This is a genomic window from Ensifer sp. ENS10, from assembly GCF_014852025.1.
Taxonomy (GTDB): Bacteria; Pseudomonadota; Alphaproteobacteria; order Rhizobiales; family Rhizobiaceae; genus Ensifer.
Genome location: NZ_JACVAS010000001.1, coordinates 448,646 through 677,932 on the forward strand (window position 1 = coordinate 448,646; position 229,287 = coordinate 677,932).

Here is a 229,287-nt window from a genome sequence, read left to right on the forward strand (position 1 = left end):
CAGCTTCTTGGTCTCGACAATGGCATATTGATCGAACGGGGCGATGCGTTTCGCCAGGGCATCGACAAAGGCATCAGTTCCGCGTCCGGTAGTGCTCTGTTCACGTAGCCGTAGCGTTCGGCCAGTTCACCGTTGAAATCATCCGCGCCGATCAGAATTTCGATCGCTCGGCCGCGGCCGACGAGGCGAGGCAGGTAGGCCATCGGCCCGCCGCCCGGGACGCAGCCGGCACCGACTTCGAACTGCGATAGTACCGCTTTCTCGCGGCTGGCGAAACGCATGTCGGCCGCAAGCGCCAGTTCGCTGCCGATGCCGCTTGCCCGCCCGCGAATGGAAACGATCGTCACGGCCTGCAGGCGGCTGAGGCGCGTCATGAAATCGGGCACGGGATGCATGCCCGTCGGCCCGGGAGGCATGCCGGTGGAAGATGGCCGGCATTTGCACGGGCGGCGCAATCCTAAATCTCCTTGCTGGCGCTCTTGCCATCGGGCTGCGCCAGGAGAATCTCTTCTGGTTTTTCGGTGGTGCCATAGTCTCGCTCATTGGATCACTTGTCGCATTCCTGTTTGAATTGCTGATCGCGGGACGAAACCTGTTGCGGCAGATACGAATGGACCGAGTTCCCATGGAGCAAGACTGACCAAATACTTCTCACCTTGGCAGCCGTTCACGCTGCTGAACGGCCAACGGCCGTACCTTCAAGGCGAGATATTCGAGCGAAATTCCCGCGGTCCGTTGCCGGTTGCCTTTCGGAATGCCCGGGCAAAATTGGCTGGGGACGAATACCCTAACTCCGCCGAGACGCGCGTGATCGAGCCGTTCGTATGCAGCAGCAGCTCAATGGCTCGCTGAACCCTTGCGGCGCCCGCCAACCCGCGAAAATCGGTGCCAGCCCGATTCAGTTCACGTTGCAGCGTCCGGACGCTGGTGTCCAATGTTTGCGCGGCGCTATCGATCGACACGCTGCCGGTGAGAACTTGGACCCGCACCTGCTCCACGATGACCTCGAGCAGATCCCGTGGAGCGCCGCCTTGCCGGTCTCGCGCCACATCCTCGATGGTGACAATTGGCCACGAAGCGGCCCTTGGAGCAGCGGAAAGATGATGGCGATCCATGACGATGCTTGTCGCGGGTGCGTTGAAGAGAACCGGACACTGGAAGACGTCTTCAAAAATGCCCGTCTGGCGCGGTCTGTCGGTGTCAAGCTCGACGCGCAGCGGTCGCCAGTCAGAGGGCAGATAAGGCTTGAAGAGGCTGAGCAGGACGCCCGCGGCGGCACAGACAATACTGGCATATCCAGAGTGGCCGGCCAAAGCGAACGCATAGCTGTACCGTACCTCGTCGCCAACCACTGCGACTGACATCCTATCAACCGTACTGTGAAAACGAAGGCCAGCAATGCTGCGCTCGATGGCCTGCCCCAAGGAGTCGGCGCCAAGCACGTAGTGTCCGAAGCTGCCATAGTTGGCGATGTTCATCATCGGCGTGATCAGAATTCCGAAGTTGGCCTCACCGGCTGTCCGCGCGGCCGCCTCGACGAAGCCGATTACCGCCGCGTGCGGGATGAAGCAGTTCTCTCCCTCGGTCAGTTCGAGATCGAACCCGATAGCACGATTGGCCTGCAGCAGCGCCTTTTGCCCCATTTCACGGCGTATGAAGGCCGGCATACCAGACAGGATGCGGTTGGAGATGACCGGGATCTCAGCCATGCGTGCAACACTCCAGAAATAAGACAGCCGTGGCGCAAAATGAGTGGTTTTGTATTGCGAATACTGTTTAGTGCCGTAAAACGTGTGAGTAGCACAAGTAGAGATCTGAACGTCTTGCGACCTATGGGAGGGGTACGACTATGACAACCAGACGGAACCTACTGCTAGCAGCCACAGCTGTCGCGGCGACGACAGTGCCGTTCATGCCGCGACTGGCGCAGGCGACCGATGAAGCGGCCGACTTCCTGTTCGTTCAAACCGCAAGCGCTATGAAATTCGACAAGGCGACGAGCAAGCTGACGCTCGAAGGTATTGGCGGCGCCACGTTGTTTTTCTCTGACCGTCCGGAGCGCATTGCCGGGAACATGGCCACGACCGCTTTCTTGCCGTTCTGGAGCAAGGGCAAGGACAGCTTCCTTTCCGATCCGCCGAATGCCGACCTGTCGATCCTCGAAGGGAACAAGCTCCGACAGGTTGTCGTCGTCCTGGAGAATCCGGAGCTGAACGACAATAACTTGACTTACACGGTCAAGGTGGTTGGTGGCGAAATGCCGGAGAAGGGCTCCGAGGTCTCTGTGTTCATCGACATCATCGGCATGCCGTTGACGCCGCTCTCTTATGCAGGCGTGGCCAGGCGCGGCTACCGGCGGGCATTTCTGTATTAGCACCCGCCGGATTGCGCGTCGGTGCGATCCCGACTGCAGCCTGCACAGCTCTCGCGAATACCTCACCAACAGCCAACGAACTGCACAATTGCGTCCAGGGTTCCTGAGCTGCCCCACAGCTCTCGTCGTTTCGATAACTCATCGAATAATGGAGGAGTACGGTAAATGTTGACGAAGAGAGATCTACTTCGATCCACCGCGGTGATCGCCGCTAGCGCTGCGATTGCGAGGCCAAGCCTGCTGATGGCGCAGAGCTATCCCGGCATCATCGAGGCCAAGGACATTGCCGAGGAAGGCTTCATCTATGGCCTGCCGCTCGTGATGAACTATGCGGTCATGCAGGAGTATGCCGTAGACCGAAACTCGGGGCAGTTCAAGGCACCGTTCAACGAAATTTACAACATGCACCATGTCGCCACCCCGGCGGACACGGCAATCATCACGCCGAACAGCGACACTCCTTACTCGATTCTCTGGCTGGATTTGCGCGCCGAACCGATGGTCATCTCTGTGCCGACGGTCGAAAAGGACCGCTACTACTCGGTCCAACTGATCGACGGCAACACCTACAATTTCGGCTACATCGGCACGCGCGCCACGGGGACTGAGCCGGGCAACTATCTGGTGGTCGGCCCCGACTGGAAAGGGGAAACGCCCCCCGGAATCAAGCAGGTCTTCCGATCGACGACGCCGTTCACGTTCGCGGCTTTCCGTACCCAGCTCTTCCACCCTGACGACATGCCGAACGTCGAGAAAATTCAGGCCGGCTACAAGGCGCAGCCGCTTTCCGCTTTCCTTCGACAACCCGCCCCGCTTGCCGCGCCCAAGATCGAGTTCCTTCCTGCCACCACTGCCGGGATCAAGGATAACTTCTTCCAGTATCTCGACGCGGCCCTGCAGTTCGTCCCTGAGACGGCAAGGGACAAGGAGGTTCGTGCGAAACTTGCCAAGATTGGCATCGGTCCCGGCAAGACCTTCGAGTTCAAGGATCTATCGCTCGAACATAGAGCCGAATTCCTGGTGGCCATGAAGCAAGGAAATGACAAAGTCGACAAATGGCTGGCCAGCGGAAACAAGGACATCAACGGCTGGAACATCGGCTCGTTCTTTGGCGACGAGGCCTTCTACAACGGCGATTGGTTGATGCGGGCAGGCGCCGCCAAGGGCGGCCTCTATGGCAACGATGCCGTAGAAGCCATGTACCCCTATACCCGAACGGACGCTACCGGTGAGCCGCTCGACGCCAGCAAGCATAACTACACGATCACCTTCGCACCCGATCAGTTGCCGCCAGTGAATGCGTTTTGGTCCGTTACGATGTACGACGGCAAGAGCCAGCTCTTGGTCAAGAATCCGATCAATCGCTACCTCATCAACTCTCCGATGTTGCCGGCGATGAAAAAGGGGGCGGACGGCTCGCTGACGCTGTACATCCAAAAAGACAGCCCCGGTGCGGACAAGGAGTCCAATTGGCTTCCGGCGCCGGACGACAAAATCTATCTCGTGATGCGCCTATATTGGCCGAAGCCTACGCCACCTTCGATCTTGCCGGCGGGCCAGGGCACCTGGCAGCCGCCGGGCGTCAAAGTGGCGCAATAATCCCGACCAAGCTGATGCGCGGCCGGTGCCAGTGCCCCTCGCGGCCATCGTGCCCGGAGGACAGTTGGCGACGGCCGGCATTTGCGCACACGGCGCCGGCAGCGGTGAATTCGTATCGCGAGCTTCTTGACCTCAACTTATGTTGAGGTCGTAACAAGGAGCTCGAAAAGCTAATTGCGTCGTCGGGATCGGATTTCATGCGCATAAATAAACTGACACTCCCTGCATCGGATGTCTCGAAGAGCGTAGCCTTCTTTCGCGATGTGCTGAAACTGCCGACAGCCGGGAATTCCATCCAAGTGGGATGGAGCGAAATCCGGCTGGTCTCGGCCGTTGGAGATGCACCACACGGCGTGCACCTGGCTTTCAATGTGCCCTATGATCGGTTCGATGCCGCAATAGAATGGCTGAAGGAACGTACGCCTCTCCAACGGGAACCGGATAGCGGAGAGTGCTTCGTTCTTGAGGGGCATTGGCAGTCAAAATCCATCTACTTCGATGGTCCCGATAGCTCGGTGCTGGAATTGATCGGCCGCCGGAGGCTAATCCGCCCGACTGGAAAGCGGCCGTTCAGCGGCGCTGATTTATCCTGCCTCAGCGAGGTCGGACTTCCGACCGAAGACGTCGGGAGTGTCGTTGCCGAGGCCGCCCGGACGTTCGGGGTCGCAACGCTCGGACCGGCCTCTCCCGGCTTTGCCGCCATAGGGAATGATGAAGGGGTGCTTATTGCCGTGGATACAAAGCGGCCATGGTTCCCGGAAAAGCGCCAATTGCCGAGCGCCAAGGGTTTGGAAATTTGGTTGGGCGGCGTGTGTGCGCCTGGAGCCATGTCGGACCTGGCTAATGGTTGGAAGATCCACGCGGCATAGCGCCGTTCTCCGTCGCGACCTGCAAACGGTCGCCTTGCCGCAAGCGAAAGCGCCGAAACGCAGACTTGGGAGCCACCGCACCAGGCTGCTGAATGGAGTTCGATTTGATTTCCGGAGAAGAATGGTGCCGCTTACGTGACTCGAACACGTGACCCCATCATTACGAATGATGTGCTCTACCGACTGAGCTAAAGCGGCCCGGAGGCGGTTCCGCGGAAGACCGCGGAACGAATGTGAGGCGCTGATAAACGCAAAGCGCCAAGATTTCAAGCCATCAGTTTCGAGAACTTGAAAATTCCTTGTTGGTGGCCGCGACGGGCATGGCGTTCAGGCCAAGGCGGGTACGTGCCGCATCGTATTCGCGCTCGAGCCGGTCGACGAGACGGGCGACGGAGGTCACTTCCCTGACCGCGCCGATGCCCTGGCCGCAGCCCCAGATGTCCTTCCAGGCCTTGGCGCTGTCGGTTGCGGCGCCAAAGTCCATCTTCGACGGATCTGCTTCCGGCAGATTGTCCGGATCCATGCCGGCAGCAGCGATCGAGGGCTTCAGGTAGTTGCCGTGAATGCCGGTGAAATAATTGGAATAGACGATGTCGGCAGCGTTGCTGTCGACGATCATCTGCTTGTAGGCGTCGGTGGCGCGCGCCTCTTCCGTCGCGATGAACGGCGAGCCGATATAGGCCATGTCGGCACCCATCGCCTGGGCGGCCAGGATGGCGCCGCCGGTGGCGATCGCGCCGGAAAGAAGCAGCGGGCCATCGAACCAGGAGCGGATTTCCTGGATGAGCGCAAACGGCGAAAGCGTGCCGGCATGACCGCCAGCGCCGGCAGCAACGGCGATCAGGCCATCGGCGCCCTTGCGGATCGCCGAATTGGCGTGGCGGTTGTTGATGATGTCATGCAGCACGATGCCGCCGTAGGAATGGATCGCGGCGTTGACCTCGGGCACGGCGCCAAGCGAGGAAATGACCACCGGAACCTTGTATTTGATGCAGAGCATCAGGTCCTGTTCGAGGCGCGCGTTGGACTTGTGCACGATCTGGTTGACGGCGAAGGGCGCGGCGCGCCGGCCCGGGTTCTTGGCGTCGTGATCGGCGAGCGTCTCGGTGATCTCGGCAAGCCATTCGTCGAGCTGCGAATGCGGACGAGCATTGAGTGCTGGGAAGGCGCCGATCACGCCGGCCTTGCACTGTGCAATCGTCAACTGGGGATTGGAGATGATGAACAGGGGCGCGCCGACGACCGGCAGTCTCGTCGTTCCGGAAAGAATTGGCGGAAGCGGCATCGGTTTCTCCATCCCTCGATTGGCGCATTGAACTTTGACGTTTGCGTAAACGTCAAAACAGATAGCAGCAAGTTCATCGCTTGCAAAGAGGTGGTTTTCGCGCCGGCGACGCCGGCTTATCCTGCATTGTGCCTGCGAAGTTGTCGCGTTTTCCCCGGGCTTGGCCGGTCGACCGGGCCGCCGGACTTGCGGATTCCGAAAGCAGCGGTTACGCAATTGTTAACAAAACCAACGGCGTGCCTCCAGATTTAACCGTTAGGCCCTTGGAGAAAGATCGAGGGGTACCGATCAGCTAGCGCGCGCCGGCAGGCCCAAAGCCCTGCCTACACAGAGGACTTGATGTGAGCGGACTTGAGACTGCGATCAGAAATGCGCTTGAGCGCTCCGACCGCGCCAGCGCGGAAACGCGCGCGCGCATCTACCAGTCGGCCCGCCAGGCGCTGGAAGCCGGGCTGCAGAAACAGGGAATTGAGGACGGCAACGTCATCGCCCAGCAGCGCCATCGGCTGGAGGCGGTGATCCATGCGATCGAAACGGAGGAGCGTGCCGCCCTCAGGGCGCGGCAACCGGCGCCTCCAGTTGCCACACCTCCCGTCGTCAGTGTCGATGATAACGTCCGCGCACGTGGCCCTGAGCAGGCGCGTATCGAGCCGCAATCCCAAGCGCAATCCCGGCCTCAGGCCCAAGCGCAGTCGCCGGCGGCGGACCGCCGCGAGCCTGGCTTTGCTGCCGATGCGTCCCGTCCCGCGGCGAATGACGGCGGTCTCGGCGGCCTTCGTGCCGACCGTGTTGGCCCGGTCGTCTCGACGCGTGCGGCAGCGGATACTGCTGCAAAGAGCGCGGAAGCCGCCGCCGCGCCCGAGGTTCGTGGAGATACCGATCGAAAGCGCCGCCGCAAGCGCAGCCGCTTCCTGTCCTTCACCATGGTGGTCGTCACCCTTGCCGCAGCCGCAGGTGCTGCCGCCTGGTGGGTGCAGACCAATGATCTTCTGAAATCCGCGGCCGAACGCGACACCAACGTCGCCAACCCGCCGGCATCGGTGGCATCGGAAGATTTCGACGGCGCTGCCGGTCTGCAAACGCTCGGCGCCCAGCAGGGCTTCACCGGTGACTGGGTGGAAGTCTTTGCGCCTGAAAACACTGCCGCGGTCGTGGCGGGCTCACGCGCCAAGGCCGAGCCGGTGGATGACGACGGTGGCAAGCGCATCCAGTTGACTTCCTCGGTTGCCGAAACGGAAGGCGACATCACCATCGAAATCCCGGCAACGGTCCTGGCGCAGCTGTCCGGCAAAACCTCGACCATGGCGCTGACGGTGCAGGCCCAGCCAGGCAAGACGACCGAGTTTGCCGTCGAGTGCAATTTCTCCTCGCTTGGCGAATGCGGCCGTCATCGCTTCACGGTGCATGACGAACGGCTCGACATGCTGTTCAAGGTCACCTTCGATCGCAGCCTTGCACCGAACTCCGCCGGCCGGATCGTGATCAACAGCGATATCAGCGGCGAGGGCAAGGGCCTCACCCTCTACGCCATACGCGTCCTTCCGGGCCAATAAGTCCCGCACGAGGCCTCTTCGTCCTCGAGCCTCTGACCCCAATTGACCGCGTTGGCCGCCCTCTGGCGGGGCCGTCGCCTTCGGCCGCTGTCGTATGGGCGCTACTTCAGAAAGCCCGGGCCGGACCCGACAATCTTGTCGTCGACCTCACCGATCGCGCCCTTGTCCTTGCCGTCATAGTCGAGCGTGGAGAGCATGTGGCGGATGAGATTGAGGCGCGCGCGTCGCTTGTCGTTGCCGCGCACCACGGTCCAGGGTGCGTGGTCCGTGTGTGTTGCCTTCAGCATCTCGTTGCGCTTTGCCGTGTAGTCGTCCCACTTGTTGAGGGCGGCGATGTCCATCGGCGACAGCTTCCAGATCTTCAGCGGATCGTGGCAGCGATCGTGGAAGCGCTTGAGCTGCATCTCGCGGCCGATGTTGATCCAGAATTTGAAGAACTGGATATCCTCGTGCACGATCATCTTTTCGAAGCGAGGCGTCTGCTTCAGGAACTGCTTGTGCTGCTCGGGCGTGCAGAAGCCCATGACCGGCTCGACGCCGGCGCGGTTGTACCAGGAGCGGTCGAACAGCACGAATTCCCCAGCCGTCGGCATGGTCGCGACATAGCGCTGAAAATACCATTGCCCGCGCTCAGTCTCTGTCGGCTTCGTCAGCGCCACGATGCGGGCCCAGCGTGGGTTCAGGTTGCCCATGGTCGCATGGATCGCGCCGCCCTTGCCGGCGGCGTCGCGGCCCTCGAACAGCGCGATGATGCGTTTTCCGGTTTTCTGCTGCCAGAGCTGAACCTTGACGAGCTCGATCTGAAGCTTCTCCAGCGTCTCGAGATATTCTTCCTCGTCGAGCTTCTTCTTGTAGGGATAGTCATCGGACGCAAACGCTGCGTCGTCGATCCACTTCGGCAACTCGGGATTGTCGATGTCGAAGACGCGGCTCTTGCCGTCGATCTGCAGCTCCACTGCGCGGCTTTCCGCCTTTTCCGCCGTCTCCGCTAACGCCATATGCTCGCCCCTTCGGCTTGGCGCACGGGCCCGAAAACCGGCTTCGATCATCGGCAGGATCATGCGCGTTTTCAAACTTCTGCAGCTCCAAGCAGCGCCGAAAAGTCGCGGTGCTCAAGGCCCGATTTCCTTGGAGGAGGCCACAATTGCATTGCGGATTCAAGCCGGTCGTGAAAATCATGTCATGAAGGATCGCTATTCCTCGATCATTTTGGTCCGGGAGGAAGACAAAGTGATTCATGAGGATGTCGAGGTGGACGGTTCGAAAGCGTTCTGGCGGGACCTGGTGCCGCGGCTGAAGGCTGAGCGCTGGCTGCTGGGCCTCACCCTGCTTTTGGCGATCCTTGCGACCTTTGCCGGCATCCATTTCCTTATCGTGCTTCCCTTCTGGATCGTTCTGGTTGCGGCGCTGCTCAACCGCAGTGCGCCGGCCTCGGTGATCTTGAGCCCGGCCAAGGCTGTGGCCGTCGATGGCCCGACCAGCGATCCGCTGGTGCCGGCGCTGAATGCGCTCGACATGCCGGTGTTGGTCGTCGCCGCCGATGAGACGGTGGTTTTCCAGAACATCGCCGCGGAGAAAGCCTTCGGCACCATTCCGCCGAACACTTACCTGGCCGCCCGGGTGCGTTCGCCCGGTGTTCTCGACATGATCCGCGAGACGATGGCGACCGGCAAGGCCAACCAGATCGAGCATACCGAGCGGCTGCCGTCGGATGCCGTCTATGTCGTGCGCGTGGCACCCGCCGAAATCGGCGGCGAGGGGCGGACGCCCCGCATCTTCCTGATCACCTTTCGCGATATCTCGCAGGCGCGCCGCATCGACCGCATGCGGTCGGATTTCGTGGCCAATGCCAGCCATGAGCTGCGCACGCCGCTGGCATCGCTTCGCGGTTTCATCGAGACCCTCCAGGGCCCCGCGCGCAACGACTTGAAGGCGCAGGAAAAATTCTTCGGCATCATGCATGAGCAGGTGACGCGCATGAGCCGCCTCGTCGACGACCTCCTGTCGCTCTCGCGACTGGAGCTGCGCTCGCATATCGCGCCGGACGATCCGGTGGACCTTGCGCCCTTGCTCGGCCATGTCCGCGACAGCCTCCTGCCGCTGGCGAAGGACCTGAACGTCACGGTCTCTCTCGTGGTGCCGGACAAGCCCGTCATCGTACAGGGCGATCGCGACGAGCTCATCGAAGTCTTCGAGAACCTGATCGAGAATGCCTGCAAGTACGGCCAGGAGGGCAAGAAGGTCGACATAACCTTGCGTGGCGGCGAAGAAGGCACGCAGGCCGAGGTGATCGTGAAGGACTATGGGCCGGGCATCCCCGCCGAGCATGTCCCGCGCATTACCGAGCGTTTTTATCGGGTCAATGTCGAGGCGAGCCGCTCGAAAAAGGGCACTGGATTGGGCCTTGCCATCGTCAAGCACATCCTCACCCGGCACCGTGCCCGGCTGCTGATCCATTCTGAGATCGGCAAAGGTACGACTTTTACGGTCCGGTTCTGACATATTGGCGCGGGAAAACCCGGGACCGTTCATTTTCCCTTAGCATTTTCAATGACATGAGCTGTCATAAATGTTTCGTCAAACTGACATAAAAGGTGTGGCCATCGGCAGCTAACTAGGGGCAGCCGATAAGACGGCGAAGAGCGCTGCAACGCTTGGCGCACACCAACACAAGCCCATTCCGGGAGAACTTTTATGAAAGCTCTTAAACTCACTGTCGCGGCGCTGGTAGCGTCTGCCGCATTTGCCGGCGCAGCCGCCGCCCGTGACCAGGTTCAGGTCGCTGGCTCCTCGACCGTTCTTCCCTACGCCAAGATCGTAGCCGAGACGTTCGGCGAGACCTTCCCCGACTTCAAGACCCCGGTCGTTGAATCTGGCGGCTCCTCGGCCGGCCTGAAGGAATTCTGCAAGGGCGTCGGCCCGGACACCATCGACGTCGCGAACTCCTCGCGCAAGATCAAGGACAGCGAAGTCGAGGCCTGCAAGGCCGCTGGCGTGACCGAAATCCAGGAAGTCAAGATCGGCTATGACGGTATCGTCTTCGCGACCGACGCCGGCAATGCCGACCTCGCCCTGAAGCCGGAAGACCTCTACAAGGCTCTCGCTGCTGAAGTCGTCGTCGACGGCAAGCTCGTTGCCAACCCTTACAAGAAGTGGTCGGAAGTCAACTCCGCCCTTCCGGAAGTTGAAATCGCCGCCTTCATCCCGGGCGAAAAGCACGGCACCCGCGAAGTCTTCGAAGAGAAGATCCTGGCTGCAGGCTGCAAGAACGCCGGCGCCGTTGACGTCATCAAGGCTGCCGTTACCGATGAAAAGCAGCAGCACAGCAAGTGCGTCGCGGTCCGCAAGGACGGCATGGCTGTCGACATCGACGGCGACTACACCGAGACGCTCGCCCGTATCGCTGCCAACAAGAACGGCATCGGTGTCTTCGGCCTGTCCTTCTACGAAAACAACGCCGACAAGCTGAAGGTCGCGACCGTCAACGGCATCGTACCGTCGACCGAAACGATCGCTTCCGGCGAGTATCCGGTTTCCCGCCCGCTGTTCTTCTACGTCAAGAAGGCACACCTTGGCGTTATCCCGGGCCTCAAGGAATATGTTGAGTTCTTCATCAACGACCAGATGATCGGCCCGGACAGCCCGCTCGCCGAGTACGGCCTGGTTGCTGCTCCGGACGCCGAGCGCGAAGAAATCCGCAAGGCTTTCGCAGCCGGCAACATGCTCTGATAACGACAAGCCCCGGCGCGATATCCTTCGCGCCGGGGCATGCCTTCATTCGATTTGCCGGCGGCCCATGGCGGGCGATACCGGGGAGACGTGCGGATGAGTACCTCGCTCCTTCTTTTGCTAATTATTGTTATTGGTTTCATTGCCTATTTTGCCGGTCGCGCACGTTCGCTGGCGCAGGCTGGCGGCAAGCTCTCCAACCTTCATTCCTTGCCGGGCTATCACGGCAGCTACGTCGCTATCTGGGCGATGCTGCCGGCGGCGCTCGTTCTCGGCACCTGGCTGATTGCCGCTCCTATCTATATTGACGGGAGCACGCGCGCGGCCCTGCCGGACACCGTCCAGAGCCAGGGGACCGCCGCGGTTCAGCTCGCGCTCGGCCAGGTCAAGTCCGTTGCCGGTGGTCTGCTGCGCCTGAGCGGCGAGGAGGTTGCGGCACTTCAAAGCGGTGCCGCCAATCTCCGCTCGACGCTCGCAGCCAAGGGCGTCGCCCTGGCCGGCGAAGGCGAGCCCTACATGGTCACCGTCGCCCAGCATTTCAACGCGATGGCCGCCGCCAACCGCTGGCTGATGACCGCGGCCGTACTGTTGATCGCGATTGCCGGCGGCATCTACGCCATCCGCAACATCGCGACCCGCTTCCGTGCACGCAACCAGGTCGAGCGGGTCATTCTCGGCTCGCTGATCGTCGCGTCTTCCATCGCCATCCTGACGACGGTCGGCATCGTCGCCTCGATGCTGTCGGAAGCCGGCCGCTTCTTCACCATGGTCTCGCCGTTCGAATTCTTCTTCGGCACGGTCTGGGATCCGCGCTTCGCTGCTGCCGGCAGCGGTGGCGCCTCCGGTCAGTTCGGCCTGGTCCCGCTTCTCACCGGCACGCTCTACATCGCCTTCGTCGCGATGCTCTTTGCGGTGCCGATCGGCCTCTTCGCAGCCATCTACATGGCGGAGTATGCAAGCCCGCGCTTGCGTTCGACCGCAAAGCCGCTGCTCGAAGTGCTCGCCGGCATCCCGACCATCGTCTACGGTTTCTTCGCTCTCGTGACCGTTGGTCCGTTCCTGCGTGATATCTCGGCGCAGCTGAACGGCCTTGCCACCGGCAATTACCAGAACTTCATCCAGGCGCAGAGCGTGGTCACCGCAGGCATCGTCATGGGCATCATGCTGATCCCGTTCGTGTCGTCGCTCTCGGACGACATCATCACCCAGGTGCCGCGCGCATTGCGTGACGGCTCGCTCGGTCTCGGTGCCACCCGCTCGGAAACGGTCAAGAAGGTTATTCTCCCGGCAGCACTTCCCGGCATTGTCGGCGCGCTGCTTCTGACCGCATCGCGTGCCGTCGGCGAGACGATGATCGTCGTGCTGGCAGCCGGTGTCGCGGCCCGCATGCAGATCAATCCCTTCGAGCCGATGACGACGGTGACCGTGAAGATCGTCAACCAGTTGACGGGCGACCTCGAGTTCACCTCGCCGCAGACGCTGGTGGCCTTCGCGCTGGGCATCACGCTCTTTGTCATCACGCTCGGCCTCAACATTTACGCGCTCTACATCGTGCGCAAATACCGGGAACAGTACGAATGACCGACATCGCTTCCCCGACCGTCCGGATCTCCGCCCGTCCTGAATCCGCAAAGCGCGATATCGGCATCAAGCGTCGCTATGCCGCCGAGCGCCGGTTCCGCGCCTACGGCATTGCGGCAATCAGCACCGGTCTCTTCTTCCTGGCGCTGCTGCTGTGGACCGTCATTTCCAACGGCTACACCGCGTTCCAGCAGACGACGATCACGCTGCCGATCGAATTCACCGAAAAGGTCATCGACCCCAACGGCGAACGCACGACCGACAGCAAGGTACTGATGACCGCCAACTATCCGCTGCTGGTGCGTGATGCGCTCGTCAAGCAGCTCGGCATCGATGCGACCAAACGGCCGCTGGTCAAGCAGGCGACCGACATGGTTTCTGCGAGCTCCCGTACGCTCTTGCGCGACATGGTCGTGGCGGATCCGTCCATCGTCGGCAAGACCATTCCGGTCACGCTGTTGGCCGAAGCCAACATCGACTCCGCCAACAAGGGCCAGATCGACCTCAAGGTCGAAGAGAGCAAGCGCAAGGTCAAGGACCAGCAGGTCACCTGGATGAACGAGCTCGCAAGCGCCGGCGTCCTGAAGAAGAGCTTCAACACCGGCATCTTCACCTTCGGCGCCTCCAGCCGTCCTGAAGCGGCGGGCGTCGGCGTTGCCGCCCTTGGCTCGTTCTACATGATGCTGATCGTGCTCGTGCTGTCGTTGCCGATCGGCGTTGCCGCCTCGATCTATCTCGAAGAGTTCGCTCCGAAGAACCGGCTCACCGACCTGATCGAGGTCAACATCAACAACCTCGCGGCCGTTCCGTCGATCGTCTACGGTTTGTTGGGTCTCGCCGTCTTCATCAACTTTGCCGGCATGCCGCGTTCGGCAGCGGTCGTCGGCGGTTTCGTGCTGACGCTGATGACCCTGCCGACGATCATCATCGCCACCCGCGCGGCCTTGAAGGCGGTCCCGCCGTCCATCCGCTCGGCGGCGCTCGGTCTCGGTGCCTCGAAGATGCAGACCATCTTCCACCACGTTCTGCCGCTGGCCATGCCGGGCATTCTGACCGGTACGATCATCGGCCTGGCCCACGCGCTTGGCGAAACCGCGCCGTTGCTGTTGATCGGCATGGTCGCCTTCGTCGTCGACTATCCCGGTTCGCCGATGGAGCCGTCGACAGCGCTGCCGGTGCAGATCTACATGTGGGCCAACGAGGCGGAACGCGCCTTCGTCGAGCGCACCTCCGGCGCGATCATCATTCTTCTCATCTTCCTCGTCGTCATGAACCTTGGCGCCATTCTGTTGCGACGTCGCTTTGAGCGCCGTTGGTAGTGAGGTAATTACTATGAACATCATGTCAGAAGCAGCGGTCGAGAAAGCCTTGGATCAGAAAATGAACACGGTTCCCTTCAAGATGATCGGCAAGGATGTGTCGGTCTACTACGGCGAGAAGCGGGCGCTTTTCGACGTCAACCTCAACATCCGCGAGAACACGGTAACGGCGCTGATCGGTCCGTCGGGCTGCGGCAAGTCGACCTTCCTGCGCACGCTGAACCGCATGAACGACACCATCGAGAACTGCCGCGTCACCGGCAAGATCACGCTCGATGAGGACGACATCTACGACCCGACCATTGACGTGGTCGAGCTGCGCGCCCGCGTCGGCATGGTGTTCCAGAAGCCGAACCCGTTCCCGAAGTCGATCTACGACAACGTCGCCTACGGTCCGCGCATCCACGGGCTTGCCCGCACCAAGGCGGATTTTGACGAGGTCGTCGAAACCAGCCTGCAGAAGGCAGGTTTGTGGAACGAGGTGAAGGACCGCCTGCAGGAGCCGGGCACCGGCCTCTCCGGTGGTCAGCAGCAGCGCCTTTGCATCGCACGCGCTGTTGCCGTCAGCCCGGAAGTCATCCTCATGGACGAGCCCTGCTCGGCACTCGACCCGATCGCGACCGCCAAGGTCGAGGAACTCATCCATGAACTGCGCACGAACTTCACGATCGTCATCGTGACCCACTCGATGCAGCAGGCCGCCCGCGTGTCGCAGCGCACCGCCATGTTCCACCTCGGCAATCTCGTCGAGGAGAACGACACCGACAAGATGTTCACCAATCCGGATGACCAGCGCACCCAGGATTACATCATGGGCCGCTTCGGCTGAGGCCAATCACGGCTGCAACAGTCACTGGAAAGCGCCCGTAAGGATCGACGATCATGTCCATGCATATCATGTCCGCCTATGACGAAGAACTGAAGTACCTGACGCGCCGCATCTCGGAAATGGGCGGTCTCGCCGAGCAGATGGTCGCCGAATCCGTCCGCGCTCTGGTCAATTCCGACCTGGCGCTGGCGCAAAAGGTAATCTCGGACGACACTGTTCTCGATGATGCCGAGCGTCAGATCGGCGAGAAGGCGATCGTCACGATCGCCAAGCGCCAGCCGGTCGCCGCCGACCTTCGCGAGATCATGGGGTCGATCCGCATCGCCTCCGACCTGGAGCGTGTCGGCGACCTCGGCAAGAACACTGCCAAACGCGTGATCGCGGTTGCCGGTTCGGGCATCCCGCGCAAGCTCGCCCGCGGTCTCGAGCACCTCGCCGAGCTCGCTCTGGTGCAGCTCAAGGAAGTGCTCGACGTCTATGCGTCGCGTTCGCCGGAAAAGGCCAACAGCATTCGTGAGCGCGACGAGGAGATCGACGCGATCTACACCTCGCTGTTCCGCGAGTTGCTCACCTACATGATGGAAGATCCGCGCAACATCACGCCCTGCACGCATCTTCTGTTCTGTGCCAAGAACATCGAGCGTATCGGCGACCACGCGACCAACATCGCCGAGACGATCTATTACATGGCGACGGGTGCCCAGCCGGAGGGCGAGCGCCCGAAGGATGACAACACGTCGACGTTGGGCTCGGTCAACGACTAGAAGGTTGGAGCGGGATGCGGGGGACAACCGCATACACTTTTCCTCATCCCGCTCTGGCGTTAAACGCGCCGTTCGCAATGCATGCCCCATGAATATCATCCGGTCGCGGCTTCGGTCGCGGCCCCGAATTCCTGTATCTGAAGCATGCGGTTTTCGCCCCGCCTTTGAAAACGGCGGATGTGCTCCAGATTTAGAGTGTCTGAGTGCCGGCCGGTCCGCTGGACCCGCGCGGCGCTCGCGGTAAGGAGACGTTACCTGATGTTGCCAAAAATCGCCGTGGTCGAAGACGAAGAGGCGCTGAGCGTCCTGCTGCGTTACAATCTGGAAGCTGAAGGCTTCGACGTCGATACGATCCTCAGGGGTGACGAGGCGGAGATCCGGCTACAGGAACGCCTGCCCGACCTTCTGATCCTCGACTGGATGTTGCCTGGCGTCTCCGGCATCGAGCTTTGCCGTAGGTTGCGCCAGCGCCCGGAGACGGAGCGGCTGCCGATTATCATGCTGACGGCGCGCGGCGAGGAAAGCGAGCGCGTTCGCGGTCTGGCGACCGGTGCCGACGACTATGTGGTCAAGCCCTTCTCCACGCCGGAGCTGATGGCCCGCGTCAAGGCGATGCTCCGCCGGGCGAAGCCCGAAGTTCTCTCGACGCTGCTGCGCTGCGGCGACATCGAGCTCGACCGGGAAACCCATCGCGTCCATCGCCGCAGCCGCGAAGTTCGCCTGGGGCCGACAGAGTTCCGCCTGCTGGAGTTCCTGATGTCCTCTCCGGGCCGTGTCTTCTCGCGCTCGCAGTTGCTGGACGGCGTCTGGGGCCACGACATCTATGTCGACGAGCGGACCGTCGACGTGCATGTCGGCCGCCTGCGCAAGGCGCTGAACTTCTCGACCATGCCTGATGTCATCCGCACCGTGCGCGGCGCCGGCTACTCGCTCGAAAGCTGAGAAGGGCAAACAGAAGTCAATAAAAAAGGGGCCGATCGGCCCCTTTCGTTTTGGTCCTGTGCGGATCCTTAGCGCATCCGACGGCGCTCGGCGGACGGCTGGTAGGCAAGCCGCGCATGAAAGCTGCAATAGGGCGAAGCTTCCGGGGAATCGTTGCCGCAGAAGTGGAACTCTTCCTTCAGCGGGTCGCCGATCGGCCACTTGCAGGTGCGTTCCGTGAGCTGGGTTAGCTCGAGGCGGCGCGACATCGGCACGACCACGTCGGTCTGGATGCTGAAATCCTGCTCGGCAACGAGATCGACTTCGATCTCTTCCTTGAGAACGGTGGCGCCGGACGGACGGGCAACGGTGCGGGTCGAAACGCGCGAGGCGTAGTTCGGAGCGCGCGGCGCCGAGGTCGGCCGCTTCGGGCGGGCCGCCGCAGTGGTGCTGCCGCCGGCTTTGGCACGGCCTGGAAGGCTCAGGCGATGAACCTTGCCGATGACAGCGTTACGGCTGACGCCGCCGAGCTGTGCCGCGATCTGGCTTGCGCTCAGGCCCTCGGACCAAAGCTTCTTCAGTTTCTCCACCCGCTCGTCAGTCCAGTTCATTTCTGCACTCTCCGTTCTCAGCGTTGGGGATGGCAGAATCCCTCACCGCACCCCGGTTGAATCCCGAGGTTGCAAACGCGATAACTCTTTTGGTGACTAGGTCCGCCGCATGCGTCTAGTAATTGAATGTTAACGTACTGACCGTCGGACTCCGTGGCAAGAGTCCCGGGATTCACGCCGAATCGATTTCGTAGTTTTCCCCAACTTGCTCGGCTGGCGTTGCATTTTTGCAAGCCCTTCCGGGCGATTTTTTCGCCGCCGGGAAACGGGCTTCTCTGTTGCACTGCAAGGCTTGGTTTTATTGACATTGCGGCGCGAAATAGGAATAGTGCCTGCGCCGCCGAAAGGCGGCATTTTTGATTTTTATCGGGCCGCATGAAGCAGCGGGACCGATGCCGACTGGAGTAAGGAGAGCCTCGCATGACTGCAACCACGCCGCTTTACGATACCTACATGCGCGCGCCGTTGCGTTTCGAGCGAGGAGAGGGCGTCTGGCTGATCGCCGAAGACGGCTCGCGCTATCTCGACTTCGCCGCCGGCGTTGCCGTGAACTCGCTCGGCCACGCGCATCCGCATCTCGTCGAGGCGCTGAAGGCGCAGGCCGAGAAGGTCTGGCACCTTTCCAACCTTTACGAAGTTCCCGGTCAGGAAAGTCTTGGACGCCGCTTGGCGGCCGTCACCTTTGCCGATCGGGTCTTCTTCACCAATTCCGGTGCGGAAGCGCTGGAATGCGCGATCAAGACGGCGCGGCGGTACCACTTCGCCAAAGGCCAGCCGGAGAAGTTTCACATCATCACCTTCGAGGGCGCGTTCCACGGTCGCACGATCGCGACGATCGCCGCCGGTGGTCAGCAAAAGTACATTGAAGGTTTCGGGCCAAAGGCCCCAGGGTTCTACCAGGTTCCGTTCGGCGACATCGCGGCCGTCAAGAATGCGATCACCGAGGAGACCGCCGCGATCCTGATCGAGCCGATCCAGGGCGAGGGCGGCATCCGTCCCGCGACCAAGGAATTCATGCAGGAACTGCGCGCCCTCTGCGACGAATTCGGCCTGCTCCTGATCCTCGACGAGGTTCAGACCGGCGTCGGCCGCACCGGCAAGCTTTTTGCCCATGAGTGGACGGGCATCCGCCCGGATATCATGGCCGTTGCCAAGGGTATCGGTGGCGGCTTCCCGCTCGGCGCTTGCCTGGCGACGGAAGAGGCGGCCGCCGGCATGGTGGCGGGCACGCATGGCTCGACCTATGGCGGCAATCCGCTGGCGATGGCCGTCGGCAACGCCGTGCTCGACGTCATCCTCGCTGATGGCTTCCTCGCCCATGTGCGCGACGTCGCGCTCGTCTTCCGCCAGGGCCTTGCTTCGCTGAAGGATCGCTATCCCGATGTCATCGAGGATATCCGCGGCGATGGCCTGATGCTGGGCATCAAGGTGAAGGGCCCCTCGGCCGATCTCCTGAAGGAGATCCGCGCCGAGAAGCTCCTGGCCGTGCCGGCCGGCGACAACGTGTTGCGCCTGCTGCCGCCGTTGACTGTGACGGCGGAGGAAGCACGCGAGGGCCTCGTACGCATCGAGCGCGCCGCCGAAGCAGTGACGAAGGCAAGTGGTAACGCTGCGGCCTGACCGATAGGGCCAAGACTGACCCAGGATGGTAGAATGACCTTCGTGCGTTCACGCCGCTGCGTGGCGCACATAGGTTCGATTTTTTGAGGAACCGAGTACGATGGCAGGCACCAGACACTTTCTCGATCTTTCGGCCATGACGGCCGCCGATCTTCGGACGATCATCGATGATGCCCGCGTCCGAAAGGCGACGACCAAGGCCGGAACCGCCGAGAAGCCGCTCGCCGGCAAGATGCTGGCGATGATCTTCGAAAAGCCGTCCACCCGCACCCGTGTGTCCTTCGATGTCGGCATGCGCCAGCTCGGCGGCGAAACCCTGTTCCTTTCGGGCACGGAGATGCAGCTCGGTCGCGCCGAGACGATCGGCGATACGGCGAAGGTCCTGTCGCGCTATGTCGACGCGATCATGATCCGCACCACCGACCATCGCCGCCTGCTGGAATTGGCAGAACACGCGACGGTACCCGTCATCAACGGCCTGACCGATGACACCCATCCGTGCCAGATCATGGCCGACATCATGACCTTCGAGGAGCATCGCGGACCGGTGAAGGGCAAGACGATCGCCTGGACCGGCGACGGCAACAACGTGCTGCACTCGCTGATCGAAGGCTCCGCCCGCTTCGGCTATCGCATGAACATGGCCGTGCCGCTCGGCTCCGAGCCGCAGGACAAGATCCTGAACTGGGCCCGCAACAACGGCGGCGAGATCCTGCTGTGTCACGATGCCGAGCAGGCGGTCGCCAACGCCAATTGCGTTGTCACCGACACCTGGGTGTCGATGAACCAGGAGCATCGTGCCCGCGGCCACAACGTCTTCCAGCCCTATCAGGTCAACGAGGCGCTGATGAAGCAAGCGGCATCCGATGCGCTGTTCATGCATTGCCTGCCGGCGCACCGTGGAGAGGAGGTGACCGACGAGGTGATCGACGGTCCGCAGTCGGTGGTCTTCGACGAGGCCGAAAACCGCCTGCATGCGCAGAAGTCGATCATCGCCTGGTGCATGGGGCTCGTCTAGGCCCTTGCGAGCGCCGCGGTGAGCGCGATGGCGCAGCGCTTCGGCGGCTGTGAGGCTGGCTATTGACATTGCCGCCGTGCGACACGATCTAGGCGGCTGCAGGGCGCTCCTGGCAACAGTGAAGCGCCGACTGCCACGGGTGGTGCGCGGCGCAATGGCTGATGGCACATATCCGGTGGACAATCCGTTTATCGCGGGATCGATTGAGACAGCGGGCACGTTGCGCCGGGGGACAGGAATGTCCCCGGCGCAACGCAGTTGCTGAGGCAAGGAGCAAGACATGACTGACATGACGCCAGGGCTTGGTGAATTCGACTTCGCCGGTGACGATCACGTCGTGCCTTTCCAGGTGGAAGGCCTCGACGTGCGCGGCCGCGCCGTGCAGCTCGGCCCGATGCTCGACGCAATTCTGGAGCGCCACAACTATCCGCTTCCGGTCGCGCGGCTCGTTGCCGAAACCGTCGTGCTGACGGTTCTGCTCGGCACTTCGCTGAAGTTCGAAGGCAAGCTGATCGTCCAGACGAAAGGCGATGGTCCGGTCGATCTCGTCGTCGCAGACTTCTCGACGCCGGATCGCGTGCGCGCCTATGCCCGCTACGATGCAGATGCGCTTGCCGACGCCGAGAAGGATGGCCGCACCCTTTCGCATGAACTGCTTGGCAAGGGCGTACTCGCCTTCACCATCGACCAGGGCGCTCATACTCAGCGCTATCAGGGCATCGTTGCGCTGGACGGCGCCACGCTGGAAGAAATCGCTGGCGTCTATTTCCGCCAGTCAGAGCAGATCCCGACCAAGGTCAGGCTCGGCGTTGCCGAGCTGCTCGACCGCGATGAAAGCGGCAAGCCGCGCCATCGCTGGCGTGCCGGCGGCATGGTCGCGCAGTTCCTGCCGGAAGCGCCGGAGCGCATGCGCCAGCCTGATCTTTCCGGCGGCGATGGCGATGACGGGGAAGGCGTCTTCGAGGATGACGATCTCTGGGCGGAAGCCAAGGTGATGGTCGAGACGATCGACACCGACGAGCTGACCGACCCGATGGTCGGAACCGAACGCTTGCTCTACCGGCTGTTTCACGAGCGCGGCGTTCGCGTCTATGAGCCGCAGGCGGTTTATGACCGTTGCAGCTGCTCGCGCGAGAAGCTGCACTCGGTGCTCGCCAATCTGGACGCTGATGATATCGAAAGCACCATCGAGGATGGGGCCGTGAAGGTCACCTGCGAATTCTGCTCGACGACCTATCGTTTCGAGGCAAGCGAAGTGCGTCCACAGTAGCCGGCGCCACTCCGGATCAAGCTAGTTCAGGGTACGCACGAGCCCGGGTGAATCGAGCGAGAAGGCGGGGATGGCCACGTTGAAGGTCTCTCCGCCTTCCGCTTCCATACTGTAATGGCCGAACATCACGCCCGACGGCGTATCCAGCGGGCAGCCGGACGAATACTCATAGGTGTCGCCGGGATTGAGCAGCGGCTGTTCGCCGATCACGCCGGGACCGCTGACCTCATCGACCTGCCCATTCTCATCGGTGATATGCCAGTAGCGGGTCATCAACCGCACGGCTGCGTCCGAATGGTTTGAGATGACAATGCGATAGCCCCAGACATAGCGGCCGTCATCGGGGTCCGACTGCTCTTCGAGATAGTACGGCTCCACCGTAACTTCTATGTCGCGGGTCAAAGCGCGATACATGGGCAACACCTTGCTTCGGTCTTTCAGGGTATTCTACAGCAAGATGGTTTCGTCAAGAATAACGGCAAGATTGTGCATACCCATTCTGGGGCAAGGGCTTGCGGGTATCCGGATCGGCTGTTCGAACCCGCTCGATCCCGCTGGTGAGGCCATATTGGATGGCGGGGCGCCCGCTGCATGAGCGCCACGAGGGATCGACGGCCGCCGTCTGTTGTGGCGGCCGTATCTTTTCGTTGCCTCAGGCTTTGACGGCCTCAAGCGCGCGGGCGAAATCCTCGACGACATCCTCGCTGTCTTCGATGCCGGCCGAGAAACGCACCGTGCCGGCGGAAATGCCCAGCTCTTCGCGGGCCTCGTCGGTCAGGTTCTTGTGCGTCGTCGTTGCCGGATGGGTGATCAGGCTCTTGCTGTCGCCGAGATTGTTGGAGATGCGCACGATCTCGAGCGCATTCTGCAGCGCGAATGCCGCATCCTTGCCGCCCTTCAGTTCAAAGGCGACGAGGGTGGAGCCGCCGGTCATCTGCTTGGCGATGATGTCGGCCTGCGGGTGATCCTTGCGGCCGGGATAGATGACCTTCGCCACCTGCGGCTGCTCAGCCAGGAAGTCGGCGACGCGGCGTGCGGTTTCCGTCTGCTGGCGCACGCGCAACGGCAAGGTTTCGATGCCCTTCAGCAGCGTCCAGGCATTGAACGGCGACATGGCCGGGCCGGTATGACGGAAGTAGTCGTGCAGGTTCTCGTTGATCCATTCCTTGTCAGCAAGCACGACGCCGCCGAGGCAGCGGCCCTGGCCATCGATATGCTTGGTGGCGGAATAGACGACGATATGGGCGCCGAGTTCCAGCGGCTTCTGGAAGAGTGGCGTCGCAAAAACGTTGTCGACGACGACCTTGGCGCCGATCTGGTTGGCGAGCTTGGCCACACCGGCAATGTCGATGACTTCGAGCGTCGGGTTGGTCGGGCTTTCCAGGAAGAAGACCTTGGTGTTCTTCTGGATCGCCTTTTCCCAGTTGGCGAGATCGCGTCCATCGACCAGCGTGCATTCGATGCCGTATTTCGGCGCCAGCGTCTCGACCACCCAGCGGCAGGAACCGAACAGCGCACGGGCGGCAACGATATGATCGCCGGCCTTCAGCTGGCAGAGGATTGCCGCGGAAACGGCAGCCATGCCCGAAGCCGTGGCGCGCGCGTCTTCGGCGCCTTCCAGCATGCACATGCGCTTTTCGAACATGTCGTTGGTCGGGCTGCCGTAGCGGGCATAGATGAAGCCTTCGGTCTCGCCCTTGAAACGCGCTTCTGCCGCCTCGGATGTCTCGTAGACGAAGCCCTGGGTGAGGAAGATCGCCTCGGACGTCTCGCCGTGCTGGGAGCGGGTGGTTCCGCCGTGGACGAGTTGTGTTGCCGGGCGCCAGTTTTTGCTCATGTGACGATCACCTTCAAAAACAAAAAAAAACCGGCCGCAAAAATGGGCCGGTTTGACACCCGGCCTTTTTAGCTACTTGTTTAACGTGGCTGCAAGCCGACCGGCCAAATCACCACGGGATAAAGCTTCAATACTGCTAGGGTGCGCTTGCGTCAATTCCCGGAGTTTGGTTTTGTCTCGCAACTGGAAAGAGGACTGCAATGGCCCGCGATACTGGGATTTTGGCCGACCGCGCGATCGCCGCGCTGCTCGAAACGGGGCGCCTGAAGAGCGAGAGGCCGCTGGATGACGATCAGATCCAGCCGGCAAGCCTCGACCTGCGCCTTGGCGCCAAGGCTTTCCGCGTCCGCGCGAGCTTCATGCCCGGCCCGTCCCACCTCGTCGCCGACAAGCTCGACCGGCTGAAGCTGCATGTCGTCGATCTCACCGACGGTGCCGTGCTTGAAACCGGCTGCGTGTACATCGTGCCGTTGATGGAGAGCCTGGCGCTGCCTGCGGGCATGTCGGCCTCGGCCAATCCGAAAAGCTCGACCGGCCGCCTCGACATCTTCACCCGCGTGATCACCGACCGCGCCCAGGAGTTCGACAAGATTCCTGCCGGCTATAGCGGTCCGCTCTATCTCGAAATCAGTCCGCGCACCTTCCCGATCGTCGTGCGCCGTGGTTCGCGCCTGTCGCAGATCCGCTTCCGCATGGGCCAGTCGCTGCTCTCCGAACAGGAGCTGCTGGCGCTGCATGAAAGCGACGTGCTGGTGGCGAGCGAACGCCCGAATGTCAGCGGCGGCGGCATTGCGCTGTCGATCGACCTCAAGGGCACCGGTCCGGAGGGTCTGATCGGCTACCGTGGCAAACACCACACCGCGGTCATCGACGTCGACAAGAAGGCGCAGCACAAGATCTTCGATTTCTGGGAGCCGCTCTACAGCCGCGGACGCGACGAGCTGATCCTCGATCCGGACGAGTTCTACATCCTCGTCTCGCGCGAAGCGGTGCATGTGCCGCCGCTTTACGCGGCCGAGATGACGCCGTTCGATCCGCTGGTGGGCGAGTTTCGCGTGCACTATGCCGGCTTCTTCGATCCCGGCTTCGGCCATGCCTCTGCCGGTGGCAGCGGTAGCCGCGCCGTTCTGGAAGTGCGCAGCCACGAGGTGCCGTTCATCCTCGAACATGGCCAGATCGTCGGCCGCCTGATCTATGAACACATGTTGGAGCGTCCTGACGGTCTCTACGGCCTCGGCGTCGGCTCCAACTACCAGGCCCAGGGCCTGAAGCTTTCGAAACATTTCCGCGCCGAGTAGGGATTTTGCACGGGACCCTCGTGCGATACCGCGCAAGGGTCCTTGACAGATCGTCCCGGTTCGGGAAATTTCGCAGGCATCGCGGGTGTAGTTCAGTGGTAGAACGCCAGCTTCCCAAGCTTGATGTCGTCGGTTCGATCCCGATCACCCGCTCCAATCCTTCCTGAAGCCTCTTTTGCCTCGTTCGAGCGAGACCTATGGCCAGTTGCCTTGCGGACGGTTACTTTACCGCTCGATGAATCATCCCGCGGTTCCAAGCGCCGCCCCTGAGACAAGAACCGTGCCGGCCCGCTGCCCATGAGATTTCTTTCCCTGTTCGCTCTCTGCGCGTCCCTGATCGCAACGCCGCTTGCGGCCCAGCCCAGGGACCTGCCCATTCTGTTCGATGCGCGCGAACGCATCGCCAAGCCCGATCTCACGGGCCTTGCGCGCTTGCGCTTCCTGACGACGGTCGACTTTCCGCCGTTCAACTTCATCGATCAGTCCGGCAAGCTCTCCGGTTTTCACGTCGATCTCGTGCGCGAGATCTGCCGCGAGCTCGACATCGAAGCCAAATGCCAGATCCAGGCAGTGACCTATGCGGAACTGCTGCCGGCGCTGGAGCAGGGGCAGGGCGAAGCGGTTGCCGCCGGTATCGCCGTCGGCCCGGAACTGCGCCAGCGCTTCGGCTTCTCGCGCGCCTTCATGCGGCTTCCGGCCCGCTTGGCCATCAACACCAAGGCGGCCGGCGCCGTGACGGGTCCGAAGGACCTCAGGAAAAAAACGGTCGGTGTCGTGGCGGGCACCACCCATGAGGCCATGTTCAAGGCGTTCTTCCCGAGTATCGGGGCCAAGGTCTTCCCAGATCGCGATGCCATGCTCACGGCACTGCAGAAGGGTGAGGTGCCGGCGGTCTTTTCCGACGGTTTGCAGCTTTCCTTCTGGATCTCAGGCACGACTGCCGGGGGCTGCTGCGCACTCGTCGATGGTGCCTATTTCTCGCAACGCTTTCTCGGTGAAGGCCTGACGATCATGAACCGCAAATCCGAACCGGCGCTGACCCAGGCGATCGACCACGCGCTGCTGGCGCTTTCGCGCAGCGGCCGGCTCGAGGAAATCTACCTGCGCTACTTCCCCAACGGCATCTATTGAGCGCCCACTGCATGTTTCCTTTAATCGTACCCGGTCAAAGGTCAAAAACATGCAGCAATTCAAAGTGCTACAGCGACCTTTGCGCGTCTGATAAGACGCGCAGCGCTGTAGACAGCTTGGCGTGAACGCCAGGAAATGATGAGCTACCGGCGGAAGCGGGCAAGCGCCCCTCGTTCGATGGCGGCGCAGGTGAGCTTGTCGAGACCGAGGCGGTCGCGCAGCAACTGCAACAGCCGGATCTCTTCGTTGCGAATGCGCTGGTCCGCGGCGGCGATCTCGACGGCAAGTGCGTAGGCCGTCTCATGGAACTTTTCCGGAAGCGCCTCGCGCACGATTTCCAGAGCGATGTCCAACCCCTCGGGGGCCGCGAGCTGGGCGGAGCATTCGTGGCCGATATGGACGAGCTGATCCTCGTTGAACCCCTCGAAGACCGGCAGGAACTGCACCAGCCGGCCGATGCGGGTGAATTCGTCGTCGCTCATCTCGCGGTCGACCGCCGACATCATCACCATGACATAGATGAGCGCTTCGTGGTGGCTGAGGCTTGGCAGCATGGGTCTTTCCAGCGGTAGCGCAATTCCGGGAACGGCGTGAAGCGGTTTTTCATCCGGAATTGCATAGTTTCAAAGAGTTGGATCATCTCACTGTCTCAACGATCAGATGATCTGGACGGTTGAGAGCTGGGAATTGCCGCGGCTGTTTACAAGTCCGGCTGCGGCTCGTCCATCCCGGTGCCGAGCGTTGGGTCGTCAAACGTCATCGGCGTGTGACTGAGGTCGCGCGGATCTTCGCCATAGAAGCCGAGCTTCGCCTGGTGCGCGGCGTCGGCCCGCTTCTTCAGCGGCGAGCCGGGTACCGGCGTCGCCCAGCCGTTGTCGACGAGCCAGGTTGCGAGATCCTGTCCACCGAGAGAGCAGGAAGCAGTGGCCGATGCGCCGGCGCTTCCCTCGGGCATGTCGCAGCTGACCGCACGTGCGCGCAGGAAGTTTCTGAAGGCCGTCCGTGCGACGATGCCGCAGGGCCAACTCTTCCCCCCGGTTTCGCAGGTTCTCTCTGCCTGCTCGGGCTCGATGCCATCGATCTGCAGCGTGAGCTTGTCGAACTGGATCACACCGGCGGCGATCGCCACGGGGCGATAGAGGATGGTCGGCCCGGCGGTCGCCTTCGCTTGCTTCTCCGGCTCTGACAGCGGGGCACGCGGCTCCGCGCGTTCGAGCGGCGCGCCGGTGACGGTGTCGGGCAGACCGAATTGTTGCGGCTCGATGGCGCGTGCGGCGTTTTCCGTCGTCGACGTCTGCGGTTGATCGCCGGTCGTAACCGCACCGGGCTGCGCGGTGCCGTCGGTCGGTGTTCCCAAGTCGAGCGGTACGTTATCATCCGTTTCGGCGTCATCCGGCGCCGGCTCGATTTCCGTCATGTCGGGCGTTTCGAGGACGAAGTCCGGCGTGGCGGCACTCTCGCGGTCGCGAATGGCGGCTGCACCCGCGTAGAGGATGCCGGTGAAAAGCGCGATCGCGGCGATGCCGCCGGCAAGGGAGTATAAATGCTGCCGCATCAGGAAGAACGTCCTATTGGCTGGCCCAGATGATCCGGGCGATCCATTCGATCTGGCTGATCTCGAAGCCCCGGTTCGGGTGCTCCGGGTTGAGGGAAAGGAGTTCGATCGTGCGCGGCGTCTGGCGTGTCAGGACCTTCGCCATGACCTCGCCTTCGCGTGTCTTGACCACGACGCGGTCGCCGCGCCGAACCTGCGCCCCCGGATCGACGATCAGGGTGTCGCCGTCGCGGTACAGTGGCAGCATGCTATCGCCCTGCACCTCAAGCGCGTAGATGCCCGTCCGGCGTTCCGCCACTGTTGGAAAGTCGATCACGTCCCAGCCCTGGCCGGCCGGAAAACCGCCGTCGTCGAAGAAGCCGCCGGCACCCGCCTGGGCGAAGCCGATCAGCGGGATCGCGGCACTTGCAGTCGCCGGGGTGGCCTGAGTGTCATTCGGGCTCAACAGGCTGGTGAACTGGTCCATCGTGGCGCCGGTCGCCTCGAGCACCTTGGCGATCGATTCCGTCGAAGGCCAGCGTTCCCGCCCGTCGGCAGAGTGGCGCTTGGACTTGTTGAAGGAGGTGGGGTCGAGCCCGGCGCGGCGGGCGAGACCGGAAGGCGAGAGCTGATTGCGCTCGGCCAATGCATCGATGGCGTGCCAGATCGTGCCGTGAGACAACATGCGAAAGGTCCGGGCCGAACAGGCGGCCACTTGCTGGGTTTGTTCGACACCACACTATCGAAACGCGAAGTACCGGTAAAGAATCCGAAGGAAAATAGTCCTTTCTCCGTCATTTGCTTTGGGGGCGGCGGCCCCTATAGTTCGCGTGACGGGCAGGACAGGCTTTCATCGGAGGGAACGTTTGTTGGCGCGCATGAGATCGGAGCGTCTGCTGTTCGTGGCCCTCGCTGCGGCGATTGCCGGGATCGCGCTGGAGCATGAGCTTCTCGAAATGGGGCGCCTGGCAACGCTTCTCGGTGCCGCCGGTCTCGTGGTGGCGATCGTGCTCGCCTCGCTGCGCGTGTCGCACCATGCCGAGGTGCTGGCGTCCAAGGTCGGCGATCCCTATGGCACGATGATCCTGACGCTCTCGGCGGTCTTGGTCGAGGTCGTCGTGCTGGCGATCATGATGACCAGCGAGACCTCGCCGACGCTCGTGCGCGACACGATCTATGCGGCCGTCATGCTCGATATCAACGGCATCCTGGGCCTCGCCGCCCTGCTTGGTGGCCTGAAACATGGAGAGCAGCCCTATAACGACGATTCCGCCCGCACCTACAGCGTCATGATTCTGACGGCGATGGGCATCTCGATGGTCGTTCCGGAGTTCGTGCCGGCGGCGAGATGGCATCTCTATTCGGCCTTCACCATCGGCGCGATGATCACCCTCTATGCCCTGTTCCTGCGCATGCAGGTGGGGGTGCACAGCTACTTCTTCAGCTACAGCTATCCGAAGGCGAAGGGCGAGGGGAGCGCGATACAGGGTGGGCCGGATCAGCCGGTGCTGCCGTCGATCGTGATACTGATCCTTGGCATCGTGTTGATCGGCGTGCTGGCGGAAGTGATGTCGTCGCTGCTGACCTCGGGCCTGAAGGGGAGCGGCGCCCCGCCGGCGGTGACCGCCATCGTCGTTGCCGTGATCTCTGCCTCGCCGGAAGTCATGACCGCGATGCGGGCGGCACTCGCCAACCGCATGCAGGCGGTCGTCAACATCGCGCTCGGGGCATCGCTTTCGACGGTCATCCTGACGGTGCCGGTCATGGAGGCGATCGCGCTCTATACCGGCCAGCCCTTCCTGATGGCCATGTCGCCGGTGCAGACGGTGATGGTGGCGGTCACTTTGATCGTGGCCGCGATCAACCTCAACGACGGGCAGACCAACGCCATTGAGGGCATGACTCATTTCGTGCTGTTCGCGACCTTCGTCATGCTGTCTGTGATCGGGCTCTGAGCGGATGAAGTGCCTGTTCGTATAGCCTCAGGCCGTCGCCTTTTCGCGTGCCTTTCTTGCCACCACCTCTTCATAGGCTGCCTGCAGTGTAGCGCGCACCCGCGGCGGACCATCGAGCAGCGCGCCGAGATGATCGTGTCGCAACTCGTCCATGAAGCGGTCCCAGAGTTCCGGACCGCCGTTTTCCATCTGCTCGGCGCGAATACTGAGCTCTTCGCTGACCGGCAGATAGCGCCGCCCCCAGGCGCCGAGCTGGGCCATGATCGGCACCAGCGCGATCGTCATCTCCGTGAGACTGTAGATCGCCTTCTGCTTGTGCGTGGGGTCGTCCGCCTTGGTCAGCATGCCCTGCTCGACCAGCATCTTCAGCCGATCCGCCAGGATGTTGGACGAGATGCCCTCCTGGGAACGCAGCAATTCCCGGAAGTGCCGTTTACCGCCGAAGATCATGTCGCGAATGATCAGCAGGCTCCATTTGTCGCCGAACACTTCGAGCGAAAGATTGATCGGGCAACCCGAGCGAATGTCGTCCTTCATTGGCACCTCTTCAAAACCGCTTGCATTATCGCATCAGTGAGGCTATCGTGCAACTGCTTTCAAAATTAGAGCAGTTTTTAAATGAAACCAGTTAGGCAAAGGCCAGCGGTATTCGAACATCAGAGGAGAGAGAACATGACCGACAGATCCGTGGAACATGCGAGCTTCACCATCGAGCGCAGCTTCAAGGCGACGCCGGGACAGGTGTTCAGGGCTTTCTCCGAGCCGGCTGCGAAGGAACGCTGGTTCGTCAGTGCTGACGGGCCGGTGGCCGAATTCAGCCATGACTTCCGCGTCGGCGGTCGCGAGAGCGGTCGCTTCAGCCAGGACGGCGAAACGATCTATCATGACGACACCATCTATCTCGACATCGTCGAGAACCGCCGGATCATCTTTGCTTACACGATGGCTGAGAACGACAAGAGGATCTCGGCGTCCGTCGCGACCGTCGACATTCAGCCGGAAGGCAACGGTACGCGCCTCGTCTTCACCGAACAGGTTGCCTTCCTCGACGGGCTCGACAAGCTCGAATACCGGCGCGACGGTTGGCAACAATTGATCGGTGTGGCACTGGCAGAGGAACTCGGCGAAGCGGCTGTTGCTGCGTGACGCAGCAATCGGTCTCGTGAGCGCATTGAACCCCCGAGACCTTTCTGTCTCCGGGGGGTCTCAGTGCATGGCCGCGATCGCGCTGCCGGCGATGCCCACCGAAAAAAGGGTGAGACAAACGGCAGCAATCCGTCGCGGCAGATGCGAGGCCGACAAGCCCTTCGACATCTGCACCAGCATGGCGCCGGCGCCGATCCAGGTCGATCCGGCGGCGACGACCAGCAGCGAGAAGCCGGCGATCCAGGGCCAGACGGCGGCCAGTCCAGTCTGTGGCAAGAGCACCAGGGCGACGATCAGCGCCTTCGGATTGAGCAGCGTCGTAACGAAGACCTGGCGGATGGAGATGACGACACCTTCGCTGCGCTCGGCATCGGTGGTCCAGAGCGCATAGGCGAGGTAGAGAACCCAGCAGGCGGCGACGAGCCTGAGCGCAAGGCCGAGCTGCGGATGGGCGGCAAGGAATGGCGCCAATAGTGCTACGGCCGGGATGATGACGGCGAGATAACCGCCGAGCTCGCCGGTGAGCAACGGCAGCGAACGGCGGAAACCGGCAGAGGCGCCGGACAGCCAGAGCAGCGTGTTTGTCGGCCCCGGCGTTGCGAGCAGGATCAGGGCGGCGAGGGCGAAGGTGAGCGGCTGCATGTCGTTGAACCTGGTTTTGTGGCCGTTATCGCCGTCTTCTACCAGCCGCGCAAGCGTCCGCTCTTGATCTCCATCAAGCGTGGCGCCCGATAGTACCGGAATCTACCCGCAAGAAATCGCCACACGTGTCCGTGGGAATGCCTCTTCCGCGTGTGTCGCGGCCGCGCTATCAGACGGGACGCTGCCGCTTCTCTCCCGCCGGCGCGATCGAGGCCTCCCATGAACAAGACCGTACTGTCAGGCATCGTCATGACGACGTTTTCCTATTTCCTGTTCTCGTTGCAGGATGCGTCGGTCAAATGGCTCGTCGTCGGCTATTCGGTCTGGCAGATCCTGTTTACCCGCAGCATCACCATTCTCGTGCTTTGCCTCGTCATCGGCCGCGGCAAGCTGGTGCGCAGCGCCATCTCATCTCCGGTGATCAAGCCGCTCTTCGTGCGCAACCTGCTGCTGCTCGCGGCCTGGCTTTCCTATTTCAACGCGGCGCGCGATCTTGGCCTCGCGGAGATGACGACGCTCTACTATGCAGCGCCGATCATCGTGACGCTGCTTGCCGTGCCGATCCTGAAGGAAGATGTGCCGCCGATCCGCTGGTTCGCCGTTTTCATCGGCTTCGTCGGCGTGCTCATCGCCTGTGACCCGCTCGGCACCGGCATGAAGCTGTCGCTGCCGGTGTTCCTGGCGCTCACCGCCGCCGTCTTCTGGGCGATCGGCACCGTCATGCTGCGCAAGACCGCGCTGCAGGAAACGACCCTGGTGCAGATGACCATCTCCAACGTCTTCTTCATCGCCATGACCGGGCTTGCGGTCGGCTTCTTCTGGACGCCGCCGGCGCTCTTCGACGTGGCACTGATGGCCGGCACGGGCGTCATTGCCGGCGCGGGGCAGTATGCGCTGTTCGAGGGCATGCGCCGAGCACCGATCTCCGTCATCGCGCCTTTCGAATACACCTCGCTCGTCTGGGCCTTCGGCCTCGGTTTCCTGATCTGGGGCGACGTGCCGGCCATGAATGTCTTTGCAGGCGCCGGCCTGATCTTCGCGGCCGGTCTGCTGATCATCGTCGGCGAACGCCTGGCGCACCGTCGCGCCGGTGCTGCCGCTTAGAGGATATCGAAGCGGTACGGCCCCGATGGAACGCCGCTTCAGGCCTTGATGACGAGGGCTTCAGGCACGCGGCCGGTCAGCCGGAAGAACAGATGGGACGTGACAAGCACGTTCGGGTCGGCCAGGTGGCGGTCGAGTGCGGCGAGATCGTCGTCCAGTTGGGCCTTGTCGATGAAACCCTCGGCGACAAGACCGTCTCGGACATTGTTGATGAAATCCTTAAAGATCGGCCGGCGGTCGTGGCCAGGCGGGTAGACATGTGCGACGGCGTCGACGGAAATTGCCTCGACACCCGCTTCCCGGAACAGCCGATGCAGGCGGCGGCCGATATGGAGGTCGATGCCTCTGGCCGCCGAATAGGCGATATAGGCGGCAAGCAGCCGGTCCCAGGCGGCAAGCGGCGGGTCGCAGACATGCGCCAGGAAATCGGCCTCGAAGCTCGCGATCCAGCCGCCGGGTTTTACCAGCGACACCATTTCGAGCACGATGAGCTCCGGCCGCGGCACGTTGACGAGCACCAGCCGCATATGGGCACCGTCGAAGGAGCGGCGCGGCAGGCCGGTCGCATAGGCGTCGCCCTCGCGCACCTCCACCTGGGGCAGGGCGTGGCTGGCGACGAAACGGCGCGCAAGTTCGACGAAGTGCGGGTCGCGCTCGATACCGAGCACGGAGCCCGTGGGCCCCACGCGTTTGCCAAGCAGGTGCAGCACACCACCGGGACCGCAACCGAGATCGATGACGTGTTCGCCTGGCTGGATGCCGACCCGTTCGAGCTGCTGGTCGGAATCTGGGGCGAGATTGGCGATCTGTCGCTTCAGGCGTTCTTCCTCGGGCCCGGCGCGCCCAAGCAGATAGAGATCAGGCTCGCTCATGGCGTGTCCCCCTCTGATCCCGGCGAGCATGCGCCCGCGCAGGGAGGCCGTCAATCGGGAGGTGCAAGTAGCCTTAACGCACCTGCGACGACATGAAGCGCCGTTCTGCGGTCTCCTCGTAGATGCTGAGACCTTCGCGTCGGTAGAAGGCGACGGCGGGGTTGGTGGCCAGGACGCTGAGGCGCAAGGGCAGGCCAACCGCCCTTGCTTCGCCGAGCACCTGCCTGAGCGCGATCGCGCCATTGCCGCGTTTCTGATGGCCGGGCGCCACATAGAGCTTGTTGACCCAGACATGGTCGTTGCGCACGGTGACCGAGACGCAGCCGACATCCTCGCCGTTCGCAACGATGATGCGATGTTCGTCAAGGATAAGCGCATCCGCCGGACGCGGCCGCCAGTTGCCCCAGAGCGCCATGGCATAGTCGCGCATGCAGGCCTCTTCCAGCCAGTGCAGATAGGGTTCGTCGCCGGCGATCGCGGGGCGGAGCAGGACTTTGTTCATGGCTTCATCACTTGCGCGGCTTCAACCCGAATAGGTCTAACATCGCAACCATAACAACTTGATGGTCACGCGAATGCGGGCGCTGCGTTAGGCCATGAGCCTTGGACGAGCCGTCGCCCAAACGAAAACAGGCCCCGAGGGGCCTGCTTCCAATTCGATGCGCGGAACTTACGCCGCCTGCTTCTTCTCGCCGTAGGGGTCGAAGCGACCGTAGAAGGTCTCGCCGCGCTCGGCCATTTCCTGCAAGAGCGCCGTCGGCTTGAAGTGGCTGCCGTAGTCCTTGGCAAGCTTGTCGCACATCTTGACAAAGGCCTTTACGCCCATGCCGTCGATGTAGGAGAGCGTGCCGCCCGTGTAGGGGGCAAAGCCGAAGCCGAGGATCGAGCCGACATCCGCCTCACGCGGATCGGTGACGATGCCCTCTTCCATGGTGCGGGCGGCTTCAAGCGCGATCGTCGCCAGGAACCGCTGCTTCAGCACTTCGATGTCGATTTTGTCGGCGTTCTTTTGCGGGTAGAGCGTCTTCAGCTCCGGCCACAGATACTTCTTGGCGGGCTTCGCCGGATACTCGTAGAAGCCCTTGCCGTTCTTGCGGCCGCGGCGGTCGAGGTCGTCGACCATCTTGTTGATCAGCGCCATGTGCTTGGGATCGACGGCCTTTTCGCCGAGGTCGGCGACGGTGGCCTTGAGGATCTTCTGGCTGAGGTCGATCGCCACTTCGTCGTTGAGCGACAGCGGTCCAACAGGCATGCCGGCCATCTTGGCGGCATTCTCGATCATCGCCGGCGGCACGCCTTCGATCAGCATGTCATAGGCTTCGTGGATGTAGCGGAAGACGCAGCGGTTGACATAGAAACCGCGGGTGTCGTTGACGACGATCGGCGTCTTCTTGATCGCGGCGACGTAGTCGAGTGCCGTAGCGAGCGCCTTGTCGCCGCTCTCCTTGCCGAGGATCACTTCGGTCAGCATCATCTTTTCGACCGGCGAGAAGAAGTGGATGCCGATGAACTGGCCGGGGCGTTTCGAGTTCTTGGCAAGGCCGGTGATCGGTAGTGTCGAGGTGTTGGAGGCGAAGATCGTGTCTTCGCCGATCACCGCCTCCACCTTCTCGATGACATCCTTCTTGACCTGGCGGTCTTCAAAGACGGCTTCGACCACGAGGCCGACTTCCTTCAGGTCGTTGTAATCGGCCGAAGGCGTGATGCGGGCGAGCAGCGCTTCGCCTTCTTCCTTGGTCAGGCGACCCTTGCCGACCGAATCCTTGACCAGGCCTTCCGAGTGGGCCTTGCCCTTCTCGGCCGCTTCCATGTCGCGGTCGATCAGCGTGACGGCAATGCCGGCGGCAGCCGTCACATAGGCGATCGAGGCGCCCATGAAGCCGGCGCCGACGACGCCCACATGCTTGAACTCCGACTTCGGCACGCCGGCCGGGCGGCGGGCGCCCTTGCCGAGCTCCTGCATCGAGACGAACAGCGAGCGGATCATCGAGAAGGCTTCGGTCGTCTGAAGGATCTCGGTGAAGTAGCGCTGCTCGATCTTGAGCGCCGTGTCGAACGGCACCTGCAGGCCTTCATAGACGCATTTCAGGATGGCAACGGCGCCCGGATAGTTGCCGTAGGTCTCGCGGCGCAGGATCCCGGAAGCGGCCGGCCAGAGCTGGGCCGAGGCCGGCGTCCAGATGCCGCCGCCCGGTACCTTGTAACCCTTCTCGTCCCAGGGCTGCACCGGCTTCAGGCCGTTCTTGATCATCGCCTTGGCGGCGTCGACCAGCTTGTCCGCATCGACGACTTCGTGCACGAGGCCGAGCGCCTTGGCGCGAGCCGACGTCAGCGACGAGCCCGTCGTCATCATCTGCAGCGCGTCCTGCGCATTGGTGAGCCGCGGCACGCGCTGGGTGCCGCCGGCGCCCGGGAAGATGCCGACCTTGACTTCCGGCAGGGCGATCTTCACCGACTTGGAATTGGACGCGACGCGGCCATGGCAGGCGAGCGACAGCTCGAAAGCGCCGCCCATGCAGGTGCCGTTGATCGCCGAGACCCAGGGCTTGCCCGAGGTTTCGAGCTTGCGGAAGAGCCCGGTCATGCGGCCGACGAGGTCGAAGAGCTTCTGGGCGGCGTTATCCGGATCCTTCTTCTTCTCTTCCTGCTGGAAGGTGAACATCGACTTGATCATCGACAGATCAGCGCCGCCGGAGAAGGTCGACTTGCCGGAGGTGAAGACGACGCCCTTGACCGCTGCGTCGGCAGTCGTTGCGTCGACGATGGCGTTGAGTTCCTCCATCACCTCCTGGGTGAAGACGTTCATCGACTTCTCAGGCATGTCCCAGGTGACGAGTGCGATGCCGTCGGCGTCGGTCTCGATCTTGAAATTGGTGTAATTCGTCATGGTTCTCCCCCTCAGTAGAGAATGGGTTCGATGCGCAGCGAGATATTCGATCCGCCGCTGTAACGTTGTTTGCTGGTATTGGTGGCGATCAGCCGGTCGTCGCGCTCGACGCGGATGGTGAAGCCCGCATCGGTGGCCTTATTGAGTTCAGGCTTCGGCACCTGCAGCACGAAGGGCACGCGGGTGGCCTTGCCATCGCTGACGACGGACGTTTCCGCGATCAGCTTGGCAGCGACGTCCATCACGCCTTGCTCTTCGAGCCTGATGGTGACGGTGCCGGCCGGAACCGGGCCGCTCGCGACATTGGTGATCGCACCGGTGAGCGTGAAGCTGTCGCTGCCTTCCTCGTCGGAGACGCAGCCAGCGGCTGCAAGCAGCCCCAGGCCCATCAGCGCGAGAAGAGAGCGGCGCATCACGTCCATCGTCAGACCCTTTCGATGATCGTGGCCGTGCCCATGCCGGCGCCGATGCAGAGCGTGACGAGCGCGGTGTTGAGATCGCGGCGCTCCAGCTCGTCGAGCACGGTGCCGAGGATCATCGCACCGGTGGCGCCGAGCGGATGGCCCATGGCGATCGCGCCACCGTTGACGTTGATCTTGTCGTGCGGGATGTCGAAGGCCTGCATGTAGCGCAGCACGACGGCGGCGAAGGCTTCGTTGAGTTCGAAGAGATCGATGTCCGACAGCTTCATGTCGGCGCGCTTCAGAAGCTTTTCGGTGACGTCGACCGGGCCGGTCAGCATCAGCGCCGGATCGGAGCCGATATTGGCGAAGGCGCGGATGCGGGCGCGGGGTTTCAGGCCCATGCTCTCGCCGCCGGCCTTGGAGCCGAGCAGCACGGCTGCGGCGCCGTCGACGATGCCCGACGAGTTGCCGGCATGGTGCACGTAGTTGATCTTTTCGATTTCCGGATGCGCCTGGATGCCGACGGCTTCAAAGCCGCCCATTTCGCCTGGCATTTGGAAGGACGGGTTGAGCGAGGCGAGCGCCTGCATGTCGGTGCCGGGACGCATGTGCTCGTCACGGTCGAGGATGGTCAGACCGTTCCCGTCCTTGACCGGCACGACGGACTTCTTGAAGTAACCCTTCTCCCAGGAATGCGCCGCGCGCTTCTGGCTTTCCACCGCATAGGCGTCGACGTCGTCGCGGCTGAAACCGTATTTCGTGGCGATGAGATCGGCCGAAACGCCCTGCGGCATGAAGAAGGCCGGCAGGTTGACCGAGGGGTCCATGAACCAGGAACCGCCGGACATGCCGAGGCCGACGCGCGACATGCTCTCGACGCCGCCGGCAATGACGATGTCGTCTGCACCCTGGGCGATCTTGGCCGCGCCGAAGTTGATGGCGTCGAGACCGGAGGCGCAGAAGCGCGAGATCTGCATGCCCGGCGCGCGGGTGGAATAGCCGGCTTCGAAGGCGGCCGCCTTCGGAATCACCGCACCGGCGTCCATGACCGGATCGACGCAGCCCATGATGATGTCGTCGACGGTCGAAGTATCGAGGTCGTTGCGGTCACGCACCGCCTCCAGCATCTTGGCGGCGAGGCGAACGGACGGCACTTCGTGCAGCGATCCGTCCTTCTTGCCACGGCCGCGCGGCGTGCGCACGTGGTCGTAAACGAAGACTTTCGTCATGTCTCATCTCCCTTTCGGCAGCACCGCCAGGTGCTGCCCGTCAAAACATTTTGAAATCGAACGGCTCAGAACGCGGCCGCGTCGAGCGCCATCAGCGTGTCGGCGCCGGTCTCGATGCGGGCCTTGCGCAGGGCCGTTTCCGGCAGGATCCTTTCCATGAAGAAGGTCGCGGTGATCAGCTTGTTCTTCAGATAGTCTGCGCGCGTCGTTTCGCCAGAGGCAAGTTTTTCCTCAGCCGTCTTGGCAATTTTTGCCCACATGTAGCCAAGCACGACAAGGCCGAAGAGGTGCATGTAGTCGGTCGAGCCGGCGCCGGCATTATCGGGCTTGGCCATCGCGTTCTGCATGAACCACATGGTGGCGGCCTGCAGGTCGTTGAGGCCCTTCTTCAGCGCCTTGGTATAGGCGGAGAGTTTCTCGTTGCTGCGGTTTTCCTCGCAGAAATCGCCGATTTCCTTGAACAGCGCCATGACGGCGCGGCCACCATTGAGGCCGAGCTTGCGGCCGACGAGGTCGAGCGCCTGGATGCCGTTGGCGCCTTCGTAGATCATCGCAATGCGGGCATCGCGGACGTACTGGCTCATCCCATGTTCTTCGATATAGCCGTGGCCGCCGAACATCTGCTGCGCCATGACGGCGTGGTCGAAGCCCTTGTCGGTGAGCACGCCTTTCAGGATCGGCGTCATCAGGCCGAGAATGTCGTCGGCCGTCTGGCGGTCCGCCTCATTGTCGGAGCGGTGGGCGATATCGGATTTGAGCGCTGTCCAGAGCGTGAAGGCGCGGCCGGCTTCGTTGAAGGCCCGGATCGTCATCAGCGTGCGGCGCACGTCCGGATGCACGATGATCGGGTCGGCCTTCTTGTCCGGCGCCTTCGGGCCGGAGAGCGAACGACCCTGGATGCGGTCGCGGGCATAGTTGGCGGCGTTCTGATAGGCGATCTCGGCGATCGACAGGCCCTGCAGGCCGACGCCGAGGCGGGCTTCGTTCATCATCACGAACATGGCGTTGAGGCCCTTGTTCTCCGTGCCGATGAGGTAGCCCTCGGCCTCGTCATAGTTCATGACGCAGGTGGAGTTGCCGTGGATGCCCATCTTGTGTTCGATCGCGCCGCAGGAAACGCCATTGCGTTCGCCCGGCTCGCCGTCGGCATCGAGCTTGAACTTCGGCACGATGAACAGCGAGATGCCCTTCACGCCCTCCGGTGCGCCCTCGATGCGGGCAAGCACCAGATGGATGATGTTGTCCGACATGTCGTGTTCGCCGGCGGAGATGAAGATCTTCTGGCCGGAAATCTTGTAGGAGCCGTTGCCATCAGGAACGGCCTTGGTGCGCAGCAGCCCGAGGTCCGTACCGCAATGCGGTTCGGTCAGGTTCATCGTGCCGGTCCAGGTGCCGGCAACCATCTTCGGCAGATAGGCCTGCTTCTGTTCGTCCGTACCGTGAACGAGGATTGCCGCGATCGCGCCCTGGGTGAGGCCGGGATACATGGTCAGCGCCATGTTGGCCGAGGACATGTACTCGCCGACGGCGGTATGCAGCGTATAGGGCAAGCCTTGGCCGCCGAATTCCTCCGGAACGGCGAGGCCGAGCCAGCCGCCTTCGCGGTAGAGGTCGAAGGCTTCCTTGAAGCCCTTGGGCACGCTGACCGAGCCGTCGTCGCGGCGCTTGCAGCCTTCCTGATCGCCGGAGAGATTGACGGGGAACAGGGCCTCCTCGGCAAGCTTGGCAGCCTCGCCGACGATCGCTTCGATCATGTCCGGCGTCGCATCAGCAAAACCGGGCAGGTTGTTGTAGCGCTCGATGCCGAGCACGTCGTTCAGGATGAAGAGGGTATCGTCGACCGGGGCCTTGTAGATGGGCATGCTTTCCTCGCCTTTTGGTGCTTCGGGCGCCGTACCTCGTCGTCGACGCCCGGTTGCAGGATGCCGGATGCGCCGCCATCGTCTTTGATTCTAGAGCATCTTTCCCTTCCAGTGATTCCACAGGAAAGCGGCCTGCTCCAGGGCGGTCTCGCATCGTTGGCCGGATGCTACAAAATTTTGACGTTTGCGTAAACGTCAAAAATTGCGGGCTGCGAAGTTTCGTCGCGGCACCAGGGGAGCCGAAAGGGGCGCCGGCAACCCGCGCTCACGGTACGATCCTGCCAAATCGTTAAAAATCCTGGGCAGATTAACGGCTTATTTACCACGTTTCGTGAAAGGTGCGTGTTGAGATGGTCAAAGCTGCAACCGGTCCTGGCGTCGTGTCGTTGTAGCTTTGCCCACGTCGGAAGCGCCACAGGGGTGAGGAAAGCTGTTTTCTTCCGTGACGACTTTCGGGATGGCCGACGACAGGGGCGAAGAACACCATGAATGGATCGCGATCAAATCCTCAGCGCGCAGGCAGCCAGTCCTATAGCGAGCGGCCGTCGCTCGACGCTTTGAACCGCACCATCGAAGGACTTGAGGCGCGGATCGAAGGCCTGATGAGCGGCGCTGCCCGCGACGTGGCGCCAAGGCCTGCCGAGCGTCTTCCGGCCCGCGAACCAGCCAGAGAACCCGCAACGCCCCGTGACGCCGTCGCCGAAATCATGCAGCGCCAGCGCAGCCTCAGCGCTTCGCGCGAGCGCCCGCCGCTTCGCGACCGAATGTCGGCGCGCGAACCGGAACGCTATGTTCCCGAACGTCCGGCCTCTGACCGTCTTACCGAAGAGCCCCGCCTGCAACCGTTGCACAGCCAGCCGCAGCGCCCGTCTTTGGCCGTCAACGATATCGCCGAGGCGCTCGTCGGTCTGCGCCAGGACCTGAAGCGCGACATCACCGATGGCCTCACGCGCGAGATGAATTCGCTCAGGTCCGAGATTCGCGGCATCAAGGCTCAGGCGCAGGATCACAGCTTCGCCGAAGACGTGCGCGGCGACATGCAGCGTCTTGCCGACAGCATCCAGCAGCTCGGCCGCCAGGCCTCGCCCGCCCAGGCCGACGCGCTGCGTGGCGACTTCGACGAACTGCGTGCGATGATCGACGGCCTTGCGCGTGAAGACAGCATGCGCCGCATGGAAAACCGCTGGACCGGCGTCGAGGATCGGCTGATCGCGTTTGATCAGAACCGCGACGACGAGCTGGTGGCGCTGGCCTATCGCCTGGACGAGATCAAGTCGCAGATCGGCTCGCTGAAGGGCAGCTCGGCCGTCGACGCGCTTGAGGACAAACTGATCGCCGTCGCCCAGGCCATCGAAATGCTGGGCCGCCAGATCCAACCCGATGACCGCCGTCTCGTTTCGCAGTTTGCGGATCTCGACGGTCGGCTCGATGAAATCAGCCGCGCGATCGCTGCCAACAGTCGCACGGCGACGGGTCTCGACGGTAGCTTCGTCAACCGGCTGGAAAGCCGGCTTGGCGACCTGTCCCGTCAGATCGACAGCCTGTCGCGCCCGAACGATTCCGGCCTCGGCGCCCGCCTGGAAGCCTTGACCGCCCGGGTCGAAGATCTCGCCGGCGAAAAGGCGGCCGCCCGTCTCGAAGAGCGTCTCGACCAGCTTTCGCTGGTGATGGAGCGCAGCAACAGGACCGCGCAGTCGGATCTCAACGATTATCTGTCGGATATTTCGCGCAAGATCGAGGCCCTGGACCAGGGCAGCGTCAACGACACACTGGCCGAGCGGCTCGACTATCTGGCACGCCGGATCGACGAACTCGACGCCCATGGCGTTCAACCGGCCTCCGATCCGCGCTTCGACCGGCTGGAAGATCGCCTTGTCGGCATCGCGCAGCGTCTGGAAGAGACCCACGCTGCGCCGTTCGATGATCGTGTCGCCCTGCAGAACCTCGAAGCGCAGATCGCCAATCTGTCGACGCTGGTCAGCCAGCCGCGCGCGGACGTCGCTGCGAGCGCGGTGCCCGTCGATTTCGAAAACCGCATGAGCGCGCTCGAGGACTACCTCTCGACCAGCGACGAATACATCGTCGAGGCCGCTCGCCAGGCGGCCGAAGCGGTGATGGAAGCCTATGCCAAGAACGGCTCTCCGCGGGGTTCCGGCGGAGATCTGGCCGCAATCTCGGCGCTTGCCGAAGACCTTCGCACGCTCGAGGACCTCAGCCGCTCCAGCGAGGAGCGCACGGCGCGCACCTTCGAGGCTTTGCACGAGACCCTCGTGCATATCGCCGACAAGCTGGAGCGCATCGAAAATCGCGAGCCGGCAATGCTGGCACGGGCTGAAACGCCGGTGCTGCGCGAACCCGCGCAGATGCCGAGGGCCGCGCAGCCGGAACTCGCTCCCTTCGGCGACAACGATCTCGATGACCGCTACGAGGATCTGCAGCGCAACGTCCGCGCGCTGCAGGCCGAAGATCAGGCTGTGGTCACCCAGACCGCCGAGCCGGCAACGACCTTTGCCGATGACCGGCAGGTCTCGACCGTTGAAGTCGAAAATGTGCGCGAACCGGCCGCTGCAGCCCGCACCGGCCTGCTCGCCGGCCTGACCCGGCGCTTCTCCGGCAAGCGGTCCGAGCCGGTGCACGAGCAGGAGCAGTCCCGACAGGTCGTCGAGCCGACTCCGTCGATCGATCCCTCCGAAATGCTTGCGCCCGAGGAAGCCAACCAGCTGCTGGAGCCGGGTTCCGGCGTTCCCGATGTCAAGAAGATCCTGGAACGCGTGCGCGCCGGGCAGATGAACAAGGCAGGTATTCAGCCTGGCGATGGCGACAAGTCGGACTTCATCGCTGCCGCCCGCCGTGCTGCCCAGCTCGCCGTTGAAGAGGCCGACACCCTGAACAAGGTTGGTCAAAGCGGAAAGACCTCCGGCATCGGCGGCGCTTTTGCCCGTCACCGCCGGCCGATCCTCATGGGCGTCGGCGCGGTCCTGCTGGCGATCATGTCCTATCCGCTGGTCAGCAATATGCTGAAGAAGCAAGAGACCGCACCGGTGGAGCCGGCCGCGATCATCGAGCAGCAGGCGGTGCCGGAATCGCGCGAAAACAAGATCGTCGAAGGCCTTCTGCCGCAGACCGCGGCCGTAGCCCCGGCTGAAACGCCGGTCACGGCATCCGAAATCGCAGTCGCAGCACCGGTCGATTCCGTTGAAGCCCCGGCGAAGGTATCCGAAGCTTCGATCTCGGTACCGGCGACGGCCGTGCCGACGACCACCATTGCGACACCGGCCGAAGAGAAGGCACCGATGCTCGCGCCGGTCGCAGAAACGAAAACCGCTTCGGCGGCCTCCGAGTTCCAGGCGACGCCCGCTGGCAACGCACCCGCCAGTGGTGCGGCCCTTATCAGTTCTCCGGCCGAGGGCGCGGCAACGACCGCGCTGGCGCCGGTGGCCGCACCGAGCGAGATCGTGCTGCCGGAAGGCTTCGGCCCGGCAGCCCTGGTGACGGCCGCCAAGGGCGGCGACCCGCTTGCCTTCTACGAAATCGGCGCCCGCTTTAGCGAAGGCCGCAGCGTTCCTGAAAACATGGCGGAAGCCGCCAAGTGGTATCAGCGCGCCGCCGACGCCGGCGTCGTTCCGGCGCAGTATCGCCTCGCGAGCATGTATGAAAAAGGCATGGGCCTAACGCGTGACGCCTCCAAGGCGAAGGCGCTCTATCTCGCCGCCGCCGGCCAGGGCAATGCCAGCGCCATGCACAACCTCGCGGTCATGCTGGCGAGTGGCCGCGATGCTTCGCCTGACTTTGCCGAGGCAACGAAGTGGTTCGCGAAGGCTGCCGAACTCGGCATTCGCGATAGCCAGTTCAACCTCGCCGTCCTCTATGCGCGTGGCAACGGCGTGCCGCAGGACCTGACCGAATCCTACAAATGGTTCTCCGCCGCCGCCCGCGAAGGCGACATGGATGCCGCCGCCAAGCGTGACGAAGTTGCCAAGGCGATGAAGCCTGAGCAGCTCGAAAGCGCCAAGGCGAAGGCCGATGCCTGGAAGGTGCAGCCGGTCGACGCCAAGGCGAACACGGTCGACGTTCCGGATGCCTGGGTCGGCCCGGCCAACAAGACCGCCAGCGTCGACATGACCAAGGCGGTCCGCAATATCCAGGCGATCCTGAACAACAACGGCTTCGACGCCGGCAAGCCCGACGGCCAGATGGGCAAGAAGACCGTGGCTGCCATCAAGGCCTTCCAGAAGTCGGTCGGCCAGGAGCCGACGGGCGAAATCACCGAGCAGTTGGTCAAGGAATTGCTGAAGCGCAATTCCTGACCCTTGGGCTTGCGCCGTAATAAAGCCGCAGAGCCGGGCGACACGGGTTGCGGGTGGCGAAGCCGTCTGCCATGTGGCTGAAAAGGTTGAAATGTCGGGCCTGCTGCATAATTCCTTAATCGGAATCAGGCTAGGGAAGAACTGATGCAGCAATCAAGGTCCGGTTGTGACCTTGGCATGTCCTGGCGGAAGCGCAACGCTGCAGGAGTGCATGACGGAAGCCGCCTCGCCCTCGGGAGAGGTGCCGGCCTTTCGAATAATCCCTCATTCGTGGTGAATTGCTTGCCACACTAACCGGTTTGCCCGCATTGCGGGCCGTTGGCATATCGAGGACCCGGCGTGACGATCTATCTGCCCATCGCAGAGTTGTCGGTGAACATACTCATCATTCTCGGTATGGGCGCGGCCGTCGGCTTTCTTTCCGGCATGTTCGGCGTTGGCGGTGGTTTCCTGATCACGCCGCTCCTGATCTTCTACAATATTCCGCCTGTCGTGGCGGTGGCGACCGGCGCCAACCAGGTGGTTGCCTCGTCGATATCCGGCGCGATCACGCATTTTCGGCGCGGCACCATCGATATCAAGCTCGGCACGGTGTTGCTCTGCGGTGGCCTCGTGGGCGCGACGGTCGGCGTCTGGCTGTTTTCGCTGCTGCGCCGCCTCGGCCAGCTCGATCTGGTGATCTCGCTGCTCTACGTCGTGCTGCTCGGCACTGTCGGCGGTCTGATGCTTTGGGAAAGCATCGTCGCCATGCGCAAGGCCGCCAAGAACGAGGCGACGACCCTGCGTCGCCCCGGCCAGCACAATTGGGTGCACGGCCTGCCGTTGAAGATGCGTTTCAAGAAGTCGAAGATCTATCTCAGCGTCATTCCGGTTGCCTTCCTCGGCTTCTGCATCGGTATCCTGACCTCGATCATGGGCGTCGGCGGCGGCTTCATCATGGTGCCGGCAATGATCTATCTCCTGCGCATCCCGACCAACGTCGTCGTCGGCACGTCGCTGTTCCAGATCGTCTTCGTCTCGGCCTATACGGTCATCGTCCAGGCGTCGACCAACTATACCGTCGATATCGTACTCGCCTTCGTCCTGATGATCGCCGGCGTCATCGGCGCGCAATACGGCGTGCGCGTCGGCCAGAAGCTGCGCGGCGAACAATTGCGAGCGCTCTTGGCGTTGCTCGTCCTTGCCGTCGGCATTCGTCTGGCGATCGAGCTCGTCATTCCGCCGAAGGATATCTATTCGGTCGTATCAGCGGGGCTCGGCTTCTGATGATCCGGTTCGCGCGCACAGCTCTCGCCCTTCTGGCACTCGCCGTCGCCGCTCCGACCCATGCGGCACTGCAGGACGAGAACGCCGATTTCACCGAGAAGCTGGAGATCGGCATCTCCACCGACGAGATTGCCATCACCTCGGATTTCCGCGGCGCGGATCTGACGATCTTCGGCGCCGTCGATGGTTTCGACCAGGGACTGCTGGCCCAGGGCAGGTACAACATCATCGTGTCCCTCGAAGGCCCCAAGGACAATGCGACGGTGCGCAAGAAGGAGCGCGTCTTCGGCATCTGGGTAAACACGCGGTCGATGACCTTCGAGCTGGTGCCGGAATCCTATTCGCTGTCAAGCACGCGCGACATCGAAACGATCGCGCCGCCCGGCGAGATGGGCAATATGGGCATCGGCGTCGACCACATGCGGCTGGTGCCGCTCGGCTTCGTCGGCGACGGCAGCAATCTCGGCGAGTTCCGCAACGCCTTTCGCCGCATCCGCGAAACGAGCGGCGTCTACGAGCGCGATCCGGGCGGCGTGCAGTTTATCAGCGCGAGCCTGTTCAAGGCGTCGGTGCGCCTGCCGGCGAACGTGCCGAACGGCGTCCACGTGGTGCGCGCCTACCTCTTTCGCGACGGCGTCTTCGTCGCCGCCAAGGCGCTGCCGTTGCGTGTCGTCAAGACTGGCCTGGAACAGTTCATTACCCAGGCAGCGCATCAGCAACCGCTCTTCTACGGTCTCGTCGCCGTGCTGCTCGCAGTCATCACCGGCTGGGGTGCCAGCGTGATCTTCCGCAAGGAATAGTTGGGCCAGGAGCTTACCCTGCGTTTTCTTTTGCCCGGCGTGCGTTTAAAGAAAGGGCAGCAGGATGCTGTAGGGATAAAATACCCAGGCATCTCGAACATGTTGATCTGAACACGCCGCGCCGAACGCGCGCTGAAGTTCGAGAAGGCGATGCTTGCGCTAGTAGCGGCAAGCGACGCCACACAGACAGAGGAAGCTCGATGAAACCGATTTTTGTCCAGTTGCAGTGCGCTCCCGGCAAGACCTACGAGGTCGCTGACGAGATCTACCGCAAGGAAATCGTTTCGGAAATGTACTCGACCAGCGGCGACTACGACCTGATCATCAAGGTCTACATCGAGGAAGGCCAGGACATCGGCAAGTTCATCAACGACAACATTGCCACGGTGCCGGGTATCTCGCGCTCGTTGACGACGCTGACCTTCAACGCGTTCTGATCACGGGGTCGGCGGTGTGCGGACGGAACCGCACGCCTTCCCCAAGCGTCAGGCAATCAGATTGGCAAACCGGACCGAATAGATCCGGTCGCGACCGAGCATGTGGGCGACCAGCCTGCTGCGGTCGAAGAGGCCGGTCATGGCCCGGTGTCGCAGATCTAGCCCGCCGGTCGTGACCCCGAAGGCGGGCATCAACATGCGCGTGCCATCCGTCGCAAAGCAGGCGCGGCGCACGGCCCTTTCGCGTCTCACCACCGTTGCCGCCGGATGCAGATGCCCGGCGATCTCGCCAACGGCATCGCCGCGCTTGGGCTCGTGCCGGAAGGCAAGACCCGCATGGTTGAGCTCGTCCATCGAGGCGCCCGGGAGCCCGAAGGCGCCATCCGGATCGTGATTGCCGTTGATCCAGACCCACTCGCGCCCGAGCGCCATCGCCGCGATCATGTGCCGGAAGGCGTCCGGCATCACGGCCGAACCGACACGATCGTGAAAATTGTCGCCGAGGCTGATGACGAGTTTCGGGTCGTGGCGCACGATCGCCGCCTCCAGCACGCGCAGCGTCGCAAGCGTGTCATAGGGCGGCAAAAGCATGCCGCGGCGGGCGAACGCCGAACCCTTTTCCAGATGCAGGTCGGAAACCACGAGCGTGCCGGTCTCGGGCAGGTAGAGACTGCCGAGCGGATCGCAGATCGCGACGACGCCGTTCACGATCGTCTGGGCGTGGAGGAGGGGGGCAGTCGTCTGAGCTGATAGGGCGTGGGCGAGGCGGTGCATGGTCACGATCCCGCACGCGACTGACTGTCGAGACGGAAGTGACCGGCCCAATTCGTTAGACTGCTCGTTCTCAAAGCCATTTTCCTATCAATCCACATCCAGACCGCCCATCGCCTCGTGGATCAAGTCGTCGGCGGCCTCCGAAAGCAGGAAGTCCTGCGCTTCGCCCTGGATCATTTCCTTGCCGATCTCCAGCATCACAGGCACCGCCAGCGGCGAGATCCGGTCGAGACGCCTGTGGGTGATGTGGCCCTTGATTCGCTTCAGCATATCCCCGAGCCGAGCGATGTCCAAAAGCCCCGTTGCCGCATCGTTGCGGGTCGCTTCGAGCAGCAGGTGATCCGGCTCGTGCGCGTGCAATACGTCGTATATGAGGTCGGCCGAGACCGTCACCTGCCGACCGGTCTTCTCCTTGCCGGGGTGACGCTGGTCGATGAGGCCGGCGATGACGGCGCAGTTGCGGAAGGTGCGTTTCAGAAGAAAGGACTCGTTCAGCCAGGCTTCGAGGTCATCGCCGAGCATGTCTTCGTCGAACAGCTCGGCAAGCGCGCCGCGCTTGAGCTTGAAGGTGGCGCCGAGGTCGTCGAGCGCCCAGACCGCCAGCGAGTAATCCGTCGCGACGAAGCCGAGCGGCTTCAAGCCGGCGCGGTCGAGCCTGCGGGTGAGCAGCATGCCGAGCGTCTGGTGCGCCAGTCGTCCCTCGAAGGCATAGATGACCATGTAGTGGCGGCTGCCGCGCGGGAAGGTCTCGATCAGAAGCTCGTCCTCGCGCGGCAACATCGAGACGTCTTTCTGTAGCGAGAGCCAGTCGCGCACCTGTTCCGGTAGTGCCGCCCTGCGCGCCGGATCGGCGAGCATCCTGCGAACCTGCTGTGCCAGATAGGTCGAGAGCGGAAACTTGCCGCCGGCATAGCTCGGCACCTTCGGGTCAAAGGTAAAGGCCTGGCTGACGAGGCATTCGTTCTCGCGAATGCCCTCGAAGCGCAGCACCTTGCCGGAGAACATGAAGGTGTCGCCCTGGGACAGCATTTCGAGGAAATACTCCTCGACCTTGCCGAGTGACATGCCGCCGCGACCGAGCGAGCCGCGCTGGTTGCGTTTGACCATGCGCACGTTCAGCATCGGCGACTCGACGATGGTGCCGACATTCAGGCGGTATTGTTGCGCCACCAGCGGATTGGAGACGCGGTAGAGCCCGTCCTTGGTCTTGCGGATCCGGGCGTAGCGCTCATAGGTCTTCAGCGCATAACCGCCGGTCGCGACGAAATCGATCACCCGCTCGAAGGTCTCCCAGGCGAGCGTCCTATAGGGCGAGGCACTGGTGATCTCGTCGTAAAGCGACAGCGGGTCGAAAGGCGCGGCACAGGCCATGCCGAGCACGTGCTGGGCGAGCACGTCGAGCGCGCCCTTGCCGACCGGCGGCGTGTCCTGCGCGCCGATATAGTTGGCGTCGAGCGCCGCCTGGCATTCCATCACCTCGAAGCGGTTGGCCGGCACAAGGATCGCCTTCGAGGGTTCATCCATGCGGTGGTTGGCGCGGCCGATGCGCTGGGCGAGGCGGCTCGCGCCTTTCGGCGCACCGACATGCACGACGAGATCGACGTCGCCCCAGTCGATGCCGAGGTCGAGCGTCGAGGTGGCGACGACGGCGCGCAGCCGGTTCTCGGCCATCGCCGCCTCGACCTTGCGGCGCTGGGTGACATCGAGCGAACCGTGATGCAGCGCGATCGGCAGATTGTCGTCGTTGATCGTCCAGAGTTCTTGGAAGAGCAGCTCCGCCTGGCTGCGGGTGTTGACGAAGAGCAGGGTGGTGCCGTGCTCCTTGATCGCGGCGTAGACATCGGCAATGGCGTAGCGCGCCGAGTGCCCGGCCCAGGGCACGTGCTCTTCCGTCTTGAGGATGGAGATCTGCGGGTTGGCGCCGCCTTCGACAAGCACGAGCCCTGCATGGTTGTTCATGTCCGGCTCCTGTGGCGCCAGCCAGCGCTGCAGGTCCATGGGATCGGAAACCGTTGCCGAAAGCCCGATCGTCTGCACGCTCGGCGCCAGCCGGCGAAGCCGCGCCAGACCGAGGGAGAGGAGATGGCCGCGCTTCGAGGTGACGAGCGAATGCAGCTCGTCGAAGACGACGTAGCGCAGGTCTTTGAAGAAGCGGGTCGCCTCGCCATTGGCAAGCAGCAGCGCCAGCTGTTCCGGCGTCGTCAGCAATATGTCGGGTGGATTGAGCTTCTGCCGCTGCCGCTTGGCGGTGGGCGTGTCGCCGGTGCGGTTTTCGATGCGAACCGGCAGGCCCATTTCGCCGACCGGTTTCATCAGGTTGCGCTCGATATCGACGGCGAGCGCCTTCAAAGGCGAGATGTAGAGCGTATGGATGCCGACGAAGGCAGAGCCGGGCGGGATCCTGCCGCGGCGAGTGAGATCGACCAGCGACGGCAGGAAGCCGGCAAGCGTCTTGCCGGCACCGGTCGGTGCGATCAGCAGCGTGCTGTTCCCGGCTTCGGCGCGTGCCAGGAGCTCGAGCTGGTGGGCGCGCGGCCGCCAGCCCTTCTCGCCGAACCAGCGCAGAAAGGGGGCGGGCAAGGTCAGGGCATCGCCCTGCGGTTCTCTGGAATCGATCCTGTTCACGGAGAACAAAGGTAGATCAAATCCGTCAAAAGAGAAGCCCGGAAGACTTGCCGCCGGGCGGCACATTGACTCCTGTTCGGAACCGGATCGCCGGCGGCTTCCGCTCCCCGCATCCGGTCGACGCACCGGCAAAGGGTCGCCTGAGACAGCCGAGCAATCGTTTTCGCGTGACGACTGGACTGATCTAGAGTGCGATGTAGCGATCGGCGCGGTGGTTGATGGCCACAAACAGGTTGAGCACGACCGCGCCGAGCACCGACCAGGCGACCACCGTGGGCGTCGTCACCCCAAAGGCGATAACGAGCACGACCATGTCGATCGCAAGCTGCACGAGGCCGGCGCGAATGCCGAAGCGCTCCTGCAGGTAGATGCCGAGAATGCCGACGCCGCCAAGGCTCGCGCGGTGGCGATAGAGTGCGAGCAGGCCATAACCGAGCAGCAGGCCGCCAAGCAGCGCTGCCCAGGCCGGCTGGATCGTACCGATCTGGAAGAGGCGCGACTGGATGTCGGTCAGGAACGAGGTAAGACCGATGGCGATGAAGGTCTTGACCGTGAAAGCCGGGCCGAGCCGCTTCAGCGACAGATAGAAGAACGGCAGGTTGAGCAGGAAGAAGGCAAGACCGAAATTGATGCCGAACGCATAGTGCAGCAGGAAGGCGACGCCCGCCGTGCTGCCGGTGAGCAGGCCGGCGCTTGCCAGGAAATAGAGGCCGAGTGCGGCGATCAGGCTGCCGGTGAAGATGCCCTGCAGGTCCTCGACCGCCGTATGCCGGGTCGGGCTGGTGTTCCAGATACCGAAAACGCTGCTGATCTGAGCCATGGCAAAACCTCGATTGCGATGGCCGCAGCAATGCTGCAACGCACAACAATATTCAAGAAAAATATGTCAGTAATGCTGACTTATTTTTGCGACTCTGCCTTGCGTTTTATGCAGGCTTGCGCGCCAGAAACAGGATGCCGAAAACCGGTTCGCCGGCATCCATGCGGATGACGGTACGCTCGATGGCCAGCAGCTTCAGCCCGTGCGCCGTGCAGAGGCCGCGAATACAGGCTTCGCTATGGGCGTAGCGCAGCGAGGGGCGCAGCAGAAAATCCACGCCATCGCCCGCATCCTCGACGGAAAAGGCGAAGTAGCCACCGGCGGCCAGCAGACGGAGCGCGATGTCGAAGACACTGTCGAGATTGCCGAGATACATGAGCACATCGGCGGCGCTGACGAGATCGGCGCGGGCGGACGCGAAGTTGCCGAAGATGCCGGAAGCTTCCGGCGGGAGCGAAAGATCGGCGCGTGCCAGCCGATCGTAGGTGGATTTCGCCTCGGCCTTGGCGAGCATGTTGATGGAGATGTCGAAACCTTCAAGGAATTGCGCCTGATCCCGGATGCGTTCGCCGAAGAGGCCGGTGCCGCAGCCGAGATCCGTCACATGCTCGAAGATGAGGCCCCCGGTGTGGCTTTGGATCAGCGCCGCGAGCTTTTGCGGCACCGTGTAGCCGAGCTTTTCCACCAGCGCCTGGTCGAAGCGATCGGCATAGTCGTCGAACAGGCGCTCGACATAGAGGCTCGGCGGCTGTTCGGGCACCGCGGCGGCACCGAGAAGCGCCAGCTTCAGGCCGGCGCCGAAGATGTCCTGAGGGCTCAGCGCCAGGGTTTTTCTGAGCGCGTCGATCGCCGCCTCTTTCCGGCCCGATTTTTCCTCATAGTCCGCGAGCCGAAACCAGCCGGCTGCCCAGTCCGGCGCCCGTTCCAGCGCCTGTGCCATGAGTTCGGCAGCACTTCCGGGCTCGCCGCCTTCGGCAAGCATTTTTGCGTAGTCGGCGCGGCGGTCGGCGATCAGGTCGCCGGAGGAGAGCTGGTTGAGCGTCATCAATGTGAGATATCGGTTGCGATCAGCGCTTCTGACGCCGGATGCTGCAAAACACAAGCGGAATCTGGCTGAAACCGAGAGCTTGGGCGCTGTGCAAGGTCTGGCCGACTTGCGACGCTGCCGATCGCGGCTTATGTGAAGACAAACAGGAGAAGTTCGCGGATGTCGGACGGAATGAACAGATTTTTGGGTGACTCGCCGCTGCGGGTGCTGGTCAAGCTCGTCGTGGTGTCGATCCTCGTCGGCTTCGTCATGACCGTCTTCGGCTGGTATCCGACCGACATCTATTTCGCGGTCCGCAACTTCCTGCTCGACCTCTGGTACACCGGCTTTGCCGCACTTGGCCGGGTGGGCGACTATCTGCTGCTCGGTGCGGCGATCGTCGTTCCGGCCTTCGTGATCCTGCGTGTTATGAGCTACCGGCGCTGATGATGCACGACCGGTTTCTCTTGATCGAACGCCGCGGCCTGCTGCGTGCAACCGCCATCCTCTCGCTCGGCGCGCTTGCCGGCTGCACGACGTCCCAACTGCTGACGCCCGATAGTGGCACTGGCAGCGACCAGACCGAGGCGAGCCTCGGCTACGTCAACAAGCTGCGCAAGGGCAAGGGGCTGACGGAGCTCGTGGCGGACCACGCGGCCTCGGTCGCCGCGATGAACCAGGCGGCGCGCATGGCACGGGTCGGCAAGATGCAGCATCTGATCGGCTGGAACGACAGTTTCTACGACCGGATGAAGGGCCAGGGCGTGACGCTTCCGGCAGCCGAAAACATCGCCATGGGCCAGGACGACGCCGAACGCGCCTATGATGCCTGGTACAAGTCGCCCAAGCATCTGGAAAACATGCTCGGTAACTATCGCGGTCTCGGCGTTGCCGTCGCCCAGAACGCTTCATCCGGCAACCGCCCCTTCTGGGCCATGGTGCTGTCGGCCTGATTCGGCCTTAGCGGACATCTGAACCGCACCTGGCCCCTCATCCCCTGCCGGGACCTTCTCCCCGCAGGCGGGGAGAAGGCAGGTTGCCGCACCCCCTCTATCCCCAGCAACCATGCGATTGGACTGCTCTTCCGATAGCGGCTCGGGATGCGGTGTTGCGGCTTGTCCACGTCCCCTCTCTCCGCTTGCGGGGAGAGGGCTAGGGTGAGGGGCTACTTGCGCGCTGAAACCTTTTCGTCGCAACTGCTCGGCGCGCTTGCATCCTCCCATGCACTTTCCCTAAAACGGTCGTCACTCACCCATAACGCCCGGACCGTTCGATGACCGCCTTCGACCGCAACGATGCGCCGGGCTGGGCGCTGATCTTCGATCGCGAGCGATTGAAGCCGCTCTTCGGCCTCAACCGCGACATCATGATCCGCTCCTTCGTGCTGCTCGCTGCCTTTACGCTGATGACGCGCATCGGCACGGCCTTTGGGCCGGTGACGCTTGCGGCAAACGCGGTGCTGATGACGATCTTCCTGGTCGCCGGCTACTATCTCGACGGCCTCGCCAACGCCGCCGAGCAATTGATCGGCCGCTCGATCGGTGCCCGCTACCGGCCAGCCTTCGATCGCGCGCTACGCCTGACGGCTGCCTGGTCGCTGGGGCTCGCCTTGGTCACCACCATCGTCCTTCTGCTTTTCGGCGATCGGCTCATCAATCTGTTGACGACGGCCGCCGATGTCCGCGTGGCCGCTTACGAGTATCTGCCCTGGGCGGCTGTCACTGCGACCACCGGCGCGCTCGCCTTTCTGATGGATGGCGTCTTCATCGGCGCCACCTGGTCGCGCGAAATGCGCAACATGATGGTCGCGGCCTTTGTCGGCTACGCGGCGGTGCTGGCTGTGCTCGTGCCCGTCTTCGGCAATCACGGGCTTTGGGCCGGCCTCAATCTCTTCCTGCTGCTGCGCGGCCTGTTCCTGCTTTCGAGAATTCCCTCGAAGGCGCGTCAGACCTTCCGGCCGGCCCAGTAGTCGAGGCGGCTGTCTCTGATATCGCGGATCGAGCTGAGCCGCTCACGGTCGCAGAGATCGGAAAGGCCACGCACGATGCGGCCGGGCAGCGCGGGGCCTTCATAGACCATGCAGGAATAGAGCTGGACCAGATCGGCGCCGGCGCGGATTTTTTCTGCCGCGGTCTCGGCCGAACTGACGCCACCGACACCGATGATCGGCAGATTTGGTCCGACGCGCTTGCGCATGCGGGCAAGTGCCGCGGTCGACTTCTCGAAGAGCGGCTTGCCGGAGAGGCCACCGGCTTCCTTCGCCTGGTTCTGGTCCTTCAAGCCTTCGCGTGAAAGCGTCGTGTTGGAGACGATCAGGCCGTCGAGATTGTGGGCGAGAACTTCGGCTGCGATGTCGTCCATGCCCTCTTCCGTCAGATCGGGCGCGATCTTGAGGAACACCGGAACGTACCGGTTGCTACGGCGGGCTTCCTCGTCGCGAGCGGCGAGCACGGCGGACAGCAGGGCGGCGAGGCTCTCGCGCGCCTGCAGGTCGCGCAGGCCCGGCGTGTTCGGCGAGGAGATGTTGGCGGTGAAATAGCGGGCGACCGAATAGAAGGCGTGAATGCCGTTCACATAGTCGGCAACGCGGTCGGCACTGTCCTTGTTGGCGCCGATATTGACGCCGATCAGCGCAGCGCGCGAGCAGGCCTTGAGCCGCGCCAGCGCCGCGCCATGACCCTCGTTGTTGAAGCCGAGGCGGTTGATGACGGCCTCGTCCTCGACCAGCCGGAAAATGCGCGGCTTGTCGTTGCCGGACTGCGGTTTCGGTGTGACGGTGCCGATTTCGGTAAAACCAAAACCGATCTTCAGGAGCGCTTCCGGCACCTCGGCGTTCTTGTCGTAGCCGGCCGCCATGCCGATCGGGTTTGGGAACTCGATGCCGGCGACCGTCTGGGAAAGCCGCTTGTCGGCCTTGGAAGGACAGCTGGGCACGAGCCCGGTCTTCAGCGCCTTGATCGACAGGCCGTGCGCGGCCTCAGGATCGAACAGGAAGAGGCCGCGGCGGGCGAGATTGGTAAGCGGATTCATGCGTCAAGTTCCGGGAAGATATGCGAGCCATCGGCGCCAAGCGGCAGGGGCTTTTCCCAGACCACGGCGGAGAGGAAGAGGGGTGCATAGAGATGCGGGAAGAGGGCGCCGCCGCGCGAGGGTTCGTAGACCAGTTCCACGCCGAGCGCGTCGCCGTCAACGGCGACCAAAAGTAGGCCTTCCTGTCCCTCGAAATGCCGCGCTGCCGTCTCCAGGGCCTGTTCGGCGGTGGAGAAATGGATGAAGCCGTCAGCAAGGTCGACGGGTGCGCCGTCGAAGCGTCCGCTGCGCTTGGCTTCCTGCCACAGCGAGGTCGGAACGATCTTGTAGATGATGGAACCCATTGTGCCCGTCTGCCCCCGTAATCTTCTGTCGTGGCCTTGCCGCAAATATCAGCGATTGTCCATCGCAGAAGGACGTCGATTCGCGCATAATCCTTGGTGAAGATCGATTTCGCTCTTCCCGTTCATGTGCCGGGCGTCATCTGGCAAGGACCGCAACGGAGAGGACGTCATGAGAAAAGCTACAGTCGCACTTCTGATCGGAGCCGGCCTGGCATTCGCCGGCATCGCCTCGGCGCAGGATCCGGCGCCCGGCCGCTACAGCATGCAGAAATCCGAGACCGGCATTGCCCGGCTCGACACGCAAACCGGCGAAGTGTCGCTCTGCCAGGAAAGGAGCGGCGAGCTCGTCTGCCGCATGGCAGCCGACGAACGCTCCGCGCTCGAGCTGGAGATCGAGCTTTTGACCAAACGGGTAGAGACCTTGGAAAAGGCCGTTAAATCCGGTGAAAGCGTCGCGAAACCGAACCTTCCGACCGACGAAGAGATTGACCGGACAATGGGCATCATGGAAAGAATGATGCGTAAGTTCATGGATATCGTGAAGGATCTCGAAGGCAGCGACCCCGCGACGGAGCCGCAGAAGACCTGAGACGCCGGAACGGCCATGCGGGATGCGGATCGGCGCGTGGAGGCGCGCAGGTCGCAGACCGGGCTCTTGGGAGGGAGCGACATGACGCCGGACATGACCATCATCATCGCGGACGATCACCCGCTGTTTCGTGGCGCCATGCGCCAGGCCCTGAGCGGGATGGACGGCGCGCCCGCCATCGTCGAGGCAGCTGATTTCGCCGCCGCGCGCAAGACTGCAGCCGATTACCCGGATGCCGATCTCCTTCTTCTGGACCTGACGATGCCTGGCGTCAGCGGCCTTTCCGGCCTGATTGCGCTTCGCGCCGAGTTTCCGAGCCTGCCGGTCATGGTGGTTTCCGCCCATGACGATCCGGCGACGATCCACCGCGCGCTCGACCTCGGGGCGTCCGGCTTCCTCTCAAAGTCGGCCGGTATCGAAGAGATCCGCGAGGGTATCGAGAAGGTCATGGCCGGTGAGGTTTTCGTGCCGGCGGGCTACGACGACGCGCAGGAGTACGAACCGGAAGTCGCCGATCTGCTCCAGCGGCTTCAGACGCTGACGCCGCAGCAGTCACGCGTCCTCAGCATGCTGGGCGAAGGCCTGCTCAACAAGCAGATCGCCTATGAGCTCGGCGTCTCCGAGGCGACCATCAAGGCGCATGTCTCGGCGATCCTGTTGAAGCTCAATGTCGACAGCCGCACCCAGGCGGTGATCCAGCTTTCGAAGATCGGCACCGTCGCCGCCGCCTGAGGCGGTCAATCGAGCACTGCGGCAGCATACGTCTAATGCAGGCGCGTTGCCGCAACGCCGAAGCAGCTTATTCTGCAGCCGTTCGCGCCGCCGTCGAAAGCTGTGTCAGCCACGCCCGCATCGCTGCCGGCCGCACCGGCTTGTTCTGGATCGAAACGCCGTCGCGCTCGGCCGCGGTGCGCACTTCCGGCGAGCGGTCCGCCGTCACCAGCAGGGCCGGGATCGCCTCGCCGGCGGAAAGCCGGATCTTCGCAATTGCCTCGATGCCAGTGCCGTCGTCGAGATGATAGTCGGCGATGATCGCGTGCGGTTTCTCGGCCGGCTCTCCCGTCATCTCGGCACAGGCGGCAACCGATTCCGCCGTGCTGACGACGCAGCCCCAGCCCGAAAGCAGCACTTTCATGCCCTCGAGGATGCGCGGTTCGTTGTCGATGCAGAGCACGCGCAAGCCGTTGAGCGCCTCGCTCGCCTTGTTGGGGACAACTGGGCGGACCGCGACCGGTTCGCCGGCGCTTACGTCCAGCGGCAGCGTCACCTTGAATCCGGTGCCCTTGCCCGGTGTCGATTGCAGGCTGACCGGATGGTTGAGCACGCGCGAGATGCGATCGACGATCGATAGGCCGAGGCCGAGCCCGGAAGCGGTGCGCGCGCCCTCGTCGAGCCGTGCGAATTCCTTGAAGACCGTCCGGAACTTCGACGACGGAATGCCGATGCCGGAATCGAGCACCTCGATCGTCGCCATCGCGCCATGTCTGCGCACGCCGACCAGCACCTTGCCGGTGAGCGTATACTTGATCGCGTTGGAAACGAGGTTCTGCACCACGCGGCGCAAAAGGTTCGGATCGCTGCGCACGACCAGCGAGGTCGGCATGACCACCAGGTCGAGATCCTTGGCGCGCGCGATCGGCGCGAAGTCGGTCTCGATGCGGCGGAGCAGGTCGTTGAGCGGGACGGATTGCAGCCGCGGCTTCATTGCGCCGGTGTCGAGGCGCGAAATATCGAGCACGGCGCCAAGAATGGCCTCGACCGATTCCAGCGAGGAATCGATGTTCTCGACGAGCGTGCTGTTGTCGGAATCGCCCAGCCGCTCGACCAGCGAGGACGAATAGAGACGGGCGGCATTGAGCGGCTGCAGAATATCGTGGCCGGCAGCGGCGAAGAACCGCGTCTTGCCGATATTGGCCTCTTCCGCGGCCGCCCGTGCTTCGGCGAGTTCCCGGTTCACGCGGGTCAGTTCGCCGGTGCGTTCCTCGACGCGCAGTTCCAGCGTCTCGTTCGCCTGCTTCAGCGCCATGTCGGCGGCAACGCGCTGGGTGATGTCGGTATAGGTGGTGACGATGCCCTTGTCGGGCATGGCATTGGTGCGCACTTCGATGATGCGCTCGCCATTGCCAAGTTCGAGCAGGAAGGGCTTGTCCAGCGTCAGAAAGTTGGCGATCAATCCCTTTTCCTGATCCTTGCGGATATCGCCGCGCTTGGTGAGGATCGAAACGATATCGGCGAGCGGGAAGCCCACCTGGCCGGCCGCCTCGGGCAGATCCAGAAGCTGGCGGAAGCGGCGGTTCCAGATGATCAGGTTGTTGGCGTTGTCGAAGACGGCGATGCCCTGGTCCATCTGCGAGAGCGCGGTCTGCAGCATATCCTGATTGTATTGCAGCGCCTCGCTCGCCTGGTCGAGCAGCCAGGCCGTGTCCGATGACGTGTCGTCGCCGCGCTGCAGGACGAGCGAAAGCACGAGCCGCGCCGACGACGAGCCGATGGCACTGCCGAGCAGTTGCTCGGAGAAATGCACAACGGCCATGTCCGCCGGCGCATTGTCGTCCAGCCAGCGGCCGGATTGGCGCTCATAGGTGTGGAACGAGCGCTGCATGCGCTCGGTGCCCATGTAGCGGCCGATCGTCGCCTTGAGATCGCGCACGGTGACCTTGGTCTTCCGGCCGCGGAACGTGCCTTCGGTGCGCGACCGCCGGGTGATGAAGACGCCGGCCTGAAAGCGCTCGATCGGTTTCGGCGTCCGGGTCAGCGAGCCGAGCACATAGGCGCTGCAGTTGACGAGCAGGCTCAGCATCGTGGCATTCACCAGCGGGTCGGCGCGGGGACCCGAGAAGAGGTCCGTAAATGGCAGCAGGAAGCTCAGCACCGTTGCCGCGACTTGGGAATTGTCCGGTCCGCCGAGGCTCGGCAGGAACAGGAGATACGCCCAGACGAAAAAGCCGGAGACCATGCCGGTGATCGCGCCGCGCGCATTCGCCTGGCGCCAGATGAGACCGCCGAGCATGGCCGGCGCCATCTGGGAGATGGCGACGAAGGAGAGGAGCCCGAGCGAAGCTAGACCGGCACTGATATCGGCGGAGCGGTAATAGCCATAGCCGAGCAGGAGGACGACGAAGATCGCCGAACGGCGGATGTTGAGCAGCGTCCCCGCGAGGTTTTCCTGAAGCCCGCCGCGCTGGCTGAGATTGCGGCGCAGGAACACCGGCATGACGATGTCGTTGGAGATCATGATCGACAGCGCCACGGAGGCGACGATCACCATGGCCGTTGCTGCCGAGAAGCCGCCAATGAAAGTGATGAGCGTCAGCAGCGGCAGGCCGTTGGCGAGCGGCAGAGTCAAGAGGTAAAGATCCGCGTCGCCGGAGCCCGAGAAAGTGAGGAGGCCGGCAATCGCGATCGGCAGCACGAAGAGATTGATGCCGATCAGGTAGAGCGGAAACAGAATGCCGGCGGTACGCAACTCCCCTTCGGTGCGGTTCTCGACGACGGTCACATGGAACTGCCGCGGCAGCATGATGATCGCGAAGGCGGAGGTGACGATCAGCAGGATCCAGCGCGCCGTCGGCGTTTCATAGGAAAGTGCGGATTGCACCGCCGGGCTCTCTGCCGCCAGCGACCAGAGATGCGCCGGGCCGTTGAAGATGACGAAGACGATGTAGAAGCCGGCAGTGACGAGCGCGACGAGCTTGACCAGCGATTCCATTGCGATCGCGAGGATCAGTCCGTCCTGATGTTCTGTCGCGTCCGTATGGCGCGTACCGAAGACGATGGCGAAGCAGGCGAGGAACAGGGTCACGAGCAGGGGCAGGTCGATGAAACTCTGCCCCGCGCCGATGCCATAGTCGCTGGTGTTGATCATCGCCGCGACGGAGCTCGAAATCGCCTTGAGCTGCAATGCGATATAGGGGATGGCACCGACCAGCGAGATCAGTGCAACGATCGCCGCCACGGCCGGGTTCTTGCCGTAGCGCGCGGCGATGAAGTCGGCGACGGAGGTCAGCTTCTCGGTCTTGGCAAGGCGGATGATCTTGCGGATCAGCGGCATGCCCAGCGTGAACATCAGGATGGGTCCGATGTAGATGCCGGTGAATTCGAGCCCGCGCTCGGCGGCAAGCCCGATGCCGCCGAAATAGGTCCAGGACGTGCAATAGATCGCAAGGCTGAGCGCATAGACGAGCGGTCTGCCTTTCAGCGCAGCGCTTTTCCTCCTGGCCCGCCGGTCGCCATAGCTCGCGACTGCAAACAGCAGCAGCAGATAGGCGAAGGCCGAGGCAAAGATGACCGAACCCGAAAGCATGCCTCACTCCTCCGACGCGAAGCATAGGACAAGTCCGCGAGGTTGAGAATTGCCCGCCATATGAGTCTTAAGTCCAAGGTGCTGCAAGAGAAAATGGTCTGCCGGATGTGGAAGGGAGTTTGATCCTTCTTTTGGCAGGCGTGGTTTGACCAAAGGCAAAGAAAGGTTTTCTCGGTGCCCGCTTTGGTTTAGTTTCCGTAAACGGTTGCAGCGCGGGACAGCGCCGGCGGTCGTTTTCAACGGGGATGATACGGAGAGACGTATGCTGAATGAGTTCAAGGAGTTTATTGCCCGCGGGAACGTGATGGACCTCGCGGTCGGTGTCATCATCGGCGCCGCCTTCAGCAAGATCGTCACGTCGGTCGTCGAAGACCTCGTGATGCCCATCGTCGGCGCGCTGACCGGTGGTGGTTTCGACTTCTCCAACTACTTCCTACCGCTGTCGGCCAACGTCACGGCGACGTCTCTCGCCGCTGCCCGTCAGCAGGGCGCTGTCTTTGCCTATGGCAACTTCATCACCGTGCTCATCAATTTCCTGATCCTCGCCTGGATCATCTTCTTGATGATCAAGGCCGTGAACCGCATGCGCGCGTCGATCGAGAAGAAGAAGGACGAGGCACCGGCCGCGCCACCGCCGGAAGATATCCTTCTGCTCTCCGAAATCCGCGACCTGTTGAAACAGCGCGCCTGAGGCTTCTCGCGGCCCCGTTCTGGCGGGGCCGCGAAACATCACAAAAATCGATAAACCGGTCAGATAAAGTCGCGTGATCGCAGAAGCGAAAGCGGCTAGAAGCGATGGGCAGTCTGGAGCGGTCCATTTCCGCTCTAATCCATTGGAATCTTTCACGATGATCTCGGGCGATCCGGCGCGGGACCGTCGTGCCTCCGGAGCCCGCCGATGACCATCCTCAGCACCATCAGCCCCCGCGCACTTGCGGCGCCCGAAAGCGGCATCGTCGAGGTGGTGAACTATGCCCGCGGGCGCGACGGCCTGATCCCGCTCTGGGTCGGCGAAGGCGACCTGCCGACGCCGGCCTTTATCAGCGATGCGGCACGCGAGGCGCTTTCCGCCGGCGAGACCTTCTACACTTGGCAGCGCGGCATCCCGCCGCTGCGCGAGGCGCTGTCGCGCTACTATCAGCGGCGTTTCCAGAAAGCCCTTTCGCCCGAAAATTTCTACGTCGTCGGCTCCGGCATGCAGGCAATCAAGCTCTCGATCGAGGCGATCGCTTCGCCGGGAGACGAGATGGTGCTGCTGACGCCGGCCTGGCCGAATTTTGCCGCTGCCGCTGACCTCTCTGGCGTCCGTCCAGTTTCCGTCGAACTGCGCTTTGAACACGGAAAGTGGCAGCTCGATCTCGATCGACTGGAAGCGGCGATCGGCCCGAAGACCAGGGCACTGTTCATCAACACGCCGTCGAACCCGACGGGATGGACCGCGACCAAGGAAGAACTGGCCGCGATCCTGGCGCTGGCGCGCAAGCATGGTCTGTGGATCATCGCCGACGAGATCTACGCGCTCTATTATTATGCCGGCGCCCGCGCGCCGTCCTTCCTCGATGTCATGGAAGAGGGCGACCGGATCCTCTTCGTCAATTCCTTCTCGAAGAACTGGTCGATGACCGGCTGGCGGGTGGGTTGGATCGTCGCCCCGCCGGAGATGGGGCAGGTGTTGGAGAACCTGGTGCAATATTCGACGTCAGGCGTCGCCCAGTTCATGCAGCGCGGTGCCGTCGTGGCGCTTGACGAGGGCGATGCCTTCCTGGACGCGAATGTCGCCAAGGCGACCAGCAACCGTGACGTCTTCTGCGACGCGCTGATCGCTACCAACCGGGTGGAAACGCTGAAGCCGGATGGAGCGCTCTACGCGTTCCTGAAAATCGACGGCGTCACGGATTCGCGCGCGGCCGCGATCGATATCGTCGACAAGACGGGCGTCGGCCTGGCGCCCGGCACCGCCTTTGGCGATGGTGGTTCGCTGTTCATGCGCGCCTGCTTCCTGCGCGACCCGGCCCAGGTGAAGGAAGCCGCGCACCGCTTGCAGGGTTACATCCTCGGGCGCTGACTTCTGCCAGGAAGGGCGATCGAAGACGGCGACGCTATTCGTCGCCGGTTTCGCCGAGCAGCTTCTGCTCATGGGCAATTGCGTGGCCAATCAGCCGCGCCCAGATGTCCTCGTAGAAGTCAGGATCGAGGTTGTAGCTCGCGGCGTTCTTGCGGGCGTTCTCACGCACTTCCATCACCCGCGCCGGAATGTCGGCCTTCAGCTTCAGCGGCCGTTTGATCTCGGCCGCCCGGTCGATATAGCCCCAGCGTTCGGCAAACAGCGTCATCAGCGCCTGGTCGAGCCGGTCGATTTCGGCACGCACGTCGGCCATGGTGGTGCATTGCGCGGGGGTCTTTTGCATCTGTCTCGTCCGATTGCCTGGTGCATGGCCGTCGTGGCCAAGCGCAGGTCCAGGTGTTCGAGCGTCCCTCGGCTCTGGGCAAGCGGAGCGCTCTTGCGGCGCACTGCTAACAAACGATGAGCTCAATGAGAAGGGGCAACAGGGTCGCAGCATGCGACCGGTGACGGTGGTCACCTCAGCAGGCGATCGCTGGGCAGGGGAGGAGGGTGCGGTCCTGTCTCCGTCTGCGGCGATCGCCTGCTGACGTGTTGAGGGAAGTTAGCCGGCCAAGCTTGAGCGAGGCTTTTTAGAGCGGGATGAGGAAAAGCGTATGCGGTTTTCCGCCCGCATCTCGCTCGAACTTATGAGAATCGATCACGTTCCGATCATCAGCTTGATCGCGAGGCCGACGATCGTCACGGCTGCCACCCCGGCGCACCACAGGCCCACGAACCAGAGAAGCTTGCGGCCGGTTCCGGTTTCATCAGTCAATGGTAACCCTCCTCCGGATCGACTTTGCCGCGGAACACCCAATAGGAATAGCCGGTATAGGCGAGGATGATCGGCACCAGCACCAGCGCGCCGGCGAGCAGGAAGGACAGGCTCTCCTCAGGCGCCGCCGCATCCCAGATGGTCAGCGATGGCGGCACCATATAGGGGTAGAAGCTGATGCCGATGCCGGCATAGCCGAGCACGAACAGGCCGAGCGCCGCAAGAAACGGCCGGCTGTCGTGCCTGTTGCGAATGCCTGTGATCAGCGCATACAGGCAACCGAGAACGAGGGCTGGCACGATGACGCTGAAGATCGCCGTCGGAAAGCCGAACCAGCGCTTCAGATATTGCGGCTCCAGGAACGGAGTCCACAGACTGACGATGCCCATGGCGGCGACGGTGCCGAACGAGCACTTGAGCGCGAGGTCGCGGGCGCGGTCGGCGAGGTCGCCATGGGTCTTCATGACCAGCCAGGTGGAGCCGAGCAGGGCATAACCGACGACGACGGCGACGCCGGTCATGATCGAGAAGGGCGTCAGCCAGTCCCACCAGCCGCCGACATAGGCGCGGTTCTCGACGGGGATACCCTGGACGAGCGCGCCGAGAGTTATGCCTTGCGCGAAGGCGGCGAGCATCGAACCGCCCGAGAACGCCCAGTTCCAGAGATATTCGGCACGCCTGGTGCGCCAGCGATATTCGAAGGCGACGCCGCGGAAGATGAGGCCGATGACCATGGCGATAACAGGGGCGTAGAGTGCCGGCAGGATCGTCGCATAAGCGAGCGGAAACACCGCCATCAGACCGCCGCCGCCGAGCACCAGCCAGGTTTCGTTGCCGTCCCAGACCGGCGCGACGGAATTCATCATCACGTCGCGGTCGTGCTTCTCCGGGAAGAACGGGAAGAGGATGCCGACGCCGAGGTCGAAGCCGTCGAGAATGACATAGGCGAGCACCGCAAAGGCGATGATGGCGGCCCAGATGAACGGCAGATCAAACTCCATGACGACCTCCATGAGTGCTGGTGCTGGCGATGGCGGGGCCTGGCATGATGCCGGAGCTGCGCAGCGGCCCTTCGTCGAGATCCGGCATCGGATCACGCGGCAATCGCGCCATCAGCCTCAGGATGTAGAAGGTGCCGGCGCCGAAGACGAAGAAGTAGACGATGATAAAGGCGATCAGCGAGGCGGCGACGGCAGGGGCTGCGATCGGCGCCACCGAGTTCACTGTCAGCAGGTGGCCGTAGACCGTGTAGGGCTGGCGGCCGACTTCGGTGGTGACCCAGCCGGCGAGCACGGCGACGAAGCCGGCCGGGCCCATCACGACTGCCGCCCGATGCAGCCAGACATTGCTGTCGAGCGTGCCGCGGTAACGACACCAGAGCGACCAGAGGCCGATGCCGAGCATGGCGAACCCAAGGCCGACCATCACCCGGAAGGACCAGAACACGATGCCGACGGGCGGATGCAGCTCTTCCGGGATCGTATCGAGGCCGGCGAGCGGCGCGTTGAGGTCGTGCTTCAGGATCAGGCTGGAGAGTTTTGGAACCTCGATGGCATAGTCGACGCGCTTTTCGGGCGAGTTCGGAATGCCGAAAAGGATCAGCGGCGCCCCATCCGGATGGCTCTGGTAGTGGCCTTCCATCGCCATCACCTTGGCCGGCTGGTGTTCCAGCGTGTTCAGCCCGTGCATGTCGCCGGCAAAGATCTGGATGGGCGCGACGATCGCCGCCATCCACATCGCCATCGAGAACATTTTGCGGGCGCGGCGCGGCGCCGTCTTGCGGATGAGGTGCCAGGCGCCGCAGGCGCCGACGACGAAGGCGGTCGTGAGGTAAGCGGCAAGCACCATATGGGTAAGGCGATAGGGGAAGGACGGGTTGAAGACGATCGCCCACCAGTCGACCGGGACGAACTGGCCCGCTTCGTTCATGGCGAAACCGGCGGGCGTCTGCATCCAGGAATTTGCCGAAAGGATCCAGGTGGCGGAAATCAACGTGCCGATGGCGACCATGACAGTGGCCAAGAAATGCAGTTTTGGCCCGACGCGGTTGAGCCCGAAGAGCATGACGCCGAGGAAGCCCGCCTCGAGGAAGAAGGCGGTAAGCACCTCGTAGCCCATCAGCGGCCCGATGATCGGCCCGGCCTTGTCGGAAAAGACGCTCCAGTTGGTGCCGAACTGGTAGGACATGACGATGCCGGAGACCACACCCATGCCGAAGGCGACCGCGAAGATCGTTTTCCAGAAGTGGAAGAGTTCGAGGTAGACCTCGTCCTTTTTCAAGAGCCACAAACCTTCCAGTACCGCGAGGTAGCTCGCAAGGCCGATGGAAAAAGCAGGGAAGATGATGTGGAAGGAGACGGTGAAGGCGAACTGGAAGCGAGCGAGCAGGGTCGCATCGAAACTCTCAAACACGGGCGCAATCCTTTCAGACATACGGCAACGCGCGTCGCTGACGCGTGGCCGTATCGCTCTGGCTGCTGCATCATTCGTCCCATGATCGATCGTCGATCAGGGGACTTTTCTTGGCCGTCCGTCGGGGCGTTTTCGGTGTTGGCCCCGGCTTCTCAGCATGCGCTTGAATCTGAGCCAAATTTGCCAAACGTCAATGACAGCGCGTCCGCCACGTTGTCACACTGCGGCAATGTCGCGCTGCGGCATATTGGACGGAGCTTCACCAGAGAGCGAAGCTGGCGACCGGCAATCGATCAAAGGGTTGCCGGGATGGCGTCAGCGGACCGGGAGATAGGCTTCGGCAAGCTCGGTCCAGAAGGCGGCGCCGATCGGCAGCAGGTCGTCGTTGAAGTTGTAGGCCGGATGGTGCAGCGGCTTGTCTTCGTCGCTGACCTTCGAGCCGAGGAAGAAATAGGTCCCCGGCTTTTCCTTGAGCATATAGGCGAAATCCTCGCTGCCCATGAAGGGACGGGCGAGATCGACCACCTTGTCGGCACCAGCAAAGCGTACTGCGAGATCGCGGACGAAATCCGTTTCGGCCTTGTGGTTGATCGTGGCATCGTAGCTGCGTTGGTAGTCGACTGTCGCGCGCATGCCGAAACTCGTGGCCTGCGCCTCGGCGATCATGCGGATGCGCCGTTCGAGTTCGTCGCGGACATCAGGCTCGAAGGAGCGGATGCCGACGACGATCTCGGCGCGCTCCGGGATGATGTTGCTGGCCGAGCCCGCATGGAAGGCGCCGACGGTGACGACGGTCGGATCCATCGGGTGGATGTTGCGCGAGACGATCGATTGCAGCGCCATGACGATCGAGGCACCGCAGACGATCGGGTCGGCCGTCTCCTGCGGTTCCGCGCCATGCCCGCCGCGGCCGTGCACGGTGATGCGCGCCTCGTCGACGGCCGCCATGATCGGGCCTTCTCTGAGTGCAAACTGGCCGAAGGGCAGGCCCGGTTCGTTGTGGAGCGCGAACACCGCGTCGCAGGGGAATTGTTCAAACAGCCCCTCGTCCATCATGATCTTGGCGCCGCCGAAATTCTCCTCGGCCGGCTGGAAGATCAAGTGGATCGTACCGTCGAAATTGCGCCGCTCTGCAAGCGCCCGCGCAGCGCCAAGCAGCATCGTCGTATGCCCGTCGTGGCCGCAGGCGTGCATCAATCCTGCGGTCTTGCTGGCATAGTCGAGCCCGGTCTTTTCCAGGATTGGCAGCGCATCGATATCGGCGCGAATGCCGATTGATCTCCCGCTCGTGCCGTTCCGGAGCGTGCCGACCACGCCGGTTTGGGCGAGACCCGTCGTCACCTCGTAGCCGAGGCTTTCGAGATGCTTGGCGATGAAGGCGGAGGTGCGCCTCTCCTCCAATCCAAGTTCCGGATGGGCATGCAGGTCGTGGCGGATGGCAACGAGTTCCGGCATGGCGTTGGTGATCGAGGAGGAGAGCTTCATGTCAGGCGCCACGGGTTGGGATACGATTTTCGAATGTGCGGAAGGCGACCACCAGAATGCCGGTGAGGCACATATAGATGAGCGCCAGCAGGAGCAGCGGCTCATAGGTGAGGAAGGTTTCCTGCCGCACCTTGGAGATGACGGCATAGACGTCGACGACGGTCACGGTGGCAACGAGCGGCGTCGATTTCAGCTGCAGCACGGTTTCGCCGTTCAGCGTCGGCAGCGCCCGGTGGATGGCGCGCGGCAACCAGATGCGGCGGAACATCGTCCAGCGGCCCATGCCATAGGCTTTGGCCGCCTCCAGCTCGCCCGGCGGCACGCCGGCAAAGGCGCCGCGCATGACCTCGCCCTCATAGGCGGCAAACGAGACGGTGAGTGCCGCCACGCCATAGGGCCAGGCCTCGCGCAAATAGGGCCAGAGGAAGGACTGGCGGATCGCCGGAAACTGCGGAAACAGCGAGCCGAGCCCGTAATAGAGCAGCCAGAGCTGCAGGAGCAGCGGCGTGCCGCGAATGACGGTGCAGAAGACCTTGGCCGGCAGTTTCAGGAACCAGGGGCCTGTCACCTGCACGAGGCCGATCGGCACCGCCAGCAGGAAACCGAGGATCGCGGTGCTGAACAGCATCACGAGGCTGACGAGAATGCCCCAGCCAAGCCGAGGCAGATAACGCGGCAGCCAGTCCCAGCGCATGAAGACGGCAACGGCGACGACGAAGGCGGCGAAGACCAGCATCATCACGATGCGATGCGGTACGAAGAAGCTCCGAGCCGTCGGCAGGTCCTCGGGCGTGAAGGCAACGGCGTGGGTGGTTTCGTTGGTCATCGCTGCACCGCAAAGCCGCGTCGGGCATGGCGTTCGAGCATGCCGATGAAGACGTTGGACACGAGTGTCAGCGCCAGATAGAGCGCGCCGGCGGCAAGGAAGAACAGCAGGTATGCCTTGGTCGTGCCGGCCGCCTGGCGCGTGACCAGCGTCAGCTCGCTGAAGCCAACGACAGCGAGAAGGGCGGTGTCCTTGGTGGCGATCAACCAGAGATTGGAAAGACCGGGAATGGCATAGGGCAGCATCGCCGGCAGGGTGATGCGCCGCAAGACCTTGGTCGGCGACATGCCATAGGCCCGCGCCGCTTCGATCTGTCCGGCGGGCACCGCCTTGATCGCGCCACGCAAGACTTCGGTCGAGTAAGCCCCCTGGACGACGCCGATGACGAAGATGCCGGCCATCAGGCCGCTGATGTCGACCGGGCCGATCGCAAAGAGCGCCAGCACCTGATTGAGAAGATCGGTGCCGGCGTAATAGAGCAGCAGGATCAGCACCAGTTCCGGCACCGCACGCACCACCGTGGTGTAGCATTCAAGCAGATCCCGCAGCACCGGACCGCCATAGAGCTTGCCGAAGGCGCCGCCGATGCCGAGTGCCAGGCCGAGCGTGAAGCCGCCGACGGCGATCTGGATGGAGTTGAAAAAGCCCTGCAGCAACACGCCGCCCCATCCGGGCGCGTTGAGCGAGAGCAGGCCCCAATTGATGAGGGAATCCGCAGCCATGCGTCGTACTCCGATGGCGCCAGCCGGCGGCGGCTGCTGCGCCCGCGTCCCCTTTCAGGCACACAAGGCACAGCACCTCTGGGCCGCCGGCCGATCGCGCCTTAATCGCCGTAGATGTCGAAGTCGAAGTACTTCTTCGAGAACGTATCATAGGTTCCGTTGTCACGGATCGCCTTGATCGCAGTGTTGACCTTGTCCTTGAGCTCGGTTTCGCCCTTGCGCAGGCCGACGCCCACACCCGGGCCGATCACGGCAACGTCTTCGGCGACGTCGCCCTTGTAGTCGCAGCATTCCTTGCCCTGGTCGGTCGCAAGGAAAGCCTTCAGCGCGATGGCGTCCGCCTGGACGGCATCGAGGCGGCCGGCGGCGAGGTCGTTGTTGGCTTCGTCCTGCGTCTGGTACTCCTTGACGTCGACGCCTGCCGGCGCGAAATGCTTGGCGGCATAGGCTTGGTGGACCGTCGAGACCTGGACGCCGAGCGCCTTGCCGTTGAGACCTTCCGGCGTCGGCTTGATGTCGACGCCCTTGGTGCCGATGATGCCGGTCGGGGTGTTGTAGTATTTGTCCGAGAAATCGATCGTTTTCAGGCGTTCGTCGGTGATCGACATCGAGCTGATGATCATGTCGATCTTCTTCGAGGTCAGCGCGGGGATGATGCCGTCCCAGGCGACCGGCGTCAGCACGCATTCGAGCTTCGCCTCGGCACACATCGCATTCATGAACTCGACTTCCCAGCCTTCCCATTTGCCGCTGGCGTCGGGCGCCGTGAACGGCGGATAGGGCTCGGCGGCGACGCCGACCTTAAGCGCTTCGGCCGAAGCGGCGACGCCGCCGCTGACGGCGATTGCCGTCGCAACGGCCAGGACTTTCAATGCCTTCTTCATGCTGTTCCCCTTTTTGGTTGTTTAGCATTCCGGAATTCAGTGAATGGAACTGATGAACTTCTTGAGCCTTTCCGACCGCGGCGAACCAAAGATGGCCTCTGGCGGGCCCTGTTCCTCGATCACGCCGTTGTGGAGGAAGACGATGTGGTTGGCGACGTCGCGCGCGAACTTCATCTCGTGGGTAACCAGGATCATCGTGCGCTTCTCGCGCGCGAGATCGCCGATGACCGAAAGCACTTCGCCGACGAGTTCAGGATCGAGCGCCGAGGTCGGCTCGTCGAAGAGCATGACCAGCGGCTGGATGGCGAGCGCCCGCGCGATGGCCGCGCGCTGCTGTTGGCCACCGGAAAGAAAGGCCGGGTAAGCGTCGCGCTTCTCATAGAGGCCGACGCGCTTGAGCAGCGTTTCGGCGGTGGCGACCGCTTCGGCCTTCGGCTTGCCGAGCACGTGGATCGGCGCCTCGATGACGTTTTCGAGGATGGTCATGTGCTGCCAGAGATTGAAGCTTTGGAAGACCATGCCGAGCTGGCTGCGGATGCGCTGGACTTGGCGGCGGTCCTCCGGCACGAGGCCGCCTCGGCCGTCGGGTTTCATCCGGATCTTCTCGCCATGCACGCTGACGCTGCCCGCGGACGGGAGTTCCAGAAGGTTGATACAGCGCAGGAAGGTGGATTTGCCGGAGCCGCTGCCGCCGATGATGGCGATCACGTCGCCCTGTTTCGCCGTCAGCGAAACACCCTTCAGCACTTCCAATGGCCCGAAACGCTTGTGCAGGTCAGTGACCGCGATTGCCTGGGCCGCATCCGTCATCGGCACGCCGCTCCAACGGCTCTGCGCGCTTTTTCTGTCAGCATGAGAACAGTTCCCCTGTCGTTTTCCGCGCGGCATCTTTGGCCTGTCACGGTTTTGTTGATTGGCATGGTTGCACTTGTGTCGCTATTATTCAAGCGTATAATAATACGCATCGTCGATTTTTCGACGCCCGCCCCCAGCCTTGATTTCCCGAAGGAGCCGCCCATGTCCCCGTTCCGGCCGAAGCCATCGTCGACCGCGCCAGGGCACTTGTTCCAGCGGGTCGCCGCATGAATCGGCGCAGCTTTCACCGCGCTCCGGAAGGCGAGCGTCGCCAGGAGCTGATCGAGGCGACGCTCGATTGCATCTCCGAATTTGGGCTCAAGGGCGCGACGGTGCGGCAGATCGCGATCCGCGCAGGCGTGACGGCCGGGCTCGTGCGCCACTATTTCGAATCGAAGGATCAGATGGTTGCCGAGGCCTATCGCGCCGTCATCGCATCCTTGACGGACAAGGCGAGCCAGGTGGAGGGCGATCCGGAAACCCGCCTCAGGGATTTCATCGCGATCAACCTCACCGAACCGGTGGCCGACAGCCGGAGCATCTCGCTGTGGGCTGCCTTCATCAGCCAGGTGCGTGTCGATCCGGTGCTCGCCGAGATCCATCGCGAAGGCTACCTCGCCTTCCGCAACACACTGCAGGAACTGCTCGCCGATTTTCTTGCGGCGAAGGGCAAACCGGCGGACGCAGAAACCTGCCGGGCGTTCGCCATCGCCATCAACGGGCTGGTCGACGGTCTTTGGGTGGAGGGGTGCCTGGCGGGCGACCTCTTTCGCGAGGGTGAACTGGTCGCCATCGCCATGTCGTCGGCCGAGGCACTGCTCGGCACGTCGATCGGAACTGCAAAACAATGACAACGGGAGAGAACACCATGCGCTACGCGTCCATCACCGAACGTCTTGCCGATCTTGGTTCGGGAAAATGGTCGCTGCATATTCGTGCCCGCCAACTGAAGGCAAGTGGCGCCGACATCATCGAACTGACCATCGGCGAACCGGACCTTCCGCCGGACCGCGCCCTTCTCGATGAATGCCAGCGCGCGATGAATGCCGGGCGCTACCGCTATTCCAATGGCCGCGGCGAGCCGCCGGTCGTGGCTGCTCTCGCGGAAAAATATCGCCGGCGCCGTGACGACGTCACCGCGGCGAACGTCTTGTGCTTCCCCGGCACCCAGACGGCGCTCTTCTCCGTGATGCTGGCCCTGGTCGAAACCGGCGACGCGGTGCTCGTCGGCGACCCGCTCTATGCGACCTATGAGGGCGTGATCCGCTCCACCGGCGCCCATCCGGTGCTGGTGCCGCTGAAGCCGGAATTCGGCTTCCACATGCAGGCCGAAGATCTTGAAAAGGCGATCACACCCGAGAGCCGGGTGCTGCTGCTCAACACGCCGCACAATCCGACCGGGGCCGTGCTGACCGCGACCGAGATCGCCGCGATCGGCGAGGTCGCGCGCCGTCACGATCTCTGGATCGTCTGCGATGAGGTGTACGAGGAACTTGTCTTCGACGCCGTCTTTGCCTCGCCCTTCGACAATCCGGATCTCGCCGAACGCACCGTCGTCGTCTCGTCGATCTCCAAGTCCCACGCCGCGCCCGGCTTCCGCAGTGGTTGGGCAGTCGGCCCGGTCGAGTTTGCCAACCGGCTGCTGCCGGTTTCGGAAACGATGCTCTTCGGCACCCAGCCTTTCATCGCCGACATGACCGCCTATGCCCTGACCCATGACATCGATACCGCGCGGCGGATGCGCGAGTCCTATCAGTCCCGTGCCGCACAGATCGTAGCCGGTCTTGCCGCGGCACCCGGCATCGAGGTGTTCGCGCCGGAAGCCGGCATGTTCATTGTGATCGACGTTTCCGGAACCGGCCTTGACGGCGATGCGTTTGCCTGGGCGCTGCTCGAAGAGGAGGGGGTTGCCGTCATGCCTGGATCATCCTTTGGCGATCAGGCGCAGAACTATCTGCGCGTCAGCCTGACCGTGCCTGATCGGGACATCGACGAGGCCTGCCGTCGCATCGCTGCGCTCGCCGAGCGGTCCAGCCTGCGTAAGGAGCGCTGCGCATGACGATGGAAAAAACAGTTGGAGAAGTGCTGGTCGATCTGCTCGAGGCCAATGGCGTCGAGGTGGTTTTTGGCATTCCCGGGGTGCACACGGTCGAGCTTTATCGCGGGCTGGCGGCATCGAAGATCCGCCATGTGACCCCGCGCCATGAACAGGGTGCGGGCTTCATGGCCGATGGATATGCCCGGGTCAGCGGCAAGCCGGGTGTCGCCCTCGTCATCACCGGTCCGGGGCTCACAAACACCATCACGGCGATGGCGCAGGCCCGGCAGGATTCGATCCCGATGCTGGTGATTTCCGGCGTCAATCGCCGCGATTCGCTTGGTCACGGTCGCGGGCTCTTGCATGAGCTTCCCGACCAGCATGGCATGATGAAAACGCTGGCGCTCTACTCGCACACGCTGCTCAATCCGGAAGACCTGCCTTTCGTCGTCGACCGCGCCTTCTCGGTGCTCGTCTCCGGCCGGCCGGGGCCGGTGCACATCGAGATCCCGACCGACGTGATGGCGGCGAAGATCGCGCCGCAGGCGGTGCGCCCGGCGACGGCGACGCGCCCACGCTCCGACAGCGAGACGCTGCAGCGTGCAGCGATCCTCTGCGCCGACGCCTCGCGGCCGGTGATCATCTGCGGCGGCGGCGCGTTGACGGCGGAAGCCGAAGTGACGGCGCTTGCCGAGAAGATCGGCGCGCCTGTCGTCACCACGGTCAACGCCCGCGGCATGCTCGCCGGCAACCCCTTGCGCGTTCCCGCAAGCCCCAGCCTGAAGGCGGTGCGGTCGCTCCTCAAGGAAGCGGACCTTGTCCTGGCGCTCGGCACCGAAATGGGCCAGACGGACTACGACATGTATGCCGATGGCGGTTTCCCGGCCTTGCGCAATCTCATCCGCACCGACATTGACTCAGCGCAGCTCGCGCGCGGGCCGCATGCAGCCCTTTCCATTCTCTCCGGCGCCAAGGCGGCCACGGCAGGCATCCTCGCCTTCCTGCCCGGCCACACCGCGAAGGATGGCGTCGGGCGCGCCGAAACCGCGAGACGGGCAGCGCTGAAGGAACTGACGCCGAAGATGAAGGCCGAGATCGGCATCATCGACACGGTCTACAGGACGTTGCCGGACTGCACCGTTGTCGGTGACTCGACCCAGGCCGTCTATGCCGGCAATCTCTATTGCGATGCGCCGCGCCAGCGCAGCTGGTTCAATTCCGCGACCGGCTACGGCTCGCTCGGCTACGCTCCGCCGGCGGCCGTGGGCGCTGCGGTTGCCGATCCGTCGCGTCCGGTCGTGTGCCTTGTCGGCGACGGCGGCTTCCAGTTCTCGCTGGCCGAGATCGGGTCCGCGGTGGATGCGCAGGCGAAGGTGATCTTCCTCGTCTGGAACAATGACGGCTACCAGGAGATCGAGTCCTACATGGTCGACGCCGGCGTTACCCCTGAAGGGGTCAGGCCCTCGGCGCCGGACTTCCTGATGGCGGCCAAGGCCTATGGGGTCGAGGGGCAGCGGCTCACCGCGGTTGCCGATCTGGCCCAGGCGCTTGCCGCAGCCGCAGAGCGCAAAGGCCCGTCGCTCATCGAGATCCACGAGAGGCGGACGGCGGGTCTCTCGGCCTGACCGCGCCTCAGTCGCACAACGGGCCGGATTTGACTTTTCCGGCCCGCAATGGTGTTAAGGGCGCCCATGCTCGAATCCGGCCACGTTCTTTCGTTAAGGTCGGGCATTCGGGCTGAGTTTCGTCTCGCTGGCGCTGGAGCGCCGCGCGTCTTGTAGGCGCCAAGGAAAGGGACCGCGTCCTCGATGGACCGCTTTGGTGGTGGCAGCAAGAATATGCAGGCCGGCCGGCTTCTCGCCGTGCTGTGGCTGTTCTGCGCCTCCTTCGCAATGCAGGTCATCTCGGTTGGGCAGAGCATTCCGTCCCGCTCGTCCTCTGGCGCCCAGGCCGGCAATGTCACCGATACCGGTTCGACCGGTCGCCCTGCGGCCCGGCAGATCTCGCGGGCGACACCGCTTTCAGACCTTCGGTTCACGGCCGAGCGCAAGGACGCGAAGTCCGCGACCGACGATGGGTTACCGGCGCTGCTGCCGGTATCCGCGGAGCTGGAATTTCCCCAATCGTCGGACGGTCGGTTCCTGCGCCGTGTCGCAGAGCAGATCGGCGGGGCTTCGAGCCATGGGCCCCATATTCGCGCACCCCCGCGCGCCTGATCCATCAAGCATATTCTGGCTCGTTTGCGGCTTGGACCGCTACGCCGCCATTGATGAAACAAAGTCCTGACGACGCGCCCCGTGCCCGTGCAGGCTCTTTTGGAACCACAACATGCGTACATCGAAATGGGCGATTCTCGTCTATGTCGCCGTGATCATCTTCGGATGCGTCGCGGCGCTTCCCAACGTGCTGACGCCAGCACAGCGTGAACAATTCGCCGCCTGGCTGCCGGTCAAGCCGGTGACTCTCGGCCTCGACCTCAAGGGCGGTTCGCACCTCGTCCTCGAAGTCGACGCCGCCGGCCTGCGCAAGGCCCGCCTCGAAACCTTACTCGACGATACGCGTCGGGCGCTGCGCGCCGAACGCGTTCCGGCTTCGTCGGCCCGCATCGCCGGCGACACCGTGACGGTCAAGATCGAAGACGCTGCCGACCGCGAGAAGGTTCTGCCGAAGCTTAAAGAGTTGGCTGCCCCGGTTGGCACGCTCGGCTTTGGCGGCTCGGCTTCCGATATCGCGGTCACCGAGGATGGCGACACCATCACGGTCGCCATGACCGAGGCCGGCCTCGCCGACCGCACCACCAAGGCGGTTGAGCAGAGCCTGGAAATCATTCGTCAGCGCGTCGATACCGTCGGTGTTGCCGAGCCGCTGATCCAGCGCGTCGGCTCCGACCGCATCCTCGTCCAGCTTCCAGGCCTCGAGGATCCGACGGCACTGCGCCAGCTTCTCGGCTCCACAGCCCAGATGAGCTTCCACATGGTCGACCAGACTGTGGATCCCAATCAGCCGGCACCACGTGGCGTCGACATCCTGCCGGGTGCGCACGACAACAACAAATATGCGGTCGAAAGTCGCGTTGCGATTTCGGGCGAGCGGCTGGCCGATGCCAAGGCCGGCTTCGATCAGCGCACCAACGAGCCGATCGTTTCCTTCACCTTCGACTCCCTGGGTGCCCGCCAGTTCGCGGAAATTACCCAGGCCGCTGTCGGCCGGCCTTTTGCGATCGTGCTTGACGGCAAGGTTCTGACGGCACCGGTCATCCGCGAGCCGATCATCGGTGGCAATGGCCAGATCAGCGGCAATTTCACCGCACAGGAAGCAACCGTTCTGTCAGCGCTCCTGCGCTCGGGCGCGCTGCCTGCACCGCTGACTGTTATCGAAGAACGCTCGGTCGGCCCGAACCTCGGCTCGGATTCCATCCGCATGGGCATCTATACCGGCCTTGCCGGCTTCGCCCTCGTGGTTACCCTCATGGTCGTGCTCTACGGCGCATGGGGCATGATCGCCAATGTCGGCCTGGTGCTGCACACGATCCTGACGATCGCGCTGTTGGCCATGCTCGGCTCGACGCTGACTTTGCCCGGCATCGCCGGTATCATTCTCGGCATCGGCATGGCGGTGGACGCCAACATCCTGATCAACGCGCGTATTCGCGAAGAGACGGAAGGCGGCGCCGGCGCGATGAAGGCGCTCGATATCGGCTTCAACAAGGCCTACGCAACCATCATCGACTCCAACGTCACGACGCTTTCGGGCACCGTGCTGCTGTTCGCCTTCGGCTCCGGCCCGGTGAAGGGCTTCGCGGTCACCATGATGCTCGGCATCATCATCTCGATGTTCACGTCGATCACCGTCGTACGCCTGATGATGCGTGAGGTCGTCGTTCGCCGGAAGATGAAGAAGCTCGAAATTCCGTCGCTCTTCGGCAAGGTTCCGAAGCTTCCGTCCTTCTCCTTCATGAAGGGCCGCTTCGTCGCCATCGGGATGTCGGCGTTCCTGTCGATTAGCTCGGTGGTGCTGTTCTTCACGCCGGGCCTCAACTACGGCATCGACTTCGTCGGCGGTATTCAGGTCGAAACCACCTCGAAGAACACGCTCGACCTTCCGACGCTGCGCCACAACCTCGAAGCGCTCAACATCGGCGAAGTGGCGCTGCAGGAGTTCGGCCAGGACAAGTCGGTTCTGATCCGCGTTCAGCGTCAGCCGGGCGGCGAGCAGGAGCAGACGGCGGCACTGAACCGCATCAAGGACACCGTAGTCCAGACAATCTCCGATGCGACCTTCGAGCGTACCGAGGTCGTCGGACCGACCGTCAGCACCGAACTTGCCCGTTCGGGCTTCCTCGCCGTCGGTCTCGCGATGGTGGCGATCCTGCTCTACATCTGGTTCCGCTTCGAATGGCACTTCGCCGTCGGCGCGATCGCAGTTCTATTGCTGGACATCACCAAGACGATCGGCTTCTTCGCGCTCACGGGCATCGACTTCAACCTGACGGCCATCGCCGCGCTGCTGACGATGATCGGCTACTCGGTCAACGACAAGGTCGTGGTTTATGACCGCATGCGCGAGAACCTCCGCAAGTATAAGTCGATGCCGTTCTCCGACCTGATCGACATGAGCATCAACCAGGTGATCGCGCGATGCATCTTCACCTCGATGGCGACGGCCCTGTCGCTGGTGCCGATGGCGATCTGGGGTGGCGACGCGGTCAAGAGCTTCGCCTGGCCGATGATTTTCGGCGTGATCGTTGCGACCACGTCGTCGATCTATATCGGCGGACCGATCCTGCTCTTCCTGAACCGTTGGTGGAAAGATCGCGAAGCGTCTCGTTCGAGCACCACGCCCCAGGCGGGCACGCCGGCGGCGTGATCCGGCGGTCCCGGGATACAAAACGTGAAGGGGCGGCCCGGCGGGCCGCCCCTTTTTTGTCCGAATGTGCTGTCTTTATCCCCCTCGTGCCTTGCAGACTGATTCTTCGCTACCTAGATAGCGAGGGTCTCCGGTTCCGGGGCGGGAGAACGGATTTTGCGTCCGCGTCCCCCTAAGATTTGAAGGGTGAGAATTATTTTTCGCATCTTCATCTTTTTAATTGACGGAATTGGTAGATTATTCTAGTTTGCCAATACGTGACGCGGGGAGTCCGCCTCACGGTTGTTCATCAAACGCACCGGCATGCTGATGCCGGGCCAGCCAAAGGAGAGTGACATGTTCGGAAACGTCTCGACCGCCGCCTTCTTCGGCACGCGTCTCCTTTGTCGCGCAACAGAGAAAAAACGTCACATTCGCAATCTCTGCCGAATGTGACCGTCGAACCCCTCGAACTTTATCTTTTGCCGAAATTGAAAGTCTCCGCGCCTCCGGCGTGGAAGGAGCGTTATTTGTATGAGCAAGCAAGTTATCGAATTTGGCGGCGAAGCCGTCGGTGTGGTCGTCCCGGATGAAGATCGCTTCAAGTTCGTGGCGGTGAAGTATCACGTCTGGGATCTGGACGCGAAGCGCTTCGGCTCGGCCGAGGAAGCACGTGCCGCGATCCGCCAGCTGCTGGCCCACCAGGCCGTGTCGGCGAAGCGGCGGGGTCACAGCGCAGCGGCATGAAGCGGGTGAGAAAGGTCGTTTTCGGCTTTTCTCCCGCATCCGCCCGATACATCTGAAAATCGTCGTTGCTTCCGCTGCAAGCGTGGCCGCGACTTCGGCCAATTCCCCACTATAATTATATGTTGGCAGTACGTTTCTTGTGCTATGCCAATATATATTTGCATTTGCGCGGATGATTCCCGTATCGGGAGCCGCAGGGAAAGCGTGCCGGAATGCTGACGAAGAAGGGAAAATACGGTCTGAAGGCTTTGGTCGATCTTGCACGGCTGGAGCCGGGGGAGACCGCCTTCATCACCGAAATCGCCCAGCGCAACAATATCCCGAAGAAGTTCCTGGACACGATCCTGCTCGAACTGCGCAACGCCGGCATGCTGCGCTCGAAGAAGGGCCCGGGCGGCGGTTATTCGCTGTCGCGGCCCGCTGCCGAAATTCGCATTGGTCATGTGATCCGCACGCTGGACGGGCCGCTTGCACCGATCCGCTGTGCCAGCCGCACGGCCTATGAGGTCTGCGAGGACTGCAACGATCCCGAGACCTGTCAGGTGCGGGTATCGATGACCACGGTGCGCGACGCCGTTGCTGCGATCCTCGACTCGATGACGCTTGAAGAATTCGCCGCCGACAAGTCGATGCCGCTCGAAACTGTCGAAGAAATGCGGGCCGGCTGACGAAAACGCCACCGATCGCGCCAGTTTTCCCCCGAAGTCTGCTTCCAAGGCTTGGTTTGCCAAGAAAAAGCGCTTATCTGCCGTCAATGGTCTGGCGGGCAGCGATGCAGCCTGCCACTTAAGTCTTCGTAAGATCGGGGTCATCATGGGTTTGAGACAAGCATCTGCGCATGAGCGCACCGCGGTTGCGGCTTTGGAGTCGATCGGCCGGACGCTGACGACGGCAATGGTCGGCATTAAGGCGCTGACTGACCACCTTGGCTCCGACGAAGCTTTTGCCCGCAGTGTCGTCGATGCCGTCGAGTTGATCGGCGAGAGCCAGGGGCGTGTCGTCGTCTCCGGCGTCGGCAAGAGCGGCCATATCGGCCGCAAGATCGCTGCGACGCTGGCATCGACCGGCACCTCGGCCTATTTCGTGCATCCGACCGAAGCGAGCCACGGCGACCTTGGCATGGTCACCTCGCAGGACGTGCTGATCCTGCTCTCGTGGTCGGGAGAGACGGCCGAGCTCGCCAACATGCTCACCTATGCCAAGCGCTTCAACGTGCCGATCGTCTCGATCTGTGCCAACCGCGACAGCGTGCTGGCGCGGAATTCCGAAGTGCCGATCGTGCTGCCCAAGGTGCAGGAGGCCTGCCCGCACGGCCTCGCGCCGACGACATCCGCAATGCTGCAGCTCGCCGTCGGCGATGCGGTGGCGATCGCCCTTCTGGAGCGGCGCGGCTTTTCGGCCGAAGACTTCAAGACATTCCACCCCGGTGGCAAGCTCGGCGCGCAGTTGCGGCTGGTCCGCGAACTGGCGCACGAGGGCGCCCAGATGCCGCTGCTCCAGACGGGACGCCCGATGAGCGAGGCCCTCATCGAAATGTCGTCGAAGGGTTTCGGCGTCGTCGGTATCGTCGATGACACCGGCAAGCTTGTCGGTGTGATCACCGATGGCGACCTGCGCCGCCACATGTCGGGCGATCTGCTCCAGCAACCGGTCGAGGCGGTGATGTCGCGCAATCCGCGGGTGATCCGTGGCGACGTGCTCGCGAGTGGCGCCATGGAATTCATGCAGCAGCACAAGGTAACGGTGCTGTTCGTCGTCGGCGATGGCGGAGCACCGGTCAGCATCCTGCACATTCACGACCTGCTGCGCGCCGGCGTCGTCTGAGGGCTGGTACACCTCGCGAAAGCTGCCTAACCCTTGACCACGGCGGGCCAGTCGCCCGTCGTGCCCGGCTGCACCGGCCGTTCCAGATAGGTTGAAAGCACCACATAGCTGCGCGTCGCCTTGACGCCGGGCGTGTCGTAGAGCCGCGCCAGCAGGCCTTCCAGCGCATGGGTGCTTTCCGTGCGGACCTTGAGCAGCATGCAGGTATCGCCCGCGACCGAGTGGATCTCCTCCACCTCGGGGCATTCCTCGATGGCAAGCAGCGCCTGTGTCTTTCCCCAGCCGGTCGTGTCGACATGGACGAAGGCGAGCAACGTCTTGCCGACGGCCTCGGGATCGATCAGCGCTGCCACGCGGCGGATCGCCCCTGATCGCCTGAGCCGCTTCACACGCTCATGCGCCGCCGGTGGCGAAAGCCCGACCCGTTCACCGAGTTCGACATAGCTCGTCGTCGCATCCTCGACCAGCACGCCTAATAGTTTTCGGTCCATCGCGTCGAGGTCGCGCTCCGGTGGACGCTTCCGCCGAACGTCATCTGTATTTTGATCCATTCCGATGTTTCCTCTTGCTGCTGAATTTCATTCTGCAAACATGAGACAATGACGAACATCAATCAATCCATTTCCAGCGGTTCAGTCGACAGGGCACGTATCCCGCCCTTCGCCTACCTGCTCACCATCTGCATCGGCGTCATCGGCTCCAACTCCCTCGCCCTCGGGCCGATCGCGCCGGAGGTGGCGCGAAGCCTTGGCGCCAACGTTCCCGCCGTCATGACGGCCTCTGCCGTCTTTGGCCTGGGCACGGCCGTCAGCGCCGTTTTCCTTGGCCGCTTCATCGATCGCCATGGTCCGCGCCGCATGTTGGCTGCGGCTCTCTTGCTTCTGGCTGCAGGGCTCGGCGGCAGTGCGCTCGCGCCATCGCTTGCGTTCCTGGTTGCCGCCCAGCTCGTCGTCGGTCTGGCCGCGGGCATTGCGCTTCCCTCGATCTATACGCTGGCCTCGGTCATTGCGCCGACCGGACGCGAGAGCGAGACGATCGGCCTGGTGCTGACCGGCTGGACGCTCAGCATGGTGGCGGGCGTGCCGCTATCGGCAGCGATCGCTGATTTTGCCGGTTGGCGCACGGTCTATGTCATTGTCGCCGCCGCCACGTTGATCGCCTGCACTGCGGTCAAGTTTGCGCCGGCGCAGGAAGGCGCCACCGGTACAGCGACATCACCGCTGGCGGCATTGAGTGTTCCCGGCGTTGCACCGCTCTTGATCGCCTGCGCCGCCTTCATGGCCGCCTTCTACGGCGTCTATGCCTATATCGGCGAGCACCTGCATGCCGCACTCGGCCTGCCTGTCACCGCCAACGGTCTCATCGCCGTTTCCTATGGATTCGGTTTCGGCGCCGCCGCTTTTCTTGACCGCCTGATCGATCGTTTCGCCGCCGCCCGGTTGTTGCCGCTGATCTTCCTGGCGGTCGCGGGCGTCTACGTTGCCATGGCTGTGGCGAGCGGCTCCTACGCTGCCATGCTGGCCGTCGTCTTCCTTTGGGGGCTTGCCAACCATTTCGGGCTGAATGTGCTGATCATGCGGCTCACCGGCCTCGACCCCGCCAAGCGCGGCGCGATCATGGGGCTGAACAGCGGCGTCACCTATATCGCGCTCTTTGTCGGCACGATCGGGTTCGGTGCAGCCTATGCCCGGGCAGCCTTCTTTGTGCTGCCTTTGGCAGCGGCAGGCCTGATGCTCCTGGCGGCCTTCGCCGTCGCGACGGCGCGGCGGTAGTCTGGCTTAACAGACCCGCTGTTACGTCAGTCGTCGTCACGCGGAGGAGGCGATCCTCGGCCGCTTTTGCGGCTTGCGGCGTGGTGGCGGGTCCACGAAGGCGCCTGGCTGGTTGAGGCTGTTCTCGTTCAGCCGCGTGGCGATCGCCTCGGCGCCGGCATCGCTTCCGGCGCGCGAATAAAGATTTCCGCGTACCTGGATCGAGGCGGCGAGCAGGCGGAACATTGCGTTCGCCAGATCCGGATCTGGCGCCTGCGGCGCACGCCAGAAATCGTCGAGCGGCTGCTGGTCGGTCAGTCCGGCGATGTCGAACAAGGCCGTGCCGAGCACCTTCACCGGTCGCCCCTGCTTCAAGGCATGCAGACCGGCCGTCGAGTTGACCGTGACCATGCCTGCGCTTGCCTCCCCAAGCGTATCGAGGTTGCCTCCATCGAGATAGAAGACGCGCCCGCGAAGGTCGAACGCTGCCGCTCGTTCTTCGATGATCCTGCGCCAGGGGATCAGATCGTTGTCGAGCGGATGCACCTTGAAGACCAGGCGTGCATCGCGTGCGGCAAAGGTGGCGAAGGAAGCCAGCACTTCGGCAATCGCTTGCCTCTGGCTATGGAAGGGTGAGTGGGCCCTGAGCTGGAAATCGGTTTCGAGCTGCAGCGGGTAGACGAAATAGGGCGCATCCGCAGAAAGCAGTTTGGCAATGGTCGCCTCGGCCTCCGCGTTGCGCCGCTTTTCGGACAGGAGCCGGCGGACCCAGCCCGCATATTCGGCGAGTGGATGAAAGATCGCGTGGCGCTGATAGTGTGGGAAGAGGAACCAGAGAAAGACGTTCGGCAGATTGTAGAGCAGGTCATAGCTCGCATCGGCGAGGAACGTCTGGCTATAGTGCTTGCGCCAGTCCGGTTCCGGGACGCCCGCTGCTGCCGCAAGGATCTGCGCCGGATCGGACGGAAAATGCGAATTCGAGGACATGCCGTTGCGCTCGAGCGTCAGCCAGTCCGGCCGAAGATACCCCATCTCGACGATGGCGACTGCGACACCCTTGCGCCGCGCGACCGTGGTGGCTTCCTGGTGGTAGGCGCGTTCCTCGCCGAGCAGCAGCATGTCGGTGATGCCATGGCGCGCGATGAAGGCCTCGAGATAGGCTGGCCAATCGGCCGCCGTGCCGCGATAATTATAGGCACCTTTGCGGCCCCAGATGATCTGGTCGCCGACATTGAGGTTGATCCTCAGGCAGGTGTGGCCAATGGCTTCGAGCCGATCGGCGATCTTGCGGAAGATCGGCGACGAAGGACCTTGCAGGAACAGGAACACCCGTCGCCTTGGCCGATCGACCGCCCCGGTCGATGTCATCGAAGCGTTCTCCATCCGTCGAGCGCCGCTACCGCAGCGTATCCTTTCTGAGGTTGGCGTGGTTGAGCAGGGCCTCGAGCAAGTTCCAGGCTTCGACACTACTCGGTTCCACCGGCTTGTGGGAAGACGACTTGGCCTTGGCAAGCGGTACGATCAGGTAGTCGGTTCGCGGGTCCGGGAAGGGATCGGCAAAGGATTTGAGCAGCGGCGCATGGTCGCCGTAGAAGACGAGCCAGACCGGGCGGTCCAGCTTGTCGAGCCGCTCGCTCAGCGTGTTCAGCGCCGCATCGGATTGTTCGAGAATGGCCAGATAGATATCGACGGGATTGGTAAGATCACCGACGCGACCCGGCTCCCACGGGCCGTGATTGGCCATGGAGGCAACGAAGATGAAGCCGTTTTCATCCTCCGGCAGCTTCTCGCATGCGTCGATCACTTTTGCCGCAAGCTTCTCGTCGGAGACGTAGGGGCCGTCTCTTTCGGGGCGATGGTCGAAGCCGTCGAGCATGGTCAGCTTGGAAAAGCCGAGTTGCGGCATCGCCTTGTGCCGGAGAAAGAAGGTGCGGTCATAGGGATGGATGAAATGCGTGTTCCAGCCGGCGCGCTTCATCTTTCCCGGCCAGACCACGTCGGCATAGTGCGAGGCCCTGAGATAGGGGTAGCTGGCGTCGACGTGGATGTCGTCAGGCACCAGGCCGCTGATGACCGCGAATTCCGTGCGCAGCGTATAGCCGCCTTCGAAGACGCTGCTGAGGCGACCCCATTGCACCGCCTCGCGCCGCAGCCGATCCAAGGTCGGCATGTCAAGCGTATCGACGCCGAAGTGCCGCATGTCGATGAAGGATTCCGATTGCCAGACGACGATCAGCGGCGAGCCGTCGTCGCCGATCAGATCATGCACGGCGGCCCGGACGATCTCGGAGAGTTCCGCGACGATCTTTTCACGCCGCACGCCGAGCCAGACGATGAAGCGGAACACGACCGAGCCGAAGGTGCCGAAGCGCACCGTGTTCACCTTGACGTCGAGTGTTTTCAGCAGCCTTTGCACCAGCGCCGCCGTCGGGCGGTTCACCGGGCCGTAGAAGAGCAGAAGCCAGGGTCCGTAGGCGATCCCGAGCATCAACAGGATCCAGAACGCCTTGCCGCGATCGGGCAGGATGGCCGGCTCGAAATACATGTAAAGGCCGGACACGCCGAAGACATAGAGGAAGGCGACGGTCCAGAAGACGACGTTTAAAGAACTCGCATAGAAAATCGTCTTGTACTTGAAGACGTCGACGACGAGCGCGATATCCGAAAAGATCAGCGGCTCGCGGATGAACTTGAACTTGGCGCGGGAAATGCCGGTGAAGATGATGAAGAAGCTCATCGTGCCGGCTGCGGCATACAGCGGCCGCCAGGAGCCGGCGAAGAATCCTGCAAAGACCAGCGCGATGACCGGCAGGCGGGCAACCGCATCGACGACATCCTGCGTCCGCCCGAAGGGCGAGGGATGGGCGCGCCGCTCCCGCTTCGGCAGGGCAAAGCGATCGGTAAAGAAGATCACCGCACAGGAGAGCACGTAACAACAGAGCGTCAGTGTTCTTGGGTAGTCGTGCAGCTGAAAGGGAAGCAACGCCAAGCGGAAACCTTCATGTCTTCATGCCGGCCGACGCCGCTTGATGCGGCACAGCGTCCGCCCGACACTTAGATCTTATCGCTTGGACGTACAAGCGCCGTCAGGTCCGGCGCTCCGACACTCCACTATTATGCGTCGCGGTGTTGCCGCCGCGCGCAATCACCCTGTCGAACCACCAGTTGAGCAAGGGACGAATGGCCGGCGCGAAGCGGCCGAGGAGAAAGAGCGTGGTGCCGAAGTAGATTTCGAACCGCCCGCGGTCGATGCCCTTGGCGATTGTCTTCGCCACGGCGTCGGCAGGCCAGGGACGGACCGTGCCCATGATTTTGGCCGCTTCCGGAGGACGGCTTGCGAGTTCGCGCTGAAACTGGGGTGTCTCCGTATCCGGCGGAAAACACACGGAGACGCTGACGCCGTGGGCGCAGGCTTCCGAGCGCAGCGCCTGGGCGAAGCCGTGCAGCGCGAACTTCGACGCGCAATAGGCGGAATAGCCGTAGATGCCGATGAGGCCGGCGCCGGAGGAGATCATCATGATCCGGCCATGGCCACGCCGCTTCATGCCGTCATAGACAGCACGGACCGCGTGCACCGTGCCGGAGAAGTTGGTTTCCATCTGGCGTCGGAATGAAGCGCTGTCGAGTTCCTCGAAACGGCCGGGCTCGACGATACCTGCCGATGTCACCAGGATGTCGCAAGGACCGAAGGCTTGTTCGCACCGTAGGATCGCCGCCTCGACATCGCTTTCCGCAGCAACATCGGCAGCCTCGATCCTGATGTTGTCGGCGCTGCTCCCGCTTGAGCGGGCCAGGTCTGCTTGCGCCCGTTCCAAAAGGTCTCGAGAGCGCGCGATCAGCGAGACGCGGGCGCCACGAGCCGCGTAGATGGATGCAACTGCAAATCCGATACCGCTCGAGCCACCGGTGATGATCACATGCGTCATGCTGATATCCCGCTCAAGAGCAATTCCAGGAAAAGTGCGAAGCGGTTTTGCGTCCACAATTGCGCGAAAACGACGCAGTGATCTCGGGTCAGCGCGCCGAGAGCGCTTTCATCATCTGATCGATGTCAATGCCGCCCAGTCCGAAGTTTCGCTCGGTGAGGTCCGTCAGCCGTTCCGCCGTCAATGTTACCGTCCGGCGGATCTGCTCTTCCGTATGATCGCTGGTGATGAAGAAGCGCAGGCGCGCTAGACCCTCGGGCACCGCCGGATGGATGATCGGCAGTGCATTGACCCCTTCGGCAAGCAGATCGTTCGAAAGCTGAACGGCACGCAGGGAATCGCCGACGATAACAGGAACGACGGAAAAGCCGCTGCTGAGACCCGTGTCGAGGCCGGCTTCCTTGGCAAGCTTCAGGAACAGGGCACCGTTGCGGCGCAATGCCGCCGTCCGCGCCGGTTCGCGTTCCAGCACGTCGAGGCTCGCGGTGGCGGATGCGGCCAGCACCGGCGCAAGGCCGACGCTGTAGACGAAGCCGCCGGCGGATGCCTTGAGCACCTCGACCAGTGCTTCGCTACCGGCGATGTAACCGCCACAGCTCGAGGTGGTCTTCGACAGCGTGCCCATCCAGACGTCGATCTCATGCGGATCGACGCCGAAATGCTCGGCAAGCCCCCGGCCGGTCTTGCCGAGGACGCCGAGCGAGTGCGCCTCGTCGACCATCAGCCAGAAGCCGTATTCGGCCCGGAGCTTCAGAAGAGCCGGTAGGTCGGCGACGTCACCGTCCATCGAGTAGATGCCCTCGACGATGACCATGATGCGGCGATAGTCGCCCGCGACGGTGCGCAGCACGTGTTCGAGATCGGCGACGTCATTGTGTTTGAACAGCCGCCGGGTCGCGCCCGAGAGCTTGATGCCGGCAAGCGCGCTGTTGTGGATGAACTCGTCATGGACGACGAGGTCCTTCGGGCCCATCAGGCAGCTGATGGCAGCGACGTTGGTCAGGTAACCGCTGACGAAACAGACGGCGGCATCGACGCCGTAGAAACCCGCGATCTTCTCTTCGAGCGCCATATGCACCGGCCGCTCTCCGGCGACGAGGCGGCTCGCCGAGGCTGAGATGCCAAAGGTGCCGATCGTATCCCGCGCCTTGGCCAGCACCTCCGCATGGCGGTTGAGGCCGAGGTAGTCGTAGGAGGCGAAGTTGATCAGCTTGCGGCCGTCGATGACGGTGGTCGCCCCGGCCGCGGTCTGGTGCGCGCGATAGAACGGATTGGCGATGCCGAGTTGCTCGCTCGCGAACTTCTGGGTCATCACCTGCTTGTATTCCGGCAGATCTTCGAAACGGGCCTGCTGCCGGCGCGCCGGCGGCGGCATCTCCCGCTCCGAGCGCGCCATCCGGTTGCGCTCGGAGGATTGATGCGTGTTCCGCATCCGGTCCAGCAGGTTCTCCTTGAGGCTGCTGGTCATCTTGGATGCGCCTGGACCGTTTCCGTTCGTGCTCATTGGCTCTGTGCTTTTTCCTTCGCCGTGCCGACGTGCCGCTGTGCGAGTTCGTTGACGATCTTGTCGTCGGCGGGCTCGGCATCGTCGCTCTGGTCGCGCTTGCTGACCTTCTCATAGAGCTTGCGGGCGACATCGCCAACCGTCGTGTTGTCCGCGACCCCACTGAGCGGCATGTCGAAACCGGTATTCTGCTGGAAGCTCATGCCGAGTTCGACCGCCATCAGGCTGTCGAGGCCGATTTCCTTCAGCACCTTGCTGCGTGTGACCGTATCCTTCGATACGCGCAGGATCGCGGCGATCTCGCCGGCGACGAGGTCGAAGAGGATGTCCTCGGCCTCCTGCGGCGACTTGCCCTCGATCATTGCGACGAGGTCCATCTGGGCGCCTTCGCCGCCGGTGGCGTGCTGGTCGGCGCTGCGCAGGATGACTTCGAAGAGGGCGTTTTTGGCAACCGGCAGGTTACGCGCAGCCGACCAGTCGATCTCCGAGATCATCACCGTGGCCGCATCGACGGTGCCCGGATCGAAGGCCAGGTGGCTCTCGACCATGTCGAGCGCTGTCTGTGCCTTCAGTGCCGTCTTGCCGATACGCTTGGCGAGCAGATCGTTCACATCGGTGTTCTGGACCAGATATCCCTTGTCGGCGATCGCGCCGAAGCCGACGGCAAGACCCGCAAGACCACGGGCGCGACGGGCGCGGGCGAGACCTTCGAGGTAGCCGTTGGCGGCGACGTAGTTCGCCTGTCCCGGATTGCCGACAAGCGTTGTCGCCGACGAGAACAGGATGAAGTTGTCGAGCTTGTCGTCGTTGGTCAGCTGATCGAGAACGGCGGCACCCTTGGCCTTGGTGTCGATGACCGGGCGGTTGCGCTCGCGATTGAGATTGCTGATCAGCGCGTCGTCGAGCACCATGGCGGCGTGGACGATCGAGCGGAGCGGTGCAATCGCACGCAACTCCTTGAGGAGACGCTCGGTCGCCGTCGGGTCGGTGACGTCACAGGCGTGTACCGTTGCCGACACGCCGGCCTTCGCCCAGGCCTCGATCATCGCCGTCGTTTCGGCATCCGCCTGACCGCGGCGCGAGCAGAGCGCAATCTTCGTCGCGCCTTTTTCGACGAGCCAGTTGGCAGCAGCCAGACCGAATCCGCCGATGCCGCCGACGACGAGATGCATGCCGTTCGGATCGACCTTCATGCCGCCATGCGGGCGCTTGGCGACGCGATGCTTGCCGGTGACCGGAGGCAACACGACGATCTTGCCGATATGGCCCGCATTCTGCATCAGCCGGAACGCGTTGCCGATCTCGTCGAAGTCGAAGGCACGGTAGGGAAGCGGCGTGAGCTTGCCGTCTTCGAACAGCGCGCCGATCTCGGTGAAGATCCGCTTGGTAAGCTTCGGCTGGTTGACCAGCAGCTGGTCGGCGTCGATGCCGAAATAGCTGACATTGCGGCGGAAGGGCCGGAGACCAATCTTGCTGTCGGCATAGTAGTCGCGTTTGCCGAGCTCGAGGAAGCGACCGAAGGGCTTCACGAGTGCCAGGCTCTGTTCCATGGCTTCGGCAAAGAGCGAATTCAGAACGAGATCGACACCCTCTCCGTCCGTTACGGCGCGAACGTCGTTGACGAAACCGAGCGAACGGGAATCGAAGACGTGATCGGCACCCAGCATCGACAGGAAGCGGCGCTTCTCGCGCGTGCCTGCCGTGGCGATGACCTTGGCACCCTTCAGTTTCGCGACCTGCAGCGCGGCAAGGCCGACGCCGCCGGCAGCGCCGTGGATGAGGATCGTTTCGTCCGGCTGGATGCGGCCGAGTTCCACCATGGCGTAATAGGCGGTCAGGAAGGCGACAGGCACCGTTGCCGCGGCAACCGGGCTGACAGTCTGCGGCAACCTGGCGACGCCGGCGCGTGAGACGACGGCGTGGGTCGAGAAGGCGGATGAGGCGATTGCCATGACGGCATCACCGACCACGAGATCGTCGACGCCTTCGCCAACGGCAACCACGTGGCCGGAGAGTTCCATGCCGATCGTCGCGCCTGCGAAACCATCTTCGAGCGCTTCTTCGGGCAGCAGGCCCATCGCCCACATCACGTCGCGGAAGTTGAGGCCTGTCGCGGCAACCGCGACGACGACTTCACCCGGACCTGCGGCGGGAATGTCGCTCTCTTCCCAGACGATGCTGCCCACCTGCGAGCTGACGCGCTGGCGGATCGTTGCGGCCTTGAAGGTGTCGATCGCCGCATGGGCGTTGTCGACCGGGCCGGGCACAGCACGGATTTCGGAAAGCGCCGCGTCTTGTCCCTCCAGCAGCCACTCGCGGTTGGCGTTGGCGCTGCCGAGCAGCGGAGATGCTGCCGCGATCTGCTCGATCGTGGTCGGCGAACCGTCGATATCGAGCGAGTGCACTTCGAGGAACTCATATTCGTTCTGAAGCACGCGGGCGAAGGCCCAGAGACCGGCATTGACGCCGTCGCTTGGAACCGTTGCGCCCGTTGTCCGGCTCGCGATCGGGGCTCCGCCTGGCGCGACGAGCACGAGACGCGGACGATTTTCGCCAGCGGGCTCGGCTCCGCCGATATGCTGACGCAAGGCTTCGGCGAAGGCGCCGAGAGCAAGGATTTGGGTCTGCAGCGAAGCGGAATCGTCTGTTCGGGATGCAGCTGTCGGCGACGCGAGGAAGATTGCCCGCAGCGGCTGTTCGCCAAGGGCCTCGAAACCGCTGAGAAGCGCTGCTTTGTCGGCTGCGATATCGCCGCTGAGATTGACCGGAATAGCCGATGCCGAAGGCTTGTTGCCCTTGCCGCCCGCGATCTGCAGCAGCAGATAGGGGCCGGTAGCCGGTGCTTCGGCACTTACGGCAGCCGCGGCGGCGCCGCGCGCTTCGAGCAGGATGACATTGCCGCTCGCGCATTCGCGGTCTGCAATATTGACGTCGCGCAGGTCGAGATCACCGAAACATTTCTGCCAGTGCGGGACCGCCGCAAGATTGCCGATCGGGAACTCCGCGGTCTGGCTGCGGGCGAACCACCCCTCGGAAAGTCCGAGGGCAAAATCGTTGAAGAGCGATGGCGCGCTGACGGCGGCTATCAACCCGCCGGTATCGCGAAGCGTCGAGCGAAGCGCGGTGCGGACCGCCACGTCGTCCTCGATCAGGCTGTAAAGCCCGTCAGAGGCGCTGACTGCGAGGTCGAAGGACGTGAGCGTTGCAAGCTCACCCTTTTTGAGAATGCGCACATGGGCGTCGTTCTCGAAGGCCAATTCAAGCCCACGCTGGGCGTTGTCGCGCGCTTCGAATACGGTGAGGCTTGCGCCGTGCTTTTCGGCAAGCGTCGCCAGTCGGCGGGTAAAGGCCGACGAAACGCTGCCGAGTTCGACGATGCGCAGGCGCGCGCCGGAAGATGCCGAAGTCAGGATCTTTTCGAGCGCCTCGAGGACGAACGCCATCCGCTCCCGGCTTGCCCCGGAGTGGACGGCTTGATGATCAAGCGTGGCATCGCTGATGAAGGTGGTGCCATGAGCCGTTTCGTCGCCGGCCTGGAGCGCGTCAAGGCGCGCAAGGGCCTCCGCATAGGCATTGTTGATCAAGACGGCTTCGACGGCGCGGTCGGACCGCTCGCCATAGAGTTCGCGCAGGATCTCCGGGACGCTCGGCAGGTTGAAGTCCTGAGCAATCGTCCAGACGCCGTCCTTGTGCTCGCAGAGACCGGCGTCTTCCAGGACGTAGAGGCAGCTCGTCAGGAAACATTGGAAGGCAAAATCGCCGGGCAGGTTGTTGCCCTGAATGGTCGATCGACCCTTGGCGAGTTTGAGCGCAATCTCCTGGCAGGCGCGATAGATGGCTGCGTTGAAGAGCAACGTCGTGTTGTCGACGCCGGCTTCGCTGGCGGCGGGCATGGCGATCTTGATCGGCGCCGGCGCCTGACGCTGCAGACCCGGCAGCGTCGCTTCCGATTGCACGGCCTCGTAGTGGAAGGACAGCGCGTCGAGCGTCTTGTGCTTGCGCAGATAGGTACGGCGGAAGCGGCAATCCTCGAAGTGCGCGATCGGTGCGCCCGACTTGTCGAAGAAATGGAACTTCGCCTTGATCGAATTGGGGCTGACGCGCTCGATCTCGATCATTGCGCGCGCGATTGGCTGGCTGCCGTTGACGACCCGCACCGAACCGAAGCGCACGGGGATATAGGGGGCACCGCTCTTGTCGCCGGTGAAACGATCGAAGAGGGCGACAAGTCCGTGGAAGGTTGCGTCGACAGAGATCGGGTTCAAGGCGTAGGTGACGAGCGGATGGCCAGCAGCATCAGGCGTCTTCAGCTCGACATCGACCAGCCGGTCGCCATAGGCGACGGCCTTGGCCAGCAGCTGGAAGCGCGGGCCGTAGTCGAGACCGAACTGTTTCGCCGTCTCATAGGCACGGCCAGGCGCAACCGTTGCGGTCTTCGCCAAGCCGGCAAGCGACGGATAGGCGCGCTCCTCGGCCGGCAATGGCTTGCGGCAGCGGGCAACCGCATGCACGGCCCAATCGTCTTCCGACAGCCGTTCGCGCGAGCGGATCTCGATGTCGCCGGTCTCCGGCGAAAGCACCGTCGACAGCTCCATGATCTTCGTATCGCTGAGTTCCAGCGGGCGAACGATCTCCAGATTGGTGATCTCAACTTCGTCGCTGCCGTAGAACTGCTGTGCAGCGGCGACAGCGATTTCGATGAAGCCGCTGCCCGGCAGGATCGCCTTGCCGTCCACGACGTGTTCGGCGAGGTCGGGGAAGAGATGGGCGTCGACATGATTCTTCCAGCTGCCGCTGTTCGGGTCGCTGCGCCAGCCGATCAGGCGGTAGGGCTTGGCGGTCCGGCCGAAGAGGTCGGTAGCGTCGGTCGTTGCCGCGGGGCGCAGCTCGACGGGCTCGAACGGCAGGCTGGGAAGGGCGATCGAAGCGTTGCGCTTGCCGAAGACGCGGGTCGTGTCGACCACCGCGCCGTGCGCGACGGCACGCGCCATCGCTGCCGAAATCGGGTCCTGGCCGGTTTCGCCGACATCCCGGAGCAGGGTCGGTACGACCATGCCCGGGGCTGCGGCCTGCTTGATCGTCTCCTTGACATAGGACGACAGGATCGGACGCGGCGAAATTTCAATGAACAGGCGGCAACCCATCTCGATCGCGGCCTCGGCGGCCGCCTGGAAGCGGACCGGCTCGCGCACGTTCTTCCACCAGTAGTCCGGATCGAGTTGCGTGCCATCGAGCGCGGCACCTGTGACCGTCGACAGATAGGCGAGCTCGGTGCGGCGCGGTGCGATATCCGGAATGTCGGAGAGGAAGGCGTCCTTCGCCCGATCGATGATCGGGTGGTGGAAGGGATAGTTGATGTCGAGAATCTGGACCGGGATCTTCGCCTTGCGCGCAGCGTCGCGGAAGGCCGAGATCTGGTCGGCCGGTCCGGAGATCGTCACGGAATTGTGGGCGTTGACCGCTGCGACGCAGAGGTTGTCGAGACCGCGCGCCTCGGCAAAGGCCCGTGCGGCGTCTTCTCCGAGCATGACGGCCGCCATCGTGCCGTGGCCGGCAAGCAGGTCCTGATGCAGCGAGCGCTTCGCCACGATCGAAACGGCGTCGACCAGTGAGAGCGCACCGGCGGCGTAGGCGGCGGCGATTTCACCGACGGAGTGGCCGAAGACTGCGACCGGCTTGATGCCCATGGCAACCAGCGAGTCGGAGAGGGCGGCCTGCACCGCGAAGAGCAATGGCTGGGCGATCTTCGTATCGCCAAGCTTCTTGTCGAGATCAGGATCGGTGAGAAGATCGGTCAATGCGATGTCGGAGTGGAACTTGAACAGCGCGCTGACCGAGGTGAAGCACTGACGGAAATGCAGGTTCTCGCGGAACGCTTCGACGCCCATGCCGGCCCATTGTGAGCCGTTGCCGGAGAAGACGAAGGCGACCTTGGCGTCGCGGACGACGGCTTCGCCGACTTCACCGATGCCGGAGCCCGGCTTTTCCAGGTGGCTGGCGATCGCGCGGACGATATCTTCCGGCTGATCGCTGCGAGCGGCAAAGCGATGGCGCATATGGGTGCGGTTTGCACCTGATGCGGCGATCATCGCCCGTGCTTCACCCTTGGAAGCATGTGCGAACGCCGCCTTATAGTCGCTGAGAAGCGCCTCCAGGCTCGACGCCGTATGGGCGCTCGCCAGGAAGACATGGCCGGAAGACGATGGGTTTGACGCCCTTTCGTCGGCCGCAGGTTCCGGATCGCTGATGACGACGTGCGCATTGGCGCCGCCGAAGCCGAAGGAGTTGATGCCGGCAAGGCGAGCGCGTTTTCCCCTCAGCAGCTCGATCGGGTTCGCCGTGACGCGCACGTTGAGACCGTCGAAGTCGATGTGTTCGTTCGGCGTGTCGAAGTGCAGCGAAGCCGGCAGGTAGTTGTTTTCGAGTGCCATCACGGCCTTCAGCATGCCGAAGAGGCCGGAAGCGGGTTCCGTGTGGCCGATGTTCGACTTGATCGAACCGATCGGCACCGGTGCCCGGCGCTTGGCGCCGATGACCGTTCCGATCGACCAGACCTCGGCCGGATCGCCGACCTTGGTGCCGGTGCCGTGCCCCTCGACAAAGGCCACCTGGTTGGCGTCGATGCCGTTGCCTTCATAGATCGCCCGCAGAAGATTGGCCTGCGCCTCGCGGGAGGGGAGCGAAATGCCGTTGGTGCGCCCGGCCGAGTTCACGCCGGTCGCGACGATGCGCGCGTAGCTGCGGTCCTTCTCCCGGCGCGCCCTGTCCGAGCGGCGCAAGACGAAGACCACGCCACCTTCGGCGCGCACATAACCGGCGCCGTCATTGTCATAGGCGCGGCAAAGCCCCTCGGGCGAAAGCATGCGCGCCTGGGCGAAGCCGACGAAGGGAAGGGGATGGGCAAGGATGTTGACGCCACCGACGATCGCGGTGTCGATCTCGCCCGACGTCAGAGCCCGCATCGCCTGGTCGAGCGCGACCAGCGAGGAGGAACAGGCGGTATCGACCGTCATGCTCGGACCGCTGAGGCCAAAGATGTGCGAGATACGGTTGGAAACGATCGACAGCGTGTTGCCGGTCATGAAGTAAGGGCCGGCGGCAGCCGGGTCCTCGACCGTCAGGTTGGCATGATCGAGGCTCGATGCGCCGATATAGACGCCGACATTCTCGCCATTCAGCGACGTTGCAGAGATATTGGCGTCTTCCAGTGCGCGCCAGGCGAGCTGCAACAGCACGCGCTGCTGCGGATCCATGTACATGGCTTCGCGCTGCGACATGCCGAAGACGGCGGGATCGAAATCATAGAGTTGGTCCAGCACGCCGGCGGCAAAGGAATAGGTCTTGCCCTGCGTGCCCATGACGGGGTGCCAAAAACGCGCGACGTCCCAGCGATCCGACGGAATGCTGGTGACGGTGCACTTGCCCTGACGAAGAAGTTTGAACAACGCCGAAGGCGATTCTGCTCCAGGGGCGAGGCATGCTCGCCCAATTATCTCAACAGCCATGTATGATCGAACGCTCTAAACTGCCGCTAAAGTTGCATCTGCGATTGCGCGTCGGAGGCCGAAATGCAATCGCCAATCGTCATGCTGCCAGGCTATCCCCAGCTATATTCGTTCCGCCTCATTAGTCAGCTTTTAACTTAAAGTCCCTAGCTTTCAACCCCAAAGACTGAAGATATACACGCTGTCAACGCCAATCCAAGGCGGATAGGGCGATAAACCACACTCAAGGTAGAGAAGGTATGACCAGAAAGACGCGGCTCCAAATATTTTGCCCGTCTTGGTCTTCGGATGACTTGTTGTGGGACGGCGATTGTGCTTTTCAGAGACCGGCGATTTCCCGGTCGGGAGATAATGCGGCACGGAACTGTGAGTAAAATCATGGCTGTGTCGAATTTGGAGTGTCGTAGTTGAAACGAGTCAGTGCCCTTCTGCTTTGTACCGCCCTCGTGGGATGCCAGGCCGTTCCGGGCGAGGGGCCGCTGGCTGGGGCGATCGTCAAGGATGCCGGTCAATCCGGCGCCGAGATCGGCCGGCAAAATGCCACCGTTTTTGATATTGTCGATGTGGATGGCCGCTCCGCGCGCCTCGTTTCCGACTATGTCTCGTCGACGCTCAACCGCCGTTTCGGCATTGGCGGCGGCGTCGGCCGAGTCGTGATCGGCGTCGGCGACCAGCTCAAGGTCTCAATCTTCGAAGCCGGCAGCGACGGGCTGTTCTCGACGGCAGAGTCCAAGCAGACGAGCATCGATCTCGTCGTTCAGCCTGATGGCAAGGCTGCGATCCCCTATGTCGGTCCGGTCAACTTTGCCGGCCTGACGCTGGAGCAGGCGCGCCAGGAGATCCTGGAGGCGCTGAAGCAGAAGGCGGTCGAGCCTGATGTCATCGTCACCAGCATGAGCACCGCCTCGCGCAACGTCACGGTTTCCGGTGCAGTCGGCAAGTCGTCGGTCGTGCCGCTCAGCCTCGTCGACGAGACGATCAATGAGGTCATCGCCAAGGCGGGTGGCCCCGTTGCGCAGCCCTACGAGACCTATGTCACGCTGGTGCGCGGCAAGAAGACCGGAACGGTCCTCCTGAAGTCGATTATCGAAAATCCGTCGGAAAACATCCACGTCAAGCCGGGTGACCAGATCTTCGTATCGCGCGACCCGCGCCGCTTCACGATCCTCGGCGCAGTCAAGGCCAACCAGCGTGTCGAATTCGGCGCCAATGACCTGAACCTGCTCGAAGCCATGGGCCTTGCCGGCGGCGGCTCGGACTACACGCTCGACATGAAGGGCTATTTCATCTTCCGTTACGAAGAGCCTGATGTCGTCATGAGCCTGCTTGGCCAGCAGCGTTTCAACGAGATGCTGCGCAAGGGCATGAAGACCGACAGCACGGGTCGCTACCCGATCGTCTACCGCTTCGACATGAGCAAGCCGGATAGCCTGATCGTCGGCCAGACCTTCCCGATCAAGAACCGCGACGTCATCTATGCTTCGCGCCACCCCTCGGTCGACTTCTCGAAGTTCCTCAACTTCATCGCCCAGCCGGTCGGCATCGCCAATTCCGGTTTCTCGATCGCCGACAATCTCAACGGCAACTAATCACGTTAAACAGCTTTTCTCGGGGGCGTCGACCGCAGGGTCGGCGCCTTTTGCTTATCTGTCCTCCTGATTTTCAAAGCACGTGGAAGCGGCTTGTCGCCGCTCAAATTCTGTGATTGATCTTGGACTTAAATCGATTTTGGTGATCGATGGACGTTGGCAGGCAGGAATGAACTATGGCGGATAAAGCGTTGATCGTCGTGGACGTGCAGAACGATTTCTGCCCGGGCGGAGCGCTTGCGGTTGCAGGCGGTGATGAGATCGTGCCGATGATCAACGGCTTGATTGGCCGCTTCGAGCACGTGGTGCTGACGCAGGACTGGCATCCCGCCGGCCATTCGAGCTTTGCCTCCAGCCATCCCGGCAAGACCCCGTTCGAGATGATCGCCATGCCCTATGGCGGCCAGACGCTCTGGCCGGATCATTGCGTCCAGGGAACAGCCGGTGCCGATTTCCATCCGGCGCTCGCGTGGACGCGGGCCGAACTCCTGATCCGCAAGGGCTTCCGGCCCGAGATCGACAGCTATTCCGCCTTCTTCGAAAACGATCGCCGGACACCGACGGGTCTCACCGGCTATCTCAGGGACCGCGGCATCAAGAAGGTGACGCTGTGTGGGTTGGCGACCGATTTCTGCGTCGCCTTTTCCGCGCTTGATGCGGTTACACAGGGATTTTCGACATCCGTCATTCTCGAGGCCTGTCGGGGCATCGACCTCAACGGTTCGCTTCAGGCAATGGTCACGCGCATGCGCGATGCCGGTGTCGAGCTGAACTAGTTCGAGACCCTCGCGCTGAGGAAGGAGAGATTTCACCAATGACGAAGACCGATATCGCCAGGCGTGTCTATAACCATGCCTGGAAGCTCGACCCGATCGTGCGCAGCCTGCTGGACACGGATTTCTACAAGCTTTTGATGCTGCAGATGATCTGGCAGCTCTATCCGGATGTCGATGCGACCTTCTCGCTGATCAACCGCACGAAGACGGTGCGGCTTGCCGACGAGATCGACGAGCAGGAACTGCGCGATCAGCTTGATCATGCGCGCGAGCTGCGCTTCTCCAAGAAGGAGATGATCTGGCTCGCCGGTAACACGTTCTACGGTCGCAAGCAGATCTTCTCGCCGGAATTTCTTGCCTGGCTCGCCAAGTTCCGCCTGCCGGACTATGAGTTGAAACGCAGCGGCGGTCAGTTCGAATTGACCTTCCGTGGCCGCTGGGCGGAAACCACCATGTGGGAAATCCCGGCGCTCGCGATCATCAATGAGTTGCGTTCACGCTCGGCGATGAAGGGCCTCGGCCCCTTTACCCTCGACGTGCTCTATGCTCGCGCCAAGGCAAAGATGTGGTCCAAGGTCGAGCGCCTGCGGCAGTATCCGAACCTCAGGATTTCGGATTTCGGTACGCGGCGCCGACACAGCTTCCTCTGGCAACGCTGGTGCGTGGAGGCGCTGAAGGAAGGGATCGGAAGTTCCTTCTCGGGCTCCAGCAACGTGCTGCTTGCCATGGATACGGATCTGGAAGCGCTCGGCACCAACGCGCATGAGCTTCCGATGGTGGCCGCGGCGCTTGCCCGCAACGACAAGGAACTGGCCGCCGCCCCCTACAAGGTGTTGCAGGACTGGAACCAGCTCTATGGCGGCAACCTGTTGATCGTGCTGCCGGATGCGTTTGGAACAGCGGCGTTCCTTCGCGATGCACCCAAATGGGTCGCGGACTGGACGGGCTTCCGGCCGGATAGTGCGCCGCCGATCGAAGGTGGCGAGAAGATCCTCGCTTGGTGGAAGAAGATGGGCAAGGACCCGCGGGAGAAGCTGCTGATCTTCTCCGATGGCCTCGACGTCGACACGATCATCGAGACCTATCGCCATTTCGAGGGACGCGTGCGCATGAGCTTCGGCTGGGGCACCAACCTTACCAACGATTTTGCCGATTGCGCCCCGACGGAAATCAGCGGCCTCAACCCGATCTCGATCGTCTGCAAGGTCAGCGAAGCCGATGGCCGCCCGGCGGTGAAACTCTCCGATAATCCACGCAAGGCGACCGGCGATCCGGCGGAGGTCGAGCGCTACCTCAAGTTCTTCGGCTCACAGGATTTCGTCGAGCAGGCGGTCAAGGTTTAGCCGTCAAAGCTACTCCAGGAAAAGCCTGGAGCGGCTTTCCAGCACTTCAAAAAAAGAAACCGGCAGAAGCCGGTTTCAAAAGGGGATCAAAGATGTTGCGACTGTCCATCATCGCAATGTCAAATCTGGCAGTGGAATCTTAAGGTTGCGTTAAGGCGCCAACCTGCCGTTGCATTTCACCTCTCTAGAACACGAACATATAGAGAAGGATGATGACGATGAGCGGCACGCCCATGAGCCAGAGAACGATACCTTTCATATGCAAGCCTCCGCGTTACTGCCTTTGAAACGGTAACGCGGCATCGGGGAATACGTTCCCGATGCTTGGTGCTCGAACAGTCGGTTCGATGGCGAGAGTGCCCCGTATGAAATCTACTTTCCCGAGCGGAGGGGGGAGGCGTGGGCGCGCCCGAATCGAAGGATATCGCAATTGGCCGAACACGATAATTGCTCCCGAAGGAAAATTCGGGAGCGGGAGGTCGGACTTTTGCGGACGCCTTGGATGGTTGCCCGAACAGAACGGCAGTGCAGGTGTCGCCGTTTACGCAGGACAAGCCAGGATAGTCGCGGCGTCCCAACGGAGATATCTGATTGATTTCGCATGAGGAAAACTGGTGCTGCTAGAGAGATTTGAACTCTCGGCCTCTCCCTTACCAAGGGAGTGCTCTACCCCTGAGCTATAGCAGCATCTGGCGGCCGGTTCGTTGACAAGCCGCATCAAGCGAGGGGGCTATTGCCATAGCTGAGCGGGGAGTGCAAGTCGCATTTCGAAGTTTTTCGTGAAGACCTGTGAGAAAGTTCGCCGGTGCTTCCGAAGACCCTGGTTTTGCGCTAATGCAGGACTATGCAAACAAACGACAGCGACGGCAAGAAAACCGAGCCCGTGCCGGAAGAGCAGCGGACCGAGGGCAAGGTGCGCCGGGAGAAGAAGAAGGATACGACCGAGTCGGACCTGAAAAAGGCGCGTCTTGCCAGGAACTTGCGCGACAATCTTCAGCGCCGCAAGCAGCAGGCGCGGGCGCGCCGTTCCGGTGCAGCCGATGAGGTCAGCGGCCTTCCTGCCGCAAAAACGGACGAATCCCAAGATTAGTACGGGGCAGGGGCGGCGTTCGCCGGCTCCTTCCCGTTTGCCGGCGGCTCAGCCGTCTGGCGTCCAATTGCATAAATGCCCTTGGTCGGGTCGATCCAGGGCAGCGACTTAACCGATATGGCGACCTTTCGCGTCCGAATGGGCGCGCGGCGTTCAAGGCACTTCTAATTTCGCGGCGTCTCCACTAAAGAGGCGCCTTCAGACAACATAGAAAATATTTGGAAAGGCGGGCCAAGCCCGTTCGAGAGGCCTCATGGATCGCATCAGGATTGTAGGCGGCAACAAGCTTAACGGCGTCATCCCGATTTCCGGCGCCAAGAACGCGGCCCTGCCGCTGATGATCGCGTCGCTTCTGACCGACGACACGTTGACGCTCGAAAACGTGCCGCATCTGGCCGACGTCGAGCAGCTGATCCGCATCCTCGGCAACCACGGCGTCGACATCTCCGTCAATGGTCGCCGCGAGCGCCAGGGCGAGAGCTACGCCCGCACCATCCATTTCACCTGCCGCAACATCGTCGATACGACCGCGCCTTACGAGCTGGTGTCGAAGATGCGCGCAAGCTTCTGGGTGATCGGCCCGCTGCTCGCCCGTGAAGGCAAGGCCCGCGTATCGCTGCCCGGTGGTTGCGCCATCGGCACGCGCCCGGTCGATCTGTTCATCGAAGGCCTTCAGGCACTCAGCGCCAATATCGAGATCGACGGCGGCTACGTCAACGCGACGGCGCCGGAAGGCGGCCTGGTCGGCGCGCGCTACACCTTCCCGAAGGTGTCCGTCGGCGCCACCCACGTCCTGATGATGGCCGCGACGCTTGCAAATGGTACCACGGTGCTCGGCAACGCCGCGCGCGAGCCTGAAGTCGTCGACCTCGCCAACTGCCTCAATGCCATGGGCGCCAAGATCACCGGCCAGGGCACCCCGACGATCACGATTGAAGGCGTGCGTTCGCTCTCTGGCGCCCGTCACCGCGTCCTGCCGGACCGTATCGAGACCGGCACCTATGCCATGGCGGTTGCCATGACCGGCGGCGACGTCATTCTCGAAGACACGAACATGGCGCTGCTCGACACGGCGCTCGAAGCGATCCGCCGCGCCGGCGCCGAGATCACCGAGACCAACAGCGGTATCCGCGTCGTGCGCAACGGTGCCGGCATCAAGCCGGTCGATATCGTCACCGATCCTTTCCCGGGCTTCCCGACCGATCTGCAGGCGCAGTTCATGGGGCTGATGACCAGGGCGAACGGCACCTCACACATCACCGAGACGATCTTCGAGAACCGTTTCATGCATGTGCAGGAGCTCGCCCGCCTCGGCGCCAAGATTTCGCTCTCCGGCCAGACGGCCAAGATCGAGGGCGTTAGCCGGCTGAAGGGCGCGCCTGTCATGGCGACCGACCTTCGCGCGTCTGTCTCGCTCGTCATCGCCGGCCTTGCAGCCGAAGGCGAAACCATGGTCTCGCGCGTCTATCACCTCGACCGCGGCTTCGAGCGGCTGGAAGAGAAGCTCACCCGTTGCGGCGCGCATGTCGAGCGCGTCAGCGACTGATTTGATCGGTTGCGCCTGATACCGTTGCGGTTTCAGGCGCAACATCCTATGTCCATTTCAATTGTGGCACGGAAAATGTGCGGCGAAACGAAAGGAATGGACGGTATGAATGGTCTGAAGCTGCTGGCGCTCGACGAGGAAGATCTCGCTGTCGTCTCCGCCCATGTCCAGGATGCCGTGTTCAAGGTATCGGGGCTGGAATATGACGCCCGCCGCAAGCAGTTTTCGCTCGTCGTCAACCGCTTCGTTTGGGAGGCGGCCGACGGCAAGCGCCGCTCCTTCGAGCGTCGTCGCGCGCTGCTCCTGTTCAAGCGGGTGAATGCGGTCCGCTCGGTCGGCTTTGACCGGCGCGACGATGAAGCGGTTCTTGATCTGTTGACGCTCAAGTTCACCGTGCGCGGCGAGGGGCCGGAAGGCACGCTCGAATTGGTTCTTGCCGGCGACGCCTCGATCGCGCTTGACGTCGAATGCATCGAAACGCAGCTTGCGGATACCGGCGGGGCGTGGGAAACCGCTTTCAAGCCCAAGCATCCCGAAGGCGCTTGAGCCACTCGACCCGAACGACACTGGCATACAAGGACGTCCCCTTTGGCAATCAGGCTCAATTTTCTCGACGGTGACTTCGAACAAAAGTTCGCGTCATTCCTGACGACCAAGCGTGAGGTGTCCGAAGACGTCAATGCGGTGGTCAAGGCGATCATCGACGACGTGCGCGCCCGGGGCGATCAGGCACTCGCCGAATACTCCAAGCGCTTCGATGGCGTCGATTTCTCCGTGACGCCGATGGCCGTCAGCGCGGCCGAGATCGATGCGGCGATCCAGGCGGTCGAACCGGAGGTGCTGGGCGCGCTCAAGGTCGCTGCCACCCGCATCGAGGCGCACCACGCCCGCCAGCGGCCGAAGGATGATATTTACGAGGACGCCATGGGCGTCGGGCTCGGTTCGCGCTGGACGGCGGTCGATGCCGTTGGCCTTTACGTGCCGGGTGGCACGGCGAGCTATCCGAGCTCGGTGCTGATGAATGCGCTGCCGGCGAAAGTCGCGGGCGTTCCCCGCATCGTTATGGTGGTGCCGGCAAGCGGCGGTGAGATCAATCCGGCGGTGCTTGCAGCAGCAAGGCTTGCGGGCGTCGAGGAGATCTACCGCGTCGGCGGCGCGCAGGCCGTTGCGGCGCTTGCCTATGGCACCGAGACGATCGCCCCCGTCGCCAAGATCGTCGGCCCGGGCAATGCCTATGTTGCCGCCGCCAAGCGCCAGGTCTTCGGCACCGTCGGCATCGACATGATCGCCGGTCCATCGGAAGTGCTTGTCATCGCCGACAAGCACAACGATCCGGACTGGATCGCCGCCGATCTCCTGGCCCAGGCCGAGCACGACGTCGGCGCTCAGTCGATCCTGATCACCGACGATCCGGCCTTCGGGCAGGCGGTCGAGGATGCGGTCGAGCGGCAATTGAAGACGCTGCCGCGGGCCGAAACGGCCTCGGCGAGCTGGCGCGATTTCGGCGCCGTCATTCTCGTGCCCGATCTCGAAAAGGCCGTGCCGCTCGCCAACCGTATTGCAGCGGAACATCTTGAACTGGCGCTCGCCAATCCCGAGCCGATGGTCGAGAAGATCCGCAATGCCGGCGCGATCTTCGTCGGGCGCCATACGCCCGAAGTCATCGGCGATTATGTCGGCGGCTCCAACCACGTTCTGCCGACTGCGCGCTCGGCGCGCTTCTCGTCCGGCCTCGGCGTGCTTGATTATATGAAGCGCACGTCGATCCTTCGGCTCGATCCGGAGCAGTTGCGAATCCTCGGACCGGCGGCGATCGTGCTGGCAAAGTCTGAGGGGCTGGAGGCTCATGCGCGTTCCGTCGCCATTCGCCTCAATCTCGGGGATGCTGGATGAAGGCGGACCGCAATCTGCGCCTCTGCGATGTCGTTCTGGACGAGACCATCGGCCGCTCGACGCCCGACGTGGAGCATGAGCGCGCGGTTGCTATCTTCGACCTGCTCGAAGAAAACCTGTTCGAACCGGTCGGCCATCCCTGTGGCCCCTACAAGCTCAATCTCTCGCTCGTCGATGCGAAGCTGGTCTTTTCGATCTCGACCGAAAAGGGCGGCGATGTCGCCACCCACATCCTGTCGCTGACGCCGTTTCGCCGGATCGTGAAGGACTACTTCATGATCTGCGAGAGCTACTACGAGGCGATCCGCTCGGCGACACCGAGCCAGATCGAGGCGATCGACATGGGGCGCCGCGGCATTCACAACGAGGGCTCGCAGACCCTGATGGATCGCCTGTCCGGCAAGATCCGGCTGGATTTCGATACGGCCCGCCGGCTGTTCACGCTCGTCTGCGTGCTCTATTGGCGCGGGTAGAGGCGCGAACCGGCATGACGGCAACCGAGGCACCGCAGTTGAAAGCGCCCCGCTCGGTCCTCTTCATGTGCGGCATGAATGCCATCCGCTCGCCGATGGCCGAAGCGCTCGCCAAGGCGGCGCTGCCAGCGGGAACGTATGTTGCCTCGGCCGGCGTCCGGCATGGCGAACGCGATCCGTTTGTCGACGTGGTCATGGCCGAGGTGGGCTTGAGCCTCGGCCGCCACCAGCCCCACACGCTGGATGAACTCGAGGACGACTACTTCGACCTCATCGTGACGCTGGCGCCGGAGGCGCATCACAAGGCGCTCGAATTGACTCGCTCGATGGCCGTCGACGTGGTCTATTGGCCAACGCCGGACCCGACGGTGGCAGCCGGCACCCGCGAGCAGATCGTCGATGCGTATCGCGCCGTGCGCGATCACCTGTCGACGCTGATCAATCATCGGTTGGTCGGCTCGCACAGACGAGAGAAAACTTGAGAGCTTCACGGAAATCCGAGTGCGGTTTCCGACGACAGTTCTTTTCCATGTCTTCTTAGATCCCATCCGATTTAAGGCTAAAGACACGTAGCAGTTCAAAGTGCTATAGCGACCTCTGCGCCTCTGATAGGACGCGCGGCGCCGTAGCCGTCACAAAAGCGCAAAAGCCGGTGTTAGACGGTTCACAAATCCTCGTTGATTGTGTAGTTTCCGGCGAATTTTTCGGGATACCTGACGTATCCCTAAACAAAGATAGAAAGAACAGTCCTACATGGCGAAAGAAGAAGTCCTTGAATTTCCGGGCGTGGTCACCGAATTGCTTCCGAATGCGACCTTCCGCGTGAAGCTCGAAAACGAGCATGAGATCATCGCCCACACGGCGGGCCGCATGCGCAAGAACCGCATCCGCGTGCTTGCCGGCGACAAGGTTCTCGTCGAGATGACCCCGTACGACCTTACCAAGGGCCGTATCACCTACCGCTTCAAGTAAGCCGCTCCGGCTCTACGCAATTCCTGGAGCATTTCCGCTTCTTCTTCGAATCGCGAAAACGCTCTAACCTTTGGTTGGATTGCAATTCCAGACGCAAAACCGCTTCACCCGCATTTTTGCTGGAATTGCTCTGGAGTGACGGCTCGTTCCGATGACAGTGGCCAAGAAACTGATACTGGCGTCCGGCTCGCCGCGTCGCGTCGAACTTCTGGCGCAGGCGGGCATCGAGCCCGCGCGCCTGATGCCGATGGATCTCGACGAGACGCCGAAGCGTGCCGAACACCCGCGTTCGCTCGCAAGGCGTCTGTCGGCTGAAAAGGCGCGAGCAGCACTTGCGGCGATCAAGGGCGAGCCCGGCTGGGACGGAAGCTATATTCTGGCGGCCGATACGGTCGTCTGCGTCGGCCGGCGCATCCTGCCGAAGCCGGAACTGGTCAGCGAAGCCACCAGCACGCTGCACCTTCTCTCCGGCCGCAGCCATCGCGTCTATACCGGCGTGTGTCTGATCACCCCGGACAAGACGCTCAGGCAGAAGGTCGTCGACACCAAGGTGCGCTTCAAGCGCCTGTCCGGTTTCGATATCGAAAGCTATCTCGCCTCGGGCCAATGGCGCGGCAAGGCGGGCGGCTACGGCATCCAGGGCATTGCCGGCAGCTTCGTTGTGAAACTCGTCGGCTCCTACAGCAACGTCGTCGGCCTGCCGCTCTACGAAACCGTCAGCCTGCTTGTCGGCGAAGGCTATGATGTGCACAATCGTTGGCTGGAAGGCTGAAGCCGGTGCCAGACGAGACAAATAACGACGAAACGAAGAAGAGCGGTTCGAACGTCGCGCCCCTGCGGGCGCCTCGACCCTGCCCGGAATGCGGACGGCCGTCGCATCGGGAGCACTATCCCTTCTGCTCCGACCGCTGCCGCAATGTCGACCTCAATCGCTGGCTCTCCGGCTCCTATGCCATTCCGGTTGCCGACGACGAAACGAAGGCCGACGACGACGATCGCTAAGGCGTACCGCTGCGGTCGGGCGCGTGGGTCCGGCCTTTCCCTCAACGCTCCTCTTTATCGTGAACGACGCCTGGATGGTCCTGCGCGCCAGCAGGTGAATGCGGCCGCCATTTTCGGTCTCCGAGGACCACTTCTGTCTCGGAGAGTACGGGGGAAGCGAATGCGATCTCTCTGAAACTCTTTGCTTTTTCGGTTTTTTTGACTGTCCACAGGATTTCGGTCAAAAAACTTTCATTTGGCGCTGGACACCGCCGAACAAGATGCTATAACCCCGCTCGCTTCCGGGGCAAACACAAGCGCCCCGAGGGTTCCGCAAGGAACCGCTGCCCGAAACGGCAGGATGCCCGGATAGCTCAGTTGGTAGAGCAGCGGATTGAAAATCCGCGTGTCGGTGGTTCAAATCCGCCTCCGGGCACCATTCATCTCCTTGAATGTTTGGTCTCGAAAAGCTTGAAAGCCACGTTCGGCGTTTACTGAGCGTTGCGTCACTCGTTTGCCCTCAATATGTCGTCCACTCCTGCACCAGCATCTCGCGAAAGCGGATCGCTGCCGGCGGCGCAACTTCCTGGATATCGATGTCGCCGCGAACCCGCAGTCGCTCGATTCCTACATTCAGTACATTGAAGTCGTGTTGCAGAAGACGATTGACGGAGCGGCCGCGTTGGGCTCGCTGCTGACGCGCATCGACATGCAGACGACCTTTGGTCAGACGCTGATGGCCACCATCGAAAAGGGGGGCGGACGTTTGCTGGATGCCGATATGAACGAGACGTCGACGCGGCTGAAGGCATTGCAGACGCGGGAACAGCTTGGCATCCAGGCTTTGCAGATAGCCAACTCCAATGCGCAGAACATCCTGCAGCTTTTCCGCTGAGCGATCGCGTCGTCGCGAAGCGATGACGAAAGCATCGCAGCCGAGAGGGTTCCAGCACGTCGCTGATCAGGCATCGATCCTCCCTTTTAGCGAAGGTGGGAATCGACGGCTGTCACCTGCGTTACATGTTCGTCGCAGCTTCCGCATATTCTCACGCCCGGGAGGACCTGAGCGGCGAACGTCTTCGTCGCGTAATCGATGCCACGAAACCACAACAAAAACAGGGTCGTGGCAGGGTCAACCGAGGATCAGAAATGCGTAAATTTTCCAGGCTCTCTCTAGCAACGCTCGTCGCGGCCACGATCGCTGCGGGTGTGTCCGCTCCTGCGTTCGCAGGAGGCAGCTACTACAAGGGCGTTTCACCAACGGCGGTCAATGAAGGCCACCGGAGCGAGAAGTACAATCCGCCCGGAAAGACCGTAAACCGCCCGCCGCCGAGAAACGGCTCCTACTACAAGGGCATCATGCGCAAGTAGGAAAGGCACGTGGGAGCAATCGGCCGAAAAGCCGGCGGCTCTCGATCACGGTCTTGAAAACAAGGAAGGGCGCCGTGGCGCCCTTTCGTTCTAGATCAGAACATGACTGAGAATATCGCCTTCGCTGACCACCATGTTCGGCGGATGGCCGTTGCGCAGATAATGCTTGCGGTCGCTATCGGCGGTAATGAACACGGCGGTGCGGGCAACCTCGTCCGCTGTCAATTGTGTCGTTGCCGGCACGACAGCGATTTCGGAGCGCAGGCCCAACTCGCGCAACAGTTCCTCGATCGCGCGGTGGTCGTCCACGCCGTGAAGAACAAGCCGGTCGATTTCTGCAATCGCGTTTGTATGCCACGTGACAGTCTGAAGAGCGACCATGAGGGGCAGCGCCCCTCTTGCCTGCTGCACGTCGGGATGGTGCTCGAAGCCGGCCAGCATTAGCCGCGTATAGAGTTCATAGGCGCGAACGTAGTCCTTCTTCATCATCCACATGCGCAAGGCAACGCTCATGCGGATCATGGTGAAGTCCCTGATCTGGGCATCGAAATAGGTGCGCCGATCGGCGGTCAGCTTGACGGCACCGCGCTTGGCGCCGCTGTAGAGGAAGTACTCAAGACCGCCCCGGTACGTATCCCATGCCGTCAGCGTCTCGGCGTGGCCGGCCTGCGGCCGATCGCGGACGATCTTCGAGCGTATCACCTGGCGATAGAAAGGCTTCTTCAGGAAGGTGACGGCGCCCAGTTCCAGAAAATGTGCGAGATAGGAGAAGGCCCAATAGGCGAAGTGCCGGGGCGCCCAGGCGGAGCGCAGGGCCGAGGTCCGGTAAATGCCGATCTCGGGAAAGACATGTCGGTCGACGAGAAAATCGAAAACCGGCTCGAAGTCCCGTTTCTTGAACTTGGTATCCTTATCGACCGAGAAGAACGGCGCACTGTCACGTTCGTCGATCTCGTCGTGTGTGTACCACGGCGCAAAGCACACCGTCACTTCCGGATTGAGATCCAGATAGCGGATTGCCTCGCGCAAGCCATCGTTGATGAGCACGTCGTCATCGGCGAGGTAGAGCGTGTATTCGCCCACCGCGCGGCTGACGGCGCTGATGACGTTGGGAATCGCGCCGAAATTCTCCGACTGGCGGAAATAGCGGATCGGCAACCCCTTGGCGACAAAGCGATCGACGATCTCCCGGGTGCCGTCGGTCGAGGCGTTGTCGGAAATGATGATCTCGTACTTGAAGGAGAACTGGTAGAGTTCGACGAAGTAGCCGAGCGCCTTTTCGAGGAAGGGCGCGCGGTTATAGGTGGGAATGCAGATGCTCAGCTTAACCTGGCTCACTCGCCTCTCCATTGTCAGTCACATGCGACAGCGGGCGTTTCGCAGACCGCCGGTCGCGTCTCGTTTGCTTGCACGCCGGCACGAGAACAGCGGTGGCTGGCGATGCAACGGCAGGGATCGGACGCCTCAGGGCGCAAGGGGCAGCGCGCAGAGGAGGCCGATCCTACGCTCCGTTATTCCGCTTCGATCTTGCGTGAGCCTTGTCTTGAATAAAGGCCGGTCAGGCGGCAGCTGTGCAGAGGGTGAGCAGGACCCCCGTTAGCGATTTGTTAACCATGCTTGCGCAATCTCGATGGTTGTAACAATGGCGCTCGAACCCGGTCTTCATCGAGCCACATGCCCGAAAGCAGACGCATTCGTTCATTCCTAAGGGAGCAGAGACAAGGATGTACGAAATGGCAGCCCATATGATGAAGATGCTGATGAGCATCATGGCCGCGCTTTCGCTCGGCTCGCTGCTGTTTCTAATGGCTGTGCTCTAACGACGGTCAAAGGTTCGGGCGGCGCGCCCGTCAGGGGTAGAGGTAGAACTCGTCCCAGCTCTCGTGCGGCACAAGCTCGCCGATCTTGTATTCGAAAGACAGGACATCCAGGTGCTCCGCGTCGGTGCGGCACTTGAACTTCAGCTTGTACCATTCCCCCTTGCTGCGGAACACGGCGCCCAGCGCCTTCATCTTGTCTTCCTTCACGACCGGCTCGGCGAAGGTGTAGGCGATCACCTTGTCCGGCTTGAAGGTCGACTTGTCGGCGTTGATGCGCTCCATCGCCTCGGTATCGCACCGCTGTTCGAGCCGGGTCTGCGGGTCGAGCTTTTCGAACTGGCGCACCAGGGACTGATCCATCGCCAGCGCCGGGGAACATGTGGCGGCGAAGATGAGCGGGTACGCGATTGTCTTCATGCTCGACGGACTCCTGCGATGAAAAAGAACCGGACCCGGCAAATCACTCCGGGACGCGCCTGCGGTTTCAGTTAAGCTTTGTGGCCATTCCAAGGCAGGTCACGTTTCGGAAACGTCGATCCATTCGGCCCCGGTCAGTTCGACGATGCGGGCGGGACTGATGTGCACCGCCGCATTGGTGGCACCGGCGGCCGGCACAACGATGTCGTAGGCCTTGAGCGACAAGTCGCAATAGATGCTGTGCGGCTTGGCAAGACCGAAGGGGCAGACGCCGCCGACCGGGTGCCCGGTCTCCGCCTCCACCTCGTCGAAGCCGAGCATGCGGGCCTTGGTGCCGAAGCGGGCCTTGTACTTTTTGTTGTCGAGGCGGGCGTCGCCGCGCGTGACGATGAGGATCACATCGTCGCCAACCCGAAGCGCCAGTGTCTTGGCGATCTGCGCCGGCTCGACGCCGTGGCCCTCGGCCGCAAGCGCAACCGTGGCGGTGCTTTGTTGAAGCTCGATGACACCGATGTCTGGGGCGTGCTGGGAAAAGAAGTCTTTGACGGAAGTCAGGCTCATGGCAAAGGATTCGCGTTATTGAAAAGCGATGGCGATCGGCCGCGTTGCGAACAACCGTCACGACGTTCGGCTTCGGCGGGCAAATCTCTCAGTCGTCGTTGGAAGCGTCAAGGTCTTCGGGGCGCCGGCCTTCTTGCCCAGGCGGCAGATAGCCATGGCTGGTGAACCAGTTCTCGAGGATCGTGGCGATCGCCTGATCCCGTGACAGCGTTCCCGGGTGATCGGCGATGAAAGACCTGAGCGCCGTCTCGATCTTGTCGGTGTAAAGCGCGTTCATGCGTGCCTCCGTCTGGCAAGTGCGGTGTTCCGTCCGGTGACCCGTCCAGCAGATCACAGTGCTACAGCCCTGTTCGCGCGTCCAGATGGAACGGCCGAGGGCCGTTCCATGCGCGAAGGCGGCTGCCGCCGAATGGTGTGGGCTCAGGCCTGCTTGACGATGCGGATCAGCACCAGAAGGATCACCGCACCGATTGTCGCGTGCAGGATGGCCGAGAGAATACCGCTGCCGAGGCTGATGCCGATCGCCGGGAAGAGGAAGCCGGCGATGAAGGCGCCGATGATGCCGACGACCATGTTGCCGATAAGGCCGAATCCGCCACCCTTGACGATGAGGCCGGCGAGCCAGCCGGCGACCGCGCCGACGATCAGGAAGACGAGAATGCTTTCAATACCCATGAATGGTCCCCTTTCCATTGGATCTCGATTGGAAAGATAGATCAGGAATCGAAATCAGATAGAGGGCAATTTCATCGCGCAGCGATTTTTTGAGATTTGAATGATCGCCGGGGCGCGCCGGAGCCCCAAGACGAGGGCACGGCGCTGCTCGATCGGTATCAGACGATGCCGCCTCCGCCGCCGGCAACGGCCGGGCGTTCGGCGGCGACCTTCGCGCGATATCCACTTTTCCGATAGGTCGCGACCGGCGCCACCGCTCCGCCGCTCTCAAGTCGCGCCATCGCAAGGATCGGCTCGATATCAGTGCGGAAGGCGGTCTTCAGCGTCTCGCTCGCCATCAGCGCGTCGTTGTCTTCCTGGCAGCCTTCAAGCACCTTGCGATCGACGATCAGCGCCTGGGCATAGGCCCGGCAAACCTCGGTCGCGCTCGTCATCAGGCTCTCGATCGGATCGGTGACGTTGTGGCTCTGGTCGAGCATATGCGCCGGCTTGAATCCCTTGGCGCCGCGCGTTTCCGCATCCACCAGCTCGTTGAACACGAGGAACAGCCGATAGGGGTCGATCACGCCCGTGTCGAGATCGTCATCGCCGTACTTCGAATCGTTGAAGTGGAAACCGCCGAGCTTGCCGAATTGGATGAGGCGGGCGACGATCATTTCGATATTGACGTTCGGCGCATGGTGACCGAGATCGACGAGGCAGAAGGCCTTGGGGCCGAGCTCCTGCGCGATCAGATAGTTTGTGCCCCAGTCCTGAACGACGGTCGAATAGAAGGCCGGCTCGAACATCTTGTGCTCGGTAAAGACCCGCCAATCCTCTGGCAGCGCCGCATAGACCGATTTCATCGCATCGAGATAACGCTCGAAGGCGCGGGTGAAATTGCTCTGGCCGGGGAAGTTGGAGCCGTCGCCGATCCACACCGTCAGCGCCTTGGAGCCGAGTTGCCGGCCGATCTCGATGCATTCGAGATTGTGCTCCACCGCCTGGCGGCGGGTTGCGGCATCGACATGCGACAGCGAGCCGAACTTGTAGGAGTGCGCCTGGCCCGGTGTGTCGGAGAAGGTGTTGGAGTTCATCGCGTCGAAGCCGAGGCCGAGCGACGTGCCTTTCTGCTTCAGTTCGGAAATGTCGCTCACCTTGTCCCACGGAATATGCAGCGAGACGGTCGGAGTCGCCCGCGTCAATTGCTGTATGACCGCGCAATCCTCAAGTTTGTCGAAGATGTTGCGTGGCTCGCCCTTGCCGGGGAAGCGGGCGAAGCGCGTGCCGCCGGTGCCGACACCCCAGGAGGGGACGGCGACGCCATAGGCGGCAACCTTGCGCCTGATCTCGTCGATCGCAACGCCGCGCCGATCGAGTCGCTCGCCGAGGCTGTCATAATCCCGGCGAAGCGCGGTGAGCCGGCTTTCGTTCTCGGCCTCGACCGTTGCCTGGCTGATCATCGTCGTCGTCATGGAAACCTCCTCGATCAGCGGGTGAAGGACTGGGCGTTGCCCGCGTCGACATTGATGATGTTGCCGGTCGATTTCGCCGACATGTCGGAGGCAAGGAAGTAGATCGCCTCGGCGATGTCCTCCGGGAAGACGCTGAGCTTCAGCATCGAGCGCTCGCGATAATGCGCCTCGAGATCGTCGACATCCATCTTATAGGCTGCGGCGCGCTGCTCCTTCCACTCGCCGGTCCAGATCTTCGAGCCGCGTAGCACCGCGTCCGGGTTGACGACGTTGACGCGGATCTGTGCCGCAGCACCCTCCAGCGCCAGGCAGCGGGCAAGGTGGATCTCGGCCGCCTTGGCGGTGCAATAGGCCGAGGCGCCGGGGGAGGCGGCAAGCCCGTTCTTGGAGGCGACGAAGACGATATTGCCGCCGGCCTTCTGCTGGCGGAAGACCCGAAAGGCTTCCCGCGAGACGAGGAAATAGCCGGTCGTCAGGATCTCGATGTTCTTGTTCCAGAGCGAAAGCGTCGTGTCCTCGATCGCGGCGGAGGAGGCAAGACCCGCATTGGAAACGAGAATGTCGAGACCGCCGAAGGCGAGCAACGCATCAGCGAAGCCGCCTTCGACGGCCGCCTCGCTGGTGACATTCATGGTGACGGAGCGCACGACATCCTTGCCGTAGCGCGCGGAAAGCTCGCTTTCGGCTGCGGCAAGCGCCGTCTCGTCGATGTCAGCCAGCACCACGCACGCGCCTTCCTGCATCAGCCGGTTGGCCGTCGCCTTGCCGATGCCGCCGGCGCCGCCGGTGACGAGCGCGATCCGGCCGGCAAGGCTCTTCGGCTTCGGCATGCGCTGCAGTTTCGCTTCCTCCAGCAGCCAGTATTCGATGTCGAAGGCTTCCTGCTCCGGCAGGCCGACATAGGTCGAGACGCCGCAGGCGCCGCGCATGACGTTGATGGCGTTGACATAGAACTCGCCGGAGATGCGGGCGGTCGCCTTGTCCTTGGCGAATGTGATCATGCCGACGCCCGGCACGAGATAGACGACCGCATTTGGATCGCGCATGGCGGGGCTGTCTACGCGTTTGCAGCGCTCGTAGTAGGCCGCATAGTCGGCGCGATAGGCGGCGATTGCCTCGGGAAGCGCAGCGAGCGTCCCGTCGATATCCGGCTTGGCCGGATCGAATTCGATCACCAGCGGTCGGATCTTGGTGCGCAGGAAGTGGTCGGGGCAGCTCGTGCCGAGCGCCGCCAGCGGCTTCAGGTCCTTCGATGTGACGAAGTCGAGCACGGCCTGGCTGCCGTCGAAATGGCCGACCTTCTTCTCGTCGGCGCTGATCAGGCCGCGGATGACCGGCATCAGCTTGCGGGCGACATCGGCGCGGGCAGTAGCGTCGAGCGTCGCTGTTACTGCGCCCCCGAAGGCAGGCTTAGTGTTCTCGACCTCGAACCAGGCGATCGCCTTGTTGATTATCTCGATCGTCGTCTCATAGGCCTCTTTCGCCGTGTCGCCCCAGGTGAAGAGGCCGTGGCTTTCGAGCACGACGCCACGGGCACTCGGGTTTTCCAGGCAGAATTTTTCCAGCCACAGGCCGAGCTCGTAGCCGGGGCGCTTCCACGGCAGCCAGCCGATGTCGTCGCCGAAGATTTTTGCCGTCAGCTCGCGGCTGTTGTTGGCGGCGGCAATCGCGATGATCGCGTCGGGATGCATGTGGTCGACGTGCTTCTTCGGCACGTAGGCATGCAGCGGCGTGTCGATCGAGGCGGCGCGCGGATTGAGATTGAAGGTGCAATGCGGCAGGTAGCCGACCATCTCGTCTTCGAAATCAACGCCGCGATAGATCGTCTTCAGCGCATTGAGCTTGTCCATGTAGAGCGTCGCGAAGCCGTCGAGCTTGATCGTGCCGACGTCGCCGCCGGAGCCCTTGACCCAGAGAACCTCGACAGTGCCGCCGCCAAGCGGATCCTTTTCCATCACCTTAGCCGAGGTGTTGCCGCCGCCATAATTGGTGATGCGCTTGTCGGAGCCAAGCAGGTTCGAGCGATAGAGCAGCCGCTCGGATTCGCTCATACCGGCAGCCTTCGCCTCGTCCCAAAGGTTTGCAAGTCGTGCGCCCTGCTGCTTGTCGAGCATCTCGAATTCCTCCCGGTCTGATGTCGTGCGGCTTGGCGTCCGCACGGAGATATGGTTGGCATCAGATCATAGGACTTGAGCGTTAAAGTCAATCAAAAACGATCAAGTTCGCGCATATTGCGCTGCACAATGAAAAAATATGATTGATTGTGATTGACAATGGTCGATCGTGATGGAAGCATGAACGCCATCGGAGGAACGCATGCACGAGAAAGAAAGACATCGGATCATTCTGTCGGCGGTTCAGGAAAAACCCGTCGTCACCGTCCAGGAGTTGGTCGATCTGACCGACAGTTCCGAGGCGACGATCCGGCGCGATATCGCGGCACTCCACGTGCAGAAGAAGCTGCGCCGTGTGCGCGGCGGCGCCGAGGCAATCAACCCGCCGCAATTCGTCGGCCTTGCCGGTCGGCCGTTCAAGGTCAACGAAGGCCTGCACGCCCGCGAGAAGCAGGCGATCGCCAAGGAGGCGGTGGCGCTCTGCGAGGATGGCGAGCCGATCATCATCAATGGCGGCACCACCACCTTCCAGATGGTGCATTTTCTCAGCAATCGCCGCATGCAGGTGTTCACCAATTCCTTCCCGATCGCCGAGCACCTTTTAAAGCACTCAAAGAACACGGTGATGCTGTCCGGCGGCACGATCTACCGCGAGCAGAACATCATCTTAAGCCCCTTCGACAACGACGTGACGCGCAATTTCTATGCGCGCCGCATGTTCATGGGGGCTCAAGGACTGGGGCCGCTCGGGCTGATGGAAGCGGACCCGCTTCTGATCCAAGCGGAACAGAAACTGATCGATCAGGCGGACGAACTCGTCGTGCTGGTCGACTCGTCGAAATTTCACAAGCGATCGAGCCTCATTCTTTGCGGGCTGAAGCGGATCGCCACTGTCATTACGGATTCGGGCATCGAGGACAGGCATGCCGCGATGCTCGAAAATGCCGGGGTGAGGCTGGTTGTGGCCAGCAGCAGGGCCGGTACGGATGCGGAGAACATATCCTCGTCCGCCTGACGCGGGTGAGGAGAGGGGAAGGCGGTGGTCACGGTTAAGGGAGCCGGGTCGTTGCCGAACGGAGGAATTTGCGCCGGATGCGATTTTCGCGAACCGGACAATGGGAGGAAATGAGCATGAAGATCCTGAAGTCACTGATGGTCACGGCCGCGGTTTCGCTTGCGCTGATGGCCAATGCCGCGCATGCGGAAAACAAGAAGATCGCGCTCGTCGTCAAGGCGCTCGGCATCGGCTTCTTCGAAGCTGCCAACAAGGGCGCCCAGGAAGCCGCCAAAGAACTGGGCGACGTCGAAGTGATCTACACCGGCCCGACCTCGACCACCGCCGAAGGCCAGATCGAGGTGATCAACTCGCTGATCGCCCAGAAGGTCGATGCGATTGCCGTTTCGGCCAATGACACCGATGCTCTCGTGCCGGCGCTGAAGAAGGCGATGGACCGCGGCATCAAGGTCATCTCCTGGGACAGCGGTGTCGCCAAGGATGGCCGGTTGATGCACCTCAACCCGTCGTCGAACCCGCTGATCGGCAACATGATCATCAAGCTTGCCGCCGACAACCTGCCTGAGGGCGGCGACGTCGCCGTGCTTTCGGCTTCCGCGACCGCGACCAACCAGAACACCTGGATCGCCGAGATGAAGAAGGTCCAGGGCAACTACAAGGGCATCAACGTCGTAACAACCGTCTATGGCGACGACCTTGCCGACAAGTCCTATCGCGAAACCCAAGGCCTCATTCAGTCCTATCCGAACCTGAAGGCGATCATCGCGCCGACCTCGGTCGGTATCGTCGCGGCGGCACAAGCCGTCACCGACGCCGGCAAGATCGGCCAGATCAACGTAACGGGCTTGGGCCTTCCCTCGGAAATGGCCGGCCACGTCAAATCGGGCGCTTCCAAGTCCTTCGCCATCTGGAACCCGATCGACCTCGGCTATTCCGCAACGATGATCGCCTATGATCTGATCGGCGGTGCCGAAGCCAAGCCCGGCGCGGAACTGAAGATGGGCCGTATGGGTGCCGTCAAGCTCGACGACAACAATGAAGGCGCGATGGCCGACCCGTTCGTCTACGATGCCAAGAACGTCGAGGAATTCGCCAAGATCTTCTGATCTGGCGAACGACCAAACTGGCGTCGCCCCTCATCCGCGCGGTGAGGGAAGGGCCCCTCATCCGCCTGCCGGCACCTTCTCCCCGCAGGCGGGGAGAAGGGACAAGCGGCAACCGTTCGCTCCTCTTCCACGTCAAGGAGGGAGGAGAGCGGCGTCCTCGTTCCCTCTCCCCGCGCGCGGGGAGAGGGTTAGTCCTCGGGTTAAACCCGAGGAGAGGGGCATTTGCAGACTGCGGTGCCCTCGATGTCAGGCACATAGATCAGGCGGAATGGAACTTGCTCCAGGATACGCTCACATCGCGGATGAAGCCCGCCATCGCGCTTGAGGGGATCTCAAAATCCTTCCCCGGCGTGAAGGCGCTTTCCGACGTTTCGCTGTCGCTCTATCCGGGGTCGGTGACCGCGCTGATCGGCGAAAACGGCGCCGGAAAATCGACGCTGGTGAAGATCCTCACCGGCATCTATCAGCCGGATGGCGGCACGATCCGCGTTGCGGAGCAGGAGGTCCATTTCCCGACGGCACTTGCCGCAGCGCGTGCCGGCGTCACAGCGATCCACCAGGAAACCGTGCTTTTCGACGAGCTTTCGGTCGCCGAAAACATCTTCCTCGACCACGCCCCGCGTAACCGTTTCGGGCTGATCGACTGGAAGAAGCTCAATACTGATGCGCGCGCGTTGCTTGCGCGCGCCGGTGCCGATCTCGATCCGACGATCCGCCTGCGTGATCTCGGCATTGCCAAGAAACATCTCGTCGCGATCGCCCGCGCGCTTTCCGTCGATGCCCAGGTGGTCATCATGGACGAGCCGACCGCCGCGCTGTCGCACAAGGAGATCCACGAGCTCTATGCGCTCGTCGAGCGGTTGAAGGCTGACGGCAAGGCGATCCTCTTCATCAGTCACAAGTTCGACGAGATCTTCCGCATTGCCGATCGCTACACCGTCTTCCGCGATGGAACGATGGTGGATGAGGGCCTGATTGCCGATGTCAGCCAGGACGAACTGGTGCGCCTCATGGTCGGCCGCGCCGTCGGTTCGGTCTACCCGAAGAAGGAAGTGGTGATCGGCGCGCCGGTGCTCACCGTTTCGGGCTACCGCCACCCGACCGAGTTCGAGGACATCAATTTCGAGCTTCGCCGCGGCGAGATCCTCGGTTTCTACGGTCTCGTCGGCGCCGGCCGATCGGAATTCATGCAGTCGCTGATCGGCGTCACCCGGCCTTCCGCTGGTGCGGTCCGGCTCGATGGCGAGGTGCTCGTGATCCGCAGCCCCTCCGAGGCGATCCGCAGCGGCATCGTCTATGTGCCCGAAGAGCGCGGCCGCCAGGGCGCGATCATCGGATTGCCGATCTTTCAAAACGTCACCTTGCCGTCGCTGTCGCGGACCTCGCGCTCGGGCTTCCTGAAACTTGCCAACGAGTTCGCGCTCGCCCGCGAGTACACCGCGCGCCTCGATCTGCGTGCTGCTTCGCTCGATCAAGACGTCGGCACGCTCTCGGGCGGCAACCAGCAGAAGGTCGTCATCGCCAAGTGGCTGGCGACCAAGCCGAAGGTGATCATTCTCGACGAGCCGACCAAGGGCATCGACATCGGCTCCAAGGCGGCCGTGCACGCCTTCATGAGCGAGCTTGCGGCTCAAGGCCTCAGCGTCATCATGGTCTCCTCGGAAATCCCCGAGATCATGGGCATGTCCGACCGCGTCATCGTCATGCGCGAGGGGCGGATCGCCGGGCGCTTCGAGCGCGCCGATCTGACGGCCGAAAAGCTGGTGCGTGCCGCTGCCGGCATTCAGGAGGCCGCGTGATGGCGAAGTTTCTAAAGAATCGTGAGCTGCTGCTCGTCGGCGCGATCGCCGTGCTGCTCGCGCTCATTACCTGGCGTTTCCCGCCTTTCGTCGCACCCGCCAATCTCGCGCGTGTCTACAACGACACCTCGATCCTCATTATCCTGGCGCTCGGCCAGATGGCTGTGATCCTGACGCGCTGCATCGACCTTTCGATGGCTGCCAACCTGGCGCTCTCCGGCATGGTCGCGGCGATGCTGAACGCTGCTTTTCCGGGCCTGCCGATCCCACTGATCATGCTCGCCGCGATCGCGCTCGGCGCGTTGCTCGGTATGATCAACGGCGCGCTCGTCTGGAAACTCGATATTCCGCCGATCGTCGTGACACTCGGCACGCTCACTATCTATCGCGGCCTGATCTTCCTCTTGACCGACGGCAAGTGGATCAACGCGCACCAGATGAGTGATGCATTCAAGGCGCTGCCGCGCGACGCGCTCTTCGGCTTCCCGGTTCTTTCCTGGCTGTCGCTGGTCATGATCGGGCTCGTCTTCCTGCTGATGAACCGCACGGCCCTCGGCCGCGCCTTCTATGCCGTCGGCGGCAATCCGCATGCGGCCGTCTATACCGGCATCGATGTCGGCCGCACCCGCTTCTCGGCCTATTGCCTTTCGGGCGCGCTCGCCGGGCTATCCGGCTATCTCTGGGTGTCGCGTTATGCCGTCGCCTATGTCGACATCGCCGCCGGCTTCGAGCTCGACATCATCGCGGCCTGTGTCATCGGCGGCATCTCGATCGCCGGCGGTATCGGTACCGTCGCGGGTGCAGTGCTCGGCGCGCTGTTTCTCGGCGTGATCAAGAACGCCCTGCCGGTCATCAACATTTCGCCCTTCGCGCAGATGGCGATTTCCGGCACGGTCATCATTATCGCTGTTGCCGTCAACGCCCGCGCCGAGCGGCGAAAGGGCCGTGTCATCCTGAGAAAAGCGGAGGCTGTCTGATGGCCGAAACCCACCTGGCTCCCCGCCACATCCCCGATCGGCTGGAAGGGCGCGGCGCCCGGCTTTTGAGGAGCTGGGAAAGCCTGCTGTTCGTCGTCGCCTGCCTGATCTTCCTCGGCAACTCACTGGCGTCGCCGTATTTCCTCGATCCGTGGAACCTCTCGGACGCGACCTTCAACTTCACCGAGAAGGCGATGATCGCCTTTGCCATGGCGCTCGTGATCATCTCCGGCGAGATCGATCTGTCGGTGGCCTCGATCATCGCGCTTGCCTCGACGGCGATGGGCTATGCCGTCCAGCTCGGCTTCGATACGCCGGCGCTGGTGGCGATCGGCCTCTCAGTGGGCCTCATTTGCGGCGCGGTCAACGGCCTGTTGATCACTGGTCTCGGGCTGCCGTCGATCGTGGTGACCATCGGCACCATGAGCCTCTTCCGCGGGCTCTCCTTCATCATTCTCGGCGACCAGGCCTTCACCGGCTATCCCGGCAGTTTCTCCTGGTTCGGCCAGGGCTATGTCTGGTGGGTGTTTTCCTTCGAGTTCACGCTCTTCGTCATCCTCGCCATCGTCTACGGCATCGTCCTGCACAAGACCAATTTCGGCCGTGCGGTCTATGCCATTGGCAACAATCAGACTGCAGCGCTTTTTTCCGGCATCCGGGTCGCGCGCATCAAGTTTATCCTCTTCCTGCTTACCGGTCTGATGGCGGGGCTTGCATCGATCTGCCTGACCTCGCGCCTCGGCTCGACCCGTCCGTCGATCGCGCTCGGCTGGGAGCTCGAAGTGGTGACGATGGTGGTGCTCGGAGGCGTCAACATTCTCGGTGGCTCCGGAACCATCCCCGGCGTCGTGCTCGCGGCGCTGATCATGGGCATGGTGACCTTCGGCTTCGGCCTTCTCAACGTGCCTGGTATCGTCATGTCGATCTTCATCGGACTGCTGCTGATCTCGGTCATCGCACTCCCCATTCTCTGGCGGCGTGCCCGCCGCCGTCTCGCGCATTGAGGTTCCGATGGAAAAATACGCCTTCCGCATGCGGCTGAACCCGGGCATGGCCGCCGAATACAAGGCGCGGCACGATGCCATCTGGCCGGAGCTGGCGGCGCTCCTGAAGGAGGCGGGCGTCTCCGACTATTCCATCCATCTGGACGAGGAGACCAGCCTGCTCTTCGGCGTGCTCTGGCGCACTGACGATCACCGCATGGCCGACCTGCCCTCCCATCCGGTCATGCGGAAGTGGTGGGCCTACATGGCCGATATCATGGAAACCCGTGGCGATAACGAGCCGGTGGCGGTGCCGCTCAAGACCGTCTTTCATATGGACTGATGCGATGCGGGTCGTTGGCGTCATCGATATCGGCAAGACCAATGCGAAGGTCGCGGCCGTCGATCTCGAGCGGTTTGAGGAGATCGCCGTTCGCAAAACGGCGAATGTGGTACAAAGGGACGGTCCCTATCCGCATTTCGATATCGACCATCTCTGGGCCTTCCTGCTTGAGAGCCTCGCGGCGCTCAACGCCGAACACGCCTTCGAGGCAGTCTCCATTACCACCCATGGCGCGACAGCGGTGGTGCTCGATCCGGCAGGCCACCTTGCGCTTCCGGTGCTGGACTATGAATACGCCGGTCCCGACAGCCTTGCCGCCGAATATGATGCGGCGCGGCCGCCATTTTCCGAGACCGGCTCGGCACGCCTGCCGATGGGCCTCAATGTCGGGGCGCAACTCTTTTGGCAGCAGAAGACCTTTCCCGATGATTTTGCCCGGGTCGCCTCGATCCTCACCTACGCTCAATACTGGACCTATCGGCTGACCGGCGTGCTCTGCAACGAACTGACCTCGCTCGGTTGTCACACCGATCTTTGGAACCCGCGAGCCGGCACGTTCTCGTCTCTGGTCGAACGCCAGGGCTGGAGGCCACTCTTTGCGCCGGTTTTGAAGGCGAACGATATCGCCGGTGCCTTGCGACCGGAACTCTGTGCCGCAACCGGCATTGCCGCCGAGACGCCCGTCTATTGCGGCATTCATGATTCCAACGCATCGCTGCTCCCGCATCTGCTGACGCGCGCTTCGCCATTCTCGGTGGTCTCCACTGGTACCTGGGTCGTCATGCTGGCGGTCGGCGCAGAGCCGAAGGCGCTCGACGAACATCGCGACACGCTCATCAACGTCAACGCGCTCGGCGAGCCCGTGCCCTCGGCCCGCTTCATGGGCGGCCGCGCCTTCCAGCTTCTGCTGGGGGAGGGGTCGGTTCCCGCATCGCCGGATGTGGAAGAGACGGTCGCCAAGGCCGGCCACATGCTGCTGCCGTCCATTCCCGAGGGGTCTGGTCCCTTTCCGGCTTCGAAGGCGATCTGGACGACCGACGAACAGGCGCTTGGCGCCGCCGAGCGTTTTGCCGTCGTCTCGTTTCACCTGGCGCTGATGACGGCCACCTGCCTCGATCTGATCGGCGCGCGCGGGGAGGTCGTCGTCGAGGGACCGTTTGCCGCAAACAAGGCCTATCTGCGCATGCTCGCAGCGGCGACCGGAAGGCCGGTCTTCGCCGATCCCCAGAATGTTACGGGCACGAGCCTCGGTGCAGCCTGCCTCGTCCAGGGATCGAGGGTCAGGACCGGGATCGAGCCGGTTGCGGGCGAGATTCCCGAGAGCTTCGTCATCTATGCGCAGGCATGGCGCGAGGCGGCACTCAAGCATACAGGCAAAGAAAAGCGGCCGTAGAACATCCGGTCACGGCCGCAAGACGCTTGGCTGTGTCAGTAAGATACGGGCCCGAGCCCGCTCAAAACACAGAGCTGCGATTTGCCGAGCGGTTATGCTCGATGTTGAGCACGATCGATACTGCCATCATTGTCAGGATTGCTGTGAGTGCGGCGCCAATACCAAGAACAATCATTGTTCGTTTCCTGTAAGCGCATCATCATGATGTCGCTTTGCCTAGATCACGATGATTTGGGTCGCAGCGACCCCAATCATAAACGTGATCGATTTCTTACTAGTTAGAGCGGGATGCGGGAGGAAAACCGCACACACTTTTCCTCATCCCGCTCTTGCGAAGGTTTCTTCGCGCATTGAGCGCCCACTTCACTTTCGCTTCGATACGCGAGCGCAAGTCGAAGTACAATTCTAAACTCTTGTGAGTGAGAACCTGTTGTAATCCAGGGGCTTTATTACAGTTTTGTTGCAGTGCAGAAATGGCCCGCGAAAACACCCTGCGAATTTTAGTGAATCCGATTAGAGGCGAGGGACCGTTAACCTTCAAGCAAGGAATTAACCATAAACATGGTCCCACACGTCGGAATGGGATAATTCACAAGTCTCCTCAAGGCATGATGCCGCCCCGCCGTACCGGTTCCGGTCCGGTATCCATTCTTCACCGAATTTACTTGCGGGATGAACGATAGCAGACGCTGCTGGCGGGGGCTGATCTCATCGATGTGGCGTGCACGTCCGGTGGACTGTGGCTCCCCTTGAACCGCCCCGGGCAAATTCGAAAACGCGCATTACCCGGGGATCAGCGTTGAGGCAGGAAGCATCGTCAGAACAGGCAAGGAAGGGCCAGGCAGGCAGCCTGCTGGAGCGCTTGCGTTTTGCCGGGCTCGACGATGAGAGCTGCAACCGCGTCCGGGATCATAGACAGAAGCTTTCTCCCCGCATCGACCAGGCGCTTCGCGACCTTTTCCAGCGCCTCCAGACCTATCCCGATGCCGCCCGCCATTTCGACAGCGATCGCCAGATCGATCGCCTCCAGGATCTTCAGTCGTCGCACTGGAACGTGCTGACCGACGCGCGTTTCGATGGGCTCTATGCCGAGCGCGTCAAGGTGCTCGCCGACACGGCAAGCCGCATGGGTCTCGATCCGCGCTGGCAGATGGCAAGCCACGCGGTCGTGCTCGAACATCTGCTCGTCGGTCTCATCGAAGAGGCCTGGCCGAGATCTTTCCTGCCGATGGGCAAGGCGCGTCGCCGCGAGCTCTGCGACCTCGTCGCCGCGCTGGTGCGCACCGTCTTCGTCGACACCGAGATCGGTGTTTCGCTCCGTTTCAATGCCCTGCGCCAGCAGCACCAGCGGCAGCTGACCGAGCAGCGCAGCGCCGACGAACAGGAAGTCAAGGCGCTCTTCGGCGACTTTGCCGAGAGTCTGAGCCAGGGCGATCTTGGTGCGCGCTTGCCGGAAGCGGCAGCGGAAGCCTACCAGCCGATCGTCGCCAGTCTGAATGCGGCGCTGGAACAAATTCAACAGAGCCTGCAGGCATCTGACCACCACAACCGTTCCGCCGAAGCTCTGGTCGATCGCATGCGCGGAAACGCGGCAACCTTTTCGGACAAGGCGAGTGTCGAAGCCGATGCGCTGTCCGGGCAACTTGCAGCACTTGCCGACATGGCTGGACGCATGGCGAGCGGCTCCGGCCGCATCAGCGCCACGGAGACGAAGGCCAACGAAACCCGCATCGCCGTCGAGCGCAGCGGCGAAATCGCCGGCCAGGCGATCAGCGCCATGGCCGACATCGAGGCATCGGCCGAAAAGATCGGCCAGATCATCGGCGTGATCGACGAGATCGCCTTCCAGACCAATCTGCTGGCGCTCAATGCCGGCATCGAAGCGGCGCGGGCCGGCGACAGCGGTCGCGGCTTTGCCGTTGTCGCCCAGGAAGTGCGCGCGCTCGCGCAGCGCTCCGGTGAGGCGGCCCGCGAAATCAAGCAGCTCGTCTCCGGCACCAAGGCGCAGGTCGAAACCGGTGTCGAGATCGTCGGCCGCACGCAGGACGCGATCAGCAGCATCGTCGAGCAGGTCACGTCGATCAATTCGGCCGTTTCCGGCATAGCCCGCGAAGCGGAGCAACAGGTCGGCGACCTCCGGGGCGTTGCCGCCGAGATCGGCACGATCTCCCAGGGCGTGCAGGCAAGTGCTGCCCTGGCGGGAGAAACCGCGCGTTCGTCGGACGATCTCCACACCGTCATCGTCGAGCTTGGCGAAACCATCCGTCGGTTTCGTCTGGAGCGGCGTCATCCCGTTTCGTCAGCTGTCGGTCGCGAACCGAGCCGGCCGGCCCTGGGCGTAGTTGCTGAAGAGCCGGGACTGCCGCTGTTCGACGACGGGCCGCAACGGCAGCTCGCCGGATGGCAGCGCTGATTTCAAGAGCAGTACAGAGTTAGCAGTCGAGGAAGACAGGAATGGCCAGCAAGAAGACCGCTCAGAAGACGCTTAGCCTCGCTCCGGTGCTGGACCTGAATGAGGCGACGGCGTTGCACGAGAAGCTGATCGCTCTGAAAGGCAGCGACATCGTGATCGACGCTTCGGCGGTCGAGCGGGTGGGCACGCTTTGTGTCCAGGTGCTGATGGCCGGCGCCAAGACCTGGGAAGAGGATCATTTGTCTTTCACCTTCAGCAAGGTGTCGGACGCTTTCGAGAAAACGACACAGCTCATCGGGGTCGAGATCGATCATCTGGTGGCAAAGGAGATTTGAGAAATGAAGAAGCGAGTTCTGACGGTCGACGACTCCCGGACGATCCGAAACATGCTGCTGGTCACGCTGAACAATGCCGGGTTCGAAACGATCCAGGCCGAGGACGGCGTCGAGGGACTTGAGGTTCTGGAAGAAGCCAACCCCGATGTGATCGTCACCGATATCAACATGCCGCGTCTCGACGGTTTCGGTTTCATCGAAGGCGTGCGCAAGAACGATCGCTACCGCGCCATCCCGATCCTGGTGCTGACCACCGAAAGTGATGCGGAAAAGAAGAACCGCGCGCGCCAGGCGGGGGCAACGGGCTGGATCGTCAAGCCGTTCGACCCGACCAAACTCATCGATGCAATTGAGCGCGTAACGGCCTGAAGTCCGGGGATAGCCTCCAATGGATATGAACGAAATCAAAGAGATCTTCTTCCAGGAGTGCGAGGAGCAACTCGCCGAACTGGAATCGGGTCTGCTGAAGCTCAATGACGGCGACCGCGACCCGGAAACGGTCAATGCGGTGTTCCGCGCGGTGCACTCGATCAAGGGCGGCGCTGGCGCCTTTGGGCTCGACGACCTCGTCTCCTTCGCGCATGTGTTCGAGACGACCCTTGATTGCGTTCGTTCCAACCGGCTCGATCCCGGTCCGGAGGTTCTGAAGGTCATGCTGAAGTCGGCCGACGTGCTCGCCGACCTCACCAATGCCGCTCGTGACGGCGGCAGTGTCGACGAGGCGCGCAGCCGCCAGCTGATCAAGGAGCTTGAGGCTTTGGCGAACGGCGAAGTGCCGCAAGCGTCAGCAGCCGCCCCAGCGCCCGTCGAAGTGGTTGCCAAGCCCGTTGCCGCCGTGGCTCCGCCGCCGGTCAGCAACGAAGGCTTCCAGCCTGTCGCTTTCTCCTTTGACGACTTCGACGCTGCCGAAGAACCGCCGCTGATGGAAATGCCCACCTACGAGATCGTCTTCAAGCCGAAGTCCGATCTCTATGCCAAGGGCAATGAGGCAACGCTGCTTCTGCGCGACCTCTCCCGCCTTGGCGAAATGAGCATCCATTGCGACATGGGCGCACTGCCGACGCTCGAGCGGCTGAGCCCGGAGAGCGCCTATTTCTCCTGGAAGATCCAGCTTGCGACCGACAAGGGCGAGGACGCGATCCGCACCGTCTTCGAATTCGCCGAGTGGGATTGCGACCTGGAGATTTCCCTGGTCGAAGACGAGGCTACGCAGTCGGGCGAAGAGCTGCCGATGCAGCCGGTGCCTTTCGATCTTTCGATCCTTGATGATGAGCCGGCGGTTTCGGTCGGTGTCGTCGAGGAGGAAGAACAGCTCGCGTCCCGACAGCAGGACATCCGCAACGCCGCCGTTTCGGCCGCAGGCACCGCCAGCAACGTGCTGCAGATGGCGCAATCCGCAGCCCGCGCCCCTGCCGAAAAGGCAGCGCCCGCCGCCAGCGCGGCCCAGAGCGCTGCCGCCCAGCAGGCAGCCGCATCGGCCGGCACGCCGACGATCCGCGTCGATCTCGACCGTGTCGATCGCCTGATCAACCTCGTCGGCGAACTGGTCATCAACCAGGCGATGCTCTCGCAGAGCGTCGTCGAGAACGACGCCAACGGCACGTCCTCGATCAACATGGGTCTCGAAGAGCTGCAGCAGCTCACCCGCGAGATCCAGGATTCGGTGATGGCGATCCGCGCGCAGCCGGTGAAGCCGGTGTTCCAGCGCATGTCGCGCATCGTCCGCGAAATCGCCGACATGACCGGCAAATCGGTCCGCCTGATCACCGAGGGCGAGAACACCGAAGTCGACAAGACGGTCATCGACAAGCTTGCCGAGCCGCTGACCCACATGATCCGCAACGCGGTCGACCACGGCCTCGAAACGCCGGAGAAGCGACTTGCCGCCGGCAAGAGCGCTGAAGGCACGGTGCGCCTGACGGCCAAGCATCGCTCAGGCCGTATCGTCATCGAACTTGCCGACGACGGCGCTGGCATCAACCGCGAGAAGGTGCGCCAGAAGGCGATCGACAACGACCTGATCGCGGCCGACGCAAATCTCTCGGACGAAGAGATCGACAACCTGATCTTCCACGCCGGCTTCTCGACGGCGGACAAGATCTCCGACATTTCCGGCCGCGGCGTCGGCATGGACGTGGTCAAGCGCTCGATCCAGGCGCTCGGTGGCCGCATCAACATCTCCTCGAAGCCGGGTCACGGTTCGGTCTTCACCATGAGCCTGCCGCTGACGCTCGCCGTGCTCGACGGCATGGTGGTCACCGTCGCCAACCAGACGCTCGTCGTGCCGCTGACCGCGATCGTCGAGACCCTGCAGCCGGAAGCTTCGGCAATCCATTCCTTCGGCTCCAACCAGCGGCTGATCTCGATCCGCAACTCCTTCTGCCCGCTCGTCGACGTCGGCCGCATCCTGAATTTCCGCGCCATCCAGGCGAACCCGGTCGAGGGCGTAGCACTTCTGGTGGAATCGGAAGGTGGCGGTCAGCGTGCGCTGATGGTCGATGCGATCCAGGGGCAGCGCCAGGTGGTGATCAAGAGCCTCGAGGCCAACTACACCCACGTGCCGGGCATCGCTGCGGCGACCATTCTCGGCGACGGCCGCGTGGCGCTCATTCTCGACGTCGACACGATCGTGGCCGCTTCGCGTGGCCAGTCGCTGAAGCCTGAAATGTCTCTCGCCGCTGCTGGATGAATGTGATGACCTATGTCGCAAAAAGTCTGACCACGGACGGGCGAGAGCTGATCGCTTTCCGCGTCGGCGACCAGGAGTTCTGCGTGAACGTGATGTCTGTGCGCGAAATCCGCGGATGGACGCCGGCGACGGCGATGCCGCACGCGCCGACCTACATGCTCGGCATCATCAATCTGCGCGGTGCCGTGTTGCCGATCATCGATCTTTCGGCCCGGCTCGGCATGAAGCCGGCCGAGCCGACCGTGCGTCACGTCATCATCGTTGCGCAGGTCAAAAGCCAGGCCGTCGGTCTGCTGGTCGATGCCGTCTCCGACATCCTGACCATCACCAATGACAAGATCCAGCCGACACCCGACGTTGTCTCGTCGGAGTTCGAGAAGAGCTTCGCCCGCGGTGTGCTGGCGATCGAAGGCCGGATGATCTGCCTCATAGAGCTGGAAGCAATCTTCCCGCAGGAAGAAAGGGAAGCGGCATGAGGAACCAGGTCGCATTCGAACAGAAGCTGTCGCCGGACGAGTGCCTGGCCAGCGGCGAATATCCATTGACCCGCCGCGATCTCACCGAGATCGCCGCGATGATCTATGCGGATGCCGGCATCTATCTCAACGAAAGCAAGGCGTCGCTCGTCTATTCGCGTCTGTCGAAGCATATCCGCAATCTCGGGCTCAAGGGCTTCCGGGATTATTGCCAGCTGGTCGCTTCGCCCGCCGGCGCCGCCGCGCGCCGCGACATGCTTTCGCACCTGACCACCAACTTCACGCGGTTCTTCCGCGAGAACCACCACTTTGAGCACCTGAAGACCGAAGTGCTGCCGGAGCTGATCGCGCGCGCCAAGGCCGGCGGCCGGGTGCGTATCTGGTCGGCGGCCTGCTCGGACGGGCAGGAGCCCTATTCGATCGCGCTGACGGTTCTGTCGCTGCTGCCGAACGCGGCCGACTACGACTTCCGCATCCTTGCGACCGACATCGATCCGAAGATCCTGGCACTCGCCCGTGCCGGCGCCTATGACGCAACCGCGCTTGAAACCGTCAACCCCGCCATGCGCAAGCAGTGGTTCTCCGAGGTCAATGCCGGCGGCCGCTTCAAGTGGCAGGTCGACGATCGGGTCAAGCGCCTGATCACCTTCAACGAGCTGAACCTGATGGCGCAATGGCCGTTCAAGGGCCCGTTCGACGTCATCTTTTGCCGCAACGTCGTCATCTATTTCGATGAACCGACGCAGATGAAGATCTGGTCGCGCTTCGCCGGCATGCTGAACACCGACGGTCATCTTTACATAGGGCATTCCGAGCGCGTGTCGGGTGACGCCAAGTCGCACTTCGACAACATCGGTATCACCACCTACCGCCATACCGGCAAGTTTCATGGAGGACGGGCATGACCGCTCCCGCTCGTGTTCTCGTCGTTGACGATTCGGCCACCATGCGTGGCCTGATCACCGCTGTCCTGAACGCCGACCCTGATGTGACCGTCGTTGGCCAGGCGGCCGACGCAATGGAAGCGCGCCAGGCGATCAAGCAACTCGACCCCGATGTCGTCACGCTCGACATCGAAATGCCGAACATGAACGGCCTCGAATTCCTCGACAAGATCATGCGGCTCCGACCGATGCCGGTCATCATGGTCTCGACGCTGACACACAAGGGCGCAGAGGCGACGATCGCCGCACTCGAAATCGGTGCTTTCGATTGCGTCGGCAAGCCGCACCCGGGCGATCCACATCCCTTCGCCGGCCTGGTCGACAAGGTGAAGGCGGCAGCGCGTTCGCAGCGCAAGTTCATCATCACCGGCAACAAGATCGCGGGCTCTCCCGCTGCCGCCAACGCGAACACGGCTTCGGAATACCGGGCCGGCCGCAAGATCATCGCCATCGGTGCGTCGACCGGCGGCGTCGAGGCGCTGATCACGGTGTTGCAGAAGTTCCCGGCCAATTGCCCGCCGACCGTCATCACGCAGCACATGCCGCACACCTTCACCAAGAGCTTTGCCGAGCGGTTGAACCGCCTGTGCGCGCCGACGGTGCAGGAGGCGACGGATGGTGCGCGGCTCGAAATCGGCAAGGTCTACCTGGCACCCGGTGGCGAGCGCCATCTGCAGGTCGCGAACGCGACGGCACCCTGCTGCCGCCTGGTCGATCGCGAACCGGTCAACGGACATCGGCCGTCGGTAGATGTGCTGTTTGATTCCGTTGCTGAACTCGCCGGCCGCAATGCGATCGGCGTCATTCTGACCGGCATGGGGCGCGATGGCGCCTCCGGTCTCCTGAAAATGCGGCATGCCGGGGCAAAGACCTTCGGACAAAACGAAAAGACATGTGTCGTCTACGGCATGCCGAGAGTCGCCTATGAATTGGGCGCCGTTGAAACCCAGCTCCCCCTCGGTTCCATCGGGGAGGAGGTCCTGAAAGCAGCGGCGCTCCGCAAGGAAGGAAGCGAATAATGTCCATCGCCGAAAAAATCAAAGTTCTGATCGTTGACGATCAGGTGACGAGCCGCCTGCTGCTGGGTGATGCCCTGCAGCAGCTCGGTTTCAAGCAGATCACCGCCGCCGGTGACGGGGAGCAGGGCATGAAGATCATGGCCCAGAACCCGCACCATCTAGTGATCTCCGACTTCAATATGCCGAAGATGGATGGTCTTGGCCTCTTGCAGGCGGTCCGTTCCAACCCGGCGACCAAGAAGGCGGCCTTCATCATCCTGACGGCCCAGGGCGATCGTGCCCTCGTCCAGAAGGCGGCGGCCCTCGGTGCCAACAACGTGCTCGCCAAGCCCTTCACCATCGAAAAGATGAAGGCGGCGATCGAAGCCGTATTCGGGGCGCTCAAATGAACATGGAAGCCGCCGGCAAGCGCGTGCATGTCATCCAGGGCGAGTACAAGGTCTTCAACGATCCCAATATCGTGCTGTCGACCATTCTCGGCTCCTGTGTGGCGGCATGTATGCGCGATCCCGTGGTCGGTGTCGGCGGCATGAACCATTTCCTGCTGCCAGGTTCCGCGACGTCGCCCGCTTCCGGCGGCGACGCGACCCGCTACGGGGTCCATCTCATGGAGCTCCTGATCAACGGACTGCTGAAGCAGGGCGCGCGCAGAGATCGTCTTGAAGCCAAGATCTTTGGCGGCGCCAAGACGATCGCGCGTTTCTCCAATGTCGGCGAACAGAATGCCGCTTTCGCACGGCAGTTCCTGCTCGACGAAGGCATCCGCATCGTCGGCGAAAGCACCGGCGGCGAGCACGGTCGCAAGCTCGAATATTGGCCGTCCAGCGGCCGGGCCCGGCAATATGCCCTGACCGGCGTCGAGACGCAGCGCACCGTACAGTTGGAGGAGCGTCCGGTCATCGCGCCGAAGCCGGCCGAAAGCTCGATCGAATTCTTCTGATCCTGCGGGGCAGGCGCCTCGCAGGCCGCAAATAAGACCTTCTACCGAAGCCCCGAGCCACGTGAGACATACCAATGCAGACCGACTACCAGGGCCACATGCCGCACGTGGAAGAAGCACTGCCCGAAGTGCTGATGCGCATCGTCACCGAGCTGCATGACGTCGCCTATCTGATCGAACGGATCGAACCGCAGCTGGCAGGTGATGAGGGGGCCGATGCGCTCGCCAATCCGGACAAGATGATGCTGCTGCAGGGCATCGACCTCGCGGTGCAGAAGACGCGCGGCATCGCGGAGTTCATCGACACCATAACGGCGTCGATCCCCGACGACTGGCTGGTCGACGTGACCACTGCCGTCAGTCTCGTCAAGCTTGCCGATATGAAGAAGGCACTTGGCAACGGCATGTTGCGCCACGGCCACTCCCAGCCGCTGACCAAGGCAGCGGGTGATTTCGAGGCATTCTGACGCTCGTCGGAAGTCTGTGCGACGCGCGAATCTGGCAATAGCGCCGCAAAATCAGCGGCTTGCGGCGCGCAGACCAGCGCTCAGCTCATGCCGCTTACCCCGGATATCCGCCTTCACAGGCTCTTGTCAGTCAGTGGATAACTCTGCCGATGCGTCCATTCGATCGGCGATCCGGGCCGATCAAGCCAATTTCGCGCAAGTTTCGTTTCCTACGGTCCCGATCGGGGCTGGTAGATTCGCGCGCATTGGAAGTCGATACAAAGCATGTCGATACCCAGCAAACCCGAATGTTGGAACTGCGCAGGGCGCTCGGCCGATGACCGGCTTGAAAGCTCTGCGATACTGGGTGCGGAAACAGAATGAGTCTGTTGGATCAACTTTCGACGGTCACGAAGAACCTGAGCAATCTCCGGCAGGGCAAGCTGATCGCGCTGGCGGCAGCCGGCATTGTCGCGGTCGGCCTGGTGCTCGGGGCGGGCATTTACGTCAACAGACCCTCGTTCGAAACGCTCTATGTCGGGCTCGAACGCAGCGATGTCACCCAGATCAGCATCGCGCTGGCTGAGGCCAATATCGATTTCAATGTCGGCTCCGATGGCGCCAGCCTCCAGGTTCCCGTCGGCATGACGAGCAAGGCGCGCCTCCTGCTCGCCGAGCGTGGCCTGCCGAGCAGTGCCAATGCCGGTTACGAACTCTTCGACAATGTCGGTTCGCTCGGCCTCACCTCCTTCATGCAGGAAGTGACGCGGGTGCGTGCCCTCGAAGGCGAAATCGGCCGTACCATCCAGCAGATTTCCGGCATCGCCGCCGCCCGCGTCCACATCGTGATGCCGGAACGCGGCAGCTTCCGCAAGGCGGACCAGAACCCCACAGCCTCGGTCATGATCCGCGCCAGCGCCACCGTCGGCCGCAGCGCCGCTGCCTCGATCCGCCATCTCGTCGCCTCTTCCGTACCGGGGCTCGACGTCGATGACGTGACCGTGCTTGATTCGACCGGACAGTTGCTCGCCTCCGGCGACGATCCGGCCAACAGCGCTCTCAACCAGTCGCTCGGCGTCGTCCAGAATGTGCAGACCGAGCTCGAGAAGAAGATCGACAACGCGCTGGCGCCCTTCCTCGGAATGGACAATTTCCGTTCGAGTGTCACCGCGCGGCTGAACACCGATACCCAGCAGATCCAGGAAACGGTCTTCGATCCGGAATCGCGGGTTGAACGCTCCACGCGCGTGACCAAGGAAGAGCAGAAGTCCAGCCAGCAGCAGCCGGACAATGCCGCCACCGTCCAGCAGAACATTCCTCAGGCTGCCCCGAGCGGCGGCGCCGGCCCGAAGTCGAGCGACGAGGCCGAGAAGAAGGAAGAGCAGACCAACTACGAGATCAACAGCAAGACGATTGCTACCGTCAAGAACAGCTACACGATCGAACGCCTCTCCATTGCCGTCGTCGTCAACCGTGGCCGACTGGCCGCGATGGTCGGCGAGCCGGCCGACCAGGCGAAGATCGACGCCTATCTGCAGGACATGCAGAAGATCGTCGCTTCCGCTGCCGGCCTCGATACGAACCGCGGCGACGTCGTGACCCTGACCGCCATGGACTTCGTCGAAACGCAATTGCTCGACCAGGCCGTCGCCGGCCCCGGCGTGATGGAAACCCTGACCCGCAATCTCGGCGGCATCATCAATGCCCTTGCCTTTATCGTGGTGGCCGCTCTGGTCGTCTGGGGCATGCGGCCGCTCGCCCGTCAGCTCGGGTTCGGCAGCACTGCCGGCCAGCTCGAAGGCGAAGCCGCCGGTCTCGAACTGCCCGACTTCTCTCCGGCCAATGCCGGTGCCGGCGGGGCGCTCATGGAAGGCTTCGGGTCGGACTTCGGCTTCGACAGCACCGACGACCTGCTCAATATGGGCGAAGACGGTGGCTTCAACCGCCGTGTCAAGGAAGGCCCGGAAAGGCGCCTGGCCCGGATGGTCGAGATCAGCGAAGAACGCGCGGCGAAAATCCTGCGCAAATGGGCCCTCGACAAGGCCGCCTGATATCGCCGCAGCCCTGCCGCAATCAAACAGATCCCGCCCTTGTGGCGGGATTTGTGTTTGTGGCGTCGCTCCCGCATGTCAGGCGGCGTCGTCTATGTTCGGGCCAAATATTGTGAGAGTCCGGGCGCGTCCGCCGCCACTGCCGCAAATTTGCTTCAAGTTTCGAAGTGAGGCCGCTGAGTCCTGTGGGAGCCGAGAATGGTAATATTTTAACGATATCTTAATTTATAGATTCGTCGCGCGCGCATGGCGTGCATTCGGTGCGGTCATCTACTATACCGGATTCCAGCTATACATAGTCAAACTGAAATATAACTTCGCATGCACTCAGATTTATTCTGAAAGTTTCACAATTTATATATCGGTAAAATGAGAAGAGCCCGAAAAACTCCTGATGCATTTCAGCCACAGCTGTGAAAACAAAGTATAATTTCTTCAGGTTCTAATTTTCGAATTTCGGCAATAAGCGCCCGTTTGTTGGGCAAAACCACGCCAATAGCGCTGTCCAGGATCGCGGCTGACGCGCGGGAACGGCAGGTTTTCAAGTAGAAATGCATTGTCTATCAATGTGTTGTGCCTTGGCATAGGCGATGAACGTCATTGGGCAGAACAGGCGAGGCCTGTCTGGGCCGAATCGGTCTATGCACAGGGTGTGAAGTAAATAGCCAGAACAGGGCGGTGGTATTTTTCTCGTGCCGATGTACATTTTTAACAGTTGATTCGCGTCCTGATCTGCGACTGGTGGTAATATTCGGCTTCGGCCGGCTGTTGGCGGCGACAGTGCAAGTGCAGTTCCGGGATGTGAATCCGGCACGGGGGCTGAACTCATGGACATTTCGCAAGCAGACATTGCTGTCTGGCCTTTGCCGACGGCACCGACACGTGCACGCGGCGGCGGTTTCTCGCGCGAACAACTTTTGCGAAGGCTGGGGGAAGTCGCCGGTCGGGGCGGTCTTGGCAGCGGTCTGTCGGCGCTGACCGAATATGTCGGCGCGAGCCACTATCTTCTGGCGCGCTATGACATCTCGCAGGACAACGGGCTCGACTTCGTGGTCTGTTCCGATTGGCCCTTCGACGTGGTGCGGCGCCTCTCCGGCGTCGTCACGTCGCTCCACGCCAAGACGACCGAGCTTGAAAAATGCCTGGCGGTGCTGCAGCCGTGCTTCTACGCGCTGCCCGATGACATCGGCCTGCCGCGCGGCATCAGCCGCGAATATTGTGCGGTCACCTTCAACGTCGGACGGCTGCGCTTCTCGCTGATGCTGCTCATGCCGGAAGACGTGATCCTCTCGCAGGAGAGCCTGCGGGACGTCACGCTGCTTGCGGGTTACCTCGCAAGCTTCACGACGCGCGCCGAAGTCCGGCACGATCGAGACTTCGAGTTGACGGAGCGCGAGCTCGAATGCCTCTTCTGGATCGCCGAGGGCAAAACCAGCGAAGAGATCGCGGTGATCCTCGGAATTTCGCGCAACACCATCAACAACTACATCACCAGCGTCATGCGCAAGACCGCGACCAGGACGCGATCGGAAGCGATAGCTTACGCGGTGCGCAACAATCTTGTGTGAGGAACGGGCGCGATGACGCATTTTCTCGGTGGTGGGCGGATCGACGACGACCACAAGCTCGCCCGGCAGGGCAACCGCGCCGCACGTGCCGCAACCCTGGTCACGCGTCTGCAAGCGATGCAGCGGCAGATCAATGCCAAGCATTTCGCCGTGCTGCGCCTCAGCGGTAAAGGCACGGCCCGAAAGCTGACCTGCGTCCTCGACAACTGGGGCCTTACGGCCGAAGCGAACGCGCATGATCTCATCACCGCCTATGGCGAGGAACTGGTTGCCCATCTCGATCAATCCCTGCTGCCGGTGCTTTGGAACGGGGCAGGGGAGCATCAGGCAGCGGAAGTCTCGGAACTCGCGCCCTTTGCGTATCGGTTGAAAGTGCGCAAGCTTGCCTATTCGGGCATAGCCTTTCCTGTCAGGCTCGGCGCCCAGGGCAACGGCTACGTCATCTTCGCCGGCAGCTATATCGATGCCTCGACCGAACAGGTGGTGGATCTGCATGGTCGCAGCTGCATGATCATGACCGACCTGCTGGCCGCCGATGAAAAGCGCATGGCGCCGGCCGAAACCTTGAGTGACCGCGAGATCGCCTGCCTGCAGATGGCGGGCGACGGCCATATCAGCGAAGAGATTGCCGAGCGCATGGGCCTCTCCGTCCATACGGTCAACGCCTATCTGGGCGCTGCGACCACCAAGCTCGATTCGGTCAACCGCATCCAGGCGATCGCCAAGGCGATCCGCCTTGGCTACATCAGCTAAGCGCATTCAGCGCCGGCGCCATCTGCAGAATACTGGGGCGCAGGCGCGGTTCTTTTAGCTTGCGAGCGGCAGTTCGTAGGATTTGATGAATTTTGCGTCCACCAGGCTCCGCGCCAGGAAGGCCGTGTTCTCGTCCGGGTCGGCCGACGGGTTCTGGAAACTGATATGGCTGATCTCGATGCCGGCCGTCTCGTTGCCAAGGGACAGGCGGACATAGATGGTGACACCGCGGGGCTTGAGCTCCAGGTCGAGGACGATTTCCGGCTCGCAATCCCAATCGAGATTGTAGTTGCCGCCGAGACCGAAGTTGACCGTACCGGGCAGAAAGTAAAGTTCTGCCGCGGATTCGACGAGATCGGCGAGGCTGGCGTAGGATTCGAACCGCAAGAGGGCGATGAAATCGGCGGCGTCGATGAGCCGCAGTTCGGTCGCCACAGGGCGGATTGCTTCAGCTACGATCTGTTCCCGCTTCTCGGAGAATTCGCACTTTTTCATCGGAGTTATGTCATCCGTTTTGGTTGCGACGCATGCACCCTGTGAATGAGCTCGGCAACAGCCTTGTAAAACACGGGTGGAATCACACTATCGACCGAGACTTGTGCAAACATGGAGCGTGCAAGTGGCGGATCCTCGAAGACGGGTATGCCATTTTTCTCTGCAATTTCACGGATTTTCAGGGCAACCAGGTCCTGGCCCATCGCCACGACGATGGGCGCGTCGCTTTCCTCGCGGACATAACGCAACGCGACCGCGTAGTGAGTCGGGTTGGCGATCACCAGCGTGGCACGCGGTACGGACGAGATCATCCGTTTGCGCGCCCGGTCACGCTGCATCGAACGCAGGCGCGACTTGACGATCGGGTCGCCCTGGGCCTGCTTCATTTCCTCCTTCACTTCCTGCTTGGTCATCATCAGTTCGGTGTACCAATGGTGCCGTGACCAGAAGAGGTCGGCGATCGCCAGAACCGCGGTCGCAAACAGGATGACGATCATGATCTCGTTGAGATCGTTCGCCATCGTCGAAAACATCGTGACCGGGTCCGAAAACATCAAGTCGAGCGTCGCGAAGTAGTTGTTCCACAGCACCAGCACGACGACGACGGAGACGATGATGATCTTGAACAGCGACTTGCCGAACTCGACCAGTCCCTGCACGCCGAAGATGCGCTTGAGCCCGCCCATTGGTGAAATTCGGTTCAGCTTCGGCTGGACGCGGTCGAGAACCGGCCGTGGCAGGTTCTGAAAGATCGAGGAGCCGACACCGAAGAGGATGAGCAGCACGAAGGCCGGAACGAGCAGCGCGGCCGATTTCCATGCGAGATGGGTGATGAGTGCCACCACGTCGGTCGAATTTTCCAGCCGCCAGGCTTCCGGCTGCTCGAAGATGTCCTTGAGGGCCTCGGCCATGGTGCCGACGCCGTCGGCAAGGAAGAAGACGAAGAAGATGTAGATCGCGAGCGTCGAGGCGAACATGGTCGCCTCGCGGGAGAAGGGCACGTTACCCTTCTCGGCAGCGTCGGAGATCTTCTTCTCTGACGGGGCCTCTGTTTTGCTGTCTTTATCCTGATCATCAGACATGAAGCAGGAGGCTCCGGTTACATCTGGGCAGCGTTGATCGCGTTTTCTGCAGCGCCGTGCGTCTGTTCAGACGCGCAAAGGTCGTTGCAACACGTTGAGCTGCTGCGTGCTCCTCAAATCGAGGCCGATCCAAGGAAATGCAGTAGTGAACCCGGAAGGCAGGGCAGGCAAGCGTTGAGCCCCGGCATTCGCCAGGGCTCAACAGGAAATACGGTGAGGAAGGCGCGCGCCAGCCGTCCGCCCGACGGGCCCATGCGGCGCGCCTGCTCGATCAGGCCGCCTGCGCGTCCTTGTCCTTGAGCTCGAGCTGGCCGCTGGCCGCCAGGCGAATGGCTTCCTGGGTGATCGAGCGCCGTGCGATCGCGATGTCGCGCGGGTTGATGCCGGCATCGCCCATGGCGAGATCGGATTCGATCATGCGGCGCTGGCGCGCGCCGATCGAGGCAAGTACCGATTCGCGCAGTTCTCCCGTCGATCCGCGCAACGCCATCGTGATGATGTCCGTCGACACGTCGTTGAAGAGTTGTACGCGGCTGCGCTGCGGCATGTAGAGCACGTCGTCGAAGAGGAAGATCTTCGGGCGCACCTTGTTGGCGGAAGCGGTGCTGAGCGATTCGAGCGACGCGAGCAGGGTGTCCACCTGCGGCTTGTCGAGTTCGTTCATGACCTCGGCGATCTTGGCCGGGCCGGCCGAATTGCGTTCCGCTTCCATCTCGCCGATCATTTCCATGACGCGCTTCTCGATGATCGCGGCGGCTTTCGCGTTGACGTCCTTCATGTTGACGGCGCGCTTCAGGATGTCCGGCCGCTGCTCTTCGGAAAGCTGCAGCAGCACCTTGGCACCGAAACCCGAAGGCATCATCGACAAAACGTAGGCGATCGTCTGCGGATGTTCCTTGGCAAGCTGTACCGACACGGCGACCGGGTCGCATTCCTGCAGGCGATCCCAGATGCTGGCCTCGTAGGACTGGAAAGTGGCGCGGCGGCCGAGCAGGCCGTCGACCTCGTCCGGGGTCAGGCCTTCTTCGAGGATGCTTTCGATCGCCTTGGCATTGTCCATCAGCCCGGCGCCCTCGGTGAAGAGGTCTTCGAACTCGTTGACGAGTGCTTCCAGCTCATGCGGCGGAATGGCGCGCAGCGACTGCGCCGCGGCGATGATCGACTGCAACTCGCTCTGGGTGAAGAACTTCAAGAGCTTGCTTGCGACGCCCTTGCCCATGGCAAGCAGGACGGCCGCCGCCTTGTCCGTCTGGCTCAGCGGCCTTGATAGCGCCTGAGCCTCGAAACTTTCGAAATCCATCATGGATTCATCCTTCGCCCGATCATCGGGTTTTATGACTTCTTGCTGCCCTTGATCTCGATGAGTTTGACGCCGAATCGGGTGTCGTCGCCTTCGAGAACGGTAATTTCGCCGCGGCCGATCACCCGGCCGTTGACCATGATCTCGACCGGCTCTCCGATCCGGCGATCCAGCGCGATCGTTGCACCTTCGCTCAAGTTCATGAGACCGGACACCTGCATGCGGCTTGTGCCGAGCACGATCTGGACGTCGATCGGGATATCCATGATCAGGTCGAGGTTGGCCGTCATGCCGCTGCCGGGCGGCGCGTCGATCGCAGCGTCAGCGCTGTCGAAGGACGTCGCACCGAAATCCGTGCCGCCGAAATCGCTCGAAACGGAACCGCCGCCGAGGTCGGCGCCGAAGTCGCTGGAGCCGAAATCGCCGCCGAACGCGTCGAGGCCGCCGGCCGGTGCGCCGAAGTCGCTACCGAAGTCGGTTGCGGCGCCAGCGGGTTCGCTGCCGAAATCCGAGCCGAAGGCTGCCGGCGCATCCGAATCCTGCTTGAGGACACCGCGCAGGTCATTGATCGCCTGGTCGAGTTCCATGTCTCCGACAGCGGCTTCTGCCTGTTCGTTGATGGGTGCTTTCTTGGGTGCCATGTGAGAACTATTCCAGTTGAAGCTTGCCTCAGGCATGCTGCGAGCGCGCGGCAGGCCGATTTAACTCATGATGTGGCGAAGGATGTCCTGCTCGGAGCCGTGGGTATCCTTGACTCGAACCGTGTATTTCGATCCCGATCGTCCGAATTCGCAGACATAGAGGTCGCGACCATTGGCGTTGACGTCGACGCGAACGTCCTGGGCGTCGTGGAAGGGAATGACGTCGCCCGCCTGCAGCCGGCTGATCGTTTCGAGCGTCAGGCTTTCGAGCCGGATGCGCGCCTCGATCGTGACGGCAGAGCGGCGAACCTGTTCTTCGAGCTGCTCGGTCCATTCGGCCTTCGCCTTGCGCTGCTGGCCGCTGCCCTTCGGGAAGACGATGGTGGTCTTCAGGAGCACGCTCTGCGGGACGATGACGGAGAAGGTGGACATGACCGGGCCGAAGCCGATCGTCATGTCGATGGCGCCCGCATGGATGTCCTCGATCATGGGATCGGGCTTGGGGCGCGATGCGCTGTTGAGCGGACGTTCGACGATCGCTTCGAACCCGCCCGGCGCGTTGACAGCGGTGCGCAACACGTCGGCGATCTTTTCGAAAAGCGGCACGGCGACGTCGATCTCGATCTGGGAGAGCGCACGCGGCTGCGGCTCTTCTATCCCGGCCGGCTCGGCGCCGAGCAGCGCCTCGACGAGAGTGATGATGATCGGGCTGTCGCAGCCGATCTGGAAATCCGCGCACCAGTTGCGCAAGGACACGTCACTGATCACCACGCCGGTACCTAGGCCGGCGATCAGCTCCCGCCGCAGCCCCGTCCGGAAACCGGCATAGCCGATCGTGACGTCAAGACCCGTTTCCGCCCGGCAGATGTCGGGCAGGAACTCACTGAAGACCTGGCCGAGTTCGAGTGCCAGCCGGCCGATCACCCTGTCGTCGCCGAGCGCGCCGGTCATGCGCGCCAGGAGTTTCCGGTCGAATGCGTGAACGTTGGATGTTGCGGAATTCATGGGATCAAGCCGCCTTGCTTTCGCCGCCGCCGCCGGGGTTCATCATTTCCTGCTCGACCGCGTCGATCGACGGACGCTCATAGGCCGAGATGGTCTTGCGGCCGTATTCGAGAGCGACCTGCGGTACCGAGCCGTTCATGTAGGCAAGCAGCGTTTGCTTGACGATGATGTAGAGGCGGTTCTGCTTCTCGCGCACCGATTTGATGTTGGCGACCAGCGGCGCGACGATCGAATAGGACAGGAACACGCCAAGCAGCGTGCCGACGAGTGCGGCTGCGATCTTGGCACCGAGAACTTCCGGCGCCTCGCTGATCGCGCCCATCGCCTTGATGACGCCGAGAACCGCCGCGACGATACCGATCGCCGGGAAGGCGTCGCCCATCGTGTTCAGCGCGTGATAGCACTTCATCTTGTCGTGGGTGATGGTCTGGATTTCTTCGTCCATCAGCGCTTCGATCTCGTGCGATCGGGCGTTGCCGATGATGATCAGACGTACGTAATCGCAGATGAAGGCGGTCAGTTCCTTGTTCTTCAGAACCGTCGGCGCTGCCTGGAAGATCGAGGATTCTTCCGGGTTGTCGATGTGGCTTTCGATCTCGTTGCGCGACTTGGTGCGCAGATCCCGCATCAGCGAATAGAGAACGCCGAGCGTGTCGAGATATTCGCGCTCCTTCGGCACCTTGTGGCGAAAGGCTTCGCCGAGCGCCTTGCCGGTATCCTTAACCACCTTCATCGAGTTGGCCATGATGAAGCCGCCGATGCCGGCGCCGCCGATGATCAGCAGTTCGAAAGGCTGGTTGAGGACCTCCATGTGGCCGCCCATGGCCAGATAGCCGCCGAGAATACAGCCGAACGTCACAAGAAGCCCGATGATGATGTTCATTTTCGATACCTGTCGCGATCCTATTTTCCGCTAACGGGATACGGTTTCATCCTTGCGTGAGGCTGGCCGGCGCGGGCGATGGGGGTCATTCATCGGAACAGGTTCGCGCAAGGCTATCCGGTCAGGATTTGTCAAGGCAGGGCGCATGCTCTGTCTGTGTCATTCCGGCAGGGGCGAACCGATCGTGACCACGACCTACACGAGCTACAAGCTGATAACGGCCGACTTGACGAAGTCGCTGGCCCGCGTTGCCGAGCAGCCGGATGTGGCGCGCGAGACGGAGTACTACCTGTCGAAGATCGGCGACGTCAAAACGATCGACGATTTCTTTGCCGATACCAGGCTCTACAACTACGCGATGAAGGCTCACGGTCTCGAAGACATGGCCTATGCCAAGGCTTTCATGCGCAAGGTGCTGACCGAAGGCATCGACAAGGACGACGCCTTTGCCAACAAGCTGACCGACAACCGCTACAAGCAGCTCGTCGAATCGCTGAACTTCGCCGCCCACGGCGCGGCCGCCACATCCTTCGACCGTGCCCAGAAGGGCGTCGCCGACAAATATGCTCGCCAGACGCTGGAGCAGAACGCCGGTGAGGAAAATGCCGGCGTGCGGCTTGCCCTCTATTTTTCGCGCATGGCGCCGACGATCAGCAGTGGCTACGCCATCATCGCCGACGAGGCGCTCGCCCAGGTGGTGCGCACCGCGTTGCAATTGCCCGACGAATTCGCGGCAACCAATGTCGATCGTCAGGCCGAGGCCTATGAAGCGGCGATCGATTTCAAGGATTTCCAGAACCCGGGCAAGGTGACCGAGTTTCTCGACCGGTTCACGGCGCTCTGGGAAACCAAAAATTCAACGGACGGTTATGATCCGCTCGCAGTCTTCGGCTCTTCGAGCGGCTACGGCATTTCTTCCGATCTTCTCCTGTCCATCAACAGCCTGAAACTCGGGGGAAATTGAACGTGCAAACCGGTCTTTACGTCGCGATTTCGTCGCAGATGGCGCTCGAGAAGCGCCTCAACACACTTGCCGACAATATCGCGAACTCCGGCACCGTCGGTTTCCGTGGCACCGAGGTGAAGTTCAATCAGATGCTCGGCGACACCAAGCCGACCAAGGTTGCCTATGTCAGCAAGGGCGAGGAATTCCTGAACACCAACAACGGCTCGCTGTCGCGCACGGGCTCGGCTCTCGACTTTGCGATCAAGGGCGATGCCTGGTTCCAGATCGAGACGCCATCCGGCCCGGCGCTGACGCGCGACGGGCGTTTCACGCTCACCGATACCGGCGAACTCGTCACTATCCGTGGCTATCCAGTGCTCGACGCCGGCGGAGCGCCGATCCAGCTCAACGGCAGCGGCGGCGAGATCACCGTCGGCGCCGATGGTGCGATCCATCAGAACGGCGTGGCTGTCGCCTCGCTCGGTCTCTATGAGGCAGATTTCAGCAAGGGTTTCATGCGCCTCGACAACAGTGCTGTTCAGCCGACGGCACAGGCCGAGCCGGTGGTCGATCGCTTCGATGTCGGCGTGATGCAGGGCTTCGTCGAGGAATCCAACGTCAATGCCATCCAGGAAATGTCGCAGCTGATCATGGTCACGCGCGCCTTCGACAACATCACTGGCCTGTTGCGTGACAGCGAGGGATCGCTCGAAGAAGCGGTCAAGACGCTCGGCGGCAGTCGCTAATTTCTGACGGGTACCGGCATGCAACGCGAAGGCCTGAAGACAAGCGCGGGATCGACATCTCTGGCAGCACTTGCCGGTTTGGTCGAGCGCTATGCAAAGCCCGAATTTTCGATCGCTCCGGGCGGACACGTGCAGACGATTTCGCCCGGTCACTACACGGTGACCGGTCTGTCGCGGCATGTGCGGCTCGGTGATTTCGTCGCCCACAAGAGTGTCACGGGAACGCATCTCGGCGAGGTGGTGCGGGTCGAACCGGAGCGGGTGGTCGTCTGCCCGATCGAACCCGGCGATCCGATTGGCATCCATGACACCGTGATCCGCAAAGGTGCCTTCCGCGTGGCTCCGACCGATCAATGGTGCGGCCGTGCCATCAATGCGCTCGGCGAGCCGATCGATGGTCTCGGGCCGCTGCTACAGGGCGATGTGCGCCGCTCGATCTCCAACACCGCGCCGCCGTCGATGAGCCGCAAGCGGGTCGAGAAGGGCTTTCTCACCGGGGTGCGGGCGATCGACATCTTTTCGCCCCTCTGCCTCGGCCAGCGTCTCGGCATCTTCGCCGGCTCCGGCGTCGGCAAGTCGACGCTGCTCTCCATGCTGGCGCGCGCAGACGCCTTCGACAAGGTGGTGATCGCGCTCGTCGGTGAGCGCGGCCGCGAAGTGCGCGAATTCATCGAGGATACGCTTGGCGACAATCTCGCAAAGTCGGTCGCGGTAGTGGCAACCAGCGACGAAAGCCCGATGCTGCGCAAGATGGCGCCATTGACCGCCGTCACCATCGCCGAGCACTATCGCGACAATGGCGACAACGTGCTGCTGATCGTCGACAGCGTCACCCGTTTCGCACACGCGATCCGCGAAGTGGCGACGGCTTCCGGCGAGCCGCCGATCGCGCGCGGTTACCCGGCCTCCGTTTTCACAGAACTGCCGCGTCTGCTCGAGCGTGCCGGACCCGGCACCGAAGGCTCGGGCACGATCACGGCGATCATCTCCATTCTCGTCGACGGTGACAACCATAACGACCCGGTCGCCGACTCCACGCGCGGCATCCTCGATGGCCACATCGTGCTCGAACGCAGCCTTGCGGAAGAGGGACGTTATCCGCCGATCAATCCGCTCGCCTCCATCTCGCGCCTGGCGCGCAAGGCTTGGACTCCCGACCAGGAAAAGCTGGTGTCGCGGTTGAAGGCGCTGATCCACCGCTTCGAGGAAACCCGCGATCTTCGCCTGATCGGCGGCTACCGCCCCGGTGGCGATCCCGACCTCGACATGGCGATCAAGCAGGTGCCGGTTATCTACGACGTGCTGACGCAGACCGCCGGTGAGCGCCCGGCGCAGGACGCCTTTGCCGATCTCGCCAATGCATTGAAGGCGGCGGCGATGGGCAATCAACCGGGCGCGAGAGCGAGGTGATGGCGGTGACCGATTACGATGCGGACGAAATGGTTCATCAGCGCAAGCGAAGCAGCCGCATGCCTATGACCGACAAGTTCCTGGCCGCGACCGGCGTAGCACTTGCCGCGTTTGCGACTTTCTTTCCCTGGTACGCCTTCTTCCATCAGGACAAGTTCACCATGCCGCCGCTCTGGCAGGGTTCCACCCGCGATCTGCCGGAGCGCGCCGCCCGCAACGTCGCCTCGGTTTCGCCGCTGGCGATGCCCGACGCGGACGGCGAGACCATGGCTGCAATCGACCAGCTGACGACGGCAACCGTGCCCGGCATCGCCGGCGGTCCGGGTCCCGAAGGGTCGGCTGCGGAAGAGGGGCTGTCACAGCCCTTTCCGGGAAAGTCCGGCTTCAAGCTGATGCATGTCGCCAATGGCCGGGCGCTGATCGAGGATGCGAGCGGCATGTATATCGTGCGCATCGGCTCCGTCCTGCCTGACAACACCCGGCTTGCCACGCTCGAGCAGCGCGACGGCCACTGGGTGATGGTCACCTCGTCAGGCGAAGTCTACCAGGCCAACTGATTTAGCAGCCCATCGTCAGAGTTGATGGTCGCGTATCTCTTCGGATGCGCGGCGCGCTGCTGTTCGCCCGCAGCGGAATGCAAGCGTCCGGACCGCGGCTACCTCCGACGAAAGTCCCACGCAAGATTACCGGCCTAGGTTCGCATCACCAAGCATGGAGCTTTTGATGCAACCGATTCAGCTTTTCGAACTCGCGTCCCGGCAGGCCCAGTGGCTGACTGTTCGCCAGAACGTGGTGGCCGGCAACATCGCCAATGCGAACACGCCGCATTACAAGGCGAAGGACGTCAAGCCGTTCGAAAGCGTGCTGCAGGATACCGGCATGCAGATGGCCGCGACCCACAAGGCGCATTTTACCGAGGGCCTCGAGGCCTCGCAGGTGGCCGAAGTCGGCATGGTCGACGGTGTGCAGATCCAGCAGTCCGGCAACAGCGTCGCGATCGAGCAGGAAATGATGAAGACCGGCGAGATCAAGCGCGACTACGAGCTCAGCGCCGGGCTTGTGAAGGCGTTTCACCGCATGATGCTGATGACGGTACGGAAGTAAGAACCATGGATCCATTGACCTCAGCCCTCAAGGTATCGGCCTCCGGCCTCCAGGCGGAATCGACCCGTCTGCGTATCGTCTCCGAAAACATCGCCAACGCCCGCTCGACCGGCGACACGCCGGGTTCGGAACCCTACCGCCGCAAGACCATCAGCTTTGCCGCCGAAGTCGACCGGGCAAGCGGCGCCTCGCTTGTCGAGATCGAACGGCAGGGCACGGATGATTCGGACTACAACATCGAGTTCGATCCGGGCAATCCGGCGGCCGACGAGAAGGGCATGGTCAAGATGCCGAACGTGAACATCCTGGTTGAGATGGCCGACATGCGCGAAGCCAACCGCGCTTACGAGGCCAACCTCCAGACCATCAAGCAGTCCCGCGATCTGATTTCCCAGACAATCGACCTGTTGAGAGCCTCGCAATAATGATCGATGCAGTCAAATCCCTCGGCGCGTTCTCGGTCACCAAAGAGACCGACGGTACCCGTTCCACATCCTCCTCGTCGTCGATCTTCGGTATGCCGGCCGCCACGCCGGGCGTGCCGCAGGGGCAAAGCTTCGCCTCGGTCCTCGGGGATATGGCGACCGACACAATCAACGCGATGAAAAAGGCCGAGGGCGCATCGCTCGACGGCATCCGCGGTCAGGCAAACACCCGTGAAGTTGTCGATGCTGTCATGAACGCCGAACAGTCGCTCCAGACAGCACTCGCCATCCGCGACAAGGTGGTCACCGCCTACCTCGAAATCGCGCGCATGCAGATCTGAAGGAACGAGACATGAAGGCCCTTTCCATTGCCGCAACCGGCATGAACGCCCAGCAGCTGAACCTCGAAGTGATCGCGAACAACATCGCGAACATCAACACGACCGGTTACAAGCGCGCCCGCGCAGAATTCTCCGATTTGCTTTATCAGACCGAGCGCGCCCAGGGCGTGCCGAACCGCTCCAACCAGGCCATCGTACCGGAAGGCGCGATCATCGGCCTCGGCGTCCAGACGGCTGCCGTGCGCAACCTGCATATCCAGGGCAGCATGGTCAACACTGGTAACGACTATGACCTGGCGCTGATGGGCCGCGGCTGGTTCCAGGTCGAGACGCCAGATGGCGAGACGGTTTATACGCGCTCCGGCGCCTTCAACAAGAATGCCCAGGGCCAGCTCGTGACCATCGACGGTTACACGGTCGTCCCCGGCATCACGGTTCCGCAGGATGCGACGGAAATCGCCTTCACCAGCTCCGGCCAGGTGATGGTGCGCATCGGCAACGATCCCGCGATGCAGGAAATCGGTCAGCTGACGATCGCCAACTTCGTCAACGAGGCCGGTCTCGAGCCGCAGGGTGACAACCTCTTCAAGCAGACCCCAGCTTCCGGCGACGCGATCGTCGGCACGCCGGCGGACCCGGGCTTCGCGCAGATCAAGCAGAAGTATCTCGAGGCGTCCAACGTCGATCCGGTGAAGGAAATCACCGACCTGATCTCGGCCCAGCGCGCCTACGAGATGAACTCCAAGATCATCCAGGCGGCCGATGAAATGGCGGCCACGGTGAGCAAGAACCTCAGGTAACGAAAGAGGGGGCAAACATGATGTTTCGCCGATCCGCAGACATCAAGGTATCGAAGGGCGACAGCGCATCCAAGGCGCTTCGTCTGGCGGCTGGCGCCTTGCTTGCCGCCACTTTCCTGTTGCCTTCGGCGAGCCTCGCGGAGCGGCCAACCGCGGTGATCCCGACCCGGACGATCTATCCGGGCGAAACGATCGACCGCAGCCGCGTCGAGGTTGTCGACGTTACCAACCCCGATCTCGCGGACGGCTACATCAGGACCCTCAACGAAATCGATGGCAAGGTCACCAAGCGCACGCTTCTGCCCGGTCGGGTGATCCTCGCAAACGCACTGCGCGAGCAGTATGCCGTCGAGCGCGGCTCCACCGTGCGCCTCGTCTTCAGCAATGGCGGCCTGACTATCAGCGCCGCCGGATCACCGCTCCAGGATGCCGCCGTCGGCGAACTGATCCGGGCGCGCAACATCGATACCGGCATCATCGTTTCCGGAACGGTAATGGCCGACGGCACTGTCCATGTGGTGGCGAAATGAAAATGCTTGCCTGCAAATGGTTCCTGACGCTGGCCGTCGCGATCTCGACGGCGCTGACGCCGGCTTTCGGCGCGTCCAGGATCAAGGACGTCGCCTCGCTCCAGGCGGGACGCGACAACCAGCTCATCGGCTATGGCCTCGTCGTCGGCCTTCAGGGAACCGGCGACAGCCTGCGTGCCTCGCCGTTCACCGACCAGTCGATCCGCGCGATGCTGCAGAATCTCGGCATCTCCACCCAGGGCGGCGATTCCCGCACGCGCAACGTTGCGGCCGTTCTGGTGACGGCGACGCTGCCGCCGTTCGCAAGCCCCGGCAGCCGCGTCGATGTGACCGTAGGGTCGCTCGGCGATTCCACCTCGCTTCGCGGCGGCACCCTGGTGATGACCTCGCTCTCCGGCGCGGACGGCCAGATCTATGCAGTCGCGCAAGGGTCCGTCGTCGTGACGGGCTTTGCCGCGCAGGGCGATGCGGCAACCCTCAACCAGGGTGTGACGACGGCCGGGCGCGTGCCCAATGGCGCAATCATCGAGCGCGAGCTGCCGTCCAAGTTCAAGGACGGCTTCAACCTCGTTCTGCAACTGCGCAACCCGGACTTCTCGACGGCTGTCGGCATGGCTGCGGCGATCAACAAATATGCCGCCCAGCAATATGGCGGTCGCATTGCCGAGGCACGCGATTCCCAATCCGTGCTCGTCGAAAAGCCGAAGATGGCCGATCTCGCTCGGCTGATGGCCGATATCGAAAACATCGTGATCGAGACGGACGTCCCGGCCCGCGTCGTCATCAACGAACGCACCGGCACGATCGTGATTGGCCAGGACGTTCGCATCAACGAGGTGGCGGTGAGCTACGGCACCCTGACCGTCGAGGTCAGCGAGACGCCGACGGTGGTTCAGCCGCTGCCATTCTCGCGTGGACGAACGGAGGTGGAACCGAACACCACCATCAACGCGCAGTCCGATGGCGGCACGGTGGCGATCCTCAACGGATCGAGCCTTCGCTCGCTCGTCGCCGGCCTTAACAACATCGGTGTCAAGCCGGACGGCATCATCGCCATCCTGCAAAGCATCAAAACGGCCGGGGCCCTTCAAGCGGAGCTAGTGCTGCAATGACGGCGAACATGAACCCATCTTTCGGCAAGGTCCGCAATCTGTTGCTTGTCGGCGCGGCCGCCGCTTCGATGCTGACGATGCCCGGCGCCTTCGCCCAGGACGTTACCGCGCCTCCGGCAACCGACGCGACGCAGAATGAGATCCAACAGTTCTGCACGAATATTGCCGACGCCGCCCGCGACCAGCGCTACGTGCTGCAGCGCAAGGACCTCGAGACCTTGCAGGCAAGCATCGATGAACGCATCGCCACGCTGGAGAAGCGACGCGACGAATACGAGGACTGGCTGAAACGCCGCAACGACTTTTTGAAACAGGCCCAGCTCGGTCTTGTCGACATCTACAAGACGATGAAGCCGGATGCGGCTGCCGGCAAGCTGGAAATGGTCAATCCGGAGATCGCCGCTGCGATCGTCATGCAGCTGCCGCCGCGACAGTCGTCTCTGATCCTCAGCGAAATGACGGACGAAAGGGCGGCGATCCTTACCAATATCATCTCGAGCGCCAGCGACCCGAACACCTCGAAGGAACCATCATGAAAATGCGTCTAACGGCCGTGCTGACGGCGGGTCTCCTTGCCGGGTGTCAGAACCAGGCGTTCAACGAGATTGGTCGGGCGCCTTCGATGAGCCCGATCGGCAGCGGTCTGCAATATTCCCAGACGCCGCAGCTTGCCATGTATCCGAAGCAGCCGCGCCAGGTGGTAAGTGGCTACTCGCTCTGGAACGACCAGCAGGCCGCCCTGTTCAAGGACGCGCGCGCGATCAATGTCGGCGACATCCTGACGGTCGATATCAAGATCAACGAAGGCGCCACCTTCGACAACAAGACGGATCGCAGCCGCAAGAACAGCAGTGGCTTCAACGTCGGTGCCAACGGCAAGTCGGAGGCCAGCGATTTCGGCTGGGAGGGCGACCTGAAATATGGGTCGAATACCAAGACCGAGGGCGACGGCACGACCGAGCGTTCGGAAAAGCTGAGGGTGCTCGTCGCCGCAGTCGTGACCGGAGTTCTCGAAAACGGCAACCTCTTGATCAGCGGTTCGCAGGAAGTGCGCGTCAATCACGAACTGCGCATCCTCAACGTTGCCGGCATCGTGCGGCCGCGGGATGTCGATGCCGAGAACGTCATCAACTACGACCGCATCGCCGAGGCACGCATCTCCTATGGCGGCCGCGGTCGCTTGACCGAGGTGCAGCAGCCGCCCTACGGCCAGCAGTTCATGGACCTATTTTCGCCGATCTGATCGGCAGGGAACGGCAAGATGGAAGAATTGGATACCGCCACCGCGCCGAAGTCGCCGTCAAAGGTGATGACCATCGCGATCGTCGCCGTGCTGACGCTCGTTGCCGGCGGCGGCGGCTGGCTGGTCGGCGGCCTGCTCGCGCCGCCTCCGCCGAAGGAGCAGGTCGAGGCGACCAAGGAACCGGCCGCCAACGCCACGGGCGAAGAGGGCCTGCCGAAGGTCGCGACCGAAGCGAACGGTGTCGTCCAGCTGGAGCCGATCACCACCAACCTTGCCTATCCTTCGGAGAACTGGATACGGCTCGAGGTGGCGCTGCAGTTCGACGGCGCGCCCGATCCCAAACTGGCGGAACAGATCCACCAGGATATCGCCGCCTATCTGAAGACGGTCTCGCTGCAGCAGATCCAGGGGCCGCGCGGCTTTCAATATCTCCGGGATGACATTCAAGAGCGGGTTGACCTGCGCTCCGATGGGCGCGTAACCAATGTGATGTTCAGAACCTTCGTCATCCAATGATTCGATAAATGGTCCGGCTTGTCGCCTTCATAGTCGCCATGATGGCGATGTCCGGTATTGCCGGCGCCCAGAGTTTTCCCTCTGATATCCTGAATACACCTATCGACGGGTCGGCCGCCTCGTGGATCATCCGCACTTTCGGTCTTCTGACCGTTCTGTCGGTGGCCCCAGGCATCCTGATCATGGTCACCAGCTTTCCGCGCTTCGTGATCGCCTTTGCGATCCTGCGCACCGGCATGGGCCTCGCGACCACGCCGTCCAACATGATCATGGTGTCGCTGGCCCTGTTCATGACCTTCTATGTCATGGGGCCGACCTTCGATCGCGCATGGCGCGACGGCATCGATCCGCTCATGAAGAACCAGATCACCGAGGCCGAGGCGATCCCGCGGATCAGCGAGCCGTTCCGCGAATTCATGCTCGCCAACACCCGTGATAAGGACCTGCAGCTCTTCATCGATATTGCCAAGGAAAAGGGCCAGACGGTGGTCGTGGACGACAAGGTGGATCTGCGCGCTGTCGTGCCGGCCTTCATGATCTCCGAAATTCGCCGCGGCTTCGAAATCGGCTTCCTGATCATGCTGCCATTCCTGGTGATCGACCTGATCGTTGCCACCATCACCATGGCCATGGGCATGATGATGCTGCCGCCGACGGCGATCTCGCTGCCCTTCAAGATCCTGTTCTTCGTGCTGATCGACGGATGGAATTTGCTCGTCGGCAGCCTGGTGCGCTCCTTCAGCTAGATACCCGTCATCAAAGGTTTGAGCGCTTCGAAAAGCGCAAACAAAAAAGGCAGCGCCTTGGCGCTGCCTTTCGTCGTTCGGGGTCGAGTGTCGGATCGCTCAGCGCTCGAACGAGCCAGTCCGCGCCGGTAGGGCCGGAACGTCGATGTGATCCGGCGCCAGACCTCTCTTCGCGCGGTCAGCCATCATTTCGTAGCCCTGTTCCAGGTGGCGGCAGAAGCGTTCGGCATCGAACAACGGCATGCGGAACCGGTTCTCCTCGAGGGTCTTTCGATAGTCGGCGATCCTGTCTCGGTTGTTGTAGAGCGCGACCGCCTCGCGAACATAGTCCTCCGGCCCGGCGGCTACGAGTTCCGGCACGCCAATGGCGTTGAGCAGGCTCTCACTCACGCGTGAGGCGAAGTTGGTGCCTTTGAAGGTCAGCACCGGAAGGCCGGCCCAGAGCTGTTCCGAGGTCGTCGTGTGGCCGTTATAGGGATAGGTGTCGAGGCCGATGTCGGCGACCGGGATACGGCTGATGTGGTCTTGATAGAGGACCTTGGGGCAGACGATGATGCGCTTGGTGTCGAGGCCGGCACTCTTGAACTTTGCGATGATGTTCGCTCGCGCATCCGGGCGGCTGCACATCAGCCAGAGCACGCTGTCCGGGGTCTGCTGAAGGATCTCGATCCACAGGTTGATCGTCTGCAACGAGATCTTGCGGTTGGCGTTGAACGACGCGAAGACGAATACTTCCTCGGGAAGGCCGAGCTGGCGACGCGACAATGGCTGCGGCAGCGGGCGGTTGAGAGGGTCGTTCGGCTGATAGGTGTCGGGAAGCCGGCAGTATTTCTCGTAGTAGTGCGGTTCGCTGCCATCCGGCAGGACATGGGGGTCGCCGATGATGTAGTCGAGGTCCACATTGACCGTCGTCCCGGGAAAGCCGAGCCAGCTCACCTGAACCGGAGCGGTCTGCCGGTTGAAGATGTTCACCCGGCTCTCGAGCGTGTGTCCTTTGAGGTCGACAAGAATGTCGATGTTCTCGGAACGGATGACCTCCGCCGCTTGGTCATCGCTAAGGTCGTTGATGGAAACGATCTTGCCCCACTTTTCGCGGGACCCGTCGTCGCGCACGACGTTGTTGGGCGATGTGTGGCAGAAGAGAGTGATATCGAAACGCGAGCGATCGTGCGCCGTGAGCACGGCTGCGAGCAGCTTCATGGTCGCGTGGTCGTGCCAGAAGTCGGAAGAGACATAGCCGATACGGATGCGGTCGTTCCAGGCATGTGGCATGGCGCGGCGGGCTTCCGTCAGTCCGGCAGGGAAGGGACGGTGCTGCGCGCCGGCAATCCGGTTCAGCCGTTCGTCGCCGCACCAGGTGATATGGTAATAGGGCGCCTCGGCGGCGAGGATATCCGCCTCGCCGAGCCTCAGCGCTCGGTCGATGTCGCGGCTGTGTTTCTCGACTTCGGCAAAGTCGTTTGCCTCGCGGGCATAGACGAGATAGGCGGAGCGCAATGTCGTGTTCTTGGGGTGCGTCTTGAAGAGATTTGCGACGGCCTCACGGTCTAGCGCATCGTTGACATCGGCTGTCAAAAGTTTGAATGCCAGCGATTGATGATGGCGATTGGCGCTGGTCGACAGCGGTGCCTTGAACAGGCCGAGGATTTCCTTCTGGTCGCGCTTGAGGAAGATCGAAGCAATGATGAATGCGATCTCCGGATCCGTCTTGGCTTTCTCCAGCAGCGGGAGGCCGATGGCCAGAGCTTCGTCCTCGTGTCCATTGACGAAATAGAGTTTCATCGCCTCGGTCAGATAGTCCTGCGACCGCGAACCGCCGGCCTCTCCAGCGAGCTGGTAGGCGCGTGCCGCCTCGGGCTTGAAGCCGAGCTTCAGCAGAACCTTGGCGAGCAGCACAAAGGTCTTCGTATCCCGATTGATATTCATCAGGATGTTGAGCTGGTCGAGCGCGTCCGTGTACTGGCCTTTCTGATATTGCCGGGAAGCGGTCGAGAAAATGGCTTGGGCGTTCACTGATAGCTCCGTCGTCTGGGCTGCCGGCATCAAAGGCTTGGCACCTCGATGTCGCAAAGCAGGTCTCGTGGCCATCGTAGTAATGGGAGCTTGCCTCAGGCATGACGCGTCAACCCCGATCAAAGCCTGGTCCTGTCTCGCAAGGGGCCATTCGAACGGCGCGTTTGGCGACCTGGGCCGTCCACTTAAGGCGTTGTTAAGTATAAATTATCTCTCGTTGAGACCGCTTCGGCATTTAAGGAATTCGCAAGCATTGGGCTCGATATTCGGCCTCACATGACGGGTTTGGTTTCTTCCGAGAAAGTCGTTGGAACCGAGAGGCATGAAGCCGATCCATCATCACCGGTAGTGTAAACAGTCCGGTATGTCCCCCAATCGTCTTAAGTAATAAAGGGACACTCTAATGACGAGCATCATGACCAATTCCGCCGCAATGGGCGCTCTCGCTACCCTGCGTTCGATCAATTCGGATATGGAAACCACCCAGGACCGCATCTCGTCGGGCCTGCGCGTCGGTTCCGCTGCCGACAACGCCGCTTACTGGTCGATCGCGACCACCATGCGTTCGGACAACAAGGCGCTCTCGACCGTTCAGGACGCCCTCGGCCTCGGCGCTGCCAAGACCGACGTTGCCTACACGGCCATGGAAAATTCCAAGAACGTCGTCGACGAGATCAAGAAGAAGCTGGTTGCCGCCAGCGAGCCGGGTGTCGACAAGAGCAAGATCCAGAAGGAAGTCAAGGAGCTGCAGAACCAGCTCGTGAGCATCGCGAAGTCGGCTTCGTTCTCCGGCGAAAACTGGGTCTACAACGACGCCAACAACACGGCTGCCACCAAGTCGATCGTCGGTTCGTTCAACCGCGACAACCAGGGCAATGTCAGCCTGACGCAGCTCCAGTTCGACACGAACAAGAGCTCGCTGATCCAGGTCGACGCCACCGGCGCTAACGTTACGACCGGCGGCACCGGCCTGCTCTCCAGCTACATGGAATACAAGCTGGCGACCAACGGTTCGACGGTCACGACCGGCTACAGCGTGCTGTCGATGGACATCACCAACATGACCACCGGTGCTCTGGCAGAAGCCATCTCGGGCGTTGACGCAACGCTGCTGCAGATGACCGACGCTGCTGCCGATCTCGGTGCGCTCAACAGCCGCGTTGAACTGCAGCAGAACTTCGTTCAGGACCTCTCGGACTCGATCGAGAAGGGCATCGGCAAGCTCGTCGACGCTGACATGAACGAAGAGTCGACCCGCCTGAAGGCTCTGCAGACGCAGCAGCAGCTCGGTATCCAGGCGCTCTCGATCGCCAACTCGAACTCGCAGAACATCCTGTCGCTGTTCCGTTAATCGGGCGCCAGGCGGCGCGGGTCCCGGCCCGCGCCCGACTGCAGAAAATCGAAACCGCGCTTCGCAAGAGGCGCGGTTTTTTGTTGTGCCAAATCGGATGTTGGAGCGTTTCGAAAAATAATCGCGGCGTCTTAGGTTGCCGTTAACCACGATGGTGTTTGCTGTGTCCATCGAAGGAGCGGGTTAACCAACAACAACAACCGGTTAACAGGCATGAGGCTGACCGCTGCTTCCCGGTAGCTCCCGGAATGTCCCTTTTTCACGAGTATTGCCAACAAGGGGCACTCAGCCAATGACCAGCATCATGACGAACACCGCCGCAATGGCGGCTCTCTCCACTCTGCGTTCGATCAATTCGGATATGGAAACCACCCAGGACCGCATCTCGTCGGGCCTGCGCGTCGGTTCCGCTGCCGACAACGCCGCTTACTGGTCGATCGCGACCACCATGCGTTCGGACAACAAGGCTCTCGGCACGGTTCAGGACGCCCTCGGCCTCGGCGCTGCCAAGACCGACGTTGCCTACACGGCCATGGAAAACTCCAAGGACGTCGTCGACGAGATCAAGAAGAAGCTGGTTGCCGCCAGCGAGCCGGGTGTTGACAAGAGCAAGATCCAGAAGGAAATCAAGGAGCTGCAGAACCAGCTCATCAGCATTTCCAAGTCGGCTTCGTTCTCCGGCGAAAACTGGGTCTACAACGACGCCAACAACACGGCTGCCACCAAGTCGATCGTCGGTTCGTTCAACCGCGACGCCCAGGGCAATGTCAGCCTGACTACGCTCCAGTTCGACACGAACAAGAGCTCGCTGATCCAGGTCGACGCTACCGGCGCTAACGTCACGACCGGCGGCACCGGCCTGCTCTCCAGCTACATGGAATACAAGCTGGCGACCAACGGTGCGACGGTTACGACCGGCTACAGCGTGCTGTCGCTCGACATCACCAACATGACGGTGGGCGCTCTGGCCGAAGCCATCTCGGGCGTTGATGCGACGCTCCTGCAGATGACCGACGCTGCTGCCGATCTCGGTGCGCTCAACAGCCGCGTTGAACTGCAGAAGAACTTCGTTCAGGACCTCTCGGACTCGATCGAGAAGGGCATCGGCAAGCTCGTCGACGCTGACATGAACGAAGAGTCGACCCGCCTGAAGGCTCTGCAGACGCAGCAGCAGCTCGGTATCCAGGCGCTCACGATCGCCAACTCGAACTCGCAGAACATCCTGTCGCTGTTCCGTTAATCGGGCGCCAGGCGGCGCGGGCTCCGGCTCGCGCCCGACTGCAGAAAATCGAAACCGCGCTTCGCAAGAGGCGCGGCTTTTTGTTGGTCTATTTCAGCCACGCGTGCCGAAATTATCGACTGAGCTTCAGCATTTGTTAACCACGATGGTGTTTTCTGTGGCCAACGAAACGGCGGGTTAATCAACATTAACAGGCATGAGGCTGACCGCTGCTTCCCGGTAATCCCGGAATGTCCCTTTTCATTCCAAATCAGCCAACAAGGGGCACTCAGCCAATGACCAGCATCATGACGAACACCGCCGCAATGTCGGCTCTTCAGACCCTGCGTTCGATCAATTCCTCGATGGAAACCACCCAGGACCGCATCTCATCGGGCCTGCGCGTCGGTAGCGCTGCGGACAACGCCGCTTACTGGTCGATCGCAACCACCATGCGTTCGGACAACAAGGCACTCTCGACCGTTGAAGACGCTCTTGGCCTCGGCGCTGCCAAGACCGACGTTGCCTACACGGCCATGGAAAACTCCAAGGACGTCGTCGACGAGATCAAGAAGAAGCTGGTTGCCGCCAGCGAGCCGGGCGTCGACAAGAGCAAGATCCAGAAGGAAATCAAGGAGCTGCAGAGCCAGCTCGTGAGCATTGCCAAGTCGGCTTCGTTCTCCGGCGAAAACTGGGTCTACAACGACGCCAACAACACGGCTGCCACCAAGTCGATCGTCGGTTCGTTCAACCGCGACGCCCAGGGCAATGTCAGCCTGACGACGCTCCAGTTCGACACGAACAAGAGCTCGCTGATCCAGGTCGACGCCACCGGCGCTAACGTCACGACCGGCGGCACCGGCCTGCTCTCCAGCTACATGGAATACAAGCTGGCGACCAACGGTGCGACGGTTACGACCGGCTACAGCGTGCTGTCGCTCGACATCACCAACATGACGATGGGCGCTCTGGCAGAAGCCATCTCGGGCGTTGACGCAACGCTTCTGCAGATGACCGACGCTGCTGCCGATCTCGGTGCGCTCAACAGCCGCGTTGAACTGCAGCAGAACTTCGTCCGCGACCTCTCGGACTCGATCGAGAAGGGCGTTGGCCGCCTCGTCGACGCTGACATGAACGAAGAGTCGACCCGCCTGAAGGCTCTGCAGACGCAGCAGCAGCTCGGTATCCAGGCGCTCACGATCGCCAACACCAACTCGCAGAACATCCTGTCGCTGTTCCGCTAAGCGAACGACAGGCAAGACGGGCGACTTTTCGCCCCTCGTTCGCACACAGCAGAAAGACCGCACGCCCAACGGGGTCGTGCGGTCTTTTTCGTTTTGCGCTTCAAATTTTCCCAGGCGCGTTGGCAGCGTGCGCGATCCGCCTTTAACCTTTCATCCATATTCCCTTATTTTTGTTCACCTTTGTTACCGACTTACTAACGGCGTTAACCATTTGTTAACCATGCAATCGTTACATATTGGTTAAGAGCGAAGGGTCGCCTCCAGGGCAAAACAGGGGCGATTCGCATGATGCCAGTCCCATCGCTGCCGGTTCTGCACTCCGGAATGTCTTCAGAAATTCATTCCGGGCAGGTGACCAATGACTAGCATTATGACCAATACCGCCGCCATGGCGGCGCTTCAGACCTTGCGTTCCATCAATACCGACATGGCCGAGGTCCAGGATCGGATTTCCTCCGGCTATCGCGTGCAGACCGCTGCGGATAATGCCGCCTACTGGTCGATCGCGACCACCATGCGCTCCGACAATGCCGCGCTGTCGACCGTCGAAGACGCACTCGGCCTCGGCGCAGCCAAGATCGACACGGCCTATGCGGCGATGAATTCGTCGATCGACGTCGTCAGCGAGATCAAGCGCAAGCTGGTTGCCGCGCGCGAGCCGGGCGTCGACAAGCTGAAGATCGACAAGGAAATCACCGAACTCAAGAACCAGCTCCTGGCTGCCGCGCAGTCAGCATCCTTCTCCAGCGAAAACTGGCTCTATAACGCGAATTCGGCTTCCGTCGGCACCAAGTCGATCGTTGCCTCGTTCAACCGCGATGCCAACGGCAACGTGTCGGTCACCACGCTCGACTTCGACACGGCGCAATCCATGCTGATCGATACGGCCAATGCGAGCCGTGGCCTCCTGACCAGAAGCTACGACGCCTCGCTGCTCACGTCGCCGGTCGGCACCTCGGCCAAGCTTTTCCACCTGATCGGCGCACCGGTGACCACCCCGAATGCGACCTCGTCGGAAGTCAAGCTGACGGCAGCGACCACCGACGCCCAGATGGACGACATGATCCGCGTCGTCGACCACATCCTCGGCCAGTTGACCGATGCCGGTTCCACGCTCGGTGCCATCACCAAGCGCATCGACATGCAGGAAAGCTTCATCGCCAACCTGATGGATACGATCGACAAGGGTGTCGGTCGCCTCGTCGATGCCGACATGAACGAGGAATCGACGCGCCTCAAGGCACTGCAGACGCAACAGCAGCTCGGCATCCAGGCGCTCTCGATCGCCAATACGAACTCCGAGAACATCCTGCGCCTGTTCCAACAGTAAGGCGCATCGGCGGAGAGCGGCCGGCTGCGCCCGGCGGATCCGCCAAAACGCTTCCGCTTTCTCGGAATGGGGGCGGCAAAGTTTGAGTTCTGCCACGTCGTCGGTCACGGCACCCGGTGGAAACGGTTGGACCGCGCTAATTGCCCTGGCGCGGTCCAACACATTCATTTTCGCACAAGTTTGACCGAATAGCCTTCTCTCGCAGTCCTGTCGCATGACTGCCGGCCAAAATGAATCTTGGCCGCCGCCTGCATCGGATCGCTCCGGGAACAACTAGCCCGAACATCGCCGATGTACGTCAAGAATGTTGGGTTCTTCGCATCCGCGGCTGGACCCGTGGGAGACATGTCAGCAGTGCCAGGAGCCATGGAAGTCCGCGCCAGAGGGTGCCGTCTCGTGATCAGACGGGGATTGCCGCATCGCTGCGCCGCCGCGAGTGACCGGTCATGAGTGCGATGCTCTCCCGCTACCTCAAGGATTTCAGCGCGCCGAAAGTCGAGCTGTCGCTGATGCCCCAAAAATATTTCCCCGACCTGGACAGCGACTATGCCGATGGCGACCGCCTCGGCGCGAGGCCAGCCATGCCAGAGATTGACATCGACGCGGAGCGCCGACGCGCCTTCGCAGAAGGCCGCGCCGAGGCGACGGCCGAGCTCGTCTTCGAACACGAGCGCCAGATTGCCGACCTGCAGGCGGCCCATGCGGCCGAGCTCGCGGCCTTGACCCAGCGCTTCGAAGCAGAGACCGCCAACCGCCTGGCAGAGCGCTTTGCCGACATGGCCGATAGTCTGGTGGTCGCGCTCGGAGATCAGACCGCTCGGGTTCTTGCGCCGGTCATGGAGGATGCCCTCCTGCAGCGCGCCGTCGCCGATATGGCGCAGATGATTAAGCAGGGCCTGGTGGCCGGCGAAGGTTGCACCCTCGTCGTCAAGGGCCCAACCCAACTCTTCGAGGCGCTGAAGCGCCAGCTCGGGGAGGACATGCCTTTGTTCCGCCACGTCGAAACCGACGACATCGATCTCGCTGTCGAAATGGACGGTACGATCCTGGTGACACGCATGGCCGCCTGGGCCGATACCGTCCGGAAAGTTCTCGCATGAGCGACGAAAACCATCACAACGGCAAACATGAGATCATCATCGTCAAGCGCCACAATGGTGGCCATGACGGGCATCACGGCGGCTCGTGGAAGATCGCCTATGCCGACTTCATGACGGCAATGATGGCCTTCTTCCTCGTCATGTGGCTGATCAACGCTGCCAACGAGGAAACGAAGGCGGCGATCGCCTCCTATTTCAATCCGGTGCAATTGACCGACCAGAAACCTGCCGAACGCGGCTTGAAGGATCCGGCGAAGGATGCGCAGGGCGAGGAGACGCAGCAGCGCTCCAAGGTCGATGGCGAGCAGGAAAAGTCCGGTGGGTCGGCCAAGACCGGCGACCAGTTGACGGCGACCTCGGGCGAAGAAACGAAGTATTCCGACGCAGACTTCTTCGAGAACCCCTATTCGGTGCTCTCCGAAATCGCCCGCGAAGTCGGCCAGCAGGCCAACATCAGCGTGAAGGGTGAGGGCGGAGCGGCTCAGTCCGGTCCGGCAACCGGCGCCGACGGCGGCGAAGCATATCGCGATCCGTTCGATCCGGATTTCTGGACCAAACAGGTCGAACTGACCGAAGCGGGCAATACGACCAAGAGCGACGTGGCGCTCGCCGCGGCATCTGCGATGCAGGCAGGTGGCGCGCCCGCGGTCGACAAGACCGAGGATGAAAAACAGGCGGAGCAGGCGAAGGCAGGAGACGGCACGGACAAAACGGCCGAGAGCGACGCCGGCGACAAGCCGAAGACCGCCACGGCCGAGGCGACCGCGGAGAAACAGGCCGAAGAACTCCAGGCCGAGCTCAAGAAGGAGCTTGCCGGTGAGGCTGGCCAGCTGGCGGAAGGCCTCGTCGTAACGCCGGCCGAGGGCGGTCTCATGGTTACGATCAGCGAGCGCACGGACGCGCAGATGTTCGCCATCGGTTCGGCCGTACCGCAGAAGGAACTGGTACTGGCGATGGAAAAGATCGGCCATCTGCTCGCCGAGCGGCAGGGTGCTGTCGCGATCCGCGGCCACACGGACGGTCGCCCGTTCAAGGACGGCACCTATGACAACTGGCGGCTCTCCGCCGCCCGCGCCCAGAGTGCCTATTACATGCTCGTTCGCGGTGGTCTGAAGGAAGACCGCGTCAGCCAGATCACTGGCTTCGCCGACCGGCGGCTGCAGATCCCGGCTGATCCCTATGCGCCGGGCAACCGGCGCATCGAGATCCTGCTGCAATCGGCTCCGGGTTAAACATGATGCTGAGACGCTTGCGATCGATCCTGATGACCTGCTGCGTGCTGGCGACCCCGTTTGCAATCGGGAGCGCCAGGGCGAACGATATCGAGGAACTCGCGCCCTTCAAGATGATCCGGTCGCTGCAATATGTGCAGGACTCCGTGGTGCTCGGCGATCACTCCGCGATCGAGATGCAGCGTTTCATGCTGGGGGCGATCGACAAGCGGTTGCGCGCCGCCGATTCCTCGGTGTTTAGCGACCCGCGCAACGTCGATGCGGCGCTGGTCTATGCGATGAGCGGCGGCAATCCCGAGACGCTGAAGTACCTTTCGGATCATGACGTGGCCGGCAATTTCGATTCCCGGGTGACCGAAGCGCTACGGCAGTATCTGAACGGCAAGGGTGGTCTGATCGTCGAGAACCTGTCCAAGGCTGCCCCGGAATATCGAAACGCCCGCATCGGTCCGTATCTCTATCTCATTCTTGGCAATGCGACGTCGCAGCAGGATCCGGTTGCGGCGATGAAGTACTACGACTGGGCGCGTTTGACGGCTCCCGGCACGATCATCGAGGAGGCGGCCTTGCGTCGCTCCGTGTTCCTTGCGGTGCAGGCCAACGCGCCGGACAAGGGCTTTCACTACGCGCTGACCTATGCGCGCCGCTACCTGACGTCTCCCTATGCCAGCCAGTTCGCCGACGTCTTCGTCGAGCTTGCCGTCGCGCATTTCGACGGAGAAGCCCAGGGGCGGATCTCCGAGATTCTCGACTTCATGGACGCGCCGCGCCAGCGCGAGGTCTATCTGCGTGTCGCCCGGCGCGCAGCGATCGCCGGCAAGCAGGCATTGGCGAAGCAGGCTTCTGAGCGGGCAGAAGCGCTTGGTGCCGACGGCGCAATGCAGCCGAAAGTGCTCGCCGGTTTCTATGCGGGCCTCGCGTCCGTTCCCTCCCGCGACGTGTTCGCCGCGACAGCGAGCATAGCAGCGATACCGGATGCGGAGCTTTCGCCACGCGACCGCGCGCTGCGAGATGCCGCAAGAGCCGTCGCAGATGCGGTCGTCAGGCCGCCGAATGATGAAAGCCTCACGCAAGCGTTTGCGTCTAAACCCGATAGACCGGTCGAAGCCGACAGCTCGGAAACGGGTGAGGAGACAGGCAGTGGCCTAAGCCCCTTCGGCAATACGCCGATCCCGGTGGCCGCAGCCGAAGGCGCGGCGGAAATCGACGCTGGCGCGGCCGGCGATCCCGAACACGACGGGTTCGTGGCGAAGGGGAGGTCGAAGATCGAAGAGATCGATGCTCTCCTGAAGGGAGAAGGGAAATGAGGGCTCTTGATGATAGCCTGCGTGGTCTGCCCCCGGCCCCTGCCGGCAAGGGAAATGGGCGCGCCGGCGGCAAGGAGCAGGCGGATGGCGCCTTGGGCGGTGCCTTCGAGGACGCCGTGGCAAATGCTGGACGGCAGAAGGCGAATGATCAGGCGGGAACCGGCAAAGGCCTCGGCGACACCGCTGCCGGCGACGACACGGAGGCTGGAGCCTTGATCGACAAGGACAACATTGCCAAGAGCGCCGGCAGGCACGGCGCGGCGGCGCGCAGCATTGCCATCGGCCGCGACGAACAGGCACTTGGCGAACACGCGCCCCACGACCGTTTCCCAGCAACGGAACGCGACCTTGGCGCGCGTCGCACGGCGAACAAGGCCGATACGGCCAAGGCGAACGCGGATCCGGCCGGTTTGAGCAACGCGACCGTCCCGGACGAACTCGCAGAGCGCATTGCCGACCTTGCGGAGCGGCTGGCAAAGGCGCAGGCAAACGGCGAAACGACGGCGGCAGGCGACGCCGATGCCGCCAATGGCGAGGGCGGCGAAGCGACGTCGGCATCGAAGATGGATATGGATGACCTGTTTACGCTGCTCGGCGGCGGCCAGGCAGTCGGGCAGGCTCTCGGCGAAACGACCAAGGCCGGCCGTCAGCCGGCGACTGGCACGGGCGAGGCTGCAGGCATGCATGTCGCTGGGACCGGCGAGCACGGCGCCAGGGCCGAAGCTACGGCAGGCGAGGCCGATACGGATCGGCTCTTCCGCTTCGCACGGGCCGACGGCAAGGGACAGGCCGTAACCATGAGCCTTTCCAAGGACGGAGAGGCTGCTTTCGACGGCACCCGTTCGCAGGCTGCCAAGGTCGAGAACGTCACGGTACTTGAGGCTCGGCGCTACCTGGGCATCTCGGTGAATCCGAACACGAGCGCCGTGGCGGACGCGATCGCAGGCGAAGTCGGCGCCAGCCCGTTGCAGCCGAGCGCGGCACTCAGCCAGCCAGGCGCCTGGACCCAGGCCGGCAAGACGCTGAACACGCTGAAGATCCAGCTCCATCCGATCGAGCTCGGTCTCGTCACCGCCACGCTGAGGCTCAAGGACGACGAATTGCAGGTCGAGCTGAAGGTGGAGACCGGCGAAGCGTTCCGGCAGTTGCGCGACGACCAGAGCGAGATGGTGAAGGCCCTGCGTGCGCAGGGCTTCGCGGTCGACCAGGTCAACATCGTGTTCAATTCGGGCGGCGACACGTCCACGGGCGGAGGCTCGCAGGCTCAGGCACAAGCCCAGGCCGGGCAGCAGGGACGCGAGCGGGCTGACGGCAACGCCCAGGGACGTCAGCAGCGACAGGACGACGGCCAGGCTTCGATGGCGGAAAGGTGGGTTGGCAATGGCGGGACGGACGATGCGGCTGCCGGCACTGAGCGCTCTCGCACTGGTCACGTCTACATGTAGTGCCTTGGCCAGCGCCGGCGTCTGCGAACGCGAGATCATGAACGCCGCGGCGAAATACGACATCCCTGCCGGGATACTCTATTCCGTCGGGCTGACCGAAACTGGCCGCAAGGGCTCGCTGCAGCCCTATGCGATGAACATCGAAGGCAAGGCCTATTTTGGCACCAGTGAACAGGACGTTCTCACGCAGTTCGGCAATGCCCGTGCGCAGGGCGCCAAGCTCATCGATCTTGGCTGCATGCAGATCAACTATTACTTCCATGGCGAGCATTTCAGCTCGCCGCAGGAGATGCTTGACCCGCGCAAGAATGTCGAATATGCCGCGCGCTTCCTGGCCAATCTGCACGCCAAGCATGAGACTTGGACTATGGCTGTCGCCCGCTATCACGCGGGCCCGAACAACGACCCGGCGCAGAAGAAATATGTCTGTCGGGTGATCGCGAATCTTGTCGCAACGGGCTACGGCAAGTGGACGCCGAACGCCACGCAGTTCTGTCAGTGAGCAATCAATAATTGTATTTTTGAAGACGCTGCCGCATTGTGGCGACAATGCGTGGACAATGTGACGGCAAGCGGATTTGTCGTAGTCCGTTAACTTTTCCACATTATTTTAGTGCCGCTGTTAACGGGGTGCCACTAGATATAGATCAAATCGGCGAAACATGGTTAATCAATTATTAATTCCACCCAGTAACTTCCTCTAGTTGTTCATGAATCCCTCGATTCGTACCTCTCGATCAGTGCGGAGCCATACTGATTCGGAGGCGGGCGAATGATCGTAGTGGTTGATGAAAGAGAGCTTGTGAAGGACGGCTATACGTCGCTCTTCGGGCGTGAAGGAATTCCCTCGACGGGCTTCGACCCCAGGGAGTTTGGCGAGTGGGTAAACGCGGCGGCTGATTCGGATATCGATGCCGTCGAGGCCTTCCTGATCGGTCAGGGCGACGCCACCTTCGCACTGCCTCGTGCCATCCGCGACCGGTCGATGGCGCCCGTCATCGCCGTCAGCGACACCCCCTCTCTCGAAAACACGCTTGCGCTCTTTGATTGTGGCGTCGACGACGTCGTGCGCAAGCCGGTTCACCCCCGCGAAATCCTCGCCCGCGTCGCCGCAATCCGCCGCCGCCTGAAGGCGATTACCAACTTCACCGACATTGGTCCGATCCGCGTCTTTGCCGACGGTCGTGATCCCGAGATCAACGGCGACGTCTTCGCACTGCCGCGCCGCGAACGGCGGATTCTCGAGTATTTGGTCGCAAACCGCGGCCGCCGCGTATCCAAGTCGCAGATCTTCAACGCGATCTACGGGATCTTCGACGAGGATGTCGAAGAAAACGTCGTCGAGAGCCACATCAGCAAGTTGCGCAAGAAACTGCGCAAGAAGCTCGGCTTCGATCCGATCGATTCCAAGCGCTTCCTTGGCTACTGCATCGACTGGAACTGAACGCCACGCGGTTGAGCGGGCGCCGAACCAAGACAGGTTCACGCAAGGCCCGCTTCCTAGTGTCGCCGTAACAAGGAAATGAGGATCCGATATGAGTCTCTATGGCAGCATGAGAACGGGCGTGTCCGGTATGAACGCCCAGTCCAACCGTCTCGGCACGGTCGCCGAAAACATCGCGAACGCGAACACGACGGGCTACAAGCGCGCCTCAACCGAGTTCTCGTCGATGATCCTGCCTTCTGGCGGCGGCAACTACAATTCCGGCGGCGTCGAGACCCAGGTGCGCTACAGCATCTCGCAGCAGGGCGGCACGAGCTACACGACGTCGGCGAGTGACTTGGCCATCAACGGTGGCGGCTTCTTCATCGTCCAGGGCAATGGCGGCCAGAACTTCCTGACGCGTGCCGGCTCCTTCGTCCCCGACAAGGACGGCAACCTCGTCAACACCGCCGGCTTCACGCTGATGGGTTACGAATACAAGGCCGGCGCTGATCCGACAGTCGTTGTCAACGGCTTTGACGGCTTGACGCAGGTCAAGCTCAAGGACGAAGGCCTGGTGGCCTCCGGTTCGACCAAGGGCGCGATGGAAGCCAACCTGCCGTCGGGTGCAGCGATCGGCGACGAAAAGCCGACCTCGCTCGTCGTCTATGACAGCCAGGGCAACACCCGTATCCTCGATTTCGTCTACAAGAAAACCAACGTCAATGAGTGGTCGCTGGAGATCCGCGACCGGGCGACTTACTCGGCCGGCCCGCCGATCACCGGTGTGATTGGCTCTCAGGTCATGACTTTCGACGCGGCCGGCAAGCGCACCGGCGCGGTCCCTGCCACACTGACGACGACGGCTATCAACAACCTGCCGGGCACCGGCGCCAATCTCGGCGCTCTGACGATCGACACCACTAAGACCACGCAGCTCGGCGGTGACTTCACCAGCACCGGCGGCGGCATCGACGGCAGCAAGCCGAGCAAGATGTCGGGCTTCGAGATCGACAAGGAAGGCATCGTCTACGTCAAGTACGGCGACGGCAACCTCGTCCCGAAGTATCGCATCGCGCTGGCGACCGTGCAGAGCCCGGACAAGCTGCAGCCGGAATCGGGCAACGTCTATTCGCAGGGCACCGATTCCGGCGTCATCGTCACCGGTTTTGCCGGCTCCGGGGCATTCGGCAACATCCAGTCCAAGGCGCTTGAAAACTCCAACGTCGACATCGCCAACGAACTGACCTCGATGATCGAGGCGCAGCGCAACTACACGGCAAACTCCAAGGTGTTCCAGACCGCCTCGGACCTGCTTGACGTGCTGGTCAACCTGAAACGGTAATTGAAAGAGATACGGTCCGCGTCATGTCGCTGTCCTCCGCAATATCCATCGCACAGCAGGCCTTCAGCAATACGGCGCAGCAGACCGCGACCGTGTCGAAGAACATCGCGAATGCGGGCAATGCGGATTATTCGCGTCGTCTCGCTCTCTTGGGCAGCACGCCGAACGGGGCGCAGGTCGTATCCATTTACCGGGCCCAGAACGAGGCGCTGCTCAAGCAGAGCATCGCCAGCATCGGCGAAGCCTCGGGCCAGGCCCGACTTCGCGACGGGCTGGAACTGCTGAAGTCGGCGCTCGGCGGCAACAACTATGAAACGGCGCCGTCGAAGCTGCTCTCGGACTTCCGCAACAGCCTACAGACCTTGGCTGCGACGCCGGGGAACAAGACGATCGCGGCGACGGCCGTCTCCGATGCGCAGGATCTCGCCGACTCGCTCAACAAAACCTCCACCACGGTGCAGGACCTGCGCAAGGATGCCGACAAGGAAATCGCCCTTGAGGTCGACAAGCTGAACGGCTTGCTGGCGGATTTCGAGAAGGCCAACAACGCCGTCAAGTCGGCGACGGCTCTAGGCAGTGACGCCAGCGACGCGCTCGACCAGCGCGACAAGATCCTGAAGCAGGTCTCGGAGATCATCGGCATCTCCACCGTCACGCGCGGCAACAGCGATACGGTGATCTTCACCACCGACGGCACGGTGCTCTTCGAGAACATTCCGCGTCAGGTCACTTTCGCTCCTACCACCACATTCGACGCCACCGTCACAGGAAACAAGATTTTCGTCGATGGCGTGCCGATCGCAGCCGGAACCGGCGCGGACACGACAGCCAAGGGCAAGCTCGCGAGCCTGGTGCAGCTGCGCGACGATATCGCGCCGAAGTTCCAGTCGCAGCTGGACGAGATCGCGCGCGGTCTGGTCGAGCTTTTCAAGGAAGGCAGCCCGCCGGCAATCGCGTATCAGCCCGGCTTGTTCACCTGGGGAAGTGCTGGCGTTCCGCCAACGGGCACCATCGTCCCCGGCATGGCGTCCAAGATCACCGTCAACGCCTTGGCCAAAGCGAACCCGTTGCTGCTGCGAGACGGCGGCTTCAATGGCGTGGTGTCGAACCCGGGCGGTGCGGCCAATCCGAGCCCCGGTTATACCGCGCTGCTCGACGGCTTCATCAACAAGATGGGCGAGAACATGTCGTTCGCCCCGTCCACTGGCCTCGATAGTAATAGCAGCCTTTTGAACTTTGCGACCGGTTCGGTTGGCTGGCTCGAGCAGACACGCAAGACGGCCTCGACCGCGGACGACAACAAGCAGGCAATGCTTGCGCGCACCCAGGAAGCACTCAGCAAGCAGACGGGCGTCAGCATCGACGAAGAACTGTCGCTGCTGCTCGATCTCGAACAATCCTACAAAGCATCGGCCAAGCTGGTCAGTACCGTGGATGCCATGATGGCAGCCCTTATGGAAGCCGTGAGGTAATCATGAAGACGTCCTACGTTTCTAATCTGGCGATCCAGAGCGCAATGCGCCTGACGATCCAGCAGAATCAGTCGGAGCTGCTCAAACTCACCCAGGAGCAGACCACCGGCCGCCACTATGACGTTGGCCTGGCGCTTGGTGCGACGGCGTCACGTTCACTCAACCTTCAGCGCGAGCTGGACCGGCTGAACTCGATGAAGAGCACTAACTCGGTCGTGACCCAGCGTCTCTCCGGTTCGCAGGGCGCTCTCGAGACCATGGCGAAGGCGGCGGAAAAGGTGCGCGACACGCTCGTCACCTACAAGGGCAACGATGCTGCCAGCCAGTTGAAGATCCAGAAGACCGAGATCATGGGCGCGCTGCAGACCTTTACTGCTGCGGCCAACACTTCTTTCAATGGCGAGTTCCTGTTTTCGGGCATCAACACGGATGCCAAGCCGGTTGCCGACTACGACACGACACCGCCGTCGGCCGCCAAGACTGCTTTCGACAATGCACTCTCGACCTTCATGGCTGCGCAGGTTCCGCCGCTGACCGGCATGAACCAGTTCTCCGTCACGCAAATGCAGGACTTCATCAAGAACACCGTCGAACCGATGTTCACCGGACCTGGCTGGGATGCCAACTGGTCCGACGCTTCGAACCAGAACATGACGAGCCGGATCAGCACCAGCGAAGTCATCGAGAGCTCGACCAACGCCAATACCAAGGGTTTCCGGATGTTCGCGGTGGCAAGCGTGATCGCCGCTGAACTGATGGACAAGAACGTAACGCCTGAGGTGCGCTCGGCCATTGGCGTCGCAGCCCTCGACTACGCGGAACAGGGGATTGCCGGCCTCAACGCGGAGCGCAGCTCGCTCGGTATCTCTGAAGCGCGCGTCAAGAAGGCGAATACCTCCATCGAAGCGCAGCTCAAGCTCGTCAACACGCATGTCGCCGACATCGAGGGCGTCGATCCGATCGAGACATCGACCCGGATCAACACGCTAAAGGTGCAGTTGGAAACGTCCTATACACTAACGTCACGACTACAGCAGATGAGCTTGCTCAATTTCCTCTAGTATGGGGAACCGGACAAACATGAAGGATGTCTGAATGTATCAGTTTTCCTATGCCGAGATCATGGAGGACGGCGTCGCCGACTCCAAAAATCGAGAACGGCAGGTACTCGATCGCTCGATCGCGCTCATGGAAGCAGCGAAACAGCAGAAAGGGTATTCGAGAGAGGCCATCGAGGCCATCTACTTCACCCGGCGCCTGTGGATCCGCTTCATCGAGGATCTGCGCGCTCCGGAAAACCAGCTCAACGAAGAGCTGCGCGCCAATCTGATTTCGATCGCCATCTGGATACTCAACGAGACAGAGAAGATCCGCAAACGCGAATCCTCCAACTTCCAGGGCATAATTGACATTACCACCATCATCAGGGATGGACTGAAATGAAGAGCACACTGCGTATTTCGCTGAAGTCGGGCGAACGGATTTTTGTTAACGGTGCGGTGCTTCGCGTTGACCGCAAGGTCGCAGTCGAATTTCTGAACGACGTGACCTTCCTGCTCGAAAACCACGTGCTGCAGCCGGAAGACGCGACGACGCCGCTGAAGCAGCTCTACTTCATCGCGCAGATGATCCTCATCAATCCGGAAGGTGCGGAACAGTCGACCGCCATGTTCCGCAAGTCGGTCGTCATGCTGCTCAATTGCTTCAAGAACGAAGAGATTCTTGCCGAACTGAAGCGCGTCGACGGTCTCGTCACCAACGGCCGCGCATTCGAGGCGCTGAAAGCGATCCGTGGCCTCTACGCGATCGAAGACCGCATTCTCAACACGCAGGAAATCACGCCGGCGACGGTCGAGCAGATTCGCAAGGAGATCGCACCGTGGCGGTAAGCGGCGTCAACAACAACAGCTACACCCCGATCGTTTCCGGCCAGGATTCGGGCGGCGACGCGGCCAAGGCATCGCTCAACTACGAGAGCTTCCTGAAGCTGCTGGTCGCCCAGATGAAAAACCAGGATCCGACGCAACCTATGGATGCGACCCAGCAGATCGCCCAGCTCGCGACCTTTTCGCAGGTGGAACAGACGATCAAGACCAACAAGAACCTCGAGAGCCTCCTCCAGCGCACGTCGCTGAGCGAAGCCGATGCCGTGATCGGACGCACCGTCACCAGCGAGGACGGCAAGACCACTGGCGTGGTTAAGGAAGTGAAACTATACTCTGACGGAATCATTGCGGTGCTGGATAGCGGCAAGGAGCTTGTTATCGGCCCGGGCGTCAAGGTGAAGTGAACCATCCATGAATGAGGCGGATGCCCTCGATATTGTACAGGCTGCGATCTGGACCGTGATCGTGGCCTCGGGCCCCGCCGTTCTCGCCGCCATGATCGTCGGCGTTGTCATCGCCTTCATTCAGGCGCTGACCCAGGTCCAGGAAATGACCCTCACGTTCGTCCCGAAGATCCTTGCGGTCATGATCACCGTTGCGGTGTCCGCGCCCTTCATCGGCGCCCAGATCTCGATCTTCACCGACATCATCTTCTCGCGCATCCAATCCGGTTTCTGATCCGCTCGCAGTGCGGGGCGATCTGCACGTGCGGCCGTGAAACCCTCGCACAAGCTTGGACCGGTATCTCCGTCTCTATAGTGGGGCAGCGCGTGTGAATGCTGCCTTGTTCTCATGATGAGACGGAAGAGACATGGCACAACAAGCAGCGCTGATCATCCCGAAAGTGGCACCGAAGGGCCGGGACGTCGGCTTTGCGCTCGGGATCGTGATGATTCTGTCGATCCTCTTCCTGCCCATTCCACCGTTCCTGATCGACATGGGACTGGCCTTCTCGATCGCCTTTTCGGTTCTGATCCTGATGGTCTCGCTGTGGATCCAGCGCCCGCTCGAGTTCTCCTCATTCCCGACGATTCTGCTGATCTCGACCATGGTGCGTCTGGCGCTGAACATCGCCACGACCCGCGTCATCCTTTCGCATGGCCATGAAGGTCATGGTGCTGCCGGTGGCGTCATTTCGGGCTTTGCCAGCCTCGTCATGTCCGGCGATTTCGTCATCGGTCTGATCGTCTTCCTGATCCTGATCACCGTGAACTTCATCGTCATCACCAAGGGTGCGACGCGTATCGCCGAAGTTGGCGCGCGCTTCACCCTCGATGCGATCCCAGGCAAGCAGATGTCGATCGACGCCGACCTCTCGGCCGGCCTGATCGACGAAAAGGAGGCCCAGCGCCGCCGCCGCGAACTCGAAGAGGAAAGCTCCTTCTACGGCTCGATGGACGGTGCCTCGAAATTCGTGCGCGGCGATGCGATCGCCGGCCTCATCATCACCGCGATCAACATCTTCGGCGGCATCATTATCGGCTATCTCCGCCACGGCATGCCGATCGGAGAAGCGGCCGACGTCTTCGTCAAGCTCTCGGTCGGCGACGGTCTCGTCTCGCAGATCCCGGCGCTGATCGTCTCGCTCGCCGCCGGCCTGCTCGTGTCGCGCGGTGGTACTTCGGGTTCGACCGATCAGGCCGTCGTCGGCCAGCTCGGTGGCTATCCGAAGGCGCTGATGGTCGCCTCCGGTCTGATCATTCTCCTGGCGGTCGTCCCCGGCCTGCCGTTCCTACCCTTCGCCGTTCTCGGCGGCGGCATGGCGTTTCTGAGCTGGCTCGTGCCGCGCCAGATCGAAGCGGCCAATGCGGCCCGCCGCGCCGAGGAGGCCGCCAAGGTCCAGCAGACCAAGGAAGGCGAGGCGGATTCCGTCAAATCGGTGCTGAAGACCGCCGAGATCGAGCTTCTCCTCGGCAAACAGGTCTCGACGCGCCTGCTCGGCGCCCACCAGGAACTGGCCTTCCGCGTCGGTAAGATGCGCCGCAAATTCGCCGGGCAATACGGCCTCGTCATTCCCGAAATCAAGGTGTCCGACGACATCAGCATTCCGGACAAGGCCTATCATATCCGTATCCACGGTACGACGATCGCCTCGAACACTGTGCGTGTCGGCGAAGTGCTGGTGGTGACAGGCGGCGGCCGCCGGCCGAGCGTGCCGGGCGACGAGATCCGCGAACCCGCCTTCGGCATGCCGGCGGTTTCTATCCTCGAAACCTTCACCGAAGACCTGAAGCGTGAAGGCTTCCACCCGATCGATAACGTCTCGGTAGTGCTGACGCATTTGAGCGAGGTCATTCGCAACAACCTGCCGCACCTGCTTTCCTACAAGGACGTGAAGGTGCTGATCGAACGGCTCGATCCGGAATACCGCAAGCTTGCCGACGAAATTTGCACCTCGCACATGTCCTATTCCGGCCTGCAGGCCGTGTTGAAGCTGCTGCTTGCTGAGCGCGTCTCGATCCGCAACCTGCACCTGATCCTCGAAGCGGTTGCCGAACTTGCGCCGCATGTGCGCAAGACCGAACAGATCGTCGAGCACGTGCGCGTGCGCATGTCGCAGCAGCTTTGCGGCGACCTCGCCGACAATGGCGTCCTGCGCGTGCTGCGGCTCGGCAACAAGTGGGACATGGTCTTCCACCAGGCACTGAAGCGCGACGCCAAGGGCGAAGTCGTCGAGTTCGACATCGACCCGCGCCATCTGGAAGAATTCAGCGAACAGGCGACCAAAGTTATCCGTGAACATCTCGATCGCGGCATGCCCTTCGTACTGGTAAGTTCGCCCGAATCCCGCTCTTATGTTCGCATGATCATCGAGCGTCTCTTTGCCACTTTGCCCGTGCTCTCGCATGTCGAGCTTGCCAAGGGCCTCGAGATCAAGATCATCGGCTCAGTTTCATGATCACCGACCCGGAGGGCTCGGTGCTTGCGCTGTTCGCGGCCTTTTGCCGGATCGGTGGTTGCATCATGATCATGCCCGGGTTTTCTTCTGCCCGCGTTCCAATGCAGGTCCGGCTGTTCATCGCGGTCGCGGTGTCCATGGCGATCCTGCCGGTCATGTGGACGGACATCTATCCTGAGGTGACCGGCAAGGGGCATACCTACATCTACCTGATCGCCGCCGAGACGGCCGTCGGCGTGGTCATGGGGCTCGTCGCCCGCTACTATGTGCTCGGGCTGCAGTTCGCCGGCGCGGCGATCACCATGTTGATGGGCTTCAGCTCCCCGCCCTCGTCGGATGTGATTGAAGACACGCCGGAAAACCAATTGACCAGCCTCATCAGCTTCGCCGGGTTGATGGTGCTCTTCATGCTCGATTTCCATCACGTGATGATCGAGGCGATCGTGCAATCCTATCGCGCCATGCCGATCGGTACCGCCTTCGATCCGCAGGGCGTGCTGATCACGCTCACGGACTCGCTGGCGCAGACCTTCATGATCATGCTGAGGCTCGCGAGCCCCTTCGTCATCTACGGCCTGCTTTTCAACGTAGCGATCGGCATGGTCAACAAGCTCGCCCCGCAGATCCCGATCTACTTCATTTCGCAGCCCTATCTGATCATGGGCGGCATGTTCCTGCTCTATCTCGGCATCGCCGCAATGCTGCGCCTGTTCGGCGACGGTTTCGCGCCGGTCATGCAGGGAGGATAGCCAGATGAAGACCCGTTCGCAGAAGCTCAAGCGCCTGGTTGCCGTCCAGCGCCATCTCGAGCAGATGGCCGAGGCCGACTATGTCGAGATGGTGCGCCAACGCGAGGCCTTGGCAGAGACGATCGACGTGGTCGTCGATGCCATGGGTTCGGCCCATCCGATGCATCGCATGTTCTCCGGCCACTATTCCTCGCAGGTAGGGCGCCTGGTGCAGAAGGACCAGATGTTGCTCGGCATCCAGCAGACGCATGAAGTGCGGATGCTGAGGGAGCGGGCAAAGGCCGACCGGCTCGAGGAAAACATGAAGGAAGCGCGCCAGTCCGAGGAGCGCGAGGAAGCCGACAACTCCATCTATGACCTGATCGATCAACACGTTACCGGGCAGGCGCCAGCTTCCGGTAAGGTTGACGGGCGATAGTACGCCATCCGGGGATGCTCCGACGGTGGAGCGATGCCGGTCCGACTATTGCCTTTGTGCGTCGCCCTTGGTCGATGCAGGCTCGATTTTGAGAGGATTCGTCATGGCCATCTCTCCGCCCAGCGATCTGGTGATGGATGTCGTGCGCGCCGCCGACCCGACCGAGGTGCAGGAAGCGCAGGCGCGGCTGAAGGCCAATCGTGCGGCTTTCAAGGCGACGAGCCTCGCGGAAAACGGCAACGGTTTCACCGCCGCCGTCAACATCCTCAATTCTTCCGACGGCTCGACCGGGCTCGGCGACATCAACAACCGCGTCGAGCAGAAGAAGATCCCTGAAACCTATCGAAAGTTCGAGGCCATGGTGCTGCAGAACTTCGTGAAGTCGATGTTGCCGACCGACAGCGAGAACGTGTTCGGTAAAGGGAACGCAGGCGATATCTGGAAGAGCATGATGGCCGAGCAGATCGGCGACGTCATCTCGAAGAGCGGCGGCATCGGCATCGCCGATCAGCTGGCGAGCGGCAGCGCGACCGATCGGGTCCAGGCCTCGCTCGATGGCAACAGCCGAAACCTCGCCGCAAGCCTCGTGCAGGAATATGAGCGCAAGACGCTGACCGGCTTTACGCCTGAAGACGACAAGAACAAGCAAGCTTAATTGGGAGTTGATTCATGGAAGCTGTGGCATCCAATGACGTCCGGATCCAGAACGTGCTCGGGCGACTGGAAATGATCCTCGACAACGAGAACAGCCGCATCGGTCTCGACCCGGAATTCGACATCAAGACGTCGAACGCACATAAGAGTCGTTGCCTCTACGAACTGACGATGTTGCATCGCGACATGCAGCCGGGGGAGACGTCGTCGACCTTCTCGTCGCATGCTCGTCATCTGCGCGACAAGCTGGCGATCAACTCGCAGAAGGTGGAAGCGCATCTCGAAGCGGTTCGCTCCGTCGTCGATCTCCTGAAGACGGCTGCACAGGATGCCGATGCGGACGGCATCTATTCCGAAGCGCAGTTCCGCTATAGCGATTTCTGATGCTCAAGCTCATTCTCACCGGGGTCTGGGTCTGCGCGGTCACGCTCGGATCAGTCTATTTTTCGATGCAAAGCGCTTCGGCGCCCGTCGTCACGGACGGCGAGGCCGCTCGTCGCGCGTCGGAGCAATATGTTCCCGGTGAGATGATCACCATTCCGGTGATCAAGGAAGGCTCGGTCCAGGGCTATTTCCTCACGAAGCTTTCCTTCTCTGCGACCAAGGAGGGGATCAACAATCTCCGTGCTCCGCTCCGGCAGATGGTCACCGACGTGCTTTACGATCTGCTCGTCGGCTCGAAATTCATCGATGTTGCCGATACCGGCACCTTCGATCTGCCAACCTTCAAGACCACGGTGAAGGATGGCCTGAACAAGAAGCTCGGCGAAGAGGTGATCACCGAGGTACTCGTCGAACAGCTCGAATACCTCACCAAGGACGACGTCAAGCGCGTTGCCAACAGCCAGAACGTGCCGCGGCAGAAGCCGGTTCCGATCGTCGACAAGAACGGCAATGTTGCCGGCGATAAGCTGCCGGAAGGCGCGATCAACGCAAGCAGCTCGCATTGATCTGAGAAACGCGAGCGCCTGCATTCGCTTTCCGACCTCGACCATCTCAATTTGACGCTGTGAGATTCCAGACTAAGGCCGTTCCAGGCATTTGCTGGAAACGCGCCTGCGAACATTATTGCCGTCAGTTCTTTTCGGGCGTGCGGTACTGTTCGTTGACGAGGCCAAACTCGGCCATCAACCGGCCGATCGCCACATAGAAATGGTAGAGCCCGGCGCTTGCCAGCCCGCTCTTGCTCCAGAGCTCGATGCCGCGTGGGATCGAAGCGCCGAGCAGCGCCAGCGATTTGCCGAAGGTTCGCATCCGCCCACCGAAACTTGGGTCGCGTCGATGTTCGAGCATCGTCGAGATCGCGCCATTGCGCAGGCTACGCGCCCGGATCCAGGATGCGCTCGTGCGGCGCGCCGGCACGGTTTCGGCGACCCAGGCATCCGCCGCCCAGGCGAAGCAGAAGCCCTGTTCTTTGCTGCGGCTGTAGAAATCCGCATCGCCGCCGCCGATAAAGTTGAATGCCGGGTCCAGGAACGGCCGCGGCATCCTGTCGAGCACCGGCCGGGTAACGAGAACGTTGCCGGAGGAATAGAGGATCGGCACCGGTCCGGTCGTGTCATAGTGGGGCGTGAAAACCGGGTGGCGCTTCCACTTCTGCCCGCCGTCGCCCTCGAAGACCGGGAGCTGCGGCCCGCCGACCATGTCGGCGCCCGTCGTTTCCTGTACCGTGATGAGGCAATCGAGCCACTCGGGTGCCGCGACCTCGTCGTCATCGATGATCGCGATCGCCTTGAGGTTCGGATAGGTTTCGAGCGCCATCGACCAGCCGGCATTGTACGCATGGCAGTTGCCACGCTGATGCGCGACGATGACGATCGATTCGGAGGGATGGCCCAGGAAAAAGTCCTTGGCGGCCTGAGCGCCGGCCAATCCTTCATCGTCGTTCTCCACGACGACCGTGGCGAAGGAGACATCAGGCCTCTGGGAAACAATGGTTTTCAGCGACTTGACGACGTGTTCGGGCCGGCGAAACGTCGGCAGCACGACGACGAGTTCGATGTCGCCGGCGTCCTCCAGCTCTGTCCGGAAGTAGACGGAAATGTCCTGGCCGGTCGACGTCATGGCGAAACCTGTGCAAGCAAAATTGATGTGCAATACAACAAATCTTCCTAAACAGATGCTGAACCCGGACGGCAGATTTTGAAAGGGGGCTTTAAGCGCTCTTTCACCCCATGCTGTTAAAGAAGTGCCCAGCTCCATTCATGACGTGTGGCAAAATGCATCTTGTCCTGGTTTCCTCGCTCGTTCCCGTCGCCAATCCGGCGTCCGGCTTCGACATCGCCAACCGGGCCGTGCTCGACGGCCTTCGTGCGCTCGGTCACCGGGTCAGCGTCATCGGTTTTCTCCAGCCCGGACAAACACCCGCGCTCGATTGCGAGATGAATCTCCTCGGCGAACTCGAGGTAACCAATGCCAAGGTCGGCACGCTTCAGAAGCTGCGCTGGCTCGCGACCGCCTTCCTCAACCGCACATCGGTTTCATCCGGCAAGATGCTTACGATATCGGCAAACCGGATCCAGTCGATCCTCGACAGCCTCGCCCCATTCGATGGGTTGGTGCTCAATTCGGTGCAATTGCCGGCCGCCTTCGCGCAGGTCTTCCGACCCTATCCGTCGGTCTATGTCGCCCACAATGTCGAGGCGGATTCCGCCTTCGAGAGTGCCGAGCGGGCAAAGGGCACCATCGAGCGCTTTCTTTTCCGGCGCGAAGCGCAATATCTCGAACACTACGAGCAGCACCTGGCGCACAATGCGGTTGCTGTCTGGACTTTTGCCGAGGCAGATCGTTTCGGTTTCGGCCGCGCTGTCAGTGAGCGTGCCTTCGTTCTGCCGCTGGTAACGGGTTGGGACGCGCCGGCGGCTCGGACCGGCGAACCTGATCAAGACCTCCAGCACGATCTCGGGCTGATCGGCACATGGAGCTGGCGACCGAACAGGCTGGGCCTCGACTGGTTCCTCGCCGAGGTCGTTCCGCATCTGCCAGAGGATATGACGATCGCGATCGCCGGTCAGATGGATGGCGTGCCGACGGTCTCCCATCCCGGTGTCCGCTTCGTAGGCAGGGTGCCGGACGCGCGCGCCTTCGTCACCGAAAGCGCGGTCGTCCCGCTCATCAGCCGTGGCGGCACCGGCGTGCAGCTGAAGAGCCTCGAGACCTTCGAACTCGGCATGCCCTGCGTCGCGACGCAGGCGTCGTTGCGTGGCATCGAGGCTATCCCCGACAATTGCTCCGCGGCCGATGATCCCGCGGAATTCGCGCGCCTCTTGGTCAACAAGGTTGCCAAGGTGCGGGCCGGCGATCGTCAGCGTCTTGACGGCTCGGTCTTCCACCGTGCCCAGAAAGTGCGGCTGATGCGGGTGATGCGCAATGTGCTGGCGGGCCTTGCGCCTGCGAGCGCTGCGGACGGGCCGTCGCTGCCGCCGGACTTGACGATTCATGAAGGGGGACGATCGTGACGAAAATCGTTGCCACAAAGAACGTTTCTCTATCGCGGCGTCTGATCCTCGGAATGCCGGTCGTCGATCTCGGCTGGACGAAGGCTTTCGCCTTTGCTGCAGAAGCGCTTTCGCGGCCAGGCGGACAAACGGTCCTTGCCTTCCTCAATGCCAACAATGCCAACCTGATGATGCGCGACGGAGAATACCGTGCGGCGCTGGCGCGCCAGGTTGTCTTTCCGGATGGGCACGGCGTCGATATCGCTTCCTATCTTTTTTACGGCCGCATGTTTCCTGCCAATCTGAATGGCACGGACTTCGTGCCGTCGCTGCTGACCTATATCGAAAGACCGCTGCGCATCGCCATGATCGGCGCCAGGCCGAAGGTGCTCGCGCGCGCCGCCGAGAATTTCCAGGCGCACGCACCGTGGCACGAGTTTCTGCCGGTTTCCGATGGTTTCTTCGACCGGGAACGGTCCCGGGAGATTCTCGCTGAAGTCCGTGCGTTGAAGGCCGATATCCTTTTGGTCGCGATGGGCAGTCCGGGCCAGGAGAAATGGGTCGATGCCCATGTCGGCCCCCAGGACGCCCGGCTGGTCATTTCCGTCGGCGCGCTCTTCGACTTCGTCGCGGAGGAGTTTCCGCGGGCGCCAAAATTCCTGCGCCGGCTGCGGCTGGAGTGGTTCTTCCGTCTGGCGATGGAACCGCGGCGCATGTGGCGCCGCTACGTTCTCGGAAACCCGCTTTTCCTGTGCCATGTCCTCTGGCACAAACTGTCTGGACGCTCGCGCGAAACGATCGCCGACACCAACCTTCGAACGGGGACATCGTGAACGGTCCGACCATGCGCACTGCGGTTGTCACAGCGTCCTATGCGAACGATTTCGAGCGTTGCCGGCTCATGTGCGAAAGCATGGACCGCAAGCTTCAGGGCGATTGGAAGCACTATCTGCTGGTCGCCGATTTTGACGTGACGCTCTTTCGGCAACTCGAAGGCGCGCGGCGGGTGGTCGTCAGCGAGGGCGATCTTTTGCCTTGGTGGCTGCATCCGGTTACGGATCCACTATCCGCCGGTCGCAGGAAGGTATGGCTCAGTCCCTTCGGTTTGCCGTTGCGTGGCTGGCATGCGCAGCAGCTTCGTCGCCTGGCGCTCGCGCGGCATATCGACGAGGCGGCGATGTTTGCGGTCGACTCCGACGTCGTGTTCCTGCGTGCCTTCGATCCCGCCAGCCTCTGGCAGGCGGACCGGCTGACGCTCTACCGCAAGGATGGCGCGATCGACGCGCATATGCGCTCCAACCATCTCGAATGGCTCGCCCATTCCGATCGCCTTCTCGGCATCGGCCCCTGTAACCTGCCGGCCAATGACTACATCAACACGCTGATCGCCTGGCGCACGGACACGTGCCGGAAGCTGCTCGACCACATCGAGGCGCAGCACGGCCGCAATTGGGTTCGGGCGATCACGCGGACCCGCGCCTTCTCCGAATGCACGATCTATGGCCGCTTCGTCGACGAGGTACTCGGCGGGGAGGGGCATGTGCCCTCCGATGCCGCGCTCTGTCACGTGCTCTGGTTCGAGGACAGCTACCGGCAGGACCTCTCCGGCCTCAGGGACTTCCTGAAGGATATGGAGCCGCACCAGATCGGCATCGGCGTTCAATCCTTCGTCGGGCACGACCTCGATGACATCCGCAGGGCGGTGGTCGAACTCGCCGCCTGAGGGTTCGACCGGCGTCAGATGACGCGTTCAGCCGGCTTCCGGAGCGCCGTGTAAGTCAGGACGAAGGAGAGGGCGTAGAGCGCGAAGAAGATCGCGTTGAGCGACGGCGCCCAGGCGGTAACATCTGTCGTTGTCCGCAGCAACAGCACCAGCAGAGCCACCTTGACCACGCCGGCGATCAGCAGGTTGAGCATGCGCCGCACCGTCCGGCCCGTCGCATAGAGCAGTTCGGAGTGATACTCGATCAGGTTGCGGAACGAGGGAACGAGAAGGATCATCGCGATGATCGGAGCAGCGGCCGATACGTTGCGGCCGAGGCCGTTCGGGAAGATCCAGAGATAGAGAGCCATGGCCGCCATGGCTGCAAGCGAAGCCAGCGCCACCAGGAGTTCGATCGACAACCTGATCCGCCAGCGCGCGATCGCCTCGGGCGTACGCATGATGCGCTGGACGAGCAGGGTGTTGAACGACCGCACCGGAAGCGCCGTCAGGTCCGCAAGCCGCATCAGGATGGCATAAAGGCCGGAAACCGCCGGACCGCCGATGGCAAGCACGGCGATCTTGTCGAATTCCGACTGAATGTAGAACAGCACCTCGGCACCGGCGACGGAGACGGAATCGGACCAGCGCCGGAAATAGAGCCTGGGCTTCCAGCGCAGCCGGACGCGAGGGTAGAACCACAAAAGCGCCACGACGAGGCCAAGCGCATTCGCAGCCAGGTAGAAATAGGACCAGGCCTCAAGCGTCTTCCAGGATAGGAGAGTAAAGAGCAAGGCAGCGCCGGTGCGGATCGCCGTACCGATCACCACGAGCAGCGCCCCGCGTCCGAAACGGCCAAGGCCATTCAGCACGATGACCGCGGTTTCCAGTCCGCGCCAGCAGATGATTTCCGCCAGCATGAACGCAGAAAAGGCGCTCGCCGTCATGTCCCGGGAAAAAAGGGCGAGGAAGATGATGGCGCAGATGATCGCGATCAGCGGCAGCGAGAGCACCGCACCCACCAGGAAGCCGGCGCTGTAGGTCCCGACCAGCAGGGGCTTTACGGTGGCGACCCGATAGAGCGGCGACATGAAGCCGAAGGCAAGCACGCGCGAGATCATGATGCCGGCTGCTGACGCTGTGGCAAAGAGACCAAAATCGGCGATGACAAGCGTGTTCGCGACGGCGATGAAGTAGACGAGCGACAGCACGAGCCGCCCGGCCGAGCCTCCGGTCATGGAGAGATAGGCGTGGATCAGCGCCTGGTGGCGGAGATAAAGCGCTTTGACGCGATGAGGCACGGCCGACGTTCCAACAGCGCGTCTCCCGGCACGGCCGTTGGAAGCGCTCTATCTCTTTGTTTATGCTGAGTTCCGAGCGCAAGGCGCGTGTCGCATTTGCTGGAACTGCTTTGCTGCCTTCCGTCATAGGCGGGAAAGCTTAATAAGGCGTGAGATTGACCCGTTTGCGTGCGTCGATCCACAGAAATTAACCATTTGTTTTCCATGTTTCCTTAGGTTGGCTTCACTATTCGGAATTCGCCGTCTCGGCAGCCGCGGGATCAGTCATGTTCAACATCGACGACGAGAAACGCCCGGTTCCGCGTGCATCGTTGCTCGATTTCGTAGCCGAGGACACGCGCGGTTCCGCGCGCGCGCAAAAGCCCCGTGTGGCCGGCGCTTCCGCGGCCAATTCTCCTCTGCTCAATCGCCTGTCCGCAGCCGAAGGCCCGACGGGCCAGTCCGGCGCTCGCGAGGCGACCCGTTCGGCGGCGCAACCGACAATAGGCAAGAATGCCTCGAAGGGAACGAGTGGAACGGCCAAGCATCGTCGCGCCCTGAGCGGCATGGGCGACAGGCTGGTACAATGGTTGACCGATAGCCGGGACGATGCCCAGGCGACAGCCGCGCCCGCCACTGACGCACCCGGTGACCGTCCTCTCGTCGACATCAAGACCGTCCTGCGCTCCGTCTGGCAACTGCGCAAGATCATTATTGCGACGACTGCGCTCGGTGCTGTGGGCGGCATACTGCTCGCACTTTCCACACCCAGCGTCTACGTCTCCGAAAGCAAGCTCTACATCGATCCGCGCGAGGTGCGGCTGACGGATTCCGATCTGTCAAAACAATCGCTGGCGACCGAAGGCATTCTCGCGCTCGTCGACAGCCAGCTTGAAGTGCTGCGCTCGCGCACCGTCATGGAGAAGGTTGCAACCGGCCTCGACCTCGAGAAGGATCCGGAATTCGCAGGAAAGGCCGGCGGCGACGCGTCCGCCCGTATGCTGAAGAAGCTGAGCGAGGCCATCCAGGTTTGGCGCGACCCGAAGACCTTCATCGTCACGGTCGAGGCGCAGACGCGCAACCCGGAGAAATCGGCGCTCATCACCAACCGGCTGGTCGAAACTTTTCTCGGTGAAGAAACCGCAGCGCAATCCGGCTTCTTCCAGAAAACAACGGTGGCGCTCGACGTCCGCATCAAGGAATTGAAGGCCGAGCTCGATGCGGCCGAGAAGGCGGTCGAGGACTATAAGGCGAGCTACGACATCGTCGGCGCCGGCGGCGAGCTGATCGCTGACAAGCAGCTCCTGAGCCTCAGCGACCAGGTGGCCGCCGCCCGCAACCGCATCGCCGAAGCAAAAGCGAAAGCGGAAGCCTCCGGCAAGGTGCAGCTGAACGACGTTTTGACCGGGGCCTATCCGGAGGAAATCAGCTCGCTGGCGCTGTCCGAACTGCGCAAGCAATTTGCCGCGACCAGGGCGCAATTGAGTGCGCTTGACGCGAGCCTCGGACCACGCCACCCGCAACGGATCGCCACCCAGCAGGCGCTGGAGGCCTCGCGCTCCGAAATCGGCAACGAACTGCGCCGCATTGCCGCCGCGGCCGGAACCGAGCTTGATCGCGCCCAGCGCACCGAGCAGGACCTGCTGCAGCAGCTTGCGGTGCAGAAGGCGCGGCAGATCGATTCTTCCGCCGAATTCGTCGAACTGCGTGAGCTGCAGCGGAAAGCCGCGGCCACCCGCGCAATTTACGAATCCTTCCTGAAGCGCGCCGGCGAAACGCGCGAAGAGGAAAAGCTGACGGCGAAGAACATCCGGGTGATCTCGAAGGCCGAGCCTGCGCTGCAGGCGAAGGGTCCTTCGCGCAAGATCATCGTGATTGCCGCCACCATGGCCGGCTTCTTCGCCGGCTTCGGCCTCGGCGTTTTGCTCGGCATCTACCGCAGCATGCGCGGTTTGTTTGCCGGCCCTGGTGCAGAGCCGCGGCGCGATCAGGATCCGGAGCCGCCAGAGCCGGAGGGCGATCCCGAACCTTCGCCGCGCAAGCAGCCGCAGGCCGATCCCACTCCTGCCAAGTCCGATCTACCGCCGCCGTTCAGCCCAGCGGCGCATCATGCTCAATCGCTGACAGCCGCCTACGCCGCTGCGCGTCGTGGCGAAGCTGAAGGGGCTATGGTCCGGCGCACGCCACCATACGCGGAAGCGGAGAACGATACCGAAATCGCCAAGGTCCAGGAAGATCTTCGAGCGCTGAGAACCCGCGTCGAACACTACTCCCTTCAAAAGCTGGCACGCGGTTAAGCCATCGCCGACGGGTGGGCTCTATTCCCCGACTGTGCGACGTTGCGATCGCTCTCTCATGATTTTGAGCGAAGCCGTCTCTCCTCTCACCCGTGAAAGGAAATGCCGCGCGGTGGAACGAAACATCCGCCAACCTCGCCGCCGCCTCTTGCATTTATGCGTTTGGAACAGCATAGGGCGCTTTGAGGCCATCGCCTTTTCCCGGGCGAACTAGAGTGTGCCGCGTGAACAGGAAGCCAGGAGGAACATGCCGTGACGACTGTGATTGATGGCAAGAAAGTCGCCGCTTCGGTCATCGAGACTGTGAAGGCCGCGACCAAGGCGCTCGAGACGGATGCCGGTGTTCGCGCAGGCCTTGCCGTCGTGATCGTCGGCGACGATCCGGCAAGCCACGCCTATGTTTCCTCGAAGAGCAAGATGGCCAAGGAGTGCGGCTTCCTGTCGATCCAGCACACCCTGTCGGAGGCAACCACGCAGGAAGAACTCGCCGCGCTGGTTGCGGAGCTCAATGCGGATCCCTCCATTCACGGCATCCTCGTGCAGCTGCCGTTGCCGAAGCACCTGAACTCCGAGCCGATCATCCAGTCGATCCTTCCGGAAAAGGACGTCGACGGCCTGCATATCGTCAATGCCGGCAAGCTCGCGACGGGCGATCTCGAAGGCGGTCTCGTCTCCTGCACGCCGGCCGGCGCCATGGTGTTCGTGCGCCAGACACACGGCGATGACCTCTCGGGGCTGAACGCTGTCGTCATCGGCCGTTCGAACCTCTTCGGCAAGCCGATGTCGGCGCTGTTGCTCGCCGCCAATGCGACCGTGACGACGGCGCATTCGCGCACCAAGGACCTGGCCGCCGTCTGCCGCAATGCGGATATCCTCGTTGCCGCCGTTGGCCGCCCAGAGATGGTGAAGGCTGACTGGGTCAAGCCCGGCGCGACGGTGATCGACGTTGGCATCAACCGCGTGCCGGCGCCGGAAAAGGGCGAGGGGAAATCCAAGCTGGTTGGCGACGTCGCCTTTGCCGAGGCCGCCGAGGTCGCAAGCGTGATTACCCCAGTGCCGGGCGGCGTCGGCCCGATGACCATCGCCATGTTGATGGCCAACACCGTGATTGCCGCTCACCGCAAAGCGGGCCGCAGGCCGCCGCGCTTCTAATTCCTGCTCACATCGAATGACGAGACGCGTCGCGATTGCGGCGCGTTTTCATTTTTGCGGAGCGGGCCCGGTCGAGGCGCGCACGATCAGTTCCGCGCGCCAGAGTTCCTGTTCCGGATAGTCGCCCCGTTTCAGGATGCCGCCGATCAGCCGTGTGGCAATCCGGGCTCCGGCCGCCCTGAGCGACGAGCGCGTCGTCGTCAGCGGAACGCTGAAATTCTCGGGCTTCAGCATCGGCAGCACGTCGTCATGGGCGATCAGCGAGATGTCCTCGCCAATTTTCAAGCCCGCCTGATTGATCGCCCGGACCGCGCCGAGCGCCAGCACCGTACTGGAGCAGAGCACCGCGGTCGGCGGCTGCGCATGCTGTAGGAAGCGCTGCATGCTGCGGTAGCCGTGCTCGTCGGTCATCAGCGAATGTTCGACCAGCGCCTCGTCGAGCGTGAGGCCGTGTTCGGTAAGCGCCCTGAGCATTCCCTTCTGGCGGCGGATGGAAAAAGTCAGATACTCCGGGCCATTGATCAGCGCGATCCGTTGATGCCCGAGTTGAATGAGAAGTCGCGCCGCATCGTAGAAGGCACTGGTGTTGTCGATGTCGAGGAAGGGGTAGTCGCGGCTTTCGCCGATCGAGCGCCCGTGGACGAGAAACGGGATCGACAGCGACTTCAGCATGGCGATGCGCGGGTCGTTGGCGCGCATATAGGCAAGGAACAGCGCATCGACATTGCCGCTGGCTGCCAGCCGCCGGAACGTCACTTCCTCGTCCTCCGGCGCACTCGGATTGAGCACGAAATGGAAGTCGTGCTTGACCGCTTCTTCCGCAAGCCCCGCCAGGAACTCGCCGAAGTGCACGTCGGAATCGATACCGGGCGCGATCGGCATGACCATGCCGATGGAGAAGGCTCTGCCGGTGGCCAGTCGCTGGGCGGCGCGGTTCGGCCTGTAGCCGGTCTCGCGCACGGCCTGCAGCACGCGCTGACGGGTCTCGGCATTCACTTCCGGATAGCCGTTCAATGCGCGGCTGACCGTCGTCTGGGACAGGCCGAGCAGTTCCGCAAGTTGCTTGAGATTGACCGCCATGGTCAGGATTCCTCCCAAAGCGCTTTGGATATCCGTATGATTTTTGGTGTTTGGTCCCAGCGCCTCGGGTTGGTGTAGCATCCGTTTTTCGAGCAACAAAGCGGAATTCAACCATTGCGCGGTGCAAAACGTTACCGCAAAGCACAAATTCGTCGCATTGAGGACAGGGATGGGAAATCTCTTGACTCCTCGCGTGTCGCAATGGTTTGTTAGCGAACTCAAAGCGCTTTGAATTTTCGCGCATCATCGTCTGCCCGGTGGGATCCGGGTTCATCTTTGGGAGGAGAAGAACGTGAAGAGATCATTGCTGTTGGGCGTGGCGGCGTTTGCCCTGTTGGCAGGTGCTGCCGGCGCCGCTGACCTCAAGTTCAAGCCGGGCGAGGATTCGAAGTTCAACTGGGCGAGCTTCGAGGAGTTCAAGAAGGGTCATGACCTCAAGGGCCAGACGCTGACGATCTTCGGCCCCTGGCGCGGTGAGGACGAGGCGCTGTTCAAGAGCGTCTATGCCTACTTCACCGAAGCGACGGGCGCCGAGATCAAATATTCGTCCTCGGAAAACTATGAGCAGCAGATCGTCATCGACACCCAGGCCGGCAGCCCGGCCGAAATCTCGGTCCTCCCGCAGCCGGGTCTGATCGGCGATCTCGCCTCCAAGGGTTACCTGACGCCGCTCGGCGACGACACCCAGAAGTGGCTGCTCGACAACTACGCCGCCGGCCAGTCCTGGGTCGATCTTTCGACCTACAAGGGCAAGGACGGCAATGCCGCGCTCTATGCATTTCCCTACAAGATCGACGTGAAGTCGCTCGTCTGGTACTCGCCCGAAAACTTCGAGGATGCCGGCTACGAAGTGCCGAAGACCATGGAAGAGCTGAAGGCGCTGACCGAGAAGATCGCCGCTGACGGCGGCAAGCCATGGTGCATCGGCCTCGGCTCGGGCGGCGCGACCGGCTGGCCGGCGACCGACTGGGTGGAAGACATGATGCTGCGCACCCAGCCGGCCGATGTCTACGACAAGTGGGTCAAGAACGAGATTCCCTTCACCGATCCGGCTGTCGTCGGTGCGATCGATGAGTTCGGCTGGTTTGCCAAGAACGACAAGTTCGTCGATGGCGGCGCTGCAGCCGTTGCCTCCACCGACTTCCGTGACAGCCCGAAGGGCCTCTTTGCCTCGCCGCCGAAGTGCTACCTGCACCACCAGGCGTCGTTCATTCCGTCCTTCTTCCCTGAGGGCACCAAGATCGGCGAGGACGCCGACTTCTTCTACATGCCGCCCTACGAGAGCAAGAAGGAGCTCGGCAATCCGGTGCTCGGCGCCGGTACGCTGGCGATGATCACCAAGGACACGCCGGCCGCGCGCGCCTTCATCGAATTCCTGAAGACGCCGATCGCCCATGAAGTCTGGATGGCGCAGACGAGCTTCCTCACGCCGTACAAGAGCGTCAACGTCGATACCTACGGCAATCCGCCGCTGAAGAAGCAGGGCGAGATCCTGCTCAACGCCACCACCTTCCGCTTCGACGGTTCCGACCTGATGCCCGGCAAGATCGGCGCGGGCGCGTTCTGGACCGGCATGGTCGATTTCGTCGGCGGCAAGTCGTCGGCAGATGTCGCCGATGGCGTGCAAAAGGCGTGGGACGCCATCAAGTAAGAACCGGATGACGGGCGGCGGCGATGCCGCCCGTTGCCGATCCGGGTTCGCTGCAGAGGCGGGCAGAGGAAAAGTGTATGCGGTTTTCCGTTCGCTTCCCGCCTTCGTCTATGAGAAGCAGCGCACCCCAATGAGAACGGCGACAATCGCCAGCCCTGCACGCGACCGTGCACCGAGGGGGAGGGACATGTCATGTTGTTTCAGCTTGTGAAGGCTGCAGGGTTCATGTTGGGCGGGGTCATCGGCTGCGCCGCCTATTTCTGGGGAACCAGTTTCATTCTCGACCTGATGTTCCCGTCGAAGGGAAAATCCGGTGCCGTCGCCTCAAGAAACCTGCGCATCACCAACGCCATCCGTCCGTGGTTGTTTCTGGGACCGGCGCTCCTTGCGCTGACAGTGTATCTTATCTATCCCGTCTTCATGTCGCTCTGGTACAGCGTCCATGATCGCGCCGGACAGAACTTCGTCGGCGTCAGCAACTATGCCTGGATGGTCAACGACGGTGAGTTCCGCCAGTCGATCTACAATAATTTCCTCTGGCTGCTGGTCGTTCCGGCGCTCGCGACCTTCTTCGGCCTGGTCATCGCAGCACTCACCGACCGCATCTGGTGGGGCAACATCGCCAAGACGCTGATCTTCATGCCGATGGCGATCTCGTTCGTCGGTGCCGCGGTCATCTGGAAGTTCATCTACGATTTCCGTCCCGAAGGCGCAGAGCAGATCGGCCTCCTGAACGCCATCGTCGTCGCCTTCGGCGGCGCGCCGCAGGCCTGGATCACGCTGCCGTTCTGGAACAATTTCTTCCTGATGGCGATCCTCGTCTGGATCCAGACGGGCTTTGCGATGGTCATCCTGTCCGCTGCCCTTCGCGGCATCCCTGAGGAAACGATCGAAGCCGCTGTCATCGACGGCGCCAATGGCTGGCAGATCTTCTTCAAGATCATGGTGCCGCAGATCTGGGGCACGATCGCCGTCGTCTGGACGACCATCACCATTCTCGTGCTGAAGGTCTTCGACATCGTGCTGGCGATGACCAACGGCCAATGGCAGAGCCAGGTGCTCGCCAACCTGATGTTCGACTGGATGTTCCGCGGGGGCGGCGACTTTGGCCGCGGTGCGGCGATCGCCGTCGTCATCATGATCCTCGTCATTCCGATCATGGTCTGGAACATCCGCAATGCGGCCAAGGAAATGAAGGGGCACTGAGATGAATCCAGCGACACGCTCACCCCTCATGTGGGTCGTCCACCTCTCGGTCCTTTTGATCGTCGCGCTCTGGACGTTGCCGACCGCCGGCCTGTTGATCTCGTCTCTGCGCGACAAGGATCAGCTCGCCGTTTCCGGCTGGTGGACCGCACTTTCGACCTCGTCGCAAAACACCGTCGTCCGGGCGCCAGGCCCAGAAAGCCAGGTCGAGCGCGAAGGCAAGTTCGTGATCTCCGGCAACCTGCTCGAAGGTCAGCCGGGCCAAATCTCCGCCTTCGGCTTTAACAGCCGCGAGCCGACTGCGTTCAAGGCCGGCGAAACCGCCGAACTCAACGACGGCGAAAAGCTGACCGTTCAGGCCGACGGCAACTTCGAGATCGTTTCCGACAAGAAGATGGAAGGAAGCCGCGGCCAGCGCGTCTTCGTGACGGCGTCGTCGCCGCCGCGTTTCACCTTCGACAATTATGCCGAGGTGCTGGGTGCCGAAAACATCGGCCGCTCCTTCATCAATTCGCTGACGGTTGCCGTACCCGCGACGATCATCCCGATCATGATCGCGGCCTTCGCCGCCTATGCGCTTGCCTGGATGCCGTTCCCCGGCCGGGCGATCCTGATCGCCGTGGTCGTCGGTCTTCTCGTCGTGCCGCTGCAGATGTCGCTGATCCCGCTGCTGAAGCTCTACAACGGCGTTGGCACGATCCTGGGCGTGCCGGCCAAGACCTATGTCGGCATCTGGCTGGCCCATACCGGGTTCGGCCTGCCGCTGGCGATCTATCTGCTTCGCAACTACATGGCCGGCCTGCCGCGCGAAATCATGGAATCCGCCCGCGTCGACGGTGCCAGCGATTTCGATATCTTCGTCAAGATCATCCTGCCGCTGTCCTTCCCGGCGCTCGCCTCCTTCGCGATCTTCCAGTTCCTGTGGACCTGGAACGACCTGCTGGTGGCGATCGTGTTCCTGGGCGCAGGCCCCGATGAACTGGTTCTGACCGGCCGGCTCGTCAACCTGCTGGGCTCGCGCGGCGGCAACTGGGAAATCCTGACGGCTTCCGCCTTCATTACCATCATCGTTCCGCTGATCGTCTTCTTCAGCTTGCAGCGCTATCTCGTGCGCGGTCTGCTGGCGGGCTCGGTCAAGGGCGGCTGACTATCAAGGACCTCCAGAGAAAATGAGCATGACCGAAATGAGCACTTCCACTTTGCAACCGGATAGGGACTGGTGGCGCGGCGCGGTGATCTACCAGATCTACCCGCGCTCCTACCAGGACTCCAACGGCGACGGCATCGGCGACCTCAAGGGCATCGTCGCCCGGCTGCCGCATATCGCCGCCCTCGGTGCCGATGCGATCTGGATTTCGCCGTTCTTCACCTCGCCGATGAAGGATTTCGGTTACGACGTCTCCAACTACACCGATGTCGACCAGATCTTCGGCAGCCTTGCCGATTTCGACGCCGTGATCGCGGAAGCGCACCGCCTCGGCATCCGGGTGATGATCGACCTCGTTCTCTCGCATACCTCGGATCAGCATCCCTGGTTCGTCGAAAGCCGCGCAAGCCGGACCAACGCCAAGGCCGACTGGTACGTCTGGGCCGACTCCAAGCCGGATGGCACCCCGCCCAACAACTGGCTGTCGATCTTCGGCGGCTCGGCCTGGGCCTGGGATCCGACGCGCCTGCAATATTACCTGCACAACTTCCTGACCTCGCAGCCGGATCTCAACCTGCACAATCCGGAAGTGCAGGATGCGTTGCTCGGTGTCGAGCGCTTCTGGCTGGAGCGCGGCGTCGACGGCTTCCGCCTCGATACCATCAACTTCTACTTCCACGACAAGCAGCTGCGCGACAATCCGGCGCTGGCGCCGGAACGCCGCAACGCGCAGACTGCGCCGGCGGTGAACCCCTACAACTATCAGGAACATCTCTACGACAAGAACCAGCCGGAGAACCTGGCATTCCTGAAGCGGTTCCGCGCGGTCATGGACGAGTTTCCGGCGATCGCCGCCGTCGGCGAGGTCGGCGACAGCCAGCGCGGCCTGGAGATCGCCGGCGAATACACCTCCGGCGGCGACAAGATGCAGATGTGCTATGCCTTCGAGTTCCTGGCGCCCGATCCGCTGACATCGGCGACCGTCGCCGAGGTTCTCCGCAATTTCCAGAAGGCAGCGCCCGAGGGCTGGGCCTGCTGGGCCTTTTCCAACCACGACGTCGTGCGCCATGTCAGCCGTTGGGGCGCTGGCGTTGCCGATCGCGACGCGCATGCGAAGCTGCTTGCGAGCCTCTTGATGTCGCTGCGCGGCTCGGTCTGCATCTATCAGGGCGAGGAGCTGGCGCTGAGCGAAGCCGAACTCGCCTATGAGGACCTGAAGGATCCCTACGGCATCCAGTTCTGGCCCGACTTCAAGGGCCGTGACGGTTGCCGCACGCCGATGGTCTGGGATGGTGCCGCGGTCAATGGCGGCTTCGGCAGCGCGAAGCCCTGGCTTCCCGTGCCGGCAGAGCACCTGGAGCGTGCCGTATCGGCGCAGCAGGGTGATGACGCATCCGTCCTCGAGCACTACCGCCGCTTCCTGCATTTCCGCAAGGCGCATCCGGCTTTCGCCAAGGGCGAGATCGAGTTCCTGAACACGGATGGACAGGTGCTCGCCTTCGTGCGCAGCTATGGCAACGAGAAGCTTTTCTGCCTGTTCAACATGAGCGGTACGCCGGCTGCGGCCACGCTGCCGAACGAACCGGTCGCCGCTCTTGAAGGGCACGGCTTTGCAGCCGAAGTGAAAGATAGAATGGTCAACCTGCCGGCCTGGGGCGCGTACTTCGCTCGGTTGGTGTGACGGCTGGCCAACAATGATGAGAGCAAGGAAAGACGGGAAGAACCGAAGGGGAGGGTGCCATGACGGGTCTGCTGCTTAAAGATATCCGCAAGTCCTACGGCGCGGTCGATGTCATTCATGGCATCAATCTCGACATCAAGCAGGGCGAGTTCATCGTCTTCGTCGGCCCGTCCGGCTGCGGAAAGTCGACGCTGCTGCGCATGATCGCCGGTCTCGAGGAGATCACCGGCGGCGACATGTTCATCGACGGCGAGCGCGTCAACACCGTGCCGCCGTCGAAGCGCGGCATCGCCATGGTGTTCCAGTCCTACGCGCTCTATCCGCATATGACCGTGTACGACAACATGGCCTTCGGCATGCGGATCGCCAAGGAGTCGAAGGAGGAGATCGATCGCCGCGTGCGCGCGGCCGCCGATATCCTGCAGCTCACCAAGTATCTCGATCGTCTGCCGAAAGCGCTTTCGGGCGGTCAACGCCAGCGCGTTGCGATCGGCCGGGCGATCTGCCGCGACCCCAAGGTCTTCCTGTTCGACGAGCCGCTGTCGAACCTCGACGCGGCCTTGCGCGTTGCGACCCGCATCGAGATCGCCAAGCTCAACGAGCAGATGGCTGATACCACGATGATCTATGTCACCCACGACCAGGTGGAGGCAATGACGCTTGCCGATCGTATCGTCGTGCTGTCGCAAGGCCATATCGAGCAGGTGGGTGCGCCGCTGGAACTTTACGAGCGGCCGGCCAATCTCTTCGTCGCGCGCTTCATCGGCTCGCCGGCGATGAACATCATCCCCTCGGCGATTACGGCCACCGGCGCGCAGACCACGGTGAAGCTGACCGGCGGCAAGAGCGTCACGCTCGATATAGCCACGGACGCATCGCAGAACGGCAAGACGGCGAGCTTCGGCGTGCGGCCGGAAGACCTGCAGGTCTTCGCTGGCGAGGACTTCCTGTTCGAGGGCACGGTCGCCATCGTCGAGGCACTCGGCGAAGTGACGCTGCTCTATATCGAAGGTCTGGTCGACAAGGAGCCGATCATCGCCAAGATCCCCGGCATCCTGCCGGTTCATCGCGGCGACAAGGTGCGCTTCACCGCCGACAAGGCCAAGCTGCACCTGTTCGATGCTGACGGTCGCAGCTATCGCGCCTAAGCAATTCCAGGAAAAGTGTGTAGCGGTTTTCCGTCCGGACTTGCGGCTTGGAAGATCAGTTCCAGGAGAGGTGCGTAGCGGCCCTCCGTCCGGATTTGTCTAACGAACAGATGGTCATCTCGACCCGCCCGTAAAATCGGGCGGGTTTTTTCAATGCAACCTACGGATCAAACCCTCTGTTAAATCTCTGCCGCTAATCTGTTTCAAAAGGGGATAGGAAAGGCATATCGATGAGAGGCGCGGCGCCCGCAATGCAGCAGCACTTCCTGAACAAGGAAGAGTCCTTCATGTACGATCGGGAAGCGAACTTTCCGATGGAGGACACACGGAACGAGGCGCGCATCGAATATACCGAGAAGGGCATGACGCAGCTGAGTTCCCGCCGCTGCGAGATCATCAAGCTCTCCAAAAGCGGCGCCGTCATCAGTATCCTGACGCAGTATCAGCTTCCGCAGAACTTCTATCTCGATATCCCGAGTGCCCGCATCCAGATGGTCGGCTGCCTGCTGAAGCGCGTGCATGCCAACAACGTCATCGAAGCGCGATTCCTCCGCCTGCTGACCGACCGCGATCTCAATCGCATCTTCGTTTACAGCACCCATCCGAACCATCGCAACCGAACGCTCGATATCTATCGCTGAGGCCGAACGCGGCTTGAGGTGTGGGGCTTGACCGTCCTGTCGGCGCAATGAATGGTTGCGGTCTTCTTCAACAGGTGGGACCGGAACCATGCAGCGACCCTATCGGCTTTCCTGCCATTGCGGCGACATCGCAGTCGAGGTTAACGAGGAGCTTACCGGCCTCGTCGAATGCAACTGTTCGACCTGCCGGCGCTCCGGCTTCCTGCATTGGAAAGTGGACGCGGCCAAGGTGAAGCTGCTCACTGAGAAACGCCGCCTGTCGAGCTATATCTGGCGCGGCCTCAATGAGGGCCATCACTTCTGCCCGACCTGCTCGACGCCGATCATGCGCAGCGGCTATCCGGACAACAAGATCTCCATCAATGCCCGCTGCATCGAAGGCGTCGATGTATTTACGCTGGAGATCGAGCGCTACGATGGGCGCAATGACATGTTTCCCGGCCCGCTGCCGTAAGCGGATGGTGTGGGCGCCCAGCTCGCCGCTGCCTCGAAGAAAAGTTCGCTAGAAAAGAGCGCCGCCCTGGCTCAGGAGGCGGCGCTATTTGCGTCCTAGTGGAAGAGAACGCTCGCTCCATGGTCGGCAGCGCCTGCAATCGCCCGGAACGGCGCGAAAAGCTCACGGCCCATGCCGAAATCGTTGTCCGAGAGGTCGGCATGCGCAGGTACCCGCGTCTTCAGCGCGATGTCCTCGACCAGCACTTCGATCGTCCCGGCGACCGCGTCGATACGCACGATATCGCCTTCCTGGATCCGGGCGATCGGGCCGCCGTCCTTGGCTTCCGGTGTCACGTGGATCGCCGCCGGTACCTTGCCGGAGGCGCCGGACATGCGCCCGTCGGTAAGGATGGCGACGCGCTGGCCGCGATCCTGCAGGATGCCGAGCACGGTCGTCAGCTTGTGCAACTCCGGCATGCCGTTCGCCTTCGGGCCCTGGAAGCGCACGACGGCGACGAAATCGCCCTCGAGCTTGCCGGCCTTGAAGGCGGCATTGAGCTCGGCCTGGTCGTGGAAGATCTTCGCCGGGGCCTCGATGACGTGGCGATCCGGTTTCACGGCGGAAATCTTGATGACCGCCTTGCCGAGATTGCCGGTCAGCATCTTCAGGCCGCCGGTATGCTGGAACGGTTGGTCGATGGTCGCAAGCACCTTCGGGTCAGCACTTTCCTTCGGTGTCGGCACGCGCTCGACGCCGCCGTCGGCTCCAAGCCGAACGTCGATCTTGTAGGCGTCGAGACCCTGGCCGACGACGGTGCGGACGTCATCGTGCAGCAGCCCGCCCCGCAGCAACTGGCTGATCAGGAAGCCCATGCCGCCGGCGGCATGGAAGTGGTTCACATCGGCAAGGCCGTTCGGATAGACGCGGGCCAAGAGCGGCACGATATCCGAAAGCTCGGAAATGTCCTGCCAGGTCAAGACGATGCCGGCGGCGCGCGCCATGGCAACCAGGTGCATCGTGTGGTTGGTCGAGCCGCCGGTCGCATGCAGGCCGACGACGCCGTTGACGATCGAGCGCTCGTCGATCATCTCGCCGGCGGGCGTGAACTCGTTGCCCATGGCGGTGATCGCCAGCGCCCGCTTGGCGGCCTCCTTCGTCAGCGCGTCGCGCAGCGGCGTGCCGGGATTGATGAAGGAGGCGCCGGGCAGGTGGAAGCCCATGATCTCCATCAGCATCTGGTTGGAGTTGGCCGTGCCATAGAAGGTGCAGGTGCCCGGCCCGTGGTAGGACTTGGACTCTGCTTCGAGAAGCTCGTCGCGGCCGACCTTGCCTTCGGCGAAGAGCTGGCGCACCCGCGCCTTCTCGTCGTTCGGGAGGCCCGAGGTCATCGGACCCGCGGGCACGAAGATGGCGGGCAGATGGCCGAAGGTCAGCGCCGCAATGACGAGACCCGGTACGATCTTGTCGCAGACGCCGAGATAGACGGTGGAATCGAACATGTTGTGCGACAGGCCGACGCCGGCAGCCATGGCGATCAGGTCGCGCGAGAAGAGCGAGAGCTCCATGCCCGGCTGCCCCTGGGTGACGCCATCGCACATGGCCGGCACACCGCCGGCAACCTGTGCGACGCCGCCCGCTTCGCGCGCCGCATCGCGGATGAGCGCCGGATAGGTCTCGAACGGCTGGTGCGCCGAGAGCATGTCATTATAGGAGGTGATGATGCCGAGATTGGCCACGCGGTCGCCCGCAAGCGCCACCTTCTCGGCGGGGGAACAGACGGCAAACCCGTGCGCTAGGTTGCCGCAGCCGAGCACGCTGCGGTGCGGGCCGCTCGACGCCGCCCGGCGGACGCGGTCGAGATAGGGTTCGCGGTGCGGTTTCGAGCGCTCGACGATGCGAGCGGTGATCGCGGCAATGCGGGAATCGGCGGACATGGCAAATCCTGTTCCGGAGCCTTGAAGCTCCTCATCTTCATCCAGTCATCGGTCCGGAGCGCGGCGAGCTTGGGAGAGCGCACGTCGCGTCCCGGCATGTTCTCAGAAACACTTTCCCGTTCAGGCGGGAGCGCGCCACCGGCTGAACGTGTCTCCACTTTGATATTGGGCCAATTCAACCCAACAGCAGTCGATCTACGGCGCCCAATAAATCTGCACCGGCGATGCGGCACGGCGCAGCATCGCGCGGATCGGCATGTCCTTCTCGTCGCCGGCCTCTTCAGCCTTGGCGAGAACGGTCTTCTTGCCTTCGCCTTCGATGTGCAGCACCAGAAGCCGCGCATCCTGAAGGCTGGCGAAGGTCAGCGTCAGGCGGGTTTCGCCGGCACCTTCCGCCTCCATGGTGATCACGCCGCGCGGCGTCGCCGGATCGATGGCACGCGCGAGTTGCGATCCGCCCGGGAAGAACGACGCGGTGTGCCCGTCCGTTCCCATGCCGAGAATGGCGACGTCGAACGGCGCGCCGATTGCTGCCGTTTCCCGGCTTGCGATTTCAGCGGCCGCCTCGGCGGTCGGGGCCGCATGGTAGAGCGGCAGGAACTTGGCCGCGGCCGCCTTGTCCTGAAGCAGGTTGCTGGCAACCAGGCCATGGTTGGAGCGATCACTTTCCGGCGGCACGAAACGTTCGTCAACGAGCGTCACGGTTACCTTGTCCCAGGCGATGTCCTTTTTGGACAGCGCCTTGAAGAAAGCCTTGGGGGTCGAGCCGCCGGAGACTGCGATGCTCGCCGAACCGCGTGCTGCAATGCCGGCAGAAAGTGCGCTGCTTACGGCGTCAGCCAAGCCCTCTGCGAGTGCCGCACCGTTTTCAAATGTATGAAGCTCTGTCGTCATGGTCGCACCTATATCGCATCGTTCCAAGTGCGGCCGTCGCGCTCGATCAGCGCGATCGACTGGCTCGGACCCCAGGTGCCGGCGGTATAGCCCTGAACCTGCTGCCCGGTTTCCTCCCAGGCCTTCAGGATCGGGTCGACCCACTTCCATGCGGCCTCGACCTCGTCGCGGCGTACGAACAGCGTCTGGTTGTTGCGGACGACGTCGAAGAGCAGCCGCTCATAGGCGTCGGCATTGCGCACGGCAAATGCCTCGGCAAAGCTCATATCGAGCGAAACGTTACGCAGGCGCATGCCGCCCGGGCCAGGATCCTTGATCATCAGCGACTGCTTCACGCCTTCGTTCGGCTGCAGGCGAATGACCAGCTGGTTGGCGGAGATACGGCCGGCGTTGTTGTCGAAGATCGAGTGCGGAATCTGCTTGAAGGTGATGACGATTTCCGACATGCGGCCGGCAAGGCGCTTGCCTGTACGGATGTAGAAGGGCACGCCGGCCCAGCGCCAGTTGCTGACCTCGGCCTTGATCGCCACGAAGGTCTCGGTGTTCGAAACGCCGCCTTCGAGCTCTTCGAGATAGCCCTTGACCGGACCGCCGGCAGAGGCGCCGGCGCGGTACTGGCCGCGCACCGTCACCTGTTCGACGTTGGACGAGGTGATCGGCTTCAGCGCGCGCAGAACCTTGAGCTTTTCGTCGCGGACCGCTTCCGCGTCCATCGAGGTCGGCGCTTCCATGGCGACGAAGCAGACGAGCTGGAGGATGTGGTTCTGCACCATGTCGCGAAGTGCACCGGCCTTGTCGTAATAGCCGGCGCGGTTTTCGAGGCCGACGGCTTCCGCCACGGTGATCTGCACGTGGTCGATATGGGCGGAGTTCCACAGCGGCTCGTAGAGCGCATTGGCGAAGCGCAGCGCCATCAGGTTCTGCACCGTCTCCTTGCCGAGATAGTGGTCGATACGGAAGATCTGCTCTTCGCGGAAGACCTTGCCGATCGTGTCGTTGAGCTCGGTCGCCGATGCGAGGTCGCGGCCGATCGGCTTTTCGACGACGATGCGGGTATTCTTGGTGATCAGCTTGTGATCGCGGATGCGTTCGGAAATGTCGCCGAAGATCGCCGGGCCGACAGCGAGATAGAAGGCGCGGATACGCTCCTTGCCCTCTTCGAGGATCTTCTTCAGTGCGTCCCAGCCCTGGTCCGACTTGGCGTCGACGGAAACATAGAACAGGCGCGCGGCGAACTTGGCGACTTCCTCTTCCTTGTACTCGTCCGCCTTCAGATGTTCCTTCAGCGCATCGACGGCGAATTTGCGATAGTCCTCATGGCTCAGTGCTGCGCGCGACGCCCCGATGATGCGGGTCGGCTCGGTGATCTGGCCTTCCAGTTGCCGGTGATAGAGCGCCGGCAACAGCTTGCGCTCCGCAAGATCGCCGGTGCCCCCGAACACCACATAGTCAAATGGTTCGACGGGAATGATCTGGCTGCTCATGGGATATCTCGATCTGTTCAGGTCACGGACACATATAATCTAATCGATTTAAATGCGCTAGGGTGCGGCGCAATAAAATGCCGCCGCGAGGGCTTCTCAGAACCTGTCACGTAATGCGTACCAGCTTAACGCGAGGAAGAGAAGGGCGGAGCGGAACCGCGTACCACCGGGAAAAGCCGGGATTTTCAGGGCTTTCAGCAGATCGAGCTCGGTATCCTTGCCGAGCGCCAGGTCGGCATAGAGCTTGCCGCAATAGTTGGAGAGCATCACGCCGTGGCCGGAATAGCCGCCGATCGAGGTGACGCCGGGCATCACTTCGCGACAGAAGGGCGTGCGCGGCATGGTGATGCCGACCGAGCCGCCCCAGGCATGGGTGATCTCGATATTGGCAAGTTCCGGATAGATCTCGCTGATCTGCCGGCGGATGTGGGTCGAGATATCGAGCGGATTGTCAGCGGTATAGGCCTCGCGGCCGCCGAAGAGCAGCCGCCCGTCCCGCGACTTGCGGAAATAGCGCACGACGAAGCGCGAATCATCGACCGATTCGCCGCCGGGAATGACCTTTGGGTGGTCGGAAAGCACCGTCGTTGCGCCGATGAAGGAGCGGATCGGCATGACGTGGCTGGCGCTCACCGGCTCGAGATTGCCGATATAGGCGTTGCAGGCGACGAGCGCGCGGTCGGCGGTGATCGTGCCGCGGTCGGTGGTGATGACGATCGTGCCGCTTTGGCGCTCGATCTTGGTTGCCTTCGTCTGCTCGAAGAGATTGGCACCGGCAAGGGCGGCCTGTTTCGCAAGGCCGACCAGCAGCTTCATCGGGTGGATATGGCCGGTGCCGGCATCGCGGATGCCGAAGTGGTAGTGGCTCGATCCGAGCCGGCTTGCGGTTTCCTCCCGATCCATGAAGGAGAGATGCGGATAGCCGAAGCGTGTTGCCATCGCTTCCGCATGGTCGCGATAGTCTTTTTCGAAGCTCTTCTTGTGGCCGACCGAGAGCTGGCCGGGCACGAACTCGATGTCGATTTCGTGGGCGCTTGCGAAGTCGAGCACATAGCGCTTGGCATTCTCCGCCATGTCGAAGAGCGCCTGTGCCCGCTCATGACCAAGGCTTGTCTCGGTCTCGTCCGCCCAGGCGCGCTGCCCGGTGCCGAACTGGCCGCCATTGCGGCCAGAGGCACCGTCGCCGAAGCGGCAGGCGTCGATCACGGTGACGTCGACGCCCTGCCGCGCCAGGTTCCAGGCGGCCTGCAGCCCGGTATAGCCACCGCCGACGATCGCGACGTTGGCTTTCCGCGATCCGGGCATGGCGGGATACTCCGGTCGATCCGGAACGGTCGCCTCATACCAGGAGTAACCGGGCGAGATCGGGCTTTGCCAGGGCATGGAGAACCTCTGAGGTCAGACGTTGAGAAGCAGGAATTCGCGTTCCCAGGGACTGATGACCTGCATGAAGGTTTCGAACTCGCCACGTTTGACGCCGGCATAGATGGCGATGAACTCAGGGCTCAGCACCTCCGCAAGCGATGGTGCCGATTCGAGCAGAGCGACAGCTTCGAGCAGGCCGCGCGGCAGGTCGATCTCGCCCTCGTTGGCCGTGTCCTCGGTCGGTGCCGTCGGCTCCCGCTGTTCGACGATGCCGAGATAGCCGCAGGCAAGCGAGGCCGCGAGCGCCAGGTAGGGGTTGGCATCCGAGCTCGGCAGCCGGTTCTCGATGCGCCGGGCGACCGGTTCCGACACCGGGATGCGGAAGGCGGTCGTGCGGTTGTCGTAGCCCCAGGCGGTATTAACCGGCGCCGACATGTCGGGCGTCAGCCGGCGGAAGGAGTTCACATAGGGCGCCATCATGACCAGCGTGCGCGGCACGTAGTGCTGCATGCCGCCGATGAAGTGGAAGAATTCCTTCGATGCCGATCCATCCGGGTTCGAAAACAGGTTCCGGCCGGTGTTGATTTCGACCACCGACTGGTGGATGTGCATCGCCGAACCCGGCTGGCCCTGCATCGGCTTGGCCATAAAGGTGGCATAGATGCCGTGTTTCAGCGCCGCCTCGCGGATCGTGCGCTTGAACAGGAAGACCTGGTCGGCCAGCTCGATCGGGTCGCCGTGGCGAAGGTTGATCTCGAGCTGCGCCGGTCCCTCTTCATGGATCAGCGTGTCGATCTCGAGACCCTGCTTCTCGGAGAAGTGGTAGATGTCGTCGATCAGCTCGTCGAACTCGTTGATGCCGGCAATCGAATAGCCCTGACCGCCAAGGATCGAGCGACCGGAGCGACCTTTCGGTGGATGCAGGGGATAGTCAGGGTCGTCATTGGTGGCGACGAGGTAGAATTCGATTTCCGGTGCGACGACCGGTTTCCAGCCCTTCTTCTTGTAAAGGTCGACCACGCGCTTCAGGACGTTGCGCGGCGTGTAGCTGATCTGCTCACCCTGCGAACCGACGATGTCGCAGATCACCTGCGCCGTCGGGTCGGTCTCCCAGGGCACGACCGAAAGGGTGGAGAGATCAGGCACGAGCTTGATATCGCTGTCGCGCGAATCGTAGCGGAACTGCCCGGTTTCGTCAGGATATTCGCCCGAGATCGTGTGCCGGTAGACGGCCGAGGGGAGCGCCAGCGAGGTGTTGGACGTGAATTTCGAGGTCGGCATCATCTTGCCGCGAGGCACGCCGGCAAGGTCGGGCGTGATGCATTCGACGTCTTCGATACCGCGGATCTTGAGCCAGTCCGTGGCTTCCTTCCAGGTCTTCACACCGCGGAGGGAGTGCAAGGCGGGGGGTATTTTCGAAGTTTTGCTGATTTTCGTTGTTTGTTGGGCAGCACTTCTCTTGGAGGGCATAAATCACCGGTTTTGGCTTCGGATGACGCATCATAACCACAGATTGGCAATTGGCTAGATGGGCTTGGTCATTGACTTTCTTCTTTGCCACCGGGAAGGAAAGACAAAAGAGCTGGGGTGTTTCGTGGCTGAGAAGAAGGATGTGGTCATCATCGGCGCCGGTGCTGCGGGCATGATGTGCGCCATCGAAGCGGGCAAGCGCGGCCGCCGCGCGGCTGTGCTCGACCATGCCAAGGCACCCGGCGAGAAGATCCGCATCTCCGGCGGTGGTCGCTGCAACTTCACCAATATCCATGCGGGGCCGAAGAATTTCCTTTCGGCCAACCCGCATTTCTGCAAGTCGGCACTGGCGCGTTATACGCCGCGCGATTTCCTGGCCTTGGTCGAAAAGCACGGCATCGCCTGGCACGAAAAGACCCTCGGCCAGCTCTTCTGCAACCACTCGGCCAAGGACATCATCAGGATGCTGCTCGCGGAAATGCGTGATGTGCACGCCGAGTTGCGGCTGGAGACAACGATCGAAAGCGTCGAACGCCACGGGGCGGGCTTCCGCGTCATGACGGATGAGGGGCCTATCGATGCCCAATCGCTCGTCATAGCCAGCGGCGGCAAGTCGATTCCGAAGATGGGTGCGACCGGGCTCGCCTACCGGATCGCCGAGCAGTTCGGCCTTGGCATCGTCGAAACGCGGCCGGGCCTCGTGCCGCTGACCCTCGATCCGGCGCAACTCGAAACGATCGGCGAACTGGCGGGCGTCGCAGCCGACGCCGAAGCCCGGTTCGGCAAGACGGCTTTTCGCGAGGCGGTGCTGATCACCCATCGTGGCCTGAGCGGCCCGGCGATCCTGCAGATCTCTTCCTATTGGCGCGAGGGACAGGAGATCGAGTTGCGGCTGATGCCCGATATCGACATCTCCGCGATCCTCAAGGAGATCCGCCGTACCCACGGTAAGCAGGCGGTGCAGACGGCGCTTGGCGATATCCTGCCGCGCCGGCTCGCACAGTTTTTCGCCGACGGCGCGAAGCTGACCGGCCGTCAGCTTGCCGACCTCTCGGACAAGACGATCAACCAGCTTTCGTCTTCGATCCAGGCCTGGACGATCAAGCCCGCCGGATCGGAAGGCTATCGCACGGCCGAGGTCACGCTCGGCGGCGTCGATACCAAAGGGCTCGATTCCAAGACGATGCAGGCGAAGGCGGTACCGGGGCTCTACTTCATCGGCGAATGCGTCGATGTGACCGGCTGGCTCGGCGGCTACAATTTCCAATGGGCCTGGGCATCGGGCTTTGCTGCCGGGCAGGACGCCTGATCTCCCCGCTTTTGGTGGGTCGTGCTTCAGCGATTGTTAACGGCTCTGATCGAACCTTTATTCTCGTCGGCACAGCCGGCGGTTGGTGTGATCGGATTGTCGCGTAAACGGAAATAACACTGTTTCCTATTTTTTGACTTTCCTCCGCCACGGCATGGCTGCAATATATGTGTGACTGGCAAGCCGGTTCATCCGGGCCGATGGTTGCCGGTGAATGTGACAAGGACAGGATGCCATGAACCAACCACGCCGCCGTCCCCGCGCCATCGCGGTCGCCCGCACCGATGAAAGCCGTCAGCAGAAGGCCGCGATCACGCGCCTCGCCCTCATCGCTTTCTTCGCCGTAGCCGCGCTTGCAGCCCTTCCGGCCCTTTGGTTCTGATCTCAGGCAACCGGCCCTAGACGGCCGGTTCCTCGGGCGCCGTTGAAGCGCCCCGCGCACCTTCGGATTTTCTGCCGCAGGTGAAACGCGCTTATATAAATTTTAATCGTTCAAATTGGATAGTGCGACGATGTGAGTTCGTCAGGTCCACGTTGCCTAGGAGTGGTGACGCGGATCCGCAATGATTGCCGACGGACTTGCGGCGTGCGCCGTATGATTTTCCGAAAAACATCAGCCTGTTTGCGCATCGGGTGGCTCTCGATCGCTCGCACCTTCACGCCCTGTCGTTGAAGGCGGAGACGTCTCGAGCTGCCGGGGGAGGCGAATGCGAGCTGCGAGCCAAGGTGTTTTCAATGTTCATTGATAGAATTCTTGCCCGTTTCAAGATCCAGACGAAGGTGCTCTTTTTCATCCTGCCCTTCGTCGTCAGCATCTGTGCCGTCGGTATCACCGGTCTCTATGCATCCGGCCTGCTTCAGGGCCGCATGGAGATTTCCAACAGCGTGCTGCAGACATTGAGCGGCTTCAAGGATGTCTATGCGGGCATGAACGCCTTCCTGCATTCGACGACCGAGGAAACCAGGCAAGCCGTCCAGTCGAAGATTTCGGCTCAGAAGGACGTGCTTGCGGCGACGGCCGCGCAGGTCGCCGGCCAGAGCGGTCAGGACGAGTTGACGGCCGCAATCGCCGCGACAAACGACATCGAGGCACGCATTGATGGCCTCTGGAAGCTGCATGTCGGCGAGCAGGAGCTGCGCGCAGCGATGGCGGCAAACCTCGACGCGCTGCTGATCGAGCGCTCCAAGATCAACGAGGAATCGAACCGGCTGCAATACGCCGTGCGGAAGAACGAAAACGCTGCCAAGACCATGTTGCGCGAAGCCGAAAAGCTGATGCGCGCCAGCCGCTTCTTCAACGAATTCGGCACCGAGGTCAGCAAGGCGATCACCGTCGACGACAAGCTCAAGGCCGTCAAGGAACGCTTCCCGATGATCGGCCGCACCGAGCGCGACATCTTCCGTCTGCTGCCGAAGGACGAGAAATCGCTTGCCGAAACGATCACGTCGGCTTCGAGCGAGATCGGTTCGCTGCTGAAGGCGCCGGCCGGCCCGGAGACGCTTGCCGGCATCTCCAAATATGTCGACCGTTTCCGCACTGCGAGCTTCCGCCTGGAGGCGGCATCGGTCGGCAAGATGCGTGACGCGACGCGGATCTTCGCCGAACTCGACGAGCAGATCGTCACGACGGAATCGGTACTGACCGCAACCCGCCGGCTCGCCGCGTCGATCACGGACATTCAGATTTCCGCTGCGACTTTCATGGGGCAGACGAACGAAGAGAACCGCCAGAAGCTGCTCGACAAGTCGCTTGCCGTTCAACAGAACATGGCGACGCTGCGTGGTGTTGCCAGTGACGGCGCTTCCTTCGACAAGATCGCCGATACGCTGATGCCGATCCTGACGGCGATGAAGAAGGATGCCGCAGCGCTCGTCGAAATCACCGTCAAGCGGACCGCCGACTTCGACGCTGCCGGCCAATCGATCGACCAGATCTGGGGCGATCTCACCGGCTTTGCCGAGCAGCAGAAGGTGGCCGCCGGAACAGAACGCCAGGAAGCAAACCAGATCTCGGTGGCCGCAACCGTCGGCGGCGTCGTCATCGCGCTGCTTGCCGGCATTGCGTTGACGCTGACGCTGAAGAAGCCGATCGGTCAGATCACCGCTGCCATGCGGCGCCTCGCCGATGGCCGCCTCGACACGGCGATCGACGGCGACGCCCGTCGTGACGAAATCGGCGACATGGCGCGCGCGCTCGGCGTCTTCAAGGAGAACGCGCTTTCCAAGGTGCGCATCGAGGCCGAGAGCGAAGAGCAGCGTACTCGCGCCGAGATGGAGCGCAGCCGCAACGATCGGGAAAAGCGGGAGCTCGATCGTCAGATCGATCTGGCCGTCAGCGAGCTTGCAGCCGGTCTCGGCCGTCTCGCGCAGGGCGACCTCTCGCGCCAGATCGAGGTTCCGTTCCACGGTCGTCTCGAACAGTTGCGCGAGGACTTCAACGGCTCGCTGATCCGGCTGCAGGACACGCTCTCCCAGATCCGTGCCAATGCGCAGGCGATCCAGGAAAGCGGTTCAAGCATGCATCATGCCGCCGACTCGCTGTCGAAGCGAACGGAAGCCCAGGCGGCATCGCTTGAAGAAACCGCCGCTGCGGTCGACCAGATCACCGTGACCGTTCGCTCTTCGGCCGAGCGTGCCGGCGAAGCCAACCATGCCGTGATCCAGACGAAGCGCAGCGCCGACAGCTCAGCGACCGTCGTCACCAACGCGATCGCCGCCATGGGACGCATCGAGGAGGCCTCGCGCCAGATCGAGCAGATCATCGAGGTGATCGACGACATCGCCTTCCAGACGAACCTGTTGGCGCTGAACGCCGGCATCGAGGCGGCGCGTGCGGGTGAAGCAGGCAAGGGCTTTGCCGTTGTCGCCCAGGAAGTGCGTGAACTGGCGCAGCGTTCGGCAGAGGCCGCGCGCGAGATCAAGGGGCTCATCAACAAGTCGACGAACGAGGTCAATGCCGGTTCGCACCTGGTCAAGGAAACGGGCGAAGTGCTGGCATCGATCAGCGCGCAGATCGTCACCGTCAGCCAGCATGTGGAGATGATCGCGACCGCTAGCCGCGATCAGGCCGTTGCGCTCAACGAGGTCAACGGCTCGGTCAACCAGATGGACCAGATGACACAGCAGAACGCTTCCATGGTCGAGGAAGCCACGGCGACGAGCCGGTCGCTCGCGCACCAGGCCGACACGTTGATGATGCTTGTCGAGCAGTTCCGGCTGGAGCCGCAGGCAGACGACTACAATTACCGGGCCGCCTGAGGCGGCCGGCAATCGAATTCGCTGACGGCGGACGTTCCGCCTTCAGGCGAAGGCACGGCAAACCGGTATCGCCGTGCGACATAACAAGGGCAGGGGCTAACATTGCACCGCGTGGCCGCAGGGCTCCGCGGTGCTCTTTTCTTCAGCGTCAAGGCGCCTCATGCGCCGCTGGGCAATCCTGACGGACAGGGCGTTAAAGAGGCGCCGAAGATATCCCGGCGGCTTCGGATCGAAGTCTTCGTCCCAACGCCGGTTCTTCAAGGCCATGTCGGCGATATAGACCATTGCCATCATTTCCATGGTGATGCTCCTCACTTGGTGGGCATCACGTCTTTTATGCATCCAAAGCAGTTTTACATACACCGGATATCGCGCTATATTTTTCAGTAATGAAAAACCTGGATTGGGATATCTACCGCTGTTTCATGAGCGTGGCGCGCACCGGGGGCCTGACCGGCGCGGCACAGGCGCTCGGTTCGAGCCCGGCCACGGTCGGGCGGCGGATGCTGGAGCTCGAGGAGCGGACGGGCCGCGCCCTATTCCTGCGCAGCCAGACCGGCTATCAGCTCACTGGCGACGGTGAGCTTCTTTTCGAGCAGCTTCAGGAGATGGAGACGGCGGCGCGCCTGGTCGAAAGCTGGCGGCGCGAGGGTGAAGGCGCGACAGTCCGCATCACCGTCGGCACCTGGAATGCCTGGCTTCTTGCCGAGAATTTCCCGGCACTTTGCAGCGAGAGGGATGGTTTCAGCCTGGCGATAACGGTTGGCGAGACACGCGCAAGCCTCGCCTATCGTGAGACCGATATCGGCATCCGTGCTTTCGAGCCCGAGGAAAGCTATCTGGCGGCGAGCCTGATCGGTGACGTCGCCTACGCCGCCTATCGCCAGAAGAACGCAGCGTCAGCTGCCAACAGTCGGTGGGTGGCCGTGGGCGAAGAGGAGGCGATCTCGGCCTATCTTCGCTGGCCTCACCAGCAGGCAGAGGGCAGGATCGTCGCGACGATCACACGGCCGCGTTCGCTCCTGGATCTCGCCCGTGCCGGCGCCGGGTGCGCCGTGCTTCCCTGTTTCGTCGGCGATCTCGATCCGATGCTGGAGCGGGCGGGTGACGAAATCCCGGCGCTCAGGCATCGGCAATGGATCGTGATGAACAACGAGGATCGGCACCGAAAGGAAATCCGCACGGTGGTCGATCGCATGACGAAGCTGTTGCGTAGCCATGCTGACGTCTTTGCCGGAAAACGGCCGCGTCGCGGCTGAGCATGCGCGCGACCGGCCCGCATCCAGAACGACGGGTCGTGGGTTCTGGCGCCTTCGGTCAGCGCATCAGGAGCTTGACCAGGGCGGCCTGAGAATTGACCCGGGTCTTGGAATAGATGCTTTTAAGCTGCGTACGGGTCGTCTCGTAGCTGACGCCGTTGGCATGCGACATTTCCTTCAGCGTCAGGCCGGCAACGACGCCTGACGCGATGCGGATTTCGGCCGGCGTGAGGCCGTAGCTGTCTTTCAGGTGGGTGAGGCGTTGGTCAAAAACCAGCGAGGACGCCGGCTCGACCAGCACCGCGACGGTGGGGCCATCGAGGAGTTCGGTGAAGATACTGGCGCTTCGCCGGACGAGCGTGATCCGAAAGGCGCCATTCTCCGCGGTCCTGACGATGCGAACCTGCGGCTGTGCGGGAGTGCCGACCGGTGAGGCCAGAAGCTCCAGTGCCGCGTTGGCTTCCGGTTCGTCCATGAACAAGCGTCCGCCGATCGTGACGCGAAACGGAGAACCCTTCGCCGCCATGCGTTCGGCGTTGACGTTCATCGAGCGGATGCGAAGATTGTCGCCGACATAAATGACGCCGACGCCGATCGTATCGAGAAGCGTCTGGCCCTCATGCTGCTCGGCCATCATCAGGTCCCGTCGGCGCAGGAAATCGAAGGCGCGTTTCAGATGAGGGGCAAGAAGGGTATATTGATCGGCCGCCTGCCGGTTGAGTTCCTCGTCCGTGGACGATGTACAGGTCGATACGAGCAATGTGCGCGTCGCGCTGCGCACGATGGTGACGCCCACCGTGGTCTCGCAGCCGGTCTGGCCCTTCAGCCAGTCGTTGTAGAATTCCGATTTCAGCAAATCCGCGCGCGAGACGATATGCTCGCCGGCGAGACCGCGGCCGACGGGCACGAGGACCGACTTCGGTATCCAGGGATTGATCGCCGCGAAGTGGCTGTTGAACTGGTCGATGGCTTCCGGCGTAAAGCCGGAGACATAGGGCACGCATGACGCCGGCGATGTGAGATCGTGGTAATGGAGCGCCGAGCGCCCGCCGGGCATCGTCGTGGTCAGTCGATCAAGAAAGTCCTGCCAGCTGCAGTCACCAAATGCGGCGCCGTAGATCAACTCCGTCAGTTCGGCCGTATCGGCAGCTCTCGTCGATCGATGCATGCGCACCTCTGCCTAAGGTAGGTTTGGCTAATATAGGCAGGAGCGGGAGGTTCGATCAACCTGAAATAGTGGGTTGCCGGTGATCGTTGCGTCGTGAACGATCACCGCGAGCACGGAAAGGCCGGCATCGCTGCCGGCCTTTCTGATCTTGTGCGCCGAGATCTCGCGCTACAGTTTCAATGTTGTTCAACGATAAATTGCGCTTCGGACGAAAGATGCGGCGAGCGGACGAAGCGAGACGGATGAAAGCAAAGCCATCGCAAGCGTCATCGCCGCGAGTGTCATGGCCTGCCCTGGGTCACGATGACCGGGATCAGGAGGTCGCCCCAGTTGCCTTCACCGCCGTGGTGGCGGGCCGAGCGAACGAGCTCGACCGAAACGCCGGCATCCACGGCCTTCATAACGGACTGGTTGAGGCGGTGCAGGTCGTTGGCGACCATGCGGATCGCTGCCTGCTGGTCCGGGGTCATCGCCGAAGACTGTTCCTCGGCCCGTTCCTTGACGCGTGTCTGGACTGTCATTGGACTTCTCCTTGAGGTTCGAGGCTAGAGTGGGATGCGGAGGCGTGTCTGCGGTTTCCGTCCGTGTCCCGCTCTGATTTATGAGGATCGGCAGGAGCGCAGCGGGCAGGGATTGCCGCGCTCCCGCCGGGCTTTCACTCTGCGGCCGGGCGGAACTGGTCGTGCTCGGTCGATTCCTTCATCGCGGTCGTTGAGGACTGGCCACCGGTAATCGCCATCGAAACGGCGTCGAAATAGCCTGTGCCCACTTCACGCTGGTGCTTGGTCGCGGTGTAGCCGTTGACCTCGGCTGCGAATTCCGCTTCCTGCAGTTCCGAATAGGCGGCCATCTGTCTCGCCTTGTAGCCGCGTGCCAGTTCGAACATGCCGAAGTTCAGCTGATGGAAGCCAGCGAGCGTGATGAACTGGAACTTGTAGCCCATCGCGCCCAGCTCGCGCTGGAACTTGGCGATCGTCGCGTCGTCGAGGTTCTTTTTCCAGTTGAACGACGGCGAGCAGTTGTAGGCGAGCAGCTTGCCCGGATGCGCCTTGTGCACGCCTTCGGCGAACTTGCGGGCCTGCTCCAGATCTGGCTTCGAGGTCTCGCACCAGATGAGGTCGCAATGCGGTGCATAGGCGATGGCTCGGGCGATGCAGGGCTCCAGCCCGTTCCTCACCTGGTAGAAGCCTTCGACCGTGCGTCCGGCGTCATAGTCGACGAAGGGGCGGTCGCGCTCGTCGATGTCGGAGGTCAGCAGCTTTGCTGCTTCCGCATCCGTGCGGGCGATGACCAGCGTCGGCGTGCCCATGACGTCGGCGGCAAGGCGTGCCGCGTTCAGGTTGCGGATATGGGCGGCCGTCGGGATTAGAACCTTGCCGCCGAGGTGGCCGCACTTCTTTTCAGACGCGAGCTGGTCCTCGTAGTGAACGCCGGCAGCCCCGGCTTCGATGAACGCCTTCATGATCTCGAAGGCATTGAGCGGGCCGCCGAAGCCGGCTTCGGCATCGGCAACGATCGGCGCGAACCAGGTGTCGACCGAAAGGCCCTTGCCTTCCGAGGTCTCGATCTGGTCCGCACGCTGCAGCGTGCGGTTGATGCGCTTTGCGAGCTCGGGCGCCGCATTGGCCGGATAGAGCGACTGGTCCGGATACATTGCCGAAGCGGTGTTGGCGTCGGCAGCAACCTGCCAGCCGGAGAGATAGATCGCCTTCAGGCCGGCGCGGACCATCTGCATGGCCTGGTTGCCGGAGAGAGCGCCGAGCGCGTTGACGAAGTCATCCTCGTGAATGAGTTTCCACAAGCGGTTCGCGCCCATTTCGGCCAGCGAATAGCGGATTTCGACCGACCCGCGCAGCCGCTTTACGGTCTCGGCGGTATAGGGGCGTTCGACGCCATCGAAGCGGCCTTGCGGTGCGCTCGGAACAAGCTTGTAAAAATCAGTCATTGCATCCTCCTGTCAAAATCAGACATCCATTCGACTTTCGTCGCACGGCGCTTTGTGTTTCGAGTTCATGTGACAGGTTTTACATTGCGCTGCGATATTCGGCTATTGGAAACAATGAAATGGCGCGGTCAAAAGGGTTATCTTGTCTTGCCTTTGACAGAAGCGCGAAGTAAATTTGTAAAAAGTGTAAAGTGTCGCGCTCGTTGCAGATTGTAAAGGTAGTTACAAATGGCCGAGAACAAGATCTTCGCCGGTCCGCGGGTCAGGCGTATTCGCAACGGTCTCTCGCTGACGCAGACGGCCATGGCCGAGGCCCTCGGTATCTCGCCGTCCTACCTTAATCTGATCGAGCGCAATCAGCGGCCGTTGACGGTTCAGCTGCTTTTGAAACTCGCGTCGGTCTACAAGGTCGATCTCGACGAGCTGCAGGGAGAAACCGGTGGCAGCCTCACGCAATTGCGCGAGGTTTTTGCCGATCCGCTGTTGTCAGCCGAACTGCCCGGAGAGCAGGAGCTGATCGAGGTGGCGGAAGCCGCCCCCAATGCCGCCGGCGGTGTCGTCAAGCTCTATCGCGCCTATCGCGAGCAGGCGGCGCGCCTGAAGGACCTCGCCGACCTGCTGGCGGGGCAGGGGCATATGGAGGCGCTTTCGGGCACGCGGCTGCCGATGGACGAGGTGCGCGAAACCTTCGAGGCGCGGCCCAATCATTTTGCTGCAATCGAGGCAGCGGCGGAAGCCTTTCATGAGGCACTGTCGCCGGGCGATGATCTCGTGGGTGCACTCAAGAATTGGCTGAAAAAGGAGCACGGCCTGGTGGTGCGCAGCCTGCCGGTGCATGCCATGCCCAATCTGCGCCGCCGTTTCGACCGGCATTCCATGCGCCTCTTCATCTCCGAGCGGCTATCGCCGTATGACCAGCTCCGCGAGATCGCCATGGAGGCCGTATCGATCGCCTGCCATGAGGCGATCATCGCCGAACTCGAGCCTTTGCGTTTCTCGACGGCGGAGGCGCGACGCATCGCCCGTTTCGAGCTTGCGCGCTATGGCGCGCATGCGCTGATGATGCCCTATGCCGCCTTCCTCGCCGCCGCGCAGCGCGCGAAGTATGATGTCGACGTTCTGCGTGCGCGCTTTCAGGTCTCCTTCGAGCAGGCCGCCAATCGGCTGACCATGCTGCAGCGGCCGGGCGCACAAGGCGTGCCCTTCTTTCTGATGGAGATCGACAATGCCGGCCACCGCTTGCGGCGGGCCGGCGCTTCAGGCTTCCCGCAGGCGAAATTCGGCGGCGGCTGTCCGAAGCTCAATATCCACGCCGCCTTCTCGGTGCCGGGCCAGGTTCTGGTCGATCGTGTCGAAATGCCCGATGGCGCTGCATTTCTGACAGTGGCGCGCACGCTGGATGGCCCGCAGGCGGCGTTTCAGGAGCGGGTTCGGCGCACGGCCTTACTCCTCGGTTGCGAAGCGTCCTTCGCTGATGAGGTGGTCTACGGTGCGGGGATGCCGCCGGCGGTCGCGATTGGTGCCGCCTGCCGGCTCTGTGAACGGCAGGGCTGTCTGGCACGCGCCGAGCCGCCGGTCACGCGGCCGCTGGGGCTCGATGAGATGGCGACCGGGCTCAGCGTTTTCGATTTTCAATAGCTGACGGGATGCTGGTTCGGCAGCAGCGGTGCATCCGGCGCGAAGCATTCCGCCGGAAGGCCCGTCGTATAGCCGCGGGTGATATGCGCCTTGTCCGCATAGGCCTTGTTGCGCATCAGGATCGCGTGCAACTCCGGCAGGTTGTAGAACGGCACGCCCGGATAGAGGTGGTGCTCGAGGTGATAGTTGATGTTGTGGGGGGCGAAGAACAGCTTCTCCCAGGCATGCGGATAGACCGTGCGTGAACTCGTGAGTTCGTCGCTATAGTCCATGCTGCCAAAGTGCTCGGCGACGCTGCGTATATAAAGGAACAGGCAGAAGAAAGTGAGGAACGGCACCACCCAGTAGAGCGCCACTTCCCGCCAGATGCCGAGCAGCGTGAAGATCGCCGCGGCGGCCACATAGAAGCCGATGCGCAGCAGCTTGTATTGAAGCGTCGAGCGGTCGTTGTTTCCCATGCGTTTGGCCATGTGCAGCATGTCGCGCAGCGAATTGACCGCAACGAGGTAGCCAAGCACCTGTGTTATGCCGCGAGCAAGCTTCTGCGGGAAGGTGAATTGCGGCATGCCGAGCTTCGCCGTCCAGTCCGGATCCTCGTCGGTATTGGCATGCTGGTGGTGCGCGAGATGGTTCTGGCGATAGCCGTCGACGGTGGCAAGCACCGGCCAGGCGAGCACGAGATCGCTCATCCAGTCGCTGAGTTTTCTGTTGCGGATGATGCGGTAATGCGCCGCCTCGTGGATCATGCAGCCGAGCGCATGCATGCGTCCGGCGATCAGCACAACGGCGAGCAGATAGACCAGCGGACTGCCGGCATATTCGCTGACGGCGATCGCCGCTGCGATCATCGCCCAATCGAAAGCGATTGCGCCCAGCGCCTTGTGCGGCTCGAGCACCGAAAGGCGTTTCAATTCCTTGGGGTCGATCCTGCGGTTCCGCCCGCCTGTGGCCTTCTCGCCAACGATCTTCTCGCCCATCGCAATACCCAAGCCTTGATACACAACCGGCGAGAAAATCGCACGGTGATCATGGTTAATCAATTGTAAACGTCGGTCCGTACATGTCGAGCATCGACATGGTTAACTGCGGCGAGCGGTGACGCCCGGTTTAAGCAGCCGCCCGGCGGCTTGCCATAAGTGCCCGTTTTTCCTTGGCTTGTGAAAAACACCGACCGATACGGCGGCGCCTTTTTGTTGGCACGAAAGCGCTTGAGGTTATCGAGAAACATGCCTAACCTCCGGCCTGAGCGAAGCGGATTGGACGGTGTCCCGGCATGCCGGGCCCGATACGAAAAATCAAAAGGGGAGTTGTATGTCCAAGCTCATCGTCACAACCCTGGCGGCAGCCGTACTGGCCGGTTCGACCATGCTGGCCTCGGCGCAGGAGCGCGTGGTCAACGTCTACAACTGGTCGGATTACATCGACAGCAGCATTCTGGAAGACTTCACCAAGGAGACCGGTATCAAGGTCGTCTATGACGTCTTCGATTCCAACGAGATCCTGGAGACGAAGCTGCTCGCGGGCGGTTCGGGTTACGACGTGGTCGTGCCGACGGCAACCTTCCTGCAGCGGCAGATCGCCGCCGGCGTGTTCCAGAAGCTCGACAAGTCGAAGCTGCCGAACCTTTCCAATATGTGGGACGTGATCATGGAGCGTACGGCGAAGTACGATCCGGGCAACGAATACGCCGTCGACTACATGTGGGGCACCACCGGCATCGGCTACAATGTCGACAAGATGAAGGCGATCCTGGGCACGGACGAGAAGCCCAACTGGGACGTGATCTTCAAGCCGGAACTGGCGGCGAAGTTCAAGGATTGCGGCATCCACATCCTCGATTCCCCGACCGACGTCATGCCGTCGGCGCTTGCCTATCTCGGCCTCAATCCGGATAGCCACGATGCTGCCGATCTGGAAAAGGCGGCCGAACTCCTGGCAAGCATCCGTCCCAACGTGCGCAAGTTCCATTCCTCGGAATACATCAACGCGCTCGCCAACGGCGACATCTGCCTTGCGGTCGGTTTCTCCGGCGACGTCTTCCAGGCCCGTGACCGCGCGGCCGAAGCGAAGGCCGGCGTGACCGTCGACTATGCGATCCCGTCGCAGGGTGCGCAGATGTGGTTCGACATGTTCGCGATCCCTGCCGATGCGCAGCACGTCGAGGAAGCCCATGCCTTCCTCAACTACATGATGAAGCCGGAAGTCGTCGCCAAGGCATCGAACTACGTCTTCTACGCCAACGGCAACAAGGCCTCGCAGCAGTTCCTCGACAAGGCCGTTCTGGAAGATACCGCCATCTATCCGTCGGAAGAGGTGATGCAGAAACTGTTCACGGTGACGCCCTTCGAGGCGAAGGAACAGAGGGTATTGACCCGACTCTGGACAAAGGTCGTAACCGGCCAGTAAGAGCGGAAAACGAATTGCCCGGACCTCAAAATCCGGGCAATTTTCTTAATGGGCGCCGGGGAAAACAAGAGCGCCCAATCGGCTGTATCATTCGGGGATAGATGATGAAGTCTCTCGGCAGTATTCGGCGGTCCTTTGCCCCCTGGGCGGATCCCGCTTCCAAGCCATTCATTTCCGTCAAGAACGTGACAAAGCGGTTCGGCGATTTCACCGCCGTCGACGACCTTTCGCTTGATATCTACACACGCGAGTTCTTTGCGCTCCTCGGCGCGTCGGGCTGCGGGAAGTCGACGCTCCTGCGCATGCTTGCCGGCTTCGAGCAGCCGACGTCGGGTGAGATCATTCTCGACGGGCAGAGCCTCGCCGGCATCCCGCCCTACCGGCGGCCGGTCAACATGATGTTCCAGTCCTACGCGCTCTTTCCGCACATGACGGTCGAGAACAACATCGCCTTCGGCCTCAAGCAGGACGGCATGCCGAAAGCGGATATCGCTGCGCGCGTCGCGCAGATGCTGAAGCTGGTGAAGCTCGAAAAGTTTTCCCAGCGCAAGCCGCACCAGCTTTCCGGCGGCCAGCGTCAGCGCGTCGCGCTCGCCCGCTCGCTTGCCAAGCGGCCGAAGGTGCTGCTCCTCGACGAGCCGCTCGGCGCGCTCGACAAGAAGCTGCGCGAGGAAACCCAGTTCGAACTGATGGACCTGCAGCAGGAACTCGGCCTCACCTTCGTCGTCGTGACGCACGACCAGGAGGAGGCGATGACCATGGCCGACCGCATTGCGGTGATGAGCCACGGCAAGGTCATCCAGGTCGCGACCCCGGCCGAGATCTATGAGGCGCCGAATTCCCGTTTCGTCGCGGACTTCATCGGCGACGTCAACATTTTCGAAGGAGCGGTCGGCGGGGCTGACGGCGGCTACGTGCGCCTTGAAGGCACCAACGGCTTCCCGATCCGCATGGCGTCGCCCGAAAGACCGGCTACAGGCGGCAAGTCCGCCGTCGCCGTCCGCCCGGAAAAGATTCGTGTCAGCCGCCAGCCGCCGGCACACGCGCCCGTCAACGCCGTCCAGGGGGAGATCTGGGATATCGGTTATCTCGGCGACATGACCGTCTTCCACGTGCGCCTGAAGGACGGACGCGTGATCAAGGCGTCGTCGCTGAATGCGGTGCGCGCGGTTGAGGATCCGCTCGGCTACGACCAGGAGGTCTGGATTTCCTTCGGCGAAGACGCCGGCGTCGTTCTGAAGGATTGAGACCATGACACGCGTCGCATCCGCTCTCTTCAGCCGCCTCGTCATCATCATCCCCTATGCCTGGCTGCTGTTTTTCTTCCTCATCCCCTTCTTCATCGTCTTCCGCATCTCGCTGTCGCAGACGGCAGTGGCGATGCCGCCCTATACGCCGGTCTTCGATCTCTTTGGCGGCCTGTCCGGAATCCTTGAAAAGGCGCGGGAGTTCTCGTTCGACAACTATGTCTGGCTGACGGAAGACGTCCTCTACTTCAACGCCTATGTATCGAGCGTCATCATCGCGGCGGTTTCGACTGTCCTGACGCTGCTAATCGCCTATCCGGTCGCCTACGGCATGGCGAAGGCACCGAAGACCATTCGGCCGACGCTCTTGATGCTGGTGATCCTGCCGTTCTGGACGAGCTTCCTGATCCGCGTCTACGCCTGGATCGCGATCCTGAAGCCCGAGGGTCTGCTCAATCAGTTCCTGATGAGCATCAACGTCATCGACCAGCCGTTGATCATCCTCAACACCAACTGGGCGATCTATATCGGCATCGTCTATTCCTATCTGCCCTTCATGGTGCTGCCGATCTATTCGTCGCTCGAGAAGATGGACCACACGCTGACCGAAGCGGCACTCGACCTCGGCTGCACGCCGTTTACGGCCTTCTGGCGCGTGACCTTCCCGCTCTCGCTCGCGGGCGTCGTCGCCGGCTGCCTGCTCGTCTTCATCCCGGCCGTCGGCGAATTCGTTATCCCCGACCTGCTCGGCGGCTCGGAAACGCTGATGATCGGCAAGACCCTCTGGAACGAGTTCAACGCCAACCGCGACTGGCCGGTATCCTCGGCAGTGGCGACGATTCTGCTTCTGATCCTGGTGCTGCCGATCGTCTATTTCCAGAACGCGCAGGCCAAAGCCGACAGCGAGGGGAAGTAGGAGATGGGCACCTGGTCTCGCTTCAACATCGCCTCGATCGTGCTCGGCTTCGGCTTCCTCTACCTGCCGATCGTGCTTCTGGTGATCTTCTCGTTCAACGAGTCGAAGCTCGTCACGGTCTGGGCGGGCTTTTCGACCAAATGGTACACGCAGCTCTGGCACAATCAGGCGCTGCTCGATGCCGCCTGGGTGACGATCCGCGTCGCGCTGATCTCGGCGACCTGTGCAACGGTGCTCGGGACGCTGGCGGCGCTGGCGCTCGTTCGCTACACGCGTTTTCGCGGCCGCATGCTGTTTTCCGGCATGGTCTATGCGCCGCTCGTCATGCCCGAGGTGATCACCGGTCTGTCGCTCCTGCTGCTCTTCGTCGCCATCGGCCTTGACCGCGGCTTCTGGACGATCACGCTGGCGCATATCACCTTCACCATGTGCTTCGTCGCCGTGGTCGTGCAGTCGCGGCTCTTAAGCTTCGACCAGTCGATCGAAGAGGCAGCGCTCGATCTCGGCGCCACGCCGGTCCGCACCTTCTTTGCGATCACGCTGCCGGTTATTGCGCCGGCAGTGTTTTCCGGCTGGGTGCTGGCCTTCACGCTGTCGCTGGATGATCTGGTGATTTCGAGCTTCACGACGGGACCGGGCGCCACGACGCTGCCGATGAAGATCTACAGCCAGGTGCGGCTCGGGGTGACGCCGGAAATCAATGCGATCTGCACCATTCTCATCGGCATTGTCGCAATCGGGGTCGTCGTTGCCTCCATCGTCACCAAGCAGCGTGAGGCACAGCGCGAGCGCGACGAGCGGGCCGCCTTTGCGCAATCCTGAGCGGGAGCTGCTCCGCGCTTGGGCGTGAACCGGCTTTGTCCTTTGTGAACGGCAACCGGCGGCCGGCGTCTCGACGCCGGCCGTTTTCAGTTGGGTTCGCCGAGGACCGACAGGGGCGAGATCACCGCATTCGGCCAGGACCCGCCGACGAAGAAGCGCAGCCTTTGTCCGGCATTGAGTGTGTCGATGAACGTGCCGGCGAGTGCCAGGCTGCCGGTGCGATAGGGAATGACGCCATTGACCGAGAGGCTGCCGGTTTTGCCGGTGAAAAGCGCCTGGTTCAGCCGCGCCGACCCCTGGCCGAAACTGGCTTCGATGTCGGCCGTCTGGAAAGCGAAGCTGCCATCGCTCGCCTGAGCCAGCGAGAAGAACTCTCCCGCCCTGACCAGGTCCGCGAAGGCGTTTGCGTCGAAACTGGAGAGGGTGCCGTTGGCGAGCGAGAGCCTGATGCGGCCCGAAGCCTCGGCCGCCTGCTCAGTCCAGAACGGATGCTCGGTCACCAGGTCGAAGTTGACGTTGCCGCGGCCGGACGGGATCGGGCCGGTAAACCCGAAGTCCGCGAGCGCTGCGGCGAGGTCGGCATTTTTCAGGACAAGTTCGAGTTTGCCGCCCTTTGCCAACCCCGCTTCCGAGACGGCGATCCGGCCACTGAGCCGGCCATTGGCATAGGTGCTGTCGGCGATGTCGATGGAAGCGCGCCCATGGTCGATGATGATGCCGGCCGCCACATCCACGAGCCGCAGCGGGCCGACCAATGCCTCCTGCGCCGACAGGCGGACATCGGCACGCCAGGTCCGCGCGAAAGCGTCACCGAGCTGCTTGGCGATGTCGTCAGGCTCCACCGGCAATTGATCGATGAGGGGTTGCAAACCGTTGAGGCCGATGCGGTCGAAGGCGAGCGTGCCCTCAATACGGGGCGTATCGTTGGCTGGCGTGGAGACGTCGAGAACACCGGTCGCGTTGGCGCCGCCCAGAGCAAGCTGCAGATCGTCGAGCTTCAGGGAGCTATCACCTGTCGTGACATTGGCGCTGAGGTTGAAACTGCTGTCGGGCAGGGCACGCTCGGCTTTGCCCTCGAACCAGGCCGCCAGCGTTTGCAGGGATGCGGTCGAAAGCTGGAGCCGGCCCGAACTGATCGGTGTTTGTGAGAGACTGCCGACGCCTTCGAAAGAGAGGTTCAATGGCGTTGAGGTCAGCGATGTCCTGAGCGTCGTATCGCGGCCGGCAAGAAGCGCCAGCGGTTCGTTGCAGTCGAGCGTCCAGGCTACCAGCTGTCCACCAATGCTGCCCGAGAACTGGGCGCCCAGAGGCTCGGAGAAGGACGGCCACTTGACCGTTCCGGAGATGCCGGAAAATTCACGGGTCTGATTGGTAATGAGATCGATGACCTGCAGGCGTCCGTTTTCGACCGTGACGTCACCGAAGGGCGTATCGTCGCCGGAGGTCGATCGCTCCGGCACAGTCAACCAGTGTGGACGTTGCCAGTTGAGCGTGCCATCCGTCCGCCTTTCCAGCGTGACGACCGGCTCGATCAAGCGGATGTCCTCGAGGTCCGGGTCGCCATCGATGGCTGAAAGCAGGCTGAAGGACGCGGTTATGCTGCCGATATGCACGAGCTTGCGCGATGTGCCATCTGCCGTCTCGATCGTCGCGGAGCGCAGCGTGAGGGTCGGTTCCGGCCAGAAGCGGATCTCGGGATTGCCTGTTATCCGGCTTTTCCCACCTGACCAGGCGTCGAGCATGTGCTCCACCGTCGGGCGCACGTCGGCGGTCGAAATCAGCAGAGGCAGTGCGGCATTGTAGGCGACAGCAAGCCCCACTCCGATCGCTGCGGCCCACAGGAAGTGGCGACGGCTGAGCCGCGACCGCAGGCGTGCGTCGCGCATCTTATGCAGGAAATTCCGTGTCATGTCTGCCCGGTCGCCATCGCTTGGATCTCGCATGTTGGATAGGCCTTCGGTCTTCAGAAATCAAATGCGACGGACAGGAAACAGACAGGTAAATGTCGCCGGCGCGATGCCGAGACGACTGCAGGTACTGTTTATTTTGCGATGCAGCATGGTATAGAGAGCATGGAGTAGGAGTGGAGGAAAGCATGCAAGCAGAGCAGCCGTTGTGGGTTCCGAGTCCAGAGATCCGTGCGCATAGCCCAATGGCTGAATTCATCGCCTGGTGCAGCGAACGCTTCGGCAGAACCTTTGCGGATTATGACGCGTTCCATGCATGGTCGGTGGCCGAGCGTGGTGACTTCTGGACCGCAGTCTGGGAGCATTGCAACGTCGTCGGGGAGCGTGGCGCGACTGCCCTCGTCAATGGCGACCGGATGCTCGATGCCCGTTTCTTCCCCGAAGCGAAACTGAACTTCGCGGAGAACCTGCTTCGCGAAACCGGCGATGGCGATGCGCTTGTCTTCCGCGGTGAGGACAAGGTCGACTACCGCCTGTCGTGGAATGATCTGCGTGCTTTGGTGTCGCGACTGCAGCAGGCGCTGAAAGCGCAGGGTATTGGCCCAGGCGATCGCGTCGCGGCGATGATGCCGAACATGCCGGAAACCATCGCGCTGATGCTGGCGACCGCCTCGATCGGGGCGATCTGGTCGTCCTGCTCTCCCGATTTCGGCGAGCAGGGCGTTCTCGATCGGTTCGGCCAGATCGCGCCGAAGCTGTTCATCGCCTGCGACGGCTACTGGTATAACGGCAAGCGCCAGGACGTCGACGCGAAGGTGCGCGCGGTCTCCGCGAGCCTTGCAGTGCCGGCGCTGATCATACCCTATGCCGGCGACAGCGCAGCGCTTGCGGCCTCGATCGCGGGCGGCAAGACTCTCGGAGATTTCACCGCGCCGTTCGAGGCGAAGACGCTGACGTTCGAACGGCTTCCGTTCAGCCATCCGCTCTATGTGCTGTTTTCGTCGGGCACAACGGGTGTTCCGAAGTGCATCGTTCATTCGGCCGGCGGCACCTTGCTGCAGCACCTGAAGGAGCACCGATTCCATTGCGGCCTGCGCCGCGGCGAAAACCTCTTCTACTTCACCACCTGCGGCTGGATGATGTGGAACTGGCTGGTCTCGGGCCTGGCGGTCGGCGCCACGCTTTGCCTCTTCGACGGCTCGCCCTTCTATCCCGACGGCAACGTGCTCTTCGACTATGCCGCCGCCGAGAAGTTCGCCGTGTTCGGCACCTCGGCCAAGTACATCGATGCGGTCCGCAAGGGCGGCTTCGTGCCGGCCAAGACCCATGATCTCTCCACCTTGAGGCTGCTCACCTCCACCGGTTCGCCCTTGTCGCCGGAAGGCTTCTCCTTTGTCTACGAAGGCATCAAGTCGGACGTCCAGCTCGCTTCGATCTCTGGCGGCACCGATATCGTCTCCTGCTTCGTGCTCGGCAATCCCTTGAAGCCGGTCTGGCGCGGCGAGATCCAGGGGCCGGGCCTCGGATTGGCCGTCGACGTTTGGAACGACGAGGGGCAATCCGTGCGCGGTGAAAAGGGCGAACTCGTCTGCACCAAGGCGTTCCCGTCGATGCCGGTGATGTTCTGGAACGACCCGGAGGGTGCCAAGTATCGCGCCGCCTATTTCGAGCGCTTCGACAATATCTGGTGCCATGGCGACTTTGCCGAATGGACCGAACATGGCGGCATCATCATTCACGGCCGCTCCGACGCGACGTTGAACCCCGGCGGCGTGCGCATCGGCACCGCGGAGATCTACAATCAGGTCGAGCAGATGGAGGAGGTCGTCGAGGCGCTCTGCATCGGGCAGGATTGGGAAGACGACGTGCGCGTCGTTCTCTTCGTTCGCCTCGCATCTGGTATCGCGCTCACCGACGATCTGACCAAGGCGATCAAGAACCGCATCCGCATCGGCGCGTCGCCGCGCCACGTGCCGGCGAAGGTGATCGCGGTCGCCGACATCCCCCGCACCAAGTCGGGCAAGATCGTCGAGCTTGCCGTTCGTGACGTCGTGCACGGCCGTCCGGTGAAGAACAAGGAGGCGCTCGCCAACCCCGAGGCGCTCGACCTTTTTGCCGGGCTCGAGGCCCTTAAAAATTGAGGGCGCGTTAACTTGTTGGCGCTCCCCGAATTAACCAAGCCTTCAGACTTGCTGAAAAATCACTAAAATTACGGAGCCGCCTGGTAAGGTCTTGTTAACAATTGGGGGCGCATGGTCATGTCAACTTGAGGCCGGTCGATGTAAGTCGGCGCTCGGCAGCGATGCCGCCGCAGACATGATGTCATCCCTTCTCGAGCACTTGTTGGTTTAGCATTCGATTATCGAGGTGGCCTCCCAGCCACCTTTTTTTTATGCCGTTGCTGCCGTCAGAAACGCGCAGGCGGGCTTCCCGATACCTATCAGGATCGGCCTTCGAGAGACCGCGACACGGCAATGACCGGGATCATGCCGGCGATGACGATGATCATGGCGGCGACCGAAGCATCCTCCACCTTCGCCCGCGATGCGTCCTCGTAGACGAGGGTCGCGAGCGTGTTGAAGTTGAAGGGTCTCAGCATGATCGTGGCGGAAAGCTCTTTCATCGTTTCGATGAAGACGAGCAGGGCTGCAGTCAGAACGGCTGGGCGCATCATCGGCAGCAACACGGTGCGCAGGGTCTGTCCGCCCGTGCGCCCGAGCGCGCGCGCGGCCATGTCGAGATGCGGAGAGAGCTTCTGGAAGCCGGCTTCGAGCGTGCCTTCCGCCATTGTCAGAAAGCGCACGCTGCAGGCATAAATGATGGCAAAGCCGGTGCCGGTCATCATCAGGCCGGTGGAGATGCCGAAGGTTTCCCGCATGCCGGCGTCGATCGCATTGTCGAGAGCAGCGAGCGGAAAGAGCACGCCGATCGCCAGCACCGTGCCGGGCACACCGTAGCCGAAGGAGGCGAGCCGCCCGGCCGTGTCGGAGACGCGGGAGTGCCCGGTGCGCGCCGCATAGGCCAGCACGAAGCCGAGCAATACCGTGGCCATCGCCGTCGCGCCCGAAACCAGGATGCTGTGGAAGAGCGCGTTCAGAAGGCGAGGCTCCACGAACTGGTCGATCCGCTTCAGGGCAAAATTGCCGAGGATGAAGAACGGCACGGCGAAACCGGAGAGGACGGGCAGCAGGCAGGCGAACATTGCCGCCCATTTCTTCCAGCCGGTCAGCGACAGCCGGACGGCGTCGTGGACGGCTGAGGTCGTCTTCTGGCTGGAAAAACGCTGGCGACGGCGTGCGGCCCGTTCGATCATCATCAGGCCGATGACGAAGACCAGCATGATGCAGGCGATCTGCGCGGCGCCCGCAAGACTGCCGCGGTTCAGCCAGGTATCGAAGATCGAGAAGGTCAGCGTCTGCACGCCGAGGAATTCGACGGCACCGATATCGTTCAAGGTCTCCATCGCAACCAGCGTCAGGCCGATCATGATCGCCGGGCGCGCCATCGGGATCTGGATGCGGAAGAACACTTTCAGCGGACCGGCGCCGAGCGTGCGCGCGACGTCCGCAGCCGCCCGTCCCTGCATCAGGAACATCGAGCGGCAGGCGAGGTAGATGTAGGGATAGAGCACCGAGCTCAGCACCAGCACCGCGCCGCCGAGCGAGCGGATATCCGGAAACCAATAGTCGCGGCTCGTCTTGAAGCCGAAGATCAAGCGGATCAGGCTCTGCACCGGCCCGGTGAAGGTGAAGAGCTCACCGAAGGCATAGGCCGCAAGATAGGCGGGGATGGCGAGCGGCAGCACCAGGGCGGCGGAAAGAAATCGGCGAAGCGGAAACTCGCAGCTTGCCACCAGCCAGGCGGTCAGGATGCCGATGATTGCCGTGGTGGCACCGGTCAGCGAAACGAGGAGCAGCGTTCGCCCGGTTGCGCGCGGAATGACGTTTTCCATGAGATGCGGCCAGTTGCCGCCCCCGCCCGAAACAGCGAGCCACGCGATCGCGATGATCGGCATCAGCACGATCACCGACGTCAGGCCGGCCCAGGTCGCCAGGAGAGGATGGGAAAGACCGGTTCCTGCACGTGCAAGACGCCGCTTTGTTCTCTGAGTGATGGACTGCAATCGATCGATTCCGAAGCGTGACGGCAGGAATAGCTAACCGGCGGCCAGCAAACTGGCCACCGTGAGTCAACATTTCCTTATAACATCCGGTCTCAGTTCGCCAAGACGCGTTGTGACGGGAAGGAGATTTCCACCAGCGTGCCTTCGTTCGGCGCGGAGGTGATCGAGAAGTGCGCCCGGTTCGCTTCGGCCATGGCCTTCGTCAGCGGCAGGCCGAGCCCGGTGCCGTCGCCGCGCTTGCGTGCGCCCGTCGTCACCTGCCGGAATGGCTTCATCGCCTGGTCCAGCTCGTTGCGCGTCATGCCGACGCCGGTGTCGCGGATCCGCAGGATAACGCTGCCGTTCGCCTCGTAGGAGGTCGACACGACGATCTGACCGCCTGAGGGCGTGAAGCGGATGGCATTGGCCAGGATGTTGAGCGCGATCTGCTTGATCGAGCGGCCATCGGCGACGACGTTCGGCACGGCTGCCGAAAGCGAGGTGCGGATGATGACGCGCTGGCTGTTGGCCTGGGGCTGGACGAGAGACACGGCCTCGGAAACCGCCTCGTTGATCTCGACGGCGCCGAAGTCGAGGTCCATCTCTCCGGCTTCGATCTTCGAGATATCCAGGAGATCGTTGACGATATCGAGCACATGGCGGCCGGAGCGGCCGATATCGCCGGCATATTCGATATAGCGCGGGTGGCCGACCGGGCCGAAATGTTCGCTCGCCATCATGTCGGAGAAGCCGATGATCGCGTTGAGCGGCGTGCGGATCTCGTGGCTGACGCGGGCTAGGAACTCGGTCTTGTGGGCATTTGCCGTTTCTGCCGCGCGCTTGGCGTTCCGGAGCTCTTCCTCCGTCCGCTTCCACTGGGTGATGTCGCGGATCACGGCGCAGAAGCCGTTCGATGCCGAAAGCCTTCCGATGGTCATGAACAGAGGGATGAAGCCGCCATTGGCCTCCCGCCCGATCACCTCGCGGCCGTCGTTCAGCACGCTTGCGACGCCGTGGCCGGAAAGGCCGTGCAGGTAGTCGATCACGGCCTTCTGGCTTTCATGGGCAAAGAGCGCCGCGAAGGGTTTGCCGCGGATCTCGGCCTCGTCATAGTTGAAGAGCGCGCTCGCCGAGCGGTTCACCGAGCGGATATCGCCGTCATGGCCGAGAACGACCACGCCATCGGTGGCCGTTTCCAGAATGGATTTGAGCTCGTCGATTTCCGTCTTCAGGCGATCGACCTGTTCGCCGCCTGCCACCGCCTCGTCACTCTTGGCCGGCTGGACGCTTGGCGCGCTTGCCGGCGTCAGTGCCAGCATCAGCGCGCTGTTGCCGCCCCAGCGGATCGAGTGCAGGCGCGCGATGACCGGCCGCAATTGGCCGTCCTTGCGGATCAGCGTCATCGTGCCGTCCGGTTCGCCGTCGATCGCCTCTTCGCCGTTGGCAAACAGCGCGTCTATGCCGCCTTCCTGTGCGAACGCGTCGAGATCGCTATAGGCCGTGAGCCGCAGGAACTCCGGATTGGCATGCAGCAATTGCTCGCCGCGATGGACGAGCATGCCGATCGGCAGGCTGTCGAGGATCTCGCCGCTAAGACCGATGTCGGCCGTTTGCTGCTGGACGTCGGTCTCGCTGGCGGCGTCGCGTGTCTCCGCGTCAAGCTCGGTTTCGCTTCCGCTTGCCTCGACAGGCGCTGCGTCCTCAATTTCCGGCTCGTCCAACGGGGGCTGCAGCGACGCGGTGTCGTCGTTCTCGCTCGGGGGGAGGGGCTCGCCTGTTGTCGCGCTGACTGTTTCGCCGCTTTCCGACGCGGCTTCTTCCTCTTCCGGCGGCTTGCCGAAATTCTCGCCCAGTTGCCGGGCGATCTCGCGAAAGGCCGCCTGTTCGCCGCGTGTCAGCCCGTTCGCCGCGCGGTGCTGCTCAAGCTCGACGACCTTGTCGGAGGTTCGCGGGGCTGGTGTCTCGACGACGCGCAGCACCGGGCGCTCCCCCTGGAAGGGATTCGAGGGGGGCATAGGCTCTTCGACAAGGCTTTCCTCTTCAGGTGGAAGTTCCGTTGCTTCCGGCACGACCGAGAAAAGCGGCAGGTCTTCGGCCTGCGGTTCGGCCGCAACCCGGCCTTCGGCCTCAGCCTCGCCGGCTGGACTTTCGCTCTCGGCCCGTTCTGGCAGGGGCTCGTCCGTCTCCGCCTCGGTGAGGCCGAGCGCCAGGCCGTTGGCGTTCTCGTCCTCGACGGCATCGGCCAGGCGCACGATGCCGAAACCGCGGAAGCCGTCGAATTCGCGCGAGCGGGAATAGGTGGGTAAAGCCGCAAGATCGACCGGAACCTTGAGGCTCGTGCCTTGAATGGGCCAGAAAATCGTCTTGCCGGACCAGGTGTCGCGTCGCTGCAGCAGCGTGCCGATCTTGTGGTCGCGGTCGAGGTCGTAGCGTACCGCGACTTCGGTGAAGCTTGCGCCAATCACGTCGGCCGCGCGCGGGCCGACCGCGGTTGCGAATTCCTCGGAGATTTCGCTGAAGCGGCCCTCGGCATCGATTTTCCAGACGAAACGCACCGCACGACCGCCGGGCGTGAAGACGAACTCCGCCGGCTCCCCGGCAGCCTTGTCCACTTCGGTGATTTCGGCCGTTTCGTCTTCGGTTGCCTCGACGACAGCCGCTTCGGCAGCGATTTCAGTGGTCTCGACGCTCAGGTCCTCTGCGTCGGGTTCGTCCGCGGACGGTGCAATTGTCGTCTCGTCGGCGGTACTGGACGGCTCCGGCTCGATGACAGCGTCCGCCAGGACGCCCACTTCATCCGTGACCTCGACACCGTTGTCGATCTGCTGTTCGACGTCCGATGCGTCGGGTTCGTCAGCCGTTTCCAACGGCTCGAGCGGCGCCAGGCTTGCGGCCGGTTCGTCGCCCATTTCGTCGGTTGCGTCGGTCGCAATCTCGCTTTCGTCCGGACCCTGATCCTGGACGGGCGGCAACACCGGCGCTTGCTCGGCTGCAGGAGAGTGTTCCTCGGGGTCGAGAGTGCCGAGAATGGTCTCGACGGCAAAGAGCAGGTGCAGCGACGGATCGTCGGCGATCTTGCCGACGGCTGCCGGCAGATGGCCCTTGCGGGTGGCGACCGGCCGTTTGATCAGCCAGTCGTGGTCGCGCGAGACCGCGACGACGAGTTGCTTGCGCGTCTCGTCCGACATGCCGAGGTCGGGAAAACCCGAGGAATGCGCGACAACGGCGCCCTCGCTGTCGAGCACGGCCATGTGGGTGTCGGGGCCGTCCAGGCCGGCGATCATGCGTGCGGCCCGATCTTCGATCGAAAGCGGTGCGCCTGCATGCGGCGCGGTGAAGAGCACGGCATCCTCGTCCGGCCGAACGCGGATCATTTCGACGGCGACATTGAGCGGCGTGCCGCGAAAGCCTGAGTACTTGCGGATCGAAAGCTGGCGGCGATCGCCGACGCGCACGAGTTGCGCGGCTGCGGCGCGCAACTGGCGCAGCGAAAGATCGTTCTGTTCCGGTCCTGCATCGATGAAGTCATAGATCGATCCGGCACCGAAGAACGCGGCGCCCTGATCGTTTGCCCAGAGGATGCGTGCGAAGTCCCGCGAAAACAGGATCGCCGCATCGCCACGGGCGAAATGCTCTCGCACCCGCGCATGCACGGCGATGTCGATGAAAGGATACTGTCTCGCGGGCATGAACGGGCCTATTGACGGATCGCTTACGGGTTAACACTCTATTAATACCCGGCGGATCCGCGGGGGTCCAGCGAGGCCCGAAGCTTCGTCCCGGCTTTCACCGCGAAAGGTTAATGCCCGGGTTTTTGTGCGCTGCACAATTTTATTGCAATGCACAAGGAGATCGACTATATAGTGCGCATCAAGCAACGGCGCCTCAGAAGAGGGCCTGACACCAAGGAGCGCTTTCATGGCTACCAAGAAGACCGACGACGTATTTTCCCTTTCCTCGTTCGACCCGGCGAAGATCACCGACAGCTTCCGCGATTTCGCGGAAAAGGGTGCCGCCCAGTCGAAGGAAGCCTATGCCAAGATGAAGACCGCCGCCGAAGAGGCGACGAAGACCGTCGAAGCCACGCTTGAAAGCGCTCAGACCGGCACCGTCGAAATCGGCCTCAAGGCGATCGACGCGCTGCGCACCAATGCGGAAAACTCGCTCTCGCACATGGAAGCGCTGCTCGGCGTGAAGTCGCTCTCCGAGTTTGTCGAACTGCAGACGAGCTTTGTCCGCAAGCAGGCCGAGCTTGCCGTCGAGCAGGCCAAGTCGATGCAGGAAGCGACCAAGAAGGTTGCCGAGAACGTCGCAAAGCCGGGCAAGGAAGCTGCCGAAAAGGCAATGTCCTCCTTCAAGAAGGTCTAAGCCGACCGACTGTGCTGCCTGGCGGGGAGCGACAGACCCTGTCGCCACCGGATCTGCCGGGCGCGCCAAAATCCAAAAAGACCGGATGGGTTGCCATCCGGTCTTTTTGCAGGATAATCTCAAGTTAAGGCTTGCAAAGCGACGGAAGTCTCCGTATGTGAGCCGCCAAGCGACACACATGTCGCGAGCAGTGCGGTTGTAGCTCAGTTGGTTAGAGCGCAGGTTTGTGGCACCTGAGGTCGTAGGTTCGATTCCCACCAACCGTACCATTTCCTTCTTATCTCATTGATATTGAAGCGCTTGCGTAGCAGCCATCGCCGCAAACATCGCGCGCTCAGAACAGCTTGGCCATCGCTCTCAGCGCCACCACGTCATCGACGCCATTCTGGTAAAGCTCGAACAGCCGGACTGCCAGCTCCTTGGCCTCCGATGAGCGGCGCGGAAGATTTCTCTCTCTAATCGCATCCCTGAAGACGTCTTCGATCTTGATGAATTCACCCGGCAGGATTGGCCGGCCCGTAACAGCGACAAGCATCGTTCCATCCTCCTTCCTCAAATCCGTATGCGAACCGCTTCTGGGGCGGGCCGCCTGTTCATCGCGGTCGCCCTGAGCCATCGCACAGGGTTTTTCCGATGGAGCAGAAACGCAGGAAGACAACTCTCTGTTCCTGCCGCTGCGCTACCCAAATCGGGCTAATCGGCTGCATGGCTGCCGCCCGAGGTGGATGAGAGACGGTCCAGTTGGGCCAACTGCCTATGGCGGGTCTCAGGCGTGAACAGGCAAGCCGCAGACCGACCGCAGACTGAATAGACATTGGGGCCATCCGCCGGTAAAATTTTGAGAAAGGATTCTCGGAAGGCGCCGCAATCCATGGCCAACGAATCCATCAAGCGCAGACTCGCCGCCATCCTGGCTGCTGACGTCGTCGGCTACAGCCGGCTGATGGAGCGTGACGAGACGAGCACCTACACGCGGCTCATGGCGCGGTGGAAAGAGGTGCTGGAGCCGCTCGTCGCCACCCACCAGGGCCGGGTCTTCAAGACGACAGGGGACGGCGTGCTCGTCGAATTCTCCAGCGCCGTCAATGCCGTCGAATGCGCCGCAGCACTTCAGCGGGAAATGATGGCCGCAAACAGGGATGTCCCGGCGGATCAGGCGATCGTGCTTCGCGTCGGCGTCAATATGGGCGATATCATGGTCGCCGACAGCGATCTCTATGGTGATGGCGTGAATGTCGCGGCCCGGATCGAGGCGCTCGCCAGACCCGGCGGCGTCGCCATCTCGGATGGTGTTCATGAATATATGCACGGCCGCATCGACCTCCACTTCACCGACAGCGGTCACCACGAGGTCAAGAACATCGAACGCCCGGTGCACATCTGGAGCTGGTCGCCGGACGAGTACGCGGGCGCTTCTGTCGAGGTCGTCGCCGAAACTCCGCCGCAGCTACCGGCTCGGCCCTCGATCGCCGTGCTGCCGTTCGACAACATGTCCGGCGATCCGGAGCAGGGTTATTTCGCCGACGGCATCACCGAGGACATCATCACCGATCTCTCGAAGGTTTCCGGCCTCTTCGTCATCGCCCGCAATTCCTCCTTTGCCTACAAGGGCAAGTCGCCGGATATCCGCAAGGTGAGCCAGGAACTTGGTGTGCGCTATGTTCTTGAAGGCAGCGTGCGCCGCGCCGCCAACCGCATCCGCATCAACGCCCAGATGATCGACGGCACGACGGGCGGTCATCTCTGGGCCGAGCGCTACGACCGCGGCATCGAAGACATTTTCGAGGTTCAGGACGAAGTGACCCGCACCATCGTCACGGCGCTCAAGGTGAAGCTGACGGCCGGCGAGGAAGAGCGACGCGAAAGCCGCGGTAAGGTCGATCCGGAATCCTATGATCTGCTCGTCCGGTCCCGTCAGGCCATTCTGCGGTTCGATGCCGTGTCGTCAGCGGAGGCGCGCAGCATGCTCGAGCGCGCTATCGCCATCGATCCGGGTTTGGCAGCCGCCTACGCGTCCCTCTCGATCATCGCCTTGACCGATTTCATCAACCGATGGAACGGCGGGACGGTGGACAATCTGGAGCGTGCCTTGGAACTGGCGCAGAAGGCTGTTGATACCGACGACAACGAGCCGCATGGCTATCACGCGCTTTCAATCGCGCTCTGCTGGATGCGGCGTTTCGATGAGGCCGAAAGCGCCGCCCAACGGATGATCAAGCTCGATCCCAATTCCGCCGGTGGCCATACCGCCCTCGGCACGATCCGGGATTTTCAGAGCCAGTTCGAAGACGCGCTGCCGTTCTATACGCGGGCGCATCGGCTCGATCCGCAGTTCGACCTGTCGCTGCATTTCCTTGGGCGGACCTTGCTGAACCTCGGCCGTTTCGACGAGGCCGAGATCGCCTTCATGCGCCGGCTGGCGCTGGCGCCGCGATCCGACATGACGCGCTTCTATCTCGCCTGCCTCTACGGTCGCACCGGGCGTCACGAGGAGGCTCGGCGCTATTGGCACGAGGTGTTCGAGGTCAACCCGAATTTCTCCATCGACCACCTCAAACGGGCCTTGCCCTATCGGGACCCTGCCGTGCTCGGCCGCCTGGTGGATGGACTACGGGAAGCCGGCATTTCCCTTTAGATGCGACACCGGACAGCATGCGTTCTGAGACGCTCTGATCCATCGCTTCTGGACCATCGCTCATTAACGAGGGGAGGGGCGCGTGTCAGGAAGTCCATGCGGCCTTGCCGGGGTAGCGTCCCGTGGCACGATTCACCGTTTACTGCTTGCTCGCGAGCCAATGTGGGACCATTCTCAGGTTGATCCTGGCTATACGCTAAGACGAGAGGTCAGGCCGTGCGATGCTGTGCGGCCTCTTCTTTATTGGTCCTTCGGACGAGGAGGTTGACCATGTCTCCACAATATCAGGACCATCCGTTACGACTGGGCGACCAGGCTCCGAACTTTGTGCTGGATGCGATCTCACGCGAGGGCAAGATCGCCCTTGATGATTTTCGCGGCCGTCGCCCATTGTTGGTCGGGTTGTATCGGGGCCTGCTATGTCCCTTCTGCCGTCGCCATGTTGCGGCAATGGCACAGTTAAACCCGGCCCTGCGCGAAAAAGGCGTGGACTCTCTGGCGGTGGTGAACACCCCGGTCGAACGCGCGCGGCTCTATTTCCGCTATCATCCGATACCCGGCCTTCTTGCTGCATCCGACCCGGAGCGGGCGTCACACCGCGCCTTCGGCTTACCCCTCCTCGAGTTCACGGAGGAAGAAACCGACTGGCCACACAAGGTCGGAATGGACCTGGTCAAGACGATGCGGGTCGATCGGCCGGGGGAATTGCCTGAACCGATGGACCCGGCGGCCGCCGGTGACCTTCTGAGCGAAAAGGATGGGTACGAAATCACAGACGCCGATCAGCAGGTGAGGACACCCGGTCATATGCAGCTTGTCGGCCATTTTCTGCTCGATCGAGAAGGTGTGGTGCGCTGGAGCTTTACAGAAGTTGAGGACCAAGGTCAAAATATGTGCCAGGCGCTCAATCCCAAGGAACTGATGGCGGCCGCTTCACAAGTCGCACATTGATAGCGAAAATTCGCTCGACGAGGCCGCCGGGTTGCCGACGCGCGATTGTGGCGGATTTCTCCGATTCAGGCGTGTCAGACGAAGATCTGATGTTCCGCCGTCACCAGTTCCTGCAGGAAAGCCACGACTGTGCGCACGCGCACGAGCTCGCGGGCGCTTTCGTGATAGGAGGTCAGTAGGCGCGGCGGATGGGCGTCAGCCAAGCGGCGCGATGAGCGGTGGACCTTTTGTGACGAGCTTTCACCAGAAAATTCCATAGAATGTGATGTAGATTATGACCCCAAGGGAAATCGCAAGCGATGACCGGATCATGAAGTCAACGAATCTGAATTGATATCCGAAGCTTCCAATGTACGATCTCATGGTTTTCTTCCTTTCTTATTTTGTTTGTGATCGACTATAGCCGTGCTCTGGCCATGTTCGGCAGTTTGTACTTCTCCTCCGAGGGTGGGCCCAAGGTGTTATTTGATTAATTGGAAACAAGCGCCTTCCCGCGAAATAGGCGACATTATTCCGAGCTGCCGGGCTTACGTTTCTGTTTGCAATAGAATGCCCGTGCGGCTGTCAGCAGCGCCTCTTCGTCCAGTGGGTAGAGGCGGAACTCGGTCATGAGAAATTGCGCCAGCCGCTGAATTTGTTGGCCCTGCCGCGATATTCCGCACTCAGCACAAGCCGCGTCAAATACGCGCCGGAGCACGCCAATTTCGGTCTCACTCAATGCCGGGACGATATCATCGGAGTACCCGTGCATAGAGCCTCTCTTTCAATTGTTGAACATCTGCGGGTGCCCCGGGGCGCGCCGCGTTTAAACGGCCTCGTGCAACGCGCTTCGACAGTTTGATTTCA

206 protein-coding genes, 5 tRNA genes, 4 pseudogenes and 1 riboswitch (1 of these 216 running past the window's edge) are annotated in these 229,287 nt (G+C 62.3%); of the genes and pseudogenes, 139 read left to right on the forward strand and 76 right to left on the reverse strand.

What is annotated here, in order from left to right:
• Positions 1–425 (reverse strand): annotated as a pseudogene (locus IB265_RS02230) (enoyl-CoA hydratase/isomerase family protein); its annotated part reaches 180 nt to the left of the window's first position; the annotation flags it as partial.
• A gap of 2 nt (positions 426–427) precedes the next feature.
• On the opposite strand from IB265_RS02230, the pseudogene IB265_RS37560 reads away from it, so the two are divergent.
• A pseudogene (locus IB265_RS37560) lies at positions 428–640 on the forward strand (DUF2721 domain-containing protein); the annotation flags it as partial.
• A 58-nt stretch (positions 641–698) separates the two neighbouring features.
• Here IB265_RS37560 and IB265_RS02235 read toward each other — a convergent pair.
• Positions 699–1,709, reverse strand: a complete 1,011-nt coding sequence (locus IB265_RS02235) for an AraC family transcriptional regulator (protein ID WP_057248092.1) — start codon at positions 1,707–1,709, stop codon at positions 699–701.
• A gap of 203 nt (positions 1,710–1,912) precedes the next feature.
• Here IB265_RS02235 and IB265_RS02240 point away from each other — a divergent pair, with 203 nt between their 5' ends.
• From IB265_RS02240 to IB265_RS02250, 3 genes are all read left to right on the forward strand, one after another.
• A complete protein-coding gene (locus IB265_RS02240) occupies positions 1,913–2,374 on the forward strand; it encodes a hypothetical protein (protein ID WP_057248259.1) in 462 nt (153 codons plus the stop codon).
• A 165-nt stretch (positions 2,375–2,539) separates the two neighbouring features.
• Complete coding sequence (locus tag IB265_RS02245) at positions 2,540–3,973, forward strand: DUF1254 domain-containing protein (RefSeq protein WP_057248093.1); 1,434 nt, start codon at positions 2,540–2,542, stop codon at positions 3,971–3,973.
• 197 nt (positions 3,974–4,170) lie between these two features.
• Positions 4,171–4,842, forward strand: a complete 672-nt coding sequence (locus IB265_RS02250; RefSeq protein ID WP_057248094.1) for a VOC family protein — start codon at positions 4,171–4,173, stop codon at positions 4,840–4,842.
• Between the two features lie 122 nt (positions 4,843–4,964).
• Here IB265_RS02250 and IB265_RS02255 read toward each other — a convergent pair.
• Together IB265_RS02255 and IB265_RS02260 are read right to left on the reverse strand one after the other, a co-directional pair.
• Positions 4,965–5,040, reverse strand: a tRNA-Thr gene (locus IB265_RS02255).
• 76 nt (positions 5,041–5,116) lie between these two features.
• Entirely contained in the window at positions 5,117–6,127 is a 1,011-nt protein-coding gene (locus tag IB265_RS02260) for a nitronate monooxygenase family protein (protein WP_057248095.1), read from the reverse strand.
• Positions 6,128–6,468: 341 nt separating this feature from the next.
• Here IB265_RS02260 and IB265_RS02265 point away from each other — a divergent pair, with 341 nt between their 5' ends.
• The gene (locus IB265_RS02265) at positions 6,469–7,680 is read left to right on the forward strand and encodes a hypothetical protein (protein ID WP_057248096.1); all 1,212 of its coding nucleotides are present in this window, start codon (positions 6,469–6,471) and stop codon (positions 7,678–7,680) included.
• Between the two features lie 101 nt (positions 7,681–7,781).
• Here the strand turns inward: IB265_RS02265 and ppk2 are convergent, their stop codons facing one another.
• Positions 7,782–8,678 (reverse strand): polyphosphate kinase 2, encoded by an 897-nt coding sequence (ppk2, locus tag IB265_RS02270; protein ID WP_057248260.1) that lies wholly within the window; start codon positions 8,676–8,678, stop codon positions 7,782–7,784.
• Positions 8,679–8,910: 232 nt separating this feature from the next.
• Between ppk2 and phoR the strand changes: the two genes are divergently transcribed.
• The 7 genes from phoR to phoB all read left to right on the forward strand — a co-directional run bounded on the left by phoR (position 8,911) and on the right by phoB (position 16,844).
• A complete protein-coding gene (gene phoR / locus IB265_RS02275) occupies positions 8,911–10,179 on the forward strand; it encodes a phosphate regulon sensor histidine kinase PhoR (RefSeq protein ID WP_057248261.1) in 1,269 nt (422 codons plus the stop codon).
• Between the two features lie 195 nt (positions 10,180–10,374).
• On the forward strand, positions 10,375–11,409 hold the full coding sequence (locus IB265_RS02280) for a substrate-binding domain-containing protein (protein WP_057248097.1): 1,035 nt from the start codon (positions 10,375–10,377) through the stop codon (positions 11,407–11,409).
• A 96-nt stretch (positions 11,410–11,505) separates the two neighbouring features.
• The gene (gene pstC / locus IB265_RS02285) at positions 11,506–12,990 is read left to right on the forward strand and encodes a phosphate ABC transporter permease subunit PstC (RefSeq protein ID WP_057248098.1); all 1,485 of its coding nucleotides are present in this window, start codon (positions 11,506–11,508) and stop codon (positions 12,988–12,990) included.
• Positions 12,987–14,309, forward strand: coding sequence for a phosphate ABC transporter permease PstA (gene pstA, locus IB265_RS02290; protein WP_057248099.1), 1,323 nt, complete (start codon positions 12,987–12,989; stop codon positions 14,307–14,309). Before pstC ends, pstA begins: the two co-directional genes overlap by 4 nt.
• A 13-nt stretch (positions 14,310–14,322) precedes the next feature.
• Positions 14,323–15,138, forward strand: a complete 816-nt coding sequence (gene pstB / locus IB265_RS02295; RefSeq protein WP_057248100.1) for a phosphate ABC transporter ATP-binding protein PstB — start codon at positions 14,323–14,325, stop codon at positions 15,136–15,138.
• Between the two features lie 50 nt (positions 15,139–15,188).
• Positions 15,189–15,902, forward strand: coding sequence for a phosphate signaling complex protein PhoU (gene phoU / locus IB265_RS02300; RefSeq protein ID WP_093231848.1), 714 nt, complete (start codon positions 15,189–15,191; stop codon positions 15,900–15,902).
• Positions 15,903–16,160: 258 nt separating this feature from the next.
• Complete coding sequence (phoB, locus tag IB265_RS02305) at positions 16,161–16,844, forward strand: phosphate regulon transcriptional regulator PhoB (protein WP_057248102.1); 684 nt, start codon at positions 16,161–16,163, stop codon at positions 16,842–16,844.
• A gap of 68 nt (positions 16,845–16,912) precedes the next feature.
• Here the strand turns inward: phoB and IB265_RS02310 are convergent, their stop codons facing one another.
• Positions 16,913–17,434 (reverse strand): GcrA family cell cycle regulator, encoded by a 522-nt coding sequence (locus tag IB265_RS02310; RefSeq protein WP_057248103.1) that lies wholly within the window; start codon positions 17,432–17,434, stop codon positions 16,913–16,915.
• 420 nt (positions 17,435–17,854) lie between these two features.
• Here IB265_RS02310 and IB265_RS02315 point away from each other — a divergent pair, with 420 nt between their 5' ends.
• From IB265_RS02315 to IB265_RS02325, 3 genes are all read left to right on the forward strand, one after another.
• Entirely contained in the window at positions 17,855–19,054 is a 1,200-nt protein-coding gene (locus tag IB265_RS02315) for an aspartate aminotransferase family protein (RefSeq protein ID WP_057248104.1), read from the forward strand.
• 100 nt (positions 19,055–19,154) lie between these two features.
• Complete coding sequence (argF, locus tag IB265_RS02320) at positions 19,155–20,072, forward strand: ornithine carbamoyltransferase (protein WP_057248105.1); 918 nt, start codon at positions 19,155–19,157, stop codon at positions 20,070–20,072.
• Positions 20,073–20,352: 280 nt separating this feature from the next.
• On the forward strand, positions 20,353–21,342 hold the full coding sequence (locus IB265_RS02325; protein ID WP_057248106.1) for an Hsp33 family molecular chaperone: 990 nt from the start codon (positions 20,353–20,355) through the stop codon (positions 21,340–21,342).
• Positions 21,343–21,363: 21 nt separating this feature from the next.
• Here IB265_RS02325 and apaG read toward each other — a convergent pair whose 3' ends face one another.
• Together apaG and IB265_RS02335 are read right to left on the reverse strand one after the other, a co-directional pair.
• Positions 21,364–21,756, reverse strand: coding sequence for a Co2+/Mg2+ efflux protein ApaG (apaG, locus tag IB265_RS02330; RefSeq protein ID WP_057248107.1), 393 nt, complete (start codon positions 21,754–21,756; stop codon positions 21,364–21,366).
• A gap of 238 nt (positions 21,757–21,994) precedes the next feature.
• Entirely contained in the window at positions 21,995–23,179 is a 1,185-nt protein-coding gene (locus tag IB265_RS02335) for an O-succinylhomoserine sulfhydrylase (RefSeq protein WP_057248108.1), read from the reverse strand.
• A 47-nt stretch (positions 23,180–23,226) separates the two neighbouring features.
• A riboswitch (SAM riboswitch) is annotated at positions 23,227–23,305 on the reverse strand.
• Positions 23,306–23,379: 74 nt separating this feature from the next.
• Here IB265_RS02335 and IB265_RS02340 point away from each other — a divergent pair.
• The 3 genes from IB265_RS02340 to IB265_RS02350 all read left to right on the forward strand — a co-directional run bounded on the left by IB265_RS02340 (position 23,380) and on the right by IB265_RS02350 (position 25,608).
• A complete protein-coding gene (locus IB265_RS02340; RefSeq protein ID WP_057248109.1) occupies positions 23,380–24,477 on the forward strand; it encodes a 2'-deoxycytidine 5'-triphosphate deaminase in 1,098 nt (365 codons plus the stop codon).
• Positions 24,478–24,558: 81 nt separating this feature from the next.
• Positions 24,559–24,633 (forward strand) — tRNA-Gly (locus tag IB265_RS02345).
• A gap of 141 nt (positions 24,634–24,774) precedes the next feature.
• Positions 24,775–25,608, forward strand: a complete 834-nt coding sequence (locus tag IB265_RS02350) for a transporter substrate-binding domain-containing protein (RefSeq protein WP_057248110.1) — start codon at positions 24,775–24,777, stop codon at positions 25,606–25,608.
• A gap of 143 nt (positions 25,609–25,751) precedes the next feature.
• Here IB265_RS02350 and IB265_RS02355 read toward each other — a convergent pair whose 3' ends face one another.
• From IB265_RS02355 to IB265_RS02365, 3 genes are all read right to left on the reverse strand, one after another.
• Positions 25,752–26,162 (reverse strand): tellurite resistance TerB family protein, encoded by a 411-nt coding sequence (locus tag IB265_RS02355; RefSeq protein WP_057248111.1) that lies wholly within the window; start codon positions 26,160–26,162, stop codon positions 25,752–25,754.
• A 146-nt stretch (positions 26,163–26,308) separates the two neighbouring features.
• A complete protein-coding gene (locus IB265_RS02360) occupies positions 26,309–27,163 on the reverse strand; it encodes a thermonuclease family protein (protein WP_057248112.1) in 855 nt (284 codons plus the stop codon).
• Positions 27,164–27,176: 13 nt separating this feature from the next.
• The gene (locus tag IB265_RS02365; protein ID WP_057248113.1) at positions 27,177–27,827 is read right to left on the reverse strand and encodes a helix-turn-helix transcriptional regulator; all 651 of its coding nucleotides are present in this window, start codon (positions 27,825–27,827) and stop codon (positions 27,177–27,179) included.
• A 181-nt stretch (positions 27,828–28,008) separates the two neighbouring features.
• Between IB265_RS02365 and IB265_RS02370 the strand changes: the two genes are divergently transcribed.
• Positions 28,009–29,097 (forward strand): calcium:proton antiporter, encoded by a 1,089-nt coding sequence (locus IB265_RS02370; protein ID WP_082615702.1) that lies wholly within the window; start codon positions 28,009–28,011, stop codon positions 29,095–29,097.
• Between the two features lie 27 nt (positions 29,098–29,124).
• Here the strand turns inward: IB265_RS02370 and IB265_RS02375 are convergent, their stop codons facing one another.
• Positions 29,125–29,634, reverse strand: a complete 510-nt coding sequence (locus IB265_RS02375; protein WP_057248115.1) for a helix-turn-helix domain-containing protein — start codon at positions 29,632–29,634, stop codon at positions 29,125–29,127.
• A gap of 135 nt (positions 29,635–29,769) precedes the next feature.
• On the opposite strand from IB265_RS02375, the gene IB265_RS02380 reads away from it, so the two are divergent.
• A complete protein-coding gene (locus tag IB265_RS02380; RefSeq protein ID WP_057248116.1) occupies positions 29,770–30,243 on the forward strand; it encodes an SRPBCC family protein in 474 nt (157 codons plus the stop codon).
• A 60-nt stretch (positions 30,244–30,303) separates the two neighbouring features.
• Here IB265_RS02380 and IB265_RS02385 read toward each other — a convergent pair whose 3' ends face one another.
• Positions 30,304–30,885: a LysE family translocator gene (locus IB265_RS02385; protein ID WP_057248117.1), complete on the reverse strand. Its 582-nt coding sequence runs from the start codon at positions 30,883–30,885 to the stop codon at positions 30,304–30,306.
• Between the two features lie 219 nt (positions 30,886–31,104).
• Here IB265_RS02385 and IB265_RS02390 point away from each other — a divergent pair, with 219 nt between their 5' ends.
• Positions 31,105–31,989 (forward strand): DMT family transporter, encoded by an 885-nt coding sequence (locus IB265_RS02390; RefSeq protein WP_057248118.1) that lies wholly within the window; start codon positions 31,105–31,107, stop codon positions 31,987–31,989.
• A gap of 38 nt (positions 31,990–32,027) precedes the next feature.
• Here IB265_RS02390 and IB265_RS02395 read toward each other — a convergent pair whose 3' ends face one another.
• The 6 genes from IB265_RS02395 to IB265_RS02420 form a co-directional block, all read right to left on the reverse strand.
• Complete coding sequence (locus tag IB265_RS02395; protein WP_065372322.1) at positions 32,028–32,861, reverse strand: methyltransferase domain-containing protein; 834 nt, start codon at positions 32,859–32,861, stop codon at positions 32,028–32,030.
• A 73-nt stretch (positions 32,862–32,934) separates the two neighbouring features.
• The gene (locus IB265_RS02400; protein WP_057248120.1) at positions 32,935–33,363 is read right to left on the reverse strand and encodes a GNAT family N-acetyltransferase; all 429 of its coding nucleotides are present in this window, start codon (positions 33,361–33,363) and stop codon (positions 32,935–32,937) included.
• 168 nt (positions 33,364–33,531) lie between these two features.
• Complete coding sequence (locus tag IB265_RS02405) at positions 33,532–35,748, reverse strand: FAD-dependent oxidoreductase (RefSeq protein ID WP_113479368.1); 2,217 nt, start codon at positions 35,746–35,748, stop codon at positions 33,532–33,534.
• Between the two features lie 11 nt (positions 35,749–35,759).
• Positions 35,760–36,170, reverse strand: a complete 411-nt coding sequence (locus IB265_RS02410; RefSeq protein ID WP_057248122.1) for a YbaY family lipoprotein — start codon at positions 36,168–36,170, stop codon at positions 35,760–35,762.
• 2 nt (positions 36,171–36,172) lie between these two features.
• Positions 36,173–37,381, reverse strand: a complete 1,209-nt coding sequence (locus IB265_RS02415; protein WP_057248123.1) for an acetyl-CoA C-acetyltransferase — start codon at positions 37,379–37,381, stop codon at positions 36,173–36,175.
• A gap of 65 nt (positions 37,382–37,446) precedes the next feature.
• Entirely contained in the window at positions 37,447–39,243 is a 1,797-nt protein-coding gene (locus IB265_RS02420) for an acyl-CoA dehydrogenase C-terminal domain-containing protein (protein ID WP_057248124.1), read from the reverse strand.
• 485 nt (positions 39,244–39,728) lie between these two features.
• On the opposite strand from IB265_RS02420, the gene IB265_RS02425 reads away from it, so the two are divergent.
• From IB265_RS02425 to IB265_RS02440, 4 genes are all read left to right on the forward strand, one after another.
• Complete coding sequence (locus tag IB265_RS02425; RefSeq protein WP_192494615.1) at positions 39,729–43,550, forward strand: peptidoglycan-binding protein; 3,822 nt, start codon at positions 39,729–39,731, stop codon at positions 43,548–43,550.
• A 339-nt stretch (positions 43,551–43,889) separates the two neighbouring features.
• Complete coding sequence (locus tag IB265_RS02430; RefSeq protein WP_057248126.1) at positions 43,890–44,816, forward strand: sulfite exporter TauE/SafE family protein; 927 nt, start codon at positions 43,890–43,892, stop codon at positions 44,814–44,816.
• On the forward strand, positions 44,816–45,616 hold the full coding sequence (locus IB265_RS02435; RefSeq protein ID WP_057248127.1) for a TIGR02186 family protein: 801 nt from the start codon (positions 44,816–44,818) through the stop codon (positions 45,614–45,616). Before IB265_RS02430 ends, IB265_RS02435 begins: the two co-directional genes overlap by 1 nt.
• Positions 45,617–45,816: 200 nt before the next feature.
• Positions 45,817–46,053, forward strand: a complete 237-nt coding sequence (locus IB265_RS02440) for an Lrp/AsnC ligand binding domain-containing protein (protein WP_034797129.1) — start codon at positions 45,817–45,819, stop codon at positions 46,051–46,053.
• Positions 46,054–46,101: 48 nt separating this feature from the next.
• Here the strand turns inward: IB265_RS02440 and pdeM are convergent, their stop codons facing one another.
• The 4 genes from pdeM to IB265_RS02460 form a co-directional block, all read right to left on the reverse strand.
• Complete coding sequence (gene pdeM / locus IB265_RS02445; RefSeq protein WP_057248128.1) at positions 46,102–46,827, reverse strand: ligase-associated DNA damage response endonuclease PdeM; 726 nt, start codon at positions 46,825–46,827, stop codon at positions 46,102–46,104.
• An 87-nt stretch (positions 46,828–46,914) separates the two neighbouring features.
• Positions 46,915–49,461: a ligase-associated DNA damage response DEXH box helicase gene (locus IB265_RS02450; protein ID WP_057248262.1), complete on the reverse strand. Its 2,547-nt coding sequence runs from the start codon at positions 49,459–49,461 to the stop codon at positions 46,915–46,917.
• A 175-nt stretch (positions 49,462–49,636) separates the two neighbouring features.
• Positions 49,637–50,272 (reverse strand): YitT family protein, encoded by a 636-nt coding sequence (locus IB265_RS02455; protein ID WP_057248129.1) that lies wholly within the window; start codon positions 50,270–50,272, stop codon positions 49,637–49,639.
• Positions 50,273–50,378: 106 nt separating this feature from the next.
• Entirely contained in the window at positions 50,379–51,317 is a 939-nt protein-coding gene (locus IB265_RS02460) for a methyltransferase (RefSeq protein ID WP_057248130.1), read from the reverse strand.
• A gap of 162 nt (positions 51,318–51,479) precedes the next feature.
• Here IB265_RS02460 and IB265_RS02465 point away from each other — a divergent pair, with 162 nt between their 5' ends.
• The 3 genes and pseudogenes from IB265_RS02465 to IB265_RS02475 form a co-directional block, all read left to right on the forward strand.
• Positions 51,480–51,746 carry a DUF6460 domain-containing protein gene (locus tag IB265_RS02465; RefSeq protein WP_057248131.1) on the forward strand — a complete coding sequence of 89 codons (267 nt, stop codon included), beginning with the start codon at positions 51,480–51,482 and terminating at the stop codon, positions 51,744–51,746.
• Positions 51,747–51,748: 2 nt separating this feature from the next.
• On the forward strand, positions 51,749–52,252 hold the full coding sequence (locus IB265_RS02470; RefSeq protein WP_057248263.1) for a CAP domain-containing protein: 504 nt from the start codon (positions 51,749–51,751) through the stop codon (positions 52,250–52,252).
• Between the two features lie 329 nt (positions 52,253–52,581).
• Positions 52,582–53,268 (forward strand): annotated as a pseudogene (locus IB265_RS02475) (MATE family efflux transporter); the annotation flags it as partial.
• On the opposite strand, the gene IB265_RS02480 reads toward IB265_RS02475, so the two are convergent.
• Positions 53,244–54,329 carry a quinone-dependent dihydroorotate dehydrogenase gene (locus IB265_RS02480; protein ID WP_057248133.1) on the reverse strand — a complete coding sequence of 362 codons (1,086 nt, stop codon included), beginning with the start codon at positions 54,327–54,329 and terminating at the stop codon, positions 53,244–53,246. The pseudogene IB265_RS02475 and the gene IB265_RS02480 sit on opposite strands and share 25 nt — an antisense overlap.
• A complete protein-coding gene (locus tag IB265_RS02485) occupies positions 54,326–54,673 on the reverse strand; it encodes a DUF952 domain-containing protein (RefSeq protein ID WP_057248134.1) in 348 nt (115 codons plus the stop codon). The genes IB265_RS02480 and IB265_RS02485 overlap by 4 nt, the downstream gene beginning before the upstream one ends.
• Before the next feature lie 169 nt (positions 54,674–54,842).
• On the opposite strand from IB265_RS02485, the gene IB265_RS02490 reads away from it, so the two are divergent.
• Positions 54,843–55,262: a hypothetical protein gene (locus IB265_RS02490; RefSeq protein WP_057248135.1), complete on the forward strand. Its 420-nt coding sequence runs from the start codon at positions 54,843–54,845 to the stop codon at positions 55,260–55,262.
• An 81-nt stretch (positions 55,263–55,343) separates the two neighbouring features.
• Entirely contained in the window at positions 55,344–55,994 is a 651-nt protein-coding gene (locus tag IB265_RS02495; protein WP_113479171.1) for a response regulator transcription factor, read from the forward strand.
• Positions 55,995–56,061: 67 nt separating this feature from the next.
• On the opposite strand, the gene IB265_RS02500 is transcribed toward IB265_RS02495, so the two are convergent.
• On the reverse strand, positions 56,062–59,565 hold the full coding sequence (locus IB265_RS02500) for a PAS domain-containing hybrid sensor histidine kinase/response regulator (protein WP_057248137.1): 3,504 nt from the start codon (positions 59,563–59,565) through the stop codon (positions 56,062–56,064).
• Between the two features lie 262 nt (positions 59,566–59,827).
• On the opposite strand from IB265_RS02500, the gene mscL reads away from it, so the two are divergent.
• On the forward strand, positions 59,828–60,256 hold the full coding sequence (mscL, locus tag IB265_RS02505; RefSeq protein WP_057248138.1) for a large conductance mechanosensitive channel protein MscL: 429 nt from the start codon (positions 59,828–59,830) through the stop codon (positions 60,254–60,256).
• A gap of 207 nt (positions 60,257–60,463) precedes the next feature.
• Entirely contained in the window at positions 60,464–61,630 is a 1,167-nt protein-coding gene (locus IB265_RS02510; RefSeq protein WP_057248139.1) for a pyridoxal phosphate-dependent aminotransferase, read from the forward strand.
• Between the two features lie 34 nt (positions 61,631–61,664).
• Here the strand turns inward: IB265_RS02510 and IB265_RS02515 are convergent, their stop codons facing one another.
• The 8 genes from IB265_RS02515 to IB265_RS02550 form a co-directional block, all read right to left on the reverse strand.
• Positions 61,665–61,973 (reverse strand): chorismate mutase family protein, encoded by a 309-nt coding sequence (locus tag IB265_RS02515; protein WP_057248140.1) that lies wholly within the window; start codon positions 61,971–61,973, stop codon positions 61,665–61,667.
• A gap of 467 nt (positions 61,974–62,440) precedes the next feature.
• Positions 62,441–63,445: a cytochrome d ubiquinol oxidase subunit II gene (gene cydB, locus IB265_RS02520; protein WP_058323579.1), complete on the reverse strand. Its 1,005-nt coding sequence runs from the start codon at positions 63,443–63,445 to the stop codon at positions 62,441–62,443.
• Positions 63,435–64,856: a cytochrome ubiquinol oxidase subunit I gene (locus tag IB265_RS02525; RefSeq protein ID WP_113398436.1), complete on the reverse strand. Its 1,422-nt coding sequence runs from the start codon at positions 64,854–64,856 to the stop codon at positions 63,435–63,437. Before IB265_RS02525 ends, cydB begins: the two co-directional genes overlap by 11 nt.
• Positions 64,857–65,171: 315 nt before the next feature.
• Positions 65,172–66,341, reverse strand: a complete 1,170-nt coding sequence (locus IB265_RS02530) for a M20 aminoacylase family protein (protein ID WP_057248143.1) — start codon at positions 66,339–66,341, stop codon at positions 65,172–65,174.
• 1 nt (position 66,342) lies between these two features.
• A complete protein-coding gene (locus IB265_RS02535; protein ID WP_057248144.1) occupies positions 66,343–67,167 on the reverse strand; it encodes an ABC transporter permease in 825 nt (274 codons plus the stop codon).
• Positions 67,164–67,889: an ABC transporter permease gene (locus tag IB265_RS02540; protein WP_057248145.1), complete on the reverse strand. Its 726-nt coding sequence runs from the start codon at positions 67,887–67,889 to the stop codon at positions 67,164–67,166. Before IB265_RS02540 ends, IB265_RS02535 begins: the two co-directional genes overlap by 4 nt.
• A 101-nt stretch (positions 67,890–67,990) precedes the next feature.
• Positions 67,991–68,773 carry a transporter substrate-binding domain-containing protein gene (locus IB265_RS02545; protein ID WP_057248146.1) on the reverse strand — a complete coding sequence of 261 codons (783 nt, stop codon included), beginning with the start codon at positions 68,771–68,773 and terminating at the stop codon, positions 67,991–67,993.
• A 36-nt stretch (positions 68,774–68,809) separates the two neighbouring features.
• The gene (locus IB265_RS02550) at positions 68,810–69,583 is read right to left on the reverse strand and encodes an ABC transporter ATP-binding protein (protein ID WP_057248147.1); all 774 of its coding nucleotides are present in this window, start codon (positions 69,581–69,583) and stop codon (positions 68,810–68,812) included.
• 272 nt (positions 69,584–69,855) lie between these two features.
• Between IB265_RS02550 and IB265_RS02555 the strand changes: the two genes are divergently transcribed.
• The 5 genes from IB265_RS02555 to secD all read left to right on the forward strand — a co-directional run bounded on the left by IB265_RS02555 (position 69,856) and on the right by secD (position 76,532).
• Positions 69,856–70,479, forward strand: a complete 624-nt coding sequence (locus IB265_RS02555; RefSeq protein WP_057248148.1) for a TetR/AcrR family transcriptional regulator — start codon at positions 69,856–69,858, stop codon at positions 70,477–70,479.
• Positions 70,480–70,496: 17 nt separating this feature from the next.
• Positions 70,497–71,687, forward strand: coding sequence for a pyridoxal phosphate-dependent aminotransferase (locus IB265_RS02560; RefSeq protein WP_057248149.1), 1,191 nt, complete (start codon positions 70,497–70,499; stop codon positions 71,685–71,687).
• Positions 71,684–73,291, forward strand: coding sequence for a 5-guanidino-2-oxopentanoate decarboxylase (locus IB265_RS02565; protein ID WP_057248150.1), 1,608 nt, complete (start codon positions 71,684–71,686; stop codon positions 73,289–73,291). The genes IB265_RS02560 and IB265_RS02565 overlap by 4 nt, the downstream gene beginning before the upstream one ends.
• Positions 73,292–73,474: 183 nt before the next feature.
• Complete coding sequence (locus tag IB265_RS36585; RefSeq protein WP_057248151.1) at positions 73,475–73,882, forward strand: hypothetical protein; 408 nt, start codon at positions 73,475–73,477, stop codon at positions 73,880–73,882.
• A gap of 112 nt (positions 73,883–73,994) precedes the next feature.
• A complete protein-coding gene (secD, locus tag IB265_RS02575; RefSeq protein ID WP_057248152.1) occupies positions 73,995–76,532 on the forward strand; it encodes a protein translocase subunit SecD in 2,538 nt (845 codons plus the stop codon).
• Positions 76,533–76,774: 242 nt separating this feature from the next.
• On the opposite strand, the gene IB265_RS37280 is transcribed toward secD, so the two are convergent.
• Complete coding sequence (locus IB265_RS37280) at positions 76,775–76,906, reverse strand: hypothetical protein (protein WP_255570941.1); 132 nt, start codon at positions 76,904–76,906, stop codon at positions 76,775–76,777.
• 139 nt (positions 76,907–77,045) lie between these two features.
• Here IB265_RS37280 and IB265_RS02580 point away from each other — a divergent pair, with 139 nt between their 5' ends.
• The 3 genes from IB265_RS02580 to IB265_RS02590 all read left to right on the forward strand — a co-directional run bounded on the left by IB265_RS02580 (position 77,046) and on the right by IB265_RS02590 (position 79,082).
• Complete coding sequence (locus IB265_RS02580; protein WP_057248153.1) at positions 77,046–77,258, forward strand: hypothetical protein; 213 nt, start codon at positions 77,046–77,048, stop codon at positions 77,256–77,258.
• Between the two features lie 212 nt (positions 77,259–77,470).
• Positions 77,471–77,926: an Rrf2 family transcriptional regulator gene (locus IB265_RS02585; RefSeq protein ID WP_057248154.1), complete on the forward strand. Its 456-nt coding sequence runs from the start codon at positions 77,471–77,473 to the stop codon at positions 77,924–77,926.
• Between the two features lie 145 nt (positions 77,927–78,071).
• Positions 78,072–79,082 carry an SIS domain-containing protein gene (locus tag IB265_RS02590; RefSeq protein WP_057248155.1) on the forward strand — a complete coding sequence of 337 codons (1,011 nt, stop codon included), beginning with the start codon at positions 78,072–78,074 and terminating at the stop codon, positions 79,080–79,082.
• A 26-nt stretch (positions 79,083–79,108) separates the two neighbouring features.
• Here the strand turns inward: IB265_RS02590 and IB265_RS02595 are convergent, their stop codons facing one another.
• Entirely contained in the window at positions 79,109–79,633 is a 525-nt protein-coding gene (locus IB265_RS02595) for an Lrp/AsnC family transcriptional regulator (RefSeq protein WP_057248156.1), read from the reverse strand.
• A 48-nt stretch (positions 79,634–79,681) separates the two neighbouring features.
• Between IB265_RS02595 and IB265_RS02600 the strand changes: the two genes are divergently transcribed.
• Complete coding sequence (locus IB265_RS02600) at positions 79,682–80,854, forward strand: MFS transporter (RefSeq protein WP_192494616.1); 1,173 nt, start codon at positions 79,682–79,684, stop codon at positions 80,852–80,854.
• A 36-nt stretch (positions 80,855–80,890) separates the two neighbouring features.
• On the opposite strand, the gene IB265_RS02605 is transcribed toward IB265_RS02600, so the two are convergent.
• The 5 genes from IB265_RS02605 to IB265_RS02625 form a co-directional block, all read right to left on the reverse strand.
• Positions 80,891–82,201 (reverse strand): capsule biosynthesis protein, encoded by a 1,311-nt coding sequence (locus IB265_RS02605; protein WP_057248158.1) that lies wholly within the window; start codon positions 82,199–82,201, stop codon positions 80,891–80,893.
• A 28-nt stretch (positions 82,202–82,229) separates the two neighbouring features.
• A complete protein-coding gene (locus IB265_RS02610) occupies positions 82,230–83,822 on the reverse strand; it encodes an LTA synthase family protein (RefSeq protein ID WP_057248159.1) in 1,593 nt (530 codons plus the stop codon).
• Between the two features lie 97 nt (positions 83,823–83,919).
• A complete protein-coding gene (locus IB265_RS02615) occupies positions 83,920–84,759 on the reverse strand; it encodes an SDR family oxidoreductase (RefSeq protein WP_057248160.1) in 840 nt (279 codons plus the stop codon).
• Positions 84,760–84,847: 88 nt separating this feature from the next.
• Positions 84,848–86,263 (reverse strand): aminotransferase class I/II-fold pyridoxal phosphate-dependent enzyme, encoded by a 1,416-nt coding sequence (locus tag IB265_RS02620; protein ID WP_057248161.1) that lies wholly within the window; start codon positions 86,261–86,263, stop codon positions 84,848–84,850.
• Positions 86,260–93,768, reverse strand: a complete 7,509-nt coding sequence (locus IB265_RS02625) for a type I polyketide synthase (protein ID WP_057248162.1) — start codon at positions 93,766–93,768, stop codon at positions 86,260–86,262. The genes IB265_RS02620 and IB265_RS02625 overlap by 4 nt, the downstream gene beginning before the upstream one ends.
• Positions 93,769–94,175: 407 nt before the next feature.
• Here IB265_RS02625 and IB265_RS02630 point away from each other — a divergent pair, with 407 nt between their 5' ends.
• The 3 genes from IB265_RS02630 (at position 94,176) to pncB (ending at position 97,476) form a co-directional block, all read left to right on the forward strand.
• A complete protein-coding gene (locus IB265_RS02630) occupies positions 94,176–95,357 on the forward strand; it encodes a polysaccharide biosynthesis/export family protein (protein WP_057248163.1) in 1,182 nt (393 codons plus the stop codon).
• Positions 95,358–95,533: 176 nt separating this feature from the next.
• Positions 95,534–96,133 carry a bifunctional nicotinamidase/pyrazinamidase gene (pncA, locus tag IB265_RS02635; protein ID WP_057248164.1) on the forward strand — a complete coding sequence of 200 codons (600 nt, stop codon included), beginning with the start codon at positions 95,534–95,536 and terminating at the stop codon, positions 96,131–96,133.
• A gap of 38 nt (positions 96,134–96,171) precedes the next feature.
• Complete coding sequence (pncB, locus tag IB265_RS02640; RefSeq protein WP_057248165.1) at positions 96,172–97,476, forward strand: nicotinate phosphoribosyltransferase; 1,305 nt, start codon at positions 96,172–96,174, stop codon at positions 97,474–97,476.
• A gap of 612 nt (positions 97,477–98,088) precedes the next feature.
• On the opposite strand, the gene IB265_RS02645 is transcribed toward pncB, so the two are convergent.
• Positions 98,089–98,163 (reverse strand) — tRNA-Thr (locus tag IB265_RS02645).
• Positions 98,164–98,320: 157 nt separating this feature from the next.
• Here IB265_RS02645 and IB265_RS02650 point away from each other — a divergent pair.
• The 12 genes from IB265_RS02650 to IB265_RS02705 all read left to right on the forward strand — a co-directional run bounded on the left by IB265_RS02650 (position 98,321) and on the right by IB265_RS02705 (position 105,802).
• A complete protein-coding gene (locus tag IB265_RS02650) occupies positions 98,321–98,566 on the forward strand; it encodes a hypothetical protein (protein ID WP_057248167.1) in 246 nt (81 codons plus the stop codon).
• 253 nt (positions 98,567–98,819) lie between these two features.
• Entirely contained in the window at positions 98,820–100,112 is a 1,293-nt protein-coding gene (gene murA, locus IB265_RS02655; protein ID WP_057248168.1) for a UDP-N-acetylglucosamine 1-carboxyvinyltransferase, read from the forward strand.
• A 105-nt stretch (positions 100,113–100,217) separates the two neighbouring features.
• Positions 100,218–100,658 carry a DUF2948 family protein gene (locus IB265_RS02660; RefSeq protein ID WP_057248264.1) on the forward strand — a complete coding sequence of 147 codons (441 nt, stop codon included), beginning with the start codon at positions 100,218–100,220 and terminating at the stop codon, positions 100,656–100,658.
• Between the two features lie 42 nt (positions 100,659–100,700).
• Positions 100,701–102,005: a histidinol dehydrogenase gene (hisD, locus tag IB265_RS02665; RefSeq protein WP_057248169.1), complete on the forward strand. Its 1,305-nt coding sequence runs from the start codon at positions 100,701–100,703 to the stop codon at positions 102,003–102,005.
• Positions 102,002–102,478 (forward strand): UPF0262 family protein, encoded by a 477-nt coding sequence (locus tag IB265_RS02670; RefSeq protein WP_057248170.1) that lies wholly within the window; start codon positions 102,002–102,004, stop codon positions 102,476–102,478. The genes hisD and IB265_RS02670 overlap by 4 nt, the downstream gene beginning before the upstream one ends.
• A gap of 14 nt (positions 102,479–102,492) precedes the next feature.
• Complete coding sequence (locus tag IB265_RS02675; RefSeq protein ID WP_057248171.1) at positions 102,493–102,960, forward strand: low molecular weight phosphatase family protein; 468 nt, start codon at positions 102,493–102,495, stop codon at positions 102,958–102,960.
• Between the two features lie 271 nt (positions 102,961–103,231).
• Positions 103,232–103,450 carry a translation initiation factor IF-1 gene (gene infA, locus IB265_RS02680; protein ID WP_004435948.1) on the forward strand — a complete coding sequence of 73 codons (219 nt, stop codon included), beginning with the start codon at positions 103,232–103,234 and terminating at the stop codon, positions 103,448–103,450.
• A 151-nt stretch (positions 103,451–103,601) separates the two neighbouring features.
• Entirely contained in the window at positions 103,602–104,222 is a 621-nt protein-coding gene (locus tag IB265_RS02685; protein WP_057248172.1) for a Maf-like protein, read from the forward strand.
• Between the two features lie 5 nt (positions 104,223–104,227).
• Positions 104,228–104,452 (forward strand): DNA gyrase inhibitor YacG, encoded by a 225-nt coding sequence (gene yacG, locus IB265_RS02690; protein ID WP_057248174.1) that lies wholly within the window; start codon positions 104,228–104,230, stop codon positions 104,450–104,452.
• A 342-nt stretch (positions 104,453–104,794) separates the two neighbouring features.
• Positions 104,795–104,870: transfer RNA gene (locus tag IB265_RS02695), tRNA-Phe, on the forward strand.
• A 75-nt stretch (positions 104,871–104,945) separates the two neighbouring features.
• Complete coding sequence (locus IB265_RS37285; protein ID WP_057248175.1) at positions 104,946–105,326, forward strand: flagellin; 381 nt, start codon at positions 104,946–104,948, stop codon at positions 105,324–105,326.
• 254 nt (positions 105,327–105,580) lie between these two features.
• The gene (locus tag IB265_RS02705; RefSeq protein ID WP_057248176.1) at positions 105,581–105,802 is read left to right on the forward strand and encodes a hypothetical protein; all 222 of its coding nucleotides are present in this window, start codon (positions 105,581–105,583) and stop codon (positions 105,800–105,802) included.
• A gap of 90 nt (positions 105,803–105,892) precedes the next feature.
• On the opposite strand, the gene IB265_RS02710 is transcribed toward IB265_RS02705, so the two are convergent.
• The 7 genes from IB265_RS02710 to IB265_RS02740 form a co-directional block, all read right to left on the reverse strand.
• Entirely contained in the window at positions 105,893–107,140 is a 1,248-nt protein-coding gene (locus tag IB265_RS02710) for a glycosyltransferase family 2 protein (RefSeq protein ID WP_057248177.1), read from the reverse strand.
• A 512-nt stretch (positions 107,141–107,652) separates the two neighbouring features.
• Positions 107,653–108,039 carry a DUF930 domain-containing protein gene (locus IB265_RS02715; RefSeq protein WP_057248178.1) on the reverse strand — a complete coding sequence of 129 codons (387 nt, stop codon included), beginning with the start codon at positions 108,037–108,039 and terminating at the stop codon, positions 107,653–107,655.
• 99 nt (positions 108,040–108,138) lie between these two features.
• The gene (locus IB265_RS02720; protein ID WP_057248179.1) at positions 108,139–108,600 is read right to left on the reverse strand and encodes a YbaK/EbsC family protein; all 462 of its coding nucleotides are present in this window, start codon (positions 108,598–108,600) and stop codon (positions 108,139–108,141) included.
• Between the two features lie 88 nt (positions 108,601–108,688).
• Entirely contained in the window at positions 108,689–108,877 is a 189-nt protein-coding gene (locus IB265_RS02725) for a hypothetical protein (RefSeq protein ID WP_057248180.1), read from the reverse strand.
• A 143-nt stretch (positions 108,878–109,020) separates the two neighbouring features.
• Positions 109,021–109,275, reverse strand: a complete 255-nt coding sequence (locus IB265_RS02730; protein ID WP_057248181.1) for a GlsB/YeaQ/YmgE family stress response membrane protein — start codon at positions 109,273–109,275, stop codon at positions 109,021–109,023.
• A 158-nt stretch (positions 109,276–109,433) separates the two neighbouring features.
• The gene (gene rhaI, locus IB265_RS02735) at positions 109,434–110,729 is read right to left on the reverse strand and encodes an L-rhamnose catabolism isomerase (RefSeq protein WP_057248182.1); all 1,296 of its coding nucleotides are present in this window, start codon (positions 110,727–110,729) and stop codon (positions 109,434–109,436) included.
• Between the two features lie 14 nt (positions 110,730–110,743).
• Positions 110,744–112,843 carry a bifunctional rhamnulose-1-phosphate aldolase/short-chain dehydrogenase gene (locus IB265_RS02740; protein WP_057248183.1) on the reverse strand — a complete coding sequence of 700 codons (2,100 nt, stop codon included), beginning with the start codon at positions 112,841–112,843 and terminating at the stop codon, positions 110,744–110,746.
• A 202-nt stretch (positions 112,844–113,045) separates the two neighbouring features.
• Here IB265_RS02740 and IB265_RS02745 point away from each other — a divergent pair, with 202 nt between their 5' ends.
• The 20 genes from IB265_RS02745 (at position 113,046) to visR (ending at position 134,093) form a co-directional block, all read left to right on the forward strand.
• Positions 113,046–113,858: a DeoR/GlpR family DNA-binding transcription regulator gene (locus IB265_RS02745; RefSeq protein ID WP_057248184.1), complete on the forward strand. Its 813-nt coding sequence runs from the start codon at positions 113,046–113,048 to the stop codon at positions 113,856–113,858.
• A gap of 116 nt (positions 113,859–113,974) precedes the next feature.
• Positions 113,975–114,964, forward strand: coding sequence for a rhamnose ABC transporter substrate-binding protein (gene rhaS, locus IB265_RS02750; RefSeq protein ID WP_057248265.1), 990 nt, complete (start codon positions 113,975–113,977; stop codon positions 114,962–114,964).
• Between the two features lie 302 nt (positions 114,965–115,266).
• Positions 115,267–116,763 carry a sugar ABC transporter ATP-binding protein gene (locus IB265_RS02755; protein ID WP_192494617.1) on the forward strand — a complete coding sequence of 499 codons (1,497 nt, stop codon included), beginning with the start codon at positions 115,267–115,269 and terminating at the stop codon, positions 116,761–116,763.
• Positions 116,760–117,740 carry an ABC transporter permease gene (locus IB265_RS02760; RefSeq protein ID WP_057248186.1) on the forward strand — a complete coding sequence of 327 codons (981 nt, stop codon included), beginning with the start codon at positions 116,760–116,762 and terminating at the stop codon, positions 117,738–117,740. Before IB265_RS02755 ends, IB265_RS02760 begins: the two co-directional genes overlap by 4 nt.
• Entirely contained in the window at positions 117,740–118,744 is a 1,005-nt protein-coding gene (locus IB265_RS02765; RefSeq protein WP_057248187.1) for an ABC transporter permease, read from the forward strand. The genes IB265_RS02760 and IB265_RS02765 overlap by 1 nt, the downstream gene beginning before the upstream one ends.
• Positions 118,745–118,751: 7 nt before the next feature.
• On the forward strand, positions 118,752–119,066 hold the full coding sequence (gene rhaM / locus IB265_RS02770) for an L-rhamnose mutarotase (RefSeq protein WP_057248188.1): 315 nt from the start codon (positions 118,752–118,754) through the stop codon (positions 119,064–119,066).
• Positions 119,067–119,070: 4 nt separating this feature from the next.
• A complete protein-coding gene (locus tag IB265_RS02775; protein ID WP_057248189.1) occupies positions 119,071–120,459 on the forward strand; it encodes an FGGY-family carbohydrate kinase in 1,389 nt (462 codons plus the stop codon).
• A 799-nt stretch (positions 120,460–121,258) separates the two neighbouring features.
• Entirely contained in the window at positions 121,259–122,872 is a 1,614-nt protein-coding gene (locus tag IB265_RS02780) for a globin-coupled sensor protein (RefSeq protein ID WP_057248190.1), read from the forward strand.
• A gap of 41 nt (positions 122,873–122,913) precedes the next feature.
• Entirely contained in the window at positions 122,914–123,207 is a 294-nt protein-coding gene (locus IB265_RS02785) for an STAS domain-containing protein (protein WP_057248191.1), read from the forward strand.
• Positions 123,208–123,210: 3 nt separating this feature from the next.
• The gene (locus IB265_RS02790) at positions 123,211–123,576 is read left to right on the forward strand and encodes a response regulator (RefSeq protein ID WP_025425897.1); all 366 of its coding nucleotides are present in this window, start codon (positions 123,211–123,213) and stop codon (positions 123,574–123,576) included.
• Positions 123,577–123,595: 19 nt separating this feature from the next.
• Positions 123,596–125,896 (forward strand): chemotaxis protein CheA, encoded by a 2,301-nt coding sequence (locus IB265_RS02795; RefSeq protein ID WP_057248192.1) that lies wholly within the window; start codon positions 123,596–123,598, stop codon positions 125,894–125,896.
• Positions 125,897–125,901: 5 nt separating this feature from the next.
• Positions 125,902–126,372 carry a chemotaxis protein CheW gene (locus IB265_RS02800; RefSeq protein WP_057248266.1) on the forward strand — a complete coding sequence of 157 codons (471 nt, stop codon included), beginning with the start codon at positions 125,902–125,904 and terminating at the stop codon, positions 126,370–126,372.
• Complete coding sequence (gene cheR / locus IB265_RS02805; protein WP_057248193.1) at positions 126,369–127,277, forward strand: protein-glutamate O-methyltransferase CheR; 909 nt, start codon at positions 126,369–126,371, stop codon at positions 127,275–127,277. The genes IB265_RS02800 and cheR overlap by 4 nt, the downstream gene beginning before the upstream one ends.
• Positions 127,274–128,335 (forward strand): chemotaxis response regulator protein-glutamate methylesterase, encoded by a 1,062-nt coding sequence (locus IB265_RS02810; RefSeq protein ID WP_057248194.1) that lies wholly within the window; start codon positions 127,274–127,276, stop codon positions 128,333–128,335. The genes cheR and IB265_RS02810 overlap by 4 nt, the downstream gene beginning before the upstream one ends.
• Entirely contained in the window at positions 128,335–128,724 is a 390-nt protein-coding gene (locus IB265_RS02815; RefSeq protein WP_025425902.1) for a response regulator, read from the forward strand. Before IB265_RS02810 ends, IB265_RS02815 begins: the two co-directional genes overlap by 1 nt.
• Positions 128,721–129,275 (forward strand): chemoreceptor glutamine deamidase CheD, encoded by a 555-nt coding sequence (cheD, locus tag IB265_RS02820; RefSeq protein WP_057248195.1) that lies wholly within the window; start codon positions 128,721–128,723, stop codon positions 129,273–129,275. The genes IB265_RS02815 and cheD overlap by 4 nt, the downstream gene beginning before the upstream one ends.
• Before the next feature lie 74 nt (positions 129,276–129,349).
• Positions 129,350–129,742: a hypothetical protein gene (locus IB265_RS02825; protein ID WP_057248196.1), complete on the forward strand. Its 393-nt coding sequence runs from the start codon at positions 129,350–129,352 to the stop codon at positions 129,740–129,742.
• A gap of 359 nt (positions 129,743–130,101) precedes the next feature.
• Complete coding sequence (gene fliF, locus IB265_RS02830) at positions 130,102–131,772, forward strand: flagellar basal-body MS-ring/collar protein FliF (RefSeq protein WP_192494618.1); 1,671 nt, start codon at positions 130,102–130,104, stop codon at positions 131,770–131,772.
• 827 nt (positions 131,773–132,599) lie between these two features.
• Positions 132,600–133,340 (forward strand): transcriptional regulator VisN, encoded by a 741-nt coding sequence (gene visN / locus IB265_RS02835; protein WP_057248198.1) that lies wholly within the window; start codon positions 132,600–132,602, stop codon positions 133,338–133,340.
• Between the two features lie 12 nt (positions 133,341–133,352).
• Complete coding sequence (gene visR / locus IB265_RS02840) at positions 133,353–134,093, forward strand: transcriptional regulator VisR (RefSeq protein WP_057248199.1); 741 nt, start codon at positions 133,353–133,355, stop codon at positions 134,091–134,093.
• A 54-nt stretch (positions 134,094–134,147) separates the two neighbouring features.
• Here visR and IB265_RS02845 read toward each other — a convergent pair whose 3' ends face one another.
• The 6 genes from IB265_RS02845 to motA form a co-directional block, all read right to left on the reverse strand.
• Positions 134,148–134,588 carry a hypothetical protein gene (locus IB265_RS02845; RefSeq protein WP_057248200.1) on the reverse strand — a complete coding sequence of 147 codons (441 nt, stop codon included), beginning with the start codon at positions 134,586–134,588 and terminating at the stop codon, positions 134,148–134,150.
• A 5-nt stretch (positions 134,589–134,593) separates the two neighbouring features.
• Entirely contained in the window at positions 134,594–135,670 is a 1,077-nt protein-coding gene (gene flhB, locus IB265_RS02850; protein WP_057248201.1) for a flagellar biosynthesis protein FlhB, read from the reverse strand.
• A gap of 271 nt (positions 135,671–135,941) precedes the next feature.
• Positions 135,942–136,973, reverse strand: coding sequence for a flagellar motor switch protein FliG (fliG, locus tag IB265_RS02855; RefSeq protein WP_057248202.1), 1,032 nt, complete (start codon positions 136,971–136,973; stop codon positions 135,942–135,944).
• A 29-nt stretch (positions 136,974–137,002) separates the two neighbouring features.
• Positions 137,003–137,647, reverse strand: coding sequence for a flagellar motor switch protein FliN (gene fliN / locus IB265_RS02860; protein ID WP_082615703.1), 645 nt, complete (start codon positions 137,645–137,647; stop codon positions 137,003–137,005).
• Positions 137,648–137,671: 24 nt separating this feature from the next.
• Positions 137,672–138,616 carry a FliM/FliN family flagellar motor switch protein gene (locus IB265_RS02865; RefSeq protein WP_057248204.1) on the reverse strand — a complete coding sequence of 315 codons (945 nt, stop codon included), beginning with the start codon at positions 138,614–138,616 and terminating at the stop codon, positions 137,672–137,674.
• 4 nt (positions 138,617–138,620) lie between these two features.
• A complete protein-coding gene (gene motA / locus IB265_RS02870) occupies positions 138,621–139,499 on the reverse strand; it encodes a flagellar motor stator protein MotA (RefSeq protein ID WP_057248205.1) in 879 nt (292 codons plus the stop codon).
• Between the two features lie 184 nt (positions 139,500–139,683).
• Here motA and IB265_RS02875 point away from each other — a divergent pair, with 184 nt between their 5' ends.
• From IB265_RS02875 to fliP, 14 genes are all read left to right on the forward strand, one after another.
• Positions 139,684–140,463, forward strand: coding sequence for a DUF1217 domain-containing protein (locus IB265_RS02875; RefSeq protein WP_057248267.1), 780 nt, complete (start codon positions 139,684–139,686; stop codon positions 140,461–140,463).
• Between the two features lie 2 nt (positions 140,464–140,465).
• Entirely contained in the window at positions 140,466–141,191 is a 726-nt protein-coding gene (flgF, locus tag IB265_RS02880) for a flagellar basal-body rod protein FlgF (protein ID WP_057248206.1), read from the forward strand.
• Between the two features lie 18 nt (positions 141,192–141,209).
• Positions 141,210–142,601, forward strand: coding sequence for a flagellar protein export ATPase FliI (gene fliI / locus IB265_RS02885; RefSeq protein ID WP_058323545.1), 1,392 nt, complete (start codon positions 141,210–141,212; stop codon positions 142,599–142,601).
• Positions 142,601–143,158: a hypothetical protein gene (locus tag IB265_RS02890; RefSeq protein WP_057248208.1), complete on the forward strand. Its 558-nt coding sequence runs from the start codon at positions 142,601–142,603 to the stop codon at positions 143,156–143,158. Before fliI ends, IB265_RS02890 begins: the two co-directional genes overlap by 1 nt.
• 166 nt (positions 143,159–143,324) lie before the next feature.
• A complete protein-coding gene (gene flgB, locus IB265_RS02895) occupies positions 143,325–143,705 on the forward strand; it encodes a flagellar basal body rod protein FlgB (protein WP_057248268.1) in 381 nt (126 codons plus the stop codon).
• 5 nt (positions 143,706–143,710) lie between these two features.
• Positions 143,711–144,130, forward strand: a complete 420-nt coding sequence (gene flgC, locus IB265_RS02900; RefSeq protein WP_057248209.1) for a flagellar basal body rod protein FlgC — start codon at positions 143,711–143,713, stop codon at positions 144,128–144,130.
• Positions 144,130–144,471, forward strand: a complete 342-nt coding sequence (locus tag IB265_RS02905; RefSeq protein WP_057248210.1) for a flagellar hook-basal body complex protein FliE — start codon at positions 144,130–144,132, stop codon at positions 144,469–144,471. Before flgC ends, IB265_RS02905 begins: the two co-directional genes overlap by 1 nt.
• Positions 144,472–144,482: 11 nt before the next feature.
• Positions 144,483–145,271 (forward strand): flagellar basal-body rod protein FlgG, encoded by a 789-nt coding sequence (gene flgG, locus IB265_RS02910; RefSeq protein WP_057248211.1) that lies wholly within the window; start codon positions 144,483–144,485, stop codon positions 145,269–145,271.
• Positions 145,272–145,288: 17 nt separating this feature from the next.
• Positions 145,289–145,801: a flagellar basal body P-ring formation chaperone FlgA gene (flgA, locus tag IB265_RS02915; protein WP_082615704.1), complete on the forward strand. Its 513-nt coding sequence runs from the start codon at positions 145,289–145,291 to the stop codon at positions 145,799–145,801.
• On the forward strand, positions 145,798–146,913 hold the full coding sequence (locus IB265_RS02920) for a flagellar basal body P-ring protein FlgI (RefSeq protein ID WP_057248212.1): 1,116 nt from the start codon (positions 145,798–145,800) through the stop codon (positions 146,911–146,913). Before flgA ends, IB265_RS02920 begins: the two co-directional genes overlap by 4 nt.
• An 8-nt stretch (positions 146,914–146,921) precedes the next feature.
• Positions 146,922–147,449: a MotE family protein gene (locus IB265_RS02925; RefSeq protein WP_373419912.1), complete on the forward strand. Its 528-nt coding sequence runs from the start codon at positions 146,922–146,924 to the stop codon at positions 147,447–147,449.
• On the forward strand, positions 147,446–148,156 hold the full coding sequence (gene flgH, locus IB265_RS02930; protein WP_057248214.1) for a flagellar basal body L-ring protein FlgH: 711 nt from the start codon (positions 147,446–147,448) through the stop codon (positions 148,154–148,156). The genes IB265_RS02925 and flgH overlap by 4 nt, the downstream gene beginning before the upstream one ends.
• Positions 148,157–148,174: 18 nt before the next feature.
• Positions 148,175–148,672, forward strand: a complete 498-nt coding sequence (locus tag IB265_RS02935) for a flagellar basal body-associated FliL family protein (protein ID WP_057248215.1) — start codon at positions 148,175–148,177, stop codon at positions 148,670–148,672.
• Between the two features lie 8 nt (positions 148,673–148,680).
• Positions 148,681–149,418: a flagellar type III secretion system pore protein FliP gene (gene fliP / locus IB265_RS02940; protein WP_057248216.1), complete on the forward strand. Its 738-nt coding sequence runs from the start codon at positions 148,681–148,683 to the stop codon at positions 149,416–149,418.
• Between the two features lie 99 nt (positions 149,419–149,517).
• Here the strand turns inward: fliP and IB265_RS02945 are convergent, their stop codons facing one another.
• Entirely contained in the window at positions 149,518–151,461 is a 1,944-nt protein-coding gene (locus IB265_RS02945) for a glycosyl transferase (RefSeq protein WP_057248217.1), read from the reverse strand.
• Positions 151,462–151,834: 373 nt separating this feature from the next.
• Between IB265_RS02945 and IB265_RS02950 the strand changes: the two genes are divergently transcribed.
• The 23 genes from IB265_RS02950 to IB265_RS03060 all read left to right on the forward strand — a co-directional run bounded on the left by IB265_RS02950 (position 151,835) and on the right by IB265_RS03060 (position 173,455).
• The gene (locus IB265_RS02950; RefSeq protein ID WP_192494619.1) at positions 151,835–152,782 is read left to right on the forward strand and encodes a flagellin; all 948 of its coding nucleotides are present in this window, start codon (positions 151,835–151,837) and stop codon (positions 152,780–152,782) included.
• A 292-nt stretch (positions 152,783–153,074) separates the two neighbouring features.
• A complete protein-coding gene (locus IB265_RS02955; protein ID WP_192494620.1) occupies positions 153,075–154,022 on the forward strand; it encodes a flagellin in 948 nt (315 codons plus the stop codon).
• Between the two features lie 275 nt (positions 154,023–154,297).
• A complete protein-coding gene (locus IB265_RS02960) occupies positions 154,298–155,245 on the forward strand; it encodes a flagellin (RefSeq protein ID WP_058325385.1) in 948 nt (315 codons plus the stop codon).
• A gap of 358 nt (positions 155,246–155,603) precedes the next feature.
• Entirely contained in the window at positions 155,604–156,575 is a 972-nt protein-coding gene (locus IB265_RS02965) for a flagellin (RefSeq protein WP_057251072.1), read from the forward strand.
• Positions 156,576–157,021: 446 nt separating this feature from the next.
• Positions 157,022–157,675 (forward strand): hypothetical protein, encoded by a 654-nt coding sequence (locus IB265_RS02970; protein WP_057251070.1) that lies wholly within the window; start codon positions 157,022–157,024, stop codon positions 157,673–157,675.
• Positions 157,672–158,907 carry a MotB family protein gene (locus IB265_RS02975; RefSeq protein WP_192494621.1) on the forward strand — a complete coding sequence of 412 codons (1,236 nt, stop codon included), beginning with the start codon at positions 157,672–157,674 and terminating at the stop codon, positions 158,905–158,907. The genes IB265_RS02970 and IB265_RS02975 overlap by 4 nt, the downstream gene beginning before the upstream one ends.
• Positions 158,908–158,912: 5 nt before the next feature.
• Positions 158,913–160,214 (forward strand): chemotaxis protein MotC, encoded by a 1,302-nt coding sequence (gene motC / locus IB265_RS02980; RefSeq protein ID WP_057251115.1) that lies wholly within the window; start codon positions 158,913–158,915, stop codon positions 160,212–160,214.
• A complete protein-coding gene (locus IB265_RS02985) occupies positions 160,211–161,659 on the forward strand; it encodes a flagellar hook-length control protein FliK (RefSeq protein ID WP_192494622.1) in 1,449 nt (482 codons plus the stop codon). The genes motC and IB265_RS02985 overlap by 4 nt, the downstream gene beginning before the upstream one ends.
• A complete protein-coding gene (locus IB265_RS02990; protein WP_057251064.1) occupies positions 161,610–162,161 on the forward strand; it encodes a transglycosylase SLT domain-containing protein in 552 nt (183 codons plus the stop codon). The genes IB265_RS02985 and IB265_RS02990 overlap by 50 nt, the downstream gene beginning before the upstream one ends.
• Before the next feature lie 270 nt (positions 162,162–162,431).
• On the forward strand, positions 162,432–163,103 hold the full coding sequence (gene rem / locus IB265_RS02995; RefSeq protein ID WP_057251062.1) for a transcriptional activator Rem: 672 nt from the start codon (positions 162,432–162,434) through the stop codon (positions 163,101–163,103).
• A gap of 91 nt (positions 163,104–163,194) precedes the next feature.
• Entirely contained in the window at positions 163,195–164,427 is a 1,233-nt protein-coding gene (locus IB265_RS03000; protein ID WP_058325389.1) for a flagellar hook protein FlgE, read from the forward strand.
• A 23-nt stretch (positions 164,428–164,450) separates the two neighbouring features.
• The gene (gene flgK / locus IB265_RS03005; protein WP_057251059.1) at positions 164,451–165,899 is read left to right on the forward strand and encodes a flagellar hook-associated protein FlgK; all 1,449 of its coding nucleotides are present in this window, start codon (positions 164,451–164,453) and stop codon (positions 165,897–165,899) included.
• Between the two features lie 2 nt (positions 165,900–165,901).
• Positions 165,902–166,960: a flagellar hook-associated family protein gene (locus tag IB265_RS03010; protein ID WP_057251057.1), complete on the forward strand. Its 1,059-nt coding sequence runs from the start codon at positions 165,902–165,904 to the stop codon at positions 166,958–166,960.
• 34 nt (positions 166,961–166,994) lie between these two features.
• Positions 166,995–167,342, forward strand: a complete 348-nt coding sequence (gene flaF / locus IB265_RS03015) for a flagellar biosynthesis regulator FlaF (protein WP_034800744.1) — start codon at positions 166,995–166,997, stop codon at positions 167,340–167,342.
• Positions 167,339–167,788: a flagellar biosynthesis repressor FlbT gene (flbT, locus tag IB265_RS03020; RefSeq protein WP_025425943.1), complete on the forward strand. Its 450-nt coding sequence runs from the start codon at positions 167,339–167,341 to the stop codon at positions 167,786–167,788. The genes flaF and flbT overlap by 4 nt, the downstream gene beginning before the upstream one ends.
• Complete coding sequence (flgD, locus tag IB265_RS03025; RefSeq protein WP_057251055.1) at positions 167,779–168,189, forward strand: flagellar hook assembly protein FlgD; 411 nt, start codon at positions 167,779–167,781, stop codon at positions 168,187–168,189. Before flbT ends, flgD begins: the two co-directional genes overlap by 10 nt.
• 7 nt (positions 168,190–168,196) lie before the next feature.
• Entirely contained in the window at positions 168,197–168,463 is a 267-nt protein-coding gene (gene fliQ / locus IB265_RS03030; RefSeq protein WP_043624946.1) for a flagellar biosynthesis protein FliQ, read from the forward strand.
• A 133-nt stretch (positions 168,464–168,596) separates the two neighbouring features.
• Positions 168,597–170,684 carry a flagellar biosynthesis protein FlhA gene (gene flhA / locus IB265_RS03035; protein ID WP_058320495.1) on the forward strand — a complete coding sequence of 696 codons (2,088 nt, stop codon included), beginning with the start codon at positions 168,597–168,599 and terminating at the stop codon, positions 170,682–170,684.
• The gene (gene fliR, locus IB265_RS03040) at positions 170,681–171,433 is read left to right on the forward strand and encodes a flagellar biosynthetic protein FliR (RefSeq protein WP_058320494.1); all 753 of its coding nucleotides are present in this window, start codon (positions 170,681–170,683) and stop codon (positions 171,431–171,433) included. Before flhA ends, fliR begins: the two co-directional genes overlap by 4 nt.
• 4 nt (positions 171,434–171,437) lie before the next feature.
• The gene (locus IB265_RS03045) at positions 171,438–171,851 is read left to right on the forward strand and encodes a hypothetical protein (RefSeq protein ID WP_057251049.1); all 414 of its coding nucleotides are present in this window, start codon (positions 171,438–171,440) and stop codon (positions 171,849–171,851) included.
• Positions 171,852–171,954: 103 nt separating this feature from the next.
• Positions 171,955–172,506, forward strand: a complete 552-nt coding sequence (locus tag IB265_RS03050) for a rod-binding protein (RefSeq protein ID WP_057251047.1) — start codon at positions 171,955–171,957, stop codon at positions 172,504–172,506.
• 14 nt (positions 172,507–172,520) lie between these two features.
• Complete coding sequence (locus IB265_RS03055; RefSeq protein ID WP_057251045.1) at positions 172,521–172,889, forward strand: hypothetical protein; 369 nt, start codon at positions 172,521–172,523, stop codon at positions 172,887–172,889.
• Positions 172,889–173,455, forward strand: coding sequence for a hypothetical protein (locus tag IB265_RS03060; RefSeq protein ID WP_057251044.1), 567 nt, complete (start codon positions 172,889–172,891; stop codon positions 173,453–173,455). Before IB265_RS03055 ends, IB265_RS03060 begins: the two co-directional genes overlap by 1 nt.
• Before the next feature lie 124 nt (positions 173,456–173,579).
• Here IB265_RS03060 and IB265_RS03065 read toward each other — a convergent pair whose 3' ends face one another.
• Entirely contained in the window at positions 173,580–174,569 is a 990-nt protein-coding gene (locus IB265_RS03065) for a glycosyltransferase family 2 protein (protein ID WP_057251114.1), read from the reverse strand.
• Between the two features lie 155 nt (positions 174,570–174,724).
• On the opposite strand from IB265_RS03065, the gene IB265_RS03070 reads away from it, so the two are divergent.
• From IB265_RS03070 to IB265_RS03080, 3 genes are read left to right on the forward strand one after another with little or no spacing between them, the layout of a single operon-like run.
• Entirely contained in the window at positions 174,725–175,963 is a 1,239-nt protein-coding gene (locus tag IB265_RS03070) for a glycosyltransferase family 4 protein (RefSeq protein ID WP_113398843.1), read from the forward strand.
• Entirely contained in the window at positions 175,960–176,775 is an 816-nt protein-coding gene (locus tag IB265_RS03075) for a WecB/TagA/CpsF family glycosyltransferase (RefSeq protein ID WP_244495602.1), read from the forward strand. The genes IB265_RS03070 and IB265_RS03075 overlap by 4 nt, the downstream gene beginning before the upstream one ends.
• Positions 176,772–177,665, forward strand: coding sequence for a DUF6492 family protein (locus IB265_RS03080; protein WP_306341281.1), 894 nt, complete (start codon positions 176,772–176,774; stop codon positions 177,663–177,665). The genes IB265_RS03075 and IB265_RS03080 overlap by 4 nt, the downstream gene beginning before the upstream one ends.
• A gap of 14 nt (positions 177,666–177,679) precedes the next feature.
• On the opposite strand, the gene IB265_RS03085 is transcribed toward IB265_RS03080, so the two are convergent.
• On the reverse strand, positions 177,680–178,945 hold the full coding sequence (locus IB265_RS03085; RefSeq protein ID WP_057251040.1) for a lipopolysaccharide biosynthesis protein: 1,266 nt from the start codon (positions 178,943–178,945) through the stop codon (positions 177,680–177,682).
• Positions 178,946–179,211: 266 nt separating this feature from the next.
• Between IB265_RS03085 and IB265_RS03090 the strand changes: the two genes are divergently transcribed.
• Positions 179,212–181,221 (forward strand): GumC family protein, encoded by a 2,010-nt coding sequence (locus IB265_RS03090; RefSeq protein WP_057251038.1) that lies wholly within the window; start codon positions 179,212–179,214, stop codon positions 181,219–181,221.
• A gap of 252 nt (positions 181,222–181,473) precedes the next feature.
• Positions 181,474–182,373 carry a bifunctional methylenetetrahydrofolate dehydrogenase/methenyltetrahydrofolate cyclohydrolase FolD gene (gene folD / locus IB265_RS03095; RefSeq protein ID WP_057251036.1) on the forward strand — a complete coding sequence of 300 codons (900 nt, stop codon included), beginning with the start codon at positions 181,474–181,476 and terminating at the stop codon, positions 182,371–182,373.
• 48 nt (positions 182,374–182,421) lie between these two features.
• Here folD and IB265_RS03100 read toward each other — a convergent pair whose 3' ends face one another.
• On the reverse strand, positions 182,422–183,453 hold the full coding sequence (locus IB265_RS03100) for a LacI family DNA-binding transcriptional regulator (RefSeq protein ID WP_057251034.1): 1,032 nt from the start codon (positions 183,451–183,453) through the stop codon (positions 182,422–182,424).
• 292 nt (positions 183,454–183,745) lie between these two features.
• Between IB265_RS03100 and IB265_RS03105 the strand changes: the two genes are divergently transcribed.
• The 7 genes from IB265_RS03105 to IB265_RS03135 all read left to right on the forward strand — a co-directional run bounded on the left by IB265_RS03105 (position 183,746) and on the right by IB265_RS03135 (position 191,381).
• Positions 183,746–185,104, forward strand: coding sequence for an ABC transporter substrate-binding protein (locus tag IB265_RS03105; protein ID WP_057251032.1), 1,359 nt, complete (start codon positions 183,746–183,748; stop codon positions 185,102–185,104).
• 192 nt (positions 185,105–185,296) lie between these two features.
• The gene (locus tag IB265_RS03110; protein WP_110877986.1) at positions 185,297–186,310 is read left to right on the forward strand and encodes a carbohydrate ABC transporter permease; all 1,014 of its coding nucleotides are present in this window, start codon (positions 185,297–185,299) and stop codon (positions 186,308–186,310) included.
• A gap of 1 nt (position 186,311) precedes the next feature.
• Positions 186,312–187,457 (forward strand): carbohydrate ABC transporter permease, encoded by a 1,146-nt coding sequence (locus IB265_RS03115; RefSeq protein WP_057251030.1) that lies wholly within the window; start codon positions 186,312–186,314, stop codon positions 187,455–187,457.
• A gap of 28 nt (positions 187,458–187,485) precedes the next feature.
• Complete coding sequence (locus IB265_RS03120; protein WP_375293050.1) at positions 187,486–189,138, forward strand: alpha-glucosidase family protein; 1,653 nt, start codon at positions 187,486–187,488, stop codon at positions 189,136–189,138.
• Positions 189,139–189,197: 59 nt separating this feature from the next.
• The gene (locus IB265_RS03125) at positions 189,198–190,286 is read left to right on the forward strand and encodes an ABC transporter ATP-binding protein (RefSeq protein WP_192494623.1); all 1,089 of its coding nucleotides are present in this window, start codon (positions 189,198–189,200) and stop codon (positions 190,284–190,286) included.
• 230 nt (positions 190,287–190,516) lie between these two features.
• Positions 190,517–190,927 carry a hypothetical protein gene (locus IB265_RS03130; protein WP_057251024.1) on the forward strand — a complete coding sequence of 137 codons (411 nt, stop codon included), beginning with the start codon at positions 190,517–190,519 and terminating at the stop codon, positions 190,925–190,927.
• Positions 190,928–191,015: 88 nt separating this feature from the next.
• Positions 191,016–191,381 carry a GFA family protein gene (locus IB265_RS03135; protein WP_057251022.1) on the forward strand — a complete coding sequence of 122 codons (366 nt, stop codon included), beginning with the start codon at positions 191,016–191,018 and terminating at the stop codon, positions 191,379–191,381.
• A gap of 95 nt (positions 191,382–191,476) precedes the next feature.
• Here the strand turns inward: IB265_RS03135 and edd are convergent, their stop codons facing one another.
• The 5 genes from edd to IB265_RS03160 all read right to left on the reverse strand — a co-directional run bounded on the left by edd (position 191,477) and on the right by IB265_RS03160 (position 198,510).
• A complete protein-coding gene (gene edd, locus IB265_RS03140) occupies positions 191,477–193,297 on the reverse strand; it encodes a phosphogluconate dehydratase (RefSeq protein WP_058320482.1) in 1,821 nt (606 codons plus the stop codon).
• A 195-nt stretch (positions 193,298–193,492) separates the two neighbouring features.
• A complete protein-coding gene (pgl, locus tag IB265_RS03145; protein WP_057251018.1) occupies positions 193,493–194,191 on the reverse strand; it encodes a 6-phosphogluconolactonase in 699 nt (232 codons plus the stop codon).
• Between the two features lie 8 nt (positions 194,192–194,199).
• Positions 194,200–195,675 carry a glucose-6-phosphate dehydrogenase gene (zwf, locus tag IB265_RS03150; protein WP_057251016.1) on the reverse strand — a complete coding sequence of 492 codons (1,476 nt, stop codon included), beginning with the start codon at positions 195,673–195,675 and terminating at the stop codon, positions 194,200–194,202.
• Between the two features lie 96 nt (positions 195,676–195,771).
• Positions 195,772–197,058: an FAD-binding oxidoreductase gene (locus tag IB265_RS03155; RefSeq protein ID WP_057251014.1), complete on the reverse strand. Its 1,287-nt coding sequence runs from the start codon at positions 197,056–197,058 to the stop codon at positions 195,772–195,774.
• Positions 197,059–197,073: 15 nt separating this feature from the next.
• Positions 197,074–198,510, reverse strand: a complete 1,437-nt coding sequence (locus IB265_RS03160) for a glutamine synthetase family protein (RefSeq protein ID WP_057251012.1) — start codon at positions 198,508–198,510, stop codon at positions 197,074–197,076.
• A gap of 124 nt (positions 198,511–198,634) precedes the next feature.
• Here IB265_RS03160 and IB265_RS03165 point away from each other — a divergent pair, with 124 nt between their 5' ends.
• The 3 genes from IB265_RS03165 to IB265_RS03175 all read left to right on the forward strand — a co-directional run bounded on the left by IB265_RS03165 (position 198,635) and on the right by IB265_RS03175 (position 203,077).
• Positions 198,635–199,819, forward strand: coding sequence for an NAD(P)/FAD-dependent oxidoreductase (locus IB265_RS03165; protein WP_057251011.1), 1,185 nt, complete (start codon positions 198,635–198,637; stop codon positions 199,817–199,819).
• Between the two features lie 235 nt (positions 199,820–200,054).
• Positions 200,055–200,201, forward strand: a complete 147-nt coding sequence (locus IB265_RS03170) for a hypothetical protein (protein ID WP_176907103.1) — start codon at positions 200,055–200,057, stop codon at positions 200,199–200,201.
• A 353-nt stretch (positions 200,202–200,554) separates the two neighbouring features.
• Positions 200,555–203,077 carry a methyl-accepting chemotaxis protein gene (locus IB265_RS03175; protein WP_057251009.1) on the forward strand — a complete coding sequence of 841 codons (2,523 nt, stop codon included), beginning with the start codon at positions 200,555–200,557 and terminating at the stop codon, positions 203,075–203,077.
• A gap of 96 nt (positions 203,078–203,173) precedes the next feature.
• Here IB265_RS03175 and IB265_RS03180 read toward each other — a convergent pair whose 3' ends face one another.
• Complete coding sequence (locus IB265_RS03180; RefSeq protein ID WP_057251007.1) at positions 203,174–203,377, reverse strand: hypothetical protein; 204 nt, start codon at positions 203,375–203,377, stop codon at positions 203,174–203,176.
• An 89-nt stretch (positions 203,378–203,466) separates the two neighbouring features.
• On the opposite strand from IB265_RS03180, the gene IB265_RS03185 reads away from it, so the two are divergent.
• Positions 203,467–204,336 (forward strand): LysR family transcriptional regulator, encoded by an 870-nt coding sequence (locus IB265_RS03185; RefSeq protein WP_057251006.1) that lies wholly within the window; start codon positions 203,467–203,469, stop codon positions 204,334–204,336.
• A gap of 58 nt (positions 204,337–204,394) precedes the next feature.
• Here IB265_RS03185 and IB265_RS03190 read toward each other — a convergent pair whose 3' ends face one another.
• The 3 genes from IB265_RS03190 to aceA form a co-directional block, all read right to left on the reverse strand.
• A complete protein-coding gene (locus IB265_RS03190; RefSeq protein ID WP_057251004.1) occupies positions 204,395–205,504 on the reverse strand; it encodes a LuxR C-terminal-related transcriptional regulator in 1,110 nt (369 codons plus the stop codon).
• A gap of 281 nt (positions 205,505–205,785) precedes the next feature.
• Positions 205,786–206,025 (reverse strand): hypothetical protein, encoded by a 240-nt coding sequence (locus tag IB265_RS03195; RefSeq protein WP_034800815.1) that lies wholly within the window; start codon positions 206,023–206,025, stop codon positions 205,786–205,788.
• A gap of 134 nt (positions 206,026–206,159) precedes the next feature.
• Positions 206,160–207,449, reverse strand: a complete 1,290-nt coding sequence (gene aceA / locus IB265_RS03200; protein ID WP_057251002.1) for an isocitrate lyase — start codon at positions 207,447–207,449, stop codon at positions 206,160–206,162.
• A 228-nt stretch (positions 207,450–207,677) separates the two neighbouring features.
• On the opposite strand from aceA, the gene IB265_RS03205 reads away from it, so the two are divergent.
• On the forward strand, positions 207,678–209,087 hold the full coding sequence (locus IB265_RS03205) for a short-chain fatty acyl-CoA regulator family protein (protein WP_057251000.1): 1,410 nt from the start codon (positions 207,678–207,680) through the stop codon (positions 209,085–209,087).
• On the opposite strand, the gene IB265_RS03210 is transcribed toward IB265_RS03205, so the two are convergent.
• Both IB265_RS03210 and IB265_RS03215 read right to left on the reverse strand, forming a co-directional pair.
• Positions 209,081–210,064 (reverse strand): fatty acid desaturase family protein, encoded by a 984-nt coding sequence (locus IB265_RS03210; RefSeq protein ID WP_057250998.1) that lies wholly within the window; start codon positions 210,062–210,064, stop codon positions 209,081–209,083. The genes IB265_RS03205 and IB265_RS03210 overlap by 7 nt on opposite strands.
• A 59-nt stretch (positions 210,065–210,123) precedes the next feature.
• Positions 210,124–210,315 carry a hypothetical protein gene (locus tag IB265_RS03215; RefSeq protein ID WP_146237024.1) on the reverse strand — a complete coding sequence of 64 codons (192 nt, stop codon included), beginning with the start codon at positions 210,313–210,315 and terminating at the stop codon, positions 210,124–210,126.
• Positions 210,316–210,398: 83 nt separating this feature from the next.
• On the opposite strand from IB265_RS03215, the gene IB265_RS03220 reads away from it, so the two are divergent.
• The 4 genes from IB265_RS03220 (at position 210,399) to IB265_RS03235 (ending at position 214,478) form a co-directional block, all read left to right on the forward strand.
• A complete protein-coding gene (locus tag IB265_RS03220) occupies positions 210,399–211,493 on the forward strand; it encodes a polyamine ABC transporter substrate-binding protein (protein WP_057250997.1) in 1,095 nt (364 codons plus the stop codon).
• Positions 211,494–211,597: 104 nt separating this feature from the next.
• Entirely contained in the window at positions 211,598–212,740 is a 1,143-nt protein-coding gene (locus IB265_RS03225) for an ABC transporter ATP-binding protein (RefSeq protein ID WP_057250995.1), read from the forward strand.
• Positions 212,741–212,744: 4 nt separating this feature from the next.
• Positions 212,745–213,656, forward strand: a complete 912-nt coding sequence (locus IB265_RS03230; protein ID WP_057250993.1) for an ABC transporter permease subunit — start codon at positions 212,745–212,747, stop codon at positions 213,654–213,656.
• Positions 213,657–213,659: 3 nt separating this feature from the next.
• On the forward strand, positions 213,660–214,478 hold the full coding sequence (locus tag IB265_RS03235) for an ABC transporter permease subunit (RefSeq protein ID WP_057250991.1): 819 nt from the start codon (positions 213,660–213,662) through the stop codon (positions 214,476–214,478).
• Positions 214,479–214,564: 86 nt separating this feature from the next.
• Here IB265_RS03235 and IB265_RS03240 read toward each other — a convergent pair whose 3' ends face one another.
• Positions 214,565–216,388 carry an AsmA-like C-terminal region-containing protein gene (locus IB265_RS03240; RefSeq protein ID WP_192494624.1) on the reverse strand — a complete coding sequence of 608 codons (1,824 nt, stop codon included), beginning with the start codon at positions 216,386–216,388 and terminating at the stop codon, positions 214,565–214,567.
• Between the two features lie 185 nt (positions 216,389–216,573).
• Here IB265_RS03240 and IB265_RS03245 point away from each other — a divergent pair, with 185 nt between their 5' ends.
• Entirely contained in the window at positions 216,574–218,526 is a 1,953-nt protein-coding gene (locus IB265_RS03245) for an acetoacetate--CoA ligase (protein ID WP_057250989.1), read from the forward strand.
• A 299-nt stretch (positions 218,527–218,825) separates the two neighbouring features.
• On the opposite strand, the gene IB265_RS03250 is transcribed toward IB265_RS03245, so the two are convergent.
• On the reverse strand, positions 218,826–220,400 hold the full coding sequence (locus IB265_RS03250) for an iron ABC transporter permease (protein ID WP_245299033.1): 1,575 nt from the start codon (positions 220,398–220,400) through the stop codon (positions 218,826–218,828).
• 200 nt (positions 220,401–220,600) lie between these two features.
• Positions 220,601–224,176: a PAS domain S-box protein gene (locus IB265_RS03255; protein ID WP_192494625.1), complete on the reverse strand. Its 3,576-nt coding sequence runs from the start codon at positions 224,174–224,176 to the stop codon at positions 220,601–220,603.
• 229 nt (positions 224,177–224,405) lie between these two features.
• Between IB265_RS03255 and IB265_RS03260 the strand changes: the two genes are divergently transcribed.
• Positions 224,406–224,855: a phasin gene (locus IB265_RS03260; protein ID WP_057250983.1), complete on the forward strand. Its 450-nt coding sequence runs from the start codon at positions 224,406–224,408 to the stop codon at positions 224,853–224,855.
• 192 nt (positions 224,856–225,047) lie between these two features.
• Positions 225,048–225,124: transfer RNA gene (locus IB265_RS03265), tRNA-His, on the forward strand.
• Between the two features lie 65 nt (positions 225,125–225,189).
• On the opposite strand, the gene IB265_RS03270 is transcribed toward IB265_RS03265, so the two are convergent.
• Complete coding sequence (locus IB265_RS03270) at positions 225,190–225,390, reverse strand: hypothetical protein (RefSeq protein ID WP_143032880.1); 201 nt, start codon at positions 225,388–225,390, stop codon at positions 225,190–225,192.
• A 336-nt stretch (positions 225,391–225,726) separates the two neighbouring features.
• On the opposite strand from IB265_RS03270, the gene IB265_RS03275 reads away from it, so the two are divergent.
• Positions 225,727–227,490 carry an adenylate/guanylate cyclase domain-containing protein gene (locus IB265_RS03275; RefSeq protein WP_057250979.1) on the forward strand — a complete coding sequence of 588 codons (1,764 nt, stop codon included), beginning with the start codon at positions 225,727–225,729 and terminating at the stop codon, positions 227,488–227,490.
• A gap of 270 nt (positions 227,491–227,760) precedes the next feature.
• A complete protein-coding gene (locus IB265_RS03280) occupies positions 227,761–228,441 on the forward strand; it encodes a peroxiredoxin-like family protein (protein ID WP_057250977.1) in 681 nt (226 codons plus the stop codon).
• Between the two features lie 74 nt (positions 228,442–228,515).
• On the opposite strand, the pseudogene IB265_RS03285 reads toward IB265_RS03280, so the two are convergent.
• Both IB265_RS03285 and IB265_RS03290 read right to left on the reverse strand, forming a co-directional pair.
• Positions 228,516–228,631, reverse strand: a pseudogene (locus IB265_RS03285) (LysR family transcriptional regulator); the annotation flags it as partial.
• 318 nt (positions 228,632–228,949) lie between these two features.
• Complete coding sequence (locus IB265_RS03290) at positions 228,950–229,192, reverse strand: hypothetical protein (RefSeq protein ID WP_057250975.1); 243 nt, start codon at positions 229,190–229,192, stop codon at positions 228,950–228,952.
• Positions 229,193–229,287: the final 95 nt, after the last annotated feature.

Bases quoted from the DNA above. Each gene is read 5' to 3' on its own strand.
- IB265_RS02670 (WP_057248170.1), top strand. From the start codon at position 102,002: ATGAAGGCGGACCGCAATCTGCGCCTCTGCGATGTCGTTCTGGACGAG.
- IB265_RS02825 (WP_057248196.1), top strand. From the start codon at position 129,350: ATGCAGACCGACTACCAGGGCCACATGCCGCACGTGGAAGAAGCACTG.
- IB265_RS03065 (WP_057251114.1), bottom strand. From the start codon at position 174,569: ATGACGTCGACCGGCCAGGACATTTCCGTCTACTTCCGGACAGAGCTG.
- IB265_RS02810 (WP_057248194.1), top strand. From the start codon at position 127,274: ATGACCGCTCCCGCTCGTGTTCTCGTCGTTGACGATTCGGCCACCATG.
- IB265_RS02950 (WP_192494619.1), top strand. From the start codon at position 151,835: ATGACGAGCATCATGACCAATTCCGCCGCAATGGGCGCTCTCGCTACC.
- flaF (WP_034800744.1), top strand. From the start codon at position 166,995: ATGTATCAGTTTTCCTATGCCGAGATCATGGAGGACGGCGTCGCCGAC.
- IB265_RS02705 (WP_057248176.1), top strand. From the start codon at position 105,581: ATGCGTAAATTTTCCAGGCTCTCTCTAGCAACGCTCGTCGCGGCCACG.
- IB265_RS02375 (WP_057248115.1), bottom strand. From the start codon at position 29,634: ATGAAGGACGACATTCGCTCGGGTTGCCCGATCAATCTTTCGCTCGAA.
- IB265_RS02480 (WP_057248133.1), bottom strand. From the start codon at position 54,329: ATGAATCCGCTTACCAATCTCGCCCGCCGCGGCCTCTTCCTGTTCGAT.
- IB265_RS02965 (WP_057251072.1), top strand. From the start codon at position 155,604: ATGACTAGCATTATGACCAATACCGCCGCCATGGCGGCGCTTCAGACC.
- IB265_RS02335 (WP_057248108.1), bottom strand. From the start codon at position 23,179: ATGAGCAAAAACTGGCGCCCGGCAACACAACTCGTCCACGGCGGAACC.
- rhaM (WP_057248188.1), top strand. From the start codon at position 118,752: ATGGAAAAATACGCCTTCCGCATGCGGCTGAACCCGGGCATGGCCGCC.
- IB265_RS02470 (WP_057248263.1), top strand. From the start codon at position 51,749: ATGCACGACCGGTTTCTCTTGATCGAACGCCGCGGCCTGCTGCGTGCA.
- IB265_RS02615 (WP_057248160.1), bottom strand. From the start codon at position 84,759: ATGACGCATGTGATCATCACCGGTGGCTCGAGCGGTATCGGATTTGCA.
- IB265_RS03010 (WP_057251057.1), top strand. From the start codon at position 165,902: ATGAAGACGTCCTACGTTTCTAATCTGGCGATCCAGAGCGCAATGCGC.
- IB265_RS02360 (WP_057248112.1), bottom strand. From the start codon at position 27,163: ATGCGGCAGCATTTATACTCCCTTGCCGGCGGCATCGCCGCGATCGCG.
- IB265_RS02650 (WP_057248167.1), top strand. From the start codon at position 98,321: ATGCAAACAAACGACAGCGACGGCAAGAAAACCGAGCCCGTGCCGGAA.
- IB265_RS03190 (WP_057251004.1), bottom strand. From the start codon at position 205,504: ATGCATCGATCGACGAGAGCTGCCGATACGGCCGAACTGACGGAGTTG.
- IB265_RS02510 (WP_057248139.1), top strand. From the start codon at position 60,464: ATGACCATCCTCAGCACCATCAGCCCCCGCGCACTTGCGGCGCCCGAA.
- secD (WP_057248152.1), top strand. From the start codon at position 73,995: ATGCGTACATCGAAATGGGCGATTCTCGTCTATGTCGCCGTGATCATC.
- IB265_RS02365 (WP_057248113.1), bottom strand. From the start codon at position 27,827: ATGTTGTCTCACGGCACGATCTGGCACGCCATCGATGCATTGGCCGAG.
- IB265_RS03125 (WP_192494623.1), top strand. From the start codon at position 189,198: ATGACGGGTCTGCTGCTTAAAGATATCCGCAAGTCCTACGGCGCGGTC.
- pstC (WP_057248098.1), top strand. From the start codon at position 11,506: ATGAGTACCTCGCTCCTTCTTTTGCTAATTATTGTTATTGGTTTCATT.
- IB265_RS03185 (WP_057251006.1), top strand. From the start codon at position 203,467: ATGAAAAACCTGGATTGGGATATCTACCGCTGTTTCATGAGCGTGGCG.
- IB265_RS03135 (WP_057251022.1), top strand. From the start codon at position 191,016: ATGCAGCGACCCTATCGGCTTTCCTGCCATTGCGGCGACATCGCAGTC.
- IB265_RS02785 (WP_057248191.1), top strand. From the start codon at position 122,914: ATGGCCAGCAAGAAGACCGCTCAGAAGACGCTTAGCCTCGCTCCGGTG.
- cheR (WP_057248193.1), top strand. From the start codon at position 126,369: ATGAGGAACCAGGTCGCATTCGAACAGAAGCTGTCGCCGGACGAGTGC.
- IB265_RS02905 (WP_057248210.1), top strand. From the start codon at position 144,130: ATGATCGATGCAGTCAAATCCCTCGGCGCGTTCTCGGTCACCAAAGAG.
- IB265_RS03270 (WP_143032880.1), bottom strand. From the start codon at position 225,390: ATGCTTGTCGCTGTTACGGGCCGGCCAATCCTGCCGGGTGAATTCATC.
- motC (WP_057251115.1), top strand. From the start codon at position 158,913: ATGCTGAGACGCTTGCGATCGATCCTGATGACCTGCTGCGTGCTGGCG.
- flhB (WP_057248201.1), bottom strand. From the start codon at position 135,670: ATGTCTGATGATCAGGATAAAGACAGCAAAACAGAGGCCCCGTCAGAG.
- argF (WP_057248105.1), top strand. From the start codon at position 19,155: ATGGCAGGCACCAGACACTTTCTCGATCTTTCGGCCATGACGGCCGCC.
- IB265_RS02730 (WP_057248181.1), bottom strand. From the start codon at position 109,275: ATGGGTATTGAAAGCATTCTCGTCTTCCTGATCGTCGGCGCGGTCGCC.
- IB265_RS03275 (WP_057250979.1), top strand. From the start codon at position 225,727: ATGGCCAACGAATCCATCAAGCGCAGACTCGCCGCCATCCTGGCTGCT.
- IB265_RS03115 (WP_057251030.1), top strand. From the start codon at position 186,312: ATGAATCCAGCGACACGCTCACCCCTCATGTGGGTCGTCCACCTCTCG.
- pgl (WP_057251018.1), bottom strand. From the start codon at position 194,191: ATGACGACAGAGCTTCATACATTTGAAAACGGTGCGGCACTCGCAGAG.
- IB265_RS02540 (WP_057248145.1), bottom strand. From the start codon at position 67,889: ATGGCTGCGGATTCCCTCATCAATTGGGGCCTGCTCTCGCTCAACGCG.
- IB265_RS02580 (WP_057248153.1), top strand. From the start codon at position 77,046: ATGAGCAAGCAAGTTATCGAATTTGGCGGCGAAGCCGTCGGTGTGGTC.
- flgH (WP_057248214.1), top strand. From the start codon at position 147,446: ATGAAAATGCGTCTAACGGCCGTGCTGACGGCGGGTCTCCTTGCCGGG.
- IB265_RS02245 (WP_057248093.1), top strand. From the start codon at position 2,540: ATGTTGACGAAGAGAGATCTACTTCGATCCACCGCGGTGATCGCCGCT.
- IB265_RS36585 (WP_057248151.1), top strand. From the start codon at position 73,475: ATGGACCGCTTTGGTGGTGGCAGCAAGAATATGCAGGCCGGCCGGCTT.
- IB265_RS03245 (WP_057250989.1), top strand. From the start codon at position 216,574: ATGCAAGCAGAGCAGCCGTTGTGGGTTCCGAGTCCAGAGATCCGTGCG.
- fliI (WP_058323545.1), top strand. From the start codon at position 141,210: ATGCAACGCGAAGGCCTGAAGACAAGCGCGGGATCGACATCTCTGGCA.
- pstB (WP_057248100.1), top strand. From the start codon at position 14,323: ATGAACATCATGTCAGAAGCAGCGGTCGAGAAAGCCTTGGATCAGAAA.
- cheD (WP_057248195.1), top strand. From the start codon at position 128,721: ATGAACATGGAAGCCGCCGGCAAGCGCGTGCATGTCATCCAGGGCGAG.
- IB265_RS02925 (WP_373419912.1), top strand. From the start codon at position 146,922: ATGAACCCATCTTTCGGCAAGGTCCGCAATCTGTTGCTTGTCGGCGCG.
- IB265_RS03215 (WP_146237024.1), bottom strand. From the start codon at position 210,315: ATGTTTCTCGATAACCTCAAGCGCTTTCGTGCCAACAAAAAGGCGCCG.
- IB265_RS03195 (WP_034800815.1), bottom strand. From the start codon at position 206,025: ATGACAGTCCAGACACGCGTCAAGGAACGGGCCGAGGAACAGTCTTCG.
- IB265_RS02935 (WP_057248215.1), top strand. From the start codon at position 148,175: ATGGAAGAATTGGATACCGCCACCGCGCCGAAGTCGCCGTCAAAGGTG.
- IB265_RS02435 (WP_057248127.1), top strand. From the start codon at position 44,816: ATGATCCGGTTCGCGCGCACAGCTCTCGCCCTTCTGGCACTCGCCGTC.
- motA (WP_057248205.1), bottom strand. From the start codon at position 139,499: ATGAACATCATCATCGGGCTTCTTGTGACGTTCGGCTGTATTCTCGGC.
- IB265_RS02325 (WP_057248106.1), top strand. From the start codon at position 20,353: ATGACTGACATGACGCCAGGGCTTGGTGAATTCGACTTCGCCGGTGAC.
- IB265_RS02400 (WP_057248120.1), bottom strand. From the start codon at position 33,363: ATGAACAAAGTCCTGCTCCGCCCCGCGATCGCCGGCGACGAACCCTAT.
- IB265_RS02660 (WP_057248264.1), top strand. From the start codon at position 100,218: ATGAATGGTCTGAAGCTGCTGGCGCTCGACGAGGAAGATCTCGCTGTC.
- fliG (WP_057248202.1), bottom strand. From the start codon at position 136,973: ATGATGGATTTCGAAAGTTTCGAGGCTCAGGCGCTATCAAGGCCGCTG.
- IB265_RS03045 (WP_057251049.1), top strand. From the start codon at position 171,438: ATGAAGACCCGTTCGCAGAAGCTCAAGCGCCTGGTTGCCGTCCAGCGC.
- murA (WP_057248168.1), top strand. From the start codon at position 98,820: ATGGATCGCATCAGGATTGTAGGCGGCAACAAGCTTAACGGCGTCATC.
- IB265_RS02585 (WP_057248154.1), top strand. From the start codon at position 77,471: ATGCTGACGAAGAAGGGAAAATACGGTCTGAAGGCTTTGGTCGATCTT.
- IB265_RS02235 (WP_057248092.1), bottom strand. From the start codon at position 1,709: ATGGCTGAGATCCCGGTCATCTCCAACCGCATCCTGTCTGGTATGCCG.
- IB265_RS02945 (WP_057248217.1), bottom strand. From the start codon at position 151,461: ATGCCGGCAGCCCAGACGACGGAGCTATCAGTGAACGCCCAAGCCATT.
- flhA (WP_058320495.1), top strand. From the start codon at position 168,597: ATGGCACAACAAGCAGCGCTGATCATCCCGAAAGTGGCACCGAAGGGC.
- ppk2 (WP_057248260.1), bottom strand. From the start codon at position 8,678: ATGGCGTTAGCGGAGACGGCGGAAAAGGCGGAAAGCCGCGCAGTGGAG.
- visR (WP_057248199.1), top strand. From the start codon at position 133,353: ATGACGCATTTTCTCGGTGGTGGGCGGATCGACGACGACCACAAGCTC.
- IB265_RS03055 (WP_057251045.1), top strand. From the start codon at position 172,521: ATGGAAGCTGTGGCATCCAATGACGTCCGGATCCAGAACGTGCTCGGG.
- IB265_RS02815 (WP_025425902.1), top strand. From the start codon at position 128,335: ATGTCCATCGCCGAAAAAATCAAAGTTCTGATCGTTGACGATCAGGTG.
- IB265_RS03180 (WP_057251007.1), bottom strand. From the start codon at position 203,377: ATGGAAATGATGGCAATGGTCTATATCGCCGACATGGCCTTGAAGAAC.
- IB265_RS02715 (WP_057248178.1), bottom strand. From the start codon at position 108,039: ATGAAGACAATCGCGTACCCGCTCATCTTCGCCGCCACATGTTCCCCG.
- phoB (WP_057248102.1), top strand. From the start codon at position 16,161: ATGTTGCCAAAAATCGCCGTGGTCGAAGACGAAGAGGCGCTGAGCGTC.
- IB265_RS02405 (WP_113479368.1), bottom strand. From the start codon at position 35,748: ATGACGAATTACACCAATTTCAAGATCGAGACCGACGCCGACGGCATC.
- fliF (WP_192494618.1), top strand. From the start codon at position 130,102: ATGAGTCTGTTGGATCAACTTTCGACGGTCACGAAGAACCTGAGCAAT.
- IB265_RS02350 (WP_057248110.1), top strand. From the start codon at position 24,775: ATGAGATTTCTTTCCCTGTTCGCTCTCTGCGCGTCCCTGATCGCAACG.
- rhaI (WP_057248182.1), bottom strand. From the start codon at position 110,729: ATGACGACGACGATGATCAGCCAGGCAACGGTCGAGGCCGAGAACGAA.
- IB265_RS02495 (WP_113479171.1), top strand. From the start codon at position 55,344: ATGACGCCGGACATGACCATCATCATCGCGGACGATCACCCGCTGTTT.
- flbT (WP_025425943.1), top strand. From the start codon at position 167,339: ATGAAGAGCACACTGCGTATTTCGCTGAAGTCGGGCGAACGGATTTTT.
- pstA (WP_057248099.1), top strand. From the start codon at position 12,987: ATGACCGACATCGCTTCCCCGACCGTCCGGATCTCCGCCCGTCCTGAA.
- IB265_RS02560 (WP_057248149.1), top strand. From the start codon at position 70,497: ATGCGCTACGCGTCCATCACCGAACGTCTTGCCGATCTTGGTTCGGGA.
- IB265_RS03130 (WP_057251024.1), top strand. From the start codon at position 190,517: ATGAGAGGCGCGGCGCCCGCAATGCAGCAGCACTTCCTGAACAAGGAA.
- IB265_RS02280 (WP_057248097.1), top strand. From the start codon at position 10,375: ATGAAAGCTCTTAAACTCACTGTCGCGGCGCTGGTAGCGTCTGCCGCA.
- IB265_RS03205 (WP_057251000.1), top strand. From the start codon at position 207,678: ATGGCCGAGAACAAGATCTTCGCCGGTCCGCGGGTCAGGCGTATTCGC.
- IB265_RS02545 (WP_057248146.1), bottom strand. From the start codon at position 68,773: ATGAAGAAGGCATTGAAAGTCCTGGCCGTTGCGACGGCAATCGCCGTC.
- IB265_RS02550 (WP_057248147.1), bottom strand. From the start codon at position 69,583: ATGACGGATGCGGCCCAGGCAATCGCGGTCACTGACCTGCACAAGCGT.
- IB265_RS02250 (WP_057248094.1), top strand. From the start codon at position 4,171: ATGCGCATAAATAAACTGACACTCCCTGCATCGGATGTCTCGAAGAGC.
- pncB (WP_057248165.1), top strand. From the start codon at position 96,172: ATGACGAAGACCGATATCGCCAGGCGTGTCTATAACCATGCCTGGAAG.
- zwf (WP_057251016.1), bottom strand. From the start codon at position 195,675: ATGAGCAGCCAGATCATTCCCGTCGAACCATTTGACTATGTGGTGTTC.
- IB265_RS02535 (WP_057248144.1), bottom strand. From the start codon at position 67,167: ATGACCAACGAAACCACCCACGCCGTTGCCTTCACGCCCGAGGACCTG.
- IB265_RS02605 (WP_057248158.1), bottom strand. From the start codon at position 82,201: ATGACATCGACCGGGGCGGTCGATCGGCCAAGGCGACGGGTGTTCCTG.
- IB265_RS02990 (WP_057251064.1), top strand. From the start codon at position 161,610: ATGCGGCTGCCGGCACTGAGCGCTCTCGCACTGGTCACGTCTACATGT.
- IB265_RS02890 (WP_057248208.1), top strand. From the start codon at position 142,601: ATGGCGGTGACCGATTACGATGCGGACGAAATGGTTCATCAGCGCAAG.
- IB265_RS02985 (WP_192494622.1), top strand. From the start codon at position 160,211: ATGAGGGCTCTTGATGATAGCCTGCGTGGTCTGCCCCCGGCCCCTGCC.
- IB265_RS03240 (WP_192494624.1), bottom strand. From the start codon at position 216,388: ATGACACGGAATTTCCTGCATAAGATGCGCGACGCACGCCTGCGGTCG.
- IB265_RS02565 (WP_057248150.1), top strand. From the start codon at position 71,684: ATGACGATGGAAAAAACAGTTGGAGAAGTGCTGGTCGATCTGCTCGAG.
- pncA (WP_057248164.1), top strand. From the start codon at position 95,534: ATGGCGGATAAAGCGTTGATCGTCGTGGACGTGCAGAACGATTTCTGC.
- IB265_RS02920 (WP_057248212.1), top strand. From the start codon at position 145,798: ATGAAAATGCTTGCCTGCAAATGGTTCCTGACGCTGGCCGTCGCGATC.
- IB265_RS02380 (WP_057248116.1), top strand. From the start codon at position 29,770: ATGACCGACAGATCCGTGGAACATGCGAGCTTCACCATCGAGCGCAGC.
- IB265_RS03260 (WP_057250983.1), top strand. From the start codon at position 224,406: ATGGCTACCAAGAAGACCGACGACGTATTTTCCCTTTCCTCGTTCGAC.
- IB265_RS02675 (WP_057248171.1), top strand. From the start codon at position 102,493: ATGACGGCAACCGAGGCACCGCAGTTGAAAGCGCCCCGCTCGGTCCTC.
- IB265_RS02865 (WP_057248204.1), bottom strand. From the start codon at position 138,616: ATGAATTCCGCAACATCCAACGTTCACGCATTCGACCGGAAACTCCTG.
- IB265_RS02485 (WP_057248134.1), bottom strand. From the start codon at position 54,673: ATGGGTTCCATCATCTACAAGATCGTTCCGACCTCGCTGTGGCAGGAA.
- IB265_RS03235 (WP_057250991.1), top strand. From the start codon at position 213,660: ATGGGCACCTGGTCTCGCTTCAACATCGCCTCGATCGTGCTCGGCTTC.
- apaG (WP_057248107.1), bottom strand. From the start codon at position 21,756: ATGTATCGCGCTTTGACCCGCGACATAGAAGTTACGGTGGAGCCGTAC.
- IB265_RS02790 (WP_025425897.1), top strand. From the start codon at position 123,211: ATGAAGAAGCGAGTTCTGACGGTCGACGACTCCCGGACGATCCGAAAC.
- IB265_RS02795 (WP_057248192.1), top strand. From the start codon at position 123,596: ATGGATATGAACGAAATCAAAGAGATCTTCTTCCAGGAGTGCGAGGAG.
- IB265_RS02595 (WP_057248156.1), bottom strand. From the start codon at position 79,633: ATGGATCAAAATACAGATGACGTTCGGCGGAAGCGTCCACCGGAGCGC.
- IB265_RS02500 (WP_057248137.1), bottom strand. From the start codon at position 59,565: ATGCTTTCGGGTTCGGTCATCTTTGCCTCGGCCTTCGCCTATCTGCTG.
- IB265_RS03170 (WP_176907103.1), top strand. From the start codon at position 200,055: ATGAACCAACCACGCCGCCGTCCCCGCGCCATCGCGGTCGCCCGCACC.
- cydB (WP_058323579.1), bottom strand. From the start codon at position 63,445: ATGGAGTTTGATCTGCCGTTCATCTGGGCCGCCATCATCGCCTTTGCG.
- IB265_RS03100 (WP_057251034.1), bottom strand. From the start codon at position 183,453: ATGGCGGTCAATCTCAAGCAACTTGCGGAACTGCTCGGCCTGTCCCAG.
- IB265_RS03210 (WP_057250998.1), bottom strand. From the start codon at position 210,064: ATGGGCGAGAAGATCGTTGGCGAGAAGGCCACAGGCGGGCGGAACCGC.
- IB265_RS03250 (WP_245299033.1), bottom strand. From the start codon at position 220,400: ATGCCGATCATCGCGATCGCGTGGCTCGCTGTTTCGGGCGGGGGCGGC.
- IB265_RS02775 (WP_057248189.1), top strand. From the start codon at position 119,071: ATGCGGGTCGTTGGCGTCATCGATATCGGCAAGACCAATGCGAAGGTC.
- flgK (WP_057251059.1), top strand. From the start codon at position 164,451: ATGTCGCTGTCCTCCGCAATATCCATCGCACAGCAGGCCTTCAGCAAT.
- IB265_RS02395 (WP_065372322.1), bottom strand. From the start codon at position 32,861: ATGAGCGAGCCTGATCTCTATCTGCTTGGGCGCGCCGGGCCCGAGGAA.
- IB265_RS03110 (WP_110877986.1), top strand. From the start codon at position 185,297: ATGTTGTTTCAGCTTGTGAAGGCTGCAGGGTTCATGTTGGGCGGGGTC.
- mscL (WP_057248138.1), top strand. From the start codon at position 59,828: ATGCTGAATGAGTTCAAGGAGTTTATTGCCCGCGGGAACGTGATGGAC.
- IB265_RS02515 (WP_057248140.1), bottom strand. From the start codon at position 61,973: ATGCAAAAGACCCCCGCGCAATGCACCACCATGGCCGACGTGCGTGCC.
- IB265_RS02555 (WP_057248148.1), top strand. From the start codon at position 69,856: ATGAATCGGCGCAGCTTTCACCGCGCTCCGGAAGGCGAGCGTCGCCAG.
- IB265_RS02755 (WP_192494617.1), top strand. From the start codon at position 115,267: ATGAAGCCCGCCATCGCGCTTGAGGGGATCTCAAAATCCTTCCCCGGC.
- edd (WP_058320482.1), bottom strand. From the start codon at position 193,297: ATGTCCGCCGATTCCCGCATTGCCGCGATCACCGCTCGCATCGTCGAG.
- fliP (WP_057248216.1), top strand. From the start codon at position 148,681: ATGGTCCGGCTTGTCGCCTTCATAGTCGCCATGATGGCGATGTCCGGT.
- IB265_RS03225 (WP_057250995.1), top strand. From the start codon at position 211,598: ATGAAGTCTCTCGGCAGTATTCGGCGGTCCTTTGCCCCCTGGGCGGAT.
- rhaS (WP_057248265.1), top strand. From the start codon at position 113,975: ATGAAGATCCTGAAGTCACTGATGGTCACGGCCGCGGTTTCGCTTGCG.
- IB265_RS02385 (WP_057248117.1), bottom strand. From the start codon at position 30,885: ATGCAGCCGCTCACCTTCGCCCTCGCCGCCCTGATCCTGCTCGCAACG.
- IB265_RS02620 (WP_057248161.1), bottom strand. From the start codon at position 86,263: ATGAGCACGAACGGAAACGGTCCAGGCGCATCCAAGATGACCAGCAGC.
- IB265_RS02340 (WP_057248109.1), top strand. From the start codon at position 23,380: ATGGCCCGCGATACTGGGATTTTGGCCGACCGCGCGATCGCCGCGCTG.
- IB265_RS02600 (WP_192494616.1), top strand. From the start codon at position 79,682: ATGACGAACATCAATCAATCCATTTCCAGCGGTTCAGTCGACAGGGCA.
- IB265_RS02740 (WP_057248183.1), bottom strand. From the start codon at position 112,843: ATGCTCGACAAGCAGCAGGGCGCACGACTTGCAAACCTTTGGGACGAG.
- IB265_RS03090 (WP_057251038.1), top strand. From the start codon at position 179,212: ATGTTCAACATCGACGACGAGAAACGCCCGGTTCCGCGTGCATCGTTG.
- IB265_RS02720 (WP_057248179.1), bottom strand. From the start codon at position 108,600: ATGAGCCTGACTTCCGTCAAAGACTTCTTTTCCCAGCACGCCCCAGAC.
- pdeM (WP_057248128.1), bottom strand. From the start codon at position 46,827: ATGCACCGCCTCGCCCACGCCCTATCAGCTCAGACGACTGCCCCCCTC.
- IB265_RS02420 (WP_057248124.1), bottom strand. From the start codon at position 39,243: ATGCCCATCTACAAGGCCCCGGTCGACGATACCCTCTTCATCCTGAAC.
- IB265_RS03220 (WP_057250997.1), top strand. From the start codon at position 210,399: ATGTCCAAGCTCATCGTCACAACCCTGGCGGCAGCCGTACTGGCCGGT.
- IB265_RS03070 (WP_113398843.1), top strand. From the start codon at position 174,725: ATGCATCTTGTCCTGGTTTCCTCGCTCGTTCCCGTCGCCAATCCGGCG.
- IB265_RS03000 (WP_058325389.1), top strand. From the start codon at position 163,195: ATGAGTCTCTATGGCAGCATGAGAACGGGCGTGTCCGGTATGAACGCC.
- IB265_RS03175 (WP_057251009.1), top strand. From the start codon at position 200,555: ATGTTCATTGATAGAATTCTTGCCCGTTTCAAGATCCAGACGAAGGTG.
- IB265_RS02845 (WP_057248200.1), bottom strand. From the start codon at position 134,588: ATGAAAAAGTGCGAATTCTCCGAGAAGCGGGAACAGATCGTAGCTGAA.
- fliQ (WP_043624946.1), top strand. From the start codon at position 168,197: ATGAATGAGGCGGATGCCCTCGATATTGTACAGGCTGCGATCTGGACC.
- IB265_RS03160 (WP_057251012.1), bottom strand. From the start codon at position 198,510: ATGCCCTCCAAGAGAAGTGCTGCCCAACAAACAACGAAAATCAGCAAA.
- IB265_RS02425 (WP_192494615.1), top strand. From the start codon at position 39,729: ATGAATGGATCGCGATCAAATCCTCAGCGCGCAGGCAGCCAGTCCTAT.
- IB265_RS02355 (WP_057248111.1), bottom strand. From the start codon at position 26,162: ATGCTGCCAAGCCTCAGCCACCACGAAGCGCTCATCTATGTCATGGTG.
- IB265_RS03050 (WP_057251047.1), top strand. From the start codon at position 171,955: ATGGCCATCTCTCCGCCCAGCGATCTGGTGATGGATGTCGTGCGCGCC.
- IB265_RS03290 (WP_057250975.1), bottom strand. From the start codon at position 229,192: ATGCACGGGTACTCCGATGATATCGTCCCGGCATTGAGTGAGACCGAA.
- IB265_RS02530 (WP_057248143.1), bottom strand. From the start codon at position 66,341: ATGAAGCTCTCCTCCTCGATCACCAACGCCATGCCGGAACTCGTTGCC.
- flgB (WP_057248268.1), top strand. From the start codon at position 143,325: ATGCAACCGATTCAGCTTTTCGAACTCGCGTCCCGGCAGGCCCAGTGG.
- IB265_RS02725 (WP_057248180.1), bottom strand. From the start codon at position 108,877: ATGAACGCGCTTTACACCGACAAGATCGAGACGGCGCTCAGGTCTTTC.
- flgA (WP_082615704.1), top strand. From the start codon at position 145,289: ATGATGTTTCGCCGATCCGCAGACATCAAGGTATCGAAGGGCGACAGC.
- IB265_RS02490 (WP_057248135.1), top strand. From the start codon at position 54,843: ATGAGAAAAGCTACAGTCGCACTTCTGATCGGAGCCGGCCTGGCATTC.
- IB265_RS02745 (WP_057248184.1), top strand. From the start codon at position 113,046: ATGCACGAGAAAGAAAGACATCGGATCATTCTGTCGGCGGTTCAGGAA.
- IB265_RS02625 (WP_057248162.1), bottom strand. From the start codon at position 93,768: ATGGCTGTTGAGATAATTGGGCGAGCATGCCTCGCCCCTGGAGCAGAA.
- fliR (WP_058320494.1), top strand. From the start codon at position 170,681: ATGATCACCGACCCGGAGGGCTCGGTGCTTGCGCTGTTCGCGGCCTTT.
- IB265_RS02970 (WP_057251070.1), top strand. From the start codon at position 157,022: ATGAGTGCGATGCTCTCCCGCTACCTCAAGGATTTCAGCGCGCCGAAA.
- IB265_RS02390 (WP_057248118.1), top strand. From the start codon at position 31,105: ATGAACAAGACCGTACTGTCAGGCATCGTCATGACGACGTTTTCCTAT.
- IB265_RS02955 (WP_192494620.1), top strand. From the start codon at position 153,075: ATGACCAGCATCATGACGAACACCGCCGCAATGGCGGCTCTCTCCACT.
- IB265_RS02765 (WP_057248187.1), top strand. From the start codon at position 117,740: ATGGCCGAAACCCACCTGGCTCCCCGCCACATCCCCGATCGGCTGGAA.
- IB265_RS03060 (WP_057251044.1), top strand. From the start codon at position 172,889: ATGCTCAAGCTCATTCTCACCGGGGTCTGGGTCTGCGCGGTCACGCTC.
- flgG (WP_057248211.1), top strand. From the start codon at position 144,483: ATGAAGGCCCTTTCCATTGCCGCAACCGGCATGAACGCCCAGCAGCTG.
- IB265_RS03280 (WP_057250977.1), top strand. From the start codon at position 227,761: ATGTCTCCACAATATCAGGACCATCCGTTACGACTGGGCGACCAGGCT.
- IB265_RS02465 (WP_057248131.1), top strand. From the start codon at position 51,480: ATGTCGGACGGAATGAACAGATTTTTGGGTGACTCGCCGCTGCGGGTG.
- IB265_RS02975 (WP_192494621.1), top strand. From the start codon at position 157,672: ATGAGCGACGAAAACCATCACAACGGCAAACATGAGATCATCATCGTC.
- IB265_RS02260 (WP_057248095.1), bottom strand. From the start codon at position 6,127: ATGCCGCTTCCGCCAATTCTTTCCGGAACGACGAGACTGCCGGTCGTC.
- IB265_RS02315 (WP_057248104.1), top strand. From the start codon at position 17,855: ATGACTGCAACCACGCCGCTTTACGATACCTACATGCGCGCGCCGTTG.
- infA (WP_004435948.1), top strand. From the start codon at position 103,232: ATGGCGAAAGAAGAAGTCCTTGAATTTCCGGGCGTGGTCACCGAATTG.
- IB265_RS02240 (WP_057248259.1), top strand. From the start codon at position 1,913: ATGCCGCGACTGGCGCAGGCGACCGATGAAGCGGCCGACTTCCTGTTC.
- IB265_RS02800 (WP_057248266.1), top strand. From the start codon at position 125,902: ATGACCTATGTCGCAAAAAGTCTGACCACGGACGGGCGAGAGCTGATC.
- IB265_RS02415 (WP_057248123.1), bottom strand. From the start codon at position 37,381: ATGACGAAAGTCTTCGTTTACGACCACGTGCGCACGCCGCGCGGCCGT.
- IB265_RS02960 (WP_058325385.1), top strand. From the start codon at position 154,298: ATGACCAGCATCATGACGAACACCGCCGCAATGTCGGCTCTTCAGACC.
- IB265_RS02590 (WP_057248155.1), top strand. From the start codon at position 78,072: ATGGGTTTGAGACAAGCATCTGCGCATGAGCGCACCGCGGTTGCGGCT.
- IB265_RS02685 (WP_057248172.1), top strand. From the start codon at position 103,602: ATGACAGTGGCCAAGAAACTGATACTGGCGTCCGGCTCGCCGCGTCGC.
- IB265_RS03255 (WP_192494625.1), bottom strand. From the start codon at position 224,176: ATGCCCGCGAGACAGTATCCTTTCATCGACATCGCCGTGCATGCGCGG.
- IB265_RS02440 (WP_034797129.1), top strand. From the start codon at position 45,817: ATGAAACCGATTTTTGTCCAGTTGCAGTGCGCTCCCGGCAAGACCTAC.
- IB265_RS02460 (WP_057248130.1), bottom strand. From the start codon at position 51,317: ATGACGCTCAACCAGCTCTCCTCCGGCGACCTGATCGCCGACCGCCGC.
- IB265_RS03230 (WP_057250993.1), top strand. From the start codon at position 212,745: ATGACACGCGTCGCATCCGCTCTCTTCAGCCGCCTCGTCATCATCATC.
- visN (WP_057248198.1), top strand. From the start codon at position 132,600: ATGGACATTTCGCAAGCAGACATTGCTGTCTGGCCTTTGCCGACGGCA.
- aceA (WP_057251002.1), bottom strand. From the start codon at position 207,449: ATGACTGATTTTTACAAGCTTGTTCCGAGCGCACCGCAAGGCCGCTTC.
- IB265_RS02455 (WP_057248129.1), bottom strand. From the start codon at position 50,272: ATGGCTCAGATCAGCAGCGTTTTCGGTATCTGGAACACCAGCCCGACC.
- IB265_RS02410 (WP_057248122.1), bottom strand. From the start codon at position 36,170: ATGGACGTGATGCGCCGCTCTCTTCTCGCGCTGATGGGCCTGGGGCTG.
- fliN (WP_082615703.1), bottom strand. From the start codon at position 137,647: ATGCCTGAGGCAAGCTTCAACTGGAATAGTTCTCACATGGCACCCAAG.
- IB265_RS03120 (WP_375293050.1), top strand. From the start codon at position 187,486: ATGACCGAAATGAGCACTTCCACTTTGCAACCGGATAGGGACTGGTGG.
- rem (WP_057251062.1), top strand. From the start codon at position 162,432: ATGATCGTAGTGGTTGATGAAAGAGAGCTTGTGAAGGACGGCTATACG.
- IB265_RS02310 (WP_057248103.1), bottom strand. From the start codon at position 17,434: ATGAACTGGACTGACGAGCGGGTGGAGAAACTGAAGAAGCTTTGGTCC.
- IB265_RS03155 (WP_057251014.1), bottom strand. From the start codon at position 197,058: ATGCCCTGGCAAAGCCCGATCTCGCCCGGTTACTCCTGGTATGAGGCG.
- flgC (WP_057248209.1), top strand. From the start codon at position 143,711: ATGGATCCATTGACCTCAGCCCTCAAGGTATCGGCCTCCGGCCTCCAG.